Source organism: Ornithinibacillus massiliensis (genome assembly GCF_018310345.1).
GTDB classification, from domain to species: domain Bacteria; phylum Bacillota; class Bacilli; order Bacillales; family Amphibacillaceae; genus Ornithinibacillus; species Ornithinibacillus massiliensis.
The window spans coordinates 173,015-343,108 of record NZ_JAGXBY010000004.1 but is presented as its reverse complement, the minus strand read 5'-3'; the positions used below and the strand labels follow the sequence as shown (position 1 = coordinate 343,108).

The window sequence follows — 170,094 nt, the reverse complement described above, 5'->3', positions numbered from 1 at the left end:
AAACCATTGTCTGGTGATGATGGCGAGAAGGTCACACCTGTTCCCATACCGAACACAGAAGTTAAGCTTCTCAGCGCCGATGGTAGTTGGGGCATTGCCCCTGCGAGAGTAGGACGTTGCCAGGCAAGTTTTATTATATATTTAATTGCACAAAACATAAGTGCATGATTATAATTAAATACTTTATATTACCGCGGGGTGGAGCAGTCTGGTAGCTCGTCGGGCTCATAACCCGAAGGTCGTAGGTTCAAATCCTGCCCCCGCAACCAATTTATTTCAACTATTAGCTAGTTGGATTTTTCTCATGAGAATTTATACAATTTTGAAAGTGGTCCGGTAGTTCAGTTGGTTAGAATGCCTGCCTGTCACGCAGGAGGTCGCGGGTTCGAGTCCCGTCCGGACCGCCATTTAACATAATATACATAATCAAACATGATTTCTAAGGAAATCATGTTTTTTTGTTTTTTAAAAGCGTGTAAAATAGTATCTACATAATCTTTTTGCTATCATGGATGTAGTGTTATAGAAAGTAGGGTGAGTGGTGTGGATGAATTCTCATTTATACAATCAATTCAGCAATCCTATTATAGACAACCAACGCTGCGTAAAGGAGTAGGAGATGATGCAGCTATTATCCGTCCAAGTGGAGAGGATATAGTGATTGCGAAGGATATGTTAGTTGAACATGTTCATTTTATTAAAAGTGCGATGAAGCCCTATCATATCGGTTATAAGGCACTAGCAGCAAATTTAAGTGATATTGCGGCAATGGGAGCAACACCAGCATATTATTTAGTAGCCATATCCATATCTAACGATTGGTCCAATGAAGAATTAGCAGAAATCTATAATGGTATGAAAAGTCTTGCTGATCGGTATAAGGTAGACCTAATTGGTGGTGATACTGTATCGGGAACAGAGTTGGTAATTTCTATAACTGTTATAGGATATGCTAATAGAAATATTTCAAGACTGAGAAGTGCTGCTAAAGAAGGTGATGTAGTATTTGTTACCGGAACCTTGGGAGATTCTCAAGCAGGATTACATATATTACAGAATGCGGGAACGTATAAAGAAGAGGAATATTTTAAAAGAAGACATCAATTACCTAGTCCAAGGGTTGAGTTTTCACTAGGATTACAGCAAATAAATAGGGTAGCACTAAACGATATAAGCGATGGTATTGCAAGTGAAGCACATGAGCTTGCCGAGTCATCTAAAGTCGGTATGGTATTAATAGAGGATAAAATACCAGTTCATCCCGCATATGCGCAATTTGATTCTAATCTTCAATACAATTGGAAGTTATTTGGTGGAGAAGATTTTGAATTACTTGGTACGGTTTCCCGAAGCGATTGGGAATTAGTAAAGCAGCGTGCACAGCAACTTAGCTTACGCTTAACAGAAATTGGCTATATAACGAATGAAAAGGACGCTGGCAAGGTGTTTTTACAGCAGGAAAATGGTAAAATAATTCAGTTAGAGAAAAAAGGATATAACCACTTAAGTAGGTGACATAATGGGTAAATATAAAGTGGAAACTAGTAACGCGGAGGAAACAATGGCATTGGCTGAGAAGTTAGTTTCCTTATTAAAGCCTGGTGATGTATTAACTCTTGAGGGAGACTTAGGAGCAGGTAAAACAACATTTACAAAAGGGATAGCCTCAGGACTAGCTATAAAAAGAACCTTAAGCAGTCCTACCTTTACGATAATTAAAGAATACGAAGGCATTATGCCTCTCTATCATATGGATGTTTATCGATTAGAAGACTCGGATGAGGATATTGGATTTGATGAGTATTTTAATGGTAATGGTATAACCGTAGTAGAATGGGCACAGTTTATTGAAGATTATCTCCCTGTCGAGCGGTTAAATATAACAATAAATTATTTGGACGAGCAGTCAAGAGTCATTGAATTTGATCCAATTGGTGAGCATTTTGAACAGGTTGTTAAAGCTTTATAAGGTAAGGATTTGGTTAGAGAAGGAGTTACGTTAGATGTATATACTGGCAATGGACACATCCAATCAAGCATTAGGTGTCGCAATCGTAAAAAATAAAGAAGTAGTTGGGGAAGTCGTGACAAATATAGCCAAAAACCATTCAGTTAGACTGATGCCAGCTATTGAACAATTAATGAAAGAAGTTAATCTGAAGCCAGAACAGCTAGATAAAATTGTGGTAGCCAAGGGTCCAGGTTCCTATACTGGCGTACGAATTGGATTAACTACAGCTAAAACATTAGCCTGGTCTTTAAATATCCCGGTGGTAGGTGTGTCAAGCTTAGAGTTATTGGCTTACCGTGCAGTCTTTTCTGATGCTCTAATATGCCCGTTTTTTGATGCAAGGAGAGGTCTGGTTTATACAGGCTTGTATGAAAACAGGCAAGGAAAATTAGTACAAATAATAGAAGAACAGAATACTACTTTTGCTGATTGGTTGGACAGACTCGCAGGCTTGGATAAAAACGTTATTTTCTTAAGCCCGGATATCGAGAAGAATCGAGAAATCATAGTAGAAAAGCTGGGGAGCCAAGCAGTAATACCTGAAATGGCTTACCATATTCCCAAGCCTTCTGATTTAGTATTAGCTGCGGAAGACAAGGATATCGAAGAAACCCATGCATTAACACCAAATTATTTACGTTTAGCAGAAGCAGAAGCTAATTGGTTAGAGCAACAGAAGGATAAAGAAAATGGCTGAACTAACAATTAGAAAAATGGAATTAGCAGATATTGACCAAGTAATGCTTGTAGAGTTGGCGTCCTTTTCTTCTCCTTGGAATGAGCAGATCTTTAGGCAAGAACTAACGCAAAATCAGCATGCTTATTACTATATTATTGAGATTGATCAGAAGATAATTGGTTATGTAGGTATGTGGGTTGTATTTGATGATGCACAAATTACGAATATCGCGATACTCCCAGGGTTTAGGGGTCAGAAGCTAGGGGAAAAGCTATTTCGTTTTGCTTTACAACAAGCAATCGGTTTGGGGGCGACTAGGTTGTCTTTAGAGGTACGTGTAACGAATATTGTTGCCCAAAAGCTGTATCGGAAATTTGGACTCGTTCCTGGTGGAATTCGAAAAAACTATTATACAGACAATCAAGAGGATGCTGTAGTCATGTGGGTGAACTTAATATGAAGGATAAATATATACTTGGAATTGAAACAAGCTGTGATGAAACAGCGGTTTCCATAGTAAAGAACGGTAGAGAAGTACTATCTAATGTTGTTGCTTCGCAAATAGAAAGTCATAAGCGATTTGGAGGCGTGGTCCCAGAGATAGCCTCTAGACATCATGTAGAACAGATTACGCTAGTATTAGAGGAAGCATTTAATGAATCTGGTCTAGACTGGGATGATATTGACGCGATTGCGGTAACAGAGGGGCCAGGATTAGTTGGAGCACTTCTAATTGGTGTAAACGCAGCAAAGGCACTGGCCTTTGCGAAAGGAAAGCCGTTAGTTGGTGTTCATCATATTGCGGGACATATTTATGCTAATCGCTTAGAGGAGGAATTTCAATTTCCACTATTAGCGTTAATTGTCTCAGGAGGGCATACTGAGCTCGTTCTAATGAAAGAGCATGGTAGCTATGAAGTAATTGGCGAGACAAGGGATGATGCGGCTGGTGAGGCTTATGACAAAGTGGCAAGAATGTTAAATCTCCCCTATCCAGGAGGACCGCATATAGATCGACTCGCAGCAGAAGGCGAGGCTGTTATTGATTTTCCGAGAGCATGGTTGGAGGAAGATAGTTTCGATTTTAGCTTTAGTGGGCTGAAATCAGCAGTTATTAACAAAATCCACAATGCCAAACAAAAAGATATAACGTTCAAGCAAGAAGATATAGCAGCAAGCTTTCAGGCAAGTGTAATCGATGTATTAGCAACAAAGACGCTTAAAGCGGCAATGCAATATAATGTAAAGCAAGTAATCGTAGCAGGTGGTGTAGCTGCTAATAAAGGACTACGTGCAGAGCTTGAGGCCAAGTTTAAAGAGACCACGATTCCATTGTTAATACCACCTTTAAGGTTATGTACGGATAATGCCGCTATGATTGCAGCAGCAGGGACAATTAATTATGAACAAGGGAAGCGTTCTGGAATGGATTTAAATGCTAATCCTTCCTTACTATTACGTTAAGAAAATATCCACAGGGTTGTGGGTATTTTTTTCTTTTTCCTATTATATTGGCTTTTGTCATGTTAATAAAAAATGTGGATAACATTGAAATTCTATGTGGATAATGTGAATAAATTTGTTGATAATGGCTATATTGGGCGTTTGTAAGTGGATAACGTTGTGGATAGTAATGGTTTTCGTAATCCCCTTTGAATGAGTGGTTAAATACCAAATGAGGTAATGGAATATCTTTCAAGCTATCCGCAGTAAAGGAAAGGCAGGTTACATAGAGCTTAACCTGCCTTCCTTATTAGCCCTGTAATAGGGTCCACTCATCCATCAAATTCTCGATTTCTTGTTTTACTTCATTGGTTTTATTGGTATATTCTAACGCCTTTTCATGGTTTTCGTACACTTCTGGTTTTGTCATTTCTTCCTCAAGAGATGCTAGCTCTTCTTCTAATCTTTCAATATCCTCTTCCAATTTAGCAATTTGTCGTTCTCTTTTTCGCTCTTCACTTTGGCGTTTTTTCTCTTCCTTAAAGCTTAATTTCTTTTCATTTGTAGCCTTAGGTTGATTTTCTTCTGCTTGAAGACGCTCTAACTCTTCTTCCTCCTGTTTTTTCTCGATATAGTAATCATAATCGCCGAGATAAACAGTAGCACCATCCCGTTGCATTTCGACCACTTTATCAGCGATCTTATTGATGAAGTAACGGTCATGGGATACAAAGACAATCGTTCCAGGAAAATCAATTAGTGCGGCTTCTAATACTTCCTTACTATCAATATCAAGATGGTTCGTCGGTTCGTCCAAAATTAATAGGTTTGCTTTTTGCATACGAAGCTTGGCAAGTGCGAGACGTGCTTTTTCTCCACCACTAAGGGATTGGACAGGCTTTAACACATCATCTCCGGAAAAAAGGAAATTGCCAAGAATCGTACGAATATCCTTTTCATTGACATGTGGGTATTCATCCCATAATTCATTTAATACGGTCTTGTGTGAGCTTAAATTAGCCTGTTCTTGGTCATAGTAACCAATTTGTACATTCGTACCAAGTTGAATAGTTCCTTCACTAGGCGCTAACTTCCCTAGTATATTTTTAAGCAGGGTTGTTTTTCCGACTCCATTAGGGCCAACTAAGGCAATACTCTCACCGCGTGATACGTGAAACGTTACATCTTTAAAAATCGGGTCTCCTCCTTCATCATAGCGGAAGGAGAGATCGTTAATTTTTAAGACATCGTTCCCAGTTCGTTTCGTAATTTCAAATGTGATCGAAGCGGAAGATTCATCTCCTAAAGGTCTATCTAGTCGATCCATCTTCTCTAACTGCTTCCGTCTACTTTGTGCACGTTTAGTCGTGGATGCTCGTACTAAATTTCGTTGGATAAATTCTTCCATTTTCTTGATTTCGGTTTGCTGCTTCTCAAACTCTTTCATTTCCTGTTCAAAGTTGAGTGCCTTTTGCGTTAGAAAATCACTGTATGTTCCATGGTATCGCTTCGTGCGGTGGCGTGATATTTCATAAACCAGGCTTACGGTTTTATCAAGGAAATAACGATCATGCGAGACAATAACTACCGCACCTGGATAACTTAAAAGGTATTTCTCAAGCCAGGATAATGTATCGATATCTAGGTGGTTGGTCGGTTCGTCTAATATGAGTAAGTTTGGTTTCTTTAGTAATAGCTTCCCTAATGCAAGGCGCGTCTTCTGTCCACCACTTAACTCATTAATCGGTGTTTGGTCATCGTAATCTAGAAAGTTTAAACCAGATAGGACAGCCTTGATTTCAGATTCATAGCTGTATCCACCGTTCGTTTCAAAGTCCTGCTGCAAGCGGTCATATTCGGCCAATAATTTCTCTGCATCAGCTGGTTCTAGTTCATGTACTTGGGCCATTTTTGCTTCCATGGATCGTAGCTTCTTCTCTTGTAGAATTAAATCGGAGAAGACCTCTAACATTTCGTTCCAAATCGTGTTAGATGATTCTAGGCCGGTATGCTGTGATAAATAACCGATAGTGAGGTCCTTCGGCTTAATTAATTCACCGGTATCATAGGACATCTCACCAGCCATTATTTTAAGAAGGGTAGACTTTCCAGCACCATTCCGACCTACTATCGCTATTCTATCTTTATCTTTTATTTCTATTTTTATATTTGCTAATATTTCTTCAGCTCCAAATGATTTGGAGAGATCATTTAATTGCATAATTATCATCATGGTCACCTCTAGTAATTTAAGTGTATCCAAATATAGCCGTTCGAGCAATAATATTGTGAATATGTGAAGTTAATCACGACTTAATAGAAAAAATCTGATAAAATAGAAATTGGTACTAATTTATACATTATTATTGTTCCATTATGTTTTAAGCGAAGATTTGGATAGATGGTAAGGAGGAATCAGCTTGGATCAAAACAAAATACCACAAGCGACTGCTAAAAGACTCCCATTATATTATCGTTTTTTAAATAATTTACAAATGCAAGGAAAGACCCGTGTTTCCTCAAAGGAGCTAAGTGAGGCTGTCAAAGTGGATTCAGCTACTATTCGTAGAGATTTTTCCTATTTTGGAGCACTTGGGAAAAAGGGCTATGGGTATAATGTTGAATATTTATTAGGTTTTTTCCGGAAAACATTAGACCAGGATGAGCTTACCGAAGTAGCATTAATTGGGGTAGGTAATCTAGGTACAGCCTTTCTAAACTATAATTTCACAAAAAATAATAATACGAAAATTATGCTAGCCTTTGATGCGGACCCTGAAAAAGTGGGGAAAGAAATTGGTGGCGTTCCGATTTATCATATTGATGATATGGAAGAGAGATTAGGTAATGTGAAAGTAGCAATTCTAACCATACCGGCTCAAGAAGCTGACCGTATAACGGAACGATTAGTAGTAAAAGGTATCAAAGGTATTTTAAATTTCACACCAGCACGTATTACTGTACCGGACGATGTTCGCGTGCACCATATTGATTTAGCTATTGAATTACAGGCATTAGTGTATTTCTTAAAGCATTATCCGTTAGAGAAGATGGGTAATGAGGAAGAGAATACATATTAGGAAGTTTTAACACACATCTCAGCTAATACATAAATAAGCTCCTACCAGATTGTAGGAGCTTTTACTTTCCATATAGTTATTTCTTTTTTATATTCTTTAACTTATAATGCAGTCGCATATAACGAATCCCAGCACCGAAGTCTAATGTAGCAAAAATAGCTAGCAGAATGGTCATGAAATTAAAAACCGTTTCTTCTGCAAAAGAAATTGCAACATAAATAAAAAAGACTCCCATCGTAAAGTATATTAGTGCCAAGGTCCTTGCGGTAATTCTCATAAATAATTAACCTCCGATTAGAATCATTTGGATCTGATTCCATTGCTGTTCAATCTGTTCAATTTGTTCTGGTGTAAGCGAGTATTGGTAGATGACGGAGATAGAATTTAACGTCATGTGAACAATAATCGGAACAATGATTTTTTTCGTTTTCACATACAGAAATGCAAATACAAATCCCATTGATGCGTATATTAGAATGTGCTCAGGTTCACCATGTATAATCCCGAAAATGAGTGCGGAAATTAACGCCGCAATAAAGAAATTAGTACGTTTATATAACGAAGCAAAAATAATCTTTCGGAAAATCACTTCTTCTAATATTGGTGCAATAATTGCAGGTACAATCGCGAATAATGGAACGGTCCTCGTAATCTGCATGATTGCTTGTGTATTTTCTGAACCTGTTCGGATACCAAATATGTTCATTTCTATCATGGTCGCAATACCTTGAGCGAAATAAGCCAAGAAGACTCCTAATACAGTCCATCCTATCACATCACTTGTAAACCACTTACTTCTAGTCTGGGACATCTGCATATCAGGTTTCATTAATATTAAAACAATAATTAAACCAATTGTAAAACTAAAGATGGAATAAAAGATTAGAGCTTCGAGTTGATGAGCAGGGAAAAGTCGAAGCAGTACGGGGCGAAAAATACCTCCTGAAAGTTGCATAGCTATATAAGTAAGAATGACCCACCAGTATCGTTTAGGCAATAGATTCAGCTCCTTAAAGTCTACATGTTTTATAGTATTAGCGACAAACTGATTCCTGTGTATTTTATCATATTCAAGCGATGGATAATAATAGAATCATCTCGGACAAGTTTTTTAAAAAAATATACAACTCTATACTTGCAAAACATAACATTTTTATTTATTATATTAATTGGAATTAGCACTCGGGTTTAGAGAGTGCTAACAAATGATTAAACTATATCAAAAAGGAATTAAGGAGGTTATCTTCATGATTAAACCACTAGGAGATCGTGTTGTTATCGAGCTTGTTGAACAAGAAGAAAAGACTGCAAGCGGTATCGTACTTCCAGACTCTGCAAAGGAAAAACCACAAGAAGGTCGCGTTGTTGCAGTAGGCACTGGTCGTGTAACTGATGGTGGAGAAAGAGTTGCACTTGAAGTTTCAGAAGGAGACCGTATCATCTTCTCTAAATTCGCTGGAACTGAAGTAAAGTACGATGGAACTGAATACTTAATTCTACGTGAAAGTGATATTTTAGCAGTAGTTAACTAATTAACATTATCGATAAATAAATGAAAATTTAAGGAGGGCATTTCAAGATGGCTAAAGAAATTAAATTTAGTGAAGACGCACGTAGCGCAATGCTTCGCGGTGTAGATACATTAGCAAATGCTGTAAAAGTAACATTAGGACCAAAAGGTCGTAACGTTGTTTTAGATAAAAAATTCGGTTCACCTTTAATTACGAATGATGGTGTTACGATCGCAAAAGAAATCGAATTAGAAGATGCATTTGAAAATATGGGTGCAAAGCTTGTTTCTGAAGTTGCTTCAAAAACAAACGATGTTGCTGGTGACGGTACTACGACTGCAACAGTTCTTGCACAAGCAATGATCCGTGAAGGTCTTAAAAACGTAACTTCCGGTGCAAACCCTGTAGGTATTCGCCGTGGTATTGAAAAAGCTGTAGCAACTGCTGTTGAAGAATTACAAGCTATTTCTAAACCAATCGAAGGTAAAGAATCTATTGCACAAGTTGCTGCAATTTCTGCTGCAGATGATGAAGTAGGTCACTTAATCGCTGAAGCTATGGAACGTGTTGGTAACGATGGTGTTATCACAATTGAAGAATCAAAAGGATTCACTACGGAGCTTGAAGTAGTAGAAGGTATGCAATTTGACCGTGGATATGCTTCTCCTTACATGGTAACAGACCAAGATAAAATGGAAGCTGTTCTGGAAAATCCTTATATCCTAATTACAGATAAGAAAATCAGCAATATCCAAGAAATCTTACCAGTTCTTGAGCAAGTTGTTCAACAAGGTAAGCCACTTCTATTAATTGCTGAAGATGTTGAAGGGGAAGCTCTTGCAACATTAGTATTAAACAAACTTCGCGGTTCATTCAATGCTGTAGCTGTTAAAGCTCCAGGATTCGGTGACCGTCGTAAAGCAATGCTTGAAGATATTGCTATCTTAACTGGTGGTCAAGTGATTACAGAAGATCTTGGCTTAGAGCTTAAGAGTGCTTCTATCGAACAATTAGGTACTGCTTCTAAAGTAGTGGTAACAAAAGAACATACTACTATTGTTGAAGGTTCAGGTAACCCAGAAGCAATCTCTGCTCGTGTATCTCAAATCCGTGCACAAGCTGAGGAAACTACTTCTGAATTCGATAAAGAAAAATTACAAGAACGTCTTGCTAAATTAGCTGGCGGTGTAGCAGTAATCAAAGTTGGTGCTGCAACTGAAACAGAATTAAAAGAGCGCAAACTACGTATTGAGGACGCACTAAACTCAACTCGTGCTGCAGTTGAAGAAGGTATCGTTTCTGGTGGTGGTACTGCACTAGTGAACGTATACAACAAAGTTGCTGGTCTAGACCTTGAAGGTGACGAAGCAACAGGTGCGAAAATCGTTCTTCGTTCTCTAGAAGAGCCAGTTCGTCAAATCGCTCACAATGCTGGTCTAGAAGGATCTGTTATTGTAGAACGTCTAAAAGGCGAAGAAGTTGGAATTGGTTACAACGCAGCAACTGGCGAATGGGTAAACATGTTCAACGCTGGTATCGTTGACCCAACAAAAGTTACTCGTTCTGCATTACAAAACGCTGCATCTGTAGCGGCTATGTTCCTAACTACTGAAGCAGTAGTTGCGGATATTCCTGAAGAAAACCCAGCTGGTGGCGGCGGAATGCCGGATATGGGTGGAATGGGCGGTATGATGTAAGGCTTTTTAGCCAAACATCTGAGAAATAGTTAAAGCTATTTTTCACCCTTTCTGAGAACCAGTCATGTAAATATTTTTTTCTAAAGTATAGACTACTTCCTAAAAAAAAGGAGGTAGTCTTTTTATGTTGTTAAAGTTTGCTTTTCAAGATTTTTTGGATGACAGGAGATTTAAGAACACAACGAAGACGAACATAAGGAATTATCAGACGTTGCTTGGGGAATTTATTAACTATTGCATTGATAACGAAGTAGTGAATGTTGAAGACATTAATTACAGTCACATTAAGCAATATCTCTGGGAATGTCAAGAGAAAGGAAACCAATTGGGAACAATTAATACCAAGCTTATGAGGATTAGAGTATTTTTAAACTACATGGTTGAATGTGAGGTAATAAATAAAAATCCTGCAGGCATGGTTAAAAGGCAAAAAGAAGATGTAGACATTAATGTATTTTCTGACGAGAAAATAACAAATGTTGAGCTTTTACAGAAGTATTAAACAACGGATAAAGCTTGATATAGCAACTCAGAAAGAGCTTTTTTTAAAAAAATAGATTGATCAAAACAGGCTCGCAGTATATCTCGTCCCATAGGGTTTTCATAAAAAATTTTGGTTATTTCCTACCTTTGATCTTCAACAATCGCGCCCGCTAATTGAAGAAGCACGCCCTCTTTTATTACACATCATCCTTCGTTTAGTCCTTTTTATCCTTAACAAAGAAATTAATCTCCTTTAAGTGCTCATGTATGTGCTGCGTATCTAATTCGGATAAAATATTCCGAGTTTTAATTCAACTATTTTTATGCTAAAACCATTGACTCTTACCGGAGTCTAGTCTTATTATATTTATATTGACTCAATTCATTATAAATAGTCATTAAAGGAGAAGAACGTATGCCTAAGATCATAAGTGAACAGGAGAAGGAGCATATCAAAAATGCAATGTATATCAAAGGAATAGAACTCATTCGTAAGAAAGGCATGAAGCGAGTTACGGTTGATGATATTACAGCAGCTGTGCAAATAGCCAAAGGTTCCTTCTATACCTATTATCCTTCCAAGGAAGAATTTCTCTACCACATTATGAAGCAAAATGAGCAAGCTTTACTTGACCGAGTTCTTGAAATCGGAGCTAGCTCGGGACATTTTAAGGACAAAATTACGCGTGCACTACATGAAATTTACTTGGCGCCAGATAGTCTTGCACTCTATGTTCAACCATCAGACCTAGAATATTTGCTGCGCAAGCTTCCAGATCCTATTAACAAAAAGGAAAAGGATAAATCCAAAACTAATTTTCAGCGTACAATGAATGGCTTGGGAATAGAGGATGCTCAATGTGATTATGGCGTACTTGCGAATTTAATGGATGGCTTACATTTTATCGCCTCAAATCAAAACCAATACGGTGAACAAGGAAGGACACAAGCATTAAGCATTCTTGTAGAAGCAATCGCGGAATATCTAAGCAAGTGCAAGGAAAATTCAATCAAAAATAACTAGAGGAGACATTCATATGAATCAATCTTTGATTATCTTCATAGCGGCTATTGTCTGCATCAGTATGGCGATTTATTGGTTTCTCTTTACAAAGAAGCGTGCAACAGCTTGTCGTATCCATACACCAAACGGAATAGATGAGGGCGAGTACGTGACGATTGGTGGAATCCAGCAGTTTTTATATCATCGTGGTGAAAATAAGGATCATCCCGTCCTCTTATTCTTGCATGGAGGTCCTGGCAGTCCGATGCTTCCTTTTGCCCAAGACTTTCAGTTTCCTTGGGAAGATAAAGTAACCGTTGTCCACTGGGAACAACGAAACAGCGGTAAAACCTTCTTTGCGAATGATCCACAGAAAGTCACACCGACTACAACGATTGAACAAGCGTTACAGGATACATATGAAGTTGTGAGCTATTTACAAAAGAAATATAACAAAGAGCGAATCCTTCTGTTTGGTCATTCATGGGGTTCTATCTTAGGTAGTCTATTCACTATGCAATATCCGCAGATGGTTCTAGCCTATATTGGAGTTGGACAAGTTGTAAATATGTTTGAAAACGAACGAATTGGCTACGAGAAAGCATTGGAATGCAGCAGGCAAGTAAAAAATCAGAAAGATATTAGCACCTTACAGGCTTTAAGTCCTTATCCCGAGCACCATTTTAGTGATGCCATGGTCAAGAAGCTTATGAAACTTCGTAAGTTGCAAGGTAAGTATAAGCTTGCGATGCAACCATCATTTCAACTAGTTATGAGCGCACTATGTTCTCCCTTTTACTCGTTCAAAGATATTAAATACATGTTAATGAGCGATGTACTAGAAATAAAACAGCGTGCTATTTTGGGATTTTTGTTTAAGTTCTACGATCTGAACATGTTAACTTCAGACTATCAAGTTCCAGTATTCTATATCCATGGCGAGGATGACTGGCAAACTCCTTATTCTCTCGCTCGCACATACTTCGATCAACTCAAGGCGCCAATGAAACAATTTTACTCCATACCAAATGCTGGACATGTGACGATGCTTGATCAGAAGGAGCTATTCAACGAAGCTTTATTCGACATTATCGATCAAATTAGACATTAATTATCAAAGCCACTCCATCATAGCACCATGATGGAGTGGGACTCGAATATCTCAACCAAGCCAGTATGCATAGTCTTCACAATATATGTCAAATGCTCTTATACAACTAAATGGCCCGATAATGGAATAATTCTGATTTTATTGTAACTGTAAAATTCCCTTTGGACGACTCAAATCCAAGGGTAAAAAACTTGGCAAGGCTGGAAGATATAATGGCAATAATCATGGACTAGTTTTGATATTATATATTAAAAAAATATGGGACCAGATGTAAAATCAACATTTTTTCTGCACAATATCTATTTTTGAAAGTAGTGTAATCAACCTTAGATTTATTTAAAATACAAGAGGAGTATGGTATGAATGAAACCTGAGAAGATGTGACTATATGATAGGTGGAGAATAAACATGAAACGGGCAAAAAGACTTTTTATAAGAGATGATATGCCTTCACATCTTACCCTTGATTGTTTTAGCATTCGGACAACAATTAGAAACCACTAATCAATCACCAGATAATATATTCACAGAAACCCTAAATTACAAAGCTGATGATATACCTAAACATCTACAATAAGTACTTTTTTTCGTGATGATGCTAAGACAATATCTACAAGACGTTATAGATTTGCAGATTGATTAACCTTCATTTGATGAGGGTTATTTTTTTGGAAAGTTTTTTCGAGTATAATAGCACTTTTTTTACCTCCTTTCCCTTATTAATAAAGAAGGAGATTTGAAAAATTTGTCGAATATAGGATAACAACGGGATAAGGCAGACCATTAGAAAAGAAAAGATAAAGTTATATGATACAAGTTGGAAATTAATTAGACACGTAGTAGCGCTAAGCCTATAGAAATTTAGGGGAGGTTCATATGTTTAAAGATACATCAATTGAGATTTATTTTTCCCTTTCAAGTACAGAGCCTGAATGGGATTTTCCACTTTCAATAGTAACAGAAAGGTTAGGAATTAACCCCACGGAAACGATAAAATTAGGAGAGTGGGTAAACATAAACAATCCTAACATAAAAAGACAAAACACATTTACTGAATGGGTATACAGTACAGGTATAGTTGAAACCTACGATTTCGAAAAGTTAATGAAAGAAGTAGTTCATGTCTTTAAAGATAAAGTGGACATTATTAACGAATTAATAAGAGAATTTCAAATAGAACCTAAGTTAAAAGCAGTTGTTTATGTAGAAGAAGGGCTTTCTCCTGGATATGTCTTGGAGTTAGAAGTAATGCAATTTGCACTTAACATATGTGCAGAAATTGAAATTGATGACTATATTTCCGGTTTTGTTGAGGATACCGACGAAGAATAATAAAAAGTAAAGTGCTCGTCTAAAAGGTGAATAGATTAAGAATTGTTAATTAGTGGAAACCGTTTCATTTTAATTTGAAAAATAGGCTAGAACCTGTTATTATGTCATTTGTGCATTTATTTTATTCAATGATAAAATGTGTTCACCCTGCTTATTAATCTGAATTTTCAGAAATGAGTTTAATTTACAACAACAGAATTAGTTTTTAGGAGGACTATTTTTTATGGCGAAAAAAAGAAAGGGGCTATTTCAAAGCTCTTTAGATAGGATTGAACTAGTTGGGAATAAACTGCCCCATCCAGCAACATTGTTTGCAATTTTGGCACTTCTTGTTATTTTACTCTCGGCAGCTTTACAACCATTAAATATTAGTGTTGAACACCCTGGTGAAGAAGGAACCACGGTAGAGATCAATAATCTGCTAAGTGCAGAGGGTATTCAATATATATTCACCAATATGACAAGTAACTTTATCGGCTTTGCTCCATTGGGCGTTGTCCTACTGACGATGTTAGGAATAGGAGTGGCGGAGCGTACAGGGCTTATCAGCGCACTTCTTAGAGGATTTGTATTGTCTGTACCTAATCGATTTATTACGTTAGGATTAGTCTTTGCTGGTATTATGTCTAGTGTGGCATCCGATGCAGGGTATGTTGTATTACCACCACTAGGAGCACTTATTTTTGCTGCGATTGGCAGGCATCCACTAGCTGGTCTGGCGGCAGCGTTTGCTGGTGTTTCTGGAGGATTTAGTGCTAACCTATTATTATCTGGTACGGATGCGATGTTAGGGGAGCTGACGATTGCAGCTGCTGCAATTATTGACCCAGCATATGCAGAGACAATGAACATAGCAATGAACTGGTTGTTTATCGGTGTTTCAGTATTCGTATTAACATTTGTCGGTGCATGGGTTACAGAACGAATTGTAGAACCACGACTTGGCACCTATAAAGGTGATCAAAAAGAAGAATTGGAAGGTCTTCAAGCAATTGAGAAAAAAGGTCTAATCTGGGCTAGTATTACAGTAGTAATCGGTATCGTACTTGCGTTGTTGCTTGTAGTTCCACCAAACGCACCGATGCGCGGTTTAGAGGGCGATGCAATGGAACAAATAATTCGATCGCCATTTATGAGTTCATTAGTACCAATTATTGCTATACTATTTTTTATTCCTGGTATAACATATGGAATTGTTACCAAATCCATTCGAAGCGATAAGGATGTTGCTAGCCAAATGTCAGATACCATGGCATCTATGGGAACATTTATTGTTTTGGCATTTACAGCGGGACAGTTTGTAGCATACTTTAATGAAACAAATATCGGACTAGTTATAGGTGTTTATGGAGCGGATTTTCTAGGGAGTGTTAATTTAACTGGTATTCCGTTACTTATTCTATTTATCTTGATTACCGCATTTATTAATTTGTTTATCGGAAGTGCTTCTGCAAAATGGGCGATGATGGCACCGGTTTTTGTACCAATTATGATGCAGCTTGGGTATTCACCAGAGCTAACACAAATGGCATATCGTATTGCAGACTCTTCTACGAATATCATTTCACCATTGATGACTTATTTTGCAATAATTATCGCATTTGCACAGAAATATGATAAAAAAATGGGTATTGGTACGTTAATTTCCACAATGGTTCCATATTCTATATTCTTCCTAATTAGCTGGATGATTATGCTTATTGTCTGGATGCTGTTAGGACTACCACTTGGACCAGGTGGACCATTAGAATATCATCCTTAATCATTTTTAAAAGCATTGCTTCATAAGGAGGCAATGCTTTTTTTGGTAACAAAATTCTAAGGAAAAGGAAGGGATATTGAGAAATAGGCTATTATCTAAAAGAGGTTTGATAAACTTTTAAGCTATTGGTTTACAATTCGGAGAAAATTTCATATACTTACAATATTAATTGAATACTAACTGGATGAGGTGCGAATGTCATCAGTAACTTACTATGTAAATCTGCAAATTGTAGTAAGCGAAAGGGGCCTTTGCCGAAATAGAGTTCTGTTTGCAGACAGGTCTCTGTTGGATTGTATATTAAGAGTATGCAGTCTGTCATTATTCTTTGAATAATGGAGTGCTTCCACTTGTACATAGGACAGATCATGAAACAAGTCGGAATACTCGGCTTGTTTTTTTGTTGTTGGGATAATACTATGCCCAATTTCTGACCCATCTTGGAGGTAGCAGCATCCGTAGAAAGAAGGAAGATTATGAAACGAAATGTACTTAAATTTGGCGGTACGAGTGTTAGTAGTCTGGAGAAAATTAAAGGTATAGCAGGCTACTTGAAGGACCGCGTGAGACAGGGAGAACAGCTAGTAGTAGTCGTTAGTGCAATGGGGAAAACAACAGATGAACTATTGGAACAGGTGAGTATGATTACTCAATCACCTAACGAACAGGATTTGGCTGTCCTCCTAACAACCGGTGAACAGCAGACCATCTCCTATCTATCTATTATTCTAAATGATCTAGGAGTAAAATCTAAGCCTCTTACAGGTTACCAAGCTGGTATCGAAACAGTTGGCCATCATTTAAAGAGCAAGATTTCAAAGATTAATACTAAGCTTTTTGAGCAACTCTTTGAAACATATGATGTTCTTATCGTCGCTGGTTTCCAAGGATTTAATACGGACAATGAAATTACTACACTTGGCCGTGGAGGATCTGATACGACAGCGGTAGCACTTGCAGCAGCAATTCAATGCCCATGCGAAATCTATACAGATGTGGCTGGGGTTTATAGTACCGACCCGCGAATCTATCCTAATGCTAAACGGCTACAAGTAGTTTCATATGAGGAAATGATGGAGATGAGTGCGCTTGGTTCAGGTGTTCTCGTATCTCGAAGCGTAGAAATAGCAAAGAATTTCAATATTCCTATTTACTTAGGTAAAACACTGTCAGATGAGAAAGGAACTTGGGTTATGTCAACGGTAGAAATGATAGAGAAAAAAGCGGTCACAGGTGTTGCGATTGATCAGGATATGATTCATGTGACATTGAACTATCCTGAGAATGATATACACCTACTTGATAGAGTATTCATCCATTTGGAGCAAGAGGAAGTTAATGTCGATATGATCTCACAGATCACGAACAATGAAGGATTACAATTATCCTTTACGATGAAAGACACGGAAGAATATCAAATCCAGAAAATCTTCTCCCATCTAAAAGAAGACTATCCTGAGCTCTATTTCAAAATAGAAAACCAATTTGCTAAAGTATCCGTTATTGGTTCAGGAATGCGTGACATGACGGGGGTTGCCTCCAAAGTCTTTCGTACATTAATTGAATCCGATATTCCATTTTATCAGGTCACGACATCAGAAATCAGCATTTCTTATGTTGTAGATATCGAAAATGGGGAAAAAGCAGTACAACTTTTGTGCAAAAGCTTTGATCTATAGTTTTTTAGCGGTGCATGCTAGTGGATATAATCTAGAGGTTCTTGCTTTCCTATTTAAGAGGTAAGAGGCTGGGACGAAAGGTTCTAATCAAAGGAAAAACCGAACATAGTTCACATACCTTGCTCCGGAAAATATAGTTCGCTGTCACTCTTAGTACAAGTGCGACAACTTCATGAGGGGCCCTCACAGTGGGGGCCTCAAGCGTGTCCTATCCTCTCGAAGGAGTCTAGGTATATTTCCGGAGCTAGTATCGTTTACAGTTCGGTTTTCCATATAGAGCCTTTCACTCTGGCCCAATCTCTTATAAATTCACTTATTAATAATGGTATGGTAAGACATATTCGTCTATAAAGTTCTTATTTTACAACTTCTATCTTCACTTCTTTGTAGATTCAACAGAAGCTACTGTACTTTGTTCTTTTGCCATCTGCTTTACAATTTTTGGTGCACTCCATAGTGGTGGAAGTAGCAATATCGATACAGGTACTGCGGTTACAACGATAAAGTTTTGTAATGCCTGTATACTTCCTTCTCCAATTGTTAGTAGTACGACGGATAATATACCGAATAAAACGACCCAAAATACTCTCATCCATTTTTGTGGTTGATCTGTCCCTTGTAAGGTAACGGCTACTGTATAGGAAATGGAATCTACTGTAGTCGATACAAACACAATACTAACGATTAAGAACCCAATAGCTATCCATAATCCCATTGGTAGTTGATCCATAATCGCCATTACCGTTGCAGGCATTCCACCAGCATCTAATGGAGTTGAAATGGAACCAGGATTTTCTAGTTCATGTGATAATCCAGTACCACCAACAACGGCAAACCAGAAATTACTAACTAATGGAGCAATAATAGCTACAGCTATAATAAGCTCTCTTATTGTACGACCACGCGATATTTTACTAATAAAAATAGCCATCATTGGTGCATAGCCTAGGAACCAGCCCCAGAAAAATACAGTCCAATAACCAAGCCAAGCTTGATCCGCGCGATATAAATTCATTTCGAAAAAATGCTGTAATTGAAATGCTTCCGCACTAATAAAAGAATCGATTAAAAACATGGTTGGGCCAATAATAAGAATAATTGCTGTTAATAATACAACAAATATAACATTTAAACGACTCAAGAATTGAATACCTTTGTCAACACCACTTGCTACTGATATAGCAGCAATAAGGATTAATGCGCCAACAACGATAATATTCGTAGCCAACGTATCTGGAATATCCAGTAAAAAGTGAAGTCCATAACCAATTTGCAGACCTAAAAATCCAATCGGACCCATGGTACCTGCAGCAACTGCAATAATGGAAACAATATCGGCAGTTGAACCAATTATACTTTTGGTAAATATTTTTTCACCGAAAATAGGGTATAAAATAGCACGTGGTTTAAGTGGATATCCTTTATGATAATGAGCATACATGAGGACAATAGTTGTTAACGTACCTAAACACGCCCAAGCTAGGAAGCCCCAGTGCACAAAGCTTTGTGATAAAGCTGGTGTGACTGCCTCTTGTGGTGTCATCCCAATATTTTCAAACAACGGTGGAGTGGTAACAAAATGATAGATTGGCTCTGATGCAGCCCAAAAAACACCACCACTAGCTAGAAGCGTACATAAAATCATAGAAATCCAACGGAAATAACCGTTCTCAGGCTTCTCCAATTTTCCTAACTTCAGATTTCCATATTTAGAAAAAGCTAATATAATACCAATTACAAAATTCCCTAGTAATAATAATTGCCAATACGCACCAAAAAAAGTTACGGACCAATTGAAGGAATCGGTTACCCAACCTTCAACCATATCGATGTCAATTAATGAAAAAATGACAAAGAGGAATAAAAATCCTCCACTTACAGCAAATGTAGTCCAGTCCGTTTTGAAATTCTTTATTGTTTTCATTCTTTTCCTCCCAGAATATATAACGAAGCGAGAACGTTATGTTAATCTTCTATTGATAATCTTTGATGTCTTGAGGAAAAGGTTACGGAACTGAAGTACCACTTGCTCTCTTTCTGAACCTACACCTATTATAGTCGTCTAAAATAATTTCACCTACCTTCATTTAAATTTAAAAACCTGATTAGCCGAATGATAAGTTTAATATTATATCGATAAAACGCCATTCAGTCAAACCACTGAACTGTTAAGAGAAGCATTGGATAGAAAAGCGTAATGAAGTGTTGGTGCCATTACTGAAGATGAAGGGGGAGTTGGAGATAGACTTTAAAGAAATTCTTTAAGGAAATTGCTTGAAAGAAGTCAAAAACAGTAGAGTCTGTTGAAGGATTTAACAATGAAGAGGCTACTTGCGTGGTAGATTAAATAGGACTTTAATTTGCAGGGGAGTCATTGGTATGGTATAGACCCTAAGTTAGTTTCTAATTTAACTTTTAGGGAGTGGAATCCAGTTAGATGTCCTTGCTTCTAAGTCAACTAGTAGTCTACCCATAAGTTTACTCGAAACTTATGGGTAGTAACTTCATAAGATTAGTCTTTATAAGAAAGATTATTCTACCTAGGACAGTGTGACAAATAACATATAACTTTAATAATTACGTTTTACCCAATCGTTACTAACCCAATCTACCGGTAGTTTCGTATGAGAAGAATTATGGAGCGTCAGGTTTGCAACATACCAACCACGTCCATGATAATACGTGTCTGTATGGTAGCGGAAACGGATATGTGTAGTCTCAGCTGGAATGGTTACTTCTTTCGATATCCAGTCAATACTAGTACCTGTGAATGGTTCGATTAGCTGTACCCAATTTTCTCCATCATACGATATTTCGACGATTCCAAAGTCTGCGTCTTGTTCTGTTCGATACCATGTATCAAATGTTAAGGTTGCATCTGTATCTAAATTCACTTCAGCGGTTAGCGTTCGATCTAAAAGGTCACCATATCCTGCAAACCATGCGCCATCTTTCTTATTAGGCATTGAGACAGGAATCGCATCAGCAACTAGCTCGGCAAATTGGCGTCTTGCTGGATTGGTTGACACCGTATTTCGGCTCGGATGAACACGATTGGTTAGTAATATGGCGATCGTGTCGTTATTTTGATTAATTACAATGGATGTACCAGTATAACCTGTATGTCCAAGGGAGGATGCCTCTGTTAGGCCTTCCATATACCACATCTGTGATAGTTCCCAACCAAGTCCATGATCATCACCAGGGAATTCGGGTATTTGATTTTCTACTAGTAGAGCAACCGTTTCAGGCTTTAATAATTGTATTCCACCATATCTACCTTCATTAAGAAACATATGTGCAAGAATGGCCAAGTTATGAGCAGTTGAAAAGACACCAGCATGACCTGCAACACCGTCGAGTGCCCATGCTTTTTCGTCATGAACTTGTCCCCATACAATTCCTCTATCTGTCCATGGCATATACTCTGTTGCGGCAATTCGGTATTTTAATGATTCAGGTGGATTATACATCGTATCGTTCATATGAAGCGGATCTGTGATGGTTTCCTTGACATAGTGATCTAATCTTTGACCAGATAAGCGCTCAATCAGTATTCCTAACGTTATCATATTTAAATCACTATACGTATATACGGTGCCAGGTTCATTTGTGAGTGGATACTGGAGTACATATTGGTGGCGATCCTCACGAGTCCCCTCTACATCATAGACAGGGGCACTAGGTGGAAATCCGGATGTGTGGGTCATGAGTTGACGAATCGTTACATGCTGCTTCCCGTTCGTTGCGAATTCTGGAATATGTTTTGCGACAGGATCATCAAGTTGGAAAAGGCCATCTTCATACAGTTTCATTGCTGCTGTTGTTGTGAAAATCTTGCTAATCGAAGCAAGGTCAAAAATTGTGTCTTTTCTCATTAGTATTGGAATGTCTGCCTCAGTAAATTGATCGTCTTCGTATAAATAAGCATGTCCATACGCTTCGTGCTGAACAATATGTCCACTTCGAGCGACAAAGGTAACAGCACCAGGGAATGCTCCATTATCAATCATCGATTCCATTACGGAATCAATATTCGATAACGGCGCTTCTATCATTCCAGCGCCTCTGATAGAGCCAGGATGTAGAACTGGCGAGGATGGGACAGGATTACCCCAAGAAAATTTCGGGTGTGGCTTAAGCGATGACTTCTTAGGATGTTGTTTTTCAATCGTCGGTCCATTAAAAAAGTCGTACCCGGCTTGGGTTATAGCAACAGTACTAAACAACGTCATGGTGACTAAGGCAATCGATAACATCATATACACTAGTTTACGTAGCATGGTTCTCCTCCTTATCATTTTTTATAGCAGCAAGATCAATCATGTAATTTGATTATAAAAAAAGAATTAGAAGGGGTATATGCAACTTAGGAATCAAAATCGGATGGAATTATTAAAATATTACTACTTATGTAGTAGGTGATTGGATAGGCTTTTTACAAAATAGTACGGGGTTACAGTCATGAACTTACCTAATAAATTTAGTTTTAACAAATAGTTAACAAGATTAGTGACGATACGATATAGATGAACACTTTCAGATTAACTGGCACTCAACCTTCCTTAAAACGTAATTGTAAAAGGGGATAGGGGAAAGCTTTATCGTTATGTTGAGAATCTCATACTCGGCCTGGAATTAATCTATCAATAAATATTTAAAACTAGACACGTCCATTCTGTTCCTTCTCTTGAATGTGAAATTCCTCGTTCATGTAGCTACAATAAAATATATTCTCTATTTGATTGTAGCCTCTTTTTTGTAGTTCAGTTAGTAACCATTCCTTTGTTCTTTTTAGTATTTTAATATTGTTCTCTTGAATGATGCCATCTAAGATCAATGGTAAGGTGAATTGGCTATTTCCTCTTTTGAAGATAGATAATTTTCCAGACCTTTCCAATACAGCATATTCTACTTCACTTATATCGGCGATCTCTGCTTGCCTTAATTGAAATAGAATATCATCTAAAGTATATTTATGCTTTCGGAGATTTTCCTCAATTAATTTGCCATTATCAATTAACATAACTGGCGTACCTTCAACTATTTTACGAAATGGTTGACTTTTTATTCCAAAGGTTTCGAGTGTTACTTGTAAGAGGATAAGTAAAAAGATAGGCGATAATGCTCTAATCATAGAGATGTTAATGTCTTCAATTGATATAACTGCTAGTTCTGCGATCATGAGAGAGACAATAATATCAAGTAAACTTATCTCTCCTAATTCTTTTTTCCCCATTAAACGAAACAACATTAATAGTACAATAAAAACGATTAGTGTTCGTAGTAATGTAATGACGATTTCATCCAAATCCCAATTTCCTCCTAGAAATTAAACTATACAGTTGGTATTATTCCATGTATAAAAATAATCCATTCATATAGATAGATGATAAATGATACTTACATGATTGCCTAAGAAAAACTCGCGGGGATTACGGTGATGAGCCTAATAATGTTTTTTTAATACGCATAAAAAAATCCCCATATATAAAATAGACAAGTAATTATCCGCATTTTATAAGGGGAATCTTTTTTAGCAAATCTACATTAAGTGACTTATAAAAATTGTCGCAATGCCAAAGTAAATCATTAATGACAAAATATCATTTAAGGTTGTAATTAGTGGCCCGGATGCTACAGCAGGATCAATTTTAAAATGATGGAGAATTAACGGAATGATAGTTCCTGCTAATGTTCCGATAATAAGAGTGACTACTAAAGTACTACCGACAACGAGTCCTAGTATCGGACTACCTTGCCAAATATATGCAATTATGGAAATCAGAATTCCGCAAGTTACGCCGATAATGATACCTACTAATAGCTCTCTTAAAATAATCTTGGCTATTACGACTTTGTTAATATCTCGTGTAGTAAGCCCTCTAACAACTACAGCCAATGACTGTGTACCCGTATTTCCAGTCATTCCTGCGATCATCGGCATGAAGAATGCTAAAGCGACAACTTTTTCAAGTGTTTCTTCAAAAGTACTGACAATCGTTCCGGATATTAATCCAATAAACAATAGTAGAATTAGCCAAGGTAATCTCCGATAGGCTGCTACTGGAGCTTTCGTATCAAAGTCAATATCTTTACCTGAAGCTGACAATTTCTCTATGTCTTCTGTCGCTTCTTTCATTAATACATCGATCATGTCATCAACTGTAAGAATCCCAACTAATACATGGTCATGGTTAACAACAGGTACTGCTAAGAAGTCATAGCGTTGAATAATTTGAGCGGCATGCTCTTGGTCTGTATCTACTGTTACTGAGATGACGCGTTCAAACATAATATTTTTAACTTGTTGATTTGGCTCAGATAAAATTAGGTCCCGATAGGAAAGAACACCAGTCAGTTTTTTCTCCTCATTGATTACGTATAAATAGTTAATGCTTTCAGCAATCTCAGCATATTCCCGTAGTTTTACCATAACATCTTTTACGGTGTAGTGTTGCGGAATCCAGACATATCGATTCGTCATTAATCTTCCTGCAGTTTCAGGAGGGTAGTTCATCAAGTCTTGCACAACTTGTGATTCTTCTTTTTTCATTTTTGCCAAAAAGTTTATCTTATTCTCTGGAGAAATATCCTCGAGAAGGTTTACTAAATCATCATTATCCATTTCATCCATGACATGTACTGCCTTTTTGGCGTCTAATTTATTTAAGAGATTCTGTTGTTGTTCTTTGTCGAGCTCCTGAAGTATATCTGCTAATTGAGCGATGCTTAGAAACGATAAGAATCGATTTCGATGCTTATCAGGTAACATTTCGTATAAGTTGGCAATATCGTACGGATGTAATTCATCTAATAATAATTGCAATTCTTTTCTCTTTGCTTCTTTCAAGTATTGAACTACTTGTGTGGTAATTTCGTTTGGTGTAAAGTTCTTTATCATTTGTTTCACCCTCTTTAATTAGGATGTTCTGTCCATTAAAAAGAAGGAGAATAGAAATTCTTCCATCAGGTGTATTAAAATGGACAAAACCCTTAAAATACTTATGAAAAACTTACTTATTAACCTATACGACTCGGGACTACTATCCACTTTAACCACCCCCTTATAAAATAAAAAACACCTTCAAAGAATGAAGGTGTATATCAAATAAACTACAACGTAAATATAATAGGCCTCCATTCGTAGAGCTTTAGCACTGTGCGGCATAGGAAATGAATCCAGCTACATTAAAAACCACCTTATGTCGATAGTTTCTGTTGACCCATTGGCATCTTTGGATGTTTCTGGGCAGCAGCATATCTCCAGCACAGGAGCCTCACCTAACGAAGTTATTCAATTGACAATATATTATTATAGGAGGGGCATTTTAATTTGTCAATATTGTCATTTACCTTTTTTTATGAGAATGACCGATTATTTTTCGGATTAAACTTCTTCGTGAAATGTATGGAATCGTTCACACTTTACTTCTATTAACCTAGTGCCTTAACGTGTACAAGTTGTCATTTTTGAACACTGTACTAGATTAATCATAAATTTGTAGAATGGATCAAGATAAGCAAAAAGACTATTCTCTTGAACTAGAGTTAACTGTAAGGGGTAAGATAGGGAAAGGAATATTTTCAGACCAGTAAGGAGGATTCTAATGGATATTCAGGATTTTTTAGCGCATTTAAACAGAGGGGAAGCAGTTGAAGGTGGCTCGGAAATGCATCAGGTGATGCACAAAGTCTCTCAGGAAGCATTGAGGATAACCGCTGAACTAAACGGACAGTATCATACGAATGAAGAGGTTCAGGAATTATTTTCTCAATTAATTGATAAGCCGGTGGATCAATCATTTGCTTTGTTCCCTCCTTTTTATACAGATTGTGGGAAGAATATTACTGTTGGCAAGAATGTTTTTATCAATTCAGGTTGTCGCTTTCAGGATCAGGGTGGGATTACAATTGGTGATGGTGTTCTTATTGGGCATAATGTTGTTTTGGCTACCCTTAATCATGATGTAGATCCAAATAATCGAAAGGATATGTATCCTGCTCCAATAACTATTGGCAAGAATGTTTGGATCGGTGCTAATGCTACCGTCGTTCCTGGTGTCACCATTGGTGATGGAGCTATTATTGCAGCTGGTGCCGTTGTAACTAAGGATGTTCCTGCCAATGTTATTGTGGGAGGTGTACCTGCGAAAATGATAAAGGAAATCGAAATCAGTAAGGAATAATATGGTAGTATTCTTACCTTATTAGAAATGCTTCCTTTTATTGTTCCCTGAAGAGTAGTGAAAAATAGATCACCTGTATTCATACATAACAGGATGAATACAGGTGGCTATAATTAATGGAGAATCTCTATTTTATCCTGCTTGTGAACATCTTCAGTTCCAGCATCTAATGCAATTTTGTAATAGGAGCATTTATGCTCGATAAGTTCCATTGTTTTCTGCAGTTCTGCTATTTGTGCCTCCACACTAGCCTTTCTTTCTAGAAACATGTCGTATCTTTGTTGCAACGTGGAATCCCCGTCAGCACACCAATCAATAAAGTTTTTGATCTCTTTAATCGGCATCCCGGTTGATTTCAGGCATTCAATAACTTTTAACGCTTCAATATCCGACTCTTTAAACAATCTAGTGCCATTAGCCGTTCGTTCTACAAAAGGCATCAGTCCTTCTTTGTCATAGTATCGCAATGTATACACAGTAAGATTTAATTCTTTTGCCACTTCGCTGATTGAGTATGTCTTCATAATAATTCCCCTTTTCAATTAGACTTCGAGTTAACTCTAGTATCGTGTGAGGAAATTTTATCACGATAATTCCTAAGAGTCAAAAACTGGGAAAATACTTCTCAATTTAATGGAGGTATCAACTAAAAATGTTGATAGACTAAGCGGAAATCCAATGAAATCTGCATCGTGATTAGGTTTTGAAAAAAGTAAAATTAGTGCTTGACCTCGAGTTAACTATAGGTATTAATATGGATGTTACAAGAGAATGAAATTTACAATTTGTGTCATTATTCTAAGAATTTTCTCTTGCAACAGATACTATAGGAGGTTTTATTATGATAACTGCCAAAGCAAGAGCTGTAGACGGTCCAGACAAAACATTTCGAGCAGCAGAAATTAAACGACGGGACCTTGATTCGCATGATGTATTGATCGAGATTAAATATGCTGGTATATGCCATTCTGACATCCATACTGCACATGGAGAATGGGGGCCAGTTCACTACCCACTCGTACCTGGACATGAGATTGCCGGAATCGTTACGTCTGTTGGACCAGAAGTTACGAAATTCAAGATAGGTGATCGTGCAGGAGTCGGTTGTATGGTGGACTCTTGTGGAGAATGTCAGAACTGTCGTAATGGAGAGGAACAGTATTGTCTAAAAGGGAAGGTTGATACGTACGCTAGTGTTGACAAATATGGGGAGCCAACTCAAGGTGGTTATTCGACTCATATTGTTGTACCGGAAGACTTTGTGCTTAAAATACCTGATAATATCGAGCTTGATGTTGCAGCACCATTACTTTGTGCAGGTATTACAACGTATTCTCCGTTAAATCATTGGGGTGCTGGTCCAGGTAAGAAAGTAGCGGTTGTAGGGATGGGCGGCCTTGGTCATATGGCTGTTCAAATTGCACATGCTATGGGGGCGGAGGTTACCGTATTGTCCCAAACATTAAACAAAAAGCAAGATGGCTTACAATTGGGTGCAAGCCATTACTATGCGACAAGTGACCCAGAGACGTTTGAGAAGCTTACTGAATCCTTTGATTTAATTATAAACACCGTAAGTGCAAAGATTAACATGGATGCTTATTTAGAATTGCTTACGCTTGATGGTACGCTAGTCAATGTCGGGGCGCCTGCAGAACCGCTATCATTAAGTGCAATGAATTTAATCGGTCATCGACGCTCATTCGCAGGTTCCATGATTGGAGGGATACGTGAGACGCAAGAGATGTTGGACTTTTGTGCCAAACATAACATTACTCCGAGGATAGAAGTTATTTCCGCCGATCAAATTGATGAAGCTTATCAACGAGTATTAGCTTCTGATGTGAAATACCGATTCGTAATTGATATTAGTACAATGTAAGAACTAAAAAAGTCTATTCTTTTCAGAACTCTTTTTAGGAGACTATATAAAGTCATTTCTTTAAGTAATCTTGTTCATCATTTTATAGCATTGAGAACGTAATAAGTCTCAATGCTTTATTTTTTGCTGTTTTAAATAATCTCCCTGAATTTAACCATAAACTAGCCTCTTAACCGCTATGTTGCATCTCAGGGAGGTGGGGGATTGAATTCAAGCTATCATAGTTTTATTGTTTAACAGAATAGTTGACATTATTTTAGTTAACCAGTAAACTATATTTGTTAACTGGTTAACTAAAATAAAAAGTCAGGTGATATAGTATGAATCATTTCGATAAAAAGATGGAAACATTGAGTGCTCTACAACAATTGATTAAAGAAAGGGAAGCCAGTCAAAAGAGAAGGAGCTTCAGTAGAACCGATAAGGAAGATTCTATTATTCAGGATTGGACTCTCACGCAATTACATATTGTATCAGCTATTAAGGCACAAGGGTCTGCGAATAATACATCACTTTCCAAAACGTTAAACGTCTCAAAGCCGGCAATTACAAAGGCAATCAGGAAAATGCTGGAGAATAATGTTGTGGTTGAATCAAGACAGGAAGAAAACCAAAAGGAAGTGTATTATCTCCTTACTGATTATGGGGAGCAACTTGCTAGGATTCATGAACGGTTACATGAACAAGCAAGAAATCGGTACCTAAGCCTGTTGGATAACTTTGATGAAGAAGAGTTGGAGACGATTATTACTTTCTTAAAGCTGGTTACTGACAATCTCAAACAGGATGACCTTACATTAGGTGAATAACGATGACAAGTGGTGTGACACAGAATAAATCGTTGGCATTGTATACGTTGAGTATTAGTGCATTTTTTGCCTCGTTAAGCCAGAATATCTATACACCAATCATTCCACTTATTCGGGACTCGTTTAACGTATCTGTCAGCTGGGTTAATTTTACCGTCAGTAGCTTTATATTTATTGTTGCCGTGATACAGATTCTCTTGGGAACCGTGGTTGATCAACAAGATAAAAAAAGGTTATTGCTAATCAGCCTAATCCTGATGGGAGCATCAGCTGTTATCTGTGCTTATACGAACAGCTTTACGCTGTTTATATTGTTTAGAATGGTTCAGGCTGTCGGGGCAGGGATCATCCCATTAGTAGCAATCAGTATGGTTGCACAGCTGTTTGAGGAGGAAGCGAGGGGTAATGCTATGGGGACCTATCAAATCCTCCTTACACTTGCACCGGCTGTTGCACCAGTACTCGGGGGTTTTATTGGAGAGTATTTCGATTATGAGGGAATTTTCTATATCCTATTCTTAATAGCTATTGTCCTACTTTTGCTTGTTGTATATCTTCCAAGTGAAATAGTCGAGAAATCCGTGGAAAGGCAGCCCAAGGGATTCTTTCAGACATACAAGGCGGTACTTTCCCATCATGTCGGAGCATGTATGATGATAGTCAGTTTTATTGTGTTTTTTATATATTTTGCTGTTCTTGTCTATTTGCCCGTCATGCTCCAAGATTATTACCATGTATCCTTACAGGTCGTAGGCTTATTGTATTTACCGCTGTCTGTTAGCATGATATTAGGAAGTATGTTATTCAAAAGATTGCAGAAAAAAATATCCCTCCACCATTTAGTTGTCTCCATATTAATTATCATGCCATTAGAGATTATATTATTTGGCAAGTTTCATACGTATTCCCTTATGTGGTTAAGCATTATTCTATTTGGTTATGGTATCATGGTGGGGTTTTCTGCACCTCTTTTCTCGACTATTATTAGCAAGGAATACTGTGAGAACCGAGGGACTGCTTTAGGCGTATTTAACTTTGTTCGTTATGTAGGAATGGCACTTGGAGGAATGTCGTCCGCATTGTATCGTGTCATGCCTAGTTCTGTTTTGTTTATGCTTTTTGGTTCCTGTCTGTTTTTGATTTCCATAGTATCTTTTAAAGTGGTTCGCAAAGCTTTATAGACCATTGAATCGTAAAGATGACAACGAGCTGGTGATGTCCAGCTCGTTGTTTTTTAGAGGCTTCCGTAATAACCGTTATAAGCCCGGCCATCTAGATGGTCGGGTTCTTCATTATCACACTGAAACATATCATCCATCAAAAAGGTCAGCTACTCAGTGACAAACTCCTTATAATTCCTTGTTCTTAATCCCATCTAGGTGTTTCAACTTTTTTGTTTCATAATTTATTGACAATTCATAATGATATGGTATTCTATTACTGACTGACAGTCGGTCTAGTGTAATGGGAGATGTAAAAATGAGAGTTGTAAAAGAAGCAGAGAAACGTAGGAATGAAATATTAGATGCAGCGGAGGACCTTTTTAGGCGGAAAGGATTTGATGGCACCAGTACTAAAGATATTCTTGATCATGTTGGAATCGCACGAGGAACATTGTATTACCATTTTAAGTCAAAGGAGGCAATTATGGATGCACTGATTGATCGGTTTAGCGACCGTATATTAAGTGCGGCACAAGAGATTGCAGTAGATAAGCGTATCCCTATAAACGAACGAATAGTCCGTGTGGTAATGGCTCTAAACGTAAGTGGTGGTAGTGGTGAGGAGTATAAGGAGCACATACATAAGCCTCAGAACGCCTTGATGCATCAGAAAATACAGAAGGTAATTTTGAATGAAGTTCCTCCGATCCTAACAGGTATCATTCGCGAAGGCATTGAACAAGGAATGTTTAGTACACCGTTTCCCTATGAATGCATGGAAATGGTTGTGGCGTATATGAACACGGTTTTTGACGATGATATGGTCGATATGACGGACGAGGAGCGTATAACACGTATACAGGCATTTGTTTTTAACTTGGAAAGATTGCTGGGTACTGAAAGCGGAAGCCTTATGTACATTATGGAGATGTTTAAAAGCGAAAACGGGGATAGCAGTTCAGGAAAGTAGAAGATTACTTTATTAAATAGAACAACATATATTACTAGTCAACAAGAGGAATTGGTTCTAATTATTCTTCCCGGACTGGGTCTCATCGTTACAGCACTATTTACTACTAAATCAATGCGAATTCATGTACCACGGAAAGGTGAGGAGTGCAGTTTGTAGCCGGAACTATCATTTTAATAATCGGTAAATTAGGAAAAGGCTTGTGGCAGGCAGGAGGAAAATGATGTTTTCGAAAATGGTGAGGAACGATTTTCTAAGGAATAAAGTGGTAACGACGGCTGTGTTTGTATTTATTACGATGGCGGTTATTTTGGCTGCAAGTGCCATTAATAATATTGCCAATTTGATTCAGTCGATGGCAGAGCTTCAGGAACGTGCAGTACCAGCAGATATTACACAGATGCATTCTGGGGAATTTGACCAGTCTAAAATCGATCAATTTACAGAGGAACATCCTGAATATATAGCGATGCAGGAAACAATGGTTCTTCTGACCTTTGATGGTAGTCATATTCATTTCGGTGCAGATCAAACAATGGCTGGGACTGTACAGGATATTTCATTTGTTGTCCAGAATGAAAAATTTGATTTTATCTTAGATCTGAATAATGAAAAGCTAGATGTTCAAGAAGGCGAAGTCGCCGTTCCAATCTATTTCATGCAACAATACGACTTACAAATTGGCGACACGATTACTGTTAAAAATGAAAGATACGAAAAGGAGTTTGTTATCTCAGAATATGCCAGAGATTTTGAGATGAACTCATCCTTTACTTCTTCGAAACGATTTGTACTAAATCAGACAGATTATGATGAGATGCTTACCATGCAGGCCGGGGTATTAGAGTATCTTATTGAATTCAAGCTTCAGGATGGGGCAGATTCCCAAGCGGTGCAGACTGCTTATATCGAAGCTGGACTTCCAGCAAACGGGCCAACAGTTGGTGGCGCGGTTTTTCTAATATTTAATGCCCTGTCCGATGCAGCGGTGGCAATGGTTATTATCTTAATCAGTATCTTATTAATTATTATTGCTTCGCTATGTATTAGACTTTCATTCTTGGCAACATTGGATGAGGATGTAAGAGAAATCGGTGTTATGAAAGCTATCGGAATCTCCAAAAAGGATATAAAGAAGGTTTTTCTTAACAAATACAGAATCATGTCCGTCATAGCTGGTGTAATCGGCTATCTCCTTTCCTTTGTAGTAGTTAATCTATTTAACGGTAATATGAAACTTTACCTGTCATCAGATTTATCAGGGAACTTAAAATATGTATTATCGCTTGCTGCTCCTTTATTAATTTATTTAATGATCGTCATGTATTGCAAGAAAGTATTGAAGAGAATCGATAATATCTCTGCAGTGGAAGCTTTGCGATCATCTGTAATGGATTCTGGAAAGAAGCGAAAATACCGTCTTTCGCTAATGAAGAACCATTTTTTTACCACAAATATCTACATGGGAATTCGGGATGTTTGGAAACGATTTAAATTATATAGATTACTATTCTTTATTTTTATCGTATCTACATTTATGGTGATACTCCCTATTAATATTTATAACACCATGAATTCACCAGAATTCTCAACATACATGGGAATAGGAAAATCTGATATGAGAATTGATCTTAGGAAGAGTGATACAATCTCAGAAGATTTTATCAAGCTACAGGAAGAACTCCAGAATGATGCTGATATTGAAAAGTATGCAGCCCACATTACAAGTTCATACCAGGTGAAAAATACGGAGGGGTCCTGGGATTATATTAATATTGAAATCGGTGATTTCTCTGTATTCCCATTAAAATATCTAGAAGGTAGAGCACCGGAAGCGGAAGGGGAAATCGCAATTTCTTATGCTAATGCATCAGAGGACGCATTAAATAGGAAGGTAGGGGATGACCTTATAGTAAAGGCTGGTGGAAAAGAACAGACTCTGACCGTAACAGGGATTTATCAGGATATTACCAATGGTGGAAAAACCGCCAAAGCACATACTAGTCTTGGTATCAATCCAGAGGCAGTACTTTGGTATGTAGTGACTATGGATGTGGCTCCAGGAGTAGATACACAAGAGAAAATGAACTACTATCAAACTAATTATGATAATGCGCAAGTAAATGATATCAAGGATTATACACAACAGACTCTAGGGAATATCATTGACCAGATGCGTACCATTGTAATAGGCGGAATTGCTATTGCGTTCATTGTTATTATCTTGATAACGGCATTATTTCTTCGAATGCTATTGTCAAAGGACATGTCTCAGATTGCTATTATGCGAAGTATCGGATTAACTTCTCAAAATATTAGACATCAGTATATGGCAGGGACACTGCTCATCCTTTTATTAGGAATTATAGTTGGCGTTCTAGCTGCCAATTATTTAGGGGAGTTTCTAGTGAGTATGGCTATGTCCTCTATGGGCGCTGCGAGAATTGAATTGGTGAATGTTGTCTGGCAGACCTGGCTACTATGTCCGCTAGCACTAATGTTAGTAGTTGGAATAACGATATATGTTTCTTGTAAAGTAACGGTACAGGATGATTTATCGGTCATTTTAAGGCGTTAGAAGCGGTAAATAACCTTTTAGTGACAGACGTGATGAATACCTGGCAAGGGAGGAATAGGGTTGAACCTAATAATAGAGGCAAGAAGCTTGAACAAGAATGTAGCATTAGGAAGTGACCGAGAATTTCCTATTTTAAAGGATATAAACTTGGCGATTGAAGAAGGCGAGTTCGTATCAGTTATGGGACCGTCCGGAAGCGGGAAATCCACACTGCTTTATAATATTAGTGGTATGGATCGTATGACATCCGGTAGTGTGACATTTAGAGGTAGTGAAATCTCCAGCTTAAAAGAAGAGGAACTGGCACAGATTCGCTTGAATCATATGGGGTTCATTTTTCAAGATATGAATCTATTAAAGAATTTATCATTGATTGATAATGTTATGTTTCCTGCCCTTGTATCTAAAAGTGCGGATAAAGATAAAGTTCATCGAAAAGCAAAGGAACTAATGAAAATGACAGGAATTGAAAAGCTAGCAGATAACGATATTACTCAAGGATCTGGTGGGCAGCTACAGCGAGTTGCTATTTGTAGAGCCTTGATCAATGAACCGGATATTATTTTTGGAGATGAACCAACCGGAGCATTGGACTCCAAAGCAACAGCAGAAATTATGTCCATCCTTACTGAAATTAATAAACAAGGAACAACGATTCTACTAGTTACCCACGATGCTAAAGTAGCAGCGAAAACGGATAGAGTGTTGTTAATGGCAGATGGAAAGCTCGTCGGAGAGAAGAAAATGAGTAAATATAATACCCAATATGACGATAGCAAGAGAAGAGAAGAAAGCATTATGCGATGGTTAATGGAAAAGGGATTCTAAATTAATGATAAAAATAGCAGGAAAGCTATTTTATCATATAGTTTTGGATTATATTGACCATTCAGGCGTAACTATTTTTACTATTGATTAGTAGCGACGCTAAAAAATAGAATAATTAGCACAGATGTTGCTCTGGAAACATAACTCGCTTAGCTATGGGAGAATGGTAAACCCCTTCATGAAGAAGTCTCCGTTCTCCTATTGAAGTATACGTATATTTCCAGAGCTGTGCTTGTTTGGTTTCGCATTAAGTTATGCGTTTTTCCTTGTGTTTTATAACGATCCACATACATTATCAGAGTCAACCATTCTCACTCTATGTTCTGATAATGAAAGAGAAATTAGTAAACAAGGTGATATCTAGTAATCTATTAATAACGAAATAGCATCGTAATAAATTCGTGGCCACCACCAATGGTCCAGAATAATGCTAAGTCTCCACGCTTTATCCTACCAGTTTCAATTCCTTCATGGAGGGCAATGAAGGGACTACTTGTCCCGGTATAGCCATACTCATCCCCTACATAAATGATTTTTTCCTCCGGTATATCAAAGCGCTCTTGAATTTTATCAATATTTACTTTAGCAAATTGAGATAAGCAGAACACATCTACATCTTCAATAGTGAGCTGATTTCTCTCTAAGATCGTTTCAAACATGTCATATGTATAAGGAAGAGACATCGTTCCATCAAATGGAAGCCAGCGCATAGATTCTGCTCTTTCTCCAGCTTTAATGGTTTGGGCAAGTCCCTTCTCTGGAAATAAAATATTATTTCGATTGCTAGAGTCTACTTCAAACATAGCATCTATAAAGCCTGTTTCTTCCTCGGTCTTTTCTAAGATAACTGCGCTAGCAGCATCTCCGAAGTTGGCATAAGTCATAGCATCATTTGGATCGGCCACTAAAGAAAGATAATCAGAGCCTACCACAAGGGCTGTGTGAACATGAGGGTTAGACGTCATATATCGTGAAGCCTGTTCTACTGCAATTGTCATTCCAGCACAATTGGCATTCATATCGAAAATAACCGTGCCCTTTTTTGCTTGAATGGCATGATGAAGGAACATAGCATTGGTAGGAACAGTGACTTCAGGTACTTGACTCGAAAAAACAATCATATCGATATCCTTACCCTCTAGCTCAGCCTTTTTTAACACCCGATTGGCAGCCTCAATCGCCATTGTATTCGTGTTTTCCTCTTGGTTATCTATCACATATCGCTTGTTTCTACCCATTATATGTAAGAAATTTGTTATATCTTTTCCTTGTTTTTGAAAGTGTTCAAAGTATACAGTATTGTCAACTTGTTTTTTTGCATGATAAACATCAACTGCTCTAATTCTGATATTAGTCATAATAAACCTCTCGAATAATTTAGTATATACAATGATACAATGAATGGTAAAAAAGGTAGGGAATCGTAATGGTTCCTTACCTTCATTAAACTAATATTTTTGAACTACCTCGAAATTGTCTAATCCAACTTTTTTTGCCAAGCGATTTAATTGCATGGAAATGATAGCACTCTTGCTAATCCCTACTTCTACTTTTTTAAATCCAGATGATTTATACAGTTCTAAGCAGCTCTCAAGAGTTGGTATCATCTTTTGGGTTACGACATCCAAATCTCTGCAATCAAATTCTAAGACAAATTCACTTGCATTAATGGATGATACCTTCTTTTGATAATCATCAATAAATTGTTGAGCTTTTTCAGGAGAAAAGGTACCGCTTACGGTCATTTCAATCGTCTTCTTTTCTACATTAACCTTCATTGTATAAGTTCCATCAGCCATAGTGAAATTCAGCTCCTCTTTTGAAATATAGGAGTTTTGTTACATTATGCATCATTACGATGCTTTAATAAGATTATTCTTCAATCAAAACTTAAATAATGAACAACTCCCACTATATTATCGACATTTAATCGAATTTTTTAATATATAATTTAACGGTTTTATCCAATTATATTTCATTTTAGAAGCCTACAACGGGATTAATAATAGTGTACTAGTTACCCTAAATGTGAATAAGCATAGGATAATCACTAGATGAGGGATTTAAAGGTAAGAGCGTTTTGTCTTTCTGGGTAGGTTATTCCTAAGAAGGTAGCGAATGAGGAGGAAGGGACAATCATGTTTTTAGTTTCCTGAAACTTTTTACACTATCTAACCGTATTTATAGTACTATAGAAAGTAGGAGAGTGGTGAGCGGAAATGAGTACTTTCAAACGAATTCGAGCTATTTTAGCAAGCAATATAGAGGAGAAATTTAGAAAAGAAGAAGACCCGGAAGTAGAAGTAAATCGGTTTATTCGCGAAATAGAACAGGAATTAAGAGAATTAAATGTGGAAAGTGATGCAGCAATAACAGCGATGAATCGGACACGTAGACAGCTTGAGGAATGCAGGTCAGAAATGAAAAAGATGGAGCGTTATGCGATTAAATCCCTTGAAGTAGATGATGAGGATAAAGCGCGTAGATTTTTAATGGAAAAAGCCAATCTGAAGGTGAAGCTACAGGATTTGGAAAAACAGTATGAACTTGCCTCACTGAAGGCTGAACAAATGAAGCTTGCCCAAGAGAAGTTAAAGTATGATGTAATGGAGCTCAAAAATAAACGGGATACTTTAGTAGGACGACTACAAGTTGCGGAAAGTAAGAAGAAAGCAATGGAGAATGGTCCGTCTCAATCAAACGTTCGTTTAACAAAATTTGATCAGCTAGAGGAAAAAGCTAATCGGGCGTTGGCAGAAGCGGAGGCCTTAGAAGAATTACGGTATGGGATCGATTCTGACATAGAGGCTATTTCCTCTCCATATGATGAAAGTATTGATATAGAGATGGCAGAATTAAAAGGGAAACTAAAATAGCATATATAATAATGGGATATGAGGTGATCACATGATAATTCATTATAAATGTCCTAACTGTGGCGATGATATGGCATTTGATTCAGTATCTGGTAACCTATCATGCGCAAGTTGCGGGCGGAATGACTCGATTGAGGAATTCTCGGATGACTATATTATCAATACATTTTCAGAAGATGAAGCGAAGGAATACGAATGTAATAACTGCGGTGCAGCGGTGATCACAGATGCAGATACGTCAGCTACCTCTTGTAGTTTCTGCGGTGCAGGAGTCGTACTAGCTGACCGAGTATCTGGAAGCCTTGCTCCAGACCTGGTCTTACCATTTCAAATTAGTAAGGAACAAGCAATGGATGCCTTTAAGAAATGGTGTAAAAATGGTCGCCTTACTCCGGATGGTTTTATGACGGCTGACCGCATTAAGAACATAACCGGAATGTATGTGCCTTTTTGGCTTTATGATTTACATAGTGTTGCAGAAGTACGAGCAAAGGCTACCAAAGTAAGGAGCTATACGCGAGGAGACTATGTTTATACAGAAACGAAATATTATGATGTAGAGCGAAAGATTGATTTAACCTTTCAGAAGGTTCCTGTAGACGCATCAAAGAAGATGAACGATGAATTAATGGATAAACTAGAACCTTATGATTTTGGGAAGTTAAAAGACTTTAAGACAGCTTATCTGGCAGGCTATCTAGCAGAAAAATATAATTATGACAATAAAGATCTACTGCCTAGGGTAAAGTCTAAGGTGAGCAGTTACATTAATAAATACGTAAGTTCGACGATTAATGGATACTCCTCCGTTAAATACGTAGATCAAAACATTAATACTAGAGAAAGAAAAGCCTATTATGTTTTACTACCGGTTTGGATGGTGTATTACGACTTTGATAAGCAGGAGCATACATTTGCAATGAATGGTGTTACCGGAAAGGTAGTTGGAAAGCCACCCCTTAGCAAGAAGAAGATTGCTGCTTGGTGGGGGAGTATTGCTGCTATTTCATTTATTGGAATGAAAATCCTCTCCTTTGCAATTGGGGGTGAACTTTTATGAGGGATATAAAAAAGGTAATATTCCCTGGTATTCTATTTCTCCTCTTTCTATATAGTTCATCTTTCACAGTTTTCGCCGATGATTCAACACAACGAATTTATGATTATGCTAACCTATTATCGGATGAAGAAGTTGAAGCCCTAGAACAGTTAGCTGATGAACATAGTGAAAAAAGGAAGACCGATTTTATTATCGTTATTACAGAAGATACCGATGGAAAAACAGTAGAGCAGTATATGGCAGACTTTTATGATGAAATGGCTTTTGGATATGATAAGCCCCATGGAAGTACAGTCATACTGGCAATAGATATAGATAATCGGGATTTCTATATCGCAAGCTTTGAAGGTGCACAAAAACATTTAGATAGTCAACGAGTAGATTTACTATTTAACGAACTTGTTCCTCCATTATCGGCTGATAAATATTTTGATGCATTTAAGACATTTGTGGAAACTGGGTCACGATACATGCGTTATATGCCAGGTGTTAATCCCGAAAGTATTATATTTGATACATGGTTTCACGTTATAATAGCGTTACTAATAGGTGGGATAATTGTTGGAACAATGGCATATAACTCTGGTGGAAAAGTAACAGTAAATGAACGAACTTATACCGGGGACTTTAAAGTTTTAAAACGTAAAGATATTTTCCTAACCAAGAATGTAACCAAACGTAAAAAACCTTCTAATAACAACCGCGGAGGAAGCGGAGGTGGCGGTGGGGTTACCCGAGGAGGGAGCTCATATACTGGTAAAGGTGGTAGCTTTTAATATTAATTAGATTATTAATGAATGAGAGGAAGTTTATAGATGGCTTTTTTTAGAAATCAATTTTCAGATGTAATCGAATGGGAAGAATTTCGAGATGATATGATATTTTGGAAATGGAATAATAAGGAGATAAAAAAGGGAAGTAGATTAATACTTCGTCCTGGTCAGGATGCTATTTTTCTATCAAATGGTAAAATAGAAGGAATCTTTAAGGAAGAGGGAGACTATAATATCGAATCAGAGATTATCCCCTTCCTATCAACTCTAAAAGGTTTCAAGTTCGGATTTAACAGTGGTCTCCGGGTCGAAGTAATTTTTGTTAATACGAAAATTTTTAATGTGAAATGGGGTACTAGAAGTGCAATTAATATTCCAGCACCCCAGTTGAACCTTCCAGGAGGTTTACCAATTAGAGCGAACGGAACTTTCGAGTTCAAAGTAAATGATTATATTACGTTAATCGATAATATAGCTGGGGTAAAAAGTCGCTATCTAGTCGATGATGTAAAAATCCGTATCACTTCTATTTTAGATCAATTGCTAATGAAGTGGATTACTCGAGAAGGGAAGGATTTATTTAATTTACAAGCTAATGGATTAGAAATATCTAGAGGTATTCGTGAAGATTTAGATATGGAAATCCATGATATGGGTATGACCCTAACTGGCTTTAGCGTGAGTAGCTTTAACTATCCAAAAGAAGTGCAGGAAATGGTGAATAAGAGTGCGAAACATAGTATGGTCGGTGATGTATCAAAATACCAGCAAATCGAAGTAACGGATGCAATGTCTTCCGGGAAAATGCAAGGTTCAGGAACTGCTGGTGATATGGCTGGTATGATGATGGGTATGACAATGGCAAATGAAATGATGAAAAATATAAACCCATCCACTAATCAGGAACAGCAACAAAACCAACAGCAAGGACAGCCTGCTCAGCAATCTACTAATCAATCCTCCGGAACAGGGCCTAATTTCTGTCCTAACTGTGGGAATAAAGCAAGTGGAGCAAATTTCTGCTCGAATTGTGGGTATAAACTAGTATAAAAAGAGAGACTGTAAATTTATACAGTCTCTCTTTTTCCTAACTTTTATAGAAATTTGGGAAGTGTATTTTAGTTTTTCAGGGTGCCTAAGCGATATAAGTAATACTATAGAATTTATCGCTCAAATCAATTACAGGAAGGGGTTTAAGATTTCCTTGGATTACTGTATTGTTTCCAGCTGCAACCACAACTTTTTCGTTTGATTGATATACCTCTTATAGATGTTTGTGGTCTAGTGGTAACAGTAAGTTTAGAATTTTGGACTCCTTTAATCCTCCTCGGTTTTTCTATACTAGTTGCCATCATATAATTTGCACTCCCTTCATTGTTTACTATAATTTATTTCTATTTTGTAAGGAAGGGGTGGACGAATAATTCTATATTATTAAAAAAGGGCGTTCTTTGTAGGTTCCCCCAATTATTCTATACCATTTCATGATAGGGTCGTTTTCCTTAAAGGAGATAATAACCATGTCAACACTTTTATCAAGATGATTTATGATGTCGATTCTGGAAGGAATTGCTAATGTACTAGGGTGGGAATGATAAATTGCAATGATATCCTGCTTCAGACTTTTAACTTTGTCAATTGTCTCCTCTACAATCGGTTTACTCACAAAAAATCTATTTGGTGAATTTATTTCGTTCTTCATTGGCCATATCGAATTGATTTGGTATGGGGTACCCACCAATAATCCACAAGCTTCATAAGGCAGTTCCAAACGACATATTTGTATTAATTCATCATAAAGATTATGTGGGATTATAATATCTGATCGATTCATGCTACTTTGATTTAAAGAAAGAGAAAAATGAGGATCTTTTAGTCGATTCGTTCATAGCTGCACTTTCTGTAGATTGATTTGGTAGTTCTGTTTTTATATCCTGTTTAGTTGAGTGGGAAGATGAGTCTATTGATTCACTTTCATTTTTATTTAGGTTTGTTAAAGATTCATTTTCATTTTTATTTAAGGTTGTTAAAGATTCACTTTCCTGTTTGGATTCTTCAATTAGTTTTGTTTGGGGACTTGGAATGATTGGGGTACTTAGTTCGGAATTAGTATTTACCAACGGATCTGGATTAGTGGGTGTTAGAGTTGATTGACTCTGGTGTTCATCTTTTATAGCATTTTCTTGTACAGGATTGGGTGTCTTCTTTTTTTTGATAATATTTTTGTTAAATTCATATTGTGAATTAACAAAACTCTTTCTACCTTGGTTTATGGAAAGTGTCGTGTTTTTATTATTAGCACGAGTTGGGAGCCGATTTATGCTTGAATTGCTTGGTTGTATTGGTTTTCTTCTTGTCGTATTGGGTAGCATTTGGTTGCCATTGCTAGTTGTAATTGATTGTAGCATATTCTGTACTCGACGATAATCTGATTGCCTAGAGACAGTTTGTGGTTCTGATTTTGGTTTTAGTTGCTCTTTGATTTGTGAAAAGGTTTGATCTTGAAGATCCATATCACGTTTTATTGTTAGTAGATTCTCATCAGTTTTTACGATTAACTGATTCAATTTGTTAATTAGTTCTTGAAATTGAAACCCATTTACTTCCCCTTTAAGTTGGGATATATCGTACTTTAATTGACTAATAGAATCATCTATCGATTCTAATTTGGCAGTTATATTTTTAGCCTGCTGCTCATAACGATTTATTTGTTCCTGGTAATGCGTTTCCATACGTCTTAATTCTCCTTTTAATCTTATATTTTTTTCCTTTGACTCATTCAAAGCCTGATGCAATTCAGGATAATTATTAGATGTTTTTGATGTGATTGTAGATTCCAAATGTTGTTTGTAATCCTCAAGCCTTTGTTTCAAATTTTCGATTTCATTCACATTATATAACTTAAACCGATACATTTTTGTCACCCTTTTCACATCACATTAATAGTTTATTTATATGTATATAAATGGTTACAAAAGCACAAGAATTGAAGTATCTCATATAATATTAACCTAATTAATGGTAAGCGTATAACTACTAAATGATATGCACCTATATTCCTAAATATCATGATAAATCCGCTTTTTAATCAAACCATTTGACATACATTCACATAGGTTATCAGTGTAAAGATTGAAATAATTTGGAGGTGTATTCTTAATGAAATCAGGAAACTTATCAGGAGGGCAGGAGTTACTCTGTATCAATACGGAGAAAGTATATGACTGGATTTTAAATGAAGCTAACTTTGACCTAACAATCGATGATTTGCCGTTACCTGTAAACCCTATAACTGGTGTGCAATTAGAGTGTGATGACATTGACATCGATTCCGTAACTTGTACAGTTGAACCTGCTGCGGACGACCCAGTAGTAATTCTGGATCGTGTCGATCAGGAATTTGTAGTTGACGGTGCTGAGGTTACGTTGCAGATTGTCAACATTCGTAAAACTTTCGACGTAACAATATTTGTAAATTTATTACCCGAGTTGGGTGGTGCGACTGTTGAAGTAGGGACAGTGGAATTCTCTCGCTGTGAACAAGTAATTCTTTGCGCACCTGTGGGAACAGATATAAATGTAGAATTTACGGATTTATCTTGTTTTGTATGTACAGCAGCATGTGATGCTGGAACAACAACAGAAGCTGATGTCCTTGATGTAACTTTAGATGTCCGTTTATGTCAAAGTATCCAATCTACTTTTGATGTAACGTTAGAAATTGTTGCTGAGTTCTGTCAACCAAGAGATATTCTTCCATTCCCGCCATGCCCTGCTCCTATAATCCCACCACAATGCCCTGTAGTATTTCCGAATGTTCCAGGTGTCGGACCCACAAAACGTTCAAGTACTAACGAAGAATAGTGCAGCATAAGAATAAAGAGAGGAGATATCCTCTCTTTATTTTTGTGGAGGTGGTTACTAATGGATAACTGGAAGCTAGAAAATCGTAAATATGAAGATTGGAAACAATTGAATAGTAAGTATTTGCGTGAGATAAATAACCTAATCCATGATATGAAGCCTGAAAAACAATTACAAATCATTAGTTATTTTAATCACTCGTTTAATATCTCCCACACTAAGGAATTAGATAATTTCTGTATAGGAACATTTCATTTAATAAATGTAGGGGCGGTAGTATTGAATAATCCATTTATCTGTATCAGGATTGATTCTGAAGATGAGTTTGAATTTTCTGGTAAATACATTTATCAGGATTCACTAAAAAAGAATCGAATGACACAAGCCTGGGAAAGGTTCAATGATCCGAAAGACAAACACGAATATTGGTTAAGGCCAGTTGAAAAAAAGTTGTTAGCTAAAGGTGATATGATTTCATTTTCCAACTTTCAACTTAAATGGAAATCGCTTTCGTCATACACTTTTCGATTAAATGCATTCGTTTATGGAGATGAGATAATGGAGGGACAAAATTCCATAAATGACATCCATATTAAAGGAACATTGGCAAAGGAGAGTAATACAAATGGATGAACAGCAAGAATTAACAATTAAACACTTAATAGATCAATATCTACTAGAGCAGATACAGCAGCTTTTAAAAACAGAACAAAAAGTCGAAAATAAGGCTAGTTTCATTTTCCTAGATAATCAAACAATTACCATGATTATGATGTATTTATTTTCTCGTTCGGATAATCAGAAGTCATCGAAAACAAGTGCAGTTAAGAAGGAGGACCCTGACTTTGACCGTTTGATAGAAGAGAATAGAAGTGTTTTTGAGGAAATCATTCAACAGTTAAAAGATAAAAATAATGCATGAAAGGTTGGGGAGTGTTGAGAAGATTTAAGAGCTGGCTCTATTTACCCATCGAGGTTAAAGTAAGAGAGCTCGATGCGAAGATGTTATTAGTATATCAAGCAGCTAGGAAAGGCTACCTAGTTGTAATAGGTGATCATTACATGGTAGAAAATGCTTCAGACCAATTGCCAAAAGGAATATTCTTTTCTAAAGGTTATCCACATGGATTTAGACGAAGAGTGATTACTAGAGCAAGTCAAAATGGACATCGTATTATAGAGCTTGATGAAGAGGGGCTGCTCTTCCAAAAGGAAAGATACACACAGGATCGTATGAAAAAAGATATGCTGCAGCTGGTAATGAAAGAGTTATGCTGGGGGAAGTATCAGTATGATGTGATCTCTAAGGCTTACCCTGATCTAGCAAGTAAATGTCATATAGTAGGGAGCCCAAGATTTGATTTATTAACACCTAGGTATCAACAACTTTATGAACCAGATGCTCGAGTTTTACAGAAGCAATATGGAGAATTCATATTAATTAATACTCGCTTTTCACAATATAATACTCCAAGAGGTAAAATTGATAGTCCACATTTTAAAACTATTAAACAACTCTATTACTACTTCATTGCCCTCGTTAAAGAGCTTTCCGGGAGGTTCCCAGAGGAAACGATCATTATTCGACCACATCCAGGTGAAAATATACAATCTTACCGAGAGGTCTTTTCCACTGAGAAGAATGTAAGGGTAGTTCACGAAGGAAATATAATTAAGTGGCTACTAGCTGCTAAAGTTATTATTCATAATGGTTGTACTTCCGCAATCGAGGGATATTATTTAAACAAACCAATTATTTCTTATCTACCAGTTAAAGCGACGTTTAAGGAAATTCCTAATCAATTAGGTAAAAGGGTAGAAACAGTGACTGGGGTGTGTAAGGCAATTGAAGAGCTAAATAAAGAATCTTATAAGACCTTTATTCAAAAACAAATGGAACACTATTGTAGGTGGCAGAAAAATGAGTATGCGTATGATCTCATTATTGAGCATTTCAATGAAATAGCAATACCTGCCCGGGATATATCATCATCTGGTAGTAAACTTACTATTGACCGTGGAGTTCTTACCAAACAAATACGGAAACGAAATTTTTCATTGACGGAGCAAGAAGTACGAGAATACTTTAACAAACTGGATAAGATAGAAAATGTCAAAAGTAATCTAGATATTGAGCCGATAGGAAAAAACCTACTTAAAATAAAAGCTTTATAAAAGTCTGAAATCAGTTATTTATGATTTCAGGCTTTCTTTTTCCTATAATGTCCAGCTTCAGGCAGTTGTCTTGCTGTTGGTACAACAGAACTAGGTTTTAATTTATCTGCCTAGCCTTGGTAATCCTTTCTTGAGCATAGATTTAAATAATGTGAATTTTTTAGGCAGCGGTCTTTAACGAAATGATTTGTAGCTAATATACATATAGAAGTATAGCTCCTCCTGACATCAACGATATAAGGGAAGGAAGGAATTAAAATGTATTTTTGTGAAAAGCATATCTTAGTAATAGGTGGAACGGGTACTATTGGGAAGAGCATTATTAAAGCCATTCTCCCTGAAAAACCTAGACGAATTACTATTTTAAGTCGAGATGAGCACAAACAACAGCTTCTACAACAGGAATTAGGGGAAGAGGAACTCTTGCACTATATTATTGGTGACATTCGAGATTTTGATACTGTTCATCGAGCAATGCATAAAGTAGATCTCGTGTTCCATTTAGCAGCGATGAAACGGGTTGATTTCAGTGAATTCAATCCTCTAGAGACAGTGAAGACGAATTTAATTGGTACTCATAATGTAATTCAAGCAGCAACCAGCCAACAGGTAGATAAAGTAATTTTTACAAGTTCAGATAAAGCCATTTCACCAACTAATGCATATGGAGCAAGTAAGCTTATCGCAGAACGCTTAATTATACAAGCTAATAGAAGTGGGTTAATAAATACGACATTTGCTTGTGTTCGATTTGGAAATGTAATGGGATCAAGGGGATCGGTGATTCCATTATTTATAGAGGGCATTTTGAATGAACGTAAAATCACCATTACCGATCCTACTATGACACGATTTATGATGACTTTAGACCAAGCAACTAAGCTTACTATTGAAGCAATGAAAGAGGCAAAGGGTGGGGAAGTATTTGTGTTAAAAATGCCAGTTATTCGAATTGGTTTACTTGCTGAAGTTGTGCTAGAAGAAATATGTCAACGTGAACAAATTGACAAAGAAACTGTAGAGATTCAGGTGGTTGGAAAGAGAATAGGGGAAAAGATGTATGAAGAATTGATGACGGAAGAAGAAGCAAGGAAGGCATGGGAATCGTCGGGTATGTTTATCATACCTAGAAGTGTTACGATTACCTATCCGGATGTAAGGAAAGCAGAAGCAACATATTACAGCTCCCATTCCCAAACCCCATTATCTACGGAAAAGCTTCGGTCGTTATTATTAGATGAAAAACTAATTTAGTTAAGGTTGTGAGAACTCATGGATACTTTCACTAAAAACTATTGGTCTATGTATCTTGATTTTTTAAATGATTATAAAGAACTAACCTATCGTGGATATTCCTTACCTTATTTATGTCATTTCCGAAGCTTAGTTAGGGAAAAAGAGCCTAAATTCTATAAAAAAGATTTTATTCATCATTGCAAAAATTTCATTACAGATTCCCGTGAAATTCAGGAAGAATTTAATCGTTACTTAAATACGATTAAACAAAATAGCGTAAAACCGAAAAAAGGGAAAATAGTTTTCCATGATGTTTATAATCTCCTACGAATGCCTATACAAACCTTCAAGCTGAATTTTAAAGGTTACCCTATCATTCGGTTAAGTGAGGGTCCATCCCCTTCACTTAAGGACAGTTCTAAACAAATAGTGAAAGGGAAACCAGCTCAACAAATGAAAGGACTGGTATTTAAGAAAATTAAGAATGCCAAAACAGCTAACCAAACAGCCATTTCTATACCTGTTGACTATTTTGATAAATATACTATTGATACGAGTGAATCTGTAGGCAAGGTTAAAAGTAAGGCCAAAAAGATCTTTCAAAGATATGAAAATCATATTCTCTATTCGAATAGCAAGTTTCGCTCTGTATTTTTTATGCAACTTACGAAGATAATTAATCGTTTTGAAGAAGCTGAAAATTTTTTAACGAAGAATAATGTTGCATGTGTGGTTGTTCCTTCAACTCATTACTTGGAAAGCCGTGTATTAGTCATAGTTGCAAAAATGAAAGGCATTCCAACCATATGTATGCAACATGGTATTATTTCAAGTGAAATTGGGTATCTACCTAAAATTGCTATGGTAGATGCTGTGCATGGGGTTTATGAACGAGAATGGTTTTACAAGAATGGGGCTCCAGATGGATCGATTGAGGTTATTGGTCACCCACGGTTTGATTTAATGAAGCATCCACCAAAAGTAAGTAGAGAAGTGTTTCATCAACGGTTAGGTATTGATCCTTCAAAGAGGACACTTTTAATAGCTGTCCGTGGAAATAAGAATTTGATAGGCTGGAAAAGATTCATTAAAGCATTATCCAGTAATACCGATTTGAATATCATTCTAAAGGATTATCCCACTAAAGAGTCACATTCCTTAACGAAAATATTTCCATTTGTAAAATCAATCACAAAGTATAAGCTTTACGACATTCTTCATAATGTAGATATTGTAGCGACTTATTCCTCTACTGTAGGCTTAGAAGCAATGATCCTAGGTAAACCAGTATTCATATTAGGAACTAATTTTGCAGGTAATACCGGTTATTTCTCACCAGATTATGAATTTGTTGAAAGAACCCCAGTGGCATTAGCAGAAAAAGTACGGCAGTATATTACAAATATTAGGAGAGAACAAATTGTAGCCAGTCAGCAGGAGTTTCTAAAGCATGCATATCCAATGAAATTCTCATCTGGAAATAGGCTGAGGAAGCTCTTAGAAAAATTAATAAAAGAATAATAGGAGGATAAAGCATGAGTAAACATGAGAAAAAGTCACTAAATGATATTCATGAATATTGGAAGCACAAAAGTGAACCAGAAACCTATATTAAACCTAAAAAAAGGAGTGAATTTTTAGGGAAATATGTAAAAAAATACGCAAAATCACCAGATAGTATTTTGGAGATAGGCTGTAATGTTGGAAGAAATCTAAATTATTTATATCAAGAAGGCTATCACAAGTTGACCGGGATTGAGATTAGCGATGAAGCTGTTAAGCTACTAAAAAAAACGTATCCAGCAATGGCTAAACAGGCAGAAATAATTTGCTCTCCGATAGAAGAAATCATTCAAACCATTCCAGAATCTAATTATCATCTGGCCTTTACTATGGCAGTTCTTGAGCATATACACCCTGACAGTGAATGGGTTTTTGAAGAGATTGCTAGAGTTACGGGGCAGTATCTCATTACGATTGAAGCTGAAGAAGCAGAAAACTGGCGATTATTCCCTCGGAATTATCGTAAAGTCTTTGAAAAATATGGTTTGAAACAAATAGAAGAGTCCAACTGTAAAGATGCAGGTTTGGAACTTTATACGTTAAGAATATTTTCGAAGTAAAAGAAATTTTTATAGAATATCTTTGTGCATGTAGAAAGGGTGAAAAATGTGAATGTACTAGTTACTGGTGGAGCGGGATTTATCGGGAGATGGGTAGTAAAATGTCTTCTGGAGGATGGACATCAAGTAACGGTGTTGGATAACCTAACCAACGGTAGAAAACAGAACCTAACAGAATTTGAGAATTTGCCGAATTACCAGGGAATAATTATTGGAGATATAAAAAATCGAGCACTATTGGAAGATGTGTTTAAGCAATCATTTGACATTTGCTATCATTTAGCAGCAAGTATTAATGTTCAGGACAGTATCGATCATCCAAGGACAACTTTTGATAATGATGTGGTAGGTACTTTTCATTTATTAGAGTGTTGCCGCAAACAAAAGGTTAAACTTATTTTCATGAGTACTTGTATGGTGTATGACCGTGCATTAGGGGGAGAAGGTATACATGAAAAAGACCCTATAAAGCCAGCATCCCCTTATGCAGGCTCTAAATTGGCAGCCGAGCATTTAGTTCTATCATACTATTATGCATATAATCTCCCTGTAACCATCCTGCGGCCATTTAACACGTATGGACCATTTCAAAAGACCACAGGAGAAGGTGGAGTTGTCTCGATATTTATTAAGAAAAAGCTAGCTAATCAAGACTTAGAAATATATGGAGATGGGAAGCAAACCAGGGATTTGTTGTATGTAGAAGACTGTGCACGATTTGTTGTAGAAGCTGGATACAATGAAAGTGTGGAAGGTGAAGTGATTCATGCGGGTCTTGGAAAAGATATTTCCATAGAAGAGTTAGCTAGACTGATAGAAAGTGATTATACGAAAATAAAATATGTTCCCCATATTCATCCGCAAAGCGAGATACCCAAATTGTTATGCGACTATTCAAAGGCAAAGGAACTCTTAGGCTGGGAGCCAACATATACGCTGGAACAAGGAATAAAAAAAACAGAGGAATGGATTCGTTTGAATTCCTAAAAGAAAAAGGTGTACTTGATGGCAAAAAGTGAAAAATTAGCAATCTATGGTGGGAAACCAGTACGAGATATGTATTTACCTTATGGTAGTCAATGGGTTGATGAATCAGATATTCAAGCAGTTATTCATGTCTTAAAAGGAGATTGGTTGACCACTGGTCCGCATATTACGGCATTTGAAAGGGAGATTGCAGATTACGTTGGAACCAACTATGCGGTAGCATTTTCTAATGGAACAGCAGCTCTGCATGCTGCCTGTTTTGCAGCGGGAATTACTTCCGGTGATGAGGTGCTAACTACTCCTATGACTTTTGCCGCAACTGCTAATAGTATTCTTTATTGCGGTGCAAAGCCAGTGTTTGTTGATATTGATCCAGAATCTTATTTAATATCCCCGGAACAACTAACCACAAAAATTAATCATAAGACTAAAGCAATTATTCCAGTAGACTATACTGGAAACCCGGTTGATTATCAAGAGATTATGAGAATTGCAAAAGAAAATGGTTTAGTTGTGATTGCAGATGCAGCTCATGCGCTTGGTGCTACCTATCATGGAGATAAGGTAGGATCTATTGCTGATATGACGATGTTTAGCTTTCACCCTGTTAAGCATATAACTACTGGGGAGGGCGGCATCATTACAACTAATGATAAATTCTATTATAAAAAACTAATCTTATTCCGTAGTCATGGTATTACAAGAGATCAGCACTTATTAACGAGTCATAATGAACCATGGTATTACGAAATGCATGAGCTTGGATATAATTATCGAATGACGGATATCCAAGCTGCATTAGGTATTAGTCAACTAGCTAAATTAGAGGACTATCTACTAAAGCGTAAAGCGATTGCAACTACTTATACAGAAGCCTTCCAAACATTAGATCCAATAATTCTACCCAAAATTCATGACGATAGAGAGTCTAGCTGGCACTTGTACGTGATAAGACTAGATTTGTCCAAACTACGCGATAACCGTCCAGCTATATTTAAGGCGTTAATTGAAGAGAATATTGGTGTGAATGTCCACTACATCCCTGTTTATTTCCATCCTTATTATCAAAAACTAGGATATCAAAAAGGACTTTGTCCTCACGCTGAAGCCATTTATAAAACCATTATCACACTACCACTTTTTCCGAAAATGAATCCGTCTGATGTGGAGGATGTCATTTCTGCTGTAAAAAAAGTCATTTCCTATTATGAGGTGTAGCTATGATTTTAGCGATCATTCAAGCTCGAATGGGTTCAACAAGATTGCCTGGTAAGGTATTAAAACCAATACTTGGTAAGCCTATCATTAACTATCAAGTGGAACGTGTGAAACAGTCAAAAGCTCTTAATCAAGTGATTATTGCAACAAGTAAAAATGTAAAAGATGATGCTATTATCTATTGGTGTGAAGCTAATTCAATTCCTTATTATCGTGGCGATGAAGCGGATGTTCTAGGGAGATATTATGAAGCGGCAAAGCAGTTCTCTGCTAGTACAATAGTTAGATTAACCGGAGATTGTCCAATTATAGATTCGGATGTAATAGATCGTGTCATAATAGATTATTTAAAAGAAGGCACTTCCTATTGTTCGAATACGATTAAACGGTCTTTTCCGAGAGGTATGGACACAGAGGTGTTTTCTATGGATGCATTGGAAAGAGCTAATTATGAAGCCAAATCACCATTAGAGAGAGAGCATGTCACAACGTATATTCGAAATCACTTCTCAACTTTTAATGTCTTTAATAATACGGACTACAGCAATCATCGCTGGACGGTCGATACGAAAGAAGATTTCCAACTTATTAAGAAGATTATTACCGAGTTATATCCAAATAATCCCCTTTTTACAATGGAAGATGTAGTCCGATTATTAGCAAATAATCCGGATTGGATGTTGATAAATAAAGATGTTAAGCAAAAGGACGGATAGTTAATGCATGTCGTATTTCGAGTGGACGCATCAAGTCAACTAGGTACTGGTCATGTAAAGAGATGTCTAATATTAGCAACTGAATTACTTGAAAGAAGTGTAAAGGTAACCTTTATGAGTCGCAATTTACCTGGTAATTTACTAGAAGAGATGAAGGAGCTCACCTCTTCCGTAATTGCTCTGCCAAAATTAGACTCAAAGTTAAGTCAGTTAGACTGGTATAAGCGCTATTGGGAGATAGATATAGCACAGTGTATAGAGAGAATGAAGGATATGGAAGGGATTGACTGGCTCGTAGTGGATCATTACGGGCTGGATTTTCATTGGGAGCAAAGGATGCGTCAACGGGTAAAGAAAATAATGGTTATTGACGATTTAGCCAATCGAAATCATGATTGTGAGCTATTACTTGATCAGAACTTACTAGCAAATATGGAAAATCGCTATGATGGACTATTACCTAAGCATGCTGTTCAATTATTAGGACCATCCTATCGATTACTAGATAAAGTATATCTGCGTAGTCAAACTGTACCTCGCTCTCACACTGTAAAAAGGATACTTATTTCATTTGGAGGAAGCGATCCTACAGGAGAGACGAAGAAGGTTCTTCAGGCAATAACCATGGTAAGGAAAAAGGAAATTCTTTACGACGTTGTGATAGGGAGTTCAAATCCGGATAAACCTTTTATTCTAGAACATTTTGGTCATCTCGACGGTATTAGGCTTTATCCACAAGTTTCTTCTTTAGCTCCTTTGATGCTGAAGGCTGATTTAGCAATAGGGGCAGGTGGTGTTACGACTTGGGAGAGAATTGCTATGGGTCTTCCTTCTATCACGATTGAAACCGCGGATAATCAGCACGAGGTCCTTAACCATTTGTTACAGTCTGGTGTTATCTATCATCTAGGGCGAGGTGAATTGGTATCGGTTAAGCAAATAGCTGCCGCACTGAACAGACTATTAGCCGAACCATCGATTGTTCACCGGATGATAGAGAGAATTAATTTGTTTAAAAATGATTATATGTTAACTACTGAGAACCCAGTAGTAAAACTTCTTATAGGGGAAGAGGATAATGTTAGAAATTAGAGATTTTGAGCTAAGAGACATAAAGGAAGATAATCTAAAACAAGTGTTGGAGTGGCGGAATTCCCCCAGGGTAAAAAATGTAATGAATTCCAATCATAATATTACATGGGAGAATCACCTTCGCTGGTTCAAAAGTATTAAAGAAAACACAGATAAAGAGGTATATGTGGTAACTTATAAAGGGAAACCAATAGGTGTAGTAAGCTTACAAGAAATAAGTAAAGAACATAATCGATGTGAATGGGGATTTTATATAGGAGATAAAGAAGCACCAAAGGGATCAGGTACTATATTAGGAATACTTGCCTTAAATAAAGCCTTTAATGAGATGAATTTGTATAAAGTCTGTGCACAGGTTTTATCAACTAATAAGGTTAGTTTCCAGTTCCACAAAAAGCTAGGCTTTGAATATGAAGGAAGATTAGTTGATCATATTAAGAAGGAAAATAACTATATTGATGTGTTGCAATTGGCATTATTTCAATCAAAGTGGGAAGGCATTAGGTATAGATTAATGCAAAAAGAGGAGGGCTGATATGAGTCCAATAAAGCTTGGGAATCATTTTGTTGGCAATGGGTATCCACCTTTTATTGTGGCTGAACTTTCTGGGAATCATAATCAATCTATTAATAGAGCGCTTCAAATCGTTGAGGAAGCAGCAAAAGCAGGTGCACATGCTATTAAACTACAAACCTATACTCCTGATACTATGACATTAAATCTTAATGAAAAGGACTTTAAAATAAGTGACGAAGCAAGTATATGGAATAATAAATCGTTGTATAATCTGTATCAAGAAGCTTACACACCTTGGGAATGGCATAAGGCTATATTTAATCGATGTAAAGAGTTAGGTATCTTAGCCTTTAGTACCCCATTTGACAACTCGGCAGTCGATTTTCTTGAATCACTTGGTGTACCGTGTTATAAAATCGCTTCCTTCGAATGTACCGATTTACCGTTAATAAGAAGAGTAGCTGAAACGAAAAAACCAATGATTATTTCAACGGGGATGTGTACTTCACCAGAAATATTTGAAGCAGTCAACGCGGCAAAAGATGTAGGGTGTGAGGATATTATTCTATTAAAATGCACCAGTACCTATCCGGCCTCACCTATTCATACAAATATAAAAACAATTCCTCATATGAAAGAATTATTTGAATGTCAGGTAGGGCTATCCGATCATACTTTGGGCAGTGGGGTAGCTGTTGCAAGTGTTGCCTTAGGTGCTGTACTAATCGAAAAGCATCTTACCTTATCAAGAGAAGACGGTGGTGTAGATGCTAGCTTCTCTATGGAACCAGATGAGCTAAAGTTACTAGTATCAGAGACTAAAAAGGCATGGGAATCTCTCGGAAAGGTTCATTATGGCCCTACAGATGTAGAGAAAGCATCCTTGAAATTCCGTAGATCTTTATATGTTGTGGAGGATTTAAAAAAAGGGGATCTATTAACAGAACAAAATTTAAAGGCGATCCGACCAGGCAATGGTTTATCTCCTAAATATTTTCCGATTTTATTAGGAAAGCGAGTGAATTGCGATATTAAAAAAGGTACTCCTGTGACATGGGAGATATTTTAAAAGCTTATAAAAAATGCTGGTTAGTATTTAAAGTCGAGAAAATAGAAAGAATACTAACCAGCAACATAAAAATAAAACGATATTTAGAACTATTTATTTCATTTCTGAAACCCACCATAGATGAGTATTGTTATACATAGAAAACGGTATTGGTTGCACACCCTGCAATCTATTGTTGTAAGCCCAGAGGCTATTTTGCGCATAAAGAATAAAGGCAGGTAAGTCTTCAGAGTATAGTTTTTGCCACTTGCGATAAATACTTGCACGGTAATCTTGTGAAAAGGCTTCTGGAGTCTTACGTGCTTGATTTAGTAATTCATCGGATTCGGGATTATTCCATCGTGAAAAATTATATGAAGCCATAGTCTCCCAAAAACTAGATGGGTCTGGGTCTGAACTAGTTAAGTTCCAACCTAATAAATATAAGTCTAAATCATTGTTATCGTTCGTTAATTCTTGTATAAGTGTAAACATTTCCTTAGGTTTTCGAAGCTCAACCTTAATTCCGATGTCTTCTAGCATTTGGACAATTAATGGTGCTGTTTGTTCGCGAATTTTATTACCAGTAGGATAATCGAAATTTAGTACCCAAGCATTCCCATCGGGATCTTCACGAAATCCATCATCATTTGTATCGACATAGCCTAAGCTCTGTAATATGTCCTTTGCTTTCTCCAAATCGAAAGTATAAGATTCCGTTACACTTTCATCATACGCCCAAGATTGTTTGGCAATTGGTGAATTAAGTAATTCACCGTGACCGTTTAATAATTCATTAATTAGTTTTTCACGGTCAATCCCGTAGGCAATCGCCTGCCGTACCTTTGGATCAGATAATTTTTTGTTAGGTTGCCAGTTATCCGGATTTAGTACTCCTTTTTCAACATCCTCTTCAGTTTGGTGGTGATGCTTGAAACCTAGTAATTCGTATCCGAAATCTGGTTGTTCGATTATACCTATGTTTTCTAACTTATTTATGGTTTCATAATCAGTTGGAGAAATGCCATCAGGATTACCGATAAAATCAATCTCTCCATTCTCTAGTAGAGAAGCTATTACTGGTTTTGCAACTACACGCCAAACAATTTGTTCAAGATAGGGTGTGCCTTGCCAGTATTCATCATGGCGCTTTAAAGTATATTCCTCTCCTTCTACCATATCTGCAAGTTGAAACGGTCCAGTACCGATTACATTTCCTGGAAGTAGTGACGCTTCCGCATTAGGCATATCATCTATTGGTATATCTTTAAAAATATGTTCAGGAATAATAGGAGAGCTTGCGAAATATAGTGGATTTATAATCGGGTCAGCGAATTTAAACGTTACTATATAGTTACCTTTAGCAACAACCCCCTTAAGCTCATCTGTTTCTCCATTAACATATTCATCATAACCTAGTAGAGGCTTAACAAAGGCGGTTCGAATCCCACCAGCATTTATGTAATCTGGATCAGCAATTGCTTGATATGTAAATACAACATCACTTGCTGTAAATTCCTCTCCGTCATGCCACTTAACCCCTTCTTGAAGGTGAAGGGTTAATTCTGTTTGATTGTCATTTAACTCCCAACTTTTGGCTAGCTGCGGGACATATTCCAGACGTTCATTTTGACTTACTAAACTTTCGTGTGTAAATGACAGGATATTTGCTTCATAGGGATCGTCATGAAAAATTGGATTAAACATTCCGGCAGGTGCTGAATATATCGCACCGGTTATAGAACCACCTGGTATTGGCTCTATAGGTATATTGTTTTCTTCTTTATCTTCTTCGAAAGAACGGTTAGCTTTTTCATCTTCACATCCAACAAGTAGGACAGTAAGCAATAATCCGATAGTATATACAATGAAATTACGTCTCTCTATAAACAACTGATTTCCTCCTTTTATAGTGTTGATGAAAGGTGTAATTTTACATGAATAATCAACGTTTTTGAGAAATAGTGGAGAACGTATCCATAACTTTTTGGACACTACATTCGTAACATACTATGAAAGGGTGTTTTATTTTATTACTTTTAGTTAAGAGGAGCTTAGTTAATAGGTAGTCTCGATATTACTTGGAACTCTTGAAATTTTATATTTTTCATTTTGATGATAAACTGATAGAAATAATGAAATTTGAGGTGTGAAAAATGGATTTACGTACCTATGTAACATTAGATGCAACAGAAATGGCAGATTTAGTTCGTAAAAAGGAAGTAACAGCGAAAGAGCTTGTCAAACTGAGCTATGAGCAGTTAGAAAAAGTTAATCCGGTACTTAATGCAGTTATTCATGAACGGAAGGAAAAAGCACTTCAAGAAGTGGAAAATGTAATGATTAAGGACAAGGGGTTCCATGGGGTTCCGTTTTTACTTAAAAATATATCGCAAAGATTAAAGGGAGAGCCAATAACTTCAGGATCTAGGCTATTGCGATCCAATTTTGCAAAAGAAAATTCAAACCTAGTTGATAAGCTCAAGCAATCGGGATTTATATTCTTAGGACATACAAATACACCGGAATTTGGTCTGAAAAATATTTCCGAACCGTTATTGTACGGCCCATCAAGAAACCCATGGAATACAGAGCATTCTCCTGGAGGATCTAGTGGAGGAACTGCAGCTGCGATTGCCTCTGGAGTTCTCCCGATGGCTGGTGCTAGTGATGGTGGAGGATCGATTCGTATCCCTGCATCATTTTCCGGTCTATTTGGATTAAAGCCAACTAGGGGACGTACTCCGGTTGGTCCCGGTGCAGGTCGTCAGTGGCAAGGGGCGTCCATTGATTTTGCTTTATCAAGAACAGTAAGGGATAGTGCAGCATTACTTGATATTCTTCAGATTGTTCAACCAGAGGCAGCCTTTCAGACACCACTTTTTCCAGGTAGCTTCCGTGATGAAATGAATAAGCCTTTTGGAAAGCCATTACGAATTGCTTTTTCTACTAAATCGCCTGTCGGAACACCAGTATCAGAGGATGCAAAAATTGCGGTAAAACAGGTTGTTTCATGGCTTGAGAGTGAAGGACATTATGTAGAAGAAAAAGAAAATGGAGTGGATGGCATACAGTTAATGCGGAATTACTATTTAATGAATAGTGGAGAGATGGCATCTTTAGTCCTAGAGTTGGAAGCAGCATTTGGTAGGGAGCTTACTGCTGATGATATGGAAATTGAATCTTGGTTATTAAGTGTTGCTGGTAAGTCTGTAACAGCTGCTGAATTTTCTGCCAGTCTTGCTTCCTGGGATGTAGCTGCAGAACAAATGACAAAGCTTCATAGCGAGTATGATTTCTTTATCACACCAGCTACGGCATACACAGCTCCGAAAGTTGGAGAACTTACACACTCCGAGGAAAAGCAAGCTGAACTTAGAGAGCGAATTATGACATTAGATAAATCGGGTCAGCAGGAGCTCATTTATGAGATGTTTCTATCAAGTTTAACTTACACACCATTTACTCAACTAGCAAACTTGACAGGACAACCGGCGATTTCAATACCGGTTTATTTATCAGAACAAGGCTTACCATTAGGAGTACAAGTTATGGCAACAAAGGGTGAAGAACACCGTCTACTGCAATTAGCACATCAACTAGAACAAACATCACTATGGATTGATATTTCCGAAAACCCTTTCTTAAAAGAATTAAGCGAAGAAGGCAAAGCACCACGTATATAAATAATAGGACAAGGCAAGGGCATAAATGAGGTTAAGCTAATAAAAACAGAACAAAGCTCATACTAGCTCCTTAAATATATGGAGACTCCAGCGGGAGGAAAGGCATCGGCGAGCCGCCACAGGATCGATAAATCTAAGGAGGCTCACCAGCCCTCCGCAGAAAGCAAAGTATATATCCGGAGCAGGGCTGGTACACTAATTAGAACAGTTTAGTTTTTACTTTGCTTTATTCCTTATGTCTAAACCTTGTCCTTTTTTATTTCATTATGATTACTTCCCAAAATCCAGGTTTGATACAAGTTTTACACGTGTATATAGGTATAGTAACTTATTGTAAACATAAGGTCTTAACTAAATATTAATAGTTTACAAATCATATTTTTTGAAAATAATGTATTTTAAGTATCCTTTTACTAAGTACTTGATTTTTAGTATAGTTAAAAGGAAAAGTAATTTATGCAGAGGGGCGTTAGTGGATGCAGGAGACGATTGTGTATAACGAAAAAGTAGGAAAAGTCATCGAAAATATTAATAAAGTAATGATTGGAAAAGAAGACGTAGCTGTTTTAAGTTTGGTAGCTTTACTTGCTGAGGGCCATGTTCTACTTGAAGATGTGCCTGGTGTTGGAAAAACAATGTTAGTTCGTACATTAGCTAAATCACTAGATTGTGATTTTAAAAGAATACAATTTACCCCAGATTTATTACCTTCTGATGTAACCGGTGTTTCAATCTATAATCCAAAAGAAATGGAATTTGAGTTTCGTGGTGGACCTATTTTAGGCAATATTGTATTAGCGGATGAAATCAATCGTACATCACCGAAGACACAGTCTGCACTTTTAGAAGGCATGGAAGAAAAAAGCGTTACGGTTGATGGAAAAACAATTCCGCTGCAAAAGCCTTTTTTCGTAATGGCAACACAGAACCCGATAGAATATGAAGGAACATATCCACTACCAGAAGCTCAATTAGATCGTTTTATTTTGAAACTAACGATGGGATATCCATCTTTAGAGAACGAATTGGAAATGCTAGAAAGAATATCCAAAGAGCACCCCATTGAAACAATTTCACCTGTCATGTCAAAAGAAGAATTAGTTTTAATCCAAGAAGAAGTTCGCCAGGTTTATATAGAGAAAAATGTTCAACAATATATTGTTAATCTTGTCCGTGAGACGAGAAACCATGATGATATTTTTCTAGGAGTTAGTCCACGTGGGTCAATTGCCTTGATGAGGGCAGCGAAAGCTTACGCATATATCAATGGTAGGGATTTTGTTCTTCCTGATGATGTGAAGTATTTAGCTCCATATGTACTGACACACCGGATTATCTTAACTTCTGAAGCGAAATATGACGGGAAAACAGCAAGACAAATAGTGGAGCAGGTAGTCAAACAAACATTTGTACCAATTCGAAAGGAATTTTAGGTAATGAAACCAGCTTTTCGTTTAGTACGTAATGGTCTATTTATCTTATTCCTATTTGTCATACTTTTTGCTTATGCGATGTTTCAAGGGGGATTTACGAGTTGGTTCCTATTTTATAGCTTTCTACCAATCTTCCTTTATTTAGTGGGTTTACTGTTTTATCCGATTTCCCGTTGGAGTGTGGAGAGGAATATGTTTAAGCATGTTGTTGCCACAGGGGACCGCATTACGGCTTCTATCCAAATAAAACGTAAAATCCCCTTTCCCATTTACTATGTCATCGTTGAGGAAGTGTTTCCTGAGTCGTTAAATCGAATGGATATTCGGCATGCTAAATACCAATATATGGACCAACCGAATAAATTGTATCAAAACCGTCAAATGAAAAAGATTATTTTCCCTTGGTTTAAGCGTGAATTTATTATTACCTATGATCTCGATCAGCTACCTAGAGGGGTTCACGTTCTTCCTGCTGTTCGTGTTAAGACAGGTGACATATTTGGATTAATTAAAAAGGAGTATGTTTATCCCGTAACGAATGAGTTAATCGTATATCCCGTTACAAGGAATATTCATTTAGTTGAAAAGATAAACAGCTATGAGCAAGGCTCGATTTCATCCTTTTCCTTAAATCTAAAAAATACAAACGTTGCAACTGGCGTTCGTGAATATACGCCAGGTGATAAATTTTCCTGGATCGATTGGAAACAAACAGCTAGGAAAAATGATGTCATGACCAAGGAATTTGAACAGGAAAAAAGTACAGATACGCTAATTATTTTAGATAATTGCTACTATCATGGCATGAATTTACTTGCTTATGAAGCCACTATTGAGGCGAGTATGTCTTTAATGGAAACGATAAGAAGACAAGCCTCTCAAGTTGGGTTTCTATCGATTGGGGAGGATACGGTATTTTTCCCTGTTAAAAATGACCCTGCGAAAATGGAAGGAATCAGAAAGCACTTAACACAAGTACAGCCACGTTTGAACTATCCATTTGCTAGGAAGCTAAAAGAAGAAATGCAAAAAATAACGAATAGCTACTTTGTCATATTAGTTACAACGCATCTGGATCACATGGTAAGAGATACCCTTCAACATATGGGGCTAAGAGAGAAGAAGCTTATGATTCTATATATTCAGTCCGAGGGCCGTATTTCCATGGAGGAACATCGTGTTATCCAAGAGCTTCGTAATGAAGGGGTTGGCATTAGTCTGTTAACCGAGAAAGATTTGGTTATGGATCCAATCGAGGTGAATGCATTATGAGGAAACTAAATAGAACGAATATACCTTTTGTTTACACCTCTATTCTTTATCTGGCTGGTTTATTGTTATTTCTAGAGTGGCTTTATCCAGTAGATCAAGTAACGGATACGACGTTCATCGGCATCTTTATTATCTATACGTTTTTTTGTTTCTTTATCAGCCTTATTCAAATTAAATGGTGGCTATCCTTTATTTTAAAAGGATTTGGGATTGTTTTTATTTTGAATGGATTGTATTCTGCCAATAGTTTTTGGAGTATGACCTGGTTCAAGGAATTCTATTCAGAGATTGCCTATAATATCCAAGTTCTACTATCGCGACAATGGTTTGATTTATCTAATATGTTCCGTACCTTATTATTTTTACTCATCATATGGTTAATGAGCTATCTGATTTTCTATTGGTTTGTTCAAGTAAAGCGGGTTATGGTATTCAGTGTTCTAACGTTTGTTTATATCACACTGTTAGATACGTTTACTGTATATAACGCAGATTGGGCAATTTTACGCACATTCATTATTGCATTTTTAGCTTTAGGATTAGCGAATGTTCTAAAGGAAATCCAAAAAGAGAATATACAAAGCTATCGATTAGGTACGAGACCACTTTGGATTCTCCCATTAATAGTCATTATATTATTATCTTCCGTAGTTGGTTATGCAGCGCCAAAGCTTGACCCACAATGGGCTGATCCAGTTCCGTTTATAGAAGGTGTCGTAAATGGTAATGGGATTGGTGGGGTTGGAATAATTCAGAAGGTTGGTTATGGTGAAAATGATGATAGTCTTGGCGGATCCTTTGTCCAAGATTATACACCAGTCTTTAAAGCTTATATGAAGGAGGACAATTATTTCCGTGTAGAATCCAAGGATCTTTATACAGGGAAGGGTTGGCTTAATTCAAAGCGGAAGGAATTTGAGGAACAAGAGGATGGAATGATTAACTTTGAAACCTTCACCTCAGACGTCGTGACAGAAGAAAGACAGTTGAGGCTAGATTTTGATGAACGAGCGTATATTTCGAAACTACTTTATCCGTATGGAATTAATCAAGTAACACCTTCTGATGAGAATGTGTCCTTGAAGCTAAATGATGCTACAGGTGAAATTAGAACAGAAATAAATGATAGTACTGTAGTTCTGTCTGATTATAAGATTATATATGACAAGCCATCATACCCTATCGATCAGATGAGGGAGAGTGGTACACCGGCAGATGAAGATTTACTAGAGAAATACACTCGTCTACCATCCACTTTGCCAAATAGGGTCCAAGTACTAGCAGAAGAAATTACAGCGAATCACGATAATCAGTATGACAAAGTCCGTGCAATTGAACGATATTTTGGTGCTAATGGATTTGTTTACCAAATTAGTGATGTTGCTGTTCCTGAGGAAGATCAAGATTATGTAGATCAATTTTTGTTTGAAACAAAGGTAGGATATTGTGATAATTTCTCTACTTCCATGGTTGTTATGCTTCGTACACTAGACATTCCAGCTAGGTGGGTAAAAGGATTTACTAGTGGTGAAAAAATAGGCGACAATGTTGATGAGGAAGGTAATAATCTATATCAAGTAACCAATGCCAATGCCCATTCATGGGTAGAAGTATATTTTGAAGGAATTGGATGGGTACCATTTGAGCCAACACAGGGCTTCAATGCACCAAATAGTTATGCTGTTGATACATCCACACAAGATGATGTACTAGAAGCACCTGAAGCAGAACCACAAACACCAGAACAAGAGTTAGAAGTGCCAGAACAAGAGGCTGATGAGGCATTTAGCCCAGCTGCTAAAGCAGATGATCAAAAGATTGGATTTACAATAGTTCATGGGATTATTCTAGCAGTGATTCTCCTTATTGGAATCGGATTAGTATACTGGAAGAGAAATCAAATAAGAACCTATTTATTAGAGCGAAAAATGACCAAACGAAAGGATGAAGCGACATATCAAGAAGCCTTCCATTTCGTATTGAAATTATTGAGTAAGAAAGGGTTCCAGAAAGAACCAGATCAAACACTGAGAGAATTTGCTGTCCGAATAGATAATTGGTATGGTACAAATGAAATGGCTAAGCTAACAGCAAACTATGAGAAGCTAATCTATCAAAATAGTACCAATCACAATGTAGAAGATGAAATGTCGGATTTATGGAAAAATTTAATTAAACGTATATTGGGTTGACTAGAGTTTCCTATCACTAGTAAAATAAGTTTAACTTATAAACACATGCTTTCATATATCCTCGATAATATGGTTCGAAAGTTTCTACCGGGGTACCGATAATACCCTGACTATGAAGGCGGAATTCTAGATATTACCCAAGTCTGGATTTCTGCCTTTTTCTATATTTATGTACTTCCTATGCTAGGAGTATGATATAGAAAGGCGGAAATCCAGACTTTTTTTATTATCTTTAGCAGTAAGGATATAGTGAAGTCTATATTACATGCTGCATTTGGATTGCGGTTAACATATTACAATATAAGGAGAATAACAATGGATAACGAAATGATTCTAGTTTTAGACTTTGGTAGCCAGTACAATCAATTAATTACACGAAGAATCCGTGAATTTGGTGTCTATAGTGAACTACATTCACACAAAATATCAATAGAAGAAATTAAAAAGATAAACCCAAAAGGCATCATCCTTTCTGGTGGACCACATAGTGTGTATGACGAGAATAGCTTTCGACCAGACGAAAGAATATTTGAGCTAGACATACCGGTACTTGGAATATGCTATGGTATGCAGCTAATGGCATTACACTATGGTGGAAAAGTAGATAAATCCAAAAATCGTGAATATGGAAAAGCAACCATTTCCTTGCAAAATAATCCAGTATTATTTAGTGAAACACCAGAAGCACAAACAGTCTGGATGAGCCACGGAGACAAAGTTGTTGAAGCACCGTCAACTTTCACCGTAGATGCAACAAATCCGTCCACTCCAATTGCCGCATTCAGCATGAAAGAGAAGAAGATGTACGGTGTTCAATTCCACCCGGAAGTACGCCACTCTGAGTATGGAAATCAATTATTACGTAATTTCGTATTCGATGTTTGTGGAGCAAGTGGTGACTGGACAATTGAGAACTTTATTGAACAAGAAGTAAAGGCAATTAGAGAAAAAGTTGGTAATCGAAATGTCCTTTGTGCCCTAAGTGGTGGTGTCGACTCTTCTGTAGTAGCAGCTTTAATTCATAAAGCAATTGGCGATCAATTAACGTGTATTTTTGTAGACCATGGTTTGTTACGTAAGAATGAAGCAGATGACGTGATGAAGGTTTTCGCTGATGATTTTGATATGAATGTGATCAAAGTGGATGCTTCAGAGCGTTTCCTATCTAAGCTAAAAGGTGTCGATGATCCAGAGAAAAAACGTAAAATTATTGGGAACGAATTTATTTATGTTTTCGATGATGAAGCGGCGAAGCTAAAGGATATGGATTTCCTAGCACAAGGAACACTTTATACCGATATTATTGAAAGTGGAACAGAAACAGCACAAACTATTAAGTCCCATCATAATGTAGGTGGACTTCCTGAAGATATGCAATTTGAATTAATTGAGCCTTTAAACACATTATTTAAAGACGAAGTTCGTGAATTAGGCTCACAATTAGGCTTACCAGATCGAATCGTATGGCGTCAACCATTCCCAGGACCAGGACTTGCTATTCGTGTACTTGGTGAAGTGACCGATGAGAAACTAGAAATCGTTCGGGAATCTGATGCTATTCTAAGAGAAGAAATTGCTAATGCAGGCTTAGAACGCGATATCTGGCAGTATTTCACGGTATTACCTAATATTCGCAGTGTTGGTGTAATGGGAGATGCTCGTACGTATGATTACACGATCGGTATTCGTGCAGTAACTTCTATTGATGGAATGACCTCTGACTGGGCTAGAATTCCATTTGATGTATTGGAAAAAGTCTCTACTCGAATTGTAAATGAAGTAGCACATATTAATAGAGTAGTGTATGACATTACGAGTAAGCCACCTGCGACGATTGAGTGGGAGTAGTAGAAGGAGAGCTGAAACCCCTTTGTTTATAAGGGTTTCGGCTCTTTACTCTATTTTCATTGCATTGTTATTGCATTATTTGTTTCTAAGTCCTTACGCAAATATTGAACTGTGAATTGATTTTTGGGAGAAGTATCTTTATTTTCAGTTGCAGTTTGATAAGACAATATACCTTTTAGTTTATGAGCGACCTCAAAATTACTGTTTGGATACAAATGTCCATAGGTGCCGAGTGTCGTTTCAATATCTTCATGTCCTAGGCGATCTTTAATAATTAATGGGTTTTCTCCCATACTAATAAGCAGAGAAGCGTGAGAATGTCTTAAAGCATGTAATCTTATTCGATGAACCCCAGCCTTTTTTGAATAACGTGTAATGGCATTTGCTAACGTATGCTTTTGTGTAGGGATACCATTATAGCTCATCACAAAATTGGTTTGGACGATAGATTGCTGCTTTTCCTTCCATTCGTGGAGTAACATTAATGTATCCTCATCTAATGCAATATGACGGACACTAGCTTTTGTTTTTGGTTCTACAAAAGAATAGTTATCTAAATTCTTATAGTAAAGTGTTTTATCGATTGATAACAAACCTTTGTCAAAGTCAATATCTTCCCATTGAATCGCAGTGGCTTCTCCAATTCGCATGCCTGTCATAAACAAAAGCCACAATGAAATAAATAAAAAATGTTGATAGTAGTCTTCCTTATAAAAAAGGGAGATGACTTTTTCAAATTCTTCTTTTGTCCAAAAATCTATTTTTATCTTTGTCTTTTTTACATTTCCAACAATTTTCGATGGATTACTTTCGGTTAAACCTAAAACAAGAGCTCGATCCATTGCCATGGAAAACAACCCTTGAACATTTCTAATATAAGAAGAACGATACTTCTTTTTAGATAATGCTAATTGCCATTTTTGAACATGAATTGGGGTAATTTCTGATGTGAATAAGTTATCAAAAAAAGTGAAATGTTTTCTTACAGTCGGTAATCGATTATCGTACGTTCTTCCTTTTACTTGTGTTTTATACCAAGGTAAGAAAATATCTTCAATAAACTGTCGAAATAAAATGTCCTCTTGTTTTTCTTCTAAGGAGTCTGACTTTGTTAGTAGTAACTTAGAATATTCTTCCCTTGCTTCTTTTTTGGTCTTAAAACCACTACGGTACTTCTGGATTTGCTTACCAGTGATGGGATGATAGCCTAAATTTGCCCTAAAATAATAAGTTCCGTTCTTTGCCTTTTTGATGATATCTTTAGTCATGATTTCACTCCTTACGCAATTAGTGCAAGAAGTACAAATCACACGTCTAAAGTTATCCCTAATACTTCCTCTACAGCTTCTTTAGGAACACGATCCAACTTTTTAGATTGATAATACGTGTGGCCCTTTGAAATCATTAGTTTTTTGCATTCTCTAATGATATCAGCTGAATAAGAAGGACCATAACCTAGTGCTATCAAGTCTTTTTTAGTGACTGTGACCATATAAACTCCTTTCCATAGACTAGGATATGCTATTTGATATCTGTCTATTATTATATCGCGTCTATACAACTAATTCTAATACGTTGCGTGAATTTGGCTCTTGCACTAAAATAAAAGGTTTTTTGTCATAACTGGAAGGTTAGTCTTAAATTAAAATATAAAAAATCAGACGGCTGTTGATACAGCTCCACGGGAATTTCACCCCTGCAAGTATTTCTTCCAGCCCTACTCATAGCTTGCGACGCTTTGAACGCTCGAACCATGACGGTAGGGGAGTATCATTATCCATACTGATGGGTTATCGCCAGCAATCCACCACGATTGCACTAGATTCGTAGATGACCGCTCTTTCCTTTTGGAAGTCATGGCGCATGAATCAGGTGGCTCGTCATCAGTAGAACGTATCTGATTTTTTGTTTATACTGCACGGCGTTATCTTCCGTGCTTTCTTTGTCAAAGAACACAATATATGGTTAACGAAAGGGAAAACCTACCATTATTGATTCAAATCTTGAAAGCTAAAACCGACTGCATAAGCTTAGCTCGTAAGCGTTCGCGTGTATCTTCATCGATGCCCCAATAAGTGTTTCCATGTTCATCACGGAGCTTACGCATGGACAGGCTTGTCATGTAGCTTCCATAATGTAGAACAACTACTTTCATTGCTTCTGGCTCACCCTTATTTGCAGCTAAAATAATTGGGTACGGCAATAAACCACGCTCGTTGTTTCCAACATTAGAATTAATCATCCCATTCATCTGCATGTTCCTCCAAAAATCGTTTTAACCTTTTGAAAGAGCTTGTCCGCCTATACTGAACGGTACTGCGTGGAATATCGAGTAATTCAGCTATCTCTACATCCGACTTATCAAAAAAGTAGTATAGTAGGACGGTCTTACGCTTTTCTTTTGGCAAAGTATGCAACGCCTCAGCAAGTAATTTCGGAGTTATTTTCTTTCCAGCCACTTGAAAACTTTGTCCTTCTTCTCCTTCATATTGCTTATCTAAGGTAAAAAGTTGATTTTCTTCTTGTGGGGTGAGGTCAGAAAACGTCAGCTCCTTTGCCTGTTGTTGTCGCCTTTCGTTGTAAATATTGATTGCTTCATTCTTCAATACTCGTTTACAAAAGGCATTAAATGCACAGCGAACTTGCCACTCGGTACGATCTGGTTCGATCATGCATTTCCTCTCCCTTCGCAACTGCAAAGGTGGGTGATGATTTCCCCTTTCATAACCTTCAACAAGTTTTTTTATGAAATGCCAAAAAAAAGAGCAATATTTTAAGAAAAATTATTCATTAAATACAAAAAAGCCCAACTGAACATAAGCCAGGTGGGAGTAAGAATTTATACATATTATTAAATGGAAAATTCTATTTAAAAAGTTGAAAGCCTTAGTTCAAGAAGAAAACAAATTACGACAAAACAAAAAGTAAAAGTAGTATATGAGCTAAGGCACGATTATCCTGTGAAGGCATTACTCAAAATTGCCGGTATTCCACGTAACACTTATTATTATAAAATTAATACTTCTTTAAGCACTCAGATAAAAATTCAAAGTGAAAAAGGCTCATTAGTTCTATTTTTGAGAAGCATAAGGGCAGGTATGGTTATCGTCGTATCCTCTTTTTTCTTTAAAACTCACCATCCCTAAATAATCTTTGAAACAAAGGGAATCTGCCTAATTATATAACTTAACAAGAAGCAAAGTGGTATCGTGATCAGAATCATAGCTAGAAACATGAAGGATGGTGGAAAGTGGATGATCTTCAATCCAGCCATAACAATAGCGATAATCGGTATATGAATGATATAAATCACGAAGGAATGGGCTGACAAGAAGCTCCAACTTTTTCCTTGACGAGAAACTCTTTTGCGAAAGAATATGATTAATCCGAGAATGACGCCAACACAAAATAGAGCTTCCCACAGAGAATAAACCAAAGATGCCCAGTTCCAGCCGCCAGAAAACTGTAATTCGTCTACCCCAAATATCAAGACTAAGGGAAGGAGAAGAATCGATGCTCCAATTGCATTTCCAAAACCCGCCCTCCCCATAGAATCAGGGGTATTTCGAAACCAATTGCGTTGATAAGCGATGATGCCTAAAATGAATAGCCCGACATATTGTGGGAGATCATAGCCGCTTGCTGTAAATAGTCCAACGAATGCTCGAACCTTGGGAGATCCGCCTGGCAAGTCGAGAGCAGGGACCCACAGTCTTATGATGAAATACGATACTGCTAATATCATGACAAAGATGGCAAGCATTGTGTAGGTGGGTGGCTTACTCTGACGAACTACTGATAGCTTATTTTTACTCATAAACTTCGCCCAAACTGCGTATAAACAAACGAATACGAAAAGTAGCTCGACGTACCACATAGGCCCGTAAGTTAAATGTGAAAAATAGGTTTGCCATGTAAATGGCTCTTGGTTAAGTATATAGGCTTCAATTGCTTGAGCTTGGCTAAGAATGAAAATATAGAAGATAAATGGGATTAGGAATCGGACAGATCTATCTTTGATAAACCGAGTTGCCCCATTTCTTTCAAAAGATGAAGGGACAAAGTAACCAGAAATAAGAAAAAATGTCCCCATAAAGAAAGTCTGATTAAAAGCAAGGAATAGAAGGCCCATTACAACCCCAATAGACCCTTGTGTTAATACATCGTTATAGATGGAAAAGTACACCAAATGATGTAGCACAACCAACACTGTAAGAGCTCCTCTTAGGTTATCAATAAAGGATAATCGTTCTTCCTTTTGGGAAGACGAGCTCCCTATATGTCTTGAATTCATAATAATTCTTATGTTCCTCTCTATAAATATTTAAAAATATATTTCAACGGAGTATCCGCCAAACTGGACGGCTATGTATAAACCGTCCAATTTGCTCTATATTTAATTTTCTCTTTTAGTTGATCTGTCTATTTTCCAAGAGGCTAAACCTATGATCCCACCAACTATAATAAAAATAATGTCCATAACAATTTCAAATCCCTGAAACGCATTAATATAATTTACCAAAAACCAACTTTTTCCACCATTAGTCAAATGATTGATTAATCCGCCTACTCCCTGTATAACAAAAAGTAGACCAAGTCCACTGATTATTTCTTTCATGATGAACACCTCATTAATAATTTTTTAATTTAATATGCCTCTAAGACCGATATTGAAAAAAACCGCACCTACTACTCCTATCGCTACCAAGAGTGAGGAAATCGGAGCTTCATTTAATTTTGATTTAATTTTATTTAGAAATTGTTGCAGTCTCTCTTTAAACATAATATTAACCCCTAACAAAAGAAGAGAAGGAAGCACCATTACAAGATTGTAGCCAATTATAATAAAGATAGAAGAGGAAGACTCAATTGTTAGGTGATTCATTAACAAAATGGAATAAAAGTAAGGCAATGCAGTTACAAATTCAATTAGAAAAACAATGATACCTAATATGATCATCCCTTTCATCGTTGTTTTTTGGGGTATAAATGAAATTAAACGTTTTTTTGTAGTATCATTTGGTTTACAGAAGCTAATTAAAACAATAACTGCTCCAAAAAGGAGATAAAACCAATTGATAAAGTCAAATTCAGATAATTTTCCAATTCCTTTCAATAATGAATCTCCACCAAAGTATAGGAATAAGCCCACTACGAAGTAGCCAAACTGCGTAATAAATAAAAAAACAAGCAAGCGAGAAGATAATTGATAAGGCTGTGTCAATAATAAATAAGCTGTTACAGCAAGTACACCAGGACTTAATATATCAATTAATGCGCAAATAGAAATAATTAGCAAAGCTATCGATGTGTCTATTGATGAAGAAGGCATCAATGCTTCAATACTTTCGATCAAATATGGAGTCCCTCCTTTTTATATGTTATAATTTAAATAGCACAGCGTGTTAAAATTATAATAACACACTGTGTTAATAAAAGGAAGTGATTTTTTATGCCAAGGATTGTTAATCATGAAAAAAAGAGGAAGTCAATTGCTGAAGCCGCTTGGAATATAATTAAGAAAGAGGGAACAGAAAAAGCCTCCATAAGAAGAGTTGCGATTGAAGCAGGCATGTCTGCTGGAGCGTTAAGACATTACTTTTCAACTAAGGATGAAATGTTATTATTTATCATGGATTACTATCTGGAAGAAGGTAAAAAACGATCTCAAAGTAAAAGTTGGTCAGAAAATCCATTGCAGGCTGTCGAAGAGGTTTTATTGGAGCTTGTACCAATTGATGAAGAAAAGAAAATAGAAACGAGTGTTTGGTGGATTCTTGCACTTCAGTCACTTACAAGTGATACATTAAAAGAAAAGAAAGATGAAATGACTAACGGTACATATGAATTAGCAAATTCAATGATTGAGATATTAGTCCTAAAAGGGATTTTATCTGATTCAATTAATGTAAAATTAGAAAAAAGTAGGCTAGCGGCATTAATTGATGGATTGTCCATTCATGCTCTGTTAAGACCTGATGTCTACTCTCCAGAAAAGGTGAAGGAAGTAATCCGTTATCATTTAGAAACACTCTGTAATGAAAGTCAATTGAATTGATTTTGCAACCGTTAATCTTCATTTGTTTGCCAATTACATACAGTGATGGCATTGGCGTCAATATTCTTTGATGAGCCATTTACAATAACTATAGATTATTTTATACTTCTCTTTACTTTTGGAATTGCTCTACAGCTATATAAAAAGTATACAGGAACATTATGGATGAATATTATCTACCATATTGTTTATCTTGAAGTGGCTAGATATATTTCCATGGGTAGTATGTTGAAAAGTGCGGTACGTTTGAATGCTATTAAAAATCGAAATGGAGGGAGATTTAATTGACTTTGATGCACGATAATTTAAAATCTAAAAATGAAGAAAAACTGCAAGAAGTAATGGTTGGAGAGCTAAAACCTCACAATGCACAAATTACGCTTCTTGACTATGATCCGAAATGGCCGAAGTTATTTGACCGAGAGGCTAAAAGAATTTATTCCATACTTGGTAAAAAAGTACTTCAATTGGAGCACGTTGGATCAACTTCAGTGCCAGGTTTATGTGCGAAGCCAATTATTGATATTCTATTGGTTGTGAAGGATTCTGCTGACGAAAGTGCTTATGTTCCTGACTTGGAGGAAGCCGGCTACACTTTACGTATTCGAGAACCAGATTGGTTTCAACACCGACTTTTTAAAGGCCCCGATACAGATATTAATTTACACGTATTTAGTAAAGGCTCATCTGAGATCGACCGAATGTTGCGGTTTCGCAATTGGCTAAGAATTAACCATTCCGATCGAGATAAGTATGCAAACGTAAAGCGTAACTTAGCTCACCGTAAATGGAAACACGTCCAAGACTATGCGGATGCAAAAGGTTCAATAGTACAGGAAATTATGGAGAGAGCAAATGTGGTCGATGAGAAGAAGGGTTGAAACTTACAAATTCCTTTTATAAGGGTGAAGGTATTTAATAATATTGCTTATCAGTAAGATAAGTTTGTAAAATAAAAAGTCCTGTTATCACGTCATAACAGGCAACTTGATTTTTCTACACTTATTAAGAAAATGGAAAAGGGTTAATTATAAGTCCCTTTCTACCAAATAATCCGAATATCCTAAAAAATAAGGATTTAAATGACATTGTTGATCGAACTTTATTCCAAGCCAACAATAATGGTTTTTTTAGAATAAATTAAAGGTAGTGATTGCTATGGTTGTTTTTCGAACCTACCACCCCCCGCCTCCCTTGTCGAATTTTATAAATATTTTTTGGTATTACAAAAGTTATAAGCCGCCTCATGAAATGGAACGCGTCCTTCCAGACGGTTCTATGGAATTAGTTATCAATCTAGAAGAGGACTTGATAAAGGTATACGATCAAAAGAATCAGGACCGATTCAAAAGTTTTCGTGGGAGCGTGATTTCTGGACCGCATTCAGATTTTACTGTTATCGACACAGCATGTCAAGCTTCCACAATAGGGATTCACTTTAAGCCAGGTGGTGCTTTTCCATTTCTTAATATATCAGCCAATGAATTATATAATAGGCACGAATCTCTAGAAACACTTTGGGGGGCAAAAGCGGTCGAAATGCGAGATCAGCTTCTTGAAGTTGAAATGCCAGCTGCCAAATTTAGAGTTCTTGAACATTACTTATTGGAGATGATAAATCAAGCCTCGGCTCTTCATCCAGCAGTTGTCTTCGCGTTAAAGAAATTTCAGGATTTCCCTTATCAGTTAAAAATTGCTGATGTGACTGATCAAATTAGTTTGAGTTCACGCCGTTTTATTCAGGTATTCAAGGAAGAAGTGGGAATGACACCCAAACAATTTTACCGCATCCAACGTTTTCAGAATGTACTTCAGCTCATTAATGATGGAGAGCAAGTTGATTGGACAAAATTTGCGTTAACTTGCGGTTATTATGATCAGGCCCATTTCATCCACGATTTTCGTGCATTTTCTGGTCTTAGCCCAACAGTCTACCACATGAATCAAGAGAAACAACAAAATCATGTTCCACTTAAATAGGGTCATTTTTTTACAATACAATTCATTCCAACGTAATTTAGAATAAATTTGATGCAATCATTCCCAATATCTGACCTGTTTCTTTGGAATAATTGCATCCAAATTTAAATTCATTGGAGGAATATTTCATGACATCGAATACAAAAGGCATTCCAGCAGGATACCACACAGTGACACCGTACATGATTATCAAAGATGCAACTGCTGCCATTTCATTTTATAAAAAGGCATTTGGAGCTACTGAACAGATGCGTGTTACAGATAACAGCGGTAAAGTTCAGCATGCAGCAATCAAAATCGGTGATTCACCAATCATGATTGCTGATGAGTTCCCAGCATACCCGATTATGCAGAGCCCCCAGTCTCTTAAAGGAGCTGGGATGCATATTTTTCTCTATGTTGAGGACGCAGATGCACTTTTTGCACAAGCTATTGATGCAGGAGCAAAGGAACTGGAGCCCGTAGAAGATCATATTGAAGGCGATCGACGTGGAGGTGTAATAGATCCCTTTGGGCACATTTGGTGGATTGCAACACATATAAAGAATGTGCCGATTGAGGAAATACAATAGCACTTTGTAGGTTTTGTTAATCCTATTTGATGGGAATAAAACTACAACTTAATTTGAAGTGGGAATGCTGATTTAACAGCATTTACCCTAATTTAAAACGGACATATTGATTAAAAATAATATAGTTCCCTGCCAAAAACCCTGCCAATAAAAAATTTTGGCAGGGAACATTTTTAGTAGGAAAAATAGGGTATCGACTTATAAGAAATACAGCTTACTGTTTCTCGTGTTCAATTTCCTGACACAAAAATAAGATTCCCTTGGCCAGGAGAATTTTGCGGTATGAACGTACTTCATGAAAACTAGAAGTCTATATAAAATTAGCTATATGACTCGTTTATTAAAAAAATTTTAGAATATGTAAAGGTATCCTGTAAGGGGGATGAGAATTGATGGAGTTTATGTTTATGGTTGCTCGGTGGTTTCATGTTTTAGTGGGATTTTTGGCATTATGTGTGTTTTGGGTTCCAATAGTTACGAAGAAAGGGAGAAAGACGCATCGACGTAGTGGTTGGGTATATGTGGTTGCCATGAGCATTGTATCCATTTCAGCATTATATATGGGGATTTATCGCCTTGCTTTGGATCCGTCATTTCACGCAGAGGATGTTCCATTTTCTTGGTTTCTGATTTTTATTGCTATTTTAAGTGGAGGGGCTGCATGGTATGGCTTACGTGTCCTTCGATATAAAAGACGCCGAAATACTCACAAGCATGTGATTGATTTGTTTTTTCCGATACTATTACTTACCTTTGGTATCGCAATTAGCATATACGGTTGGAAGATTGATTTTCCGTTATTGAAGTTTTTCCCTATTATAGGTGTTTTTTTGGGAGGAATCCAACTGCAATATTGGCTGTCTGCTCCAACCAGAAGATCTCATTGGATAGTGGAACATATAATAGGTATGCTATCATGCTGTATCGCAACCGTTACTGCATTTGCCGTCTTTGGTGCACCAAGGCTTCTTCAAATTGAATCTGTCAGTTTAATTGTATGGGTCATTCCAATCCTTATATTTGCTCCGCTTATTTTTGGATTCACCAACTATTATACTAACAAAATGGATGGAAAACGTTCTGCATCTTGAACGTGTGAAAAGAATACCTACACTAATCAATGAATAAAAGCTTTTATGTTCCTGCGGAAAATAGGTGCAATTTTCCAGATCTCATTTATAAAAAAATAAGGTATGGGGAGAAACAAATGAATAATAATTAAGTTACCTATAAATTAGCAAATTCAATGATTGAGATATTAGTTCTAGCTATAAGGAATTTTATCTGATTCAATTAATGTACAATTAGAGATAAGTAGGCTATCGGCATTAATTGATGGCTTGTTCATTCATGCCCTGTTAAGACCTGATGTTTACTCTCCAGAAAAGGTAAAAGAAGTAATCTATTATCATTTAGAAACAATCATCTAGGTTACCTTGCCTAGCTTATTCCCTTTAATAGGATCGCCAAATTATTGGCATTGGTCTACAGTATCCTGAAATTAGCTGAACCTTGCAGGCTACTTTTCGAAGATTTTTTAGAAACGAAAAACAAGAGGAAGAAAGATATTTTCCCCTCTTGTTTTATTTTCGAGACGTATTAGACAGCCCTTTGTGAGTGTTTTGTCAAAAATCATATTAAATGATCAAAGCTTTATTCTCTATTTTAATCTCTCTACCAATACATCTAAATTATTCCACGTTTGCGTGATTCCTTCCAACAATCCCATGTCCAAAACAGCTTGCAGGGAATCCGCTGAATCGAATTCAGAACGGCTGACCAATTTTGTTTGACTGCCTAAATCGATGAATTCCATCGTGACCTCTGGAGAAGGCATGGACTCATTGATATTGCCTTCTGCATCCGAAAAATAATCGTTATAAACAATCTTTTCTGACTCAATAATGTCTTTATAAATGGTTTTGTTCCAAGATTCCATTCCATATTCTTCTTGATTCTTATCAACACATTTCATGCAATAGTGCCATACGCCTCCTGGGCGAAAGTCCATGTTGCAAACGGGCAGTTCCCAACCATCCGTACTCCACCAGCGCTTTAAATGCTCTGGTTCCTTAAATAGTTGAAATAGTTGATCACGTGGCATATCATAAACTCGTTCTAAAACAAGAAACCTTTCATTCTCTACTCTTGAAACCATTTTGTTATTTGGCATAATTTTTCCTCCTTATTTTTCACTTGTCTATTGTTTTTTATTTTGCAGTTCTTGTACATAATCGTCCAAGTTGTCGAGTCTCCTTTCCATATCCTTTTGAAAGGAAGTCGCCCAATATTCTATTACTCGGAAGGGCTCAGACCGTAGCTTGTAATATCGACGATTAGCTTCTGGCTTCACTTCTACAATTCCATTGTCACTCAGCACCTTTAAATGCTTTGAAGCATGCGGCTGGCTTAATTCCAACCGATTAGCAATTTCCCCCACTGTTAAAGACCCATTACGCAGCAACTCAACGATTGCCATCCGATTAGGTTCAGCCAATGCCCCCAGCATAGATACATTCATGCCTGGAATTTTACCTGACATGTCGCTCACCTCATTAAAAAAATATCTATTTTTATCATCGCATCCCCTCTCTGACACTTGACTTAATTCATGTGATTTGAATATAACACAAATGGAATATAACTGTAAAGGCATATTTAATGTATTTCATCTATCCCAAGTCATTTAGGAGTCTCAAATTGGTATTCTCACTCTTTGAATGATACGTAGTCAAAATCCATAATCAATTGCTTTCGTAAGCTATGCTTATATACTTGTCAAAACCACATTCAGGACAACGTTCTGGTGGGATTGCTTCCATTTGCGATTTTCCCGAACTGGAACTGATCCCTTATCTGTGTTTTCGTGATATTACCATTCTAGTAAGCTCAAAAAATGACTGATGTGGTCGGAAACGTCCTTAGGATGGGTCAAAGTGATGATGTGATTAGCGCCAGGTATACTCACAAAGTTAATATTGGGAATTTCCTTATATAATTGTGCGATTTTAAAGAGATCTTCTGAGTCCTCCTCGCCTATGATAAAAAGTGTCTTCGTTTTAATTTCTCCCAATCTTTCCATCGCTGAATTGGAGGAAACAGTTTCGAATGTTTTCCAATCAAAGGTCTTTTGAATATTATGTATCATCATTTCGCGCAATAAATCGTATGCTTTTCCGATAGAAACGCTCCAGGAAGGCTCACTTAATGTTATATTAGTCATTTTCTCGACATCTGGTGCAGCTTTAGAAACTCGGCTCTCTAATTCCGCATGTTCGGAAGAAAATTTAAACCCCGACAGGCCTGGAGCGACCAATACCAGTTGAGAAACCCTTTTCGGATAGGTCAGAGTAAAATCAGTTGCAATTTGTCCGCCTAGGGAATGTCCAACGAGAGCACCTTTCTTAATTTTAAGATGGTCCAAAAGTTTTCTAAGATCCTCAACATAATCAATGGGTTCATTCGGAATGGGTGACCTTCCTGCACCCCGGACATCAAGAGTGATTACTTTGAACGACTTTGAAAGATGTGGTGTGATGAATTCCCAGTCACGTGAATCCATAGCTCCACTATGAAGGAGTATAACCGGCTTTCCGTTTCCTTTAATTTCGTAATGAAGATCCATCTATTTCAATCTCCTTTCCCTGAAAAAAGTAGGCACTGCTCATGACTATCTTCGTTTCATTTCTAAGATTCCTTTTCATATCCCCCAAACAGTTCATAAAACCATTTATTAAACTTGTTCGGTTAAAAAGGAAGTTTAATGTACCTTACAAATGATTTAATTGTTTAAGAAGGTCCTATTTCACCACTTTATTAATGTCCATCCGCTTTAATGTTCCAATGAGTGATTTTAGAACCTAAACATCCCCCTTATTTATTTCACACACTGTGATGAAACGATAATAACACAGTGTGTGAAATAAAAGCAAGAGGTGATTTAAATGCCGAAAATAGTTGATCATGATCACAAAAGAAAAATGATCGCTGAAACAGCTTGGTTCAAAACGGGTTCTTTTAATTTAATTATGGGTCTGCGGGTTGTTTTTGATCAAACCTTTATTCTAAAAAGCTACAGTAAATAAACTTAATCATTTTTACTCGACAATCATCCAATTTGTATCTTTTTCTAACGTGATTATATATTGCGAATACTGTGTGGCTTTTGTTGCTTCGTCAATATATTTAACAGTAACCCATACTTTTATTTGGTTCTCTATTGTCTGGAATACTGGATTGACTAGCCCTGAAAATAGATAATCCTTACCAATCGGTGGTAAAGCATTATTTTTCACATAATAATCAAGTTCCTGTTCTGTTGCAGTCGGATAAAATGTAAAGAACGTCTCCAAAAACTCTGTCACTTCTTGCACAGTATCGGAATCAACTGTACCATTACTTTCAGGTTGTTGTGGCTCATAGTCTGATTTATTCGGTATGCTCCATAAGGTAGGGTTTTGTTTAATAACTAAGTTACCTATATTATCTTGATGTAGTATGATTCGATAGGTGGATCGGACCCTTTCGCTATTTTTATCTTCCGTAATTTTTTGATCTACCGAATAAACAACCGCATAGGTACTATCATTCTTTGGTGACACTGACCAGATATCAATACCACTCACACTGGAACTAGTAGGAATATCCACTCTAACAGTATCGGTATTTAAAGCTTGTAATTCCTCTGTCAAATAGTGACTGATCTTTTCCGCTCGTTGTTCAATGGAATCTTTTTCGTTTTGCCAAGTGTAGTAGTCTTTCACAAAGTTTTTTGTAAAGCTCTCAATCGCATTGGTATCCATGATCTTGGTTTCAATGATTTCTCTTTCATGAACGGTATGTTGATCAATTGCTGTAAAGTTTTTATAGATTCCAAAGGCTAGGCTACCAATAAGTAATATCCATAAAAGAGTTACTGTTTTTTTACGTGTACCGACAGTCCGTACTTTCATTTTTCTGGATTTTGCTTCGGTCGTTTGTTTTTCTTTTCTTTTAAAAAATCTTCTCATCTGATTCAAACCTTTCTATTGTTTAATACGTCCAGCTCCAATTAAGTGCTTTTGCCAGTAGGCAGTAGTTAAATTTGCATAACCGATTGGATCTCCAGCATTATACATTTGGTTGTTCCCAACATAGATCCCAACGTGAGTGACATAGGTTCCTGCATTATATGTGGAATGAAAGAATACTAAATCACCAGGTTTTGCTTCAGACAAGGGTATATGCTCGGTCACGTCATACTGTTCCTGCGCTGTTCGGGGCAAGTTAATACCCGCCTTTCGATAACTCCATTGTGTTAATCCGCTACAATCAAAAGAAGTATTTGGATTATCTCCCCCAAAAACATAAGGAAACCCTTCATACTTTAAAGCTTCATTCATCACGATCTGAACCATTTCATCATCGAAGTGAGGCGATATAAAATATTGACTGACTAAATCGACATAAAACATATTGCCATAACGGTAACGCCAACCACCATTTTTCTTTTTGGCTATTGGATTTGAATAAGTGACTCTGCTACCGCCTGAACGTTCTTTCGCAAAACTTTCGGCTAGTCCAAAACTATATTGTGTGTCTCTTTTTGCAACGTAATCAATAAAAGCACCGCCATAGTTATATGCTTGAATGACTGTATTCTCATCGACACCGCTTGCTTTTGCGGAACGTAATAAATCCGCAAAGTATTTTGTCCCTTGTTGAATCGATGCTTCGGTATCCAATGTGTTTGGTGGTAATCCCAATGATTCACTACTTTGCATCACATCTTTTAACTTGCCGTCGCTTTCTACTTCAATAATGGCAAGTAGAGTAGAAACATACTCAAGAATGCCATATTCTTTCGCATATTTTTCTACCATTGCTTGATGTTTTAGCACATCCGCAGAAACAGATATACCGCCTATCTCATCAATGGAGTCATCACTATCTAATGAGTGTTCTTCATTCGATATAAAAATCGCTACAAAGGCCAATAATCCTAAAAAGGCAAGAAAGCCTAATCCCAAAGCAATGAACATGATCTTTAATTTCATGACTTTCATTAGCGTTTCCTCCTAGTTGCATGGATTGGACGCTTAGTGATTTGTTTCTGGTTTGTACGTTTCAATGGTTTAGAGGGACGCTCGATGATTGTCCGACTATTTTTTGATCGAGAACGTTCTTCATTGGGAGATCGGTTTTCTTTTTTTACAGGTTGTTTGGGATTATCTGTAAAATACTCTTTTCTGTCTGGACTCGATAACTGTCGTTGTAATTTGAATTGCTTCATATGCTCGCTTTTTGCGACAGGTCTTATCTTTTCTTTTTGTTGAACAGTTGGGTTCTTTAATCTGTCTTGATGTGCTGATTCATTGACATCATGCGTGACTGGTCGTTCATAACTAGCAGTCTTTAGAGAAGGGGTACGTTTTTTATCCAATGCTTGCCGTCTATCTGCAATGGTTTGACGATGTTTTGCTTGACGGTCTGCATGTGTTTTTTGTCTCTTTTCCTTTGCTTGCTTCATGCCTTCTTTAAAATTACGGGTAGGCTTTGTAAGCTGTTCTTTTCCTTGCATCACCGCATATTGAGCAGTAGTAGGTAAATCATGCAGTTGTTCTTTACGATGAACTATATTTGCACGGAACTGACTTTTCGCACCAAGCATTTTTCCTGTGACTTGACCTACTTTCTGGCTCAAAGTTGTTTGTTTTGTATTGCCATTTGAGCGTTCTTTATTGTTATTTGCAGTTGATGTCAGCCGCTGTAACGGTCGAATAGGGGGGAAGGACCCTTTTGTTTGCTTTGATTTTCCAACCATTGCCCCGACCGTTGCTCCAGCTGTTGCTCCTGCAAGGGTGCGTCCGATTGTTCGCTGTAATCGCCGGCTGCCACGATTAAACATTCGGTAAGGGCGACGCATAACTTGACGTCCAACTTGTTGCGAGTCACTACTTTGCAGTTTAAACATGCTCATAATGTCACCAAGTTTCATGTAAATGCCTGAAAACGTCACGATCTGCAAAAAGGCAATCAAGAAAAATGGATAACTTGTTGTTAAGCTGTAAAGCATGGATGAAACACTAAAAGCAACTGTAATAATGAGCGTAATACCAGCCCGAAGCATAATCACATTAAATAGTTTCATAATCGCCTGTTTTCCCATGTTTTCAAAAGTCGGTATCATCGACAGTAAAAAACTGATGGGTAAAAACATCGCATAGATAATAAACAGAATTTGCGAGAAGATCATAATTCCCGATAGAAGAAACACAAAAATTGAAATCCCAATATTGAATAGAAATAAAAAGAAGACCATTCCTAAGCGAGTGGTCGTTTTCGTAATCGTTAAGTTTTTATTGTCATGGTCTTCAATTTCTGCTTTGACAGCATCTTCACGATCTTTCCCGTTATTCGTATCAGGATTGATAGAAACTAAGGTTTCGACACGTTCTTCGCCAATTGTTTCTTTATCCGAATCACCAAATTGTAATAACATCCAAGGCTGTTCCACTTGAATGGAAAAGAGGTTATTCCGTATCAGATCAACGCTGTCTTTTCCTTGACTTGTAGAGTTAGGCATCAAAATTTTAGTTCCTAAATCTAAACTTGCTTGACTAATATCTGCTGAAAAATCATTGATTTTAGCAATATATGTTGGAGCGTAAGCGATAAAAGAAGCTGACAAAATAAACACGACTAAAAAGTTTAGGATTGCCCGAATCGCTTTCGTCGTTTCCCGTTTCATTAATCCTGTATATGCCACGTAAATCCCAATCACTAAAATGAAAAGAAGCAAAAAACCTACATAAAATCCAGAACTACTGAACCCACTTGCTGTAATTCCAGCTAATGTTTGCATGTTTTTCCCGATAGCGTCTGCTGTTTGGGAAATGAAGTCGAGAGAATAAGCTTGTTGGATTAAGTAGCCTGTCGCATTTGATAAATACAGGCTAATAATCCAAATGAAATTCGTGATTGTGTATAGCCCATACATCACTTGTTTTCCAATGCCATCATTCCAATTCCATGGCAGCCAATCCCAACCTGTGTCTACGTAAAAATCGAGTTGGTAATGATCAAGCGGATATTTAGAATACAGATTGTCTTCCGATATCGTATCATCAACCAACCCAGCAGCTTGGGCAAATGTTCCAAGTAAAAGAAGGCATAGAAAAACGGCAGTACCAATAAGTACCACCGTTAAGACAATCTTTTTCCATTTTTGTTTGTTCAAATTAATCGCCACCTTTCTTCTCCTGTGAAGGTGGACGCGTGTCAAAAGCATAAAATAAATCTTCAAAGACAGGGTGGACTTGAATAATCCCCACACGTCCATACAAATCTTGAATTAAACATTGACCGTTCTCCAGTTCCCGAAGTTTCCTTTGATTCCCTTCATCTTCTTTATCTACTCCAAAAAATTCAAGTGTCTTTTTTATTTCATTTATATCCCTAGAGCGAAAAGCAAACTTCACACCAATGTTATTTTTTAGTTTTTCATCGGTTAGATCAGCCGCATTTTGCGTGACGAAGTACACACCCGCATTCATCGCACGCCCCGCTCGCACTAGTTTGTTAGATAATGTCTTTCCTTGTGCTACTTGCAAGAATGACCAAGCTTCGTCTAAATCTACAATTTTGAATACACTGCGATCCGAATGGATAAAATCTAATGCAAATGTAGAAATGACAATGAGCATAGCGACACTAAGTAACTCCATCGTCGTATACTCTTCAAAATTTGTTTCTGCATCTGGTAATACTAAGTCTGCCACTTGGATGATATTTAATTGTTTTTCTAAGCTAATCGAGTTTTTCACTGTTCCATCTGAAAACAGAAGGTGGGCGAAGTCATAATCCGTAAAACTTTCGATATGGTCAGCAATAGGGCCTGCTAAAGGATTGGGATCACTTCTTAGTTCATGGATCACAAGAAGTAAACCACGTTCTTCCTGTTGGCCGACGGCTCGAATCGCTCGTCGTAATACCGGGAATTTATCTCCATCTCGACTCGATATACCCGTGAGAAAGGTAAGAATATCAATTGCAAGACTTTCCGAGTCTTTTTTCTTTTTCATAATGACAAAAGGATCAAGTAATCCTTTATTGCTTTCCTCACTCGTTAAATTGACAGTATTTATTTCATGAGCAATTTCGGGCAATGTTTCTTTCCAGTTTCCTCGTTCCGCCTTGGGATCAACAATGAGTGCTTGACCACCAAATAATACCGAATAATAGACAAGAAGGTTATTACTAAAGGATTTCCCACCACCAAGTGAACCTAAGAATGCAGAAGCTAACGCATTGGTGATAGAACCTTTCACGCCTTGACTGGCTAGACTTGGATTGAGATAGACATTTCTTCCTGTGTCCAAGTTATAGCCAAAATAAATCCCTTCCGTTTCTCCTAACATTTGTGTAGCACCAAACCCAAGTCCTGCTAAAAAGTCAGAAGTCACGTATTGGATATAATCATTCATATACCGTTTACTGGCTGGGATAAATTCACTGTGTAAACCAATCATATCTCCAAATGGACGAACCAGTTTTACGTTCAAATCATCATAAAAATCTTTGACTTCATTACAACGCTGTTTGAGTTCGTCTTCATTAGAAGCAGATACGCGAATAACGTAGCTTAACTTATACATCGATTCTTTACTTTGATCGAGCACATCTTCTAATTCATTGACCTGTTCCAACGCGTCGATGACATTGCTGCCTGTTTCATTATCAGATTCCCAGGCATGATTATCTAAGTCTTTCAATTCTTTTTTCTTATTTCGTAAGGTAGATAAAGCCTTTTTGTTCGTTACAATTTCTACGTTCATGGAGGTATCAATTGGAAAATCAAATTGTTGTTGTTGATAATAAAAAATTTCATCCGATGGAAACTCAAGATCACCGACAATGGAATTAATCGTAAAGTATGCCACATACGTTGTTTGTTCTTCCTGTTCGATTTTTAAATAACGTTGGTTTTCCTCAATCAAACAACGAGTCGGTTTAATCAGATCATAACGCTTCACCAAAGTTTCTCTTTTTAATTTCTTTAGAGGGAGGACATAATCATATTCGTCATAAGCAATTTCTGACTGTCCATGAAGATGTTCAATTAGATAGCCAAAGTCATTTTTATCTAGAGGGCGTACTTTAAAACGCCTAGATATTTTGTTTTGTAATAAAGATTCCATTTTAGAAAAACGTCTAATTTCTTAATGTGGCATCGAGACAAAATCTCCCATCAGATGGTGGTTTACATCACGGACAAATGAAGATAGTGAGTTTTTAATATTTTTCCCCATTGATTTCATATTGACTTCTTCTTCATTCAACAAAAGTTTAAAACCGATAAAAAAACGATAGTCTACTTGATGTTCCCCGATCATGGAGACTAGGGCTTCCGTTTGGTCGTCGATACGTTCATAAGCGACGTCTTGTAAACGCCCCGACACTAACTCTTTACTACGTTCTTGTACCGAACGAATACTGCTTGCGGTACTAATCTGTAAGGCATGAATTTTGCCGTCTTGATTTTGTGCAATTAATTGACGGAAGTGGTTATGCACCTGTATTTTTTCATTCTCCGATAAAAACGAATAATTATATGGCAACAGCTCATAATACGCAAAACATTCGCCGTCATGATTGAAAACAAGATTGTTTTCAAGATATTTAATCGGATAACGCATGGATTTCACTCCTAACAGCCGTTAAGCTTTCATTTACCTTTACATGTTGTAGTTTGATAGGTTTTCCTGCATACGTAACTTTAGGTCGAAACCAATAGGTCAATGCAGACTTGAGAAAGCTGTACGGTTTTTTGCCATCAAATGTTTTCTGGCTCATAAACCATGTCAAACCAACTGGTATTCCGACATATTTTAATAATGCACCATTAATCAAAGATAACGGGGGAAGATTTCCTAACAACATGACAACTAAGAGCGAAAGTACAAACCATGACATTTGATTGAATGTTACGGGAAAAGGTAAACGAAAATCATTAATGGCATAAATCACTTTTTCGACTGACCAAATACGAGTATAACTTTTTAGTTTTTTCATATAAAATCATCCTTTCGTACATAGAAAAAGCAGCCTGTACGAGAACAAGCTGCTTCTTCATCTATTGAACATATTCAAATACACCATGTGACGTCACGAGAAAGCTGCCTTCAATTTCAAGGTCACATCCAAAAGCTCTGTAATCAATATAATTCTGTAAGTTAGCAGGGACTTCTCCAAGTACGCCTGTTTCTTCTATCAAGTATCTCGCAACATCTTCCATATCTTCACAATCAGAATAACAAATGATGTCATCCTGATGTTCCAGTAATTCTTCCAAACTATCAAACCAATAGCCTTGCACTTCTGATAGTGCATCATATAAAGGAGAGCCTTCGATTTCTTGAACCATTGCACATAACCGATTGATTTCAGAAATCGGCGTATATTCATCCACCTCAAAGGGCAACTCGAAATCATGAATTGCATATTCTTCATATTCGTCATTTAAACCAATACGTTCTTTCACATCTTCCATATCAATGGGTGGGGTAAACCAAGCACCAACCAATTCACCCTCATTATATTTTCCGAGGTTAGCTATATAGACCTGCATTTCCATTAGTTATCACATCCTTTTTATTAAAAATAGCCATAAAAAAAGCAGCAGCTTATTATCTGCTGATACACAAATGAGGCTTGTTAATCCCTACCGCACTACCGTTTGGTCCACCATTTTTTTGCAGAACATAAGAAGACCACTTATCTTCCACAAAAAAACGGTATAATTTAAGCCCCTATGATTCGATTAAAGAGGTTTAACAACACATCTTTCACTCCGGCCGCATTAAAGACTAATCCAACCCCGCAACCAAAGCAATAATTAAAAAGCCTATCAATTTGGAAAACTCTCGTTTAAAGCCTAAATAAATTCCAATCACGACAATTGCCATTAATACTAACGATTGTGCATTACTTAGAAACCAGTTGTATAAATTCTGCCCAAAATTCATTTGGATTTTCTCCCTTCAAAAGTTAATCATTCGTTATCTGATGATGGTTGAATCACTTTCTCTATAGGAATGGTTTGTTGCATGAGTATTTTTTGATGGCGCTTGGATAACTCTGTCTGTTCCAACATATCCTTAATTACACTCGTTTGATTGAGTTCATCTATCTTTGTCGCTAGTTTCCAAGTGGGGGCGACTTGATGAGCTAGCCATCTGAGTGTCTTATCAAAAGTGTAAGGTTCGGGCTTTGTCGTTAATGAAATTTTTCTATTCACACCCAAATCCAAAAATCGTTGCCATTCCTTATTCATTTTCCAACTACTGCGACGTTTTTCCTCGTCCTTATCGACAAAACGAATATACCGATTAATGATCGAAAAGGCAGTCCGTCCAGCGTCTTCATACATCATTAGATCGACAACCGCATGGTAAGCACGATCATTCTTTAATCGAATTTCAAAGCGATTTTTCACGTCCGTATCTTCGAGTGATGTTCCAAATTTCACGTATTGTTCATAATCCTTTTCATACGCACAAAAGTACACGTCACTTTTTAAAGAGCCAATATATAACGTATTTCCCATGTCAGGCTTGTCTTCACTCTGCACAAGTTCACCAGAACGATAGCTTTTAAAACTACGGAAAACAGAGATACATTCTTCATTACGACATTTGTTAGTCAGAAATGGAATATCCAATATCCCTGTTTTATCGTTTATCGCAAGATCAATTCGTTTGAAAACTCCGCCAACACGAAACACGTCCATAAAAAAATCGAACCATGTTCGTTGCTGTGCTAGTAAGAAATTCTCAAATTGTCTGCATCCCTTTCCTTTAAGTTCAAGTAAACAGCCTTTGTCTTCATCGGGTGAAACGATGACCACAATATCACCAAAAACGTATTGTTCCATATAAGAGTAAAATGCAAAATCCTCATGTAACATGTACTCCATTTTGAGTTTCAAAATCTCTTCAATGACAGGCTTCGGGTTTGTTGTTAAAAATCGAATTCGTACATAATCAAACAAGATTTCCAGTGGAGCATTTGGATTAAATTGCTCTAAAATATCGAACAAGGAATTTTTTAGCGAATCGGAAGGTGTTACTTTTCCCGTTTCAATTTCACTCATATATTGTCTTGAAATCCCAATATGAGTAGCTAGTTTATTTTGCGATACACCGTATTCCAATCGTTTTTCTTTTAACCGTTGATACCAAGGTACTTGATTCATGTGCATTCCTCCAAACTAAAAAAAGATGTCAACTAAAGGTTAAAAGCTGACATCTTCTTGATATGCTCCAAACCGTTGCGCCATCAGGTGTTATTGGCTTTTGGAACAGTTTCTTATTGTTTTTCTACCCCCCTGTTAGAATTGGGGGGTTAAGGCGTGGCTGTCGCCACGCAGGCTTAGCCCAGCACGTCGGCTTTCGCTTCGCACGCCGCCGCACTGGGCAGCCTTTATGACACTAACTTTCCAATTTCTTTTAGAAAATCATGTCCTTTGGGGACAAGAGGTGTGTAAAATTCAGAAATGACACCATCACCTTTATCGACATACCCGCGTCCTTTAATTTGTTTTAGGAAAAATTGTTTTTGGACATCCGATCCGAACATCATGCCATATCCTAGTTCGGACATTCTGCCTAAAGCAACGCGAAAATTAAATTGATCACGAATCCCATCGCCTAAATACTTTGCATCTGGCCGCTGACAGGCGAGAATAAGAAAGAAACCGGCTTGACGACCTAACATTACAATTTGTTTTAGTTTCGTTAATACAGCTGTACTTTCTTTAGAAGCAAGCATTTCCATAAAAGCTACGTATTCGTCAAACACTAGAAAATGGGGAGGCAAACCCAAGTAAGCATAATTTTCCCCTGTTTTATATCCTTGCATTTGTTTCATTTCTTCACTTCGAGCCATCATATCTTCATAAAATTGGTTAATACATGCCATCATGTCTTCTTTTTTATAATATACTCCAGGCATGACAGTAGTTAGATCGGCTAAATCTGCATTTTTCGGATCTAAAATATATAACTTCGCATTCGTTTTTAACAACGCTTCAATCAATGTAAGAATAAAATACGTTTTTCCGCCACCTGTTCCGCCAGCAATCAACATATGTGGCAGCTGATTGTATTCCCAATCCATTGATTTCATGAGCTTTAAACGACCGTTTTGCGCAATGACTTCATCAATCGAAATACGGTTCGAAATCATATCATAAAAAAGCACATACTCCACATAGGAATCATGTAATTCCTTTGTCACTAACTCACAATACAAGCCACTTTCTAACTTTTTTTCCAAATTTAAAAGTGGCTCTTGATATTTACCAAGTGTTATTTCTACTTGAATATGAATCATGCCTTTTTCATACCGATAATACATCTTTGGAAAATGAGTCATTTTTTCCTTCGCCTTACTAGATGGGATATCTTTGAAAAATCCTTCATTTATCACTTGTTTTGTTTCATACCACCGATTGTCTAAAATCATCTTTGCGAGCTTTTGACGATGCATCAACTGTTTTAGATGGTTATAACGATACCGATAATAAACAAATGCACAGATTGCCATCAATAGCAAACTAATAATTAGGGAACTGAATCCATACGTACTTATAAAGTGAGTTTGAAATGGATCAACTTCCCACGTTGTCGAAAGTAAAAACTTTATATGAAAAGGGATAAAGTAAACGAGCCATACACCAAACAACCCAAAAAAGATAAATTGAAAAAAGAGAGAGGCGTCACTCGGTCGAATTCGCTTCCCTCTTTTTTTGTAAAATTTCATTATTTATCTTTGGATGGAGTGGATTTTTGAGTGTTAGTGCCTGGCGACGCTGTTTTCCCTTTTAAAACCAAGTCATCTGCCTTGATATACCAATCCACATCCGCACCACGAAAAGTTGCATTTGCGACTGTATCTGCGACAGGATTAATCAGTTCCACTTCTGCATTATAATCAAAGTCTTTTAATGGAACGGATGCAGGAATACTTACTTGAATCATACGTCCTTGTTCACGAGACTTTAAATCATACGTGCGTTCTTTTACTTCTGTTGATACCGTTCCATCTTCATTTTGCAAAAACACTTCCCGACGTAATGACGAAAACTTTAATAATCCGAATGTCTTTTCTTTATCAATGACAATTCCTTCTGCTAACCTCATGTTTTTTCCTCCTTATGCTTTGACCATATCGTCAGCATGTAAAATGTATTTTGTAAAACCGCGATCACCAATTTTATAACCTTCTGCGGTAATTTTTGCATTGACCAATTTCACTTTTTCTTCATGTTCAAAAAATTTCTCTCCGGCTTCTTGAGGCAAGATTACCTCAATATCATCTGCACGTTGAATATCGGAGTACAAATTATAACTACGTGACAATGTTGTCATACGCCCATTAATACGGCGTTGTTCCACCTTACCTTCACCAGCATATTCTAAATTTCCAAACGTTTTTTCCATATTTGGAATGACATGTTTTAACTCCATTATATAGACCTCTCTTCTTGTTTTAATTTTTGTTATTTATTAGTAAGCAAGGGGAGAAGGGAGGGGAACGGGGAAAATACTCTTTCATTTGTCAATCACTCCTATGCTTCTTGTAGTCGATAATCCACACGTCCATAAATTACACACCAAAAAACAACCATCGTTTCTTCATTTTTATCACGTATCAATTTTCCATGAGGAAAAAACGGAAAGTCTTCAATCTCTATCTCATTTAAAACAAAATGATCTTCAATCCAATCCATTACTTTCGTTTCAATTTCTTCCATATAAATCACACCACCTTATTTTGGGCAATAAAAAAAGCATGACAGATAGAATTTGTCATACGTTAGTTTTATTATCTATAAAACTTCAGCAATACCAGCCATAATATATTCCGCACATGGTACAGCAATCGCATTTCCGATTGCCTTATATCTAGCATAATCACTAATCGCTTCACCTTTGTTCCCTAAGGCTGTCCAACCCTCTGGTAAACCCATTAAACGTTCGCATTCCAATGGAGTAAGCTGCCGAATATAGCCTTCATTTTCTTTCCCTTCGTACCAAAAAGAAAAGTTATTGACAGAGCCCGCTAACAAAGTAGGGAAGGGATCGTTTGTTTTTCCGAAACTTCCATGAAATCCTTTTTTGTTTCTTTCTTTAGCTGTGCTTCGCATGCGTCTTTCTTGAAAGGGGCGGACGATGGGTATTTTCCCCCCTGCTTTTTGAGAAGATATTCTACTGGTAATGGGGGAGGACAGCCTGCTTTCTCTGCAAGACGTAAAAATCGATTGCAAATCACGGGCTTTAAATAATATTTCTGTGGCACGTGATCCTCCAAAATCTGCCACGAGGAAGATACGTCTTCTTCTTTGAGCGAGTGTGGGCTTTCCCCAATATTGGGCATCCAACAATCGCCAAGCGATATCAACATCATTCCCTCGGACCATTCCAGCGTTTGCCCAGACTCCAGAATTAGGCATTGAAATTTCGGTATTTGCGAACGATTCAAGCACGGTCTTAAAATCCAACCTGTTATTTGATGAAAAAGCTCCCATGACGTTTTCCCAAACAGCGATAACTGGATATGTTCCATTCGTTGCACACCTCATTTCTTCTATAATTCGTATTGCATGATAAAATAAACTGGATTGACTTCCAGTAAGACCTTCTCGTTTACCAATATTGGATAGGTTCTGACAAGGTGAACCAAATGTAATGATATGAACAGGTGGAATTTCCCCACCATTTACTTTAGTAATATCTCCAAAATGAATCATGTTAGGAAAGTGGTTTTGTAATAGATATAGGTGCTTTTTCAATCTCACTTGCCCATGTTGGATCAATTCCAAAACGGGAAGCAGAGAGGGGGAAGACACCAATTCCATCAAAAAGACTACCAATTTTTAAGGGTGTACTATTTTCTTTATTAAACATATTGTTTTTCAATTATTTCACCTCCAATTTAACAACAAAAAAACACCAACTGATGGTGGGAACCATCCAAACGACGTTAAATGCAATTATTGAAATGATAAAAATGTAGGACGAATCTTTAAGTTTTTATCACTATTGATATTAAATTTTCCCATAAAAAAAGACGTCCAAATGAAATGAACGCCTCTACAGTAATAATGGCTGTAATTTATAGATTTTAACTAAATTTGAATAGTAGAGTTTTGGAAACCAGTAACTGAATTCGACAACTATTTGATTATTTTTGTTAGCTTTTAAAATATTCTACATAGGAATTAAACCAGTTATTGAATTTGCTCATGAGGGATGTATTTTGAGATTCCATAACCAACACACTCATTTTTTTTAGAGTGCTCATTTGTAATTTCCAAGCACTTTTGAGTTCAATTACTTGAATCAAAACATCTAGAAAACCGTCTGCATTTTTTTCAATTTCTAAAAAGTAATGACTTATCAGTATGCCCACACTACTCACTTGTAATCCAACTTCAATCTTCCAAACCACCTGAAGTGCTTCATCTTCACATAACAATATCCTTTTTTCATTGATTGCAGCTTGATTGCTGGATTCATCAAATTGAAGCAATTTGTTTACTTTATCATCAATCAAACCAACACTAGTCGATTTTAAAGAGCGTGAAGATAATACAACTTTACGATATATGTCTTTTAATTCTCTCTTTTGCTCTTCGGTCTTTTCATTCAAAACTAGATTATCCTCATCTACTAAATTCAACCTTCCAGCAGTTGTACTTTCGAGTTCTTTTGAGAATCTATTCTCTAGCCATGCTTTTTGTGTTTCCTCCAAAAATACATTTTGATATTCTTTTAAGATATCAAGTAGACTTAAACTCGCTAGAAAAGCTATAGAGGATACACTTATTTGATAGTTAGAATTCGAATTGTATTCAACTTCAGAGCCAACATAGTACTCTATATTTTTATCATTAAAAAAATCTAAATAAAATTCAAACATATCTTCCTTAGATATTATTTTGCTATAGATGGATGGGAAATGGAATTGCTTATAATAATCATGTATCTTGTTATACTGATCTGATGTATCGAATTTTTTCATAACTTCAATAAAGCTACTTAAATCATTATCTTTCAAATTTAATCTAATCGACGTAATTGGTTTACCACTGCCGATTTCACCACTCTCTCTCCCTAATGACTCATGAAAAACAAAAAGTGACAGCGGTTTTTCCTCAATAAGAGTGTACTCTCTATTTTCAAAATTCACGGAATCTCCAACTGAGATTCCTTGAACAATTAAACTGAAGTTAGAGTCTGTTTCTTGAAATTCAAGATTGTCGTAATTCTCAAGATTCCATCCTTTTGGTACTAAAACGAACTCTCGTAAATCTTCAGCTTCTTTGAATTTATACCATTTAAGTTGAATATTGTTGTATAAATCTAAGGAATTATTATTTTCAAATTTTTTTACGTTAGAGAAATGGGAGGTAATCAGAATATTATTCAATTCACTATTGTTGAATCTCTCTTTTAAGATATATTTCTCAATCATCTGAACACCTTGTGGCAAATCTATTCCATAATGTATTAGTGCAACAGCAGCATTTAATTTAAAATAAATGTTGTTGGATTCCATTCCTGTCTCAATTATCGATTCTATATCTTCTTTGTCATGGATATTAATTTTTGCTATCAAAACTTGATTCAAAAAATTGGAAGTCGTTCCAGTTGTGTTTTTGTATAATTGTAACGTTGCTCTGAATTGATTTAATCTATTAAGAGCTTCAGCTTTAATAGCAATTATTGATTCAGAAAGGTCAGAGTCTGAGTATTTACTTATAGCTACAAGAGACTCTGAATTTTTATTGTTTTGTAGATATAAAGTTGCTACTATTTCATCTGCCGATTGCTGATCAATTGCTGCAATAGCAGGATATAGTTGTTGAGCCAATCCTAGCTCGTTATTTCGAAGCAGAAATGCTTTGGCATCCTGTACTTTTTCTGAATCGGGATAGTCTGCAAATCTATCAACAATTAAGCCGAATGATTCGCCATATCTTTTATTCCCAAGGTGTTTTCGGCTGTTCTCCAATTCGAATAAAAGGGGTAATTCTAATCGGTACTTATCCATCAAGTTAGAAATAGTCGTATCAAAAGTATTTTCATCTACAACATAATAATTATTCGCAGCAACTAGATAAGATTGCGTTAAAAAACCAAATAAATGCTCATTGCCGCTAACTTTCAATGTTTCAAAAAGCTCGCTGATATAGTCAAGAGCAGTTCTATGTGCTGATTGTTTACTAAATAGTAATATTTTAAACATTATCACCTTAGCACTTATCTGTTTTTCGGACAGTTGATCAATGTAATTCAATGCATTATCAGTCTTATCCAACAAAAATAGCATTTTGATTTTCCACTCAATCAGATATTGAGTATCGTAGTCACTTCCTTTGTTCCTGAGCAGTTGATCTATCCTTTTCAAACCTTCTTTTGGCTCAAACAATATTTTTGATTCAAAGTGCAATCTTTCCAAAACAGGCACTTCAATATAATCGACCTTAGCTACTCTTTGACGAACCACTTCAATATCATCTAGTAAAAAAGCCAATTCATTATTAACTGCTTCTGTCCTATTCCGAAGGCCAAAGAATAAGTCATTTGCAATAAGAGCAAAGCGTGCATCTAATTCATCAAACTTGATTCCTATCATATATCGGCTTTGGTTCAATTGGCGCAATACTTCTATAGCTTCTTTGTAGCTACCTAATCGCAAAAGATATTGTCCATGCAAATACTGCCATTCTTCATCTTCAGCTGAATCACTTGATAATAATTCATAAAATTGGGATAGCTTATTATTCTCAAGATAATATGCAGCTAAATATTTTACTCTTTCATCATCGCTTAGAATACTTTTATTTATCAATGGAGCGATCTCATCAATATCATAATTTGATTCAATCAATATCTTGTCGTACTCTTTTTGCCATTCATTTGTAGAATCGCTAAATTCAGTGAGTACTGCTCGTGCTGAATCAAAATCTCTACTCATTGCTTTATATCTTGCCTTAATTAGCATTGCTAAATTTTTATTGTTCTCTGGCAGGAGATCTATTAAGTTTAACTTTTTAATCTTGGCATAAACACTTGAGAGTTTAAAAGTGTCTAGTATAAGGTTTTGAGATAATACCTTCAACATATTTTTTTTAAGTTTTATATTGAACTGTGAATTTGGATTCTTGTATTCATATTGTTCAATATTTTTAGAAGCACTTTCTACTACGCTTTTTTCAAAGCTATTAGAAAATTTTTCTACAGAAAAGCCATTCTTTAAAAATGCATCAACCTTAGCATCTTTAAAGCCATACACTTTTCGTTGGATAGCAATTTCTCGAAATTTTTCATCTAAATCCAGTTTAGGCGATAACTCATCCAATTCGATAAATCTTGTATTGTTGTCACTATCGTTCAAATCATTCAATATGTTCTCCAATAATTTCGCATCTAAGAATCCAAAGAATACTTTTGTTTCTTGGAAATTTTCTTTGAGTATTTCAACTAGAAATACCACAACACCATCTTCATATTGAAAATTTTTAAATGTATCTCTATCAAATTTATAAAATTTCGCAATTTTATCCGAAAAAGTGTCAACTACTTTCCCTTTTACCTGTACCGGTATACTACTTAAATAAGAGGATTTTGTAATCTGATCGTCTGAGAAAATAACCGCACTACCATCAAATGATATTCCTTTGTCTCCAGTTGTAACGTTAGGATCAATTTGTCTTGCTCTATCCAAAAATAATTCATTAATTACACTTGCCGCTTTTTTTTCTATTCTTGTATTATCCACTTATACTACCTCCATTCACTATCCTACATATTTTTTCAACATGTAGGCTGCTAGTTATTTTTACAGTTTTCCTAAAGAGTTTTATATGTCTATTGTACTATAAGCATATAAAAATAGGTTCTACTAGAACGACAAATAACTAGAAATGGAAAATAGGTGTAGGAACATGTGATCGATTAATCACAATAATATAGCCCACATAAATTAAAAAAACAATTTCCGCTTATACACTTTCTTGTCAACTATATTTTCCATCAATAACTTTGAACAAAAATAATGTCATCTTTCAGTTAGTTACTATTCAAATGACATGAAATATATTTTTTAAAGGTGAAATTGTTATCATATAGTATTCTAATATATTCATCTCCAATTCTTTCTATAAAAAAAGACGCTTCATTATGAAACGTCTCTTGTTTTAGACATCAAATAATTTAGTGATAACTCTAAATTGCGATTTGCATTTATTGCATTAAAATTGCATTATTTTAATTTTTTATATCAATTTATATGGATTGATACTTCTTTAAAACCCTTTAAAATCAATGATATTGCTCTATATCTAGCACCGTGAAAGTAGAGTGGGAATAATTAACTAATTGGTTTATAAATGGAAAAGCCTATTTTACAAGATTTGTTTGAAATACAAATCTGTAAAATAGGCTTTATTTTATTAGTATTTCCCCCTACTTTCCCACCAAAACGGTTTTTCTTGTCAATGTTTAATTAATAGACAGTAATTGTGATATAAACTTATAAAATTATAAATATGTAATAGATAACTTTAAACGCTTACGGTAGCAAAAATGCTAAAAAGCGTGTGGAGTAAAAGTGGGAATATTTTGTGATTAATAAGATATATTGATTTTACTGCGTATTTTTTGGATAATCAAGGAAATTATATGATTAATCAGGAGTGGGGAAATGAACTTATTTATTCTTTTGATTACGCTTATTATTCCTTTGTATGCAGTATTAAACCAAAAAAACTCAGTTGTGAAACAATGGATTCCCAAAAATGCTTGGTTACTTTCTTTTGTTCTTTTTGCCATGATATTATCAGGGTGTTCTGCTGCTTATCAACTGGAGGAGGCACAAGCAACAGTAGTTGAATTAGAAGGTGTTATAGATGAAAAGGACACATTAATAGCAGAATACGAGGAGCATATTCAAGAATTAAGTAAGGAGAAAGAGGATTTAGAGGAGCAATTAGTAAGTGCAGAAAGTGAACTAGATAAGCTTCAAGAGAAGTATGAAGATAAAATCGCAGATTTGCAGGATGAGATTTCATCATTAGAATCAAATTCTACAAAGACAGCCACTACTAAAAGTGCTGAGTCGACAACGGCTTCATCTAATTCGGACAGCTCATCAGATTCAAGCAATAGCTGTGGAGCAGGGACAGTTCATATCAATAGTGCATCAGAATCAGAATTACAAGCTATTTACCAGGTTGGTCCTGAACGAGCATCGCAAATTGTTAGTCTTCGTCCATTTTCATCATACAGTGACCTAAAACGAGTGAAAGGTATAGGTGATAAGCATGCCGAAGCAATTGAAAATCAAGGTATTATATGTTTTGATTAATTAATTTGAAATAGCAAATAGCCCATACCAATCAGGTTTGGGCTATTTATATTCTACCTATCAATCAAGTAAAAGCTGATATGCTTTACGCTCACCGTGTTCAACAGGAAAATAAATCATGCCACTATAATGAAATCCTGCATTTACAATCACTTTTTGCATAATTTCATTTTTTGGATATGTGTCAATACGTACATCTTTATATTCCATGTGACGAGAGAGTACAATTAAATCATGTAATAAGATTTTGGATAACCCTTTGCCACGGACATGTAAATCTACCGCTATTCTATGGATAACGATGTAAGAATCCTCTTGTCCTTTCCATGATCCTCCCGTCATATTTTCGTAAGGCGCTTCTGGACCTGGAACTAATGCGCCATATCCTGCTATCTTGTTATCGGAGATTAAGACATGTGCATATCCTTTTTCGATATCTTGCTTAATTAATTCAGGTGTCGGACCATCCCCATTTTGCCATTGTGGTAATCCTTGCTCCTTTAGATAGGCAATTCCATCATTTAGAATTGACATAATTGCTTCTAAGTCATGTATTGTTGCTTTTCGTGTATAGACTGGCATTGTTTAATCCTCCGATATTTTTAAAATGTGTTTTCTTATTATTACTGAGGTAATGCCGTTTAAACAAGTAAAATGCACTTCTAAAAGAGGATAGTTACTTATAATTGTTGAAAATGATGTTGCTATTATTTGAGGTGATAGTAAATCATTGATGGGTGAATTTAGATGTGAGGGGAGAGGGATTTCTTCCTTAAGTCTCGAAACCCTTTTGGGACGTGGGTGAAAAGGCGAACATTATTTTTATTATTTTTAAAAACGTTCGGGAATGGTTGACATTTAACTAGTAAAATAGTAACATATTATCTGAAACAAGGTAAAAGAATACTTTGCGTATAATTTAGGGGATATGGCCCAAAGTTTCTACCAGACCACCGTAAATGGTCTGACTACGCAGATTAGTAATATTTAGATGATAGTTTATTATTTACTAGAATCCAATTACTTTTCTCACGTAGTTTTTTGGTAGCAAGCTTAAGTCCCCAATTGGTGGATTTAAGCTTGCTTTTTTTTATTTGCATTCATTTTTAGTTATTTTAGGAGGAAAAGTAATGAAGAAGTTTTTTCAATTTGAACAATTAGGAACTAATCTCCGCACCGAATTTACTGCCGGATTAACAACGTTCTTAGCAATGGCATATATATTATTTGTTAACCCAGATATTTTAAAGGAAACAGGTATGGATCAAGGGGCGGTATTTACAGCAACAGCAATCGCTGCAGCAGTAGGTACGTTATTAATGGGTCTTATTGCGAAGTATCCTATCGCCCTAGCACCGGGAATGGGATTAAATGCATTCTTTGCATTTTCGGTTGTTATTGGAATGGGTATTCCTTGGGAAACAGCATTAGCTGGGGTATTAGCTTCTGGACTTATTTTTATTGTGCTAACATTAACTGGTCTTCGTGAAAAAGTAATTAACGCTATCCCTGCTGAATTGAAGAAAGCAGTAGGAGCAGGTATTGGATTATTTATTGCATTTGTTGGTCTTCAAAATGCTGAAATTATTGTAGGTGATCCAGATACGTTATTAGGCCTAGGGGATTTTACCAATCCGATGGTATTACTTGCTATATTTGGATTAGTAGTAACTGTAATTCTATTAGCGCTTAAATTAAAAGCAGGTATTTTTTATGGTATGATCATTACTACTATTGTTGGATTGATTTTCGGTTTGTCTGAGTTCAATGGTATTGTTGGAAGTGTACCAAGTCTTGAACCTACGTTCGGGCAAGCATTTGCACACTTTGGTGACATTTTCACTATCCAAATGCTAGTTGTCATTCTTACTTTCTTATTTGTCGATTTCTTTGATACGGCAGGAACTTTAGTTGCGGTATCAACACAAGCAGGATTAATGAAGGATAATAAATTACCGCGTGCTGGTAAGGCGTTGTTTGCTGACTCAGCAGCGACAGTTGTTGGTGCAGCAGTAGGTACGTCAACTACTACTTCCTTCGTCGAATCTTCTTCAGGTGTTGGAGTTGGTGGACGTTCTGGATTTACTTCGGTCGTGACGGCAGGATTTTTCCTATTAGCGTTATTCTTCTCGCCACTATTAAGTATTGTGACATCAGCAGTTACAGCACCAGCATTGATTATTGTTGGGGTATTGATGGCAACAGCGTTAAAGGATATCGATTGGAATAACTTCGCAATCGCTGTTCCAGCCTTCTTAACCGTTATTATGATGCCATTAACATACAGTATTGCTACTGGTATTGCAATTGGATTTATTTTCTATCCAATCACAATGCTTGTTTCTGGAAAGGCGAAACAAATCCATCCAGTTATGTATGTACTGTTTGTCATCTTTGTTGCATACTTTATTTTCTTGTAGGAGTTAACTTAAACCAATTATAAATTACTGGTCGTCGATTAATGGGCGGCCAGTTTTTTATCTATTAAAATAGAAAAAGCACCCGTCATGACGGATGCTAATTAATCTTACTTCCAATTCTCTTCGATAAACTCATCACGGCCTGATTTGGCCCGATCTTCTTTATATTCTTTTTCGCTTTTTTTATAGAAATCTTGATGATAATCTTCCGCTGGATAGAATGTAACAGCTGGTAGAATCTCTGTTACAATTGGCTTTTGGAATCGGCCACTTTCCGCTAATGCTTGTTTAGAAGCTTCTGCTTGTGCTTTCTGCTCTTCATCATGATAGAAGATAGCAGTGCGATATTGTTCTCCACGATCTTGGAACTGACCACCGGCATCGGTTGGATCAATTTGGCGCCAGTAAACCTCTAATATTTCATTATAGGAAATAATACTTGGATCAAACGTAATTTCAACCGCTTCGTAATGACCAGTAGTACCCGTCTTTACTTCCTCATACGTTGGGTTTTCTACATGGCCACCAGTATAACCAGAAACAACAGCATGCACTCCGTCCCACTGATCGAAAGGTTTTACCATACACCAGAAGCAGCCGCCAGCAAATGTTGCTTTCTTTAATGTTGTCATATTATATATCCCCCACATTGTGCTATAGACGATGTAGACAGGCTACATCATATTGAACTAAGAATAAGATTATATAAAACTATATCATATCTAGGAAAACTATCCTAAAGAAAAATTCCAGAAATTAATATGGCAATAAAATATTAGAGGTATTATGGAGATACCCATCTTAATTAGAAACATTAAGATGGGTATTAAAGAATTCTAAAGTAATATTATTTATTGTGTTGTGTAGTTCTTTGGTAGATAGGTTTCCTGTCATACCTATCCATTTTGTAACTGGTGAAAGTAGAGGGAAATCACTAAAGTCTAGATGAAGCGCATCTTTAAATGGAATTACGTTGTCAGAGCCGCTAATTGACTCTATTCTTCGATAAAATTCAGCTAAATAGTCCTCATCATCGATGTAATCTGCAGTTAGGGAATCGTCACCTATTAGAGTTAAAAATGGTTGTTTAACCCCTAACTCATGTGCGTCTCCGTAGGGAAACCCATCCATATTTATTCCTGCATGGAATCGGTTATCCACTGCTAAAGTATGACTAGCAGTAGCTCCGCCAAATGAATGGCCCAAGTATCCAACTTTACTTAAATCGATTTGCCCTTTGGCTTGTTCTAACCAGACTTCATCATGAATTTCTCCATCATTAACATTTTCCACCCAGTTGAGAACACTTTGCGCATCTTTACTCCATTCATATAAATAATCATTTAAAAGGTCATCATCACCAGTAAATTCAATATCAGCTAATCCAGGTCGGTCTCCATTGGAGAAAACAGTTCCTGGAGAAAAATAAGTATGGTCTATTCCTACAACTATGTATCCTTGACTGGCAAGCTCTAACACTTGGAAATGGTTCTGGCTTCGGTTACTACCAAATCCGTGAGAGAAAAAGATAATGGGATATGGATTTTCTTGATTTAACAGAGTGGCATGATTATAAGCTGGAACCTTTTGTTTGACGAAAGATTGTAAGAGAAAACCTGGTATTCCATTTAATTCGGCGAATTCTTCCATGAATAGGGAAGGGTGTTCATGGTACTTTGCTTTAGGTGAATGTTTAACATCTTCTGTCGGATACCATAATTGGACCATAATTCTTCTCGGTTCGTCTCCTTCTGCCCATTGGTCAACACGGCTATTATCCACAACCTCAAACGTCTTTGTTCCCACCTGATATGGTCCGGTTGGTTCTTTTACCGTGAACCAAGGAAATAAATATCCGGGCAGAGCAAGGGCGAATAGAAGGAAGACGGTAATTAAAGTTCTTTTGGCTACCGTTTGTTTCTTTGTTCTTGAAACGTTGAATGTTAATCGGAATGTAAGAAAAAGTGTAATTAAATACAGTAGTACCATTGGCAGGCGCCATCCGTTTACCCAAACTTGTGTTAATAGGAGTATCCATTGTGCCATAACTAGCAGCAATAAAAGGTTTTTTTTCTTGCCCCAGAGAATAACAGTAAGTACAACGGAAATGGAATACAATATTTCTAATACATTCACCGATACCACTTTCCTTCCTTAAGCTTCATTAATTTAAACAGACTACATCAGTTAGGGTTAGATAACCTTCAATAATATAATATCATAAGATTTTGACTTATTTGGAATTATTTAAGTGTAATGTTTATTTATTACAATTCACTCTATTCAAAAGCACCAGGCATTATGCTATTTGGAGAGAGCTTTTAAAATCAAAGTGAATTCCTAACTATTCAATTAAGATTTAAATCGGTTTTGGATTTAATATGAAAAGGTTAGAAGGAATTCTATGTAACTATAGTTATAGTGGAAATCAATCCTTCTTATAAACATGTAGCATAATTTTAGTGACGTATTCTTCCTCGTTATTTTTTACAATGGAATCATATACGAATTCTTCAAAAACATATTCTCCCAAGACTAGATTTAATCTGTCCATTTCTTTAAAGAATCGTTTATAGGTTTGGTTAACAGTTGCGACTCCCCCGATATGATAGCCACTTAAGAAATATCCCTTAACTGCTTGAAAGTACGGATAACCTTGCTTTGGTGTGGGTTGCTCCATATACAAATAACTATAATTTGTATATTCCCCTTTTAAAATATGCTCTCTTTTCGTAATAACCCCAATTGGATATCCTGAATCTAGTTTGGATATGTATAACTCGTCAATAAAATCGGAAACGACCTTAACAAATTCATCATTTGAGATGTTTTCAATATTTCTACTTAAATAAAGTGTCGCTTCTGGCAATTGTGTTAACGTGATTTGATCAAAATCGGTCTGGGCGGCATCTTCCATTAATTCTATTTTTGCATCGATTAGCTTCTCCTTCATTTCTATTTCTTGGCGTTTGATGACGATTTCTTCTTTCTTTTGATGCATTAGTTCTAAAAATCTCTCTGGAGATTTATTATTCATGTAGTGTTGAATGTCTTTCAAGGACATGTCTAGATCCTTTAACAAATCAATCACATTAAAGAGCTCTATTTGATGAATAGAATAAAAACGATATCCTTTTTCGTTTTTAATAATGGGTGATAGCAGGCCAATTTGATCGTAGTAAAACAGGGTTTGCTTGTTTACTTTACAAAGCTGGGCAAACTCACCGGAAGTTAAATATTTCTCTTTTTTGCTCAATTTGATCATCTCCATCTTGACTATATAGTTACTATATACATTAGGATAATAAGTTGTAAATAGAAAATTATCTATATGTTTATGAATATAAAGTAAAGGTTAGGGAGAATGAGAATATGCGTACAAATAAAGTCACCTTATGGTTATTACTACTGAACTTATTTATTGCCTTTTTAGGAATTGGTTTGGTTATTCCGGTATTACCGACATTAATGAATGAACTAGGTATTACGGGAAAGACAGTAGGCTATTTAACTGCAGCATTTGCGATTGCCCAATTAATCGCTTCACCATTAGCAGGTAAGGCTGTCGATAAGTTTGGCAGAAAGATAATGATTGTTATTGGGTTATTTATTTTTGGTTTTTCGGAATTTTTATTTGGTATTGGGAAAGAAATCGAAACCTTATTCATATCGCGTATTCTAGGTGGTATTAGTGCGGCGTTTATTATGCCAGCTGTTACAGCCTTTATCGTTGATATCACGACGAGGGAAACTCGTCCTAAAGCGCTGGGATATATGTCTGCTGCAATTAGTACTGGATTTATTATTGGTCCTGGGATCGGTGGTTTCCTTGCAGACTTCGGAACTCGAGTACCGTTTTTCTTTGCTGGTGGGCTAGGTAGCTTTGCAGCTATTCTATCGATTATCTTATTAACTGAGCCTGAACGTGCAGCAGAACATGAGGATGAGGAACAGGATGCGCAACAAAAAGTTGGCTTCAAGCGATTGTTTGTGCCAATGTATTTGATTTCGTTTGTACTAATTTTTATTACCTCGTTCGGACTTGCAGCTTTCGAGTCATTTTTTAGCTTATTTGTCGATCATAAGTTTCAATTCACGCCAACAGATATTGCGATTGTCATCACCGGTGGAGCAATATTTGGTGCTATCTCCCAAGTCTTATTATTTGATAGGCTTACCAAGTTATTAGGGGAAATTAGGTTAATTCAATATAGTTTATTATTATCAGCAGTACTCGTTTATATGATGACGGTTGTCCAATCATATCTATCTATATTACTCGTAACCTTTATTGTATTTGTAGGGTTTGATTTATTCCGTCCAGCGATTACTTCCTACCTTTCTAATATAGCTGGTAGGGAGCAGGGATTTGTTGGGGGAATGAACTCCATGTTTACAAGCTTAGGAAACATATTTGGTCCAATAGTGGGTGGCGTGTTATTTGATATAGATATTAATTATCCATACTTCTTTGCTACAGCAATAATAGCTATGGGAATCATATTATCGCTGTTTTGGAAACAACCTGCTAAGAAAGTAGTTACGGAAGCTGGTTAATTAAACAGTAATCTATACCTAAGTAACTGAAATATGGTATTTGGCTATATAAAAGCTCCGGAATAAATATCGCCGGAGCTTTTATTGTGTAGATTAGAATACCATTCAGGTAATTTTCTGTTCTTATCATTAGTTTTCCTCTAATAACTCAACCTTAACACGATTCTTCTTACTAGAATCAGAAATTAACCGATGCAATTGAATATATAGTAATCCATTATGATAGGTTGCTTTGATTTTATCCGAGCGAACTGGGAATGGTAAGGAAAGCTTGCGGTCGAACACACCTTGTAATATCTCCTCTTTCACTACTGTACCGGCACTAAAACCGATATCTATCGTTCCACGTAAATCTAACGTTGTATGGTCTACATAAATATCTACTTTATCCAAATCCGTTAATCCTGGTATGCTTGCAATACATAATATTTCATTGTCCGTTTGGTAAATATTGATTTGGGGAATGGTTGGTTTAAGGATCCCTTCAAACTGATTCCAAAATTGCTCGCCAAAGAAGTGATCTAAATTCCGTTTCCAATCAGACATTTGCTGAAATGGATCCATGACAACACCTCATTTTTTGCAGTATGATAGTTATACTATATGCAAAGTCTAAAAAATGGGTGTATGCCCTTAGGAGTTTAAGAAAATAGGAGGTTATGTTATTGCTGGAAAATGCTCTAATCATGGTTGCTATCATTCTGATTATTAATATCGTGTATGTTTCCATGTTTACCATTCGTATGATTTTAACATTAAAAGGACGCCGCTATGTGGCAGGCTTTGTTAGTATGTTTGAAATTGTTGTCTACATATTTGGGCTAGGTCTTGTATTAGATAATTTGAACGAGATACAAAACGTACTAGCTTATGCTCTTGGTTATGGAATCGGGGTAGTTGTTGGTTCCATTATTGAAGAAAAGCTTGCACTTGGATATATTACTGTAAATGTTATCTCTGGTAATCCTGATTTAAACTTTACCCGTAGATTAAGGGAAAAGGGGTATGGTGTAACCAGTTGGTCTGCTTATGGAATGGATGGAGACCGGCTATCTATGCAAATATTAACACCAAGAAAATACGAACTACGATTATATGAAGAAATTAAAACCATAGATCCGAAAGCCTTTATCATTTCCTATGAACCGAAGCAAATTCATGGCGGATTCTGGGTAAAACAAGTTCGAAAAGGACGTTTACTCAATCCGAAGAAAAAAACGAATCCTGAAATTGAGAATACAACAAAAAGTTTTGATGAGATGTCTTAAGGAACTAATGGGAAGAATATTGTTAACATGGTGATAAGGCATAGCGAAGGTGGGAAAGGAATGGATTACTTATTATTTCGTGATCGAGTTTTTCAATTCAGATCCTTGTTTTAGTAAAGATATAGTGTCCAGTAACATGATAGTTGATAAATCTCAATTTGAAAGATAAATAATACTTTTCACCCTCTGTTCTAAAATAGGAACAGAGGTTTTTTTATGATATCCATCGTATACTAAATCAAAGCTAAACACTGAAAATTCTATTTGTAGAGCTTCACTGCTTGCTCCAGAAAGAATAAATATTTTGTGATAAAATTTTTTGGCTTTAAAATTTTAACTTTATTACCGAAGCCAGCTAAAAATTGGTAGGAAAATTGATTCTCTGGCAATTCAATTGTCACATGGTAGGTTCTTGGAGTCACTTTTGTAACGGAATTTTTTCCGTATCTCTCAATAAATTGATCTCTTACAGCAACATCTATCGATAGTTGTACAGTAACCAAACTTTGTTGTTCATTATGTTGTTTTTTTTCTTCAGATATCTTATCGGATCTTGGGGTAAAAAAGCCGTCTTTTTGGATATTTGTTATCCTCGTCAGTTTAAACATTCGATAGTCCTTCCGTTCTAAACTATAACCAAAAAGATACCAATGCATCTCTCTCAAATGTACCTTATAGGGTTCTACGAATCTGTACGATTTGTTTCCTACTTGATCCACATATTCAAATTTTAATAACCAATTGTTCTCAATTGCTTGCCTAATAAATAAAACTTCTTCGTTGATTTGGCTTCTTCCCGGCCAATCATAGAAAGTTAAATCAAGTGGTGGAGAAATATCTGCGCTGGTCATTCCTCTGATTTTTTGAATAGTCGTATGAATCTCTTGATTGGTAATCAGTCCCTCTAAGCCGCCTAAAGCTATAAGTATATTTTCAATATCCATGTGATTTAGTAATCGCTTATCGAATTTATACTCTTCCATTAGCGCATATCCCCCTTCAGGACCATATTCCGCATAAATGGGGATGTTTGCATAACTTAATGCTTCCATATCACGTTGAATCGTTCGTCTAGTTACATTAAAAAGTCGACTGAATTCAGATGCCGAAACAACTTCTTTTTGTAACAAGATCATCACTATCGAGATAAGTCGCTCAATTTTTTTCATATTGTCCTCCCATATACGACATACAGTTGTCGCCTATGGCCTATTATACTACAAATATGAAAAGGAGGAATTAAGTTATGAAAGCAATATCTTATCTACAATTTGATGGAAGAGCAGAAGAAGCGTTAGCCTTTTATGAAAACGCATTACAAGCTACAAATGTAAAAATGGTGAGATTTGGTGCTTTTGGTCAAGATCCAAATGCCCCATTAACAGAAGAAGAACAAAACATGATTATGGAATCTCGAATTGAGTTTTTAGGGAATATTATGATGATTTCTGATGTTCCGCCTTTTATGCAAGCTGGGATAGGCGAAATCACAAAAGGGAATACCGTCTTAATCAGTATTATTGATGGTGATCCAGAAATGAATAAACGATTTTTTGAAGGGCTTTCAGAAGGTGGTACTGTGATCATGCCGATATCTTCTACGCCATGGTCAGCAAGTTTTGGAATGCTAGTTGATAAGTTTGGGGTAATGTGGAAATTTAATGGTGAGGCGAGTAAATTTCTAGATAGTTTCGTAAGTTAAATTTGTATTATAAAAGTTGTGGTTTAACTACTCTGCTACGGTGGATTGAATATCTACCGTAGCACAATACAGGGAAATGCCTACCCTTTATTCTCTTTACCATCAACTAACTTTTGTAGCTTTTTAGCATACCTTTGGAATTACTGGATCAGAGTGTTTTACTAATTGCTCAATTACACGCCTTACTAATTTCTTGTTTTCAGAACTCTCCGTGTCGTATTTTGACTCAATAAACTTATACAAGACTTCCGCAACAACATGAGGTGCAAAATCTGCCTTCTTCGAATGAACTAACTGCTCCATATTCGTAAGTAACCAGGTTGAATCATCATCATGACGGAAAAAATATTCCAATGCTTCTTGTATTATCCCTACTTTGTCCGTTTTGAAGAATTTTTCTGCTTCCTCATAAGTATAGCTGTCGTAGAATTTATCAAGCTCTGTTAAGTCATTTGATCCATCATCTTCATCTTCATATAACTTGTTTAGAAGTTCGTCAAAGTTGGCGGCGATGACATCCTCGAATTCCATCTCCGCATCAATTAAGATTATAGGAGGGCTCGTTTTGGTTTGACGATAATCAAATGCAATAAATATTTCTCCACCATTGCTACTTAGAATAACAATATCTTTTGGAAGCTCCCACTCTTTGATGAGATAAATTGATTCTAAAACACCTTCACTTTTCCTAGTACTGATACCATGCAGGAAATCAATGGTTAAGTCAGCATTTTCCTCTGGGTTCTCTTCATCAATATCTTGTTCGTAGACATACGGATAGCGATTACATTTCAACTCTCCTCCATTCTTCTCTCTAAGTAGATTTATATAAGAAACCGGGAATGTGACTCCCAACTTTCTTTCTACTTTATCTATGGTTTTGTCATCAAGTGGATCCAACTCATAATCATCAAGAACGTGGTTTGCCCAAATGTCAGCCATGGATTATACACCTCTCACTCCAATTTTTATAGAATATCATAGAATCTGGAAATTTTATTAATATTTTACTCTTTTACCATACCACCATTTAATTAAAGAGGTATAGGTCTTTTAAGTTATTTCATCGACAAGAATCGACTAACTATGTATCTAATAAATATAACGTACTAAAGTAGTCCTTAATTCAGTTATGATTCCTTCCGTTCATTAGAATATAGAAGGGATCATTTTATTAGGGAGTGGATTTACAGGAAATATAACACAAAAAATTAGCTGGTTTAAATCAGGTGCAATACCGAACTTGAACCAGCCAAGCACTTTAGAGTGCACCAACGTGATTAAGTCTCTTTTCTATTCTTGAAGTTCTTTCGTTTAGCGAAAATAATGAAGAAAATGAAAATCCCGTAAGCTCCCAATACTCCTGTCAGGCAGCTTGTAAGAAACTGGAGGTCTGGAGCAAATAGTCCAAAAGTCCGCCAGGATATTCCCATACTGAAAGAGATAATTGGAATGAGAGCAACAGCGAGTAAAATGGAAAGAATACCAGAAAATATCCAAACTTTTTTATTTATAACTTTTCTACGATTTAAGCGAATTAAACTTATAGAAATAAAAACAATTAAAAGTAATACGATACCGAGCAGAATCCATTGGGTGCTGACACTTAATTGAGTTAACTCTGGGTTTTCCCCATTGATAATGGATCGGATTCCCTCCATCATACTTAAATAAGCGACCGCTTCTAGTTCATGGTACTTATTGGTTAAAAGAACAGCACCTAGCTCCTCTTCAGGAATTAAGAATATCTCGGATCTATAATCTGTTGTTGCCCCAGTATGATAAGGATATTTATTCCCGCTTCTAGGAAAATGCCAGCCTAAACCATATCGTTGGCCACTTTCTGGTGGTGATTGTAATTCGGCTAAACTTCTTTCATTTAATAATTCACCACCCTGTAACATGAATTCAATAAACTTAATAAGGTCACTTGAAGTTGACGTCATATAGCCGTATGGTGCTCCCGAATGATCATACAACCCATCCCCTTTAACTGGTTGACCAAACCATGATTGGTAGCCCGGTACTAAACCTTTGTCTATCGCACTTTCATAGTCTGCAGTTGTGTTTTCCATATCCAGTGGTGCAAAAATATTGTCATTAATATAGGTAGAGAATGCTTGATTAGAAACCGCTTCAATAATAGCCCCTAATAGTAGATAATTGGCTGAGTTATATTCATATACCTTTCCGGGACTTTGACGTAATTCTACGCCACTTAGTTCTTCAACGGCTTGTGTGATGCCAGAATTTTCATCACGATTCTCTTGATCTGTTACTTTCAGCCCCTCATAGGTACTTATCCCACTGGTTTGTTCCAATAAATGACGTACCCTTATTGATTTATTACTATCGGTTTTATAGGTAAACCACGGGATGTACGTGTCGATTGGTTCATCTAGTATAATTTCCCCTTCTTCTACTAACTCCATTATTGCAAGTGATGTTAAAGGCTTACTTATTGAACCTATTAGAAAAGTTGTGTCTTCGCTAACTGGGGAACCGTCACTCATTGTCCCCCAGCTATCTTGAAAAATGATATTCCCTTTATGTACGACTGCCAGTGTGGCGCCAGGTATATTATATTCCTCCAGCGCTTTTTCCATAAAAGATTGGATTTGGTTAGTGGTAGTGATCTTTTTATCTGCAAATGAATGGAACGGGGTGATAATAATCATTAAAGTAAATAACATTCCAACTATTTTTCTCATTTGGTTTCTCCCTTGTACCCTTAATATGTATTAAACACTTTAGTCAGAATTCGAATTGTTTATATAAATCTCTACTAATTCGGTTAAAAGTTTATATGAATGATCTATATCAAATTTATCATTCACTATTTTTTGTAATGCCAGGCCATCAAAACAAGCCAATAATATACTTGCAAGTGCCGTCGCATCACGGGAACTTTTCACCATCTGTTGCAAAGGATTAGAAAGACTCTCTCTTCCATTGTCGAGTATAGACTCCACTTGCTTTTCGAGATCACCGCCTTTGTCCTTTATCCCTAAAGAATATATTTCATATCTCCAACGGTACCAATCTGGATCCTTTTCCACCCTTGTTTTTATTTCATGTAGAACCTCTAGCGGGCTAATTGATTCTCCTGTATGTCCGTCGTATAGCTTTTGGTACTGGGTTTGTACTTCCTCTTGTACAGAATGTAATAGCTCCTCTTTATTCTTAAAATAATAATGAACTAGTCCAGGTGTTATACTTGCTTCATTTGCAATATCTTTTATCGAAGCGTTGAGATATCCCTTTTCAACAAATACATTGTAGGCAGCATCAATTAATTGCTTTCTTTTATCCTGTTTACTCATTTCGATACCCCTTCATTTAGTTGGTTGACCAACCAAATTATATGAAACATATTTCACTGTGTCAACTAGCGTAGGGTATATTAATAACTCATGAATTTTCTAAATATCGAAGATTGTTGTAGAGTTGAAGAAGATCGGGGGGGGGGAAGTGAGCTATATGGAGTATAAAATTAGATTAGCGAATGAAAACGACTTATCGGGCTTATGTCAAATTAGAAATATACACAATAAGAAAGGATGTCAGTAATGGAAATACGCAATTGAAAAGTTCTGATTATTACATTATCTCACCTTTGATTAATGAATGGTGGGATGGTAGGAAAATGTCCGATATGTTGCCAAAATTGTTCTTTGACCATTTTAATAATACAAGTTTTATTGCTGAAAAAGATGGTCAAATTATTGGCTTTTTAATTGGTTTTTTATCTCAATCTAATACAGATGTTGCATACATACATTTTGTTGGTGTTAATCCTGATTACCGTAAAAATTATATTGGAAAGCAACTTTATAATGAATTTTTCAATGCGGTAAAAAAGAATAATCGAAATGTTGTTCGTGCTGTAACTTCACCAGTAAATAAGGTTTCAATCACTTATCACACCAAGATGGGATTTGATATTGAAAATGGTGATAAAGAAGTGGAAGGAGTACCTGTATTTTCTGATTATGATGGATCAAATCAAGATAGGGTGTTGTTGGTTAAGAGGGTAGATTAAAACCCGATTCTTGTTTTACTAATGGGTGCATTACTTTAAGAAGGAAAGATCCACCCGTTATTCAACTATTGGGGCGGGATTGTTGAAGTTATAAGATAGACCAATGACTCAATTATAATAATGAGGAATTGGTCTATTATATGAATTTCTTAACGTGTCAATATTTATTTTCCTACTGGTTATTGCTGGATTAGTTCTAATAAAATATTTAATCCCTCATTTAATTCTTCAAAAGACGCATAGGCATAGGAAAGACGAATATGATGTAAATCTCTCGTTTCATAGATATAACCTGGGTTGATTAAAACATTTTTCTTAATTAATTTTAAAAATAACGCCTTATTTACAACAGGTTTATGAAATCTGAGCCATATATAGAAACCGCCCTCAGACTTTTTCCAAGTTGCAATTTTTTTGAATCGCTGTTCCAATATTTCTTCTACAAAACTTGCCCTAGTTTTCAATTGTTTACGGAGTTTAATTAAGTGCTTTTCATATAGACCAGATGATATCCCGTGTGCAACAATTTCTTGAGAAAAGGCACTTGAGCCGTAATCCGTCTGCATTTTGATATCAGCTAATCTCCTGATTACAGGTGTAGGTGCAACAACCCAACCAATTCGCAATCCAGGACTTAGCGTTTTGGATACACTTCCAATATAAAGAACTTGCCCCGATATATCAAACGACTTTATAGCAGGCGGGGGAGATTCAAATAACAGTTCGTGATACACATCATCTTCAATAATTGGAATATTTAGCTCTTTAAACACATTGTAAAAGTATTTTCTTTCCTCTATGGACCAATTATACCCTGTTGGATTGTGTAATGTAGGTACACAGTAAAATAAAGATTGTCTGTTTCTTTTAAGTGTCCTTAAGGTATCTGCTAAATGTTTATCCCGTGAAATTGAAATCATTTGCATTCCAGAAGATTGAAAAGGGTGGACAGAATTTAAGTACGAAGGTAGTTCTTGAAAGACAATGGAACCTTCTTCTAATAATCCAACTGCAATTAATTGAAGTGCTTGCAATGCACCAGAAACAATTAAAATATTTTCTGGATTAGTTTGAATACCTCGCTTTTTTAAATAATTGCATAAAATTCTCCGGAGTTTTCCACTTCCTTGTGGCGATGAGTAGCCAATTTCCTTTGAATCAAGGGATATTTTTTTTAATGACTGTTCAATTTGCTTCGTTGGTAGTAATTCCGGTGATAATTCTCCTGTTCCAAGACGGATGATTTGGTCCATTTGCTCATATTCGTTGATGAGTTGAATCGTATGATAGTTTGGTTTATGGATACTTGATTCAATGTGTTGCTGCCAATTCGGTTGAGAACGGTTCAAAAGAGCATTCCATGAATTATTAGCTACATATACCCCTGAACCCATTTTTGATTCAAGAAAACCATCTGCCTTTAATTCATCAATCGCAAGTTGCACAGTACTTCGATTCACATTAAATTCCATTGCTAGTTGACGCTGTGTTGGAATCTTTGTACCAACACTCCAATCACCTTGTTCAATACGAGATTTAATCCAATCAACAATTTGCTCTTGAATAGTCAAATGAGAATGACGATTTGGTTTCCAATCCATCTAATCCCCCCAAAATTGGATGGATATATAAACATCCAATTGGTTGTTTTCTTTTAGTTGTATCATAGTACGATAGTAATTAAAAGGGAGTTGATTAAATGGAAGCCATTCTTCATGGAATAATCTTAGCATTCGGTCTTATTTTACCTTTAGGAGTACAGAATGTATTTGTATTTTCACAAGGTGCCACACAGCCAAAACTTCTTCGAGCACTTCCAGCTACCATTACAGCTGCACTTTGCGATACATTTTTAATCCTCTTAGCTATCTTTGGGCTATCCGTAATCGTCTTACAATTTGAATGGCTACGCATTAGCCTAATGATTACCGGAATTTTATTTTTACTTTATATGGGATATGTAATTTGGCGTTCGGAACCAAGTACAACTAATATGAATAAAGCATTACCAATCCGTCAACAAATCATTTTCGCTTTATCTGTTTCTTTATTAAACCCCCATGCCATTTTAGATATAGTCGGTGTTATTGGGACAAGTGCATTAAAATATCTAGGAATGGAACAGGTTTTATTTACAATTGCTTGTATTACAGTATCTTGGATTTGGTTCTTTGGCTTAATGCTAGTGGGAGCAGTCATGAAAAAGTTAGATGGTACAGGAGGTTTAATGAATATTTTTAACAAATGTTCCGCTCTATTTATCTGGGGAACTGCCATATATCTTTTTATTGGACTAATCTAACGTAGCCTAATAGTAGTTTTTTGCGGTGGGAGTGATACTTAAAAAAGATAAAAAATAGGGTAATAATAGTTTGATGTTTGTGAAAGATTGTACTTAAACTAACGGGTGCGTTAATGAAATAAGAGATCATCTTTTTGATGGTCTTTATTTTTGGAGGGAATACTCTGAATATAATGTTATTAACTGATTATAAGATATTATGCTAATGGGGCTGTAGAGTTGAAAAAACATTCAATATTATACATAGAAAAAGAGTGTTAGAAGGATAAAACATTAAGGAATCTTAATGAAGAAAAACGAATTACTAATAAGTGCGGGTTTTATATTAGCTATTTTTGGAGCTTTTGGCTTTATGGTTTTAAGAATCTCATGAATGGATACAGAAGAGAATACCTTATGTGACACAATATTATTGTAGGACTTTTTATTCAACTATAGGGTGCAATAGCTGAAGATGAGATCGAACGGCAGACATTGTACTAATAGGGCAGTATTGTTTAATAAGAAATTTTAAACAATGTCAGCATCTTGCAGACGGATTCTGATTTGACACCAGCTGAATATACCCTGTTCTTTAGACTATAGATAAGTAAAATAACTATTTACAAGAGCTAGAACGTATTAAACTAAAAGGAGTTTAATACGTTTTTTATGATTAATGATATTTTTGAAACTTTTAATAACAGAAGTCTATCTAATTGTTAGAGAAGGGAGGAAGAAAATGAATCAGATAAAACTTATAGTAAAAGCAAAATCTGGTGATGTGGAAGCATTTGAAGAACTATTGAAATTGTTCAGTGACCAATTATATCGAACAGCATTTTTATATACAGGTAATCGAGAAGATGCTTTAGACATTGTGCAAGAAACGAGTTATAAGGCATTTGTAGCAATTAAGACATTAAAAAAGAATAAATATTTTTCTACTTGGTTAACCAGGATACTTATCAATTCTGCAAATGAGTTCTTAAAAAAGAAAAAAGGGAATATCCCACTGGAATACGTAGAGGAATTTATCTCGCATCAAGAAGGAATTAACATAGAACAAATTGATGTAGTAAAGGCAATTAATAACTTGAAAAGGAAATACCGTGAAGTGATCATTCTATTCTATTTTCATGATCTTCCAATAAAAGAAATATCAAATGTAATGGGCATCCCTGAAAACACGGTAAAAACTTATCTACATAGAGGAAAAGATCAATTAAAAATAAACTTAAAAGGAGCGGGGTACGTTGAAGGAAAAATACTTTCAGGAAATATATGAACAGATTGATGTTCCAAAAGAGGATGTCCAGAATTCTATTCGTAATGGAATTAAAAGGGCTGAGTTTAGTAGTAAGAAGAAAAAACGTTCATTAAGAGGTATAGCTGTTGCAGCTATTCTACTTGTTACTACCATTACTATGTTGAGTTTTTCTTTTCCTTCATTTGCAGAGAAACTACCGATTATCGGAACCATTTTTGAGCTGTTCCAGGATGACGAGAAAAGATATATTTTTGATGAATATGAAAGCCACTCCACTTATTTAAATATGACAAAAGAAAGTAATGGTGTCAGCATTACCTTTACGGAAGCAGTCTATGATGGAGAAAATATTACTATAGCTTTTAAAATGGAAAGTGAGCATGATTTAGGAGAGGAACCATTTATTGAATGGGATACTCCCCAAGCAATAATTACTGCCATGTTTAGTGGAAGTCAGCTAATAAAAAAAATAGATGAAAATGAGTATGCTGGCATATTAATATTCAATTTTGAAAAAGGACATCACCCTGATACGTTTGATTTTACATGGAAAGCATCTAAAATCGGTACATTTGATAAGGAAATTGATCAAACTCAATTAATAAATACAATCGAAGGCAACTGGTTATTTGAATTAACTCTAGATAATATCGGAAGTCAAACACAGGAGTTTGATAATCTGTTATCTAAAGGGGAAGGCATGGAATTAGAATTAAAAAGTATAACTAGAACACCAATTTCTACAAGTTTTTACACCAAAGAAAAGGTTAGCAAAAACTTAAAAGAGTGGGAAGAGGAAAATTGGTCAGCTGTCATTTTTGATTATGAGTTGAAGGATAATTTAGGAAATGAATACACCGTTGTAACAAATGGTTCTTATGGAAATCATCAATACGTAATGAATGGAAGGTTTATGACGACAAATATCGCTGAGGAAGCAAAATCCATCATCATTACACCGATTGCAACTCCCTGGAAACAAGTAGATGAACCAGGCCGAAAATATGGTACTGGCATAGCACCAGCAAGGGAGTCATTCAAGCTTGATCCAATTGAGGTTCAATTGGATTAGAATGAGACTCAAATTTTGAAAGAAATGAAGGATAAAGGAGGTGAGAAGCATCTCTTTTATCCTTCTCTTTATTTTACATCATAAATAAAGACATAAGTCGGCATCTTTTAGGTTACTTATAAAAAGATATGAAAGAGAATTGCAAAATTAAGGCTAGATTGTGAAAAGAAAAACTTAAATTAACGAGTGCTATAGTGAAACAAGGTGATCTATGAAGGTCGCCTTTTTCTTATGGTAAAATTCCAATAATATATTTGGAATATTATGTTAGTATTGATTTGTAGAGTTATTGAAGTAACGGGGCAGGAAAATTGAATAAAGAAGATTGAAAGGAAAGTAATTCACAAAATGGGAAATGTAAAAGGTGGACTTATTACTCTGGATAACTATTGGTTTCATAATAATCGGATTTGTTGTTCTCATTTCTATGAAAAAAGGTATGGAAAGTAAGGTCGTTTTTATAAAAGCAAATATGGAAGACAAGGAAAATTCAACAAAAGCTAAATCCGTAATTTGGTGGATAGTGAGTGTCACAGCTTGGGGATTAGTGAGTATGCTTCTTGCTGATTCGTGGTTTAATCACTTTGGATAACTGATGGTTTCAAATGTATTTAAACAAGTGTTAGAAGGATATAAAACATTAAGAAATCTTAATGAAGAAGACGAATTGCTAATAAGTGCGGGTTTTATATTAACTATTTTTTGGGCAGAGTAAATTCTTGTTCGACTAAAGGGTAGCTTTTTTTAAGAAGGAGAAGAGCCCTTTTTTGTTGAAGTTATTGAACTATGGAAGCAGAATAGTTATGCGAAATGTTTCTACTTTAAATGGAGATTGGTCACAATACTCAGGTAAAGGATAGACAGTTCCTATCAGAACTGAAGGATGATACTGAAGAAACAAATGACGGGGTAACGCCCTAAAGGGTTCTCTTTTATAAAAGTACATTTTCTTACATCATGAGAAACAACATTCCAAACCGAACTTTTGAATACAACGACTTTAACTACTAATAGCAAAAGAGGTGAACCCCCGGTGAAAGTAAGAGATCATAAAAGTTTTGTTCGTTTTTGGACTGCATCCACAACTTCAAACTTTGGTACATATATTACGACTATTGCTCTGCAAGTATTGGTAGTGGTAAATATGGGAGGTAGTGCTGTTGATGTTGGCTGGGTTTCAGCATCTAGATGGCTTCCATATGTACTGTTGGGATTAATAGCGGGGGTTTTGGTTGATCGTTTTCACCTAAAGACTGTACTGGTAGTAACAGATATGGGGCGTGGGATTATATTTGCTTTTATTTGCTTATTTGCTGTCACAGGAGTACTGAGTATTGGTTGGCTAATGATTCTGTTGTTGCTCTTTGGTGCCATGTCTCTTTTTAATGATGCTGCCCATCAGTCCTTTGTGCCACAATTAGTCCCTCGCCCTTTATTAACACGTGCATATGCACGGCTAGAGCAAAGTGCAGCTGTTGCGGAAACAAGTGGTCCCGCCATTGGAGGGGGGCTTGTCTCATGGATCGGAGCCCCTTTTGCCCTTCTTATAGATGCCGTATCATATCTGTTTTCAGGTGTTTTAATAGCCACAGTTAAACACCAACCCTCAGATAAAGTGAAGGCTGGTCCACTTGGTCAGCAAATCAAGGAAGGTTTGCAATGGGTCTACCAACACCAATACCTTCGTACACTTGCATTAAACACGCACGCCTGGTTTTTCTTCCATAGCATGACGATGACGGTCCTAGTATCCTTCTTTTTGATTGAGCTTGGCTTCGATGCTTCGCTCCTTGGGTTTGCCCTCGCTGCTGCAGGTGTCGGTGCGGTCGCCGGAACCTCTCTATCTTCTCGAGCAGGTGATCGCTTTGGTATAGGGCGTGCAATGGCTTTTTCTCGAATTCTCTATGCTCCAGCAGTAGTCCTGATTACTCTAGCTCCAGCAGCCATCAACTCTGACCCACAGAACATAGCTATCATTTTTGCGGTAGTAGGGCAGCTCCTGTACGGCTTCTCAATGGGAATCGAGGGTCCTCTCGAAATGGGTTATCGGCAGTTTGTCACGCCATCTCATCTGCAAGGTCGTATGAATACGACGCTACGTTCCATCAATCGTAGTGCGGTTGTTATCGGTGCCCCACTAGGAGGTGCCATAGCCGACGGACTAGGGTTCCTAACGGCTTTATCGATTTCGATAGCTGGTCTAGGTTTATGCGGACTATGGTTCAGTCTTTCAACGATGAGAAAAGCTCAAATAAAAGAAGACGAAATCTAAAATGCATTAAATAAATTAGACACTGACTGACTATCTAATAACATTATAAATTAAAATGTAGAATCCAGCATAGGAACATATTTTGTGAAATAATCGTACTTAAGCTAAAGGGTGCGTTAGTTCAATTAGGGATCATCAAATTGAGGGTCTTTATATATTTTGAATTATGCTAATATCAAGGTATAAAGGTGTTGTGATAACTAGTTAAACAAGGTTCAAATGTATAGAAGGGAAGATGAAAGTGATACTTTTAAATGGAGTAAGTGGATTTAATGGACCTGATCCAGTAACCGATGGAGAATACTTCAAAAAAGTATGTTACTCGTTAATCCATAGACTAAATGGGAATGTGTTATCTTTTAGCGAACCAGAAGCTGCTCGTCATTATTATGAAGTGAAAGTAAATGTTCTTGAGGAGAATATGTCTATCCTACTCAATAATGTATATCCATTTATCGCTTTTGCTTCATCAGTTGACCATGGCTATATTAAATTTATTGATAATGAGCCGTTGTTAAATGGATTTAGCCCGTACTATCGAGTTCTACGTTCGAATGAGTTAAATGAACCGCTAGTGATAAAGGAAAATAAGGGAAGAATCATTGTGGGAAACAAGAATGAACTTAATGAGGCTGAGTTAAATAACATTAAATATTGGAAATCTAAAACAGTTGGAGATATTGTCTTCAACTATTGGGATTGACTACAAAATAAAGAAAAGAAATTCAACTAAAGGTGCAAGGTTTAACAAGAAAAAGGCGGTGAAAATAATGAGGGAGATTGTGAAAGAGTTTTTTTCACCAAGTAAAATTTATAAGGTTGAAATTATTAAAAGAACCGATGGACTATATACAACGGAGGTCTCAAGGTGGTTTAGGTGGGATGATGAGTATACATATGAGTATTGGAGTCCGATTTAAAAAGGTTTATCGCTAATAGATACAGAGGAAAATGCATTAAAAATTGGAATTGAACAATTAAAAGAACTCTCGGGTGAAAAATTTACTTATAGCTATTTCAATTTTACTAACGAGAGCAATTCCGAAATAGAATGAGCATCAATCAGGACAATATAGCAAATTAACAATATATCATTTTTTTAAGGAGTGGTTAGGTGAATAGAAAAAACTTTAACATAATTGGTTGGATTCTGCTTTTGGGAATGGGTGCTTCGTGGATAGGGTTTGGCTATTCAAATTGGTACTTATTATTAACTCCAATGGCGTACTTATCTTTTTCAATTAACGATGGCAGTATAAAAAAATTAGGGAAAATAAAACAGATATCCTTACTGCAAGTAATTCTAATATTGGTTGCTTTTATTGTGTCGGTGAGTATTGTATTTGGTCTTATCCAATTAGCTAATTACATGATAAACGATATGTTTCATTTAACTGGAGGGATAAAGACACTCTGCGTGATTATTGCTGTGGTATTTTCATTATACCCTGTTAAGTTTACGTTTGGCAGTGTTGTTTTTAAAGTAATGAACGCTACAAGATAAATGAATTGTGAGTATTGAAAGTACGGATGTAGTTCCGCAATCAAACACTTTCATTGATAAGTTATCAATACCATCATAACGTACTAGCTTAAAATGGAAAAACAGTAGTAAAAGATGCAATACATGTAACAGTTTATCCATATTTATACTAAATACTGTATAAAACCGAACGATTGTTGAAATCAAGTGGAAATTGTTCGATTTTTTAATTGACCATTAATGGTATCTTTGTTATGCTAAATGCATCAAAAGAATACAGATCCTCATATATTTCTTGGAATATGGCCTTGAAGTCTCTACCTGGCACCGTAAATGCTGGACTATGAGGGAAGATGCGTCATTGGTACAACAATGGTTATTTGTCGACCTTATTTTTGGTCTATTCGTCTTCTCTCATCCAATGAGAGAGGTGAATAGACCTTTTTCATGGTATAGGATAGGGAATCTTTTCTACTAAAGGAAGGAGAAATCGAAATGGCTTTAGTTGGTGTAATCATGGGTAGTATATCGGATTGGGATACGATGAAGCATACATGTACCCTATTAGAAGAACTAAATATTCGTTACGAAAAAGATGTCATCTCTGCACATCGAACTCCAGACGAAATGTTTACATATGCGAAAACCGCACGTGAACGAGGCTTAAAAGTAATCATTGCGGGAGCTGGAGGTGCAGCCCATTTACCAGGTATGGTAGCTTCACAAACAACATTACCAGTTATCGGTGTTCCAGTTCAAAGTAAAGCATTGAATGGACTTGACTCCCTATTATCTATTGTACAAATGCCAGGTGGGGTTCCGACTGCTACGGTTGCAATTGGAAAAGCAGGTGCTATAAATGCAGGATTACTGGCGGCTCAAATTCTAGGATCTTTTGATGAGGATATCGCAAATAAATTAGAAAACTATCGTACCAACATGAAAGCAAAAGTGGATGAAATGAGGGAAGACCTTGCAAAGCAATACTAGTATTCTACCACCACAAACAATTGGTATCATTGGCGGCGGGCAGCTTGGTCGAATGATGGCGATAGCAGCGAAGTATATGGGCTATCGGGTTATCGTGTTAGACCCAACACCGAACTGTCCCACTTCACAAGTCTCGGATGGCCAAATCGTTGCAGCTTATGATGACATGAATGCAATTAAAGAATTAACCGACAAAAGTGATGTTGTGACGTATGAGTTTGAAAATGTCGATTTGGAAGCTGCAACCTTTATTGAGGAGCAGGGAAAACTTCCACAAGGCGCCTATGCATTAGAAGTAACGCAAAATCGCGAAAAAGAGAAGACAGTTATGAAGGCATTACAATTACCAGTCCCTGACTTTTTTATTGTCCATAATGGTAAAGCGTGTCAGGAGGCATTGAAAGAAGTATCCTTTCCTGTTGTGATGAAAACCTGTCGAGGGGGATACGATGGAAAGGGACAGTTAAAACTAGAATCAGAAGCGGATATTCCAAATACGATTCAGTTTGTAGAACAAAATGGGCATTGTATCATCGAAACATGGCTTTCGTTTGATAAAGAGATTTCGGTCGTGTTTACTCGAGATGCAAAGGGTGCAATCGAATTTTTCCCTATTGCAGAAAATGTACATAAGGATCATATTCTGTTTCAAACAACAGCACCTGCAAAGGTATCGACAGAAGTGCAGAGAAAGGCATATGAAGCAGCAACATTACTGGCAAATAAGATAGAGGTTGTAGGGACATTTGCAATTGAAATGTTTGTATCAGGAAATAACATTTACTTAAATGAAATGGCACCACGTCCGCATAATTCGGGACATTACACCATTGAGGCGTGTAATATTTCACAGTTTGCTCAGCATATACGAGCAATCTGTGGTTTACCATTAATACCAGTGAAGCTTCTTGAACCTTCTGCGATGATTAATATTTTAGGGGAAGATGTAGAACCAACCTTAAAAGCAATGGTTAACGTAAATCAAGGATTTATTCACTTGTATGGAAAGGCTGAAGCGAAAGCAAAGCGGAAAATGGGGCATATTACATTTATTGGAGAAGACAGCATAGAGCAGGTTAAACAGTTTGAGGAGGCAAAACAATGATTGAACGTTATACAAGAGAAGAAATGGGATCTATTTGGACGGAAGAAAATAAATTTAAGGCATGGTTAGAGGTTGAAGTTTTAGCATGTGAAGCATGGAGTGAGCTTGGGATTATTCCAAAAGAAGATGTTGTGAAGCTCCGTGAGAATGCTTCGTTTGATATTAATCGTATATATGAAATTGAACAGGAGACAAGGCATGATGTAGTTGCATTCACTCGTGCTGTATCCGAAACGTTAGGGGAAGAACGCAAATGGGTTCACTATGGTTTGACTTCCACAGATGTAGTGGATACGGCCCTTTCTTACCTATTAAAACAAGCGAATGACATTATTCGAAAGGATTTACATAACTTCATCGAAATTTTAAAAAACAAAGCAATCGAGAACAAGCATACGGTCATGATGGGGAGAACGCATGGTGTACATGCAGAACCGACAACCTTTGGATTGAAGCTTGCCCTTTGGTATGAGGAAATGAAACGTAATTTAGAGCGTTTTGAACTAGCGGCAAAAAATATTGAATTTGGAAAGCTATCTGGTGCGGTTGGAACATATGCAAATATCGATCCCTTTGTTGAACAGTATGTGTGTGAAAAGTTAGGGCTATCACCGGCACCGGTATCGACACAAACCTTACAACGTGATCGTCATGCAGCATATATGTCGACCCTCGCTCTGATTGCGACTTCTATCGAAAAGTTTGCGACAGAAATTCGTGGATTACAGAAAACCGAAACTCGTGAAGTGGAAGAGTTCTTTGCAAAAGGTCAAAAAGGATCCTCTGCTATGCCACATAAGCGAAATCCAATCGGTTCAGAAAATATGACAGGTATGGCCAGAGTCATTCGCGGTTATATGGTAACAGCTTATGAAAATGTTTCCCTTTGGCATGAGCGTGACATTTCCCATTCCTCGGCGGAGCGCGTTATTTTACCAGATGCAACGATAGCACTTAACTATATGTTAAATCGTTTTAGCAATATCGTGAAAAACTTAACGGTCTTCCCAGAAAACATGAAGCGAAATATTGATAAGACACATGGGGTTATCTTCTCACAACGAGTGCTTCTCGCTCTAATCGAAAAGGGAATGAGTCGCGAAGAAGCTTATGACATCGTACAGCCAAAAGCGATGGAGGCTTGGGAGACAGAAGTACATTTCCGAGAATTAGTTAAAAAGGAAGACCGCATTACGACATTATTAACAGAAGAAGAAATTGAGGATTGCTTTGATTATACGTACCATTTAAAAAATGTTGATGTGATCTTTGAGCGCATCGGCTTAAACTGAGGTGAACGTCATGAAGGCAGAGCTATTGTATGAGGGGAAGGCGAAAAAGGTTTACCGCTCTTCCACAGATTCAGAGAAGCTTGTTTTATCCTATAAAAATGATGCAACAGCTTTTAACGGAAAGAAGAAGGAAAGTTTTCCAGGAAAAGGGAGATTAAATAATCTTATTTCCTCCTTAATCTTCCCTTACTTACATGAACGCGGTATCAAGAGTCATTTCATGAAGCGGTTGAATGAGACAGAACAACTCGTGATGGAAACAACCATTATTCCAATGGAAGTAGTTGTTCGTAATCTGGCAACGGGGAGTATCACAAAGCGTCTGGGACTTAGAGAGAAGACTCCTTTCTCTCCTCCGCTTGTCGAACTGTTTTATAAAAATGATGATTTAGATGATCCGTTAATTAATGATGACCATGCTCTGCTTTTAACAGACGTAATCCATAAAGAATTACGGGAAATAAAAGCGCAAGCACTAGAAATTAATACCGTTTTAACAGAATTCTTCCAATCTATTAATCTAAAACTAGTAGATTTTAAGCTAGAATTTGGTCGTCTTCCAAATGGCGATATTGTGTTGTCGGATGAGATTTCACCAGATACTTGTAGACTCTGGGATTTAAAGACCAATGAGAAAATGGATAAAGATGTTTTTCGTCAAGGTACAGGTGATTTAATCACCGTTTATGAACAAATATTACAGCGACTGGAGCGAAGAGTATGAGAAAAGTAACGGTTTATATCACATTAAAGCAAGGTGTACTAGATCCACAAGGAAAAGCGATTCAGGAATCATTAAACTCACTGGGTTATAAAGAGGTTGAGGAAGCACGCGTAGGAAAGTACATTGAGATGACAATAGAAGATGGTCCTAAACTAGAGGACCGGGTAAAAGAAATGTGTGATAAACTCTTAGCCAATCCAGTAATCGAGGATTACCAATTTGAAATTGGGGAGGCTGCACACTCGTGAAATTTGCTGTAATTGTTTTCCCAGGTTCCAATTGTGACCGAGACATGTATCATGCGGTAAAAGAAGTACTAGGTGCAGAAGCAGATCTAGTTTGGTACCAAACTAGTGATTTGCAGGATTATGATGGTATTTTACTTCCGGGAGGATTTTCTTACGGTGATTATCTTCGTTCAGGTGCTGTTGCAGCAACATCGGATGTCATGAACCAAGTAAGGGAGCATGCCGCGAAGGGAAAGCCAGTACTAGGTGTTTGTAATGGATTTCAAATTTTAACAGAATCTGGCCTACTTCCAGGGGCTTTAATGCGAAATAAACGACTATCCTTTATGTGCCACCAGGAAGAACTAATCGTTGAAAATAACGAAACCATCTTTACTAGTGGCTATGAGAAAGGCGAGGTAGTCCGCTTCCCGATTGCTCATGGTGAGGGGAACTATTTCTGTGATGATGAAACACTTACAGAGCTAAAAGCGAATAATCAAATCGTATTCACCTATAAACAGAATCCCAACGGCTCTGTAGAAGATATTGCAGGCATTGTGAACAAAGAAGGAAATGTATTAGGCATGATGCCACACCCAGAGCGTGCAGTGGAAGCACTTCTAGGTAGTGATGATGGGTTAAAGCTATTCCAATCAATGGTGAAAAAATGGAGGGAGTCCTATTATGTTACAAACGCATGAGATCAGCCCAGAGCAAATTGAACGAGATAAGCTTTATGAGGAAATGGGACTCAGCAGTTCAGAATTTGAAATGGTCAAAAAAATCTTAGGTCGTTTACCGAACTTTACGGAAACGGGGATTTTCTCGGTCATGTGGTCAGAGCATTGTAGCTATAAGACGTCTAAACCTCTATTAAAGAAGTTTCCGACAAAAGCGCCACATGTGTTACAAGGCCCAGGTGAAGGGGCTGGAATAATCGATATTGGCGACAATCAAGCCGTTGTATTCAAGATTGAAAGCCATAATCATCCGTCTGCCGTAGAACCATATCAAGGGGCAGCTACTGGAGTTGGTGGAATTATCCGTGATGTATTTTCCATGGGTGCTCGTCCAATTGCATTGATGAACTCGCTCCGATTTGGAAATTTAAAAACGGATCGAGTGAAATACTTATTCTCAGAGGTTGTTAATGGGATTGCTGGTTACGGGAATTGTGTTGGTATACCAACAGTTGGGGGAGAAGTACAGTTTGATGATTCCTATGAAGATAATCCATTAGTCAATGCGATGTGTATTGGCCTAATTAATCATGATGATATTCAAAAGGGGATTGCTGCTGGTATTGGTAATACGGTTCTGTATGCTGGTGCTCCTACCGGGCGTGATGGTATTCATGGGGCAACATTTGCTTCGGATGATTTAGCAGAAGACGCAGCGAAAGATCGTCCAGCCGTCCAAGTTGGTGACCCATTTATGGAAAAACTATTAATAGAAGCTTGCTTAGAGGTGATCCATTCCGATGCGCTTGTTGGTATGCAGGATATGGGGGCAGCTGGTTTAACCTCTTCAGCAAGTGAGATGGCAAGTAAAGCTGGTACTGGAATGGAAATGGATTTAGATTTAGTTCCACAACGTGAGCAAAACATGACTGCTTATGAATTAATGCTTTCGGAATCCCAAGAGCGTATGTTATTGGTTGTCAAAAAAGGTAGAGAGCAAGAAATCATTGATGTGTTTACACGATATGGTCTGAAAGCAGTAGCGGTAGGGCAAGTTATCGAGGAAAAGGTATTTCGAATTAAACAGCATGGTGAAGTACAAGCAGAAATCCCTGTTGATGCATTAGCAGAGGAAGCACCTGTTTATCATTTACCTGCTCAGGAGGCTCGTTATTACCAAGAGTTTCAGAAGATTGGCAATCATGTACCAATCATTGATGACCATGGGGCGGTATTGAAGCAATTATTACAGCAACCAACCATTGCAAGTAAAGAATGGGTTTATGATCAATATGATTCGATGGTACAAACAAATACTGTGACAGGACCAGGATCCGATGCTGCCGTTGTGCGAATTAAAGGTACGAATAAATCATTAGCGATTACAACAGATTGTAATTCTCGTTATATCTATTTAGATCCAGAAATTGGTGGAAAGATTGCTGTAGCTGAAGCGGCACGTAATATTATTTGTTCTGGAGCTAGACCACTCGGCTTAACAGATGGATTAAACTATGGTAACCCAACAAATCCAGAAGTATTTTGGCAAATGGAAAAAAGCGTAGAAGGTATAAGTGATGCTTGTGAAAAATTAGGTACACCAGTAATTAGTGGGAATGTTTCTTTATATAACCAGTCTAAAGGGAAAGCGATTTTCCCAACACCAATTGTAGGAATGGTCGGCTTACATGAGTCACTAGAACATATTACACCAAGCTTTTTCCAACAATCCGGTGATGCCATTTATGTCATTGGGGAAAGTAAGCCGGAATTTGGTGGTAGTGAATTGCAAAACCTTCTAAACGGGGCATATGAAGGGAAAGCACCAGAAATCAATTTAGATATCGAAGCTAAACGTCAAGCCCAGTTACTCGAAGCAATCCAAAGCGGCTTAGTTGTTTCAGCACATGATCTTGCTGAAGGTGGACTTGGTGTTGCACTTAGTGAGTGTTTATTCTATGACACGTTGTTAGGTGCTGATATCCAAGTGAGTGGTGATGTGACAGTAGAACTATTTAGTGAGACACAATCTCGTTTTATCGTAAGTGTGAGACCTGAGCAACAGGAAGTGTTTGAACAAGTAGTGGAGGATGCAGTACAAATAGGTCTCGTCACATCAGATGGTCAATTAACAGTTCGGAGCAAAGATGGTGACGTATTATCCGAAAGTGTTCATGAGTTATACCGTCTTTGGAAAGGAGCAATTCCATGCTTGCTGAAATAAGAGGCTTAAATGAAGAGTGTGGTGTCTTTGGCATTTGGGGTCATGATAAGGCGGCGGAATTAACATATTATGGACTTCATGCTTTACAGCATCGTGGCCAGGAAGGTGCAGGTGTCGTCACAACAAATGGGTTAGAATTAAAGCTTCACAAAGAGCAGGGACTAGTCAATGATGTATTCAAGCGAGTTGATTTCTCCAAGCTTAGTGGCCATGCTGCAATCGGGCATGTCCGTTACGCAACACAAGGGGAAAGATCAATTGATAATGTCCAACCATTGCTTTTTCGTTCGCAGACGGGAAGTATGGCGCTTGCTCATAATGGAAATATCATGAACGCTTATGAGCTCCGTGGTGAATTAGAGTCTGCAGGAAGTATTTTACAAACCTCTTCTGATACAGAAGTACTTGCTCACTTATTGAAGCGAAATGGCAATATGGATACCGTTTCCGGATTAAAGGATGCTCTTGGTCAATTAGTTGGCGCCTATGCTTTTATCATTCTCTCGGAAACTCGCATGCATGTAGCGTTAGATCCAAAAGGGTTACGTCCATTATCGATTGGTAGATTAGGAGATGCATATGTCGTAGCATCTGAGACTTCCGCGTTTGATATTATTGGTGCGGCCTACGAACGTGACGTTTTACCAGGTGAGTTAATTACGATTTCCGATGATGGATTAGAGTCTACCCGCTTTGCTCTACCACAAAAGCGGGCATTATGTGCGATGGAGTATGTTTATTTTTCCCGCCCAGATAGTAATTTAAATGAGGTCAACGTCCATGCATCACGTAAGCGTATGGGGATTGAATTAGCTAAGGAAGCTCCTGTTGAAGCAGATGTGGTAACAGGTGTACCGGATTCTAGTATTTCTGCGGCGATTGGCTATGCAGAACAAACTGGTATTCCATACGAAATAGGCTTAATTAAAAATCGATATACTGGAAGAACGTTCATCCAGCCTTCCCAAGAACTTCGCGAGCAAGGGGTTAAAATGAAGCTTTCTCCTGTACGTGCAATTGTGGAAGGTAAGCGTGTCATTATGATTGATGATTCTATCGTTCGAGGTACAACATGCAAACGAATCGTTCGCATGTTGAAGGAAGCTGGTGCGAAAGAGGTTCATGTGAGGATTGCATCTCCTTCTATTACAAACCCTTGCTATTACGGAATTGACATGTCTACGAAAGAGGAACTAATTGCAGCAAATTATTCGATTGATAAAATTTGCGAAATCATTGGTGCAGATAGTTTAGCTTATCTTTCTAGTGATGGTTTAGAACGGGCAATCGTTTCAGATGATTCTATAGATCAAGGTGTCTGTATGGCATGTATGACAGGACAGTACCCAGTAACGAAGAATGGTCAATTAGAAATTTCCTATACGAAATGTTAAGGAGCGTGACAACGTGTCGAATGTATATAAGGCAGCAGGTGTCGATGTAGAAGCGGGCTATGAAGCGGTTGAACGAATGAAAAAGCATATCGCTAAAACAACAAGACCAGAAGTACTTGGCGGAATAGGTGCTTTTGCCGGATTATTTGAACTAACATCTTTTCCGTATAAAGAGCCTGTATTAGTCTCTGGAACAGATGGAGTTGGAACTAAGTTAAAATTAGCCATTGAATTGGATAAACACGATACAGTTGGCATCGATTTAGTTGCTATGTGTGTCAATGATATCGTTGCTCAAGGTGCAACCCCCTTGTTCTTCCTTGATTATATAGCATGTGGAAAAAACGATCCTGCACGAATAGAACAAATTGTTGCGGGAATTGCAGAGGGCTGTGCTAATGCGGAAGCGGCATTAATAGGTGGGGAAACAGCGGAAATGCCAGGAATGTACGGGGAAAATGAATATGACTTAGCTGGATTTGTTGTTGGAATTGCTGAAAAGTCAGCACTAGTTACCGGAGAACAAATTCAAGCAGGTGACATCATTATCGGTCTACCCTCCAGTGGGATACATTCGAATGGTTATTCCTTAGTCCGGAAAATAGTTAATGACTTAGACTTAACGGAGACTCCCGCTGGATTATCCAAGCCACTAGGTGAGTGGCTAATGGAACCAACTAAGATCTATGCAAAGCAGATTAACAGTGTCATGAAGGAAGTTTCTATAAAAGGCATTTCACATATAACTGGTGGTGGATTTTATGAAAACATCCCAAGAATGCTACCGGCAGGACTAGGTGTAGATTTAGTTTATGGAAATTGGGAGATACCAGAAATATTTCCATTCCTACAAGAAAGAGGTAACATAACGCTTGATGATATGTTTAGCGTATTCAACATGGGAATTGGCATGGCAATCGTAGTCGCCAAACAAGACGCAGAGCAAGCCCTACATACCCTAGCGGAGGCAGGCGAACATGCTACAATAATTGGTCAAGTAGGGACAAACGAAGGAGTACACTTCCGTTATGAGTAAAATTAAAGCAGCCGTATTTGCTTCTGGTACAGGTAGTAATTTTGAAGCCATCATGAAAGCGGAGAATGTAGCTTGTGAAATTGCCTTGCTAGTTTGTGACAAACCAGGAGCCAAAGTCATTGAAAAAGCGGAGCGGTTAGGTGTACAAACGTTTGTTTTAAATCCTAAAAACTACCCGTCTAAAGCAGAATATGAGTCGGAAGTGCTGCGCGCTGTACGTAAGCATGAAGTGGAATGGATATTTCTTGCAGGCTATATGCGATTAATTGGCCCGACACTACTAGAAGCATACGAAGGGAAAATATTAAATATCCATCCATCCCTTTTACCGGCTTTTCCCGGTAAAGATGCCATAGGTCAGGCTTTTCAAGCTGGCGTCAAAGTTACAGGTGTTACCGTCCACTTCGTTGATGAAGGAATGGATACAGGCCCAGTTATCGCACAAGAACAAGTCCCTATTTTGCCAGAGGATACAGAAGAAACATTAAAGAACCGGATACAGCAGGTCGAGCATGTGTTATACCCAAGGGTGATTAATCAAGTGGTAGCAGATAGCCGTTAATGTAGGTGGGATGTGGTGCGGTAGATGGGCTTGGAATGGGTGGAGCTGCGCCTGAGTGGGAACGGGATGCGCCCGAAATTGGGATACATGTGACCGAGCGGGAGTAAGATGAGCCCGAGCGAGAAAGAGACGCCCCCACCCCCATAAGCAAATGCGCCCGATCCGGTAAAAGATACACCAAAAACGATAATACAGGTTACCTAATAGAAGAAAGTACACACGATAGAAGCAAGGAGTGTAACTATGAAAAAGCGTGCATTAATCAGTGTTTCAGATAAACAGAAGATTGTAGAGTTTGCTCAAGGGTTAGTTGAACTGGACTATGAGATTGTCTCGACTGGTGGTACATTAAAGGCATTGCAAAATGCTAGTGTGCCTGCGATCTCTATTGATCAGGTTACTGGTTTTCCAGAAATTATGGATGGTCGTCTGAAGACGCTTCATCCAAAGGTTCATGGTGGATTATTAGGTAAGCGCTCGAATCCAGATCATTTGCAACAAATGGAAGCGAACGAGATAGAGCCAATAGATGTTGTGGTGGTTAATCTGTATCCTTTTAAACAAACGCTTGTTTCAGAAGGCGTTACAAAGGAAGAAATTATAGAGAATATTGATATTGGTGGGCCAACTATGTTACGTTCTGCTGCGAAGAATTTTGAGGACGTCTTAGTTGTGGTAGATCCGGAAGATTATACCCCAGTTTTAGAAGGAATTAAGGATGCTTCTATTAGTCTGGAATTCCGTCAAAAGCTTGCGGCTAAAGTATTCCGCCACACGGCAAACTATGATGCAATCATTGCTAATTACTTTTTAACACAAACTGGCGAGAAATTCCCAGAGACCTACACTGTTACATATGAAAAAGTTCAATCCTTACGATATGGGGAAAATCCACATCAAGTTGCTGCATTTTATAAAAATCCAATTCAAAACGGAATGAGTTTGGCCACAGCTAAGCAATTACATGGTAAGGAGCTTTCCTATAACAATATCCAAGATGCAAATGCTGCTGTGGAAATATTGACAGAATATGATTTACCAGCAGCAGTTGCTGTAAAACATATGAATCCTTGTGGAATTGGGATGGCTGAATCAATTGCAGAAGCGTTCCAACTGGCATTTGATGCTGACCCAATCTCAATTTTTGGTGGAATTGTTGCATTGAATAGAGAAGTAGACGCTCAAACTGCTGAGAAATTAAGAGAGATTTTTCTTGAAATCGTCATTGCTCCGAGCTTCTCGGAAAAAGCGCTAGAAATCTTAACGCAAAAGAAAAATATTCGTCTATTAACAATGGAAATGGCCCAAAAGGATGAGAGCTTTAAGCTAACAACAGTTGATGGCGGTGTCCTAATTCAAAATAAAGATATTGGTAGTGTAGACGAAGGAAGCGTTGAGGTTGTAACCGATAGAGCGCCAACTGAGGAAGAACTACAAAATCTCCTTTTTGCTTGGAAAGCAGTTAAACACGTGAAATCAAACGCAATTGTTTTAGCAAAAGATAATCAAACAATTGGTGTTGGGGCAGGACAAATGAACCGGGTTGGGGCTGCACGTATTGCGATCGAGCAAGCTGGAGATAAGGCGCTTGGATCAGTGTTAGCATCGGATGCTTTTTTTCCAATGCCTGATACTGTAGAAGAAGCAATCAAGGTAGGAGTAACCGCCATTATCCAACCAGGTGGTTCTAAACGCGATCAAGATTCCATCGATGTATGTAACGAACATGGTATTGCAATGGTATACACAGGTATGCGTCATTTCAAACATTAATGAGGGGGCCGGGTGATGAACGTTCTTGTAATAGGTCGTGGTGGTCGTGAGCATAGTATCGTAATGAAGCTTTCAGAAAGTAAATTAATAGATAAGCTATTTGTTGCACCTGGTAATGCAGGGATGGAAAATGTGGCAACCTGTGTTCCAATAGAAGAAACCGAGACTATGAAACTGATTCATTTTGCAAAAGAGCATAGTATTGAGCTTACGATAGTAGGTCCGGAAAATCCGTTATTAGATGGAATCGCTAATGAATTTCTAGCGGAAGGCTTAAGCGTCTTTGCCCCTACGAAAGAGGCTGCATTAATTGAAGGAAGTAAAAGCTTTGCAAAGGAAATCATGAAGAAATATCAGATTCCAACGGCAAGCTATGAAACATTTACGGATGCAGAAAAAGCAAAAGCATATGTAATTGAAAAGGGTGCGCCAATTGTAATTAAGGCAGACGGATTAGCAGCTGGAAAAGGTGTGGTCGTCGCTGAAACTACGAAGCAAGCCATTCAAGCAATTGATGATATGCTAGTGTCGAAGGCGTTCTCTGAAGCGGGGGCTAAGGTTGTAGTGGAAGAATTTTTGATGGGAAATGAATTTTCTCTAATGGCATTTGTCCATGGAGAAAAAGTATGTCCGATGATTCCAGCTAGAGATCATAAGCGTGCATTCGACCATGATGAAGGTCCGAATACTGGTGGGATGGGCGCATATGCCCCAGTTCCGGACATAACGGAGGAAGCAATCAACTATGCTACAAAAGAGATTCTCCAAAAGGCTGCAAGTGGGTTAGTTGCAGAAGGCCGTTCTTTCACTGGAATATTATATGCTGGTCTTATTATGACAGCTGAAGGTCCAAAGGTTATTGAATTTAATGCTAGATTCGGTGACCCAGAAACACAAGTAGTGTTACCATTATTGAAAAATGATTTGATACAGGTATTAGTAGATGTTTTAAGTGATGAAACCCCACAGCTAGAATGGGAAGAACAGTCCTGTTTAGGTGTAGTGCTAGCATCTGATGGCTATCCAGGTTCCTATCAAAAAGGCGTATTACTACCTAATTTATATGGGGAGTCTTTTATTGTCTATGCTGGTGTCGATAAAACGGATAACGGCTTTGTCTCAAATGGAGGCAGAGTACTATTAGTTGGCGCTAAAAGTACTACTTTAGAGAATGCGGGAAAATTAGTATATGAAAGCTTACCGGCAAATAAAGATTTAGAAGGATTTTTCTATCGTACAGATATAGGGAAAATGAAAGAAGACGCTCTTTCGTAGAGTGTCTTTTTTATCTTCCGCTAAAATATGGATTGAAAGAACATGAATGGGCTAGCTTGGATTTAAGATTAATTGAAAGCTAGAAAGGTTCAATTGATAACTCTAAATTAAAACTATAGTTTTATTGAACAATAGAACGACTCAATTGATAAACTAGTCCGCTAATCCCTCCCAAATAAACAATAGAACAATCCCAATAAACCCCCAAAAGTCCAAGGCCCCTCTATTCAATCAATAAACCAATCCACCTCCCCCCATTTCCAATTTGTCACAAAATTTTCACTGTAATTCACAAGAACTTTACAGTAATAAAGCGTGAATTGTGATACAATTGGAAAAAGAATAAATTTGGAGAGTTGCCTATGTTAGAGAATGGACATTGGAGAAATTTTGAACTTCGTAAGCATGTGAAAGTAGTAGAAGGTAAGATAGCACCAACACTAGTACTAAAGAATGCTACTTATTTAAATATGTTCTTAAATCAATGGTTAACAGCGAACATTTGGATCTATAATGAACGAATTATTTATGTCGGGGATAAGCTTCCTGAACAGGCAACAGAAGTTGTGGACTGTAAAGGGAAATATGTAGTGCCTGGTTATATGGAACCACATGCTCATCCGTTTCAATTATATAATCCTGAAGTATTAGCGAAACATGCTGCAAAATTTGGAACAACTACATTAGTTAATGATAATTTATCATGGCTTTTTTTGTTAGAAAAAAAGAAAGCGTTTTCTATCCTGCGCGAGTTTGATAAGCTACCAGTTTCTATGTATTGGTGGAGTAGATTTGATCCCCAAACAGCTATGTTAGAAGAAGACCAACTATTCAATACTGAAGATATGCTAGATTGGTTGAATCACCCATCGGTCCTACAGGGCGGGGAACTGACTGGGTGGCCAAGTCTGTTAAATGGTGATGATCGATTATTATATTGGATTCAAGAAATGAAGCGCAAAGGAAAGCGTGTGGAGGGACATCTTCCAGGCGCGTCCGAGAACACGTTAACTAAGATGAAGCTTCTTGGCATTTCGGCAGATCATGAATCTATTTCTGGTGAGGATGTAATAAACCGCCTTAAGCTTGGCTATCAGGTGGGTTTACGTTATTCTTCAATTCGACCAGATCTTCCGCAACTTTTAGAGGAAATAATCGATGCGGGATTAACGAGCTTCGAACAGTTAACGATGACAACAGATGGGGCAACGCCAGGCTTCTATGAGAATGGATTAATGAATGTTTGTATTGAAATTGCTATTCAACAGGGGGTGCCTATTGAAGATGCTTATCGAATGGCATCCTTCAATGTGGCGAAGCACTTCCATTTGGAAGAGCAGTTAGGATGTATAGCGCCGGGGCGAATTGCTAATATTAATATATTACAAGCAAAGGATATTCCACACCCAGAGAGTGTATTAGCGAAGGGGAAATGGATTGTTAGGGAAAATGTAGAGCAAGAATTACCTTCCTATATTAATTGGGAGAAATATAAAATAAAACCACTTCAGTTTGAGTGGGATATGGACTTACGGGACTTACAGTTTTCGATACCAATCGGACTAGATATGATTAATGATGTTATCATCAAACCATACCCTATTCAAACTGATATTACGGTAAATGAATTACCAGAATATCGTGATGATGCTTTCTTATTGTTACTGGATAAGAAAGGACAGTGGCGAGTCAATACTACGATACGGGGTTTTACGAAGAGCCTAGGAGGATTGGTTAGTTCATTTTCTCAAACAGGAGATTTAATTTTTATTGGAAAAAATAAACAGGATATGTTACTTGCATGGAAACGGCTAAAGGAATTAGGTGGCGGGATTGTTCTTGTGCAAGAAGGCGAAGTAGTAGCAGAGCTTCCTTTATTGTTAGGAGGGAGGATGTTTGCTGGTAGCATGGATGATTTAATCGAAAAGGAGAAGGAGTTAAAAGCTAAACTTCTTGAATTCGGATATCAATTTCATGATCCGATATACAGTATTCTATTTTTATCCTCTACTCATTTGCCATACATTCGTATTACCCAAGAAGGGATTATGGATATTAAGAAACGTGAAGTACTCTTCCCAGCGACCATGCGATAGCATATAATGGTACTAAGTACTATTATAGGTAGAACAGACTATATAAAGGTGTTGGGAATATGAGGAAGATATTTTTACTAGTACTTTTTAGTATTAGTATTCTATTAGTGGCATGTAATGATGATTCAGATAAACCTCAGACAGAAGAACAGCCAGAGGAGAATACAGAAGTGTCTGTAACCGAACCAGGAGAACCCGAGGGACATTATGCCAATAAGTATCCATTAACAGGGATTGCGACTAATGACAGTGTGGATCATCGTATAGTGGGTATTATGGTGAATAATCATACGAAGGCCCGTCCGCAATCAGGGCTTTCACAGGCGGATATTGTCTTTGAGATTCTTGCTGAGGGCATGATTACACGATTTCTAGCGCTATTCCATAGTGAACAGCCAGAAGTGGTTGGTCCCGTACGAAGTGCACGTGAATATTATTTCGACCTTGCAAATCGGTATGGTGCATTATATATTTATCATGGTGCGGCAGAATTTGTAAATGATATGCTAGATAATCGTGGTATCGATCATCTTGATGGAGCAAATTATGATAATGATGGTAAATTATTTAAGAGGGAATCATTCCGTGAAGCACCACATAATTCATATTTGTTATTTGATAATGTGTATCAAGTAGCAGCTGATAATGGTTTTGCGGTAACTGCCGAGAACGAATCCTTGCCATTTTTAACCGAAGAAGAGGTAGATTTAATACATGGAGAAGCTGCTCATGAGGTAGAAATCGTCTACTCTAATAATCCGATGGAAATCGTGGAGTACAAATACGATGCGACGACCGAGAAATACACTCGCTTTAATGATAGAGAGATGACAGTAGAGTTAAACACGAATGAGCCAATACAAGTGGATAATGTATTTATTGTGGAAACGCATCATGAAGTAATAGATGATGCAGGACGCAGGGATATTGATTTCTATTCAGGTGGAGATGCTTATCTCATTCAAAAAGGAAAAGTCCAACAGCTTAAATGGGAAAATCGAAATGGAAAGATAGTGCCAGTTAAAGATGGCGAAGTGGTGGGCTTTGTACCAGGTAAAACATGGATTAATGTAGTTCCTACTAGCCCAGGTATGGAGGGTTCCGTTACGATACTTTCGAGTAGGGAATAGGGGGTAACAATATGCAAATTGATAAATTACGTGGGGAAGCTCTCGATAATTTATTTGACGCAATTTTATCATTGAAGAATCGAGAAGAATGTTATCAATTCTTTGATGATATTGCAACGATGGGAGAGATTCAATCCCTAGCTCAACGACTCCAGGTTGCCAAAATGCTTACCGAGGGTTATACGTACAAAGCGATTGAAAAAGAAACAAAAGCATCAACAGCCACCATCTCAAGAGTAAGACGATGTATTGATTATGGTAGTGATGGCTATAAGCTGGTGCTAGAACGGACGATGGAAAAAGAATAAGCAGAAAGAATGTACTAGTCTGTATTCTAAAAACGAATGCAGACTTTTTCACTTTTGTTAGGATAACCTTGCTAATAATATGGTTGAATAGGAAAATACTAAAGCAAAAGCGTGTTTTCTACTAGATTTAGCGAGATCATACGTGAGGTATGATACAATCATTAAATCTAAAGAAAAAATACATACAGATTGGATTGGAATAAATGGCAGCTACAGTTCATTTAAAGATAAAGCCTAAATTCATAAAGAAGTATCGGAGCGGATTTCCGCTTATAGTATCAGAAGCAATTAGCAATCTAAAGGATTTAAAAGAGGAAGGCACCATCGTCAAATTGGTCGACGATAACAATCGATTTATTGCTAAAGGCTATTATGGAAAACAGAACAAAGGATATGGCTGGATTCTAAGTAAACAAGAGCATGAGAAATTTGATATGCATTTCTTTAAAAACAAAATAACCTCAGCAATTTATAAAAGAAAAAACCTATTTTCCGATGAAGATACTACGGCTTTTCGAGTTTTTAATGGAGAAGGCGATGGTGTAGGTGGAATTACGATTGATTATTTTAACGGGTACTATTTAATTAATTGGTATAGCAAAGGTATCTACCAATTCCGGAATGCTATTATCGAAGCATTAAAAGACGCTGTTGACTATACGGGAATTTATCAGAAAAAACGGTTTGATGCTAAAGGGCAATACATGGAAGATGATGATTTTGTTACTGGTGAGCGTGGAGAGTTCCCGATCATCGTAAAAGAAAACGGTGTTAACTTTGCAGTTTATCTCAATGAAGGTGCAATGGTAGGTGTATTTTTAGATCAACGTGAGGTGAGGAAAACAATCCGCGATAAATATGCCAATGGAACGAATATGTTAAATACATTCTCTTATACAGGGGCATTTTCTGTGTTTGCCGCATTAGGAGGAGCTACTAAAACGACAAGTGTTGACTTAGCCAACCGTAGTAAGCCAAAAACGATAGAGCAATTCAGCTTAAATGGAATTGATTATGAAGCGCAGGATATTATCGTCGAGGATGTATTTCAGTATTTTAAATATGCTGCTAGGAAGCAATTATTGTTTGATTTAGTAGTTTTAGACCCACCAAGCTTTGCTAGGTCTAAAAAGAATGTGTTTAGTGCAGATAAGCATTATAAAGACTTACTGAAAGAAGCAATCGCGATAACAGAAGATAATGGGGTCATCGTTGCCTCTACGAATAGTAGTGCATTTGGTATGAATAAGTTCAAAGGGTTTATCCAAAAAGCCTTTCAAGAAACTGGTTTTCGCTATAAAATAGTGGAGGAATTTTCACTACCAGAAGATTTCCGTACTATAAAAGAATATCCAGAAGGTAATTATTTGAAGGTAGTGTTTGTGAAGAAGATCAAGTAGGAAAAACCTTCTAAGTTAGCGTCATGTTAAACTTAGAGGGTTTTTCTTTTGCGGAGATGGGATTGTACATCATCTGAAACGCTACATCTTTGTCCATTTATTACACCAAAAAAACTTATCAAATCATTCAGGTGATAGTCTTTTTTTTTGCTATAATAAACTAATGGAAAGATAGGGATAAACGATATGATTATTATCTTATGATTAAGCTGCTACAAGGCGTGATAGATAAAGTTTTTAATAATGGAGGATTAGACCTTTGTATACCAATATGAAAGAATGGAAGCATGTATTTAAGCTAGACCCTGCGAAGGAAATTGATGATGAGGATTTAGAGCTCATTTGCGAATCTGGTACAGACGCAATTATTGTAGGAGGAACAGATAATGTAACCCTTGATGGGGTGTTGGATTTATTATCCAGTATACGCCGGTACACGGTTCCTGTTATCTTAGAAATCTCGACGATGGAGGCTATTACTCCAGGATTTGATTATTACTATATTCCAATGGTTATGAATAGTACCGAGAAAAAATGGATGATGGATATTCAGCACGAAGCCATTAAAGAATATAAAGATATCATGAATTGGAATGAGATCTTTGTAGAAGGATACTGCATCTTAAATGAAGAGGCAAAAGCTTTCCAACATGCAAGCTGTAAGTTACCGAGTGATGAAGATGTGGTAGCGTACGCATATATGGCGGAGAATGTGTTTCATCTTCCAATATTCTATATAGAATATAGTGGAAAATACGGAAATCCAGAATTATTGCAGAAGGTACGTGGAGAGTTAACGAATACACTACTTTTCTATGGAGGCGGAATAGAAAAGCCAGAACAAGCAAGAGAAATGAAGAATCATGCAGATGTAATTGTTGTTGGCAATAGCATCTACACAAATTTGAAGGAAGCTTTAAAAACAGTTCATGCAGTAAAAAGTAACTAATTAGGACTATCTATTGAATTTTTGGAAGTATACTAGCCATGGTGGTTAGAAGGAAAAGGGATAGGACGTTAATTTGCCAAAGATTTTGAAGGAAGGTGTTTTAACATGAGTCGTGCAATCGATGACTTAATCAAAGGTTTAAACAAACAGCAACAAGAAGCTGTAAGACATACAGAAGGACCATTATTAATTATGGCCGGTGCTGGTAGTGGAAAGACTCGTGTGCTAACACACCGAATAGCATATTTAATGGAAGAAAAAGGTGTTTCACCACGTAACATTCTGGCCATTACATTCACGAATAAGGCTGCCCGTGAAATGAAAGACCGTGTTAGTAAACTAGTAGGACCAGAGGCAATCGATATGTGGGTGTCGACTTTCCACTCGATGTGTGTACGAATTTTACGACGAGATATTGATCGGATTGGCTTTAATCGTAATTTTACAATATTAGATAGTAGTGACCAGTTATCTGTCATCAAACAAGTATTAAAAGAATTGAACATAGATACGAAGCAGTTTGAACCACGTGCTATGCAAGGACAAATTAGTAGTGCGAAGAATGAACTGATTACGGCAGAAGAGTTCTCGAATAAAGCAAGTAATTTCTATGATAGACAGGTTGCTCGAGTATATGAAGGTTATGAGAAAGTACTACGTAAAAACCAGTCACTAGATTTTGATGATTTAATTATGCAGACGATTCATTTGTTCAAGCGTGTACCAGAAGTATTGGAATATTATCAGCGGAGATTTCAATACATTCACGTGGATGAGTACCAAGATACGAACCATGCGCAATATACACTTGTCAAACAACTAGCCAATCGATTCCAAAATATATGTGTGGTTGGGGATTCTGATCAGTCTATATATCGTTGGCGTGGTGCGGATATTTCGAATATCCTTTCCTTTGAAAAGGACTACCCACTAGCAAAAACTGTATTCCTCGAGCAAAATTATCGTTCTACAAAATCAATTCTAGAAGCAGCAAATAAAGTCATAGCAAACAATCCAGGACGTAAGCCTAAAAATCTTTGGACAGAAAATCCTGATGGTCAGAAAATCAATTATTATCAAGGTGCCACTGAACAGGATGAAGCTTTATTTGTTACAGACAAAATACGTGAGTTAGTTCGTGAAGAGGGCTACTCACCAAATGATATTGCGATTCTTTACCGTACCAATGCGCAATCTCGTGCGGTTGAGGATACCTTAATGAAGTCTGGCGTATCGTACCAGATGGTTGGTGGCATGCGATTCTATGACCGTAAAGAGATTAAAGATATGATCGCTTATCTAAGGTTAATTACTAACCCAGATGATGATCTCAGTTTTGAACGTGTCGTAAATGAGCCGAAGCGTGGAATTGGGAAAACATCTATCGACCGGTTACGAGCATATGCTGCAGAAAATGGCATGTCCTTCTATCAAGCGGTGGAAGTGGTTGATTTTACCGGTGTGACCAAAAAGGCTGCACAGGCACTAGCAGAGTTCGGAACTCTTATTAAAAACTTAAATCAACAACAAGAATTCTTAACAGCAACCGATATGGTACAGCAAGTGTTAGAACGATCTGGTTATGAAGAAATGCTGAAAAATGAACGTTCCATTGAATCCCAGAGCCGACTGGAGAACTTAGAGGAATTTATGACGGTTACAAAGGACTTTGAGGAGGCAAGTGAGGATAAGACATTAATAGCCTTCTTAACCGATTTAGCGTTAATTGCTGATATTGACCGGGTGGATGAGGAAGACCCTGATAACGAGGAAAAAGTAACCTTAATGACGCTTCATGCTGCTAAAGGACTAGAGTTTCCAGTAGTATTCTTAATCGGGATGGAAGAGAATGTGTTTCCACATAGTCGTGCGATGTTCGACAATGAAGAAATGGAAGAAGAGCGCAGGCTTGCCTATGTAGGAATTACACGAGCAGAGAAGCAATTGTTCTTAACCAATGCTAAAATGCGTACACTTTATGGCCGTACGAATATGAACCCGGTAAGCCGATTTATCAATGAAATTCCAGAAGAGCTAATTGACGGATTAGAGCAGATGAAGCAATCTATGTTTGGTTCTAGCTCATTTGGTAATGATTTTAATAAGCAGGAAAGATCGCCATTTGGTAATCCGTCTAGAACGAGACCGACACCTGGCCAACCGTTAGGACAAGCGCAACCGAAGCGTAAGGCAGAACGGATTCAATCCACCACCGGTGCTGAATCGGAAACTTGGAAGCCCGGGGATAAGGCATCACATAAGAAGTGGGGCGTTGGTACCGTTGTAAAGGTTCAAGGTGAAGGGGATAAGATGGAACTGGATGTTGCCTTCCCAGCACCGACAGGTATTAAACGATTACTAGCTAAATTTGCACCAATTACGAAAGAACAATAGGGAGGTGCTTGTGGAAATGGATAAGGCCACGGCACAGGAAAAAATAGAGTCCTTAAAAAATTTATTAAATCAATATGCACATGAATATTATGTGTTAGATAATCCCTCTATTTCGGATTCAGAATATGACAAAATGTTAACTGAACTTCAAGCGCTAGAAGCGGAATTTCCGGAATTCATAACAAGTGACTCTCCTACCCAACGAGTTGGAGGAGAACCATTAGAAGGATTTCAAAAGGTACAGCATACTATACCTATGCTTAGTCTTGGTAATGCATTTAACGAGCAAGATCTTCGTGATTTTGCTCGTCGTGCAAGCCAAGGAACCGATAAACCAATTTCCTTTGTTTGTGAGCTTAAAATAGATGGACTTGCTATTTCACTTACATATGAAGATGGTAAGTTTGTCCGAGGAGCAACCCGAGGAGATGGGACAACAGGGGAGGAAATTACAACGAATCTCCGAACGATCAAAAGTATTCCACTTTCAATAAAGGAAAAACAAAAAATTGAAGTTCGCGGAGAGGCATATATGCCACACAAATCATTTCTAGCTCTCAATAAACAACGGGAGGAAGATGGATTAGAATTATTTGCTAATCCGAGAAATGCAGCTGCAGGTTCGTTAAGACAACTAGACCCGAAAATTGCTGCATCCCGTAATTTAGATGTGTTTTTATATGGGATTGGCGAGTGGGAAGCAGACCAGGTCTCCTCTCACAGTGAACGTCTAAAGCAGCTAAAAGAGCTTGGATTCCGAACCAATCCGGAATGGAAGAAATGCGACACGATCGAAGAAGTGTTAGCCTATGTAGAGTATTGGACAGCAGAACGCCCTAATCTACCATATGAAATTGATGGGATAGTTATCAAGGTGGATGATTTACAAATCCAGGAAGAGCTTGGTTTTACAGTCAAAAGTCCACGTTGGGCTATCGCTTATAAATTTCCAGCAGAAGAGGTTGTCACTCGACTAAAAGATATTGAATTAAGTGTAGGTCGTACTGGTGTGGTAACACCGACAGCGATATTAGACCCAGTAAGAGTGGCAGGTACAACGGTTCAACGTGCCTCCTTACATAATGAGGACTTAATTCGAGCTAAAGATATCCGAATCGGTGACACAGTAGTAATCAAGAAGGCAGGGGACATTATTCCTGAAGTTGTTCGTGTTCTACCTGAACAACGTACTGGAAGTGAACAACCATTTTATATGCCAGAGAAATGTCCTGCATGTGGTAGTGAATTAGTACGACTAGAAGAAGAGGTTGCCTTACGCTGTATCAACCCTAATTGCCCTGCACAGCTTCAAGAAGGTCTGATTCATTTCGTATCAAGAAATGCCATGAACATTGATGGTCTAGGTGAAAAAGTCATTAATCAATTATTCCGTGAAGGATTAATTCATACAATTGCTGACCTTTATCGTCTAGAGCGGGAAGAATTGCTTAAGCTTGAACGGATGGGTGAAAAATCTGTTGATAATCTATTGAGCGCTATTGAAGCCTCCAAAGCCAATTCCCTAGAGCGGTTACTATTTGGACTAGGAATTCGCTTTATCGGAGCTAAGGCAGCGAAAACGTTAGCAACAGAATTTGAAACGATGGATAAATTACAGCAAGCGACATATGAGGAATTAATCGCTGTAGATGAAATTGGCGATAAGATGGCTGACTCCATAGTGCAATACTTTGCTGAAGAAAAAGTAACTGCTTTAATTAATGAATTAAAAGAGCTTCAAATAAATATGGAATATAAAGGGCCGAAGCGAGTTGAAGTAAGTCTCGATTCAAATCCATTTGCTGGTAAAACGTTTGTATTAACTGGAAAAATGGAGCAAATGTCACGGCCAGAAGCGAAAGAGCGTATTGAAGCCTTGGGTGGTAAGGTGACTGGAAGTGTTAGTAAAAAAACAGATGTCGTAGTCGCTGGAGAAGACGCTGGTTCGAAGTATGATAAAGCAGTTGAACTTGAGATTACGATTTGGAATGAGGAAGAATTTATTGATAGGCTAGAAGGCGAATAAGGAGGGATGCACCTTGAAAAAAATAAGTATATTCCTATTAAGCATACTTGTTCTACTAACAAGTTGTGTACCAGGGTTAAATAATAAGGACGATGAATTGTTACAAACGGAAGAACAACCAACGGGACAGCCTTCTATTGTACCAACCTATAAGCTTTCGGATGAAGAGTATAGCGTAGTTTTACCGTACAGAACGAGTAAAGCGAGAGGGGTTACTACACACCAAATGGCGGATAACCGTCTTGATATCGATGAATTGGAACAAGGGCTAATGAGGCATTCGAAGGAATATTTTGATCCGAGTCAATATTATTTTGAAGAAGGTCAATATTTGGATAGTACAACCGTATATGAGTGGATTGATGAATTGAATCCAAAAGTTAAAACGAATGCAGAAGTGGACGATTATCGAGAAAACCCGAGATATTTGACGCATATCCTAGAGCAAAACTTTTTAAAGAGAAATGAAGATAAAACAGTGGAATTGGTAGGGATGTCGATTGGTTTAGCGATGAAATCCCAGTACCGCTTTCAAACGGAAATAGGCGGACCATATTATTATGAACCGATTACAGAGAAAGAAATGCTAGCAGAGGGTGAAAAGTTCGCTCAAACAATTTTAGAACGGATTAGAGAGATTGACGGCCTACAAAATGTACCAATTATGTTTGCCATCTATAGGGAAGAGAAACAGGGTTCAGCAGTACCAGGGAACTTTGTTGCGAAAACGTATGTTAAAGAAGGCGATAGGAAGATTAATGATTGGGGAATGATTGATGAAGAATATATTTTATTCCCATCAAGTGAAGCAGAAGAAAAGTATTTTGATGATGCCCAAATTGTGAATTCATTTGGTAAAGATATAGCAGACTTTTTCCCGAATTATGTTGGATACATCGGTGAAGGATTTTATGTCAATGGACAATTGCAGAAGTTAACTATTGAAGTGCCAATTGAATTCAATGGGAAGGCAGAGATAGTTGGATTTGCGCAATATACGTATGGATTGGTTAAGGATGAGTTTCCAAACAACTATGATATCGAAATTAAAATAACCTCAAGTGATCGGTTAGAGGGCTATATTTATCGTGAAGCTGGAGAACAAAATCCAATTGTTCATATGTTCAATTAGTAAGATGTTTGAAGCAAAGCTGATATTACGTTAGAATAAGGGGTGGATATATTCCACTCCGTTTTCTGCGATATATTGTATATTAGACTCCTGAGATAGATTAATAAAACGGTAGGAATAAATTGGATTACAATATGGGAGGTTTTAATTTATGGTAGTACCTTACAAGCATGAGCCATTTTTGGACTTTACAGTTGAAGAGAATAAGCAACAAATGCTAGATGCAATCGCAAAGGTTGAAGCTGACCTAGGGAAAGAATATCCACTCATTATTGGTGGAGAGCGCATCTTTACAGAAGATAAGATTGTGTCCGTGAATCCGTCTAATAAAGAGGAAGTAATCGGGTATGTATCAAAAGCTAATAAAGAACTAGCAGAAAAAGCAATGAAAGTTGCTGATGAAAGATTCCAAAATTACTGGAGAATTTCTGATCCTAAGTTCCGTGCAGATATCTTGTTCCGTGCAGCTGCCATTGTACGTCGTCGCAAGCATGAATTCAATGCGCATCTTGTAAAAGAAGCTGGTAAGCCTTGGAAGGAAGCAGATGGTGAAACTGCAGAAGCCATCGACTTTTTAGAGTTTTATGGTCGTCAAATGCTTAAACTAAAAGATGGTATGCCAGTAAATAGCCGTCCTATCGAGCATAACCGTTTTGATTACATTCCATTGGGAGTAGGATTAGTTATTTCTCCTTGGAATTTCTCATTTGCAATTATGGCAGGAACTGCAGTTGCTGCAATGGTAACTGGTAATACAGTTTTATTAAAGCCAGCAAGTGTAACACCAGTTGTTGCTTATAAATTTATGGAAGTACTTGAAGAAGCTGGTATGCCAGCAGGTATTATTAACTACATTCCTGGTCCTGGTAGTGAAGTTGGGGATTACTTAGTTAATCACCCACGTACACGCTTTATTAGTTTCACAGGTTCACGTGAAGTTGGACTAAATATTTTTGAAAACGCAGCGAAAATTCAACCAGGTCAAATTTGGTTAAAACGTACTATCCTAGAAATGGGTGGTAAAGATACGATTGTGGTAGATAAAGAAGCTGATCTTGAACTAGCAGCTCAATCTATTGTACAATCTGCATTCGGCTTCTCAGGACAAAAATGTTCTGCATGCTCTCGTGCAGTCATTCATGAGGATGTATATGATCAAGTCAAAGATCGTATTGTTGAATTAACGAAAGAATTAACTGTTGGTGATCCAACTGAAAATCTATACATGGGACCAGTTATTGACCAAGGTTCTTACGATAAGATTATGAAATACATTGAAATCGGTAAGGAAGAAGGTAACTTACTAGTTGGTGGTACTGGTGATGATTCTAAAGGCTGGTTTATTAACCCAACTGTAATTGCTGATCTTGATCCAAAAGCTCGTATCATGCAAGAAGAAATCTTTGGACCAGTTGTTGGTCTAACAAAAGCAAAAGATTTCACAGAAGCAATCGAGATTGCTAATAATACAGAATTTGGACTAACGGGTGCCGTAATCACGAATAATCGTGAGCATCTAGAACAAGCACGCAGAGACTTCCATGTTGGAAACTTATACTTCAACCGTGGATGTACTGCTGCAATCGTTGGTTACCAACCATTCGGTGGATTTAATATGTCAGGTACAGATTCAAAAGCAGGTGGACCAGACTATCTAATCCAACATATGCAAGGTAAAACAACTTCTGAAATGTTATAATCATGAAGCCTCTTTCCATTAGTCGAAAGAGGCTTTTTTTACAGACCTATGAAAATTAGGAAAAAACTATACATGCAAAGATAACTTTATGACAAGAAACGACAAAATTCATCAAAACGAATTGGATTTTTTCATCATAACTTTCCTACTTTCCTCATTTTAGGAAAGTAGGAAAGTTTTTTGGGCTTTATTAGTACTTTTTACCCCCAACTTTCCCAATATGAAAATTCAAAAAATATGCTATTATATAATTAACAAATAGAAATAGAGGCAAATGGTAGGAGGAAATTAACGTGGAAATCGGCTCCTTTATCAAATTACAGCGAGTGAAGCAAGGTATGACTCAAGAAGAACTAGCAGAAGGAATTGTTTCTATGTCCTATTTGTCTAAGATAGAAAATCTTCGTGCAGAGGCAAGTCCAGAAGTGGTGAGTATGCTATGTACTAGACTTGGTATTGAGCTTGACAGCGAGAAAAATATAACTGTTAAGGAAAAATGTGAACAGTGGTTTAATTTACTTTTCGAGGTTAATGATAAAAAGGAAATAATTGAAAAGTATAATGAGTTAAATGAATTAATGACCATGATTCGTTCCGATAGTTATATGTTGTTTGAAATACATAAAATTAGATACTTTCTAGTACTAGGTGAAATTGATAATGCATTAAAGCAAATTAATAGTTTAAATGAAGTTTCAAGTACTTTTGATAGTTTATGTCAATATTACTGGTATAAGTTTAGAGGGAATTACAATTCTGTAATCGGTGAATACAACCAAGCAATGAGGATGTATAAAATTGCGGAAGAGAAGCTTAAGCATATTCATATTTCCGAAGAGGAAATTGCTGATCTTCATTATGCTGTATCGATTACACATAGTAAATTGCTAAACGCACTTGAAGCTATAGAATATTCTAATAAGGCAATAGATGTTTTTCAAAAGGCTTATAATTTTATTCGTTGTGCACAGTGTCATATTGTCTTAGGAATTTCATATAGAAGAATTAAAATGTATGAAAAAGCAATTAAACACTATAATCTAGCAAGGCACCTAGGCGAACTTAATAAAAGTAAGCAAGTTATACAATTAACTAACCAAAATCTAGGCTATCTTTATGCTACTATTGGTGATTCAAAAGAAGCTATAAAGTGCTTTAATGAAGTAGTCAACAACGAAGAAATCCATCTCAACGAAAGGCTAATTGGAATAACAAATCTAGTAAAGGAATATTATAAAATTCATAAACATGATTTAGCAAAACAAGCTATTGAACAGTCAAAAGTGTTATTAAAAGAACTTCCGAAAAATCATGTTAATTATAAATTTTATGATTATATAATTCTTACGTATCAATATGTTATTGATGAGAGGTCTGATGAATTTATTTCGTTAGTAACAGAGGACTTTATTCCTTTCCTACAAAAAAGAAAGGATTACCTAAATCTAATCTTGTTTTCAAATATGTTAGGTAAGCATTTTGAAAGCGTAGGAAGATATAAAGACTCTGTTAAATACTATAAACTAGCAAACCTCACATATGAGGGAGTAGTTAATTTATAAGAGAGGAGGGATGAAATATGAAAAAACTATTTGCTTCAATCGCACTAGGTACTCTTCTGATGGGAGGATTTTTCTTTATGCAGGACCAACAAACTGATTTAGCACATGGTGAATCAGAACCAAGTGTACTAAAACATTCAACTATTGTAACTAGCCTTTAATATCTATTAGTCAATTTACTTAAGCTTGTCAGTAATCTATGTTTTTTACCCTATTACTATATGATAGATTTGCCTGAAGTGGTGAAAGCTACCTCAGGTCTTTTTTTTGTGTTTACAAACTTTTTTCGCAGAAAACCGACAATTTTCTTATTGTAACATTATTTGGAATATTATACAAAAAAATTGATTCATTAATGGAATGTAAACATTTTATGTTATTATAAATGAAAGAGTTGAACCTATATTGGGATATAGAGATAGATATTAAATGATATATTACATATGTATTCCAATAAACTAGCATCCAAAAAGAAAGGGGTTACAAAAATGGAGATTGATGGATTAACTTGGTTCTGGTTGTTTGTACCTATGCCTTTACTTATTATATTTTCAACTATTTCACTCATTACGAACAAAAGGAGGAATTAATTGATGAATACAACAGTCTTATTGACGTTTATTTTTTATTTAATTGGGATGCTTGCTATCGGTATTGTCATGTACCGTAGAACAAATAATTTATCGGACTATGTGTTAGGTGGTCGTAAACTAGGACCTGCAGTTGCTGCCCTTAGTGCTGGAGCATCAGATATGAGTGGTTGGCTATTACTAGGACTACCAGGTGCAATTTATTTATATGGTTTAGGGGAAGCGTGGATTGCTGTCGGACTTGCAACTGGTGCTTACTTAAACTGGCAATTTGTTGCAAAACGTTTACGTGTATATACAGAGGTTTCCGAAAACTCTATTACGCTACCAGACTTCTTGGAACACCGTTTTAAAGATAATTCTCACCTCTTACGTGTTATCTCTGCGCTAGTTATCTTGCTATTCTTTACCTTTTATACATCATCTGGTATGGTTGCGGGTGCAACATTATTTGAAGCCTCATTTGGATTAGCCTATCAAGCAGCATTATGGATCGGAGCTCTTGTAGTGGTTTCCTATACTTTCTTAGGCGGATTTTTGGCTGTTGCTTGGACAGACTTTTTCCAAGGAGCACTTATGTTAGTAGCAATTATTGCCGTACCAATAGTAGCAATTAATAATATTGGTGGCTGGGATAAAGCGGTCGAAGCAGTAGGTGCAATAGATCCTGGACATTTAAGCATGATTACTGGTGTCGGAACCATGGCGATTATTTCCTCACTTGCTTGGGGATTAGGTTATTTTGGACAACCACATATTTTGGTTCGCTTCATGGCCCTTCGTTCTCCAAAGGATGTACCTAAAGCTAGATTTATCGGTACTACTTGGATGATTCTAGGTCTTTATGGTGCGATTTTCACAGGTTTTGTAGGATTAGCATTTATTAGTACACAAGACCCTGCATATTTAGGTGACTATGGGATTAAGGTTATTTCAGAGAATGGCGTTCAAATGCTAGACAATCATGAGGTAATCTTTATTGCCTTCTCTCAATTATTATTTAATCCAGTTATTTCTGGTATTCTATTAGCAGCAATCTTATCAGCTATTATGAGTACGATTGACTCACAATTACTAGTTTCTTCTTCAGCTGTGGCAGAGGATTTCTATAAAGCAATTCTTCGCAAGAAAGCTTCAGAAAAAGAACTTGTATGGGTAGGAAGAATCGCAACCGTAGTAATTGCCTTGGTAGCAACCATTATCGCTATTAACCCAGAGGCGTCAGTGCTTGATTTAGTTGGGTATGCATGGGCTGGCTTTGGTGCAGCATTTGGACCAACTATTATACTAGCATTGTTCTGGAAAGGAATTACTCGTTGGGGTGCATTAGTTGGGATTGTATTAGGTGCTGCTACGGTAGTAATATGGGGCAATATGAAAGGTGGAATTTTTGACCTATATGAAATCGTACCTGGTTTCGTTCTTAATTTATTGGCTGCTGTGATTATTAGTTTACTTAGCAAGCCAAGTCCTGAAATGGAAAAAGAATTTGATGAAGTACAAGCACAATTAAAGTAAAATAGAGTATATTCTAAAGCCACTCCTGTTATTTTAGGGAGTGGCTTCTCTAATATATCCCTGATATTTGCCTATACCTAATAAATTCTGCTATTATCAATAGTATTGTAGAAGTTTTTTTAGATATAAGGAAAAGTAAAGTGCGCCTGCTCCTGTGACGGTATAGATGCAGAAATCTGCTAGTCTTGGTGACCGAACTACAACATCCTGGATTAGATTATCTTTACTTTTAAAAAAATATATATGGAGGTGCGGAAAATGGCAGAAATCAATAAAGAGCAAGTAAAGCACGTAGCAAATTTAGCACGTCTTGAAATTTCAGAGCAAGAGGCAGAAATGTTTACGGAACAATTAAGTTCTATTATAAAGTTTGCTGAACAATTAAATGAAATAGATACAGATGGAATTGAGCCGACCACACACGTACTGGACTTGAAAAACGTGATGCGTAAGGACGAGCCTAGACAGTGGATTACAAGAGAAGATGCATTGAAGAATGCACCAGATCAACAGGATGGGCAGTTCCGTGTACCATCAATTTTAGAATAAGGAGGGAAAAACATGTCACTATTTGACCATAGTATTAAAGAAATCGAGGCAAAATTACATAATAAAGAAATAACAGTTAGTGACCTTGTTGATACTTCTTATAAACGTATTCATGAAGTAGAAGATAAGGTTCATGCTTTTCTAACGTTAGATGAAGAAAATGCCAGAGCAAAAGCGAAAGAATTAGATTCTAAAACGGATGCTACTGCTAAATTATTCGGTATTCCAGCAGGTATTAAGGATAATATCGTTACAAAGGGACTACGCACGACTTGTGCAAGTCAGTTTTTACGTAATTTTGAGGATCCGCTATATGATGCAACGGTAGTAGAAAAATTGAATCAAGAGAAATCTGTAACGATTGGTAAGCTGAATATGGATGAATTTGCAATGGGTTCATCCAATGAAAACTCAGGCTTTACCCCTACCCGTAATCCATGGAATACAGATTATGTACCTGGTGGATCAAGTGGTGGATCTGCAGCGGCAGTAGCAGCAGGAGAGGTTCTATTCTCCTTAGGTTCGGATACTGGTGGCTCGATTCGTCAGCCGGCAGCGTTCTGTGGAGTAGTTGGATTAAAGCCTACATATGGACTAGTATCTCGTTTTGGACTAGTGGCATTTGCATCTTCCCTAGACCAAATTGGCCCACTAACTCGAACAGTAGAAGATAATGCACGTGTATTAGAAGTTATCGCAGGTCATGACCCTATGGATTCTACTAGTGCAAATGTAGAAGTTCCATCTTATACAGAAGCATTAACTGGTGATGTAAAAGGCTTAAAGATTGCTGTTCCAAAAGAATATTTAGCTGAAGGGGTAAACCCAGAAGTAAAAGAAGCAGTCTTAGCTGCATTAAAGGTGTATGAATCATTAGGTGCAACATGGGATGAGGTTTCATTACCACATTCTAAGTATGCAGTAGCAACGTATTATTTATTATCTTCATCTGAGGCATCTGCTAACCTTTCCCGCTTTGACGGAGTTCGTTATGGCGTTCGTTCTGAAAACGCGGAAAACATGATTGATATGTTTAAGAAGTCTCGTAGTGAAGGATTTGGTGAAGAGGTTAAACGTCGTATCATGTTAGGTACCTTTGCACTAAGCTCAGGTTACTATGACGCATATTATAAAAAAGCACAAAAGGTTCGTACATTAATTAAAAATGACTTTGAGAAAATTTTCAAAGAATATGATGTTGTAATTGGACCTACAACGCCAACACCAGCATTTAAGGTGGGCGAGAAAATTAATGATCCATTAACGATGTATGCGAATGATATTTTAACGATTCCAGTAAATTTAGCTGGCGTACCAGGAATTTCAATCCCATGTGGCTTATCTCCTGAAGGTCTTCCGATTGGGTTGCAAATTATCGGTAAGCATTTTGACGAACGTACTGTATTCCGCGCTGCGCATGCATTTGAACAAGCAACAGATCATCATACAAAACGACCTCAAATAGGAGGTGCAAACTAATGAATTTTGAAACGATTATTGGTCTAGAAGTACACGTAGAGCTTAAAACAAAATCAAAAATCTTTAGTCCTAGCCCAAACGCATTTGGAGCAGAACCGAATACTAATGTGAACCCAATTGACCTTGGCTATCCGGGTGTTCTTCCAGTGTTAAATGAAGAAGCGGTAAACTTTGCCATGAAGGCTGCAATGGCGCTTAATTGTGAAATTGCAACACATACAAAATTTGACCGTAAAAACTACTTCTATCCAGATAACCCAAAGGCATATCAAATTTCTCAATTTGATCAACCGATTGGTGAGCATGGTTGGATAGAAATCGAAGTAGGCGGCAAGAAAAAGAAAATTGGGATTACACGTGTCCACTTAGAAGAGGATGCTGGTAAGCTAACCCATGGTGAAGATGGTTATTCCTATGTTGACTTTAACCGACAAGGTACGCCACTGATTGAGATTGTATCAGAGCCAGATATGCGCACACCAGAAGAAGCATATGCTTATCTAGAAAAGCTTAAAACAATCATTCAGTACACCGGAGTTTCCGATGTGAAGATGCAAGAAGGCTCCCTTCGTTGTGATGCGAACATTTCTCTTCGACCATATGGTCAAGATAAGTTCGGAACGAAAACAGAATTAAAAAACTTGAACTCTTTTGCTTTCGTACAAAAGGGATTGGAGTTTGAAGAAAAACGACAAGAAAAAGTATTATTATCTGGTGGAGAAATCCTTCAAGAAACACGTCGATTTGATGAGAAAACGAAAGAAACCATTTTAATGCGTGTAAAGGAAGGTTCCGATGATTATCGTTACTTCCCAGAACCAGACCTAGTACCGCTTTATATTGATGAGGCATGGAAGGAACGTATCAAGAATGAAATTCCTGAGCTCCCTGATGCGCGTAAACAACGCTACATCACAGACCTAGGATTACCAGAATATGATGCAGCAGTATTAACAGGATCAAAAGAAATGGCAGATTTCTTTGAAGAAACGATTCAAAATGGTGCCGATATCAAGCAAGCATCTAACTGGTTAATGGGTGAAGTTTCTGGATACATGAACAAGCACTATAAAGAGTTACACGATTTAGCTTTAACCCCAGAATCTCTAGGGAAAATGATTAATTTAATTGAAAACGGCACGATTTCCTCTAAGATTGCGAAGAAAGTCTTTGCTGAACTAGTAGAAAAGGGTGGAGATCCAGAGGAAATTGTTAAAGCGAAAGGTCTTGTTCAAATTTCAGATGAAGGCCAATTACGTGAAGTAATAACAGGTATTTTAAATGAAAACGAACAATCCATTATTGATTACAAAAATGGTAAAGACCGTGCACTTGGATTCCTAGTAGGACAGGTAATGAAAGCGACCAAAGGACAAGCAAATCCACCAATGGTTAATAAGATTTTAATTGAAGAAATGAATAAACGATAAATTTGGTAATATATTCCTAAGTCTGTAGAATGCATATTCTGCAGGCTTTTTTGCTGTGAAGACGACTATTTAAGTAAACTAATGTAATTATTCCACTTTTCGCATTAGTTTTACTATCGCAAAAAGGATTAATAAATGGTTCTATAGTCCGATATAGTCACTATGAAAACATATACATCATTATAGGAGGGTACACATTGAAAGGGAAAAAGCAAAACAAGGCAAAAGTGGTTAAAAGCGGCCGTTCATTAAGTTTACGAAATAGGCTTATTATTTCATTCTTAGTCATCCTATTAATTCCAAGTATAGCTATAGGAGCGATTTCTTTTCAAAGCTCAAGTGGTAGTGTAGAAAAAAATATGATTGAATCTGCACAAAAAAATGTTAGTATCATGAAGCAAACAGTCGATCGATTTGTTCAAGATCAGATGGATGTGGTGAATTATTTAGCTAATACCATCATCACGACAGATATCAAAAATGATCATGATGAAAGAACTAGGGACATATTAGACGAAATACAGAATTCTAAGAGTGCTGTATACGAACAAATTTATGTTGGGACACAAACAGGGGAATTTATGAATTCGCCTTCATCGTTTCAAAATCCCCCAGATTATGATCCGAGAAAACGTCCATGGTACGAGCAGGCTATTGCTGATAGAGGAAATGTTGTTGTAACAGACCCATATGTATCATCATCCTCTGGTGAGATTGTTGTGACAATTGCCAAAGTGACAGCGGATAATAATGGAGTAGTTGGGGTAAATCTAGAGCTAGGAGCTCTAACTGATATTATTAACTCGGTTACCATTGGTGAGGAAGGGTATATGTTCCTATTAGACGGAACGAAAAAATATATTACACACCCTAGCAATGAAGCTGGATCAGAAGCAACTGAACCACTATTCGATCGATTATTTGAAGCTAACAACGGGCAGTTCAGCTATGATCTAGATGGAGATGAAAAACAATTAGCCTTTGATACTAGTGAACTAACTGGTTGGAAAATTGTGGGGACAATGTTTAATAGTGAAATCGTACAAGGAGCAAAACCAATCTTAAATACGACCTTGATTGTCATTGGGGTATCGTTATTATTAGGTGCGATTATCATCGTCTTCATTATTCGTTCTATTTCTAAACCAATCACGCAATTGGTCGATGCAAGTAATACAATGAGTCAGGGCGACTTAAGTGTAACAATTGATTTAAAACGTAACGACGAATTAGGAACATTGGCGCAAGCGTTTAATAAGATGCGTGAAAACTTAAATGAAGTTATTCTGCAAGTAAGAGATAAATCGATTAGCTTAGCTGCTGCTGCAGAACAACTAAATGCAAGCACTGAACAAAACACATCAGCCACAGAGCAAATCTCCACATCGGTTCAAGAGGTTGCTCAAGGTATGGAAAATCAAAATAGTAGTATTTCACAAAGCTCTAAACTAGCAAATGAAATGGCTGAGTCTATTTATCAGATCGCATCAAGCTCTAATGATGTTTCTAACACAGCTACAGATGCTATGTCTGCGGTAACAGAAGGAAATAATGCATTAGGTACAACTATTACACAGATGGAGTTCATTAAGCAAAATACGCATGAGCTTTCTAGTAATATTGAAGGCCTTGGAAAACTATCTGAACAAATTAGTAATATTGTTGACGTTATTACCGATATCTCTGAACAAACGAATTTACTAGCATTAAATGCGGCAATAGAGGCAGCTAGAGCGGGAGAGCATGGTAAAGGTTTCGCTGTTGTAGCAGATGAGGTTCGTAAGCTGGCAGAACAATCTTCTAACTCAGCTGACCAAATTAAAGATGTAATCGTAACAATCCAAACAGAAACGATTAATACAGTTAAATCTATGGAAACAGCAACAACAGAAGTAGATAAAGGAATCGATATTGCCAATAATGCTGGAGCATCATTTAAGAATATTACTGGTTATGTAGATACTATCACCAATCAAATTATGCGTGTTAGCTCAGAAATTCAGGAAATATCTTCAGCTACAGAGCATTTTAACAATACATTCCAAGAAGTTGCATCAATTGGGGACGCGATTTCCGATGAAGCACAAAATGTTTCTGCAGCGACCCAACAGCAATTAGCATCCATGGAAGAAATCGCAGGCTCTGCAGCTTCGTTAACAAATGTCGCAGAGGAGCTTCAACAAGTAGTAGAAAACTTTAAACTAGCAAATAAAGAAAATTAAGAGGTTTGTTAGACATATAACTATCTATAATGATAGGCTGTCGGGTATTTTCGGCAGTCTATTTTTCTATTTAAAAAGCAAGAATTTAACTATTTGTAAGACTAATTTTTACGTAAAGCTTTTCAAAACTATAAATTATGGCTATGATAGTAATGCATGTAAAATTATCCAAATACGAAAAGAGATACTAATATAGATATTTAATGCATAATGTAAAGTAGCATTGGAGAGGGGACATGTATGATGAAGAGGGCCCGTATAATCTATAATCCAACTTCTGGAAGAGAGGCTTTTAAGAAAGAATTGCCTGCCGTTCTAGAAAAATTGGAATTAGCGGGGTATGAAGCATCAGCACATGCTACAACCGGTGAAGGTGATGCAACAAATGCAGCTAGACTAGCGGTTGAGCGAAAGTATGATATTGTCATAGCTGCTGGTGGAGACGGTACAATAAATGAGGTTATAAATGGACTAGCTGAGCAGGAATATCGACCAAAATTGGGCGTTATCCCGGTAGGTACGACGAATGATTTTGCCAGAGCGTTAACCATTCCTCGTGATAGTATTCAAAAGGCAGTGGATGTGATTATCGAGGATAAAACAATGCTTCTAGATATTGGAAAAGTAAATAGTCAATACTTTATAAATATAGCTGGTGGCGGAAAACTGACAGAACTAACTTATGATGTACCAAGTAAACTAAAAACAATGTTAGGTCAACTAGCCTATTATGTAAAAGGAATTGAGATGCTTCCATTTTTAAAGCCTGCTCCTGTTAAGATAGAGTATGATGGAAATAAGATTGAAGAGGATATTATGCTATTCTTAATTTCGAATACAAACTCGGTAGGTGGATTTGAAAAACTGGCACCGGACGCTTGTCTAAATGATGGCTATTTTGACTTGTTAATTTTGCGGAAGACTAATCTTGCAGAATTTGTACGGATCGCTAGTTTAGCACTAAGGGGAGCCCATTTAGAGGATAGTCACGTGATTTATACGAAGGCTAAGCATATAAAGGTTGTTCCGGAGGATAAAATGCAGCTCAATATTGATGGGGAATATGGTGGCTTACTGCCAGGTGAATTCTACAATCTCCAGCAACATATTGAGTTCTTTGTACCAGAATCCTATTTAAATAGGGAGACTACTGAATAATAGGTAGTCTCCTTTGTTTATTCCGTGTCAAGCTGATAAGATAGAATTCAACAATAGAACGTAAAGGAAGATACATATATGGCAAAACAAGCTCCTGTAAAAAAGAATGAAACGGTAACGATTCGTTTTGAGGATTTAACCCATGAAGGAAATGGCGTTGGAAAAATCGAAGGGTATCCATTATTTGTACCTTATGGCTTGCCTGGAGAAGAGGCAATTGTAAAAGTAGTAAAGGTTAATAAGAACTTTGGTTTTGGTAAGCTTTTAGAAGTGAAGAATCCAAGCCCTGAGCGTGTAGAGCCACCATGTGATGTGTTTTATAAATGTGGTGGATGTCAAATTCAACACATGAGTTATAACCTTCAGCTATCGATGAAACAACAACAAGTTAAAAACGTGATGCGTAAAATAGCCCATCTCGAACATGTACCTGTTCATCCAACCATTGGAATGGAAGATCCTTGGCGCTATCGAAATAAAGTAGCAATTCCAGTTGGGGAAAAAGACGGCGAATTAATAACAGGATTCTATCAGATGCGCAGCCACCAGATTATTGAAGATATGGATACCTGTATTGTACAAGAGGACTTGAATGATCGAATGGTTGAAGCAGTCAGAAGGATTGCAGGCAGAGTCGGTATTGAGGCATATGATGAAAAAAGTCATACAGGTGTACTAAGACATATTATGGTTCGAACTGGTCAAGAAACAAAGGAAACGATGGTTGTTATCATTACGCGAACGAAGGAGCTTCCTCATGCAAAGGAATTCATTCGTGAACTAACAGAAACATATCCTAATGTTAAGTCGATCATTCATAATATTAATCCAGCACGTACCAATGTGATTCTTGGCGAGAAAACGAAGGTTCTTTGGGGACAAGAGTATATTTATGATTCTATCGGTTCGATTCGTTTTGCGATTTCGGCTAAGTCGTTTTATCAGGTCAACCCTACTCAGACGAAAAGACTTTATGAAAAGGCGTTAGAATACGCTGCAATAGGTGAAGAAGATACTGTAATTGATGCCTATTGTGGTATTGGAACAATTTCTCTATTCTTAGCGCAAAAAGCAAAGAAAGTATATGGGGTAGAAGTTGTACCAGAAGCGATAGAAGACGCACGAGTGAATGCGAAATTAAATGGCATGACCAATACCGAATTTGAAGTTGGTACTGCCGAAGAAGTGATGCCAAGATGGAAGGAAGAAGGATTAAAACCAGATGTAATTGTTGTCGACCCACCTCGCAAAGGCTGTGATGAAGGATTGTTAAATGCCATGATTGAAATGGGACCGAAGCGGATTGTTTATGTGTCCTGTAATCCTTCGACCTTAGCACGGGATTTACGTGTTTTGGAAGATGGTGGTTACGAAACAAAGGAAGTTCAGCCTGTAGATATGTTTCCACAGAGTATGCATATTGAGAGTGTGGTTTGGTTGGAGAAGAGGTTGTCTAATTAAAATAAACATCTCTCAGTTAAAATAAATATTTCCGATTCAGATCCGGTTTTTGTGAAAATAAACATTTCCGATTTCCGGGTCTTTTTATACCAAAACCCTTGTAAATTCCCCTCGAACCTGCATTTCACCGTTGCCGTTTTAAATAAAGTAATGCTTAGAAAATCCCATTTTCTCATTTTTTTGCATAAAAAATTCACGTTTTTGGGTCACTTTATTAAATAAGCTGAACAAGGTAAAAAGCTATAATAATGAGCATTAGATTTGTTCTATTAATATAACTTTTTTATACCAACATTTATAATTCATGTATACTAAATAGTAGGAAGTTAATTGCATATAGTACTTTTCACCAAATTAACATATACAATTTTATATTAATTAGGAGTTGAAAAACGTATGGTAGAGATATCAAATTTTCACGTTACAAATATAATTATTAGTGTGCTGGCTCTGCTTTTAATAGTGTTTCTAATTTATATTTTAATATATAAATTAGTAAAAAGGTTAGTAAATGTAGGATTAGACTCTAATAAAAAAATTAAGGAATTAGAGAACAGGATTCGTCAATTAGAAGAAAAAGATAATATAACTCCTGAATAATGGCTACGTATTTTATTACCAATACTAGAAATCGGATTGAATAGCAACTTTATCTCCTTTTTATCTTTTCTTTAATCTTAATTTAGTTCGCTTTTGTTTTTCGTTTGCTTTCTTGTAAGAATTCTTTGTAATTTTCTCCCCATTCATTCATTAGAGAAATAATGGGTTCTAGCGTTCTTCCAAACTCAGTTAATGAGTATTCAACTTTAGGAGGCATTTCAGGATAAACTTCTCGATGAACAATTCCATCATCCTCAAGTTCTCTTAATTGGAGAGATAACATTCGTTTTGTAATACCAGGCATTAATCTACTGAACTCATTAAATCTCTTCTCTCCATCCAATAAGTAAAACAAAATGACTCCTTTCCATTTACCTCCAATCACATCAAGAGTTCCTTCAACCGGGCATCCTTCAGGGCATCCATAACCTTTCTTTCGGTTTCTCATCTGTACTCATACCTTTCCCATTTCTATTTCTTCATTAGTAACATAATTGATATCAGATTACAAGAATGCCAGTATATACTCCTTTCATTTTTCCTTAGTAGTAACATAGTTGATACCAGATTACAAGAATGTGCGTACTTACTATATTAATTCTAATTTCTTATAATAAACATGAATAAAAAAGGAGGGCTTTTAAATGAAGGCAGTTGGATTATATAAATATTTACCTATTGAAAAGGAGGAAAGTTTGATAGATGTCCAAGTAGAAAAGCCGACACCAACAAAAAGAGATATACTTGTTAAAATTAAAGCTATTTCGATTAATCCGGTAGATGTAAAGGTTCGTGCTTCAAAAAATAAGGAAGAAAAAGAACCGAGGATTCTAGGTTGGGATGCAAGCGGAGTGGTAGAAGAAATTGGATCAGATTGTACAATATTTAAACCTGGAGATGAAGTCTATTATTCTGGTGACCTAACACGGCCAGGGACATATAGTGAATATCATTTAGTTGATGAAAGAATTGTTGGATTAAAACCAAAGTCATTAAATTTTGCTCAATCAGCTGCTTTACCATTGACATCTATAACTGCATGGGAAAGTTTATTTGACCGATTAATGATTGATATAAATAGCCACCAGGAAAATCAATCTAAGCGTGTTCTAATTGTCGGTGGAGCTGGGGGAGTTGGATCAATAGCTATTCAATTAGCTAAATTGGCAGGTTTACAGGTTATTGCCACAGCATCCAGAGAGGAGAGTAAGCAAAGGGTGAATAAATTAGGTGCAGATTATACCATTAATCATCACGAAAACTTTCGAACTCAACTAGAAGAATACAATATAAAGGGTGTTGAGTACATTTTATGTTTAAATGAAACAGAACAGCATTGGCAAAACATGGCTGATATTATTTTACCTCAGGGAAGAATTTGTTCTATTGTAGAAATGGATAATCCTATCGACCTTACAGCTTTAAAAAATAAAAGTGTAACGTTTTCTTGGGAATTTATGTTTACAAGATCCATGTATAAAACAACAGATATGATAAAACAACATGAACTATTATCAAAACTTAGTAAACTAATAGATGAAGGGAAAGTACAAACAACCCTAACAGAATTACTTAGACCAATTAATGCTGAAACGATACGAAAAGCACATAAAATAGTGGAAACCGGAAGTATGATTGGTAAAGTAGTAGTCGAGGATTAAGATGCCTCAGTGCACAACTTACCTATTCCCTAAAATGAAAATTTGGTATTCAGAGCGGGAAGGTAGTGAGAAGCAAATAGAATAGGTAAACTAATTTACTCATTCGGATTTCTAAATTCTAAAACAATACATTTCGGGCTGGGTCCTATATCGGGTCCAGTTTTTTCTTTGTCTAATTCCCCAATTCCTTACACAATAAGGGTTCAGTGGGATAGACCCAGTTTCTGAATCGCCCTCTAGTAGAGAGTTGTGAGAATGGAATAAAGAACTAACAAGAGAATTAAGTCGGATGCGGAACCGTCCCTTTAGTATATATAAGTTATTTCACTGATGTAAATAGGAGTTTTACAAATAGACTTTATGAGTAACTTTGGAGAGGTAATTTCTCAACAGCATCATGATTTTAAAGGGATATAACCTCCATTAATCCTACTAAAATAAACAGGTAAAATGACCGATATAATAGTTAACATATACAGAAAGAAGTTGTGACATCATGAATAGGAAAAAATGGTTTATAGGAATTATTTCATCCATTAGTGTTATTTTGTTAATAGGTTTACTTACATGGAGCAGCTTAGGAGAGAATGATACCAATACAGCTTCTAAGACTGCTAATAAAACAGTAACTAAAGAAACATCAAAAAATGAAGATAGTGAGAAAGAAAAGTTAGATGGAAAGGATAAAGATGTAGAAAACACTAAAGAAGAGGAAGAATCCAAGACAGAAGAGTCTAGCTCTAGGACTGATAAAAAAGAGGAAGAAACAAAGAAAACTGTAACGGAAATAGAAGATGGCACGAAAACAACCGCTACGAAATCTACAGGTAATAATCCAAAAGGTATAGTTAAAGTAGAAAAAAATACTAAAACTGAAATTAAACAGGAGACGAAAACGGGAAGCAACACTTCTTCTAACAGTGGCTCAAACAACAACAGTACTAAGGATAGCATAACAACGAAAACAACAACTACGACCGAATCGATTGCTTTTAAAACCATAAGACAAAACGATAGCTCACTTGAAAAGAGAAAAGAAGTTGTTGCACAAAACGGTCAAGACGGAGTCAGAACTATCACATATAAAGAAACATACACGAACGGAAAGTTGACTTCCAAAGAACAAGTTTCTTCTAAAGTAACCAAAAATCCAGTTGATAAAATTATCAAAGTAGGAACAAAAGAGCCTCAACCAACGAAACTATCTGTATCTGAAGCTCATAGTATTTTAGGTGGAAGCGGTATGACAAAAAGCGGAGACACTTATACTTTGAGGCTAAGTGATGTGACAGATGTGATGGTGAAAGTAGGTAGTAATGGTGTAAGTAGTATTACTTTTAATGGAGCATCTTATATTCCGTGGAAAGGTGTATCTAAAGAAGAAATGATTGAGATTTTTGGAAAGGAAGAAGGAACTAAAGAGTATGAATGGATGAAAGGACAAGCCGCTAAAATAGAGAAGGCTGTTCGGGCTGCCGCAAATGCTGTTTATAGTAGTGGAACATCACAAGCCAACAGCCTGTATAATCAAATTATCAACAGTAATTCGTATAGTAAATCTTTTTAAGTTAAAGAGAACTCAAAATAAGAGTTCTCTTTTTTGCAATTAAACCATTATCGAACATGAATATTTTCTAGAAAAAAGCAGGTGTCACGTTCACTTCACTAATAAGAAGTGAAATGGTAGAGACTTTCAAAAATAGTCTATGAAAAGATAAATTAGTGATATAATATTCAAAAAACTTGTCAAAATGCACTAAAAAGGTAGTTGCTTCATGAGTTAATTCATCAAATTATAACAGATGAGAATCGTAAATTTGAAAGTGTTCAAATTAGTTAAATAATGAAGTGTTTGATGAACAAAAATTAGGAATAGGAGATTTATCTATGGATGAATCTCTTGCTCCTTTTCTGTTTAGTAGCTATTTACAGGGTTATAAATGGAATAGTTAGTATTTATAAAAAAAGATATAATTGAAGTAAAATAGTTCTTTTTTTGGGGTGGTTGTGCTTAAGTAAGAGTTGTTCACGGTATGAAATCAAAAGTATTTTTATATACTTCGTTACATTACAAAAAATCGGTGTTAAATAGGGGGATACAATTGAAAGAAACAAATATGAATATTACCATTGAATTTTTTCAAAGAGATTTAATTCCAGCAATCGGTGCAGGTATTTATGAAATTAGTGTATGTAAAAATGATAAATCTAAGATTCTTTATATAGGTGAATCAGTTTTTGTTTTAGTACGATGTGCATCTCATTTATATGAATTAAATAAGGATCCGAAATATTTTGGATTTAACGAAGATACAATCAGAGACTCAAGTGTAAAATTAAGATTTAGATTACTTGAAAAGGTTAATGAAAGAGATTTAAGAAAGAAAAGAGAAAAGGAATTAATCAAAGAGAAAGCACCTTTGACTCAAAGTGGAATTAGTGATTATCAAAAAAGTGTAGAAGATAAAGTTTCAGCACTCACAAAATTCTTGAATTCAAGTTGTTTTACTAATCTATAAATTATAATGGATACGATGTAGTCTAGAACTAGATAAGAAAATGATACTGTAAGTGGTATTTCCTTTAGCACTAGGGAGGTAAGAATATGTTAAAAAATACTAATACATCATCTGAGAGAATAGTTTATAAAAGGGCAGTAGAGTGGTTAATAAGAAACTACAGTGCAATAAAATTAATGGATCCAGAATCTAGACATACCTTTCATAATAGTACGAATTTTATTCAAGGCTTCGTGTATAGATGCTTAAGGTCCTCAGCAAGAGAAACTTTAGATATAAATTATGATTGGAATAGTATAGGAGTGCATAAATACATTACCCCCATATCGTTAGAAATGTACGAAAGTAATAAGAAAACTTCATACATAAAGGAACACGTAGTATGCAAAAACATATATTTCAAAGATATAATCAAAGAATTAAAAAAAGAGTCCCCGGATGAAGATGCCATCGGTAATATCCTATTAAAGTATTACTTTACAGCTCTTATAACCAAAGAAGAGGATAATAAATTAGATGAAAAAGGGTTAAGAAGGGTAATGTGTGTAAATGGAGAATGGGATTATGAAAGTGTGTTTATTAGGTATGAAACAGCAGGGATCGAATTAGTGGAAAATCCATACTATGTTTTAAAGTAGAGAAACAAAATTAGGTTAAAGAAAGAAGAGCTATTCTTGTTGAGTCATACGGATAGTGAATTTAGGAGTTTATCATATGATATAAGCGAGTCTTATAAAAAGGAATCCTTTTTTAAAAGGGAGAACAGAAATTTTATATAGTATCATCAAAGATTATCATCAAATAGTAAGTCAGCCTGATAATGATATCCATTCAGTTTTTATTGCGGGAGAAATGATGAGTGGGTAGAGAAAACATGGTAAAATATAAGGTTAATTTATGTGCGTTTGCTTCAGGCTTGGTTCAGATAAACAAATAACTTGGCGTTGCAAAGAGTGTGGACATATTTTGGAAATCTCCAAAAATACTGTTAAAGTTGATAAAAAGTAAAGTCATAGAATAATGTGCATAGTTGATAAAATCTGCCTAGGGGAATAAAAATATGAAATTAAAAGTATATACAGTAAATTCATTTGCTAAAACAATAGAAGGGGGTAATCCAGCCGGAGTTGTGCTTGATGCGGATTCTTTATCAGATGAAAGTATGAAAAAGATTGCAGGTGCAATTGGGTTTAGTGAGACTGCCTTTGTCATGAAGTCAGAATCAGCACATTTTAAAGTAAGATTTTTTACCCCTGAAGAGGAGGTAGAACTTTGTGGACACGCTACCATCGCAACATTTTATGTACTCTTAAGTAAGGGTTTAATCAAGCCTGGAGTATTTCTTCAAGAGACTAAGGCAGGAATTTTAAGTGTGGAGGTAAAGGAAGATTCATCTATTATGATGGAACAAAACGCTCCAAGTTTTTATGAGATTGTAAATAGAAAGGAAATAGCTGATTCCTTGAACATTAATGAAAATGAAATGATAGATATACTTCCGGTGCAAGTCGTTTCAACTGGCCTCAGGGATATACTTATTCCTGTAAAAAGTATCGACATATTAAATTCAATTAAACCAAATTTTGAAGAAGTATCCCAAATTAGCAGTAAATATAATACTATAGGATATCATGTTTTTACCTTTGAATCGCTATTTGGCTCCAATGCTCACTGCAGGAATTTTGCTCCATTATATGGTATACGTGAGGAGGCAGCAACTGGTACCTCCAATGGTGCTCTTGCATGTTATCTATACAAGTACGGAAACACTAAAACGAAATGTGATCACCAATTTGTAATGGAACAGGGTTATTCAATGAAAAAGCCTTCAGAGATAATAGTGGAATTAATAGTTGAGGGACTAGAAGTAATTGGAGTCAAAGTTGGTGGAAAGGTATTGAATTTATCGGAAATTGAAGTGGAAATATGAACCCATTACAGTGATACTATAGGGTATACAACATTCTTCTTTTTCCAAATTAAGTGCAAGAAGACCAATGATTATGCAGCGTATTTTAGAGATAGGCATTCACATTTATCAATGTTGAAGACTGAACAAGCTAAGGTGCTGGGGGTGTGTCATCAATGTCTGTAAATAGAGATTGGAAAGGTATATCGGAGAAGTTAATGAAGCTAGCCGATTTAGAGGAGAATTTTAGATTGGAGCTGTTTAAAAGGCGGCTACTAATGATAGTGATTTTTATTTAACTAACGAGTGCGATTTAAAGCTTCTTGTGCTAAAGGAACAGAAGAGTCGAAGAAGAATTTGTAAATTAAAGGAGAAGCAAAATGGCTAAAATCTTTTTAACTTCAAATGGCTTTTTTACAGACACGATAAAAAATGAATTCCTAACAATAATAAAAGAACAATTACTTAATCCTAAAGCTGTCATCATAACTACGGCTTCACCACATAAAGAAACTAACAAATATGCGATTAAAGCAAAGAATGATTTCATCAAAATGGGGATTAAACAAGTAGAATTTCTTGATATCGAATTTGATGAACCAAATAAACTTAAACAGTATAACATTATTTATATCAACGGTGGAAACCCATTTAAATTGCTTTATCATATGAAAAAAAGTGGAGCTGACTCCATATTAAAAGAATTGGTGAAGCAGCCTACTATATTTGTTGGAGTAAGTGCTGGGGCAGTTATTTTAGGACCAAATATTGAAGTAGTTAATTATTTTACACCAGAGATGAACGTGTTTGAACTAAATGATTTAACAGCACTAACAATAACGGAAAAAGCTATTTTTCCTCATTATGATAGCGAAGATATTTTTGCAAATCCCTCTGGGAAGTCCATTGAAGAAAGGTTAACAGAATTTGAAAGACAAAAGAATATGTCCGTTACAAGATTACGGGAGGATCAAATTCTATTGATAGATATATAAGGTGCTTTTTTTCATTGATCGGGCTACAGAACCTAGTTGTACCATTGAAATGAGTAGGTGGCGACCTAATTGTAGAAAATTACGAAAATATGGTAAAGTGAAGTAAGCTTAAATAGCTTGTGTAGAAAAATAACTTACACATACGGGCTATTTTAAAGGAAGATAGTGTGCTGATTACGTTATAGATAGCCAATGATAAAGGAGGTAAGTTATTAATGATAAATATTTTTGTTGGATTAATCTTTGTATTCTTTAAAACAAATTTAAGTTTTTGGGATTTCGGAGTGACTTACTACATAACTAACATCATTGGATATGTCTCGATATTTTTTGGGATAATTGAATTGGGGAGAACGAATCAAATAATTTTAAAGGTCAAACCCTATGTCATTATTATGATTGCTCACAGTATTTTCTTTTTCTTGTTGAATTTAACAGGTAATTCGCCCTTATCGATAGCTATGTCAACTACTTCAGGGGTAATTGTAGCTGTAGTTGGAGTTGTGTTTATTATTGCAGGCATGTTTATGGTATTTATTATTATTTTCCAACTGCTAGACAGTTTAGCGACAAAAACGAATAAAAAGCTGTTATACAATCTAGTAAACGTTATGTCGTTCTTATTAATCCTAGCTGGTATAAGTGCTATCTTTAATTTTGTCCCGATGATAGCAACTACTATGATGGGTGCTTTAGTATTACTGGAAGTATTATTTTTAATTAGCTATTATTACATTTTCCTAACCAAAAATGAAAAATACGCATAAAAGTTCAAGAATGGTCGTTGATAAGAATGATGTGCTGAGAATTGAATTCCTAAATAAAACGGAGAGATTACGTATAAATTACCTCCTGAAGAATAAATATGATGAAAAATATATGATAAAACCGGTGTAAGAGATAAACAAAGGTGGTCAAAGAAGATCACCTTTTTCTTCTGGTTAAATACCTGGTATTATTATCGGAAAATTATGTTATTATTTAACTGGAAGTTAATAAGCTACTGAGACAGGGGAGTGGAACAAAGAGATATAAGGTATTTAAGAAATAAAGGAGAATAAAAATGGCTTATAAATTTAGTGTTTTGACACAAGAACAAGCTGAAGATATCGCGTTTACTGGCATTATGATGGGGAGTATTCTTTTTATGATATGGAAGCTGATGAAGAAGATTTAGAACAATTTTTAAATCCAGAAGAACGAGGAAACGCAACGTTTGCTGTAACGAAAGGAGATGAACTGGTTGCTTTCCTTAGTATTAGTAAAGTTACTGATAGAATTTTTGATATTGGTTTAGGAATGAGACCAGATTTAACTGGAAAAGGGAATGGGACAAGATTTTTAAGGGCGGGTATTAATTTTATCCAATCAGAATTCACACCTGAAAAAATCACATTATCAGTGGCAACTTTTAATCAAAGAGCGATAAATTTATACAGAAAAGTTGGTTTTAAAGATGTTGAGACTTTTATGCAAAATACAAATGGTAGCACATTTGAGTTTTTAAAAATGGAATATAAGTGTTTATGATTCTTATCGGGTAAAGGGTGCTTTTGTATAACAAGGGCAACGGAATTGCTGAGTCAAAGGAAAGGATAGTTTTGAAGCGAAGGGAGGGAGAAATCATGAGTAAACGAAAGATAATAGCACTGGTTAACCTATTAATAAGTGGTTTTATTGCTCTCATGATATCTATGTTTTTTGCGGGTGGAACCATTGCTGAAAATTATACAGACGAAACATATGTTGCACCAGAGTTTTTCATAATTCTTGTTATCTGGGGGATTGGTGCGATATTCGTTCTAATTCAGTTCTATAAGGATTTAATACCTTATTTTATTATTTCACTTATAATTACTTGGATCTCCATTCCTATAGGGATAAAAATAGGATTTTCTATGACTACGTAATTAAATTTTCACTAACGGCTGTGTTAATCATATCAGGGTTTCGTGAAAATAGACTTCTCCGAACATAAAGAGGCAAAAGTAAATAATTATTTTTATAACCATATCTTTCTTCTACTGGATTCTTGTTTGATTTCAATATAAAAAATGGTATAATTTTCTTAATATTAGTGAAGGGAGTGAGAGGTAACAATGATAATTTTAGAGAAGATAACCTTGGAAGTTAAATATATTGCCTCTCATTCAAACGGATTAAGATAAGGGAATTTTTTTTCATGATTGGACTAGGCAATTATGAACTTCGGCATTTGTACGATTATAAACATTTAGCCACAGGGTTATTTATATAATTCTGTGGCTTTTTTATGTGTAATCATATTAATTACTGTACTAAAGCGGAAAGTTTAGTTCACATTAACTTCGTTGTTATTTTTCTCTTCCCAAAGAGGTGTGATAGGTATTGGATTACTATATAAGGGGGATCCCCAGTAGAATGAAACCTTTAACGGAGTTTGAAAAAGGCAATAAAAAAAGACAAAGTTGGTAGCGGCCTTGTGCTAAGGAATAATACTGTGATATTTGAATACTTTCGAAACAACAAAATGAAAGAAAAACAACATAAAATATATTCTGTCACAAAAAGTATTCTTTCTGCACTAATTGGAATTGCGATAGATAAAGGGGATATCGAGAATGTCAATACACCAATAATTAATTACTTTCCGGAATTTAATAAAGATAAAGAGAATCAGAGAATTACAATCAAGCACTTATTAACTATGACTTCAGGGTTACATTGGCCGGGTAATAGTGGTATGATACCTAGCAAAAATTGGGTCAACTTTGTACTTGAACAGGACGTTGATCATCCTCCAGGCAAAGAAATGGTATACAGCTGCGGTTCATCACAGTTATTAAGTGCCATCTTACAAAAGGCGACTGGATTAAATACGGAAGACTTTGCTAAAAAGTATTTATTTACACCTTTAGGAATAACGGATTATAAGTGGAATCGTGATGCTCAAGATATAGCCATTGGTGGATTCGGATTAACAATGAAAACGGTTGATATGTTAAAATTCGGAGCGCTTTATGTAAATGAAGGACGATGGAAATCTAAACAAATCTTGCCTATTGAATGGATTGAGGAATCCACAAGTCCAAAAGTTAAAGTTAATGATGGCACCTCCTACGCATACCACTGGTGGAATAAACAATTTGACAATCAGATAGGTAGGATTGTTCTAGCTGTAGGGTACGAGGGGCAATATATTATTCTCGCACCTGAATATCGGTTGGTAGTAGTGATGACAAGCAGTATAAAAGATGACTCATCACGACTTATAGATTATTTTAAGGACTATTTACTTCCTTGTGTCACTGATCACATTGTTAATAATGAATGAAGAGGAGTTATGCTGAAATACTTTCGGAGAATGTAGGTAAGGATAAATGAAAAGAATTAACTACCCGAACTTTAGATAAACATGGAAGCGTGGCTCATGGTTTTATAGTGAAGGTTTGAAATGAACATAACTTGTATTAAGAAAGTTAACTCGAAAATTTGAAGAAGATATATGAACACTAATCCACCAAGAAAAACTAATTAGATTAAAAATAGTTAGTTTTCTTGGTGATATTTAATAAGTATTTTGTATCAACTCAAAAATTTATCTTGACTATTTTAAAGTTGATTCTCCCTTAAAGTCCGTCGAGTTAACTCTATAAAAGACTGTATAGGAATTGTCAATTCCTTATCTCTATGCCAAGCAATCTGAGTATAAAGAGTTGGAACAGTTTGCTCCCATTTTAGTTCTTTCATACGACCATCCTTAATATCACGTTCTACTACCATTGCTGGTAGAATAGCTATTCCTAAATCAGCCATCACACATTGTTTTATGGCTTCTATACTAACAAATTCGAACTTATTAGTTGGGAAGACACCAGCTTCATATAAAGTATCTTCTAAAATCGTGCGGTAGGAGCACCCTTTTTCAGTTAATAGAAAGGTTTCCTGTTCTAAGTCTTTCGTGAAGACTATATTTTTACTTGCTAAGGGATGTTCAGGTGAAGCTACAAGTTTCATTTCATCCTGGGTAAGCGGTTCTGTGGTTAGTGAATGTCCTGGTTTAACTATATCCATGATAAAAGCTATATCAAGATTACCTTTTCGTAATTCCTCTTTTGCTAATTCGTCGGAATGAGCAGGTTTAAATACCAGCTTAATATTAGGAAATTGCTTTTTAAATGCTTTTAGTATTGGCGGAAGACGGTACGTGCATTGGCTTTCTTGTGCGCCAATCACAATGGTGCCTGAAGGTTCTTTTATCCCGCTAGTTACCAATTTTGCTTCCTCTGATAGTGCAATCATTTTCTCAGCATAATGTTTGAACTGTTTTCCTGATTCTGTTAAATATATTCTTTTTCCTAACCGTTCAAATAACTTCGTATCGAGTTCTTCTTCAAGGGACTTAATTTGTGCTGTTACACTAGATTGGGCAAATTTTAGTATCTTTGCTGTTTGTGTGAAGTTCAAATTCTCTGCAGCTACTTTAAACGTAATTAATTGCTTTGTCTCCATCTCAGTCACCTCTTAATCGGAAATTATGATTGATATAATCGAAATAATCATCTTTATCGATTCCTATTTCCATTATAAGATAGGAGTATTCAATCAACAAACTATGTATGATAAAGGAGTAGTAAGTAATGACAATAGGCGTTATTTATGGAGGAACACGGGTAAAGGGTAATACGGAGACTCTAACAGAACGAGTTATTCAAGATTTACCTGTGGAGAAGATATATTTAAAGGATTATGAAATCAAACCAATTAACGATCAGCGTCATGTTCAGGGGGGATTTGAAGAAGTAAATGATGATTATAACATTATCTTGAATAGGGTTCTGTCCCATGATATTCTTCTATTCGCAACCCCTATTTATTGGTATAGCATGTCTGGAACAATGAAGTTGTTTATCGATCGCTGGTCACAGACGTTAAAAGATGCAAACTATCCTGATTTTAAAGATGTTATGTCTTCCAAGAAAGCCTATGTAATTGCGGTTGGAGGAGATAGCCCATTATTAAAAGGACTACCCTTGATTGAGCAATTTCAATACATTTTTGATTTTATAGGTATTTCTTTTGAGGGATATGTACTTGGCCAAGGGAATAAACCGAATGCCATTCTTCAGGATGAGCAAGCATTGGTAATTGCAGAACAGATTCATCGCTCCTTAAAACAACAGGTAAATTAATGACCATTCGAAAACAGCACTCTTAAAATATTATCTTGAAATTAAGAAAGGTGTTAATGAGATAAAGCCTTAAGAAAACCAAATGGGCCTGCTTTATAGTAAAGCTTTCATTCTAACACGAGCAGGCCTAATGATAATAGCACTTTAAAAGCAGTTTAGAACTTATTATTTTTATTTCGATTTTTTTATACTTCAGTTTCCAAATCTAAGAAATTACTAACCTTTTTCACATAATCAGTAATTGGATAGGCTTTGTATAGACGGCTTGATAATCGGATGGGATCTCCAAAGAAGTACCTTTCATATTGAGTTTGTCTCGTTCCAAATGAACTCATTGTCAGGTCCCAGGCTAACCTAAATATTTTCACTCGATCCTCTGCGTTTTTCGTTGCTGCTTGAAGGTACTGATTGAGATCGTCTCGGATGGGAGAATTAAATGCATTTTCCGTAGGCAAACCAACCAGTCCGCTAGCGCCAATTAATTGAATGATTTCGGTGAAGCGGGGATAAATTTTAGGGAAGATGTTATTGGCAACCTGAAGTGGAACGATATTCGGTCGCATTGTTCCCCATTGGTCCAATGCTGCATCATTTTCCGATTTCTCCAACAGTGCCTTTATTGTTTCAAGACCAATAATGATTTCTGACAGCTTTTCTTGTATATGTTGGTACTCGCTCACGTTAATGGTTTGTACTAAAAGCTCAGCAAGACCTAAAATTAATTCGGTTTTGACAATTTGTCTGGTCACTGCTTGGTGGGCCGTAAAAACGTGAAAAGAGCTTTGAAATAAGAAGTCTGTCGCTGCCATAGCATTGTCATAATAGAATACTCGATTCCACGGAACTAGAACATTGTCAAAAACAAGAATGGTATCCATTTCCTCAAATCGAGAGCTTAAGGGATGATTAAAAAGTGAATCTCCACCAATAAACGACTCTCTGCAAATAAATTTTAAACCGATAGTATCTGATGGAATGGAAAAAGCAAAAGCTTCCTCCTCATCTAACAAGAAAGCTGGATTACTGAAAACTAATACCTCGTCGGTTAATCCGCCTTGAGTAGCTAGGAGACGTGCTCCTTTAATAACAATTCCTTCTTCATTCCTACCAATCACCCGGGCGACAATCGGTT

The 170,094-nt window shown here is 36.7% G+C and carries 154 protein-coding genes, 2 tRNA genes, 1 rRNA gene, 6 pseudogenes and 5 riboswitches (1 of these 168 running past the window's edge); of the genes and pseudogenes, 111 read left to right on the top strand and 52 right to left on the bottom strand.

What is annotated here, in order from left to right; all coding sequences use genetic code 11:
• The first annotated feature begins 9 nt into the window (after positions 1-9).
• From rrf to tsaD, 8 genes are all read left to right on the top strand, one after another.
• Positions 10-125: ribosomal RNA gene (gene rrf, locus KGF86_RS13785) — 5S ribosomal RNA — on the top strand.
• Positions 126-192: 67 nt separating this feature from the next.
• Positions 193-269: transfer RNA gene (locus KGF86_RS13780), tRNA-Met, on the top strand.
• Positions 270-330: 61 nt separating this feature from the next.
• Positions 331-407, top strand: a tRNA-Asp gene (locus tag KGF86_RS13775).
• Between the two features lie 136 nt (positions 408-543).
• The gene (gene thiL, locus KGF86_RS13770; protein WP_211742226.1) at positions 544-1,515 is read left to right on the top strand and encodes a thiamine-phosphate kinase; all 972 of its coding nucleotides are present in this window, start codon (positions 544-546) and stop codon (positions 1,513-1,515) included.
• A 4-nt stretch (positions 1,516-1,519) separates the two neighbouring features.
• Positions 1,520-1,969, top strand: a complete 450-nt coding sequence (gene tsaE, locus KGF86_RS13765) for a tRNA (adenosine(37)-N6)-threonylcarbamoyltransferase complex ATPase subunit type 1 TsaE (protein WP_211742225.1) — start codon at positions 1,520-1,522, stop codon at positions 1,967-1,969.
• A 34-nt stretch (positions 1,970-2,003) separates the two neighbouring features.
• Positions 2,004-2,708, top strand: a complete 705-nt coding sequence (gene tsaB, locus KGF86_RS13760; RefSeq protein ID WP_211742224.1) for a tRNA (adenosine(37)-N6)-threonylcarbamoyltransferase complex dimerization subunit type 1 TsaB — start codon at positions 2,004-2,006, stop codon at positions 2,706-2,708.
• Positions 2,701-3,150 carry a ribosomal protein S18-alanine N-acetyltransferase gene (gene rimI / locus KGF86_RS13755; RefSeq protein WP_211742223.1) on the top strand — a complete coding sequence of 150 codons (450 nt, stop codon included), beginning with the start codon at positions 2,701-2,703 and terminating at the stop codon, positions 3,148-3,150. The genes tsaB and rimI overlap by 8 nt, the downstream gene beginning before the upstream one ends.
• Positions 3,147-4,154: a tRNA (adenosine(37)-N6)-threonylcarbamoyltransferase complex transferase subunit TsaD gene (tsaD, locus tag KGF86_RS13750; protein WP_211742222.1), complete on the top strand. Its 1,008-nt coding sequence runs from the start codon at positions 3,147-3,149 to the stop codon at positions 4,152-4,154. The genes rimI and tsaD overlap by 4 nt, the downstream gene beginning before the upstream one ends.
• A gap of 289 nt (positions 4,155-4,443) precedes the next feature.
• On the opposite strand, the gene KGF86_RS13745 is transcribed toward tsaD, so the two are convergent.
• Positions 4,444-6,363, bottom strand: coding sequence for an ABC-F family ATP-binding cassette domain-containing protein (locus KGF86_RS13745; RefSeq protein WP_211742237.1), 1,920 nt, complete (start codon positions 6,361-6,363; stop codon positions 4,444-4,446).
• 190 nt (positions 6,364-6,553) lie between these two features.
• On the opposite strand from KGF86_RS13745, the gene KGF86_RS13740 reads away from it, so the two are divergent.
• Positions 6,554-7,213, top strand: a complete 660-nt coding sequence (locus tag KGF86_RS13740) for a redox-sensing transcriptional repressor Rex (protein ID WP_246521561.1) — start codon at positions 6,554-6,556, stop codon at positions 7,211-7,213.
• 76 nt (positions 7,214-7,289) lie between these two features.
• Here KGF86_RS13740 and KGF86_RS13735 read toward each other — a convergent pair whose 3' ends face one another.
• Positions 7,290-7,490, bottom strand: a complete 201-nt coding sequence (locus tag KGF86_RS13735) for a YdiK family protein (protein WP_186869095.1) — start codon at positions 7,488-7,490, stop codon at positions 7,290-7,292.
• Between the two features lie 6 nt (positions 7,491-7,496).
• The gene (locus KGF86_RS13730) at positions 7,497-8,210 is read right to left on the bottom strand and encodes a CPBP family intramembrane glutamic endopeptidase (protein WP_211742221.1); all 714 of its coding nucleotides are present in this window, start codon (positions 8,208-8,210) and stop codon (positions 7,497-7,499) included.
• Positions 8,211-8,460: 250 nt separating this feature from the next.
• On the opposite strand from KGF86_RS13730, the gene groES reads away from it, so the two are divergent.
• From groES to KGF86_RS13690, 8 genes are all read left to right on the top strand, one after another.
• The gene (gene groES / locus KGF86_RS13725; RefSeq protein ID WP_186869093.1) at positions 8,461-8,745 is read left to right on the top strand and encodes a co-chaperone GroES; all 285 of its coding nucleotides are present in this window, start codon (positions 8,461-8,463) and stop codon (positions 8,743-8,745) included.
• 47 nt (positions 8,746-8,792) lie between these two features.
• The gene (gene groL, locus KGF86_RS13720; protein ID WP_211742220.1) at positions 8,793-10,421 is read left to right on the top strand and encodes a chaperonin GroEL; all 1,629 of its coding nucleotides are present in this window, start codon (positions 8,793-8,795) and stop codon (positions 10,419-10,421) included.
• Between the two features lie 124 nt (positions 10,422-10,545).
• A complete protein-coding gene (locus KGF86_RS13715) occupies positions 10,546-10,923 on the top strand; it encodes a phage integrase SAM-like domain-containing protein (protein ID WP_211742219.1) in 378 nt (125 codons plus the stop codon).
• A 396-nt stretch (positions 10,924-11,319) separates the two neighbouring features.
• Positions 11,320-11,928 carry a TetR/AcrR family transcriptional regulator gene (locus tag KGF86_RS13710; protein WP_211742218.1) on the top strand — a complete coding sequence of 203 codons (609 nt, stop codon included), beginning with the start codon at positions 11,320-11,322 and terminating at the stop codon, positions 11,926-11,928.
• Between the two features lie 13 nt (positions 11,929-11,941).
• Positions 11,942-13,018 carry an alpha/beta fold hydrolase gene (locus KGF86_RS13705; protein ID WP_211742217.1) on the top strand — a complete coding sequence of 359 codons (1,077 nt, stop codon included), beginning with the start codon at positions 11,942-11,944 and terminating at the stop codon, positions 13,016-13,018.
• 876 nt (positions 13,019-13,894) lie between these two features.
• Positions 13,895-14,350: a DUF4279 domain-containing protein gene (locus KGF86_RS13700; protein WP_211742216.1), complete on the top strand. Its 456-nt coding sequence runs from the start codon at positions 13,895-13,897 to the stop codon at positions 14,348-14,350.
• 223 nt (positions 14,351-14,573) lie between these two features.
• The gene (locus tag KGF86_RS13695) at positions 14,574-16,112 is read left to right on the top strand and encodes an AbgT family transporter (protein WP_211742215.1); all 1,539 of its coding nucleotides are present in this window, start codon (positions 14,574-14,576) and stop codon (positions 16,110-16,112) included.
• Between the two features lie 176 nt (positions 16,113-16,288).
• Positions 16,289-16,466, top strand: a riboswitch (Lysine riboswitch).
• Positions 16,467-16,588: 122 nt separating this feature from the next.
• A complete protein-coding gene (locus KGF86_RS13690; RefSeq protein ID WP_211742214.1) occupies positions 16,589-17,791 on the top strand; it encodes an aspartate kinase in 1,203 nt (400 codons plus the stop codon).
• Positions 17,792-18,167: 376 nt separating this feature from the next.
• Here the strand turns inward: KGF86_RS13690 and KGF86_RS13685 are convergent, their stop codons facing one another.
• From KGF86_RS13685 to mgtE, 4 genes are all read right to left on the bottom strand, one after another.
• On the bottom strand, positions 18,168-19,715 hold the full coding sequence (locus KGF86_RS13685; protein WP_211742213.1) for a BCCT family transporter: 1,548 nt from the start codon (positions 19,713-19,715) through the stop codon (positions 18,168-18,170).
• A 646-nt stretch (positions 19,716-20,361) separates the two neighbouring features.
• Positions 20,362-22,074 (bottom strand): serine hydrolase domain-containing protein, encoded by a 1,713-nt coding sequence (locus KGF86_RS13680; protein ID WP_211742212.1) that lies wholly within the window; start codon positions 22,072-22,074, stop codon positions 20,362-20,364.
• Positions 22,075-22,454: 380 nt separating this feature from the next.
• Entirely contained in the window at positions 22,455-23,102 is a 648-nt protein-coding gene (locus KGF86_RS13675) for a DUF421 domain-containing protein (protein WP_211742211.1), read from the bottom strand.
• Positions 23,103-23,336: 234 nt separating this feature from the next.
• Positions 23,337-24,695 (bottom strand): magnesium transporter, encoded by a 1,359-nt coding sequence (mgtE, locus tag KGF86_RS13670; RefSeq protein ID WP_211742210.1) that lies wholly within the window; start codon positions 24,693-24,695, stop codon positions 23,337-23,339.
• Positions 24,696-24,923: 228 nt separating this feature from the next.
• Positions 24,924-25,090, bottom strand: a riboswitch (M-box (ykoK) riboswitch).
• Positions 25,091-25,401: 311 nt separating this feature from the next.
• On the opposite strand from mgtE, the gene KGF86_RS13665 reads away from it, so the two are divergent.
• Positions 25,402-25,980, top strand: a complete 579-nt coding sequence (locus KGF86_RS13665; RefSeq protein ID WP_211742209.1) for a sugar O-acetyltransferase — start codon at positions 25,402-25,404, stop codon at positions 25,978-25,980.
• Between the two features lie 113 nt (positions 25,981-26,093).
• On the opposite strand, the gene KGF86_RS13660 is transcribed toward KGF86_RS13665, so the two are convergent.
• Positions 26,094-26,504, bottom strand: a complete 411-nt coding sequence (locus tag KGF86_RS13660; protein ID WP_211742208.1) for a MerR family transcriptional regulator — start codon at positions 26,502-26,504, stop codon at positions 26,094-26,096.
• A 317-nt stretch (positions 26,505-26,821) separates the two neighbouring features.
• Here KGF86_RS13660 and KGF86_RS13655 point away from each other — a divergent pair, with 317 nt between their 5' ends.
• From KGF86_RS13655 to KGF86_RS13630, 6 genes are all read left to right on the top strand, one after another.
• On the top strand, positions 26,822-27,862 hold the full coding sequence (locus KGF86_RS13655; RefSeq protein WP_211742207.1) for an NAD(P)-dependent alcohol dehydrogenase: 1,041 nt from the start codon (positions 26,822-26,824) through the stop codon (positions 27,860-27,862).
• A 320-nt stretch (positions 27,863-28,182) separates the two neighbouring features.
• On the top strand, positions 28,183-28,671 hold the full coding sequence (locus KGF86_RS13650; protein WP_211742206.1) for a MarR family transcriptional regulator: 489 nt from the start codon (positions 28,183-28,185) through the stop codon (positions 28,669-28,671).
• 2 nt (positions 28,672-28,673) lie between these two features.
• Complete coding sequence (locus KGF86_RS13645) at positions 28,674-29,852, top strand: MFS transporter (protein ID WP_211742205.1); 1,179 nt, start codon at positions 28,674-28,676, stop codon at positions 29,850-29,852.
• 298 nt (positions 29,853-30,150) lie between these two features.
• Positions 30,151-30,804: a TetR/AcrR family transcriptional regulator gene (locus tag KGF86_RS13640; RefSeq protein WP_211742204.1), complete on the top strand. Its 654-nt coding sequence runs from the start codon at positions 30,151-30,153 to the stop codon at positions 30,802-30,804.
• Between the two features lie 223 nt (positions 30,805-31,027).
• Positions 31,028-33,382 (top strand): ABC transporter permease, encoded by a 2,355-nt coding sequence (locus tag KGF86_RS13635; protein WP_211742203.1) that lies wholly within the window; start codon positions 31,028-31,030, stop codon positions 33,380-33,382.
• A 60-nt stretch (positions 33,383-33,442) separates the two neighbouring features.
• A complete protein-coding gene (locus KGF86_RS13630) occupies positions 33,443-34,210 on the top strand; it encodes an ABC transporter ATP-binding protein (protein WP_211742202.1) in 768 nt (255 codons plus the stop codon).
• Positions 34,211-34,581: 371 nt separating this feature from the next.
• Here the strand turns inward: KGF86_RS13630 and KGF86_RS13625 are convergent, their stop codons facing one another.
• The gene (locus KGF86_RS13625) at positions 34,582-35,568 is read right to left on the bottom strand and encodes a ketoacyl-ACP synthase III (protein ID WP_186869072.1); all 987 of its coding nucleotides are present in this window, start codon (positions 35,566-35,568) and stop codon (positions 34,582-34,584) included.
• Between the two features lie 90 nt (positions 35,569-35,658).
• Positions 35,659-36,009 carry a hypothetical protein gene (locus KGF86_RS13620; protein ID WP_186869071.1) on the bottom strand — a complete coding sequence of 117 codons (351 nt, stop codon included), beginning with the start codon at positions 36,007-36,009 and terminating at the stop codon, positions 35,659-35,661.
• Positions 36,010-36,429: 420 nt separating this feature from the next.
• Between KGF86_RS13620 and KGF86_RS13615 the strand changes: the two genes are divergently transcribed.
• From KGF86_RS13615 to KGF86_RS13600, 4 genes are read left to right on the top strand one after another with little or no spacing between them, the layout of a single operon-like run.
• Complete coding sequence (locus KGF86_RS13615; RefSeq protein WP_186869070.1) at positions 36,430-37,086, top strand: PspA/IM30 family protein; 657 nt, start codon at positions 36,430-36,432, stop codon at positions 37,084-37,086.
• A gap of 31 nt (positions 37,087-37,117) precedes the next feature.
• Entirely contained in the window at positions 37,118-38,146 is a 1,029-nt protein-coding gene (locus KGF86_RS13610; RefSeq protein WP_186869069.1) for a TFIIB-type zinc ribbon-containing protein, read from the top strand.
• Positions 38,143-38,922 (top strand): TPM domain-containing protein, encoded by a 780-nt coding sequence (locus tag KGF86_RS13605; RefSeq protein ID WP_211742201.1) that lies wholly within the window; start codon positions 38,143-38,145, stop codon positions 38,920-38,922. The genes KGF86_RS13610 and KGF86_RS13605 overlap by 4 nt, the downstream gene beginning before the upstream one ends.
• A 39-nt stretch (positions 38,923-38,961) precedes the next feature.
• The gene (locus tag KGF86_RS13600; RefSeq protein WP_186869067.1) at positions 38,962-39,969 is read left to right on the top strand and encodes an SPFH domain-containing protein; all 1,008 of its coding nucleotides are present in this window, start codon (positions 38,962-38,964) and stop codon (positions 39,967-39,969) included.
• A gap of 376 nt (positions 39,970-40,345) precedes the next feature.
• Here KGF86_RS13600 and KGF86_RS13595 read toward each other — a convergent pair whose 3' ends face one another.
• Positions 40,346-40,753 (bottom strand): M67 family metallopeptidase, encoded by a 408-nt coding sequence (locus tag KGF86_RS13595; protein ID WP_211742200.1) that lies wholly within the window; start codon positions 40,751-40,753, stop codon positions 40,346-40,348.
• Position 40,754: 1 nt separating this feature from the next.
• Positions 40,755-41,810 carry a hypothetical protein gene (locus KGF86_RS13590; RefSeq protein WP_211742199.1) on the bottom strand — a complete coding sequence of 352 codons (1,056 nt, stop codon included), beginning with the start codon at positions 41,808-41,810 and terminating at the stop codon, positions 40,755-40,757.
• A 268-nt stretch (positions 41,811-42,078) separates the two neighbouring features.
• Between KGF86_RS13590 and KGF86_RS13585 the strand changes: the two genes are divergently transcribed.
• The 13 genes from KGF86_RS13585 to pseI all read left to right on the top strand — a co-directional run bounded on the left by KGF86_RS13585 (position 42,079) and on the right by pseI (position 53,916).
• Positions 42,079-42,783, top strand: coding sequence for a BMQ_0737 family morphogenetic spore coat protein (locus KGF86_RS13585; protein WP_211742198.1), 705 nt, complete (start codon positions 42,079-42,081; stop codon positions 42,781-42,783).
• 60 nt (positions 42,784-42,843) lie between these two features.
• Positions 42,844-43,416, top strand: coding sequence for a hypothetical protein (locus tag KGF86_RS13580; protein WP_211742197.1), 573 nt, complete (start codon positions 42,844-42,846; stop codon positions 43,414-43,416).
• The gene (locus KGF86_RS13575; RefSeq protein WP_211742196.1) at positions 43,409-43,705 is read left to right on the top strand and encodes a hypothetical protein; all 297 of its coding nucleotides are present in this window, start codon (positions 43,409-43,411) and stop codon (positions 43,703-43,705) included. Before KGF86_RS13580 ends, KGF86_RS13575 begins: the two co-directional genes overlap by 8 nt.
• A gap of 14 nt (positions 43,706-43,719) precedes the next feature.
• Positions 43,720-44,958 (top strand): surface carbohydrate biosynthesis protein, encoded by a 1,239-nt coding sequence (locus KGF86_RS13570; protein ID WP_211742195.1) that lies wholly within the window; start codon positions 43,720-43,722, stop codon positions 44,956-44,958.
• Between the two features lie 258 nt (positions 44,959-45,216).
• Positions 45,217-46,212, top strand: a complete 996-nt coding sequence (locus KGF86_RS13565) for an SDR family NAD(P)-dependent oxidoreductase (protein WP_211742194.1) — start codon at positions 45,217-45,219, stop codon at positions 46,210-46,212.
• A gap of 18 nt (positions 46,213-46,230) precedes the next feature.
• Positions 46,231-47,715, top strand: coding sequence for a capsular polysaccharide export protein, LipB/KpsS family (locus KGF86_RS13560; protein WP_211742193.1), 1,485 nt, complete (start codon positions 46,231-46,233; stop codon positions 47,713-47,715).
• 14 nt (positions 47,716-47,729) lie between these two features.
• Positions 47,730-48,317 (top strand): class I SAM-dependent methyltransferase, encoded by a 588-nt coding sequence (locus KGF86_RS13555; RefSeq protein ID WP_211742192.1) that lies wholly within the window; start codon positions 47,730-47,732, stop codon positions 48,315-48,317.
• Between the two features lie 48 nt (positions 48,318-48,365).
• Positions 48,366-49,304, top strand: coding sequence for a dTDP-glucose 4,6-dehydratase (locus KGF86_RS13550; protein WP_211742191.1), 939 nt, complete (start codon positions 48,366-48,368; stop codon positions 49,302-49,304).
• A gap of 18 nt (positions 49,305-49,322) precedes the next feature.
• Entirely contained in the window at positions 49,323-50,522 is a 1,200-nt protein-coding gene (gene pseC / locus KGF86_RS13545; RefSeq protein WP_211742190.1) for a UDP-4-amino-4,6-dideoxy-N-acetyl-beta-L-altrosamine transaminase, read from the top strand.
• A gap of 2 nt (positions 50,523-50,524) precedes the next feature.
• A complete protein-coding gene (locus tag KGF86_RS13540) occupies positions 50,525-51,238 on the top strand; it encodes a cytidylyltransferase domain-containing protein (protein ID WP_211742189.1) in 714 nt (237 codons plus the stop codon).
• A gap of 3 nt (positions 51,239-51,241) precedes the next feature.
• Positions 51,242-52,330, top strand: coding sequence for a UDP-2,4-diacetamido-2,4,6-trideoxy-beta-L-altropyranose hydrolase (gene pseG / locus KGF86_RS13535; protein WP_211742188.1), 1,089 nt, complete (start codon positions 51,242-51,244; stop codon positions 52,328-52,330).
• Positions 52,317-52,865, top strand: a complete 549-nt coding sequence (gene pseH, locus KGF86_RS13530) for a UDP-4-amino-4,6-dideoxy-N-acetyl-beta-L-altrosamine N-acetyltransferase (protein ID WP_211742187.1) — start codon at positions 52,317-52,319, stop codon at positions 52,863-52,865. The genes pseG and pseH overlap by 14 nt, the downstream gene beginning before the upstream one ends.
• Position 52,866: 1 nt before the next feature.
• Positions 52,867-53,916 (top strand): pseudaminic acid synthase, encoded by a 1,050-nt coding sequence (gene pseI, locus KGF86_RS13525; RefSeq protein ID WP_211742186.1) that lies wholly within the window; start codon positions 52,867-52,869, stop codon positions 53,914-53,916.
• 93 nt (positions 53,917-54,009) lie between these two features.
• Here the strand turns inward: pseI and KGF86_RS13520 are convergent, their stop codons facing one another.
• Entirely contained in the window at positions 54,010-55,788 is a 1,779-nt protein-coding gene (locus tag KGF86_RS13520; RefSeq protein ID WP_246521558.1) for an ABC transporter substrate-binding protein, read from the bottom strand.
• A gap of 263 nt (positions 55,789-56,051) precedes the next feature.
• On the opposite strand from KGF86_RS13520, the gene KGF86_RS13515 reads away from it, so the two are divergent.
• The 5 genes from KGF86_RS13515 (at position 56,052) to guaA (ending at position 64,326) form a co-directional block, all read left to right on the top strand.
• Positions 56,052-57,581 (top strand): amidase, encoded by a 1,530-nt coding sequence (locus KGF86_RS13515; protein WP_211742185.1) that lies wholly within the window; start codon positions 56,052-56,054, stop codon positions 57,579-57,581.
• Between the two features lie 476 nt (positions 57,582-58,057).
• Complete coding sequence (locus KGF86_RS13510) at positions 58,058-59,014, top strand: AAA family ATPase (protein WP_211742184.1); 957 nt, start codon at positions 58,058-58,060, stop codon at positions 59,012-59,014.
• A 3-nt stretch (positions 59,015-59,017) separates the two neighbouring features.
• On the top strand, positions 59,018-60,286 hold the full coding sequence (locus KGF86_RS13505; protein ID WP_211742183.1) for a DUF58 domain-containing protein: 1,269 nt from the start codon (positions 59,018-59,020) through the stop codon (positions 60,284-60,286).
• Entirely contained in the window at positions 60,283-62,478 is a 2,196-nt protein-coding gene (locus tag KGF86_RS13500; RefSeq protein ID WP_211742182.1) for a transglutaminase-like domain-containing protein, read from the top strand. Before KGF86_RS13505 ends, KGF86_RS13500 begins: the two co-directional genes overlap by 4 nt.
• Positions 62,479-62,509: 31 nt before the next feature.
• Positions 62,510-62,611: riboswitch (purine riboswitch) on the top strand.
• A gap of 182 nt (positions 62,612-62,793) precedes the next feature.
• Positions 62,794-64,326, top strand: coding sequence for a glutamine-hydrolyzing GMP synthase (gene guaA / locus KGF86_RS13495; protein ID WP_186869050.1), 1,533 nt, complete (start codon positions 62,794-62,796; stop codon positions 64,324-64,326).
• Between the two features lie 56 nt (positions 64,327-64,382).
• On the opposite strand, the gene KGF86_RS13490 is transcribed toward guaA, so the two are convergent.
• From KGF86_RS13490 to KGF86_RS13460, 7 genes are all read right to left on the bottom strand, one after another.
• The gene (locus tag KGF86_RS13490; protein WP_211742181.1) at positions 64,383-65,594 is read right to left on the bottom strand and encodes a site-specific integrase; all 1,212 of its coding nucleotides are present in this window, start codon (positions 65,592-65,594) and stop codon (positions 64,383-64,385) included.
• A gap of 38 nt (positions 65,595-65,632) precedes the next feature.
• Positions 65,633-65,818, bottom strand: a complete 186-nt coding sequence (locus tag KGF86_RS13485) for a DUF3173 domain-containing protein (protein WP_010097541.1) — start codon at positions 65,816-65,818, stop codon at positions 65,633-65,635.
• 504 nt (positions 65,819-66,322) lie between these two features.
• A complete protein-coding gene (locus tag KGF86_RS13480) occupies positions 66,323-66,577 on the bottom strand; it encodes a helix-turn-helix domain-containing protein (RefSeq protein ID WP_211742180.1) in 255 nt (84 codons plus the stop codon).
• Complete coding sequence (locus tag KGF86_RS13475) at positions 66,561-66,998, bottom strand: RNA polymerase sigma factor (protein WP_211742179.1); 438 nt, start codon at positions 66,996-66,998, stop codon at positions 66,561-66,563. Before KGF86_RS13475 ends, KGF86_RS13480 begins: the two co-directional genes overlap by 17 nt.
• A 470-nt stretch (positions 66,999-67,468) precedes the next feature.
• Positions 67,469-68,620, bottom strand: coding sequence for an acyltransferase family protein (locus tag KGF86_RS13470; protein WP_211742178.1), 1,152 nt, complete (start codon positions 68,618-68,620; stop codon positions 67,469-67,471).
• A 102-nt stretch (positions 68,621-68,722) separates the two neighbouring features.
• Complete coding sequence (locus KGF86_RS13465) at positions 68,723-68,944, bottom strand: hypothetical protein (protein WP_010097533.1); 222 nt, start codon at positions 68,942-68,944, stop codon at positions 68,723-68,725.
• 24 nt (positions 68,945-68,968) lie between these two features.
• Positions 68,969-69,682, bottom strand: a complete 714-nt coding sequence (locus tag KGF86_RS13460) for a GAP family protein (RefSeq protein ID WP_211742177.1) — start codon at positions 69,680-69,682, stop codon at positions 68,969-68,971.
• 96 nt (positions 69,683-69,778) lie between these two features.
• Between KGF86_RS13460 and KGF86_RS13455 the strand changes: the two genes are divergently transcribed.
• The 7 genes from KGF86_RS13455 (at position 69,779) to KGF86_RS19375 (ending at position 74,366) form a co-directional block, all read left to right on the top strand.
• A complete protein-coding gene (locus KGF86_RS13455) occupies positions 69,779-70,384 on the top strand; it encodes a TetR/AcrR family transcriptional regulator (protein WP_211742176.1) in 606 nt (201 codons plus the stop codon).
• Between the two features lie 45 nt (positions 70,385-70,429).
• Entirely contained in the window at positions 70,430-70,672 is a 243-nt protein-coding gene (locus tag KGF86_RS13450) for a hypothetical protein (protein WP_211742175.1), read from the top strand.
• Between the two features lie 5 nt (positions 70,673-70,677).
• Positions 70,678-71,265, top strand: coding sequence for a GrpB family protein (locus KGF86_RS13445; RefSeq protein WP_211742234.1), 588 nt, complete (start codon positions 70,678-70,680; stop codon positions 71,263-71,265).
• Between the two features lie 277 nt (positions 71,266-71,542).
• A complete protein-coding gene (locus tag KGF86_RS13440) occupies positions 71,543-72,364 on the top strand; it encodes a DUF6597 domain-containing transcriptional factor (RefSeq protein ID WP_211742174.1) in 822 nt (273 codons plus the stop codon).
• A gap of 128 nt (positions 72,365-72,492) precedes the next feature.
• Positions 72,493-72,936 (top strand): VOC family protein, encoded by a 444-nt coding sequence (locus KGF86_RS13435; protein ID WP_095304990.1) that lies wholly within the window; start codon positions 72,493-72,495, stop codon positions 72,934-72,936.
• A 392-nt stretch (positions 72,937-73,328) separates the two neighbouring features.
• A complete protein-coding gene (locus KGF86_RS13430; RefSeq protein WP_211742233.1) occupies positions 73,329-74,027 on the top strand; it encodes a DUF2306 domain-containing protein in 699 nt (232 codons plus the stop codon).
• 249 nt (positions 74,028-74,276) lie between these two features.
• Complete coding sequence (locus KGF86_RS19375) at positions 74,277-74,366, top strand: hypothetical protein (RefSeq protein WP_245850029.1); 90 nt, start codon at positions 74,277-74,279, stop codon at positions 74,364-74,366.
• A 230-nt stretch (positions 74,367-74,596) separates the two neighbouring features.
• On the opposite strand, the gene KGF86_RS13420 is transcribed toward KGF86_RS19375, so the two are convergent.
• The 3 genes from KGF86_RS13420 to KGF86_RS13410 form a co-directional block, all read right to left on the bottom strand.
• Entirely contained in the window at positions 74,597-75,109 is a 513-nt protein-coding gene (locus tag KGF86_RS13420; RefSeq protein WP_211742173.1) for an SRPBCC family protein, read from the bottom strand.
• Between the two features lie 27 nt (positions 75,110-75,136).
• A complete protein-coding gene (locus KGF86_RS13415) occupies positions 75,137-75,478 on the bottom strand; it encodes an ArsR/SmtB family transcription factor (RefSeq protein WP_062750319.1) in 342 nt (113 codons plus the stop codon).
• Between the two features lie 330 nt (positions 75,479-75,808).
• Positions 75,809-76,561, bottom strand: a complete 753-nt coding sequence (locus KGF86_RS13410; protein WP_211742172.1) for an alpha/beta fold hydrolase — start codon at positions 76,559-76,561, stop codon at positions 75,809-75,811.
• Positions 76,562-76,880: 319 nt separating this feature from the next.
• Between KGF86_RS13410 and KGF86_RS13405 the strand changes: the two genes are divergently transcribed.
• Entirely contained in the window at positions 76,881-77,021 is a 141-nt protein-coding gene (locus KGF86_RS13405; RefSeq protein ID WP_181397695.1) for a hypothetical protein, read from the top strand.
• Positions 77,022-77,033: 12 nt separating this feature from the next.
• Here the strand turns inward: KGF86_RS13405 and KGF86_RS13400 are convergent, their stop codons facing one another.
• The 15 genes and pseudogenes from KGF86_RS13400 to KGF86_RS13335 all read right to left on the bottom strand — a co-directional run bounded on the left by KGF86_RS13400 (position 77,034) and on the right by KGF86_RS13335 (position 93,765).
• The gene (locus KGF86_RS13400) at positions 77,034-77,945 is read right to left on the bottom strand and encodes a conjugal transfer protein (protein WP_156988922.1); all 912 of its coding nucleotides are present in this window, start codon (positions 77,943-77,945) and stop codon (positions 77,034-77,036) included.
• Positions 77,946-77,960: 15 nt separating this feature from the next.
• Positions 77,961-78,971, bottom strand: coding sequence for a bifunctional lytic transglycosylase/C40 family peptidase (locus tag KGF86_RS13395; protein WP_211742232.1), 1,011 nt, complete (start codon positions 78,969-78,971; stop codon positions 77,961-77,963).
• An 8-nt stretch (positions 78,972-78,979) separates the two neighbouring features.
• Positions 78,980-81,154 carry a CD3337/EF1877 family mobilome membrane protein gene (locus KGF86_RS13390; protein WP_211742171.1) on the bottom strand — a complete coding sequence of 725 codons (2,175 nt, stop codon included), beginning with the start codon at positions 81,152-81,154 and terminating at the stop codon, positions 78,980-78,982.
• Position 81,155: 1 nt separating this feature from the next.
• Positions 81,156-83,612: pseudogene (tcpF, locus tag KGF86_RS13385) on the bottom strand (conjugal transfer ATPase TcpF).
• Positions 83,596-83,988, bottom strand: coding sequence for a conjugal transfer protein (locus KGF86_RS13380; protein WP_095312461.1), 393 nt, complete (start codon positions 83,986-83,988; stop codon positions 83,596-83,598). Before KGF86_RS13380 ends, tcpF begins: the two are co-directional and overlap by 17 nt.
• Before the next feature lie 61 nt (positions 83,989-84,049).
• Complete coding sequence (locus tag KGF86_RS13375; protein WP_211742170.1) at positions 84,050-84,550, bottom strand: antirestriction protein ArdA; 501 nt, start codon at positions 84,548-84,550, stop codon at positions 84,050-84,052.
• 167 nt (positions 84,551-84,717) lie between these two features.
• Positions 84,718-84,941 (bottom strand): annotated as a pseudogene (locus tag KGF86_RS13370) (hypothetical protein).
• 26 nt (positions 84,942-84,967) lie between these two features.
• Entirely contained in the window at positions 84,968-86,170 is a 1,203-nt protein-coding gene (gene mobT, locus KGF86_RS13365) for a MobT family relaxase (RefSeq protein ID WP_211742169.1), read from the bottom strand.
• A gap of 227 nt (positions 86,171-86,397) precedes the next feature.
• Positions 86,398-87,738, bottom strand: a complete 1,341-nt coding sequence (locus KGF86_RS13360) for a type IV secretory system conjugative DNA transfer family protein (RefSeq protein WP_211742168.1) — start codon at positions 87,736-87,738, stop codon at positions 86,398-86,400.
• Positions 87,738-88,118: a YdcP family protein gene (locus tag KGF86_RS13355; protein ID WP_095312472.1), complete on the bottom strand. Its 381-nt coding sequence runs from the start codon at positions 88,116-88,118 to the stop codon at positions 87,738-87,740. The genes KGF86_RS13360 and KGF86_RS13355 overlap by 1 nt, the downstream gene beginning before the upstream one ends.
• Positions 88,119-88,130: 12 nt before the next feature.
• Positions 88,131-88,445: a YdcP family protein gene (locus KGF86_RS13350; protein WP_095312475.1), complete on the bottom strand. Its 315-nt coding sequence runs from the start codon at positions 88,443-88,445 to the stop codon at positions 88,131-88,133.
• A gap of 101 nt (positions 88,446-88,546) precedes the next feature.
• Positions 88,547-88,732: a hypothetical protein gene (locus tag KGF86_RS13345; protein WP_211742167.1), complete on the bottom strand. Its 186-nt coding sequence runs from the start codon at positions 88,730-88,732 to the stop codon at positions 88,547-88,549.
• Positions 88,733-88,807: 75 nt separating this feature from the next.
• A complete protein-coding gene (locus KGF86_RS13340; RefSeq protein WP_246521554.1) occupies positions 88,808-89,728 on the bottom strand; it encodes a DNA cytosine methyltransferase in 921 nt (306 codons plus the stop codon).
• A gap of 1 nt (position 89,729) precedes the next feature.
• Entirely contained in the window at positions 89,730-89,897 is a 168-nt protein-coding gene (locus tag KGF86_RS19690) for a DNA cytosine methyltransferase (protein WP_246521552.1), read from the bottom strand.
• A 274-nt stretch (positions 89,898-90,171) separates the two neighbouring features.
• A complete protein-coding gene (locus KGF86_RS13335) occupies positions 90,172-93,765 on the bottom strand; it encodes a hypothetical protein (protein ID WP_211742166.1) in 3,594 nt (1,197 codons plus the stop codon).
• 924 nt (positions 93,766-94,689) lie between these two features.
• On the opposite strand from KGF86_RS13335, the gene KGF86_RS13330 reads away from it, so the two are divergent.
• Complete coding sequence (locus KGF86_RS13330) at positions 94,690-95,352, top strand: helix-hairpin-helix domain-containing protein (protein ID WP_186869049.1); 663 nt, start codon at positions 94,690-94,692, stop codon at positions 95,350-95,352.
• Positions 95,353-95,412: 60 nt separating this feature from the next.
• On the opposite strand, the gene KGF86_RS13325 is transcribed toward KGF86_RS13330, so the two are convergent.
• Positions 95,413-95,934, bottom strand: coding sequence for a GNAT family N-acetyltransferase (locus KGF86_RS13325; protein WP_186869048.1), 522 nt, complete (start codon positions 95,932-95,934; stop codon positions 95,413-95,415).
• Positions 95,935-96,242: 308 nt separating this feature from the next.
• A riboswitch (purine riboswitch) is annotated at positions 96,243-96,343 on the top strand.
• Between the two features lie 139 nt (positions 96,344-96,482).
• Between KGF86_RS13325 and KGF86_RS13320 the strand changes: the two genes are divergently transcribed.
• Complete coding sequence (locus KGF86_RS13320) at positions 96,483-97,772, top strand: NCS2 family permease (protein WP_186869047.1); 1,290 nt, start codon at positions 96,483-96,485, stop codon at positions 97,770-97,772.
• A gap of 107 nt (positions 97,773-97,879) precedes the next feature.
• Here KGF86_RS13320 and msrA read toward each other — a convergent pair whose 3' ends face one another.
• The 3 genes from msrA to KGF86_RS13305 all read right to left on the bottom strand — a co-directional run bounded on the left by msrA (position 97,880) and on the right by KGF86_RS13305 (position 101,028).
• Positions 97,880-98,404, bottom strand: coding sequence for a peptide-methionine (S)-S-oxide reductase MsrA (gene msrA, locus KGF86_RS13315; RefSeq protein ID WP_186869046.1), 525 nt, complete (start codon positions 98,402-98,404; stop codon positions 97,880-97,882).
• Between the two features lie 169 nt (positions 98,405-98,573).
• Positions 98,574-99,818 (bottom strand): alpha/beta hydrolase, encoded by a 1,245-nt coding sequence (locus KGF86_RS13310; RefSeq protein ID WP_211742165.1) that lies wholly within the window; start codon positions 99,816-99,818, stop codon positions 98,574-98,576.
• Positions 99,819-100,200: 382 nt separating this feature from the next.
• Complete coding sequence (locus KGF86_RS13305) at positions 100,201-101,028, bottom strand: MerR family transcriptional regulator (protein ID WP_246521550.1); 828 nt, start codon at positions 101,026-101,028, stop codon at positions 100,201-100,203.
• A gap of 116 nt (positions 101,029-101,144) precedes the next feature.
• On the opposite strand from KGF86_RS13305, the gene norA reads away from it, so the two are divergent.
• A complete protein-coding gene (gene norA / locus KGF86_RS13300) occupies positions 101,145-102,329 on the top strand; it encodes a multidrug efflux MFS transporter NorA (RefSeq protein WP_211742164.1) in 1,185 nt (394 codons plus the stop codon).
• Positions 102,330-102,458: 129 nt separating this feature from the next.
• Here norA and KGF86_RS13295 read toward each other — a convergent pair whose 3' ends face one another.
• A complete protein-coding gene (locus KGF86_RS13295; protein WP_211742163.1) occupies positions 102,459-102,893 on the bottom strand; it encodes an Hsp20/alpha crystallin family protein in 435 nt (144 codons plus the stop codon).
• A gap of 101 nt (positions 102,894-102,994) precedes the next feature.
• On the opposite strand from KGF86_RS13295, the gene KGF86_RS13290 reads away from it, so the two are divergent.
• On the top strand, positions 102,995-103,597 hold the full coding sequence (locus KGF86_RS13290) for a DUF2179 domain-containing protein (protein ID WP_186869042.1): 603 nt from the start codon (positions 102,995-102,997) through the stop codon (positions 103,595-103,597).
• Positions 103,598-103,857: 260 nt separating this feature from the next.
• Here the strand turns inward: KGF86_RS13290 and KGF86_RS13285 are convergent, their stop codons facing one another.
• Positions 103,858-104,766, bottom strand: coding sequence for a helix-turn-helix transcriptional regulator (locus KGF86_RS13285; RefSeq protein ID WP_211742162.1), 909 nt, complete (start codon positions 104,764-104,766; stop codon positions 103,858-103,860).
• A gap of 77 nt (positions 104,767-104,843) precedes the next feature.
• Here KGF86_RS13285 and KGF86_RS13280 point away from each other — a divergent pair, with 77 nt between their 5' ends.
• Positions 104,844-105,299 carry a VOC family protein gene (locus tag KGF86_RS13280; protein WP_211742161.1) on the top strand — a complete coding sequence of 152 codons (456 nt, stop codon included), beginning with the start codon at positions 104,844-104,846 and terminating at the stop codon, positions 105,297-105,299.
• 123 nt (positions 105,300-105,422) lie between these two features.
• On the opposite strand, the gene KGF86_RS13275 is transcribed toward KGF86_RS13280, so the two are convergent.
• From KGF86_RS13275 to KGF86_RS13265, 3 genes are all read right to left on the bottom strand, one after another.
• A complete protein-coding gene (locus KGF86_RS13275; RefSeq protein WP_211742160.1) occupies positions 105,423-106,241 on the bottom strand; it encodes an SMI1/KNR4 family protein in 819 nt (272 codons plus the stop codon).
• Positions 106,242-106,579: 338 nt separating this feature from the next.
• Positions 106,580-108,010, bottom strand: coding sequence for a serine hydrolase domain-containing protein (locus KGF86_RS13270; RefSeq protein ID WP_211742159.1), 1,431 nt, complete (start codon positions 108,008-108,010; stop codon positions 106,580-106,582).
• A 39-nt stretch (positions 108,011-108,049) separates the two neighbouring features.
• Positions 108,050-108,622 (bottom strand): TetR/AcrR family transcriptional regulator, encoded by a 573-nt coding sequence (locus tag KGF86_RS13265; protein WP_186869036.1) that lies wholly within the window; start codon positions 108,620-108,622, stop codon positions 108,050-108,052.
• Between the two features lie 246 nt (positions 108,623-108,868).
• On the opposite strand from KGF86_RS13265, the pseudogene KGF86_RS13260 reads away from it, so the two are divergent.
• Positions 108,869-109,341, top strand: a pseudogene (locus KGF86_RS13260) (GNAT family N-acetyltransferase).
• A 179-nt stretch (positions 109,342-109,520) separates the two neighbouring features.
• Here the strand turns inward: KGF86_RS13260 and KGF86_RS13255 are convergent.
• A complete protein-coding gene (locus KGF86_RS13255) occupies positions 109,521-110,942 on the bottom strand; it encodes an aminotransferase-like domain-containing protein (RefSeq protein ID WP_211742157.1) in 1,422 nt (473 codons plus the stop codon).
• A 98-nt stretch (positions 110,943-111,040) separates the two neighbouring features.
• On the opposite strand from KGF86_RS13255, the gene KGF86_RS13250 reads away from it, so the two are divergent.
• The 39 genes and pseudogenes from KGF86_RS13250 (at position 111,041) to KGF86_RS13065 (ending at position 156,707) form a co-directional block, all read left to right on the top strand.
• Complete coding sequence (locus tag KGF86_RS13250; RefSeq protein ID WP_186869033.1) at positions 111,041-111,643, top strand: LysE/ArgO family amino acid transporter; 603 nt, start codon at positions 111,041-111,043, stop codon at positions 111,641-111,643.
• A gap of 721 nt (positions 111,644-112,364) precedes the next feature.
• Positions 112,365-112,910, top strand: a complete 546-nt coding sequence (locus KGF86_RS13245; protein WP_211742156.1) for a sigma-70 family RNA polymerase sigma factor — start codon at positions 112,365-112,367, stop codon at positions 112,908-112,910.
• The gene (locus KGF86_RS13240) at positions 112,879-113,964 is read left to right on the top strand and encodes a DUF4179 domain-containing protein (protein WP_186869031.1); all 1,086 of its coding nucleotides are present in this window, start codon (positions 112,879-112,881) and stop codon (positions 113,962-113,964) included. Before KGF86_RS13245 ends, KGF86_RS13240 begins: the two co-directional genes overlap by 32 nt.
• A gap of 364 nt (positions 113,965-114,328) precedes the next feature.
• Positions 114,329-114,556: a hypothetical protein gene (locus KGF86_RS13235; RefSeq protein ID WP_186869030.1), complete on the top strand. Its 228-nt coding sequence runs from the start codon at positions 114,329-114,331 to the stop codon at positions 114,554-114,556.
• Positions 114,557-114,949: 393 nt separating this feature from the next.
• A complete protein-coding gene (locus KGF86_RS13230; RefSeq protein WP_246521548.1) occupies positions 114,950-116,236 on the top strand; it encodes an MFS transporter in 1,287 nt (428 codons plus the stop codon).
• A 235-nt stretch (positions 116,237-116,471) separates the two neighbouring features.
• Positions 116,472-116,939: a hypothetical protein gene (locus KGF86_RS13225; protein ID WP_186869028.1), complete on the top strand. Its 468-nt coding sequence runs from the start codon at positions 116,472-116,474 to the stop codon at positions 116,937-116,939.
• A 67-nt stretch (positions 116,940-117,006) separates the two neighbouring features.
• A pseudogene (locus KGF86_RS19365) lies at positions 117,007-117,291 on the top strand (hypothetical protein).
• A gap of 59 nt (positions 117,292-117,350) precedes the next feature.
• Entirely contained in the window at positions 117,351-117,740 is a 390-nt protein-coding gene (locus tag KGF86_RS13220; protein ID WP_211742155.1) for a disulfide bond formation protein DsbD, read from the top strand.
• A 243-nt stretch (positions 117,741-117,983) separates the two neighbouring features.
• Positions 117,984-118,083, top strand: a riboswitch (purine riboswitch).
• 131 nt (positions 118,084-118,214) lie between these two features.
• Positions 118,215-118,709, top strand: a complete 495-nt coding sequence (gene purE / locus KGF86_RS13215; RefSeq protein ID WP_211742154.1) for a 5-(carboxyamino)imidazole ribonucleotide mutase — start codon at positions 118,215-118,217, stop codon at positions 118,707-118,709.
• Positions 118,693-119,814, top strand: coding sequence for a 5-(carboxyamino)imidazole ribonucleotide synthase (gene purK, locus KGF86_RS13210; RefSeq protein ID WP_211742153.1), 1,122 nt, complete (start codon positions 118,693-118,695; stop codon positions 119,812-119,814). Before purE ends, purK begins: the two co-directional genes overlap by 17 nt.
• Positions 119,811-121,106 (top strand): adenylosuccinate lyase, encoded by a 1,296-nt coding sequence (purB, locus tag KGF86_RS13205; protein WP_186869024.1) that lies wholly within the window; start codon positions 119,811-119,813, stop codon positions 121,104-121,106. Before purK ends, purB begins: the two co-directional genes overlap by 4 nt.
• A 10-nt stretch (positions 121,107-121,116) precedes the next feature.
• Positions 121,117-121,830, top strand: a complete 714-nt coding sequence (gene purC, locus KGF86_RS13200; RefSeq protein ID WP_186869023.1) for a phosphoribosylaminoimidazolesuccinocarboxamide synthase — start codon at positions 121,117-121,119, stop codon at positions 121,828-121,830.
• On the top strand, positions 121,827-122,078 hold the full coding sequence (gene purS / locus KGF86_RS13195; RefSeq protein ID WP_186869022.1) for a phosphoribosylformylglycinamidine synthase subunit PurS: 252 nt from the start codon (positions 121,827-121,829) through the stop codon (positions 122,076-122,078). The genes purC and purS overlap by 4 nt, the downstream gene beginning before the upstream one ends.
• Positions 122,075-122,761, top strand: coding sequence for a phosphoribosylformylglycinamidine synthase subunit PurQ (purQ, locus tag KGF86_RS13190; protein ID WP_186869021.1), 687 nt, complete (start codon positions 122,075-122,077; stop codon positions 122,759-122,761). Before purS ends, purQ begins: the two co-directional genes overlap by 4 nt.
• Positions 122,745-124,964: a phosphoribosylformylglycinamidine synthase subunit PurL gene (gene purL / locus KGF86_RS13185; RefSeq protein WP_211742152.1), complete on the top strand. Its 2,220-nt coding sequence runs from the start codon at positions 122,745-122,747 to the stop codon at positions 124,962-124,964. Before purQ ends, purL begins: the two co-directional genes overlap by 17 nt.
• Positions 124,949-126,358: an amidophosphoribosyltransferase gene (purF, locus tag KGF86_RS13180; protein ID WP_186869019.1), complete on the top strand. Its 1,410-nt coding sequence runs from the start codon at positions 124,949-124,951 to the stop codon at positions 126,356-126,358. Before purL ends, purF begins: the two co-directional genes overlap by 16 nt.
• A 13-nt stretch (positions 126,359-126,371) precedes the next feature.
• The gene (gene purM, locus KGF86_RS13175) at positions 126,372-127,394 is read left to right on the top strand and encodes a phosphoribosylformylglycinamidine cyclo-ligase (protein WP_186869018.1); all 1,023 of its coding nucleotides are present in this window, start codon (positions 126,372-126,374) and stop codon (positions 127,392-127,394) included.
• Positions 127,387-127,956: a phosphoribosylglycinamide formyltransferase gene (purN, locus tag KGF86_RS13170; protein WP_186869017.1), complete on the top strand. Its 570-nt coding sequence runs from the start codon at positions 127,387-127,389 to the stop codon at positions 127,954-127,956. Before purM ends, purN begins: the two co-directional genes overlap by 8 nt.
• A 243-nt stretch (positions 127,957-128,199) precedes the next feature.
• Positions 128,200-129,729: a bifunctional phosphoribosylaminoimidazolecarboxamide formyltransferase/IMP cyclohydrolase gene (gene purH / locus KGF86_RS13165; RefSeq protein WP_211742151.1), complete on the top strand. Its 1,530-nt coding sequence runs from the start codon at positions 128,200-128,202 to the stop codon at positions 129,727-129,729.
• A gap of 15 nt (positions 129,730-129,744) precedes the next feature.
• The gene (purD, locus tag KGF86_RS13160) at positions 129,745-131,004 is read left to right on the top strand and encodes a phosphoribosylamine--glycine ligase (protein WP_211742150.1); all 1,260 of its coding nucleotides are present in this window, start codon (positions 129,745-129,747) and stop codon (positions 131,002-131,004) included.
• 362 nt (positions 131,005-131,366) lie between these two features.
• Positions 131,367-133,100, top strand: a complete 1,734-nt coding sequence (locus tag KGF86_RS13155) for an adenine deaminase C-terminal domain-containing protein (RefSeq protein ID WP_211742149.1) — start codon at positions 131,367-131,369, stop codon at positions 133,098-133,100.
• A 59-nt stretch (positions 133,101-133,159) separates the two neighbouring features.
• Positions 133,160-134,230, top strand: a complete 1,071-nt coding sequence (locus KGF86_RS13150) for a DUF3048 domain-containing protein (RefSeq protein WP_211742148.1) — start codon at positions 133,160-133,162, stop codon at positions 134,228-134,230.
• An 11-nt stretch (positions 134,231-134,241) separates the two neighbouring features.
• Positions 134,242-134,538, top strand: coding sequence for a YerC/YecD family TrpR-related protein (locus KGF86_RS13145; protein WP_186869012.1), 297 nt, complete (start codon positions 134,242-134,244; stop codon positions 134,536-134,538).
• Positions 134,539-134,741: 203 nt separating this feature from the next.
• On the top strand, positions 134,742-135,938 hold the full coding sequence (locus tag KGF86_RS13140) for a class I SAM-dependent rRNA methyltransferase (protein ID WP_211742147.1): 1,197 nt from the start codon (positions 134,742-134,744) through the stop codon (positions 135,936-135,938).
• 271 nt (positions 135,939-136,209) lie between these two features.
• Positions 136,210-136,887, top strand: coding sequence for a heptaprenylglyceryl phosphate synthase (gene pcrB, locus KGF86_RS13135; protein WP_186869110.1), 678 nt, complete (start codon positions 136,210-136,212; stop codon positions 136,885-136,887).
• A gap of 105 nt (positions 136,888-136,992) precedes the next feature.
• A complete protein-coding gene (pcrA, locus tag KGF86_RS13130; RefSeq protein ID WP_186869010.1) occupies positions 136,993-139,281 on the top strand; it encodes a DNA helicase PcrA in 2,289 nt (762 codons plus the stop codon).
• A gap of 16 nt (positions 139,282-139,297) precedes the next feature.
• On the top strand, positions 139,298-141,307 hold the full coding sequence (gene ligA / locus KGF86_RS13125) for an NAD-dependent DNA ligase LigA (protein WP_186869009.1): 2,010 nt from the start codon (positions 139,298-139,300) through the stop codon (positions 141,305-141,307).
• A gap of 13 nt (positions 141,308-141,320) precedes the next feature.
• Complete coding sequence (locus KGF86_RS13120; protein WP_186869008.1) at positions 141,321-142,439, top strand: CamS family sex pheromone protein; 1,119 nt, start codon at positions 141,321-141,323, stop codon at positions 142,437-142,439.
• A gap of 151 nt (positions 142,440-142,590) precedes the next feature.
• Positions 142,591-144,138: an L-glutamate gamma-semialdehyde dehydrogenase gene (gene pruA, locus KGF86_RS13115; protein WP_211742146.1), complete on the top strand. Its 1,548-nt coding sequence runs from the start codon at positions 142,591-142,593 to the stop codon at positions 144,136-144,138.
• 293 nt (positions 144,139-144,431) lie between these two features.
• Complete coding sequence (locus KGF86_RS13110; RefSeq protein ID WP_211742145.1) at positions 144,432-145,700, top strand: helix-turn-helix domain-containing protein; 1,269 nt, start codon at positions 144,432-144,434, stop codon at positions 145,698-145,700.
• A 17-nt stretch (positions 145,701-145,717) separates the two neighbouring features.
• Positions 145,718-145,861 (top strand): hypothetical protein, encoded by a 144-nt coding sequence (locus KGF86_RS13105; RefSeq protein WP_211742144.1) that lies wholly within the window; start codon positions 145,718-145,720, stop codon positions 145,859-145,861.
• A 432-nt stretch (positions 145,862-146,293) separates the two neighbouring features.
• A complete protein-coding gene (gene putP, locus KGF86_RS13100) occupies positions 146,294-147,808 on the top strand; it encodes a sodium/proline symporter PutP (protein WP_211742143.1) in 1,515 nt (504 codons plus the stop codon).
• 258 nt (positions 147,809-148,066) lie between these two features.
• Complete coding sequence (gatC, locus tag KGF86_RS13095) at positions 148,067-148,357, top strand: Asp-tRNA(Asn)/Glu-tRNA(Gln) amidotransferase subunit GatC (protein ID WP_186869003.1); 291 nt, start codon at positions 148,067-148,069, stop codon at positions 148,355-148,357.
• Between the two features lie 12 nt (positions 148,358-148,369).
• Positions 148,370-149,836 (top strand): Asp-tRNA(Asn)/Glu-tRNA(Gln) amidotransferase subunit GatA, encoded by a 1,467-nt coding sequence (gatA, locus tag KGF86_RS13090; RefSeq protein WP_211742142.1) that lies wholly within the window; start codon positions 148,370-148,372, stop codon positions 149,834-149,836.
• Entirely contained in the window at positions 149,836-151,266 is a 1,431-nt protein-coding gene (gene gatB, locus KGF86_RS13085) for an Asp-tRNA(Asn)/Glu-tRNA(Gln) amidotransferase subunit GatB (protein ID WP_186869001.1), read from the top strand. The genes gatA and gatB overlap by 1 nt, the downstream gene beginning before the upstream one ends.
• A 197-nt stretch (positions 151,267-151,463) precedes the next feature.
• The gene (locus KGF86_RS13080; RefSeq protein ID WP_186869000.1) at positions 151,464-153,488 is read left to right on the top strand and encodes a methyl-accepting chemotaxis protein; all 2,025 of its coding nucleotides are present in this window, start codon (positions 151,464-151,466) and stop codon (positions 153,486-153,488) included.
• Between the two features lie 243 nt (positions 153,489-153,731).
• Positions 153,732-154,646: a diacylglycerol kinase gene (locus KGF86_RS13075; RefSeq protein WP_186868999.1), complete on the top strand. Its 915-nt coding sequence runs from the start codon at positions 153,732-153,734 to the stop codon at positions 154,644-154,646.
• Between the two features lie 78 nt (positions 154,647-154,724).
• Positions 154,725-156,107 carry a 23S rRNA (uracil(1939)-C(5))-methyltransferase RlmD gene (rlmD, locus tag KGF86_RS13070; RefSeq protein WP_186868998.1) on the top strand — a complete coding sequence of 461 codons (1,383 nt, stop codon included), beginning with the start codon at positions 154,725-154,727 and terminating at the stop codon, positions 156,105-156,107.
• Between the two features lie 396 nt (positions 156,108-156,503).
• Positions 156,504-156,707, top strand: coding sequence for a hypothetical protein (locus KGF86_RS13065; protein ID WP_186868997.1), 204 nt, complete (start codon positions 156,504-156,506; stop codon positions 156,705-156,707).
• A gap of 82 nt (positions 156,708-156,789) precedes the next feature.
• Here KGF86_RS13065 and KGF86_RS13060 read toward each other — a convergent pair whose 3' ends face one another.
• Complete coding sequence (locus KGF86_RS13060) at positions 156,790-157,155, bottom strand: winged helix-turn-helix transcriptional regulator (RefSeq protein WP_186868996.1); 366 nt, start codon at positions 157,153-157,155, stop codon at positions 156,790-156,792.
• A 196-nt stretch (positions 157,156-157,351) separates the two neighbouring features.
• Between KGF86_RS13060 and KGF86_RS13055 the strand changes: the two genes are divergently transcribed.
• The 10 genes and pseudogenes from KGF86_RS13055 to KGF86_RS13010 all read left to right on the top strand — a co-directional run bounded on the left by KGF86_RS13055 (position 157,352) and on the right by KGF86_RS13010 (position 165,701).
• Complete coding sequence (locus KGF86_RS13055; RefSeq protein WP_211742141.1) at positions 157,352-158,368, top strand: zinc-binding alcohol dehydrogenase family protein; 1,017 nt, start codon at positions 157,352-157,354, stop codon at positions 158,366-158,368.
• Positions 158,369-158,864: 496 nt separating this feature from the next.
• Positions 158,865-159,935: a G5 domain-containing protein gene (locus KGF86_RS13050; RefSeq protein ID WP_211742140.1), complete on the top strand. Its 1,071-nt coding sequence runs from the start codon at positions 158,865-158,867 to the stop codon at positions 159,933-159,935.
• Between the two features lie 535 nt (positions 159,936-160,470).
• Entirely contained in the window at positions 160,471-160,887 is a 417-nt protein-coding gene (locus KGF86_RS13045) for a GIY-YIG nuclease family protein (protein WP_211742139.1), read from the top strand.
• Positions 160,888-160,973: 86 nt separating this feature from the next.
• Positions 160,974-161,525, top strand: a complete 552-nt coding sequence (locus KGF86_RS13040; RefSeq protein ID WP_186868994.1) for a hypothetical protein — start codon at positions 160,974-160,976, stop codon at positions 161,523-161,525.
• A gap of 422 nt (positions 161,526-161,947) precedes the next feature.
• The gene (locus KGF86_RS13035) at positions 161,948-162,817 is read left to right on the top strand and encodes a PhzF family phenazine biosynthesis protein (protein ID WP_211742138.1); all 870 of its coding nucleotides are present in this window, start codon (positions 161,948-161,950) and stop codon (positions 162,815-162,817) included.
• A 9-nt stretch (positions 162,818-162,826) separates the two neighbouring features.
• A pseudogene (locus KGF86_RS13030) lies at positions 162,827-163,095 on the top strand (hypothetical protein); the annotation flags it as partial.
• 81 nt (positions 163,096-163,176) lie between these two features.
• Positions 163,177-163,791, top strand: a complete 615-nt coding sequence (locus KGF86_RS13025) for a Type 1 glutamine amidotransferase-like domain-containing protein (protein WP_211742137.1) — start codon at positions 163,177-163,179, stop codon at positions 163,789-163,791.
• A gap of 215 nt (positions 163,792-164,006) precedes the next feature.
• Complete coding sequence (locus KGF86_RS13020; RefSeq protein ID WP_211742136.1) at positions 164,007-164,558, top strand: hypothetical protein; 552 nt, start codon at positions 164,007-164,009, stop codon at positions 164,556-164,558.
• 296 nt (positions 164,559-164,854) lie between these two features.
• A pseudogene (locus tag KGF86_RS13015) lies at positions 164,855-165,321 on the top strand (GNAT family N-acetyltransferase).
• 95 nt (positions 165,322-165,416) lie between these two features.
• The gene (locus tag KGF86_RS13010) at positions 165,417-165,701 is read left to right on the top strand and encodes a hypothetical protein (RefSeq protein ID WP_211742135.1); all 285 of its coding nucleotides are present in this window, start codon (positions 165,417-165,419) and stop codon (positions 165,699-165,701) included.
• Here KGF86_RS13010 and KGF86_RS13005 read toward each other — a convergent pair.
• A complete protein-coding gene (locus tag KGF86_RS13005) occupies positions 165,694-165,837 on the bottom strand; it encodes a hypothetical protein (RefSeq protein ID WP_211742134.1) in 144 nt (47 codons plus the stop codon). The genes KGF86_RS13010 and KGF86_RS13005 overlap by 8 nt on opposite strands.
• A 463-nt stretch (positions 165,838-166,300) precedes the next feature.
• Between KGF86_RS13005 and KGF86_RS13000 the strand changes: the two genes are divergently transcribed.
• On the top strand, positions 166,301-167,104 hold the full coding sequence (locus tag KGF86_RS13000; RefSeq protein ID WP_246521546.1) for a serine hydrolase domain-containing protein: 804 nt from the start codon (positions 166,301-166,303) through the stop codon (positions 167,102-167,104).
• 278 nt (positions 167,105-167,382) lie between these two features.
• Here the strand turns inward: KGF86_RS13000 and KGF86_RS12995 are convergent, their stop codons facing one another.
• Positions 167,383-168,282, bottom strand: a complete 900-nt coding sequence (locus KGF86_RS12995; protein ID WP_211742133.1) for a LysR family transcriptional regulator — start codon at positions 168,280-168,282, stop codon at positions 167,383-167,385.
• A 128-nt stretch (positions 168,283-168,410) separates the two neighbouring features.
• On the opposite strand from KGF86_RS12995, the gene KGF86_RS12990 reads away from it, so the two are divergent.
• Positions 168,411-168,962, top strand: a complete 552-nt coding sequence (locus KGF86_RS12990; RefSeq protein WP_186868987.1) for a flavodoxin family protein — start codon at positions 168,411-168,413, stop codon at positions 168,960-168,962.
• Between the two features lie 185 nt (positions 168,963-169,147).
• On the opposite strand, the gene hpaB is transcribed toward KGF86_RS12990, so the two are convergent.
• Positions 169,148-170,094: the 3' portion of a 4-hydroxyphenylacetate 3-monooxygenase, oxygenase component gene (gene hpaB / locus KGF86_RS12985; RefSeq protein ID WP_211742132.1), read on the bottom strand. The gene runs 508 nt beyond the window's last position; the window shows 947 of its 1,455 coding nt (coding positions 509-1,455); its start codon lies off the right edge, out of view; the stop codon is at positions 169,148-169,150.

What these genes read in the sequence shown, in the direction of transcription:
- KGF86_RS13265 (WP_186869036.1), bottom strand. Translation starts at nt 108,622, where the DNA reads ATGAGTAAACAGGATAAAAGAAAGCAATTAATTGATGCTGCCTACAAT.
- purL (WP_211742152.1), top strand. Translation starts at nt 122,745, where the DNA reads ATGTTACAAACGCATGAGATCAGCCCAGAGCAAATTGAACGAGATAAG.
- KGF86_RS13000 (WP_246521546.1), top strand. Translation starts at nt 166,301, where the DNA reads ATGAAAGAAAAACAACATAAAATATATTCTGTCACAAAAAGTATTCTT.
- KGF86_RS13610 (WP_186869069.1), top strand. Translation starts at nt 37,118, where the DNA reads ATGATAATTCATTATAAATGTCCTAACTGTGGCGATGATATGGCATTT.
- KGF86_RS13280 (WP_211742161.1), top strand. Translation starts at nt 104,844, where the DNA reads ATGAAAGCAATATCTTATCTACAATTTGATGGAAGAGCAGAAGAAGCG.
- purF (WP_186869019.1), top strand. Translation starts at nt 124,949, where the DNA reads ATGCTTGCTGAAATAAGAGGCTTAAATGAAGAGTGTGGTGTCTTTGGC.
- KGF86_RS13700 (WP_211742216.1), top strand. Translation starts at nt 13,895, where the DNA reads ATGTTTAAAGATACATCAATTGAGATTTATTTTTCCCTTTCAAGTACA.
- KGF86_RS13560 (WP_211742193.1), top strand. Translation starts at nt 46,231, where the DNA reads ATGGATACTTTCACTAAAAACTATTGGTCTATGTATCTTGATTTTTTA.
- purD (WP_211742150.1), top strand. Translation starts at nt 129,745, where the DNA reads ATGAACGTTCTTGTAATAGGTCGTGGTGGTCGTGAGCATAGTATCGTA.
- KGF86_RS13075 (WP_186868999.1), top strand. Translation starts at nt 153,732, where the DNA reads ATGAAGAGGGCCCGTATAATCTATAATCCAACTTCTGGAAGAGAGGCT.
- KGF86_RS13285 (WP_211742162.1), bottom strand. Translation starts at nt 104,766, where the DNA reads ATGAAAAAAATTGAGCGACTTATCTCGATAGTGATGATCTTGTTACAA.
- KGF86_RS13405 (WP_181397695.1), top strand. Translation starts at nt 76,881, where the DNA reads ATGCCGAAAATAGTTGATCATGATCACAAAAGAAAAATGATCGCTGAA.
- KGF86_RS13145 (WP_186869012.1), top strand. Translation starts at nt 134,242, where the DNA reads ATGCAAATTGATAAATTACGTGGGGAAGCTCTCGATAATTTATTTGAC.
- putP (WP_211742143.1), top strand. Translation starts at nt 146,294, where the DNA reads ATGAATACAACAGTCTTATTGACGTTTATTTTTTATTTAATTGGGATG.
- rlmD (WP_186868998.1), top strand. Translation starts at nt 154,725, where the DNA reads ATGGCAAAACAAGCTCCTGTAAAAAAGAATGAAACGGTAACGATTCGT.
- KGF86_RS12990 (WP_186868987.1), top strand. Translation starts at nt 168,411, where the DNA reads ATGACAATAGGCGTTATTTATGGAGGAACACGGGTAAAGGGTAATACG.
- pseC (WP_211742190.1), top strand. Translation starts at nt 49,323, where the DNA reads ATGGCAAAAAGTGAAAAATTAGCAATCTATGGTGGGAAACCAGTACGA.
- KGF86_RS13150 (WP_211742148.1), top strand. Translation starts at nt 133,160, where the DNA reads ATGAGGAAGATATTTTTACTAGTACTTTTTAGTATTAGTATTCTATTA.
- groES (WP_186869093.1), top strand. Translation starts at nt 8,461, where the DNA reads ATGATTAAACCACTAGGAGATCGTGTTGTTATCGAGCTTGTTGAACAA.
- mgtE (WP_211742210.1), bottom strand. Translation starts at nt 24,695, where the DNA reads ATGATAAAGAACTTTACACCAAACGAAATTACCACACAAGTAGTTCAA.
- KGF86_RS13375 (WP_211742170.1), bottom strand. Translation starts at nt 84,550, where the DNA reads ATGGAAATGCAGGTCTATATAGCTAACCTCGGAAAATATAATGAGGGT.
- KGF86_RS13435 (WP_095304990.1), top strand. Translation starts at nt 72,493, where the DNA reads ATGACATCGAATACAAAAGGCATTCCAGCAGGATACCACACAGTGACA.
- KGF86_RS13705 (WP_211742217.1), top strand. Translation starts at nt 11,942, where the DNA reads ATGAATCAATCTTTGATTATCTTCATAGCGGCTATTGTCTGCATCAGT.
- pcrA (WP_186869010.1), top strand. Translation starts at nt 136,993, where the DNA reads ATGAGTCGTGCAATCGATGACTTAATCAAAGGTTTAAACAAACAGCAA.
- msrA (WP_186869046.1), bottom strand. Translation starts at nt 98,404, where the DNA reads ATGACAACATTAAAGAAAGCAACATTTGCTGGCGGCTGCTTCTGGTGT.
- KGF86_RS13505 (WP_211742183.1), top strand. Translation starts at nt 59,018, where the DNA reads ATGAAACCAGCTTTTCGTTTAGTACGTAATGGTCTATTTATCTTATTC.
- KGF86_RS13450 (WP_211742175.1), top strand. Translation starts at nt 70,430, where the DNA reads ATGGCATTGGCGTCAATATTCTTTGATGAGCCATTTACAATAACTATA.
- KGF86_RS13360 (WP_211742168.1), bottom strand. Translation starts at nt 87,738, where the DNA reads ATGAAATTTTACAAAAAAAGAGGGAAGCGAATTCGACCGAGTGACGCC.
- KGF86_RS13270 (WP_211742159.1), bottom strand. Translation starts at nt 108,010, where the DNA reads ATGAGAAAAATAGTTGGAATGTTATTTACTTTAATGATTATTATCACC.
- KGF86_RS13635 (WP_211742203.1), top strand. Translation starts at nt 31,028, where the DNA reads ATGTTTTCGAAAATGGTGAGGAACGATTTTCTAAGGAATAAAGTGGTA.
- gatB (WP_186869001.1), top strand. Translation starts at nt 149,836, where the DNA reads ATGAATTTTGAAACGATTATTGGTCTAGAAGTACACGTAGAGCTTAAA.
- KGF86_RS13020 (WP_211742136.1), top strand. Translation starts at nt 164,007, where the DNA reads ATGATAAATATTTTTGTTGGATTAATCTTTGTATTCTTTAAAACAAAT.
- KGF86_RS13620 (WP_186869071.1), bottom strand. Translation starts at nt 36,009, where the DNA reads ATGGCTGATGGAACTTATACAATGAAGGTTAATGTAGAAAAGAAGACG.
- KGF86_RS13665 (WP_211742209.1), top strand. Translation starts at nt 25,402, where the DNA reads ATGGATATTCAGGATTTTTTAGCGCATTTAAACAGAGGGGAAGCAGTT.
- KGF86_RS13710 (WP_211742218.1), top strand. Translation starts at nt 11,320, where the DNA reads ATGCCTAAGATCATAAGTGAACAGGAGAAGGAGCATATCAAAAATGCA.
- norA (WP_211742164.1), top strand. Translation starts at nt 101,145, where the DNA reads ATGCGTACAAATAAAGTCACCTTATGGTTATTACTACTGAACTTATTT.
- KGF86_RS13575 (WP_211742196.1), top strand. Translation starts at nt 43,409, where the DNA reads ATGGATGAACAGCAAGAATTAACAATTAAACACTTAATAGATCAATAT.
- KGF86_RS13105 (WP_211742144.1), top strand. Translation starts at nt 145,718, where the DNA reads ATGAAAAAACTATTTGCTTCAATCGCACTAGGTACTCTTCTGATGGGA.
- KGF86_RS13310 (WP_211742165.1), bottom strand. Translation starts at nt 99,818, where the DNA reads ATGGCACAATGGATACTCCTATTAACACAAGTTTGGGTAAACGGATGG.
- purN (WP_186869017.1), top strand. Translation starts at nt 127,387, where the DNA reads ATGAGTAAAATTAAAGCAGCCGTATTTGCTTCTGGTACAGGTAGTAAT.
- tsaE (WP_211742225.1), top strand. Translation starts at nt 1,520, where the DNA reads ATGGGTAAATATAAAGTGGAAACTAGTAACGCGGAGGAAACAATGGCA.
- KGF86_RS13605 (WP_211742201.1), top strand. Translation starts at nt 38,143, where the DNA reads ATGAGGGATATAAAAAAGGTAATATTCCCTGGTATTCTATTTCTCCTC.
- KGF86_RS13420 (WP_211742173.1), bottom strand. Translation starts at nt 75,109, where the DNA reads ATGCCAAATAACAAAATGGTTTCAAGAGTAGAGAATGAAAGGTTTCTT.
- KGF86_RS13555 (WP_211742192.1), top strand. Translation starts at nt 47,730, where the DNA reads ATGAGTAAACATGAGAAAAAGTCACTAAATGATATTCATGAATATTGG.
- KGF86_RS13330 (WP_186869049.1), top strand. Translation starts at nt 94,690, where the DNA reads ATGAACTTATTTATTCTTTTGATTACGCTTATTATTCCTTTGTATGCA.
- KGF86_RS13585 (WP_211742198.1), top strand. Translation starts at nt 42,079, where the DNA reads ATGAAATCAGGAAACTTATCAGGAGGGCAGGAGTTACTCTGTATCAAT.
- KGF86_RS13440 (WP_211742174.1), top strand. Translation starts at nt 71,543, where the DNA reads ATGGTTGTTTTTCGAACCTACCACCCCCCGCCTCCCTTGTCGAATTTT.
- KGF86_RS13515 (WP_211742185.1), top strand. Translation starts at nt 56,052, where the DNA reads ATGGATTTACGTACCTATGTAACATTAGATGCAACAGAAATGGCAGAT.
- KGF86_RS13040 (WP_186868994.1), top strand. Translation starts at nt 160,974, where the DNA reads ATGTTAAAAAATACTAATACATCATCTGAGAGAATAGTTTATAAAAGG.
- KGF86_RS13345 (WP_211742167.1), bottom strand. Translation starts at nt 88,732, where the DNA reads ATGGAAGAAATTGAAACGAAAGTAATGGATTGGATTGAAGATCATTTT.
- KGF86_RS13595 (WP_211742200.1), bottom strand. Translation starts at nt 40,753, where the DNA reads ATGAATCGATCAGATATTATAATCCCACATAATCTTTATGATGAATTA.
- KGF86_RS13735 (WP_186869095.1), bottom strand. Translation starts at nt 7,490, where the DNA reads ATGAGAATTACCGCAAGGACCTTGGCACTAATATACTTTACGATGGGA.
- KGF86_RS13430 (WP_211742233.1), top strand. Translation starts at nt 73,329, where the DNA reads ATGGAGTTTATGTTTATGGTTGCTCGGTGGTTTCATGTTTTAGTGGGA.
- pseI (WP_211742186.1), top strand. Translation starts at nt 52,867, where the DNA reads ATGAGTCCAATAAAGCTTGGGAATCATTTTGTTGGCAATGGGTATCCA.
- KGF86_RS13715 (WP_211742219.1), top strand. Translation starts at nt 10,546, where the DNA reads ATGTTGTTAAAGTTTGCTTTTCAAGATTTTTTGGATGACAGGAGATTT.
- KGF86_RS13660 (WP_211742208.1), bottom strand. Translation starts at nt 26,504, where the DNA reads ATGAAGACATACTCAATCAGCGAAGTGGCAAAAGAATTAAATCTTACT.
- purS (WP_186869022.1), top strand. Translation starts at nt 121,827, where the DNA reads ATGAGAAAAGTAACGGTTTATATCACATTAAAGCAAGGTGTACTAGAT.
- KGF86_RS13565 (WP_211742194.1), top strand. Translation starts at nt 45,217, where the DNA reads ATGTATTTTTGTGAAAAGCATATCTTAGTAATAGGTGGAACGGGTACT.
- KGF86_RS13690 (WP_211742214.1), top strand. Translation starts at nt 16,589, where the DNA reads ATGAAACGAAATGTACTTAAATTTGGCGGTACGAGTGTTAGTAGTCTG.
- KGF86_RS13415 (WP_062750319.1), bottom strand. Translation starts at nt 75,478, where the DNA reads ATGTCAGGTAAAATTCCAGGCATGAATGTATCTATGCTGGGGGCATTG.
- KGF86_RS13655 (WP_211742207.1), top strand. Translation starts at nt 26,822, where the DNA reads ATGATAACTGCCAAAGCAAGAGCTGTAGACGGTCCAGACAAAACATTT.
- KGF86_RS13050 (WP_211742140.1), top strand. Translation starts at nt 158,865, where the DNA reads ATGAATAGGAAAAAATGGTTTATAGGAATTATTTCATCCATTAGTGTT.
- KGF86_RS13275 (WP_211742160.1), bottom strand. Translation starts at nt 106,241, where the DNA reads ATGGCTGACATTTGGGCAAACCACGTTCTTGATGATTATGAGTTGGAT.
- KGF86_RS13140 (WP_211742147.1), top strand. Translation starts at nt 134,742, where the DNA reads ATGGCAGCTACAGTTCATTTAAAGATAAAGCCTAAATTCATAAAGAAG.
- KGF86_RS13580 (WP_211742197.1), top strand. Translation starts at nt 42,844, where the DNA reads ATGGATAACTGGAAGCTAGAAAATCGTAAATATGAAGATTGGAAACAA.
- KGF86_RS13155 (WP_211742149.1), top strand. Translation starts at nt 131,367, where the DNA reads ATGTTAGAGAATGGACATTGGAGAAATTTTGAACTTCGTAAGCATGTG.
- KGF86_RS13380 (WP_095312461.1), bottom strand. Translation starts at nt 83,988, where the DNA reads ATGAAAAAACTAAAAAGTTATACTCGTATTTGGTCAGTCGAAAAAGTG.
- KGF86_RS13485 (WP_010097541.1), bottom strand. Translation starts at nt 65,818, where the DNA reads ATGGTCACAGTCACTAAAAAAGACTTGATAGCACTAGGTTATGGTCCT.
- KGF86_RS13625 (WP_186869072.1), bottom strand. Translation starts at nt 35,568, where the DNA reads ATGACTAATATCAGAATTAGAGCAGTTGATGTTTATCATGCAAAAAAA.
- pcrB (WP_186869110.1), top strand. Translation starts at nt 136,210, where the DNA reads ATGAAAGAATGGAAGCATGTATTTAAGCTAGACCCTGCGAAGGAAATT.
- KGF86_RS13640 (WP_211742204.1), top strand. Translation starts at nt 30,151, where the DNA reads ATGAGAGTTGTAAAAGAAGCAGAGAAACGTAGGAATGAAATATTAGAT.
- KGF86_RS13510 (WP_211742184.1), top strand. Translation starts at nt 58,058, where the DNA reads ATGCAGGAGACGATTGTGTATAACGAAAAAGTAGGAAAAGTCATCGAA.
- KGF86_RS13455 (WP_211742176.1), top strand. Translation starts at nt 69,779, where the DNA reads ATGCCAAGGATTGTTAATCATGAAAAAAAGAGGAAGTCAATTGCTGAA.
- KGF86_RS13245 (WP_211742156.1), top strand. Translation starts at nt 112,365, where the DNA reads ATGAATCAGATAAAACTTATAGTAAAAGCAAAATCTGGTGATGTGGAA.
- pseG (WP_211742188.1), top strand. Translation starts at nt 51,242, where the DNA reads ATGCATGTCGTATTTCGAGTGGACGCATCAAGTCAACTAGGTACTGGT.
- purB (WP_186869024.1), top strand. Translation starts at nt 119,811, where the DNA reads ATGATTGAACGTTATACAAGAGAAGAAATGGGATCTATTTGGACGGAA.
- KGF86_RS13055 (WP_211742141.1), top strand. Translation starts at nt 157,352, where the DNA reads ATGAAGGCAGTTGGATTATATAAATATTTACCTATTGAAAAGGAGGAA.
- KGF86_RS13410 (WP_211742172.1), bottom strand. Translation starts at nt 76,561, where the DNA reads ATGGATCTTCATTACGAAATTAAAGGAAACGGAAAGCCGGTTATACTC.
- KGF86_RS13350 (WP_095312475.1), bottom strand. Translation starts at nt 88,445, where the DNA reads ATGGAGTTAAAACATGTCATTCCAAATATGGAAAAAACGTTTGGAAAT.
- KGF86_RS13025 (WP_211742137.1), top strand. Translation starts at nt 163,177, where the DNA reads ATGGCTAAAATCTTTTTAACTTCAAATGGCTTTTTTACAGACACGATA.
- rimI (WP_211742223.1), top strand. Translation starts at nt 2,701, where the DNA reads ATGGCTGAACTAACAATTAGAAAAATGGAATTAGCAGATATTGACCAA.
- KGF86_RS13250 (WP_186869033.1), top strand. Translation starts at nt 111,041, where the DNA reads ATGGAAGCCATTCTTCATGGAATAATCTTAGCATTCGGTCTTATTTTA.
- tsaB (WP_211742224.1), top strand. Translation starts at nt 2,004, where the DNA reads ATGTATATACTGGCAATGGACACATCCAATCAAGCATTAGGTGTCGCA.
- KGF86_RS13225 (WP_186869028.1), top strand. Translation starts at nt 116,472, where the DNA reads ATGAAAGTGATACTTTTAAATGGAGTAAGTGGATTTAATGGACCTGAT.
- gatA (WP_211742142.1), top strand. Translation starts at nt 148,370, where the DNA reads ATGTCACTATTTGACCATAGTATTAAAGAAATCGAGGCAAAATTACAT.
- KGF86_RS13480 (WP_211742180.1), bottom strand. Translation starts at nt 66,577, where the DNA reads ATGAATGGGATGATTAATTCTAATGTTGGAAACAACGAGCGTGGTTTA.
- KGF86_RS13340 (WP_246521554.1), bottom strand. Translation starts at nt 89,728, where the DNA reads ATGATTCATTTTGGAGATATTACTAAAGTAAATGGTGGGGAAATTCCA.
- KGF86_RS13060 (WP_186868996.1), bottom strand. Translation starts at nt 157,155, where the DNA reads ATGAGAAACCGAAAGAAAGGTTATGGATGCCCTGAAGGATGCCCGGTT.
- KGF86_RS13600 (WP_186869067.1), top strand. Translation starts at nt 38,962, where the DNA reads ATGGCTTTTTTTAGAAATCAATTTTCAGATGTAATCGAATGGGAAGAA.
- KGF86_RS13295 (WP_211742163.1), bottom strand. Translation starts at nt 102,893, where the DNA reads ATGGATCCATTTCAGCAAATGTCTGATTGGAAACGGAATTTAGATCAC.
- KGF86_RS13615 (WP_186869070.1), top strand. Translation starts at nt 36,430, where the DNA reads ATGAGTACTTTCAAACGAATTCGAGCTATTTTAGCAAGCAATATAGAG.
- purH (WP_211742151.1), top strand. Translation starts at nt 128,200, where the DNA reads ATGAAAAAGCGTGCATTAATCAGTGTTTCAGATAAACAGAAGATTGTA.
- tsaD (WP_211742222.1), top strand. Translation starts at nt 3,147, where the DNA reads ATGAAGGATAAATATATACTTGGAATTGAAACAAGCTGTGATGAAACA.
- KGF86_RS13325 (WP_186869048.1), bottom strand. Translation starts at nt 95,934, where the DNA reads ATGCCAGTCTATACACGAAAAGCAACAATACATGACTTAGAAGCAATT.
- guaA (WP_186869050.1), top strand. Translation starts at nt 62,794, where the DNA reads ATGGATAACGAAATGATTCTAGTTTTAGACTTTGGTAGCCAGTACAAT.
- KGF86_RS13255 (WP_211742157.1), bottom strand. Translation starts at nt 110,942, where the DNA reads ATGGATTGGAAACCAAATCGTCATTCTCATTTGACTATTCAAGAGCAA.
- KGF86_RS13465 (WP_010097533.1), bottom strand. Translation starts at nt 68,944, where the DNA reads ATGAAAGAAATAATCAGTGGACTTGGTCTACTTTTTGTTATACAGGGA.
- KGF86_RS13680 (WP_211742212.1), bottom strand. Translation starts at nt 22,074, where the DNA reads ATGCTACGTAAACTAGTGTATATGATGTTATCGATTGCCTTAGTCACC.
- ligA (WP_186869009.1), top strand. Translation starts at nt 139,298, where the DNA reads ATGGATAAGGCCACGGCACAGGAAAAAATAGAGTCCTTAAAAAATTTA.
- gatC (WP_186869003.1), top strand. Translation starts at nt 148,067, where the DNA reads ATGGCAGAAATCAATAAAGAGCAAGTAAAGCACGTAGCAAATTTAGCA.
- mobT (WP_211742169.1), bottom strand. Translation starts at nt 86,170, where the DNA reads ATGAATCAAGTACCTTGGTATCAACGGTTAAAAGAAAAACGATTGGAA.
- pruA (WP_211742146.1), top strand. Translation starts at nt 142,591, where the DNA reads ATGGTAGTACCTTACAAGCATGAGCCATTTTTGGACTTTACAGTTGAA.
- KGF86_RS13065 (WP_186868997.1), top strand. Translation starts at nt 156,504, where the DNA reads ATGGTAGAGATATCAAATTTTCACGTTACAAATATAATTATTAGTGTG.
- KGF86_RS13010 (WP_211742135.1), top strand. Translation starts at nt 165,417, where the DNA reads ATGAGTAAACGAAAGATAATAGCACTGGTTAACCTATTAATAAGTGGT.
- KGF86_RS13695 (WP_211742215.1), top strand. Translation starts at nt 14,574, where the DNA reads ATGGCGAAAAAAAGAAAGGGGCTATTTCAAAGCTCTTTAGATAGGATT.
- KGF86_RS13355 (WP_095312472.1), bottom strand. Translation starts at nt 88,118, where the DNA reads ATGAGGTTAGCAGAAGGAATTGTCATTGATAAAGAAAAGACATTCGGA.
- KGF86_RS12995 (WP_211742133.1), bottom strand. Translation starts at nt 168,282, where the DNA reads ATGGAGACAAAGCAATTAATTACGTTTAAAGTAGCTGCAGAGAATTTG.
- purE (WP_211742154.1), top strand. Translation starts at nt 118,215, where the DNA reads ATGGCTTTAGTTGGTGTAATCATGGGTAGTATATCGGATTGGGATACG.
- KGF86_RS13395 (WP_211742232.1), bottom strand. Translation starts at nt 78,971, where the DNA reads ATGAAATTAAAGATCATGTTCATTGCTTTGGGATTAGGCTTTCTTGCC.
- KGF86_RS13685 (WP_211742213.1), bottom strand. Translation starts at nt 19,715, where the DNA reads ATGAAAACAATAAAGAATTTCAAAACGGACTGGACTACATTTGCTGTA.
- KGF86_RS13540 (WP_211742189.1), top strand. Translation starts at nt 50,525, where the DNA reads ATGATTTTAGCGATCATTCAAGCTCGAATGGGTTCAACAAGATTGCCT.
- purC (WP_186869023.1), top strand. Translation starts at nt 121,117, where the DNA reads ATGAAGGCAGAGCTATTGTATGAGGGGAAGGCGAAAAAGGTTTACCGC.
- KGF86_RS13400 (WP_156988922.1), bottom strand. Translation starts at nt 77,945, where the DNA reads ATGAGAAGATTTTTTAAAAGAAAAGAAAAACAAACGACCGAAGCAAAA.
- KGF86_RS13470 (WP_211742178.1), bottom strand. Translation starts at nt 68,620, where the DNA reads ATGAATTCAAGACATATAGGGAGCTCGTCTTCCCAAAAGGAAGAACGA.
- pseH (WP_211742187.1), top strand. Translation starts at nt 52,317, where the DNA reads ATGTTAGAAATTAGAGATTTTGAGCTAAGAGACATAAAGGAAGATAAT.
- KGF86_RS13320 (WP_186869047.1), top strand. Translation starts at nt 96,483, where the DNA reads ATGAAGAAGTTTTTTCAATTTGAACAATTAGGAACTAATCTCCGCACC.
- KGF86_RS13035 (WP_211742138.1), top strand. Translation starts at nt 161,948, where the DNA reads ATGAAATTAAAAGTATATACAGTAAATTCATTTGCTAAAACAATAGAA.
- KGF86_RS13445 (WP_211742234.1), top strand. Translation starts at nt 70,678, where the DNA reads ATGCACGATAATTTAAAATCTAAAAATGAAGAAAAACTGCAAGAAGTA.
- KGF86_RS13500 (WP_211742182.1), top strand. Translation starts at nt 60,283, where the DNA reads ATGAGGAAACTAAATAGAACGAATATACCTTTTGTTTACACCTCTATT.
- KGF86_RS13745 (WP_211742237.1), bottom strand. Translation starts at nt 6,363, where the DNA reads ATGATAATTATGCAATTAAATGATCTCTCCAAATCATTTGGAGCTGAA.
- groL (WP_211742220.1), top strand. Translation starts at nt 8,793, where the DNA reads ATGGCTAAAGAAATTAAATTTAGTGAAGACGCACGTAGCGCAATGCTT.
- KGF86_RS13645 (WP_211742205.1), top strand. Translation starts at nt 28,674, where the DNA reads ATGACAAGTGGTGTGACACAGAATAAATCGTTGGCATTGTATACGTTG.
- KGF86_RS13650 (WP_211742206.1), top strand. Translation starts at nt 28,183, where the DNA reads ATGAATCATTTCGATAAAAAGATGGAAACATTGAGTGCTCTACAACAA.
- KGF86_RS13475 (WP_211742179.1), bottom strand. Translation starts at nt 66,998, where the DNA reads ATGATCGAACCAGATCGTACCGAGTGGCAAGTTCGCTGTGCATTTAAT.
- KGF86_RS13490 (WP_211742181.1), bottom strand. Translation starts at nt 65,594, where the DNA reads ATGACTAAAGATATCATCAAAAAGGCAAAGAACGGAACTTATTATTTT.